The following is a 226,003-nucleotide window of genomic DNA, read 5'->3' on the forward strand; positions in this document are numbered from 1 at the left end:
GACGGTGCCGAACCAATTGGGCGTCGACTTCAACGCCCGGCTCCTCGAGTCGATCATCCGCGACGTGCGCCCGGCACTCGGCTGACCCGCCGCGCGTCCCCACCCGGCACCGTGCGATAACGCGCATCCCGGCACGCAACGGTGCCATAACGCGCATCCCCGCCACGCGCTCCGACGCCACACCGCACGCCGTGCTGCGCGAAAGTGCAATAACGCGCATCCCGCCGCGCGACAGTGTCATAACGCGCATCCGCCACGCCCACGCCGCAGCGGTGCCATCGCGCGCATCCCGCCGAACGTCGAGTGCCGCCGCAGTGCCATAACGCGCATCGTGCCGCGCGGCGGTGCCATAACGCGCATCCCGGCGTGAGCGCACGGCCGGCACGCGCCTCAGGCGGGGATGCCCAGCCCGTCGAGGGCGTCCTGAACGATCGTGAGACCACCCAGCCCCGGCATGCTGCTGATGCTGTCGTCGACCTTGCGCGCCGCGCGGCGACCGTCCGGCCCGCTCATCAGGTGTCCCATGACGTGGGTGACGTCGTCGCGTGACATGATGCTCGATCCCACGGGCGCCCAGAAGTGCGAGAGCGCGAACCGGGTGATCTTCTGCGCCTTGGTGCTCGCGGCCAATCGCTCCCGAGCCTGCGACGTGTAGAAGGCCACGTGCCGGGCCTCCTGCTTCGCAATGCGCCGCAGCAGCTCGGCGAGCACGGGGTTCTGCTCGAGCTCGGCCATCCGGTTGTACGCCGTGATGGCCGACCACTCGTTCGCCGCTCCCCATGACATGTGCACGGCGACGAAGTCGGTGCCGACCAGGCCCCCCAGCACGGACTGCTTCATGGGGTCGAGCTTGTCCTTCCAACCGAGCTTGAGTCGGTTGGCCTTGAGCACGTCGTAGTCGACGGTGACATCGTGCAGGGCGAGCACCGCCGCGAGGGCCTCACCATGCCAGAACTCCTCGCGGTTCCACATCGTCATGAACGCGCTCACGTCCGCCTCCCGGTGCGAGGGCGTGGTGAGCAGGTCACGTGTGTAGCAAACGGTGTGGTATTCCACGTCGGCCATATAGCGGAGGGTGCGCAAGGAGTCGGCGGGCAACGGATGGCGGCGGAAGCTCTCCAGGTCGAGATCGGCCCAGTTCACGCTCACCGAGGTCGCGGTGTAACGATCGATGTCGAAGCCCATCAGCGTTCTCCGTTCCGCGCCGCGCGCTCGAGTCGACGACGGAGCGCGACGTCGTCGTCGGCGTCGATGATGCCGAGCCCGCACACGAAGCGAACGACCTCTTCTGTTGCGCCTCCACCCGAACGCAGGAGCCCATCGAACGCCGCCCGGTCGACATCATCAAGACGTTCGATGCCGAGTGGCCAGTTGCGCGCCAGCAGTTCGCGTCGGGCGAGGCGACGAGCGCGCGCATCCGTTCGCAGCCGCCTCTCCGCCTCCTCCGAGAAGAACGCCGTATGGCGCTGCTTCATCGTCACGATGAGCGACAATGCGTCGACGAGTTCACGGCGATCAGTCCGGGCGCCCATCCGGTCGTACGCCGCGGTGAGCATCCGGTCGTCGATGGCGCCATCGAGCATGTGCACGCCGATGACCGACTCCCCCTCGAGGAATCCGGCGAGCGACCGCCGCACGGGTCCGGCGGCACGACGTCGCTCAGTCAACGGGACGGCGATGGGACTCTCGCCACCTGCACCGGCCAGCGCGCTCAGCACATCCGCGATCCAGAACCTCTCGTAGGCCCAGCTCACCAGGAATGCCGTGATCCGCGCGTCCTTATGGGTGGCCGTGACGAGGACGTCGCGCAACTGGGCCATCGTCCCACCCTCGAGTGCCGCGAGGATCGCCAGCAGGCGCCGCATTGTCGAGGGCAGCGGATGCTCCGCGAAGGAGGCGAGATCGACGTCCTCCCGCAGGCTCCCGCGAGCGGTCTGCGCGAACTCGCGCACGTCGAAGGCCGGGTCCATGGCTCCATCCTCCCTCCTCGGACGGGCGAATACCGACAGTAGCCGCCACGGGCGCTCGCATCCGAGCATCCGCCGCGGGATGATCGGAGCATGCGCTCACCGATCGACCTGCCCGTCTCCCCCATGCTCGCCAAGGCCGTTCCCACGGTCCCGGCGGCGGACAGCGTGACGGGAGGGCTCAGTTTCGAGCCGAAGTGGGACGGATTCCGAGCGATCATCTCGTTCGACGGCGAGGACGTCGAGATCGGCAGCCGAGGTTCCAAGCCGCTCACGCGCTATTTCCCCGAACTCACCGAGGTGCTCGCCCATTCGCTCCCGTCGCCGTGCGTGATCGACGGCGAGATCATCGTGCGCCGGCCGTCGGGAGCCGGGGAGCGACTGGACTGGGAGGCGCTCTCGCAGCGCATCCATCCTGCGGAGTCGCGCATCCGCCTGCTCTCCCAGCAGACGCCCGCGAGCTTCGTCGCCTTCGACCTGCTCGCCGTGGGCGACGAGGGCCTGCTCGATCATCCGTTCTCCGAGCGCCGGGCACGCCTGGAGTCGCTCGCGGCCACCCTTCCTGCTCCGCTGCACCTGACGCAGGTGACGACGGATGTCGAGACCGCGCGCCGCTGGCTCGTGGAGTTCGAGGGTGCCGGTCTCGACGGCGTGGTGGCCAAGCCGCTGGCGGCGACGTACCAGCCCGGCAAGCGCACCATGCTCAAGATCAAGCACCACCGCGAGGCCGACGTGGTGGTGATCGGCTACCGCATGCACAAGAGCGGCACCGGTGTCGGTTCACTCCTGCTCGGGCTGTACGACGACGGGCAGCTGCGCGGGGTCGGCGGGTCGTCGGCGTTCAGCGATGCGCGCCGGCTGGAACTGATCGACGAGCTGGCGCCCTACGTCCTGCGGGATCCCGACGGCGCCGCTGTCACCGGCGAGGGTGATCGCAGCCGATTCGCGTCCAACAAGGACGTGTCGTTCGTGCGGCTCGAGCCGCGGCTCGTCATGCAGGTGCGCTACGACCAGATGGAGGGGTCGCGCTTCCGGCACACGGTGCAGTTCGAACGCTGGCGACCCGACCGCGACCCGGTCTCGTGCACCTTCGAGCAGCTCGAGGTGCCAGCGGACTACGACCTCGACGAGGTGCTGCGCTAGGCGCAGCCTCGGCGACAGGCGCGCGCCACCTCGACGACGGCGCGCGCCATTTCGACGGCCTCGGCACCCGTTGGAATGGCGCGCAGGCCGATCAACTGGCGCAGGGCGGCCATCGCGGGGGCTGCAGGGCGAAGGGGCTGGCGGAGGCCCGGTTCACTCCTCGGGCGTGCGCGCCCGGCTCGGCTGCACGCGCATGGGCTCGCCGGGCATCTTGGGGAAGTCGGGCGGGAACGGCAGTTCGCCGAGACCGGCGGCGAGGTCGCGCTCCCACCACTGCAACAGGGTGTCGATGCTGCCGTGCTCCTCGTGCATGCGCGCCCACGGATCGCCGACGGTCGCCAGGCGCTCCGGCACCGTGAGCACTGTGAACGCCTGAGGGTCCGCGCCGTCCAGCTCGTCCCACTCGAGCGGGCAGGAGACGGATGCCCCGGGCAGGGCGCGGGGAGAGTAGGCGCCGGCCATCGTGCGATCACGGTTGGCCTGGTTGAAGTCGACGAACAGCTTCTCGCCGCGCTCCTCCTTCCACCAGGCGGTGGTGACGCGCTCGGGCATCCGTCTCTCCAACTCGCGAGCCGCGGCGATGACGGCGTGCCGCACGTCGAGGAATTCGCGTTCCGGCTCGATGGGCGCGAAGACGTGCAGTCCTCGGTTGCCCGAGGTCTTCACGAACGCCTGAAGTCCCGCGTCGGCGAGCACGGCCCGCAGCTCGATTGCGGCGGGGATCGCCTCATCGAAGCCGGTGCCCGGCTGCGGGTCGAGGTCGATGCGCAGCTGGTCGGGGTTGTCCGGATCGCCGGCGCGCGAAGCCCACGGGTGGAAGACGATGGTGTTCATCTGCACCGCCCACACCGCGACAGCCGGTTCGTCGATGACGAGTTGCGGATGCGAGCGCCCGCTCGGGTAGGTGACCGGAACGGACCGCACGAAATCCGGTGCGCCCTTGGGCGGGTTCTTCGAGAAGAACTGCTCCCCATCCACCCCCTCGGGAAAACGCTGCAGCGACACCGGCCGGTCGCCGTTGGCCGCGACGAACGCATCGCCGACCGCGACGAGGTAGCGCGCGAGGTCGATCTTGGTGATGCCCGCCTGCGGCCACAGCACGCGCCGAGGACTCGAGATGCGCACCTGCCGATCACCGTGCGGACCGGGGACGGTGAGAATCTCAGCTTCGCTCGCCATGCGCCAACGCTACCGTCCGCTCACCGCAGGGCGGACGTCATGGTGCGCCGAGCCCTCCAACGAGGAACCGCGATGACGGCCACGCCGATGATGAGCACCGCGGCTCCGACCAGCTCGAGGGCATTCGGCAGCTCATGGAGGATGAGGACCCCCGCCGCCAGCGCCACCACGGGCGCGAGCAGACTGAACGGAGCGACGGCTGCGCTCGGGTAGCGGCTGAGCAGGCTGTTCCAGATGCTGTAGCCGACGAGCGATGCGGCGATGGCGGTGTAGGCGACGCACGCCCAGGTCTCCCAGCCGAAGGACGTGACACTCTCGGCGACGGCCGCAGGTCCGTCGAGGATCAGGCTGAGGGCCACCATCGGAATGGGCACCACGAGTGCCGACCACACCACGAGCCCGAGCCCGTTCGAGGGCGGAGCGAGTCGGGCGATCACGTTGCCGATGCCCCAACTGAGGCCGCCGGCGAGGCAGATGACGAACGGCAGCACGGCTGCCGCCCCCTCGACGCCGCCGAATCTCCCCGCAGCCACGAGCGCGAGGCCGCCGGCGCCGACGGCGATGCCGGTGATCTGCTTCGCGGTCGGCCTCTCGCGCACCACCACCGCGCTGATGAGCACGGTGAAGATCATCTGGCTCTGCAGCACGGCGGCGGCGAGCCCCGCCGGCAGGCCGAGGTGTATCGCCGTGAACACGCAGCCGAACTGCCCAGCACTCATGAAGAGTCCGACGCCGACGATGATGCGCCACGGCACGTCCGGCCGTCGAACGAAGAAGACCAGCGGAATGGCCACGAGCAGGAAACGCAGCGCCACGAGCAGGAGCGGAAGGGTGTCGCGCAGGCCGAGGTCGATGAAGACGAAGTTGACGCCCCAGATCACCCCGACGAGGCAGGCGAGCGCGGTGTGCGAAGGCTTCACCGTCCAACTCTGGCGTGGCTGCGGTTGCCCGTCCAGTCGCCCGAGCATCGACGGCGCCCGGCCGGATGACGGCGTTGGCCTCCGGAGACGACGATGGGGCGAGCTCGCGCCCGCCCCGTCATCCGTTCAACGCCGGATCAATACCAGCCCGAGCTCTCCGAGTGGTCCCAAGCCGCACAGGGCGTGCCCCACCGGCCGGAGATGTAGCCGAGGCCCCACGCGATCTGCGTTGCGGGGTTCGTCGCCCAGTCGGCGCCGGCCGAGGCCATCTTGCTGGCGGGGAGCGCCTGGGGGATGCCGCCTGCGCCACTCGAGGAGTTGTAGGAGTTGGCGTTCCAACCCGATTCCCTGCTCCAGAGCGCCACGAGGCAGCCGAACTGGTCGTCGCCCCAGCCGTAGTTCGCGGCCATCATGTCGTGAGCGATCGCCTGCGCGCCACTCGGGTCGGACGGCGCCGCGGGGCGCGATCCCGTCGACGTGGAGGGCGCCGACGACGCGCTCTTCTGGGCCGCTGCAGCGTCTGCGGCGGCCTGAGCGGCGGCAGCAGCGGCCGCGGCCTGCTCGGCGGCGACGCGGTCGGCCTCGGCGACCGCGGCCTGAACCGTCGGGATCCCGGCCTTCGTCTCGTCGACGAGGGCGAGAACCCGCTCGGGGGCGAGCAACTTGTAGTTGGCCAGTTTCGCCACCGAGGTCGAGAGGACGGTGGCATCGGCCTTGCCCGACGCCGAGGCGATCGTCGCGGTCGCGTCGCTCATCGTCGCCACCGCGCTGAGAGTGGATCGTGCCTTGAGGACGGCGCTGTAGGCGCCGAGCTGTTCGCGGTGCATCGCCGTGCTGTTGGTGAGGGCGGCAGTGGCGGCCACTCGATCGTTCTCGGCGGCGAAGGCCGACTGCATGGCGAAGCCGGATCCCGTGATGGCGCCGATCGCGACGACGGCGGTGACGGCGAGGATGCGGCCCTTGCGGTGCCGACTGCCGGTCGTGCGGCTGCCTGCCGAACCGGCCTTGGATGGTGCTTCAGACGTGGAGGGAGAGCTGAGGTTCTGGTTCTGCATGACTTTCACGTGCGGTGCCCGCGCACGGCGCTGGGCGACTCGGGGTCGAACGATCCGCGCAACGATAGGCGCGGGCGAAGTCGCCAGTCTGCCGAGCCTGTCTGGACAAACCCTCAGTTTCCGCTGGGAACGACCACTTTCGTCACATGAGTCACACGAGCCTCAGGCGGCCGTGATACCCGCCAACTCGAACTCCAAGACCTTCACGAAGGTGCTCGCAGCACACGTGGAAAGCATCGGCTCGGAGTAGGTCTCGGTCAGCTCGACGGTGATCGGGCCGTCATCCGTCGCCAACTGCACGAACCAGCGGTGACCGTGGCCGCGTTCTTCGGCGAGTGGCGGATACGCGTCGATGCGGTCGTCACCGAGTTCGAGGCGCGCGAAGTGCTGGGCAGCTTGAACCGGGTGGGAGAGCGAGCTTCGGCCGCGCAGGAAGCGCTCGTCCACGCGCCCGTCGCGGTATGCCGCCGCGATCTCGCCGACATCCCCGTCATCGACGCGTCCGTAGTAGAGCCCGTGGGGCAGCAGCACCATGGTTCCGGCGAACCGGTCTCCGCCCAGGTGGGAGCACTCCCAGGTCTCTTCGGGATGCAGCTCCGCCAGCTCCGTGACCACCTGCCGGCCCCGCACGGCGCAGCACTGGTCGTGTCGGGCGTGGGTGCAGACGCAGAAGATCGGCTCGTCGCTGGGCTCGCCCGTCGATCCGTCCAGCGGAACCTCGAGCAGATCCTCGATGTTCTCCACCCATCCCCATCGCACGCTCTCGTTGCCCGGACGGGAGTCGACGAACGCCCAACGCCAGCCCACCTGGGGCGCGCGTCGCCCGGTGCGCCGGATGGCGAGCGGACGGATGCCGGCAGCCTCGATGCGCTTGACGATCGCGCGGCCGAGAACCGGGTCGAACGGAGGCTCGAGGAACGCGCTGGTGCCCCACGCCGCCGAGTTCTCGATGAGGAACCACTGCATCCCTCTCGGGCCCGTGCCGGCGAGCGGATCCTGCCGCTCGTGCGACGTATCGCTGCACGGACGCCAGTCGAGCGCGTGCGTCACTCCGTCGCCACCAGGATCCCCTCGCGCAGGAGGCGGCGCACCACGACGATGGCGCTGGCGTCGTCGAGTCCCTCGAGGTCGCTGATCGCGACGTCCTCGCCCTCGGCCAGCTGACGGAGGGCGGGCGACGCCTCGGCGGGCAGCGAGAGGTCTTTCGCACGCACGCGCAACCGCACGCGGCCGTCGGCCTCATCGATCCTCGCGGGCAGCGACCCGCGCCAGCGGACGCGCGTGTCGCCGCTGAGCGCCGCGACCGCTGCGATGGTCGCGAGCGGCCGGACAGGCTCGGGTCGCGTCGCCGCGGCGAGACGTGATGAGAGGCGTCGGGAGGCGAGCTCGGAAGCCCCGTCGGAGTCCGCCAGCGCGGTCATGAGCGCCTGCACTGTCTGCTCGACCACCGGACGGAGCGCGTCGGCATCCGTCAGATCGATGCCGAGCGGCAGCGATGTGCGCAGGTCCTCGGCGTCGCCGACCACCGAGAGCAGCGCGTCGACGACGTCGGACCGCGTGTAGGCCGCCATGCCGATAGTGAGGTGCACCGAGGTGTCGCCGAGCGCCTTCGCCGAGTGGATCCACCCGCGTGGGAGGTAGAGGGCGTCGCCCGGACGCAGCACCTGATCGATGACGGGCTGCTGCTCCGCCGCGGCGGCAACGGCCTCGGCGTGGTCGCTCCACGGCTGGTTGCTCAATGGGTCCGCGTGCACGGGGGCGTGGATGGTCCAGTGCTTCTCGCCCGCGATCTGCAGGACGAAGACGTCGTGCGTGTCGTAGTGCGGGTCGAAACCCCGAGACGAGGCGGGGGTGACGTAGGCGTTGACCTGCGCCGGATGGCCGACGTCGTCGATGAGTCGACGGGTGAAGTCGATCAGCGGCGGCCAGAGGCGATGCAGCCCTTGGAGCACGATCGTCGCCCCACCGGCGAACTCGGCAAGCACCTTGTCGCTCGACACCTGGTCGCCGACCTCGGCGCCGAAACCACCCGATGCGGTGTAGCGCGCCGGCTTGAGCACACTGCCCTCGTGGGCCATGCGGATGAAGGGTGTGCGCACGCCGCGCTCGCTCACGAGCTCGTCGACGGCATCCGTGCTGAAGAGGTCGTCGAAGCCGTCACCGAGGGTGTCGGCCGGTGACAGGAGTGGTCGCCGGGACCAGTAGTCGCGGGCGAACTCGTCGGTGGAGATGTTGATGCAGCGCGAAAGCGCGGGCCGGAGAACCGACCCGCGCTGTGCGTCCTGCGGCGCAGCGTCGAACACTACGCTGATCCGTCGGCTCCGCCGTCGTGTCCGTCGGGGTTGGCGCCGCCGTCTGCCGTGCCTTCGCCGGCCGATCCGTCCGCTCCACCGTCGTGACCGTCGGGGTTCGCGCCGCCGTCAGCCGTGCCCTCGCCGGCCGCAGCCGAACCGTCAGCACCGCCGTCGTGACCGCCCGGGTTGGCCCCGCCGTCTGCTGTTCCCTCGCCGGCCGCAGCCGCTCCGTTGGTGATGTCGTCGTCGCTGATGCTCATCTTGCGTCCCCTCGTCGGAGTTCGTGCGGCGGGGTGTCGCCGCCCTTCCAGCGTAGTGATCGCTTCGGGCGGATGCACCCATTCGGCCGGGTCTCGGCTCACCCTTGACGCCGCAGGTCCGCGGGAGTACGAACGCTCCTCAGCGACCGGCGCGTTCCTGTTCGCGCTCGAGCCGCGCACGTCCGAAACGGGTGAGCGGGCGCGGCTGCGGCGTCAGCTTGTTGGCGGGCGCCGTCGTCTTCAGGGCGGACTCCTCGGCGTCGATCGTGGTGAGCACGGCCAGCACTGCGGCCTCCTGGTAACGGCCGTCCTTGCGCGCCGCGAGCACTGCTGAGCGCTGCGACCGGATCATCGTGCGTCGCAGGCGGGTGTACGCAGCGCGACGGGGTTCGCCGCCGTCCGGAGGCGCCTGGCCGAGCGTCTCGGAATGGAAGGCCGCATTCGAGCGCAGCCGGTCGACGATCTCCGCCTCGTCGTCATCCGTCACGGCCTCCTCGAGGCTCGCAAGGCCGGCCTGCTCGGCTTCGGCCATGAGCGCTTGGCGCTCCATGTTCTCCTGGTCGTAGTTGGGGGAAGGCAGCCGGAGCGCGCGGAGGATGGCGGGCAGCGCGAGCCCCTCGAGCAGCGTTCCGAACACGACGACGAAGGCGAGGAACTGCAGGAACGAGCGTTGCGGGGTCTCCGGCGGCAGCAGGAACGCCGCCGCCAGCGTCACCACTCCCCGGATGCCGGCGGACGAGACGGCGACGGCGTTGCGCCAGCTCCACTGCCGTCCGCGCAGCAGGGCGGGGCCGCGCTTGTAGAGCACGGTGAGACCCAGCACCCAGATGAATCGCGACACCACCAGGGTGAGCAGGATGCCGATGCAGATGACGATGGTCGGCCACAGCCCCGGTCCCGTCTCCACGGCGCCCTCGATGATGCCGGCCAGGCTCAGGCCGATGAACAGGAAGACCGCATTCTCGAGCAGGAACTGGATGGTCTTCCAATTGACGCGCTCGGCGATGCGGGCCTCTGCCGATTGCACGGTCGGCGAGCGGTAGGCGAGGAAGATGCCGGCGATGACGACGGCCAGCACACCCGAACCGTGGATGGCCTGCGCCAGGAGAAACGCGAGGTAGGGCGTGATGAGCGACAGGCTGGTGTCGAGCACGGATGCCCGCAGCAGCTTGCGGATCTCGAACAGCGCCCAGCCGATGCCGAAGCCGACCGCGACGCCGCCGACGACGGCGAGGACGAAGTCGCCCGCGATCGCCCACGGATTCAGCACGCTGACGAGCGCCGCGATGGCGGCATTGAGCGCGACCAGCGCCGTAGCATCGTTGAGAAGGCTCTCGCCCTCGAGGATCGTGACCAGTCGCCGGGGCAGGCGCAACCGGCCGGCGACGGCGGAGACGGCGACGGCATCCGTCGGCGCGACCACCGCACCGAAGGCGAACGCGGCGGCGAGGGAGATGGCGGGCACCAGCATCCAGGTCGCGAAGCCGACGGCGAACACCGTGAACGCGACCAAGCCGATGGAGAGCGCCAGGATGCTGTCGTTGCGCGCCCTGATGTCGCGGAAGGACGTGCGGATGGCCGCCGCGAACAGCAGCGGAGGCAGCACGCCGTAGAGGATCACCTCGGGCTGGATCGTGACGGTGGGCACCGCGGGGATGAAGGAAACAGCGGCCCCGACGACGACGAGCGCGACGGGAGCCGACCAGCCGATGCGTCCGGTGAACCCGGTGACGGTCACGGTGACGAGGACGAAGGCGACGATCCAGGCGATCGTGGTCACCGGATCCATGCAGGAATCCCCTCTGGCATGAGGCGTTGGCGGCCCGCGATCATGCGACCCAACCTAGCAGCGAGCGGACCTCCCAGTGCGGGGGTGATTCGGCTCAAAACCGACCGTTTGGTCAGGAGTGACCCGACCGCGCTGCTTACCATCCACGGGTGAATCTGCATGCAAAGGCATCCATCGGCGGAGCGTCCCTGCTCATCGCCGGTGCCCTCGTCCTCGTCCCCGTCCTGCCCGCCTCGGCCGCATCGTCGACGCTGACGGTCTGCGCATCGCCAGCCGCGACGTACACCACCATCCAGTCCGCGGTCGATGCCGCGACGGATGGCGACACGATCGACGTCTGCGCGGGCGTGTTCGACGAGTCGGTGACCATCACGAAGAACATCACGCTGCGCGGCGCACAGCACGGTATCGACGCTCGCAGCGGCCGCACGAACCCCGCGGCTGAGACGGTGATCTCGGCGGCGAACACCCCGCTGCGCTACTCCGGTGCCGGCGTCACGTCGGCCACCGTCGACGGATTCACCCTCCAGACGACCTCCGACCACGCGAGTGTCATCGGCGCGGTCGAGGCGAACGCCGACGGCTACACCTGGACGAACAACATCGTCGACGCCCACAACGGCTACGGATTCAACTTCCGCAGCACTGGCGCGGCCCCCACGACGATCAACCACAACCGCTTCACCAAGGCTGGCGGTGATGAAGGCGCCGTGGCGGTCACGAGCGTTCCGGATGGCGAGACGGTGGGCGATGTCCACATCGTGGACAACGCCTTCGTCGCCAACGGCGTCGGCATCAACATCATCGGCCCCGGCCTCACCGACGGGCTCACCATCACCGGCAACACCGCGACGGATGGCGGCAACTTCCTCGTCAGTGCCGCCACGGGCGGACCCACGCTGGTGTCGAACAACACCATCACCAACGCCGGCGCGAGCGCGATCTTCCTCTCGGGCAACAACGACGGCATGACCATCCGGGGCAACACCATCACCGGCGGTGCAGCGACCGGCGTACGCCTCTCGAGCGACGTCGTCGGCACCACGAAGAACGTCGTGATCGACGGCAACACCATCGTCGATCGCGGGTACGGCATCCGCATCACCTCCGCGTCGGCCACCGGCCTGTCGATCACGGGCAACAAGATCTCCGGGTCATCGAGCAACGGCATCCGCATCGAGGCGGCTGGTTCCATCACGGGCAGTGGCAACACGATCACCGGAACCGCTTCGGGCTTCGCGCCGTGCCTCGACGACACCGCATCCAAGGTCTGCCCCGCGCTGCAGACCTTCGCGGCGCCCCCGGCATCGGGCGGCGGATCCTCCGACGGCGGCACGACGGATGCCGGTGATCCGGCAGCACCGGCGAGCACACAAGGCGCCGCTGCGGTGGCCGGATCGGCACCCGGCGCTCTCGCAGAGACCGGGTTCGAGGGCGCGCCGGTCGCGGTCCTCGGTGCACTCGTCGCCATCCTCGGAGCCGCCCTGGTTCTCACCGGACGACGCCGCGCCCGCGCCTGATTCGCCGACGCGCACTCCCGAGGGAGGCTCACCTTCCCGTGCTGCACCCAGTACAGGGGTGATTCGACCGGAAACCGACCGATCGGAGTGTTCTCCCAGCAGCCGCCGGAATACCCTTTTCGAGACGCCCCGCCCGAACAGCGAGCGTCCTCGTCCTGGGCATGATCGCAACCCGAACACGATCACTGCGACACCGACGAACGAAGGCCCGCCTCTCCCCACGGAGGCGGGCCATCAACGTCTCAGCTGCTGACGTGAGCCGCGGCTCACATGTTGATCATGTGGCCCACGAGACCGTGGAAGGCCTCCTGCAGCGCCTCGCTCAGCGTGGGGTGCGTGTGCACGTTGCGGGCGAGTTCGTCGGCCCCGAGGTCCCACTTCTGAGCCAGCGTCAACTCCGGCAGCAACTCGGACACGTCGGGTCCGATCAGGTGACCGCCGAGCAGTTCGTTGTACGCCCCGTCGGCGACGAGCTTGACGAACCCGATCGGCTCCGCGAGTCCGTGCGCCTTGCCGTTGGCGCTGAAGGGGAACACGGCGACCTTGACGTCGTAGCCCTCGTCGCGTGCCTGCTGCTCGGTGAGGCCGAAGCTGGCGACCTGCGGGATGCAGAACGTCGCCCGGGGCATCATGCGGTAGTCGCCGAGCGCCATGGTCTCCGCTCCCCCGATGGTCTCGGCGGCCACGACACCCTGAGCCTCTGCGACGTGCGCGAGCATGAGCTTGGCCGTCACGTCGCCGATCGCGTAGATGTTCGGCACGTTGGTGCGCATGAACTCGTCGATGGCGATCGCCCCGCGCTCGCTGAGCTCGACGCCCGTGGACTCCAGCCCGAAGTCCTCGACGTTGGGCGAGAAACCGACCGCCATGAGCACGCGGTCGACCTCGAGCGAGCCGTCGGCGCCATCCGCTCCGGTGTAGCTGACGGTGACGGATGATCCGTTGTCGACGACCGTCTTCACCTGGGTCGACGTGAGGATGGGCACCCCGAGCTTCCGGTACTGCTTGGAGATCTCTTTGGACACGTCGACGTCCTCGTTCGGCAGCGCGCGGTCGAGGAACTCGAGGATGGTGACGTCGACGCCGTAGTTCTTCATGACGTAGGCGAACTCCATGCCGATGGCGCCCGCCCCGACGATGGCGATCGACCGCGGCAGCTCGCGCTGCATGATCTGCGTCTCGTAGGTGACGACGTTCGCCGAGAGCTCGACACCTGGCAGCAGGCGGACCTTCGATCCAGTGGCGATGATCGCGTTGTCGAACGTGATCGACTCGCTGCCGCCCGACGAGAGGGCCACGTCGATCGAGTGGGCGTCGCGGAAGGTACCGCGCCCATCGAACTCGGTGATGGCGTTCTTCTTCATGAGGTAATGGACGCCTTTGACGCGTCCCTCGGCCACCGTTCGGCTGCGGTCGAAGGCCACCCCGTAGTCGAAGCTCGCCTCCCCCGAGATGCCGAAGGTCTTCGCCTCCTGCGTGAAGATGTGAGCGAGCTCGGCATTGCGCAGCAGCGCCTTCGAGGGGATGCACCCGACGTTGAGGCAGACGCCGCCCCAGTACTTGTACTCGATGACGGCCACCGAGAGCCCGAGTTGAGCTGCGCGCACCGCGGCGACGTATCCGCCGGGGCCGGCACCGAGGACGACGACATCGAAATGGCTGGCCATGAACCTCAGCCTATGCCCGCGGCATCTCGTGCTCGGAGGGTTCCTGGTCGCTCTCGCGCCCGATCGCGAGCGCAGGGTCGTCGATGTCGCGGGCGAGCTCATCGGTGATGAGGAGGTCGCGGCGCACGTGGTCGGTGCGGTAGGCGGAGCGGGCGATCATGTGCGCCGTCATGGGCTGTGTGAGCAGTTGGAAGGTCATCACCAGGATCACCGTCGTGAGGACACCCCACGTCGGCACCTGGATGACGAGCGCGACGAGCACCGCGACCAGACCGAGCACCTGGGGCTTGGTCGCTGCGTGCAGGCGAGTCAGCACGTCGGGGAAGCGGATGATGCCCACTCCCGCGGCCAGCGAGAGGAACCCGGCCAGCAGGATGAGCAGGGCGACGACGATCTCCCCGGCGCTCACGACGCGTCCTGTCCGGCCATGTAGCGCGCGATGCTGATCGAGCCGACGACGGCGAACAGCGCGAGCACGAGCATGACGACGAGGGTGTCGGTGTGGCGCGTGAGCGCCATCTCCGCTCCGAGCGCGCAGATCGCGATCGCGAGCAGCACGTCGGCTGCGAGTGCCCGATCGAGGATCGACGGGCCCCGGATGATGCGGTACACGGCGCACAGCGCGCCCGCTGCGAACATCGCCCCCGCGATGATGATGACGAAGATCATGGTCGTCCTCCCTCTCTCTCCTCGCGCTTCGCCTCGCGCACCCGCTTGCGGTGGCTGCGCACCCGTGCCGCCTCCTCGCGCGTGCCCATGGCGAGCAGGATGCGCTCCTCGGTCGCCAGGACACTGCCGCGGATGGCGTCGACATCCGCCTCCGTCCGCGTTCCGAGCGCGTGCAGGTAGAGCACGGAGCGACCGCGATCGACGTCGACCACCACGGTGCCCGGTACCACCGAGATGGCCTCGGCGGTCAGGGTGAGCACGAGGTCGGAATGGGTGTCCAACTGCACGGCGATGATCGAGTTCATGGGCTGCCAGCGCGGATCGATCGCGCGCCACGCCACCTGCAGCGACGCGGTGATGACGTCGACGATCATGCGCAGGCCGAGCAGCAGTCCCCGCCACGGATTGAAGCGCCCGCTGAGCAGCACCGGCGGCAGGTAGAGCACGCGTGTGACCAGGATGGCGAGACCGATGCCGGTGATGACGGAGACGACCGTGATCTCGTCCCAGAGGAACAGCCACAGCACCACGAGCGCGACGAGCAGCGGCGCCTGACGCCAGACCACGCTCCACCGCGACGGGGTCGCGTTCATCGCACGCCTCCCGGGAAGACCAATGACACGTAGGCGCTCGGATCGACGATGCCATGCGCCGCGGCCGTGGTCAGGTCGAACAACGGCCCGGCGAAGACGGTGAGCAGGACGCTGACCACGACCAGTGCCGTGGTGGCGACGAGCATCAGCGGGGGCATCGTGCGAGTCGCCACGATGGTCGCCCCCTCCGGAGCCTCCTGGACGCTGCTCAGCAGCTCGGAGGTGTAGCCCTCCACCTCGTCGCGTCCCCGCCAGAACGCCATGTTCCAGAACCGGGCCAGGGCGTACAGCGTGATCAGCGACGTCAGCGCCCCGATCGCCACCACCACCCAGACCAGTGGCGTGCCCACCTGCGCACCGGCGAGGAACAGGGCGGTCTTGCCGAGGAAGCCCGAGAACGGCGGGATGCCGCCGAGGTTCATGGCCGGGATGAAGAACAGCACGCCGAGCAGCGGTGAGAGCTTGAGCAGGCCGCCGAGCCTCGTCATGGAGGTGGCTCCGCCGATCCGTTCGATCAGTCCGGTGGAGAGGAACAGGGTCGTCTGCACCGTGATGTGGTGCACGACGTAGAAGATCGTGGCCGCGATGGCCGCCTCGGTACCGAGCCCGATGCCGAAGATCATGTAGCCGATGTGACTGACGAGCGTGAAGGAGAGCAGTCGCTTGATGTCGGCCTGTGCCAGCGCCCCCAGGATGCCGATGAGCATGGTGAGGCCGCCGACGACGAGGAAGAGCGTGCCGAGGTCGTTCTCACGGAAGATGGTGGTCTCGGAGCGCAGGATGGCGTAGACGCCCACCTTCGTGAGCAGGCCCGCGAACACGGCGGTGACCGGAGCGGGTGCAGTGGGGTACGAGTCGGGCAGCCAGAAGGAGAGCGGGAAGACCGCCGCCTTGATGCCGAAGGCGATCAGCAGCACCAGGTGGAGGATGAGCTGCACCGAGCCCGGCAGTTCGGCGATGCGCACGGAGAGCTGGGCGATGTTCACCGTGCCGGTCGCGCCGTAGATCAGCGCGATCGCGCTGAGGAAGAACAGCGACGAGACCAGGCTGACGATGATGTACGTCACGCCCGCACGGATGCGCTCGCCGGTGCCGCTCAGCGTGAGCAGCACGTAGCTGGCCGAGAGGAGGATCTCGAAGCCGACGTAGAGGTTGAACAGGTCGCCCGCGATGAACGCGTCGAACACCCCGGCGGCGAGGATGAGGTAGGTGGGGTGGAAGATCGACACCGGCGTCTCACGGTGCCGGTCGGCCACGCCCTGTCCGATGGAGTACACCAGCACGCCGAGCAGCATGATCGCCGAGATGAGCAGCATGATGGCCGAGAGACGGTCGACGACGAGCGTGATGCCGAACGGGGCGTCCCACGCGCCGAGGTAGACCACCGTCGGACCGTCGGCCTGCGTCAGGGCGAGGAGCACCGCGGCGATCACGACGACGGCCGAGAGGGTCGCCGTGCTCACCATCACCTGCAGGCGGCGGTTTCCGCCCAGGATGAGGGTGCACGCCGAACCGATGAGCGGCAACAGGACGACCAGGGGAACGAGCGTGGCGGTCATCGGTGCTCCACCTCCTCCGGCTCCTCGTCACTGGCGTCGATGATCTGCTGGATCGCGTCGTCGTCCTGCGCGGCGCTGCGGACGATGTCCGCCGCCCGCCCGGCCTCGATCTCGTCGTCGCTCTCGTCGTCGACGAGGTCGCCCTCGTCTCCGAGTTGGGCCAGCCACCACGACCGGTAGATGAGGGCGAGCATGAAGGCCGTCACGCCGAGGTTGATGACGATGGCGGTGAGGATGAAGGCCTGCGGGAGCGGGTCGCTGATGTCGTCGGGGTCGACGCCGGCTCCGAGGATGGGTCCGAGCCCCGGGGCGCCGCTCATGATGAAGATGAGGATGTTGACGGCGTTGCCGACGAGCAGGAAGCCGATGAGCACGCGGGTGAGGCTGCGCTCGAGCATCACGTACACGCCCGAGCCGAACATGACGGCGCAGAGCACGAGCAGGGTGAGGGAGGCGTTCATGTGCGGGCCACCTCCGGCTCGGCCGCATCCGGCTCGGACGCCTCCTCCTCCTGCTGGCGGTCGACCTCGGCCCCGAGGCTGCGGAGGATGTCCAGGACGAGCCCCACGACGACGAGGTACACGCCGATGTCGAACAGGGTCGACGTGCCGATCGAGAGCGTGCCGATGAGAGGGATGTCGGCCTCGAACCACGTCGACTGGAAGGCTGTCATGCCGAAGAAGAGCGGGAGCGTCGCCGTCCCCGCGGCGATCAGCAAGCCGGTGCCGAGCAGCCTGCCCGCGTCCACCGGCGCCGCCTCACCGAGCTCGTAGCGTCCCCCCGCGAGGTAGCGGAAGACCAGGGCGAGTCCCGCCAGCAGGCCACCGGCGAAGCCACCGCCGGGAGCGTTGTGGCCGACGAAGAGCAGGAAGATCGAGACGACGATGGCCGGATGGAAGAGCAGTCGCACGAGAACCTCGATGAGGATCGAACGGCTGCTGGGAGCGAGCGTTCGACCGGCCATGAGCCATTGCGGGCGCGACGTCGAGGTCTCGTGGGCGGCCGGGCGGACGTGATCGCCCGGGGCGTCGCTCAGGCGCGGGGCACTCCCGGTGCGGCCCGTGATGAACACCAGGCTCGCGATGCCGGTGGCGACGGCGACGAGCACCGAGATCTCGCCGAGCGTGTCCCAGGCGCGGATGTCGACGAGCATCACGTTGACGATGTTCTTGCCGTGAGCCTCGAGAGAGAGCGCCGGGAGGCCGTCGGCGATGGTGGGTTGGATGCGGGCACCGAGGGCGATGAAACCGACGAGCGCCATGAGGACGCCGGCGGCGATGCCGATGACGGCGCGAAGAGCCCGCTTGACCGGCGGGTTCCTCTGCGCCATCCGCTTGGGCAGGCGACGCAGGACGAGCACGAACACGACGATCGTCAGCGTCTCGACGAGGGCCTGGGTGAGCGCGAGGTCGGGAGCGCCTCCCATGCCGAACAGCAGCACGAGGCCGTAACCGGTGACCCCGACCAGGAGCACCGCCGTGACCCGATGCGTCGCGAGTGCGGCGCCGACTGCCGCGACGATCATGGCGAACGCGATGAACGGTTGAGCGGGGTAGTGCCACAGATCGATGCCCGCCGGCCAGCTGCGGTTCCCGACGATGGCCGATCCGACGCCTCCGACGAAGACGATGAGGATGACGGTGATGTAACCGGGAAGGCCCCGGCGCTGGATGAGCGTCGTCAGCCACGCCGAGAACGCGTCCACACTGCGGACGATGCGCAGGTAGCCGCGCCCCGAGTCGATCGGATGCGGCACCGCCGCCTGAGCACGCGCCACACCGCGCCGGAGGGCGATCGGCGCCGCGCCGAGGGCGAACACCATCGCCGAGAGGGCGAGCGCCGGCTCGAACCCGTGCCAGAGCGCGAGATGGCTCTCGTCCCGCCCGGGGAGGGTGTCGGCGTAGGGCGTGAACAACGGCTCGATCCACGAGATGGCGAAGGCGAACACCACTCCGGCCGCGGCGAGGATGGCCGGCGCCGTCGCGAGAAGCGCCCCCTCCCGGTGCAACGGCGTCTGCGAACCGTCGGGTCGGGTGAAGAAGGCGCCCCAGAAGAAGCGAGCGGTGTACGCGACCGTGAGCACGGATCCGGCCACCGCGGCGATGACGGCGACCGTGCCCCATCCGTCATGCGATTCGAGGAAGGCCGTGAACACGCCCTCCTTCGCCACGAACCCCAGCAACGGCGGCAGCCCGGCCATCGACGCCGCGGCGAGCCCCGCGATCACCGCCACCACCGGCATCCGCCGACCGAGTCCCGAGAGCTTGCGCCAGTCGCGGGTGCCCGCCGAGTGATCGATGATGCCCACGACGAGGAAGAGGGTCGCCTTGAACAGGGCGTGGGCCAGCAGCAGGCACACTCCGGCGAGCGCGGCGTCCCGCGTGCCGAAGCCCACGACGAGCACGAGGAAGCCGAGTTGGCTGACCGTCCCGTATGCCAGCAGCAGCTTGAGGTCGTACTGCCGGAGGGCGCGCCATCCGCCGACGAGCATGGTGAAACCGCCGAGGACGATGACGATGGGATGCCAGACCGCCGTGTCGGCGTAGCCGGGGGCGAGCACGGCGACGAGGTACACGCCCGCCTTGACCATGGCGGCGGCATGCAGGTAGGCGCTCACCGGCGTCGGGGCGGCCATGGCTGCGGGCAGCCAGAAGTGGAACGGCACCAGCGCGCTCTTCGAGATGGCGCCGATGAGGATCAGGGCGATCGCCCACTCGGCCGCCGCCCCCGTCACCGGGTGCGCGATCATCGCCGTGAGGGAGGTGGTCCCCGCCCCGACCGTGAGGATGACGAGACCGACGAGCATCGCGAGTCCACCGAACGTCGTCACCGTGAGCGCCTGCAGCGCGGCCCCTCGACTCTCCTTGCGCCCGGTGTAGTGGCCGATGAGGAGGTAGGAGAGCACACTGGTGGCCTCCCAGAACGTGAACATGACGAACACGTCGTCGGCTGTCACGAGCCCGAACATCACGCCGGCGAACAGCAGCAGCAGGGCGGCGAAGCGACCGAGGGCCGGCTCGTCGTCTCGGAAGTACCGCGCGCAGTAGAACAGCACAAGTGCGCCGACGCCCGTGATGACGAGTGAGAGCAGCAGCGCGAGGGCGTCGAGGCGGAAGGAGAGCTCGATGCCGAGCGCGGGGATCCACCGCAAACGCTCGACGAGAGGGGTGCCTCCGAGGATGCCGGGCATCCAGCACAGCAGCACGACGAAGACCGCGACGGGCAGAGCGGCGATGAGGAAGAAGACGTTGCGGCCGAGCCAGCGGGTCAGGAGAGGGGTGACAAGGGAGATCACGGCGAAGCCCGCGAGGCTGGCGATCATCGGTCCTCCCCCGTCAGCGCTTCGAGGTTCCAGCCTATCAGCGAGCTCGCCGCCGGCCTGAGGGGCGACCGCGACCCCGTGCTGTCGCGCAGCGGGTGAGCGCACAAGGGGGTGGCATCCGTCCAGCCGCGTTTGTTAGACCCGTTCCATGAGCGAAGTGGACGGCCCCCGGCCGAACGGACCGACGCAGGACGAGCCGATTCAGGATGGCGCGACGGAGGCGACGCGAGACGACAAGCTCGCGGGCCTGGTCGAACAGGTGCGAGCCGACGCCTCCGACCTTCCCCGTGAAGAGGTGCGACGCAACCTGCTGCAGCGGCTGGGTGACGCGCAGATCACCGTCAGCGACGACGAGCTGGACGGGCTCCTCGAGCGCCTCGTCGGCCAGCCCTGAGCGCCATCCGCTGATTCAGTCCCGGTCGGCGCGCGCCTCATCGGCAGCGCGACCGGCCCGCTCGGCGTCACGAGCAGCACGATCTCGCTCCGTCGTCGCGGCGCGTCGGGAACGGCGGATGCCCGGCAGCTCCTGCTCGATCTCACGACGCCGGTCATCCAGTGCCTCGAGCTCCGCCGTGAGATCGTCGTGCCGGGCTGTCAGCGCCGCGAGGGCATCCTCCGCCTCCGCCAGGCTCTCCCGCGTCTCGGTCGCCCGTTCATCGAGCGCGGCGAGGCGTCTGCGCGACTTCTGCTCCTCATCGCGTTGCGCCTTCTTCGACTGCGTCGCGTCGCCGCCTGCGGCGCGCTCCTCCTTCGCCCGGCGACGCGCGGCGAGGTCGATCGGCGGAGGAGAAGACGGCGCGGCCTCCCCCGCGACGGCTCCGTCGAGATCGACCGTCCCGAATCCCACGACCTCGAGCGCGCGCACGAGCCGGCCGCTGGCCACGGCGGCGGCAGCGACCTCGTCGGCCGTCGCGGCGACGAGGGTGCGAGACGCCTCGTCGAGGTTCGCAGCGGATGCCGTCACCTCCTTGTCCAGGGCGACGGCGCGCACCTGTTCGACCAGCTTCCCGACGAGCTCGCGCCGCTCGCGCGTGAGCCGGGTGAGCTCGCCCGCGTCGCGCTCGTCCTGAGCCGTGCGCAGGGCACGTCCGAGTTCGAGGAGCTCGTCGAGTCCATCGCGGCCGTCGCGCACCCACTGGTTCACGAGCCAGGCGGCGGCGCTCGGCTTGCGCACCTCCTGCACCCGTCTGGCCAGCTCTGCGTCCTCCGACCTCACGCTCTTCGCCCGTGCGTTGCGGGCGGAGGTGAAGTCACCAGCGGGCAGGGCGAACAGCTCATCGGCGATGGCGGTGAACGGATCGTCGGTCGTCATCGCCCGACCTCGACGAGCTCGACGTCGATCAGGGCGCCGGCATCCACCCGAGCCGTCATCATCGTGCACGCGGGCTGACGACGGCGATCGGTCGGTGAACCGGGGTTGAGCATCCGCATGCCGCCCGGCGTCACGGAGTCCCATGGGATGTGACTGTGACCGAACACCAGCAGGTCGAGATCGGCATGGGCGTCATCGGCGCGGCGCTCGCGGCCCACGGCGGCGCCCGTCTCGTGCACGACGCCCATCCGCAGCCCGTCGATCTCGACGCGTGCGACCTCGGGAAGACGGCTTCGCAGGCCCTCGCCGTCATTGTTGCCGTACACGCCGATCAGTCGCGCCGCGCGGCCCTCGAGGGCGTCGAGCGTCGCCTCGTCGACCCAGTCGCCCGCGTGCACGACCACGTCGGCTTCGTCCACCGCTCGCCAGAGCGCGTCGGGCAGCCGGCGGGCGCGCGTCGGCAGATGGGTGTCGGAGATGAGCAGCAGTCGCGTCATGGACTCCATCCTGCCCCTCGACCCGGAGCCGCATCCGGAGAATGATGGAGGCCATGGCGTTCGACACCCTCACCACCCACCTCGCCGACGACGACGAAGTCACCATCGTGACCTCCCGAACCGACGGATCGCGCGTGCCGACCGTCATCTGGGCGGTCGTCGCCGACGGTGTTCCCTACGTGCGGTCGGTCAACGCCGAGCACGGGCACTGGTATCGCCGGGCATCCTCCAGCGGAACCGGGGCGTTCCAGATCGACGGGACGGACGTCGGCGTCGCGTTCTCGCAGGTCGAGGACGACACCGTGATTGCAGCTGTCGACGCCGCCTACTCGGCCAAGTACGCGCGCTACGGGGACGACCTGGCGGCCATGCTCACCGACGATTCACGCGCCTGCACGTTGGCGGTGCACGCAGCGGTGCTATGACGGCTGACGAGCCGAACGGACCGGAGTACGCGACCACGGTCGTGAGACTCTTCTCGGACTACGGCCGCAGCGTCATCTGGCTCGACCCCGATCCGGTCGATTACGCCGAGACCTCCCTCGACGACGAGTTCATCGCCGAACTGAAGGCATGGGACCGCTACGCCCGCCTGGCGCTCGACCCCGACCTTCCGGAGATCCCCGCCCATGCCGCCGACCGGTTCGATCGCGAGGGCCGCGTCCTGGCGCTGCGCCTGGCGGAGGAGCTCGGTGCCGCGTTCGAAGTGGAGCGGCGGCGCGGCGAGCGGTATCGGAGCGATGGGGACCCCCTCAACCCGGGAGCGGCGTCCGCCTTCCTCCGCCTGGTCGAGCGGGCCCGGGTGGGGTGAGCGGTCAGGACCGGAAGAACTCGTTCGCGCGGGCCGTGAACAACAGGCCGATGATGACGAGGGCCCAGACGATGGAGACGACGCCCGAGGTGATGGCACCCGAGTACATGGCGATCACGCCGTTGACCACCGAGAGCAGCATGATGACGGTGACGAGGGTGCGCGAGAGGCCACTTCCCCGCAGGAGGCCGTAAGCCACCGCCAGGGTGATGACGCCGAGGGCGATGGAGGTCCATCCGGTGATCGCGGGATTGCCGGATGCCGCCGTCGCGAGGCTCCGATCGGTCAGCGCGATGAGGATGATGATGCCGCCGACGATGGCGAAGATCGCGTTGATGTAGGTGAGGACGGCGACGAAGGTGACCGAGCCCGGTCTGCTTGCGGTCATCATGCGTCTCTCCGTCCCGGTGCTCTCAGCACCCCGTCCGCATCAGGCTAGCCGTGAACGAATCATCCGTGACGCGCAACGCCCTCAGACGAGCGGTTGGGGCAGGATGAGGTCGGCGGTGACGGCGGGGTCGGCCGCGGAGCGCCCTCTCTCGCCGGGAGTGACGATCCCGGCCTACGCCGTTCCGTCGATCGCGTGGATGACCTTGAGCTCGAAAGCGTCCTCCGAGATGCCGAGTGCCGTCGCGATGGCATCGCGGGTCATGAAGTCGACCTCGTCGATCGCCCGCACCTCGAGCATCCGCCCGATCTCGGGGATGTGCACGAGATAGCCCGCCCGATTGCGGCTCACCATCACCGTGTAGACCCGCTGATGGCCTGCGGGACTCACCGTGATTCCCTCAGCAGTCGGAAGTCGCGCCGGTGGAGCAGTCGAAGTACCGCGCCCTTCACGGTGCCGAACGCGCGGAGGCCGTCGTCGGTCGCGTACGGCTCGACGGCGACGATGTGATGGTCGACTCCGCCGAACACCACCGTGCAGCCGCCTGCCGCGATGATGTTGCGGTACCACGACACCTCAGGACCGTAGGTGAGCTCGGCGACGAATCCCTCGGGCACACGGGCCAGGATGACGGGTGTCTCGTAGGTCCTGCCGCTCTTGCGGCCGACATGACGGATGAGCGAGAACGGTCCGTGGCCCCAGTGCGCGAGGCGCAACGTCACGGGGTTCAGGGTGTGCTGCAGCACCTGCAGGAATCCGCGCTTTCCGCGTCCCATCGCCATCATCGCCCTCCGTCCCTCGCCCGATCATCTCCGGCAACGCCCCGGCGGTGCAAGCCCCTCGCTGATCCGCCGACGACCGGTCAGTGCAGCAGTACGGTCGAGGCCACGATGGCGTTCACCAGGGCGTGGGCGATGATGCCCGTTCCAATGCGCCCTGTGAGGACCGCGGCGGTGCCGAAGAGGGCCCCCATGACGAACGTGCTGACCGCGATCAGGGGACTCACGCCGAAGGCGAGCTGCGGAAGGTGCAGGGCGGCGAAGGCGGCTGCGGTGATCGCGACGGCCGCGACGGACGCGCCATGCGAGCGCCCTGCCGACGGCGCGGCTCCCGCGAGACTGCGCTGCAGGGCACGCAGGAGCATTCCGCGGAAGACCAGCTCCTCGACGACCGGTGCGACGAGAACGGCGAGGATCACCGTGAGGATGTTGACGGCGGCGATCGGCGAATGCATCACGTTGGAGTGGCCGCTCGGGCGCCCACACACCAGTACGACCGTCGCACTCACAAGGGTGACGATGACGAAGTAGGCGAACACGGCAGCCAGAGCGAACAGCAGGTCCCACCAGCGGAACCGCAATCCGTAGCTGCCAGCCGGCGAGCCCGTGCCCCATCGCCGTGCGGCGAAGACCGCGCAGCCTGCGGCGATGGCGTACGGACCGAAGGTCGCTACGCCCGCCCACACGAGACCGAGGTGCGGGCGGAACCCGGAGGCGACGATCGCGAGCGGGACGAGCGCACTCACGAACATGAACCCCACGACGCCCAGAGCCGCTCCGAGCAGGGCGCGCGAGCGGTCGCGCGTTGGCGCGGCAGTGAGGACGACGTCGATGTGAGGACGTTATCAGCGGTCGGCCTCTCCTGCTCGCCCCCGTGGGAGGGTACGCCTCGGAATGCGGCAGCGGGAGCGGGTTGGATGCCCCGTCCCGCGGTGGTAGGCATGCACCATGAGCCGAATCATGGCGCGCAGACGCGTCACCCGCATCACGCTCGGGTCGCCTCGCGCCGTCCGCGAGGACGTCCTGGCCGTCGAGGAGCCGCTCGAGATCCGCGTCGGCGGTCGCCCGCTCGCGATCACGATGCGTACGCCCGGTCACGACGTCGAACTTGCCGCCGGCTTCCTCGTCTCGGAGGGGGTCGTCGCCCGCGCCGACGAGCTGGTGAGCGCCCGGCACTGCGCATCCGTTACCGAGGAGAACACCTACAACGTGCTAGATGTGACGTTGGCCTCTCATGTGCCGCCGCCGGATGCGAGCCTCGAGCGGGCGTTCTACACCACCAGCTCGTGCGGCGTCTGCGGCAAGGCCAGCATCGATGCCGTCCGCACCCGGTCGCGGTTCGACGTCGAGCGCGACGATCTCGTCGTCGACGCCGACCGGCTCGTCGGCTTCCCGGATGCCCTCCGGTCCGCTCAGGCCGTGTTCGAGAAGACGGGCGGCCTGCACGCCGCCGCGCTGTTCGACGGGCGGAGCGGACGCATGCTCGTGCTCCGCGAGGACGTCGGGCGCCACAACGCCGTCGACAAGGTTGTCGGCTGGGCGCTGACGCAGGGGCTGCTCCCCCTCACCGGCGTCGTGCTGATGGTGTCGGGACGCGCGAGTTTCGAGCTGACGCAGAAGGCGTCGATGGCCGGCATCCCGGTGCTCGCCGCGGTGTCCGCGCCGTCCTCGCTCGCCATCGAGCTCGCGACCGAGTTGGGCATCACCGTGGTGGGCTTCCTCCGCGGCGAGAGCATGGTGGTGTACTCGCGCCCCGATCGCATCAGCGAGCAGCCTGCGTCGACGGCCGCGACAGGAAGTGCGACAGCCATGGCGGGCGCATCGTGAGCCGCAAGCCGCCGACGGACGACGTGACGGATGCCGACCTCTCAGTCGGCCAGCCGAGTTCGTGGGCGGCCGGAGTGCCGGGCGTTCTGCACTCTCTCGAGCCCGCCATCGCGCAACTGGGGCTTGGACGCACCGTCAAGCTGCTCACCTCCCTCAACCAGAAGGACGGTTTCGACTGCATGAGCTGCGCATGGCCGGACCCCGACCACCGCAAGGTCGCCGAGTTCTGCGAGAACGGCGCCAAGGCGGTCACGTGGGAGGCCACCCCCGTGCTCGTGCCGTCGTCATTCTGGGCCGAGCACACCATCGACGACCTGTTGGACAAGTCCGAGTACTGGCTCGGCATGCAGGGGCGCCTGACCGAGCCGGTGTACCGCGCGGCCGGATCCGATCACTACCGGCCGGTGTCGTGGGACCGCGCGTTCGAGATCATCGCCGCGAAACTCCGCGCGCTCGACTCCCCCGACCAGGCCTCGTTCTACACCTCGGGACGCACCTCGAACGAAGCGGCATTCCTCTACCAGTTGTTCGTGCGCGCCTACGGGACGAACAATCTGCCCGACTGCTCCAACATGTGTCACGAGTCCACGGGCACGGCGATGAGCGAGGTCGTCGGCATCGGAAAGTCCACCATCGCCTACGACGACTTCGAGCACGCCGATCTCGTCATCGTGCTCGGCCAGAACCCCGGCACGAACCATCCCCGCATGCTCACGGCCCTCGAGGACGCCAAGCGCAATGGCGCGCGCATCGTGGCCGTCAATCCGCTGCCCGAGGCCGGACTCCGCCGTTACAAGAACCCCCAGCGGGTGAGCGGGATCGTCGGGCGCGGAACCGACATCGCCGACCAGTTCCTGCAGATCCGGCTCGGGGGCGACATGGCGCTGCTGCAGGCCGTGTCGAAGCGGGTTCTGGCAGCGGAGGCCGCCGCGCCCGGAACCGTCCTCGACCGCGCGTTCATCGACGAGTACTGCAGCGGGTTCGAGGCCTTCGCCGCCGCGATGGCGGAGGTCGACGACGACGAGGTGCTGCTCGCCACGGGTCTCGGGCTCGACGAGATCGACGAACTCACGGATGCCTACATCAATGCCGACCGGGTGATCATCACCTGGGCGATGGGCATCACGCAGCACAAGAAGGCCGTCGACACCATCAAGGAGATCATCAACCTGCTGCTGCTGCGCGGCAACATCGGGCGCCCGGGCGCTGGCGCGTCTCCCATTCGGGGTCACAGCAATGTGCAGGGCGACCGCACCATGGGCATCTGGGAGCGGATGCCCGACCGCTTCCTGGACGCGCTCGCCGCGGAGTTCTCGTTCGAGCCGCCACGCCGGCACGGCGTTGATTCCGTGAACGGCATACACGCGATGAAGCGCGGTGACATCCGCTTCTGGATGGGGATGGGCGGAAATCTCGTGGCCGCCATCTCGGACACCGGACTGGCGGAGGAGGCCATGCGCGGGACCGAGATGACGGTGCAGGTCTCGACGAAGCTCAACCGCTCGCACGCCGTGATCGGCGACGAGGCGCTCATCCTGCCGACGCTCGGGCGCACCGAGATCGACATCCAGGCGTCCGGACCGCAGTTCGTCTCGGTGGAGGACACCGTGTGCTCCGTGCACGGCAGCCACGGGCAGGTGCCTCCGGTCGCTCCCGGTCTGCTCAGTGAGGTGGCAATCGTGGCCCGCCTCGCCGCCGCTACCCTCGGCGAGAGCGTGCCCATCGACTGGGCCGCGTTCGCCGACGACTACGACCTCATCCGCGACTCGGTGAGCCGCGTCGTGCCGGGCTTCGAGTACTACAACGACCGCATCCGCACCCGCGACGGCTTCGTGCTGCCGAACGGGCCGCGCGACTCCCGCACGTTCCCGACCGCGACCGGCAAGGCCATGCTGACCGTCAACGCCCTGGAACACGTGGAGCGGCCCGATGGCACGCTGCTACTGCAGACTGTGCGCTCGCACGACCAGTACAACACCACCATCTACAGCCTGAACGACCGCTACCGCGGCATTCGCAAGGGACGCGAGGTGATCTTCATCAATCCCCTCGACCTTGAGGAGCTCGGGCTCGCGGACGGGACGTCGGTCGACGTCTCCACCGTGTGGGACGACGACATCGAGCGTGTGCTCCGGGGCTACCGCGCCGTCGCCTACCCGAGTGCCCGCGGATGCGCTGCCGCCTACTTTCCCGAGGCGAACGTGCTGGTTCCGCTGGCCAGTACGGCCGAAGGAAGCAACACGCCCGTCTCGAAGGCCGTGCTCGTGCGGGTGACGGCCGCGGTGGGCTGACGATCGCGTCGGCGTGACACCCGTGTCGCCTACGCTCGTGATCATGGATCCCCAGACGAAGCGAGCCGGCCGCGGCAGGACGGTCGCGCTGACCGTCGTGCCACTCGCCGCCGCGGCGGCGGCGGGTCCCCTGATCGGCTACGCATCGCGCGCGGACGCCTGGTGGGCCGCGTTCCTGTTCGGCGGCATCCTGCTCGCTGTGGTGGCCATCGCCATCCAGGTGGCGGTCAAGGTGCGCGACTCGCGCGCGCAGCTGACCCTCGCGGAGGAGATGGACGACCTCAGGCTGACGGTGCGGGATGCCCTCCTCCCGGTGGCGTCCCTTCTCGCCGAGATGCCCGGGCTCGACCTTCTCCGACGCGTCGACCACCTGCGCACCGTCGGTCAGGCCGCCGTCGCCGCGCTGCATTCGCTGGTGTCTCCGCACGCCGACCGGGCGAGGGTGAACGTCTACTCACTGGAGACCGCTCCGCTCCAGATGGTCTGGCTCGCCCACATCGGCCGTGGCGACAAGCCCGGACCGTTCGTGGCCGGTACACCGCGCGGCGACGCCGCGCTCGAGTTCCTGTTCGAGGCGAAGTCGGCGTTCTATCCGGACCTCGGCGAGGCGCGACCGGCCGGCTACGGCGGTACGGCTAGTGGCTACGAGACCTTCATCGCCGTGCCCGTCTTCACCGACAAGCGGGTCTGGGGAATGGTCACGGTCGATGCCCCGACGGCCGGGTCGCTGACTCCCGGCGACCTGCACCTGAGCGAGGTGGTGGCCGAGATGATGTCGGTCGCGTTCGCCTCGGCGGCGGCGCCGGAGCCCTCGCTTCACGCGAATGTCTGAGGTGGAGAGGTACGATGTGGTCATGACAGAGATCCAGGTGGTCGCGACGCCGGGCGGGTTCGGTTTCATCCGTTCCGATGCCGCGCGCAAGTCTGTCCTGTTGCCCAAGACCGCTGACGTTCCCGACAGCCGGAGCATCGCTCGTCGGGCTGTCGACACCGTCCTCGGCAAGCGCGCCTCCTCCACCTCGCGCTGACCCGCGACGACTGATCTGCCGCGGCTGACCTGTCAGCCAGTCGTCGCGGCACAGCACGAGCCTGGTCGGCACATCCGGCCACGCCGAGAGGGGCCACGGCTCGTTCGCCGGTGCATCCGACTGACGGCGCTACCGCCGCATCCCCTCACCCGCCAACGCATCGGATGACTCACCCGGCGAGGGGATCATGCCGGCGAGGAGGACGATTCGGCGAGCGCCGAGCCGCTCGGCTACCAACGGCGCCGTGAATCCTTGGCGTCGCCTTCGAGGTTTCTCTGGACATTCGGACAGGTTTTTGCAACGATCGACCCACCACAGCGCACGGGGGCGCACGGCGCCCTGACAGACAAGGAAGTTGGTCGGCGAATGGTTCGAACGAGGTCGAGGGCACTGTCCGCCCTGACAGCACTGGGGGTGGCGGTGGGACTCATGTCACTTCCCGCGGTGAGCGCGCAGGCGGACGGCGGTGGTACCTGGAGCGGCCTGACTCCGCCGCTGTCGACGCCGTGGACGGCCGAAGTCTCGCCGACCAACGCCCTGCCCGACTACCCGAGGCCCCAGTTGGCTCGACCGAGCGCGGACGCTCCGACCTGGACGAATCTCAACGGACTCTGGCAGTACCAGCCGACCGACGGCTACAGCCCCATCTCGTTCGGCTCCGATCTCTCCGGCCAGATCCTCGTGCCCTACCCGGCCGAGTCCGCGCTGTCGGGGGTCCAGAAGCACTCCGACTACATGATCTACCGGCGAACCGTCGACGTGCCGAAGAACTACACGTCGGGCGGCAAGCACCTGCGCATCAACTTCGGTGCGGTGAATTACGACGCGACCGTGTACGTGAACGGAGCGCAGGTCGCCCGGCACCTCGGCGGCTACGACTCGTTCAGCGCCGACATCACCAGCGCCCTGCGATCGGGCGGCTCGCAGGAGATCGTCGTCGCCGTGCACTCCCCCGTGGATTCGGCGACGGTGCCCGTCGGCAAGCAGCGCCTGAACCCGGGCGGCATCTTCTACACCGCCTCCAGCGGCATCTGGCAGACGGTCTGGCTGGAGCCGGTGCAGCCGGTGAGCATCGCCTCCTTCACCGCGACACCGGATGTCGACACCGGCTCGTTCGCCATCGCGGCGACGTACAACGGTGACGCGGGCGGAGCAAAGCTGTCGGTCGACGTCTTCGACGGCTCGAAGAAGGTGGCGAGTGCCACCGGTGCAGCCGGCGGCCCGATGTCGCTCTCCATCCGCAAGCCGCATCTGTGGTCGCCCGACGACCCTTTCCTGTACACCTTCAAGGCATCTCTGACCGTGCGCGGAACGACCGACAAGGTGGAGAGCTACGCGGGCCTGCGGGAGATCGCCGTCGAGAAGGTGGCCGGCAAGCAGCGCATCACCCTGAACCACAAGGCGACCTTCCTGCTCGGAACCCTCGACCAGGGCTTCTGGCCGGACGGCATCTACACGGCACCGACGGATGACGCACTCAAGTTCGACATCCAGAAGACCAAGGACCTCGGCTTCAACACCATCCGCAAGCACATCAAGGTCGAGCCGGCCCGCTGGTACTACTGGGCCGACAAGCTCGGGATCATGGTCTGGCAGGACTCCCCCGCTCTGCCTACCGGACGCAACGGCAGCCTGACGACCGGCGACAAGGCCAACTTCCGGGCCGAGACCAGCCGCATGGTCGATCAACTGAAGAACTCGACCTCGGTGATCGGCTGGATCCCGTTCAACGAGGGCTGGGGCCAGTGGAGCGTCGACGCGGCAAGCGAGGTGGGAGCGCAGGTCAAGGCGCAGGATCCGAGCCGGCTCGTCAACGATCGCAGCGGATCGAACTGCTGCGACACTCCCGGTGACCCGGGTACGGGCGACATCATCGACTGGCACCAGTACCAGGGTCCCGCCCTGCCGGCGCCCGACGCGAAGCGCGCGTCGATCGATGGTGAACACGGCGGGCTGACGCTGCCGGTCGAGGGACACAGCTGGCCCGGCGCGGACGTCAACCCCTACGGAGCCGTCAAGGACAGCGCCGCGCTGACGGCCGGCTATGTCGCCAACACCCAGGTGCTGCGCGACCAAGGCGCTCCCTACGGCCTGTCCGGATCGATCTACACGCAGATCACGGATGTCGAGGGCGAGCAGAACGGGTTCTTCACCTACGACCGCCAGGTCGAGAAGGTCGATGAAGCCGCGGTGCGAGCCATAAACCTCGAGACGATCGCCGCGGGAACCAAGACGCCACCGACACCACCCGCCGGCACACCAGGGCTCGCGGGGGTCGGGTCGTGGACGCTCGACGAGACCGCGGGCGGCGTCGCGGCGGACAGTGCAGGATCGGCCGACCTGACGGTCTCCGGCGGAGCGACCTGGGTGCCGGGCAGGAAGGGCGGCGCGCTGCAACTCGACGGGTCGACCGGCTTCGCGGCGTCCGCAGAGCCTGTCCTGACCACGACCGATCGCAACTACAGCGTCTCGGCCTGGGTGCGGTTCGATCAGGTCGGTGGCGCGTTCCAGACGGTCGTGGGTGAGGACGGGGATGCGGCGAGCGCGTTCTTCCTGCAGTACTCGGGTGCAGACAAGAGGCTGGCGTTCTCGTTCGTGAACGCGCGGGCGCTGGCATCCGGCATCACCGTGGAGCCGAACCGCTGGTACCACCTCGTGGGAGTGCGCGACATCACCTCGTCCACGCTGTCGATCTACGTCGACGGCGCGAGGGCGGGACAGGTGGCGGTGCTCGGCAACGGCGAGGCTGCCACCGGTCCGCTCACCGTCGGCCGGGGAAAGTTCGACGGCAAGCCGGTCGACTACCTGGACGGCACGGTGGACGAGGTCCGCGTGTTCGACCGGGCACTGTCGGCCGATGAGGTGGCCGCGCTCTACGCAGCGCAGAGCTGAACGTCGCGGTTCGGGCCCCGCGTGATCGCTTGATCGCGTGGGGCCCGAACTGTTTCACGCGATCGCGTTGACCCTCACACCGTGTCAGGCTCCAGTGTGGATTCCATCATGTACACCATCGGAGAATTCGCCGCCGTCGGGCGGGTGAGCGTACGGATGCTCAGGCACTACGACTCCATCGGGCTGCTGGTGCCGGCGCGGGTCGATGACCGCACCGGCTACCGCCGCTACTCGAACGAGCAGGTGCCTCGGCTGCTGCGCATCGTGGAGCTACGGCACCTCGACGTCGGTCTCGATCGCATCGCCGAGGTCTTCGCGGCGCAGGACGAGGACGAGGCCGTGCGTCTCACGCTCCTCGAACGGCGCCAGGAGATCGAGGCGATGATCGACCACGAGACAGCGTTGCTGACCCGCATCGACCGACGACTCCGTCAACTGGAAGGAACCGCTCTCATGTCAACTCCCGTCTCCTATCGACCGCTCGATGCCATCACCGTCTACGCCGTCTCCGGAGTGGCGCCAGGGATGGGACCGGACCATGTCGGACCCGTCGTCGGCCCACTCATCGAGCAACTCGACACGGCCCTCGAGGCAGCGAGGCGCCCCATCCTCCCGCCCGCCGTGTTCTGGTACGAGCCGATCGATGACGGCGAGCGCCTCGTCGTGAACGTCAGTCAGACCGCCGAGCCGGATCCGCGCGCGGGAGACGGCTACGGAGTCGTCGAGTTGCCGGCTGTGGCCCTCGCCGCCACGGTGCTGCACCACGGCGACATGACCGGAATCGGCGATACCTGGACGGCCCTGGTCGAACAGCTCGTGGCCGATGGCTATCGCCTGGCAGGGGCGAACCGAGAGGTCTACCTCCACGCGCCGGGCCATGTGCCGGGACCCGACTGGGTCACCGAGGTGCAGGTTCCCGTCGAGCGCGTCTGACGCACCCGACAGGGCGACGCCGAGAATTCACCGGCCGACCCTTCCCCCGGGCCACCCGATTGGGGCACAATCAGTGCACCGAGTCGGGGGACCCGGGGAGATGGGGGACGGAAATGGATTACGACGCAGACCTGGAGAGGCTCATCGCCGAGCAGCTCGCAGCCGTCGCCGGGGCCGAAGGCGACCTGACCGACTGACGCGAACTGGGGCGGGCTACGCGTCCGCCGGGGGCTCCCACAATTCGATCGGGAGTCCCTCGGGGTCGTGGATGCGTGCGAAGCGGCCGTAGTCCGTCGTCTCCCACTCGGGACGGCGATCGACGTCGATGCCGGCCCCTTCGAGACTCGTCACGAGCGCGTCGAGGTCGTCGACCCGGAGGTTGAGCATGAAGGGCTGATCGGCCGCGAAGCAGTCGCTGTCGGCCGCGAACGGAGCGAACACCGTCATCCCCGCATCCTGCTGCCAGACGGCGTCGCCCCCAGCGTCGATTCCGAGGTGCGTCCGATACCACGCGGCCCGTCCCTCCGGATCGCGGCTGCGGAAGAACAGTCCGCCGATTCCCGTCACGCTCATGCTCAGTCCTGTCTCTGGACGGATGTCGGCCCATCCGCCGCTCGGTCGTCTCACTCAGTAGAGCAGATCAGTGCCCGGTCTGCACCAGCTCGAACCACGGCACGTCGAAGTGCTCGACGGTGGTCTGCCGATCGATCAGGAAGCGGTCGTCATCCGGGTAGAACACGGCGACGTCGATGTCCTGGCCCGCGAACGCCACGATGTCGTCGCGCGAGCGCCACAATGAGAGTGTCCGAACCTCCGTACGAGCATCGTCCGCATCGCGGAAGAGCAGGACTGCGCCGAGATTGCCGGGAGTTTGCCGATACGCGCGAAGTCCCGTGCTCTCGAGATACTCGCGATAGCGCTCGCGATCCGCTCGGCGAATCCACCCCGTCCAGCTCCTGAGGACCGTCGGTTCCAGAGCCATGCAGTCTCCTCCAATCCGCGCGCTGTCGGGGAGGGACAGGAGCGCTGTGACCAGTCAACCCGGGGTGCAGGGTCTCGTCACGCCCGAGCGGATCCTTTGGCGGTTTGTCGGCGCATCGTGTCCGTCTCGATCCGTTCGCGCGATAGGGGTCGACTGCACGGGGGCGGCAGTTCATACTGATGCGATGCCTGCTGCTGAGACCCGCCGCCTCGCGAAGACGGCGCTCGTCGTCGGTGCTCTCGGAGTGGTGTTCGGAGACATCGGGACGAGCCCGATCTACACGATTCAGACGGCGTTCAATCCCGGGGACCCGCATCCGGTCCCCGTCTCGACCGAGAGCGTCTACGGCATCGTCTCCCTGATCTTCTGGTCGGTCACGGTGATCGTCACCATCGCGTACGTCGGGCTCATCCTGCGCGCCGACAACGAGGGCGAGGGATGCATCATGGCGCTGCTCACGCTCGTCGGCCAGAAGATGGTCGCCGGGCGGCGGCGCACCAAGATGATCCTGGTCGCACTCGGCATCTTCGGAGCGTCCCTGTTCTTCGGCGACAGCATGATCACCCCGGCCATCTCGGTGCTGTCAGCCGTGGAGGGACTTCAGATCGCGGCGCCGTCGCTCGCGGAGTTCATCATCCCGATCACCCTGGTCATCATCTTCATCCTGTTCTTCTTCCAGCGCTTCGGCACGGCGGCGGTGAGCAAGCTGTTCGGACCGGTCATGGTCGCCTGGTTCGTCTCGATCGCGGCGTTCGGCATCCTCGGCATCACCAGGGAGCCCGAGATCCTGCGCGCGTTGTCGCCGACGTACGCGATCGGGTTCGCGGTGTCGCATCCGTCGATCGCCTTCTTCGCGCTCGCGGCGGTCGTGCTCGCCATCACCGGGGCCGAGGCGCTCTACGCCGACCTCGGTCATTTCGGTCGCCTGCCGATCGCGCGTGCCTGGCTCATCCTGGTCTTCCCCAGCTGCATCCTCAGCTACTTCGGGCAGGGAGCGCTCGTCCTCAACGACCGCTCCGCCCTGTCGAGTCCGTTCTTCCTGCTCGTGCCTGGTCCCCTGCAAGTGCCGATGGTCCTGCTCGCGACCGCCGCGACCGTCATCGCGTCGCAGGCGGTCATCACGGGCGCCTTCTCGGTGGCACGCCAGCTGGTGCAGCTCGGCTACCTCCCCCGACTGCGCATCGAACACACCTCCGCGAGCACCATCGGGCAGGTGTACGTGCCCATCATCAACTGGCTCCTGCTCATCGCCGTCAGCATCCTCGTGCTGACCTTCCGTCATTCATCCGCACTGGCCTACGCCTTCGGAATGGCGGTCACGGGAACCATCACCATCACGACCACGCTGTTCCTGTACTACACCGCCAAGACACGACGCGCGCCGCTCTGGCTCGTCATCATCGGCGGCGGCCTGCTCCTCGGCCTCGAGCTGCTCTTCTTCGCGGCGAACCTCACCAAGATCGTCAGCGGCGCGTGGCTGCCGCTCGTCATCGCCATCGGTGCCTACCTCATCCTCATGACCTGGTACCGCGGTCGACAGATCGTCACCGCTCAGCGCGAGCACGAGGAGGGGTCGCTCGATGACTTCCTCGAAGGACTCCACGACGGCACCATTCCCGTGACCCGTGTTCCCGGCACCGGCATCTACCTCAATCGGGGCAGGACGACGGCCCCCTGGCCATGCGTTCCACCGTCGAGCACTTGGGCTCGCTGCACGAGTACGTGATCATCCTGGCCGTGGACACCGCGCAGACGCCGACGATTGCGCCCGAGGACCGGTTCTCGACGGATTCCCTGGGCTTCACCGACGACGGCATCGTGCTCGTGCAGGCGCGGTTCGGGTTCATGGAGCGACCCGACATCCCCGCCGCCCTCGCCGAACTGCCCGCCGAGGACCTCGAGATCCCCCTCGACCTGGACGAGGCGACCTACTTCCTCTCCACGATCGACCTGCATCGCGGAAACGTGCCGGGCCTGGCCCGGTGGCGCAAGTCCGTCTTCCTCGCCACCTCGCGAGGTGCCGCCGACGCCGCTCAGTACTTCGACCTGCCGCCCGATCGCACCATCCTGATGGGATCGCGCGTCGAGGTCTGAGTCGCTGGTCGGACCACCGGCTATCGGGCGAGGATGTCCGTCGCTCGCGTCAGCGCACGTCGAACCCCGCGACGAGCAGCTTCTCCTCGCTCGAGGACGGGCCCACCAGCAGCTCGAACTCCCCGGGCTCGACGTGGCGGTCCCCCTTGGAGTCCACGATGGTGCACTCGGCGACCGGCAACTCGATGCGCACGCGGGTTGAAGCGCGCGGTGCGAGATCCACCTGGCGGTAGCCCTTCAGCTCCTTGTCGGCCCAGCTGGCGCTCGTGACGCAGTCGCGCACGTAGACCTGCACCGTCTCCCGGGTCGGACGTTCGCCGGTGTTGCTCACCGTCACCTCAGCGACGATGGTGTCTCCAGCGCCGAGCGTCGTCTCTTCCAAGCTCAGGTCGGAGTAGGCAACGGTGGTGTACGAGAGGCCCTCACCGAACACCCACCGGGGCGCCATGGTGAGGTCTGCGTATCGGTCGCCGTGCTGACCGCGGATCTGGTTGTAGTACGTCGGCTGCTGGCCGACATGACGTGCGAAGGAGATCGGCAGGCGTCCCGTGGGCTCGACCCGGCCGGCGACGATCTCCGCGATCGCCTGGCCGCCGAGCATTCCCGGATTCGCCGCCCAGATCACTGCGGCGGCGTTCGCGACCGACGGCGGCAGCACGAGCGGCTTCGACGCGAGCAACACCACGATGACGGGCTTGCCCGTCGCGATCATGGCGTCGAGGAGGGCGATCTGGGCGCCGATCAGTTCGAGCGTCGCCGTGGAGCGCCCCTCGCCCACGAGCTCGATGCGATCTCCGACGACGGCGACGACGACGTCTGAAGCCTCCGCTGCCGCGATGGCCTCGCCGATGAGCTCGTGATCGGGTGCGCACGGCACGACGATCTGCGGCCGCGGCTGGCCATCCGGGAACAGGGTCCCCTGCGGGTCGTCCTCGAGGGTGAGGATGTCGGCTCCGCGTGCGTGTCGGATGCTCCACCCGTCGATCTGCCGGAATCCGTCGAGCACCGTCGTGATCATCTCGCGCGGCTGGCCGTCCAGCCAGCCGGCCTGGCCGGATCCACCGGCCCAGTCGCCCAACTGGGTCTGCGCGTCGTCGGCCAGCGGCCCGACCACCGCGACGCGCACGGGGTCAGCGGCCGCGAGCGGCAGGATTCCGTCGTTCTCGAGCAGGACGATCGAGCGGCGGGCGACCTCGAGGTTGAGTTCCGCATGCTCGGCGCTGCCGACCACGGCGTCGAGGCCGTCGACGGGCAGGCGGGGGTCCTCGAAGAGTCCGAGGTCGAACTTGAGGGTCAGGATGCGCGCCGCGGCGGCGTCGAAGGCGTCCTCGGCGAGCAGGCCGCGCGCAACCGCGTCCAGTGCGCCCTCGTAGAACTTCGGCGTGGCCATGACCATGTCGTTGCCTGCCGTGACCGCCGCGGCGGCTGCCGTTGCGTAGTCCGTGTGGAGCTTCTGCTCCCAGACCATGCGGCCGACGTTGTCCCAATCGGTGAGCATAGTGCCGGAGTAGCCCCACTCCCCGCGCAGGACGTCGTTCAGCAGCCAGTCGTTGACGGTGATCGGCACGCCATCCGTGCTCTGGTAGCCGAGCATGAACGTGCGGCATCCCTCGCGTGCGACGCGCTCGAATGGCGGGAGGAACCAGCTGCGCAGTTTGCGCCGCGAGATGTCCGCCTCGCTCGCATCACGCCCGCCCTGCGTCTCCGAGTAGCCGGCGAAGTGCTTGGCCGTCGCGAGGATCGCGGTCGGATCGTCGAGCCCCTGCCCCTGATAGCCGCGCACCATCGCGCTGGCGAGCTCGCCGATGAGGAACGGGTCCTCACCGAACGTCTCGTTCACGCGACCCCAGCGCAGATCCCGGGTGATGCACAGCACCGGAGAGAAGGTCCAGTGCACGCCGGTCGCTGCAACCTCCTCCGCAGTCGCTCGCGCAACCCGCTCCATGAGGTCCGCGTCCCACGACGCCGCCATGCCGAGCTGGGTCGGATAGATCGTGGCGCCAGGCCAGAACGAGTGCCCGTGGATGCAGTCCTCGCCTACGAGCAACGGGATGCGCAGGCGGGTCTCGGCGGAGAGCCGGTTCGCCTCGATGATCCGTTCCGGAGAGGTGTGCAGGATCGAGCCGGCGTGGCGTCGAAGGACGATGTCGTCCAGGTCGTCCCGTGCGTCGAGCTGGAGCATCTGCCCCACCTTCTCCTCGACGCTCATGCGCCCGAGGAGATCGGAGACCCGCTCCGGGGTGGTCAGTGACGGATCCTGGTACGGGAGGACCTCCTGCTCCTGATCAACGCTCAGTGTAGGGATCGAGGTCACGCGGTCGACCGTTCGGATTTGGATCTGCCCGAGCGCACACCGGCGCCTGCGGCGAGATCCGGTCGCACCTGGGTGACTGCGGCGTTGGGGTCCATGCCCTTCTTCTTCATCGCGCGGGCGCGCTCACCGGCCGAGCGAAGACGCGGGTTGACGTACTCGTCGATGCCGAAGTTGATCAGCGCGAGCGCCACTCCGAGAAGTGCGATGCAGAGTCCGGCCGGGACGTACCACCACCAGTAGTCCGGGAACGCGTTGTTCTGCTGGGCCCAGAACAGGATGGTGCCCCAGTTGAGGTTCGACACGGGGATGACGCCGATGAACGCGAGGGTGGTGAGGCCGAGGACCGCTGCGGTCATGGTGCCGACGAAACTCGAGGCGATGATCGCCATCAGGTTCGGCAGCATCTCGACCAGGATGATGCGGTGCAGGGGTTCGCCGTTGGCGCGAGCGGCTTGGACGAAGTCGCGATTGCGCAGCGACATCGTCTGGGCCCGCAGCACGCGTGCACCCCACGCCCATCCGGTCAGTCCCAGCACAGCGGCGATGAGGATGAGCGGCGGATCCTGGAACTGCGACGCGATGATGATCATCAGCGGCAGCGCGGGAAGAACGAGGAACACGTTCGACAGCGCCGAGAGGGATTCGCTCTTCCACCCGCGGAGGTAGCCCGCCGTCACACCCACCACGATCGCCATGACCGTGGCCATGATGGTCGCGATGAGCCCGACCACGAGGACGCCCCGGGTTCCGTAGACGATCTGGCTGAAGACATCCTCGCCGATGTGGGTCGTCCCCAGCAGGTGCTGGAACGACGGCGGCTGGAGAGTCGCGCTCAGATTCTGCGCCGTCGGGTCGTACGGCGCGATCCACGGTGCGAAGATCGCGACGAGCAGGAAGATTCCGAAGATGATGAGCCCGGTGGCGGACTTCGGATTGCTGAACATCGCCAGGGAGGCCCTCAGCTGACTCCCGAAGGTCTTCTTCTTGACGGTCGAGAGGCCGGCGGTGAGCACGCTGGCGGTCTCGGGTGTGCCGGCGCCGACGGGTTGGACCAGCGTGGACGTGTTCTCTGCAGGAGCGTTCATGCTCAGGCCTCCGTCTCGCGAACGCGGGGATCGAGGATGGCGTACGCGATGTCCGCCAGAATGTTGGCGACCAGTACCGCCAGGACGAGCACGAGGAAGATTCCCTGCATCAGGGCGTAGTCCTTCGCATTCGTCGCGTTGAGCAGCAGCAGTCCGATGCCCGGGTAGGAGAACACCATCTCCATCACGAGCGTGCCGCCGACGATGAACCCGAGGGCGAGGGCGAAGCTCTGGATCTGAGGCAGCACGGCATTGCGCGCCGCGTAGCGCCAGAGCACCCGCCGGTCCGGCATCCCCTTCGCCTGTGCCACCGTGATGTAGTCCTCGTCGAGCACCGTCAGCATCATGTTGCGCATGCCCAGCACCCAGCCCCCGACCGACGCTATGACGATGGTGAGGGCGGGCAGTGCTGCGTGGGATATCACCTCGGAGATGAAGTCCAGGTTGAAGCCGGGCGTCACGCCGAGCTCGTACGCGTGGCCGGCCGGGAACCAGCCGAGCAACGACGCGAACACCGCGATGAAGATCAGACCGAGCCAGAAGTAGGGCACGGTGCCGAGGAAGGTCGTCACGGGGACCAGGAAGTCGAGGCGCCCGCCGCGGCGCCAGCCGACGACGGCGCCCACGATGGTTCCGACGACGAACGAGATGATGGTCGCGATGCCGACGAGCGAGAGCGTCCACGGGAGTGCCGCGCCGATGACCTCGCTCACGGGAGCCATGCCGCTCGAGATCGAGATGCCGAGATCGCCATGCAGCAGCATCCCCCAGTAATGCCAGTACTGCTGCCACAGGGACGTCGAGTTGTCGAGACCGAACTGGATTCGCAACGCCTTCTCGGCCGAGGGCTGCAACAGGCCACGGCTCTGCGCCATGTAGGCCTGAACGGCATCGCCCTTCATCATCCGAGGGATGAAGAAGTTGATGCTGATGGCGGCGAATGCGGTGAACGCGTAGAACAGCACACGGCCGCCGATGAATCGCCACGGCACGCGACTGCCGCCGCGCTCGGCCTTCGTCGCGGTTGTCCCGACGAGGGTCGGATCGAACTGCACGGCATCGGATTGCGCACCACTGACCGGCGCGGCAACGATCGGCGCGGCTCCGAGCCCGGGCGCGACGGCAGCCTGCACGCCGACGGCCTCATTCTCGGGGTTCCGGCTGTCCGGACCGGGGCCAACGGTCGTTGACGTATCTGCGCTCATCGCACACCTCCGAGAGTCCGTGCCGACCGGTCGCGGAAGAACTCCTCCGGATCGGGTGAAGCCGCCCGCAACTCCTGGGTGTACGGGTCGTGCGGATGGAGGATGACGTCGTCCGCCGTCCCACGCTCGACGACCTTGCCCTGGTTGAGCACCATGATCTCGTCACTGAAGTGGCGAGCGGTAGCGAGGTCGTGGGTGATGTAGAGCACACCGAGCCCTTCCTCGCGCTGCAGGTCGGCGAGCAGGTTCAGGACTCCGAGTCGAATCGACACGTCCAACATCGAGACCGGCTCGTCGGCGACCAACAGGGAGGGACGGGATGCCAGCGCGCGCGCGATCGCCACGCGCTGGCGCTGTCCGCCGGACAGCTCGTGGGGACGTCGCTCCATCACGGCGTCGGGCTCCAGTCGAACGCGCAGCAGCAGGCGTCGCACTTCGTCGTCGAGTTGGTCGCGCGGAACCACCTTGTCCAGCCGCAAAGGCCGCTCGATGTGATGGCGAATCGAGTGGTACGGATTCAGGGACGCGAACGGATCCTGGAACACCATCCGGAGCTGCTGGCGGTATTTGCGAAGACCCTTGCCTCCGCGCGGGATGGGAGCGCCGTCGAGCAGCACTTCGCCGCGGGTGGGCGTCTCCAGCTGCGTGAGGATCTTCGCGATCGTCGACTTGCCGCTGCCCGACTGGCCGACGAGACCGATGGTCTGGTGCGAGCGCAGAGTGAAGCTGACCTCGTCGAGAGCCTTGATCTGGCCGAAGCCGCGGACGTTGTAGATCTTGGTGACATTCTTGAACTCGAGAGTGGTCATCGGACCACCACTCCCTTCTCGCCAGTGAGGCGGGGGAACGAGCTGAGCAGGCTCCGGGTGTACTCGTGCTCGGGATCGGACCAGATCTGCTCCGAGGTGGCGAGCTCGACGATCGCACCCTCGCGCATGATCGCGATGCGGTCGCTGATCTCCAGCAGCAGCGGAAGGTCGTGGGTGATGAAGATCACCGAGAACCCGAATTCGTGCCGGAGTTGCGAGATCTGCTTGAGGATCTCGCGCTGCACCAGCACGTCGAGAGCGGTCGTCGGCTCGTCCATGACCATGAGCTGAGGGCGCAGCGCCAGGGCCATCGCGATCATGACTCGCTGGCGCATGCCACCGGACAGCTCATGAGGGTAGGAGCGGATTCGCGCTCCCCCCACCTTGACGATCTCGAGCAGATCGACGACGGCCGCCCGGCGTTCCGTGCGGTTCATCTCGGGACGGTGGATGAGGAACACGTCATCCAGCTGCGCCCCGATCGTCGTGACCGGGTTGAGGGCGTTCATCGCCCCTTGGAAGACCATCGAGATCTTGTCCCACCGGAACCGGCGCATCTCCTCCACACCGAGGGAGTTGATGTCGATGTCTTCTCCGTCGGCGTCGTGGAAGACCACGTCGCCGCTGGTGATCACCGCAGGCGGCTTGAGGAGTCGCTGGATGCCGTAGGCGAGCGTGGTCTTGCCACTCCCGCTCTCTCCGGCGAGCCCGACGATCTCACCGCGCTCGATGTCGATGGTGACGTTCTTGACCGCCGCGACGGGCGGATCCACGTCATACACGACTGAGAAGTCGCGGATGGAAAGGAGGGGATCTGTCATGGGTTGAACACTTTCAGGCTCACAGCACGCGCAGGCCGGGGTGGATGGGGCGTGAGGTCCACCATCCACCCCAGCTGCGCTGGATTGCTACTTGACGGACTTCAGGTTCATCAGAACCTGGACGGCCGTCGCCGCGATCGGATCGGCGGTGGCGTACTGGTCGTCCTCGCTCGGCCAACCGGTGAACGTGCGAGTGTTGTACTCGGCCAGCGTGGGGTGGGTGCCGATCGGGATGGCGGGCACGTCGTCGACGAAGATCTTCTGGATCTTGGCGAGGGCGTCCGTGCGGGTCGCGTCATCCGATGCACTGGCGTACTGCTGGAGCAGCTTGGTCGCCTCCGGGTTGCTGTAACGCCCGAAGTTGTCGGAGACCTGCCCGCCCGATGCCTGGTCGACGTAGGCACTGTTCATCGTGTCGTCGTAGATGTGCCACGGGTTCGAGCCGGAGCCCGACCAGTGCAGCGCGGCGTCGAAGTTGCCGGACGACATGTTCCCGAACCACGTGTTGGCGTCCGGCGTGGCGACCTGAGCGTCGGCACCGAGAGTGCTCTTGATCTGCGTCGCCGCCAGCTGGATCCCGGTGACGTAGTCGTTCCAGCCCTGCGGGTCCTGCAGAGTGAAGGAGACCGGCTTGCCGGACGGATCCATGAGCGCACCGTTCGTCCAGGTGTAACCGGCGTCGGTGAGCACCTTCTTCGCACCGTCGACGTCGATCTTGAAGGTCTTGTCCTGGTACTCCGGAGCGATGTACTGGTCACCGGTGGGCTGAGGGATGCCCGTGACGTTCGTCAGCTCGGGGCCGGCATTGCTGCGCGCCTTCTCGGCGTGCGCCTTGCGATCGAGCACCATGTTGACTGCCTTGCGGAACGCCACGTTGTCGAACGGAGCCTTGGTCGTGTTGACCAGGATCATGTCCGGGCTGAGGACGTTGGCGCCCCAGAACACGTTGTGCTTCGGGTCCTTGTCGACGTAGTTCTTCTGGAAGTCCGTGATGAAGATCTGGGCCCAGTCGGTCTCACCGCTCTGCAGCGCGCGCAGCAGGCCGGTGTTGTCGTTGTACTCGAGGTACTTCAGCGTGCCGACGGGAACCTTGCCGCCCCAGTAGTCGGTGCGAGCCTTGAGGACGACGCCCTGCGAGGAGAACGTGCCGATCGTGTAGGGGCCCGTGCCGACGGCCTTCTTGACGGGATCCTTCGCCGGATCCTTGACGTCCTTCCACAGGTGCTCGGGGACGATGGTGGTCCCCAGGACGTCGCCCTGCTTGACGAACTTCGACTCGCTGAACTTCAGGACGACGTTGCCACCGTCCTTCTTGACGTCGGAGAGCTTCAGACCAGCGAGGTCAAGAGCAGGAGTCTTCTTGATCAGTTCGAAGGTGAAGACGATGTCGTCAGCGGTGAACGGCTTGCCGTCATTCCACTTGACGTCCGCACGCGGCGTGACGGTCAGCTCGGTGTAGTCGCTGTTCCACTTCACCTTCGAGGCCAACCAGGGGGTCGTCTCGTTCTTGCCGACGGGGTTCACCATGGCGAGGGGTTCGTAGATCATCCGGTCGTAGCCGAGGGACATACCCGAGCCGGTGCTGATGAACGGGTTGTTGATCTGTGTGGCGAGGACGGATGAGCCGTCCGGCTTCGCGATCGTGAGCGAACCCGTGCCGGATGCGCCGCCGGACGACGGCGTAGAGCATCCGGTCAAAGCGAGCGCGCTGAGCGCGAGAACCGCGCTCCCCACGATCAGGTGTTTTTTGAGCCTCATTGCTTCTCCTTTGTGAAACACATCTCTGTGTCCCTCTGTGCGGGGTGGACCGGATGACCGGTCAATTCGCTTACTTGCGAGTAAGTAAGCTGAACAGACAGTACTGGATAGTATTTCACTTCACAAGCAGACCCGACGGAGAGTCATGAGCACGGGGAACACCAGTCAGGCGCGTCCTGAGACGGAACGCAGGCGCACCGAGATCCTCCGCGCCGCCCTCGACATCTTCGGCGCGAAGGGGTCGACGAACGGAACTCTCAGCGATATCGCCGATGAAGTCGGGATGACTCATGCCGGCGTGCTGCACCACTTCGGGTCGAAGCAGCGGCTGCTGCTGGAGATGCTCGAGTTCCGCGACCGCGACGATGTCGCCGGTCTGGCGGAGCGCCACATCCCGGGGGGTCCCGCGTTGTTCGCTCACCTCGTCGGAACGGCATTGCGCAACTCCCTGCGCCCCGGCATTGTTCAGGCCTATGCGGTTCTCTCCGCCGAGTCCGTCACCGACGGGCACGCCGCCCGCGAGTTCTTCCGGAAGCGCTATCGCGTTCTCCGCGAGGACGTGGATGCGGCGTTCCGCGAACTGTGCGCGCAGGAGGACGTGAGCGACTCCGACAGGATCGACAAGGCCGCTGCGTCAATCCTCGCGGTGATGGACGGACTCCAGTTGCAGTGGCTCCTCGACCCGTCGATCGTCGATCTCGCCGACACCAGCGAGTTCGCCATCGAGGCGATCGTCAACGGCGTCATGCACCCGGGCCCGGCGCTGTACTCGTACGTCCACGACGCCTGATCGCCTGTGCTCCACCGCCGTATCCGTCGTGAATCTGACGGCGGACCCGCGGACCTTGACGAGCGAACCCGCTATCGACACCACCGGGGCTACCCGCGCCGCGCAAAAGTAATAGCCCGAACCCGCATTCTGCGGGTCCGGGCTATTCCGATGTCCTACGACATCACATTGTCGGGCTGACAGGATTTGAACCTGCGACCCCCTGACCCCCAGTCAGGTGCGCTACCAAGCTGCGCCACAGCCCGATGCCCCGGCTGGCCGAGGCAACCTGACAATCGTACCCTGTCGCGGCCGGTCCCATGAACGGGCGGAAACGCCACCGGGCGCGGGACGCGCTTGTATCGGCCGCGGCCGGTAGGGTGACGCCATGACGGACAGTGAGGTGCGCATCGTTCCGGTCGACGAGGCCCCGTGGGCGGATGTCGAGCTCGTGTTCGGCACGCGCGGCGATCCGTCCACGTGCTGGTGCCAGTTCTTCAAGCTCACGAACGAGGAGTTCAAGACGGCCTCGCGGGACGTCTGCCGAGACGCCCTGCGGGATCAGGTCGCGACCCTCGATCCGCCACCCGGCGTCGTCGCCTACCGGGGAGACGAGGCCGTCGGATGGTGCGCCGTCGAGCCGCGCGTCAATTATCCGCGCGTGCTGACTTCACGCGTCATCGACGGAAGCGAGGAGCCTCTCAGTGACGCGGGCGTCTGGGCTATCACCTGCTTCGTGGTGCGTGTCGGGCACCGGCGTCAGGGCATCGGCGGCAACCTCCTGGCAGGCGCCGTCGATCAGGCACGTCGGCACGGCGCCCGGGTCATCGAGGGCTATCCGGTCGACACCGCCGGAGAGAAGTCCCCCTCCGCCGACCTCTATCACGGCACCCTCACCCAGTTCCTCCGGGCCGGCTTCGAGCTGGTGGCCATCCCATCGCCGCACCGCGCCGTCGTTCGACTCGTCGCGTGATGTCGGCGCATCCGGTCACGGCCGGCGAGGGGGCCCTCATCGCCCTGCAAGCCATCGCCGACCAGCTGCGGCAGACCGAGGGTCCCGCCCTTCGAGATGAGACGGATGCCGTGCACCAGCATCGCACCGCCGTGCGGCGGATGCGCAGCGTTCTCGCCGCCTACCGACCGCTGTTCGATCGCGCCGCGACGGAACGGCTGCGCATCCACTTCGCGACCTGGGGCGGCCAGCTCGGGGTGGTGCGCGACATCGAGGTGCGCGCCGAGGTGGCCGAGGACATCCTCAGCGGCGACGTCGACCTCGACCGTCGGCGTCGGCTAGTGGACGCCGAACGGGCGGAATATCTCGTCGCCCACGCCCGGCTCGTCGAACTGCACTCGTCGCCGCGGACGGCCCAGCGCCTGCGGGAGCTCGAGCTCTTCCTGGCCGACCCGCCGTTCACCGAGCGTGCCGCGCGTGAGGCGGGGGCGACCATCCGCGCCATCCTGGTGAAGGAGGCGCGACGGGTGAGACGCGCCGGCGAGGGGATCGATGGAACGCTCGATGCCTACCATCACGTTCGGAAGGCCGCCCGTCGACTGCGCTACGCGGTCGAAGCCGTCACGGAGGAGCCGCTCGGCATGTTCGGGAAGAAGGCGCGCGCCCTGGCCGACTCCGGCGAGCGCGTGCACGACCTGCTGGGCGAGAATCGCGACGCCCTCATCCTCACCGAGCGCCTGCGGATCGCTCAGGCGCACGCCGGGAGAGCCGGCGAGCGAGCGGACGCCTACGACGAGTTGATCCACGCGACGCACCGCACTGCGGACGACCGGCTCGCCCAGCTGGACGGTGCCTTGACGGACATCCGCTCGGCGGCGAAGGCGTTCGCCTGACGTCCGGAGGGCGCGGCGTTCGGCCCTAGGGTGAGCGTATGGCAGAGGATGCAGCTGAGTCGTCGGCGCTCGGCGCCCTGCGCTTCGACCACGCCCACGTCACCACCCAGCACGAGCGCAAGGACGCGGGGCGTGCTGCGCGGGCTCGGGTTCCGCGGTCGGCGCACGCGGAGTACCGGCCGTCCCTGGATCGCGATCCGCTGGGCATCATCGAGCGCCAGAACGCCCACCGGCTCGACTGGCTGGTCCCCCTCCGCACCGAGCGGATGCTGGCGAGCCCGTTCGCCTTCTACCGCGGTACCGCGGCGCTGCAGGCCGCCGATCTCGCAGGCGGCGTCACGACGGGCGCCCACGTGACACTCTGCGGCGATGCGCACATCACGAATTTCGGGCTCTACGCCTCGCCGCAGCGCACGCTGGTCTTCGACCTCAACGACTTCGACGAGTCGGCAGCCGGACCATGGGAGTGGGACGTCAAGCGCCTGGTCACCAGCGTGATCGTCGCCGGGCGCGAGAAGGGATTCGAGGCCAAGCGCATCCGCTCCGCCGCCGTCGCCTCCGCCCGCTCGTACCGCACGTCGCTCGCCGGATTCCTCCGGCTCGATCCGCTCCGCCGGTTCTACCTGCGCGCCGATGTCGAGACGAGGATGACCCCGTTCGGCGCGAGCACCCGCCACGCCATCGCCGACGCGGTCAGCGCGTCGAAGAAGCGCACCTCGGCGCGTGCATTCGCGAAGATCACGGAACGGGCGGATGACGGCAGCGTGCGCATCGTCGAGCAGCCGCCCACCCTCACCCACGTACCGGCCGAGATGGAGGGCCGGGTCGGCGCCCTCGTCGAGCTCTACCTCGCGACGCTCCCTCCCGAGCTCGCGCTGCTGTTGTCGCAATACACGGCAACGGATGTCGCGCGCCGCGTGGTCGGGGTCGGCAGCGTCGGCACGCGCTGCTACATCGTCGTGCTCACCGGCCCACTGGGCGAGCCCCTCGTGCTGCAGGTGAAGGAGGCGGGGCGCTCCGTGCTGAACGAGTACGGCGCCCTCCCTTCGATCGCCACGCCCGGGGTCGACGCCGTGCAGCTGGTCGACGAACCCGGTTACCGTGTGGTCGCGAGCCAGCGCATCCTGCAGGCGGTGTCCGATCCGTTCCTCGGCTATCTCTCGGTGGACGGCCGCGGCTATTACGTGCGACAGTTCCGCGACCGCAACGTCTCGTTCGACGTCGCAGCGTTGGGGCAGAAGCCGTTCACCGACTACGTCGCCGCGTGCGCGTCCATGCTGGCGCGCGCGCACGCGCAGAGTCCCGACGCCGCCTTCGTGAGCGGCTACCTCGGCAGGTCGAGTGTGTTCGACGAGGCGGTCGTCGACTGGTCGGAGGCCTACGCCGACCAGTCGTTCGCCGACTTCACGGCGTTCCGCGCAGCTCAGGCGAGCGCGAGCACCCCGTCGTAGACGAGTTCGGCCGGACCCGAGAGCGCGACGTGCTCGCCATCCTCGGCGGGGAACATCCGCACGCCCACCCGTCCGCCGGGAACGTCCACGCGCCAGTCGTTCGGCGCACCCTTGCCGGCCCAGTACCGCACGGCGAGGGCCGCAGCCACGGCGCCGGTGCCGCACGAGAGCGTCTCGCCGGAGCCGCGTTCGTGCACGCGCATGCGGATGCGCCCGACGCCGTCGTGCACCAGCGGATCGTGCGGAAGCACGAACTCCACGTTGACGCCCTCCGTCGGTTCTGGATCCAGTTGCGGGATGACGCTGAGGTCGATGCCTTCGAGCTCCTCCTCGTCGGCGAGGGCCACCACCACGTGCGGATTGCCGACGTTGATGCCGAGCCCTGGCCGCGCCACCTCGAGCTCACGCGCACGCACGAGCGGTTCACCGCCGTCGAGTCGCCAGCGACCCATGTCCACTTGGAACCCGGTGCCGGAGCGCTGCAGGTCGCGCACTCCCCCGCGGGTGCCGATCGCCACGGAATCCCCCTCGGCGAAGTCGATGAGGCCCTGGTCGATGAGGAAGCGGGCGTAGACGCGGATGCCGTTCCCGCACATCTCCGAGACCGTTCCATCCGAGTTCCAGTAGTCCATGAACCACTCCGCCGACGCGTCCTCGGCGAGCGCGGCGGCTCCATCGGGCAGGTTTGCGGAACGCACGGCGCGGATGATGCCGTCGGCGCCGACCCCGAAATGCCGATCGCAGATGAGCGCGATCTGCTCGGGGGCGAGGACGATGTCGCCATCGGGGTCGGCGAAGAGCACGAAGTCGTTGCCCGTGCCGTGCCCCTTGGTGAATTGCAGGTCCATCGCCATGCCGATCAGTCTAGGGGCGGCCGGACGACCCTCCCGCGGGCCCCGACGGCGGCCGCATCGGCTCGAGGATCCACACCGACCAGACGTGGGAGAGCACCGGCGGGCGCGTCGATCAGACCTCGACGATCGACTCGACAGTTCGCTGCGACGCCGCATCCGAGGCGTCCGAGTCGAACCAAGCGAACCCGGGATAGCGCTTGAACCAGCTGACCTGCCGCCGGGCGTAGCGACGGGTGAGCGCTTGGGTCTCCGTGATCGCCTCGGCCTCGCTCGCCTCTCCCCGCAGCTGGGCGAGCGCCTGCGCGTAGCCGATGGCGCGGCTCGCGGTCACACCCCGTTCGATACCGGCGGGAACCAGCTCCTGCACCTCGCGCAGCATGCCATCGCGCCACATGTCCCTCACGCGTGCGTCCAGACGCTCCACCAGACGTTCGCGCGGTGTGGTGAGCCCGACGCCGAGCATCGGCAGCCAGGGAACCGGCTCATCGGGAAGCGAAGCGGCGTGCGGCTCGCCCGTGATCTCGATGACCTCGAGCGCGCGCACCAGGCGGCGCCCGTTGTGCGGACCGATGCGGTCAGCGGCGTTGGCGTCGAGCTCTCGGAGTCGGCGATGCAGCATTCCGGGACCCTGCTCGGCGAGGTCGGCCTCGAGGTGCGCGCGCAGCGCGGCATCCGTCCCGGGAAAGCGGAAGTCGAAGATGACGGCAGACACGTAGAGGCCCGACCCCCCGACCACGATCGGCACGGCGCCGCGTGAACGGACCTGCTCGATCACCCCACGAGCCTCAGGCTGGTACCGCGCGACGCTGGCCTCCTCCGTCACGTCGAGCACGTCGAGAAGGTGGTGCGGCACGCCGCGACGCTCGGATGCGGCGAGCTTCGCCGTGCCGATGTCCATGCCGCGGTAGAGCTGCATGGCGTCGGCGTTGATGATCTCGGACGCCCGGCCCCGAGCGGCCAGCCTTTCGGCGATGTCGAGGGCCAGCGCCGACTTGCCGGTCCCGGTCGCACCGACCACGGCGACGAGCGGGGCGGCGGCCTCAGTGGAGGTGGTCACCCGAGGTGTGCACGGGCGTCAGCGCGAGGTCATGGGGTGCGCGGATGGTCGGCAGCCCGAGCGATACGGCGCCACCCGACGGCCCAGACGCCGGTACGGCGCAGGAGTCGGCCTCGGCGCGGTCCCACGCGTCGCCGGCGCGCGTGCGGCGGATGCGGAGCGTGCTGCCCTCCGGAGCGTCGGCGATCAGGTGGAAGGGCGCTGCGGCGGTGACCACGACGCTGACGACGTCACCGGGTCGCGGCGTCGCCGACCCGGCCGGCACGTCGAAGTGCACGAGCCTGCTGTCTTCAGCGCGGCCGGACAGGCGATGGGTGGCCGCGTCCTTCTTGCCCTCGCCGTTGGCCACGAGCACGTGGACCTCGCGACCGATGACCTTCTGGTTCTCTTCCCACGAGATGCGATCCTGCAGGGCGAGGAGCCGCTCGTAACGCTCCTGAACCACGTGCTTCGGCACCTGGTCGGGCATGGTGGCGGCCGGCGTGCCTGGGCGGATGGAGTACTGGAACGTGAACGCCGAGGCGAACCGCGCCGCTTCGACGACGCGCATCGTCTCGAGGAAGTCCTCCTCGGTCTCGCCGGGGAACCCGACGATGATGTCGGTGGAGATGGCGGCGTGCGGCATCTTCGCCCGCACCCGGTCGAGGATGCCGAGGAACTTCTCGGAACGGTACGAACGGCGCATCGCCTTGAGGATGCGGTCGGATCCCGACTGCAGCGGCATGTGCAGCTGAGGCATGACGGCGGTGGTCTCGGCCATCGCCTCGATCACGTCATCCGTGAACGCGGCGGGGTGGGGACTGGTGAAGCGGATGCGCTCGAGTCCGTCGATCTCGCCTGCGGCGCGCAGCAGCTTGCCGAACGCCTGGCGGTCGCCGAACTCGACGCCGTAGGAGTTGACGTTCTGGCCCAGAAGGGTGACCTCGATGGCGCCGTCATCGACGAGGGACCGGATCTCGCCGAGAACGTCGCCGGGCCGACGATCCTTCTCCTTGCCGCGCAGGGACGGCACGATGCAGAACGTGCAGGTGTTGTTGCAGCCGACCGAGATGGACACCCAGCCGCTGTAGCTGGAATCGCGCTTGGTGGGCAACGTCGACGGGAAGGTCTCGAGCGCCTCGAGGATCTCGATCTGCGCCTCGTCGTTGTGACGGGCCCGCTCGAGAAGACGGGGCAGCGCGCCCATGTTGTGGGTGCCGAAGACGACGTCGACCCACGGCGCCTTTTCGAGGATGACCGACTTGTCCTTCTGGGCCAGGCAGCCGCCGACGGCGATCTGCATCCCCGGATGCCGACGCTTGACCGAGGCGAGGTGCCCCAGGTTGCCGTAGAGCTTGTTGTCGGCGTTCTCGCGCACCGCACAGGTGTTGATGACCACGACGTCGGCATCGCCACCCGTGGCACGGGTGTAGCCGGCGGACTCCAGCGATCCGCTGAGCCTCTCGGAGTCATGCACGTTCATCTGGCAGCCGAAGGTACGCACCTCGAACGTGCGTGCGGCTCCGTCGGCACCGACCGCGGCCGGAGACGGCGCGATGACGGTGGGCGCGCTGCTGACGGTGATGCTCATGGACAACAAGTGTACGTTCAGCGCACCGAGCGTCCGGCCGCCTGCAGCGCGGCCTTCACCGCCTCACGCGAGACGCTCGAGGAATAGCCCTTGCGCATGAGGAATCCGAGCAGTCGCCGCTCGGCGGTCGCATCGTCCAGGTCGCCCATTCGTCGCGCCCTCTGATCGGCCGATGCCGTAGCGGGGCCGACCTCGTCGACGTCGAGCGTGTCGAGCACCTCGTAGATGACGCACGGGTCGATCTGCCGACGCCGCATCTCCGCCTCGACGGCCGACCGGCCGAGCCCCTTGCGCTCGTGGTGGGTGTGCACGATCTGCTCGGCGAGGCGCTGCTCATCGAGGTAGCCCAGCCGCTCGTAGCGCTCGAGCAGCTCGTCGGCCTCCTCGCCGTACACCCCGACCTCCGAGAGAACGCCCTCGGCCTCGGCGTGGGAGAGGGAACGTGCCCTGAGCCGCCGGGTCAGCACGTTCTCGGCGGCCAGGAGCGTCGTCTCGACATCGGCGGGCGTGGTCTCCCCCACTGCCTCGGGCGCAGCCCACGGCAAGTACGAAACCGGGGCGAGAGACTCCGTCGATCGTTCGGGCGATGCCATCGAGTTCTCCTCCCCGGTCCCGGTCATGATGCTGCGCTCAGGCGCCCTTGCGCTTCGCGTCCAGCGAGGGGATGTCGCTCGCGACATTCGCCGCAGCCGCGGCGGCTCCGGCCGCTCCGACACCGAGCTTGCCGAGGATCTTCGTCTCGATCTCCTGGGCGATGTCGGCGTTGGCGATGAGGAAGTTGCGCGAGTTCTCCTTGCCCTGCCCGAGCTGGTCGCCGTCGTAGGTGTACCAGGCGCCCGACTTCTTGACGATGCCCTGGTCGACACCGAAGTCGATGAGGCTGCCCTCGCGGGAGATACCGACGCCGTAGAGGATGTCGAACTCGGCCTGCTTGAAGGGCGGCGCCATCTTGTTCTTGACCACCTTGACGCGAGTGCGGTTTCCCACGGCCTCTGTGCCGTCCTTGAGCGTCTCGATACGACGGATGTCGAGTCGAACGGACGCGTAGAACTTGAGCGCCTTACCGCCGGCGGTGGTCTCGGGGCTGCCGAAGAACACGCCGATCTTCTCGCGCAGCTGGTTGATGAAGATCATCGTGGTGTTGGTCTGGTTGAGCCCGCCGGTGAGCTTGCGGAGCGCCTGCGACATGAGCCGGGCCTGGAGGCCGACGTGCGAGTCGCCCATCTCGCCCTCGATCTCGGCTCGGGGCACGAGCGCCGCGACGGAGTCGATGACGATGAGGTCGATGGAACCCGAGCGCACCAGCATGTCGGCGATCTCGAGGGCCTGCTCACCGGTGTCGGGCTGAGAGACCAGGAGGGAGTCGATGTCGACGCCGAGCTTTCGGGCGTACTCGGGGTCGAGGGCGTGCTCCGCGTCGATGAACGCCGCGATGCCGCCCGCGCGCTGAGCGTTGGCGATCGCGTGCAGGGTGAGCGTGGTCTTTCCGGAGGACTCGGGGCCGTAGATCTCCACGATGCGCCCACGGGGAAGACCGCCGATGCCGAGCGCGACGTCGAGCGCGATCGAACCTGTGGGGATGATCTCGACGGGTGCGCGATCGTCGCTGCCGAGGCGCATGACGGAACCCTTGCCGAACTGGCGGTCGATCTGGGCGAGCGCGGTCTCGAGGGCCTTCTCGCGGTCTGCTGGTGTGGGCATCGGTCTCTCCTTCTGTCGTCAACTGTGTCGCCTGTAGGCTGTCGTGCCGGTCACCGGCCCGAGCGTTGCTCGGAACTCGGCACCCGACTGACAAGGCAGTCAGCAGTTCGTCGCTGATGGGTGAGACGCTACGCCGACCCTCTGACATCCCTGCTGGAGGATTCGGATCAGTGGACAACCCGTCTTCGATGTGCTGCTGGTGAGGAGCCTAGCAATCTCCGAATACATGTTCGAGAGGACGACGGCGTGTCGGCATCGCCGCACGCCTCACCGACGCGGTTCGCGCAATCCCGCTCCGTGCCGATGCGAGAGAGGAACATCCGTCTCTTCGCAGAGGGCCAGCCAGACCGCGCGCGGCGCCGTACCCGCCTCGAGCGCCTCGTCACCGGTATGGTTGGCGAGCGCGGGCAGCACCAGATCGCGCAGCAGCGATCGACCGTACGCCTCGCCGAACTCCTCGGTGACGGCCAGCCGGAACTCGCTCAGCTTCACGGGCGCCCTCCTGGACGTGGGAAACGCCAGCCGATCACGAGGATCGGCTGGCGTTCGGATGAGTCGATGTGCTCAGCGCGAGACGAGCTCGTCGAAGTCGACGACGAGGTCCTCCGGCACCGTGTCGGGGATCGGGTTGATCCCCTCGAGGACGGCGAGCCGGTCGCCGACCTCGCGCATGATGACCGAGATGGGCGTGTCGAGGGCGTCGGCCACCGAGGCGAGGATCTCGCTCGAGGCCTCCTTCTGACCGCGCTCGACCTCACTGAGGTAGCCGAGGGCGACGCTCGCCTTGCTGGCCACCTGACGAAGGGTGCGCCCCTTCTGCAGACGGAAGTCCCTGAGAACATCGCCGATTTCCTGACGAACCAGAATCATTGGAACCCCCTTCTCTCTGCCAGCGGCCCGGACTGGTGCCGGGTGGAAAAGTGTACGACACTTTGCCTGAGATCAAGCCTACTGCCGCCCACTCGAGCTTTCCGCGTGGATACGCACGATGTAACCGCGAGTTAACGCGGGCTATTCCGGCTGAGCTGGCAACTCGCCGAGAGCCAGGTCGAGCGCGGCGGCGACGGTCGATGCTCGGATCTTCGCCCGCGAACCGCCGAAGGCGAAGCGTCCGACACGGACGCGATCACCGACGGCGACGGCCACGAACACCGTTCCGACCGGATGCCCGTCCTGCGAGTCGGGCCCGGCGACCCCTGTGGTGGCCACACCGACATCCGCCGGTATTCCGTCGACCGCCGTCGCCGAACGGATGCCGCGGGCCATCTGCGCGGCCACCTCGGCGTGCACGGCGCCGTGCTCATCGAGAAGAGTCTGGTCGACCCCGAGCAACGTGTGCTTGAGCGGGGTGGCGTAGGCCACCACCCCTCCGCGCACGACGGCCGAGGCTCCGGGGATGCGGACCAGCTCGGCCACGAGCAGTCCACCGGTGAGCGACTCGGCGAAGGCGATGGTCAGCCGGCGGGCAGCCAGCGCCTCGACGAGCTCCGCGGCCGCGTCGCCCGCAGGCGAGTCGAGGCGCTCAGGCAGGTCGACGCGCTCAGGCATCCGGCGACGTCGAGGCCGTCGGCGCCGATCGCTTCAACCGGTACGCGAGCACGAGGTACTCGACGCCCGACCAGACCGTGAGGACCAGCGCGGCGGCCATGAACAGGAAGTTCACGACGTCGATCCACGAGCCGAGCAGACGATCGAGCGGGACGAGGTAGAGCGAGATGGCGACGGCCTGGACGACGGTCTTGAGCTTGCCGCCCCGGCCGGCCGGGACCACATTGCGATGGGAGAGCTCGACGAACCGCCAGATGGTGATTCCGACCTCGCGCACGACGATGACGATGGTCACCCACCACCACACCTCCCCGAGGATCGACAGGCACACCAGGGCTCCGCTGGTCAGCAGCTTGTCGGCGATGGGGTCGAGGATCTTGCCGAGGTCGGTGACGAGGTTCTTGCGGCGGGCGATCGCGCCGTCGACGCCGTCAGTCGCGATGGCGATGATGAACAGGGCGGCCGCGGCCCACCTCAGCGGGCCGTCGGCTCCGGCATCCGCCAGCAGCATCCAGAAGAACACCGGTGCCAGGATGATGCGCACGACCGTGATGATGTTGGGCGCGTTCCAGTTGGAGGCCCGCGCCGGGGCGTCCGATGCGACCATGCTCTAGTCCCTGCCGGTGAGGTTCCAGGCGTCCTCGTCCGAGTCGCCGTCCTCCTCAGGATAACCCTCGGTCATCCGTGCGACGGGGTCGCCGCCATAGGGGTCGGATGCTGCAGGGTTCGGCGCCGTTGGGGCGACGGCGGCAGGCGCGCCGTCCTCACCGCGGAGCCGGGCCAGCACACCGGGCAGCTGTTCGGCCGTCACGAGCACATCGCGCGCCTTCGACCCCTCGGAGGGGCCCACGATCTGGCGCGACTCGAGCAGGTCCATGAGACGCCCGGCCTTCGCGAAGCCGACGCGGAGCTTGCGCTGCAGCATCGAGGTGGAACCGAACTGCGTCGAGACCACGAGCTCGGCTGCCGCGAGCAGCAACTCGAGGTCGTCGCCGATGTCGGAGTCGATCTCCTTGCGCTCCGTGACGGCGGCGACATCCACCCGATAGTCGGGGCTGGCCTGCCGCGTGACGTGCTTGACGACGCGCTCGATCTCACTCTCGCTGACCCACGCCCCTTGCACGCGCAGCGCCTTGGACGCGCCCATGGGAAGGAAGAGCGCGTCGCCCTGTCCGATGAGCTTGTCGGCGCCCGGCTGGTCCAGGATGACGCGGGAGTCGGTGACGCTCGTTACGGCGAAGGCCAGTCGACTGGGCACGTTGGCCTTGATGAGGCCCGTCACGACGTCGACGCTCGGGCGCTGGGTGGCGAGCACCAGGTGGATTCCGGATGCCCGAGCCAGCTGCGTGATGCGCACGATCGAGTCCTCTACGTCGCGCGGGGCCACCATCATGAGGTCGGCGAGCTCATCGACCACGACGAGGAGGTAGGGGTAGGGCTTCAGCACGCGTTCGCTGCCCGGGGGCAGGATGATCTCGTTGCCCACGACCGCCTTATTGAAGTCGTCGATGTGACGGAAGCCGAACGACGCGAGGTCGTCGTAGCGCATGTCCATCTCCTTCACGACCCACTGCAGCGCCTCGGCGGCTTTCTTGGGGTTCGTGATGATGGGCGTGATGAGGTGCGGCACCCCCGCGTACGGCGCGAGCTCGACGCGCTTGGGGTCGATGAGCACCATGCGCACGTCGGTCGGCTTGGCGCGCATGAGCAGGCTCGTGATCATGGAGTTGACGAAGCTCGACTTGCCCGAGCCGGTCGATCCGGCGACCAGGAGGTGGGGCATCTTGGCGAGGTTCGCGACGACGAAACCGCCGCCGACGTCCTTGCCGACGCCGATGGTCATGGGGTGGGTCGACTTGGCCGCCACCCCCGAGCGCAGCACGTCCCCGAGGGTCACGATCTCGCGGTCGCTGTTGGGGATCTCGATGCCGATGGCGCTCTTGCCGGGAATGGGCGAGAGGATGCGCACCTCGTTGGATGCGACGGCGTAGGACAGATTCTTCGCGAGCGCGGTGACGCGCTCCACCTTGACGCCCGGACCGAGCTCGACCTCGTACTGCGTGACGGTCGGGCCGCGCGAGAAGCCGGTGACGCGGGCATCGACGGAGAACTGGTCGAGCACCGTGGTGATGGCGCGCACGACCTCGTCGTTGGCGGCGGACCGCGTCTTGGCGGGCGCACCGGCGGCGAGGGTCGATGCGGCCGGCAGGTGGTACGGGGCGGTGGGCTGAGCGTCAGCCGGCACGGCGGAGGTCGGGTCGAACGCGGTCTCCGCATCCGCGACGAATCCGGGCAGCAGTCCGGGAGCCGCATCGGCAGCGCCCTCGACGGCCAGCTCGGGAGCCCCGCCCGTGAACGCCTTGACGGCCGCTTCGGCGTCGTTGATGGTGGCGATGACATCCGTCGCCTGGCCGTCGGTCGGCGAATCCGAGACGATCGGGCTCGCGAAGCCGCCCTGCGCGGAACCCCCGAAGATGGCCTCGATGCCGTCGACGCCGGGCGCCTCCGAATCCGGCGCCTCCTCACGACCGCTGGCGTTGCGGCGCCACCAGGGCAGGTTGCCCTCGGCGGGCTGCTCGTCGTCGATGCCCTCGAGCTCTCCCTGCGCGAACTTCTCCTTCGCGTCCTTGGCTTCTTTCGCGGCCCTGCGCTCGTCCTCGTCGGGCAGCGTCGCGCCGAACAGCCACGCGTAGAGCTCGTGGAAGCGCTGCGGCACGCGGTTCGGCGGCGTCTTGGTCATGATGAGCAACGAGAGGGCGATGAGGAGCACCATCACGAGCACGGCGAGCCAGCCGCCCACGAGCAGCAGCGGCCAGGTGATCATCCAGCCCAGGATGCCCCCGGCGCGCGCCAGCCCGACCATGCCGTGCGTCGGCGAGGGCTGGCCGCCGAACACCTGGCAGATTCCGGCGATGGAGACGAGCAGGATGCCGAGCCCGATGCCGATGCGCGAGTTGTCGTGGACCGACGCCGGATGCCGGAACAGCCAGACGGCGAACAGCAGCATGATGATCGGCAGGCCGAAGGCGACGCGGCCGAGCAGGCCACCGAACGTCCAGGCGTCGAGGGTCTGGGCGACAGGGCTGTCGATGAGGAACCACTCGACGACCGCGCCCGCGACGGCGAGCAGCACGATGAAGAAGGGGAGGCCGTCGCGGCGCTCCTCCTTGGCGAGCTTCTCGGGCCCGAGTGCGCGGGCCGCTCCCCCGGCGATATGGGCGACGCCCATCCAGGCGCGACGCAGGATCGGGTCGTGTTCGACCGGCGCGGCCAGCTTCACCGTCTTGGCGGTGCCGGTGCGCGTCGCCGCGGGCTTGGCGGCGCCACGGGAGGTGCCCGTGGATCGGGCGCGCGCAGTCGCCTTGGTGCTCGTAGCCATGGAATCCACGGTACTTGCGCCCGCCGTCATTCCTCGGGAGGCGGGCTCGGGTGTCGCCCGTGCCCCGCACCTGCGGGCGCTCAGCTGAGGTTGCGGACCATCGTCTCGCGGGAGCCGGGGGTCGATACGTTGATGAATCCCTCGCTCCGATAGAGGGCCATGGCGTGGTTGGCATGCTCGACGCTGAGGGCGAGCTGGCGGTAGCCGCTCTGACGCGCGAGCGACACCGTCTCGCGCAGGAGTGCCCGACCGACTCCCTGCGCTCGCCAGATGGGACTGACCCCGAGGATGAGCTCGGGCACGCCGACGCCGACGAAGCCGTGACCGGGGGCGTTGGACGGGAACAGCCGGAACCAGCACGCACCGATCGGTGCGCCCTCGGCATCCGTCGCCACCACTCCGACGTCGCTCGGGCGCTGCCATCCGCTCACGTAGCGCCGGTAGGCGGGATCCGCGAGCACCGAGATGCGCTGGCGCGCGGCCGAGTAGTTCCAGTTGGCAGCCTCGACGACCATGTCGGTGAGAAACCTCGAGTCGCTCCCGACGGCTCTCCGCAGGCTGACGGCCGTCATGGGCCGATGCTACGACCGTCGTGTTTCCGGCCTGTTACGGCCGTCGAGCCCCAGAAGGTGCCCGCGCCTACGCCTCGATGACGAGTGGCACGATCATCGGGCGACGGCGCAGCGTGCGCCCGACCCAGGTGCCCAGCACGCGGCGCACGACCTGCGACAGCGCGTGCGAGTCGCGCACTCCCGACTGCGCCGCCTCGGCGAGCGCCGACACGATCTTGGGACGGATGCTGTCGAACACGGCGTCGTCCTCGGCGAACCCGCGGGCGTGGATCTCAGGACCGACGATCACCTTGCCCGTCGATGCGTCGACCACCACGATGACGGAGATGAAACCCTCCTCACCGAGGATGCGGCGGTCCTTGAGGTCGGCATCCGTGATCTCGCCCACGGTCGACCCGTCCACGTAGACGAAGCCGAGGTCGAGCTGACCGGCGACGCGGACGTTGCCGTCCTTCATGTCGAAGACGGTGCCGTCCTCGCCGAGGAAGACGTTCTCCGTCGGGATGCCCGTCTCGCGGGCGAGGGCGGCATTGGCGTTGAGGTGGCGGTACTCGCCGTGCACGGGCAGCACGTTCTTCGGCTGCAGGATGTTGTAGACGTAGAGCAGCTCGCCAGCGGCCGCGTGGCCCGAGACATGCACTTTCGCGTTGCCCTTGTGCACGACGTTCGCACCGAGCTTCGTGAGGCCGTCGATCACGCGGTAGACCGCATTCTCGTTGCCGGGGATGAGGCTCGAGGCGAGGATGACGGTGTCGCCTTCGCCCACCTCGACCTGGTGGTCGCGGTTGGCCATCCGGCTGAGCACGGCCATCGGCTCGCCCTGCGAACCCGTGGACATGTAGACGATCTTGTCGTCGGGGATGTTGCCGGCCTTCTTGTAGTCGATCAGCACTCCCTCGGGCACCTTGAGGTAGCCGAGGTCGGCGGCGATGGTCATGTTGCGCACCATGCTGCGGCCGAGGAGGGCCACCCGGCGACCGTTCGCGTGGGCGGCGTCGAGCACCTGCTGCACGCGGTGGACGTGGCTCGAGAAGCTCGCGACGATCACACGACGTGGCGCCTTGGAGATGACCTGATCGAGCACGGGGCCGATGGCGCGCTCCGTCGGCGTGAAGCCCGGGACATCCGCGTTGGTGGAGTCGACGAGGAACAGGTCCACCCCGCTACGGCCGAGGCGCGCGAACTCGCGGAGGTCGGTGAGGCGGCCGTCGAGCGGCAGCTGGTCCATCTTGAAGTCGCCGGTGGCGAGCACGGTGCCGGCCGCCGAGTGGATGACGACGGCGAGCGCGTCGGGAATGGAGTGGTTGACCGCGATGAACTCGAGGTCGAACGGCCCCATCGCCTCCATGTCGCCTTCCTTGACGGCGAGGCTGTACGGCGCGATGCGGTGCTCCTTGAGCTTCGCCTCGACGAGGGCGAGCGTGAGCGCCGACCCGATCAGCGGGATGTCGGCCCGCAGCTTGAGCAGGTACGGCACCGCGCCGATGTGGTCCTCATGGCCATGCGTGAGCACGACACCCACGACGTCGTCGAGACGGTCACGGATGGGGGTGAAGTCGGGCAGGATCAGGTCGACGCCCGGCTGGTGCTCCTCGGGGAAGAGCACACCGCAGTCGACGATGAGGATTTTGCCGTCGATCTCGAAGGTGGTCATGTTGCGACCCACCTCGCCGAGACCGCCGATGGGGGTGACGCGCAGGGTGCCCGGTTCGAGCGGAGCTGGTTCGTGGACGTCGTTGGGCATGTGCCCTCCTGAAGTTTCTGTCATCGAGTCGTGCCCGCGATGCGCGGGAGCGCACCGCCGGCTGCCGCATTGCGGTCGGGGCGGAAGTTGGAGAAGTCGACACCGGGGATGTCGCGCACGAGGTCGATCTCGTCCTCGATCTGCGCGGCCTCCCATTCCTCGGGGCCGACGAGGGGAAGGCGCACGCGCGGGCTGCCGATGCGACCGAGGCCGTGCAGGATGTACTTGGCTGCGACGGTGCCGGGAACGTGGGTCATCACCGCGCGCACGAGCGGTTCGAGCTTGCGGTGGGCATCCGTCGCCGTCGCGAGGTCGCCCGCGTTCACCGCGTCGATGATGGTGCGGTACGGCGTCGGCGCGATGTTGGCGGTAACGCCGATGAGGCCGGATGCGCCGATCGCGAGGTGCGGCAGGATGTTGGCGTCGTCGCCCGAGAAGTACAGCAGGTCGGTCTGGTTGAGGACCCGGCTGACCTCGCTGAAGTCACCCTTGGCGTCTTTGACGGCGAGCACGTTGGGGTGCTTCGAGATGCGCAGGATGGTCTCGTACGTGATGGGAACGCCCGTGCGTCCTGGGATGTCGTAGAGGATGACGGGCAGGTCGGTCGCATCCGCGATCATGCGGAAGTGCGTGAGGATGCCCGCCTGGGTCGGCTTGTTGTAGTACGGCGTGACGATCATGACGCCGTCGGCGCCGGCCTGCTCGCTCTTCTTGTAGAGCTCGATCGCGTGGGCGGTCTCATTGGATCCGCCGCCCGTGATGATCTTGGCGCGATCGCCCGCCACGTCCTTGCCCACCTCGACGAGCTTGATCTTCTCCGGGTCGGTCAACGTGCTGGTCTCGCCCGTGGTGCCTGTGACGACGATGCCGTCTGCTCCAGCGTTGATGACGTCGTCGATGTGCTTCTCGACGCCCGGCCAGTCCACCTCACCGTCGGCGGTGAAAGGAGTGACGAGGGCGACAAGGACCTGACCGAAGGGATTCTGCGTCGACACGTGCTTCAGCGTATCGGTTCGGGTTGCGGCGGCGCCGACCGTTACCGGTCGGACCCCGGCGTCAGGAGCGGGCGTAGGTGAGGAAGCGGTAGCGCAGGCCAGTGCGCGAGGTGCGCCACCCTTCGACCGCGTCGACGGATGCCACCCGCCACACATCCAGGTCGATCTCGGGGGCCATGGTGTCGCCGTTGACGTCGAGGTCGATCTCGGTCACCTCGAGCACATCGGCGTGGGCGATGGCGGCTCGGTACAGCTCGCCTCCGCCGATTACCCACACGTCAGAAGCCGCACCCACGGCGTCCACCTCATCTCCCCGCCAGTTCGACGAGGTGCGCGCCACATCAGTGGGCGCTGAGGCCGACGAAGTGGCGCGGGGCGCGGACTCGGGCACCGAAACGCTCGCCCAGCAGAGCGCGAGCGCCTCGTCGAGGGAACCAGCAGCCTCGGCGCCGGCATCCGCCCACTCCGGATCGCGGGTCACGACGATGTTGCGACGCCCGGGCAGCGGGCGGAAACGGTCGGGGAAGGACTCCCACGTGCGCCGACCCATGATCACGGGCGCGCCCATCGTCGCGGCGCGGAAGTGCGCCAAGTCCTCGGGCAGGTGCCAGGGCATCGTTCCCCCGGCACCGATCACCCCGCCGCGCGCCTGCGCCCAGATGAGGCCGAGCGAGCCCGGATGCCCGACCGGCGCGGCATCCGTCATACGGCGACGGCGGCGCGAATGGCGGGGTGGTGCTGGTAGTCCAGCACCTCGAGATCCTCGTAGGTGTAGTCGAAGATGCTCTCCCGCGGGGCGACGCGCAGCACGGGGTACGGGTAGGGATCGCGCGTGAGCTGCTCCGTGACCTGCTCGACGTGGTTGTCGTAGATGTGGCAGTCGCCGCCCGTCCACACGAAGTCGCCGACCTCGAGGCCCGTCTGCGCCGCAACCAGGTGGGTGAGCAGGGCGTAGGAGGCGATGTTGAACGGAACCCCGAGGAACAGGTCGGCCGAGCGCTGGTAGAGCTGGCACGACAACCGCCCGTCGGCGACGTAGAACTGGAACAGGGCGTGGCACGGGGCCAAAGCCATGTTCGGGATGTCGGCGGGGTTCCACGCCGACACGATGAGCCGACGCGAATCCGGTGTCTCGCGGATGTCGCGGATCACCTGCGAGATCTGGTCGATCTGCTCGCCCGACGGGGTCGGCCACGACCGCCACTGCACGCCGTATACGGGCCCGAGCTCGCCGGCCGCATCCGCCCACTCGTCCCAGATGGTGACGCCGTTCTCGCGCAGCCACCCCACGTTGGATTCACCGCGCAGGAACCACAGCAGCTCGTAGGCGATCGACTTGAAGTGCACGCGCTTGGTGGTGATGAGCGGAAAGCCCTGCGACAGGTCGAACCGGATCTGGCGGCCGAACACGCTGCGCGTCCCGGTGCCGGTTCGATCGCTCTTGTGCGTGCCGTCGGCCAGCACCTCGCGCAGCAGATCTTCGTACGGGGTGGGGATCGTCTCGGTCATCGCGTCGATGCTACTCCGGGCAATGCGTAAACCTCCGTCACACTCCCCCGCCCGGTGGCAGCGGTGCGTACCTTCGGACCATGCCCGTCCTTCCGGCTCTCGTCGCAGCGCTCGCCCTGGTGGCAGCGGCGAGTGTCATCGGGTTCGTCCTGCGCAGCCGGAGCGGACGCGTCAGTCACGGATCGGGCGACACGGTCAGGGCCGCGGATGTCGCAGCCGGTGAACCCTTCGGCGACCGGGCCACCCTCGTGCAGTTCTCCACGGAGTTCTGCTCGCGCTGTCCCCAGACGCGCACCCTGCTGAGCGAGGTGGCGGCGAGCCGTCACGGCGTCGTGCACCTGGACGTCGATCTCACACATCGCCCCGACATCGCGCGCCGATTCTCGGTGCTCCAGACGCCCACGACGCTCGTCCTCGACGGAAACGGGGCCGTCCGTGCCCGCATCGGCGGGGCACCGCGTCGCACTGAACTGGTCCACGAACTCGACACCGTCCTCAAGAGCACGACATGACCGAACCCACTACAGCACGTGAGACCTTGCGCGCGCCCGTCGCGGGAGCTGCCGCGAGCGCCCCCGGAATCGACCCCCGTGCTCCGCGGTTCGGTGCCGCCATCACCGCCGCCCTGCTGCTCGCGGTCGTCGTGCTCTCGCTCGTCGGCGCCGACGTGGCGACCCTCGCGCTGCTCACCGCGATCGCCGCGATCTTCGCCTGGGGCGCCTCCGCGGGCATCCGCCACCATCCCTACGGCGCGATCTTCCGGTTGTTGGTGCGGCCCCGGCTGTCGCGTCCCGCCGAGCTGGAGGACCCGCGACCGCCCACCTTCGCTCAGCTGATCGGTCTCGTCGTCACCGGAGTCGGCGTGCTCCTCGGCCTCGTCGGACTCGCGCCGGCCGTCCCCGTCGCGGCATCGCTGGCGTTCATCGCCGCCTTCCTCAACGCGGCGTTCGACTTCTGCCTCGGCTGCGAGCTGTACCTCGGAGCTCAGCGGCTGCGCATCCGCCGAGCGGCACGCGCCTAGTTCGAACTCGCCGCGTCCGCGAGCTGATCGGGGTATTCGCGTGGCGTGAACGGATCCTCCGCCGCGAATGCGCGCGCCACGAGCGGACGAAGCGGCTTGCTCAGCATCACGCGATTCAGCACATGACCCATTCGGATCGCGGCAGCCGAGCGAGGGATCATGATGTCGACGCCCCCCGGCATGAGCTTCTGGTTGCGCTCGACGTAGTCCCGCATCGCCCCCTCGTACTCGGTGAGACCGGCCGGGTCGCCCTGCGTGAGCGCGAGCTCCCCGGCCAGCACGTAGGCGCCGACGATCGCCAGGTTCGTGCCCTGCCCACTCGCCGGCGACGGGCTGTAACCGGCATCGCCCAGCAGCGCGACGCGACCGTTCACCCAGCTGGGCATCTTCACCTGCGCGTAGCTGTCGAAGTAGAAGTCGTCGGCCATGTCCATGGCGGCCAGAAGCGCGGGGGTCTTCCATCCCATGCCGGCGAATCGCTCCCGCAACACGCGACGCTGCTCGACCGGATCGCGCAGCACGCCGGCGTCGACGCCCTCAGCACCGAAGATGAACATCGCCTTGACGCCACCGTCCCGGTCAGGGCGCGTGCCCACCATCCGCCGGCCGGGAGCGTTGTGGATGGTGAACCAGTCGTCCGAGCTGTCGCGGTCGAGGCCGCTCGCTGCAGCAAGCTCAGGGCTGATGCTGAAGTGCGCGTTGTACGCCCCCAACGGATGCGAGAACCGCGATTCCGGCCCGAAGCTCAGCCGACGGACCGTCGAGTGGCTCCCATCGGCGCCGATCACCAGATCGAAGCGTTGCTCGTCGCCGCTGCTGAAACGCGCGTGCACGCCGTCGCCATCCTGCTCGAGTCCGACAACGCGTTGGTCGTACCGGTATTCGACGTCGTCGCCGGTCGCGTCGGCGAGTATTCCGGCGAGGTCGCCCCGCAGGATCTCGATGTCGGCGACCACCCCTCGTCCGCCGAAGGCCTCGGCCGGCATCTCCACCTTCTTCGTTCCCCGCGCGTCAACCATGCGGAGCCCGCGCTCGTGGAGCGATCGCGCCCGAACCGCGTCGAGCAGCCCCATCCGCTCGACCACCCACGGTGATGCGCCGCGCAGGTCGACCGCGTGCCCACCAGCACGTGGAGCGGCGGAGCGCTCCACGATCGTGCAATCGAAGCCGTAGCGCTGCAGCCAGTAGGCGACAGCCGGCCCCGCGATGCCGCCTCCGCTGATCAAGATCGTCCGGCCGGCCATGGTGGCCCCTCTCCTCGTACATTTTGCGACGAAACCGCCGTACGCTGTATATTCGCGATAACGACCACCGCGACGCCAGCGACGACGCTCCACCAAGCGCAGGTGTCCTAGTACAGCAATCGCGAGCTCTGTACACCCGGTGCGGTGTACTAGTACGGAGGCCAGCCCATTCCCGCCCTGCCGCCCTACCGTCGGATCGCCGATGACCTGCGCACACGGATCGCGTCGGGCGAATTGGCACCCGGCGACGCGATTCCTTCCGCACGGCGGATCGTCCGCGACCATCGCGTCGCACTCGCCACGGCGAGCAAGGTGTTGGCCGCGCTTCGGGATGACGGCTTGGTGCGAGCGCTCCCGGGCGTCGGAATGGTGGTGGTCGACCGCCCCGATCGCGCGCAACGCGCGCGCGCCGCGGCGCCGGCCTCTGCAGCGGTCCGCGCTGCGCCAGCCCTGACCACCGAGGATGTGGTGGACGCAGCCATCCGCTTGGCTGACGAGGACGGTCTCGCCGGGCTGTCCATGCGCCGCATCGCCGCAGAGCTCGGGGTGGCGACGATGTCGCTCTATCCGCGGGTGCGTGGAAAAGAGGACCTGCTGGTGTCGATGGTGGACGCCGTGTTCGCCGAGTACCCGCCCCCGAGTCGGACATCCGGCACCGAGTGGCGGCAGCAGCTCGAGGCCGTCGCCCACCTGCAGTGGAGCATCTACCTGCGTCATCCGTGGATGCCGTCCCTGCTCTCGCTCAGCCGCCCGCAGAACGCGCCGCACGGCATGCGGCACACGGAGGCGCTGTTGCAGGCGTTCGACGGATTCGGGCTCTCTCAGAACGCGCTGATGCACGCCGCCGTGGTCGTGGCGGGCTACGTCCGCGGCTGCGCCATCGACCTGGAGGCGGAGCTGCGCGCCCAGCAGGACACCGGTCTCACCGCTGATCAGTGGATCCGTGCTCACGGGCCCGCCTACGATACGACGGTCGCGACCGGGGGCTTCCCGATGCTGGCCGCGGTCGGCAACGAGCCGGTCATCGAGTTGACCCTGACGACGTTGTTCGAGTTCGGGCTCCAACGCCTCCTGGACGGCTTCGCCACCTGGCTTCACCGGTCCGGCACCTAGCACGCCGACGGGCATCCTTCCAGCCCGGGCCGCGGCGTAGACCGTCACCCGCAGCGCGCCTACTCTGACAACAGGGCCCCATCTGGGCACCCGTCTGCGAGGAGGAACCATGGGCATCACGAGCGAAGCGACAACGGTCTGGAACGGCGAGCTGTTCACCGGCAATGGCAACGTCAACCTGGATTCCTCGAACGCGGCATCGTTCCCGCTGTCGTGGAAGGCGCGGGCCGAGGGTGATGCCGGGGTGACCAACCCGGAAGAGCTGCTCGGCGCCGCACACTCCGCCTGCTTCTCGATGGCCTTCTCGAATGAGTTGAGGAACGCCGGCTTCCCGCCCACGTCGATCCAGACCACTGCGGCTGTCACCTTCGTGCCCGGTACCGGCATCACCGGATCCCACCTCCTCGTCAACGCGACCGTGCCGGGCATCGAGGAGGACGAGTTCCACCGCATCGCTACCCTCGCCAAGGAGAACTGCCCGGTCTCGAAGGCGCTCACGGGAATCCCCATCACCCTCGAGGCCGACCTGGCGTGAACTCGTGAAGATCCTCATCGCCGGAGCATCCGGATACATCGGGTCGGACCTCGTTCGCGCGCTCGACGAGGAGGGCCACGAGGTGCTGCGCCTCGTCCGGCGACCGGCTACCGCGGGCGACGAGGTCGAGTGGCATCCTGACGATGGGCTGATCCCCGGCGGCGTCATGGACGAGGTGGATGCCGTTGTCAACCTGTCAGGGGCGTCGCTCGGACGACTGCCCTGGACCCCTGGATACAAGCGCGAGATCGCCTCGTCGCGCATCCGGGCGACCCACACGCTGACGGATGCGATGCGCACGGCGACCTCACCGCCGTCGGTCTTCCTCAGCGGCTCGGCGGTCGGATACTACGGTGATCGCCCCGGCGAGAAGCTGACCGAGGACTCCCCTGCCGGCAGCGGCTTCCTCTCCGACGTCGTGGTGGCCTGGGAGAAGGCTGCCGACCGGGCGCCCGACGGCGTACGGGTGGTGAAGCTGCGCACCGGCCTGGTCGTGGGCAAGGGCGGCGTGCTCTCGATCGTCGAGTTGCAGGCACGGCTGGGCCTGGCCGGACCGCTGGGCAGTGGCCAGCAGCACTGGCCGTGGATAACGCTGCCTGATGAGGTGGCGGCCATCCGTCATCTGCTGTCGTCGCGCGTCGACGGTCCGGTCAACCTCGTGGCTCCGACTCCGACGACGGCCGAGCGCATCATGCGCGCCTTCACCGACGAGCTGCGCCGGCCCTACCTCATCCCGGCACCGAAGGCCATCGTCTCCCTCGCACTGCAGGATGCGCGCGACCTGCTGCTCGCCGACACGGACGTCGCCCCCGAGCGTCTCCTCGCCGACGGCTTCACGTTTCGGCACCCGACGCCCGAGGAGGCGATCGACTGGATGCTCAGCGGGCGGCGGCGTCCGCGGCGTCCGGCGGACGGCGTCGTTCGGCACGCTCGAGACTGATCGAGTGACGGATGGCGGCGCGAGCGCGCCGCCGGTCGCCCGCAGCATCGTAGGCCAACCCGAGCCGGAACCAGCTGCGCCAGTCCTCCGGCGCCGCCTCGGTCTCCGCCTGGTACCGCGCGAACTCCTCCGTCGCGGCCGCTCGATCGGGCCGGCCGCTCGGGCGAACGTCGAGATCCTCGACGGGAAGGGCGCCCTCCGCGTCCAGCCGCTTGACGAGCCGCTCGCTGGTGACGCCGAACGAGATCTCACGCCAGAGCGCCCACACGCCGACGAGCGGCAACACGATCAACGCGATGCCGATGACGACGGCCAGCGGCTGTCCCGTCAGCACGAACTGCACGGCCCGCCATCCGACGAGAACGAAGTACACCACCAGCAGTGCCGCCATGAGGGCGGCGGCCAGCCGCGATTTCATCGTGCCCCGCCGAGGTCGAGCAGCGCATCGAGGCCCACCGTTACCCCGGTCGCCGTCGGCAGGGCGCGCAGGGCGAGCAGGATGCCGCGTTCGTAAGAGTCGTCCGACAGGGTGTCGTGGCGGATGCTCAGCGTCTCGCCGGTTCCGCCGAAGGTGACCTGCTGACTGGCGAGCACACCGCCGAGGCGCAGGCTGTGCACGGGGATGCTCGCCACGAGTTGACCGCGGGCGCGCTGGTCGTTGTGCGGGGCGTCCACCGGTCCGAGTTCCGCGCGGGCCGCACTGATGCGCTCGGCGGTGCGTACCGCGGTGCCCGACGGCGAGTCGACCTTGTGCGCGTGGTGAGCCTCGATGATCTCGATCGAGTCGAAGTAGCGTGCGGCGATCTCGCTCAGGGCCGTGCCGAGGGCCGAACCCACCGAGAAGTTCGGCACGATGATGACCGCGGAATCCTCGCGACCCTCGACGAGCGGTCGCAATCGCGCGATGCGCTCCTGCGACCATCCGGAGGTTCCGACGAGCACGCGCAGACCGGCCTGTATGGCGAACTCGACGATGTCGCCGCTGGCCGCGGGGTGGCTGACGTCGACGGCGAGGTCGGCGCCGCGCATCTGGGAGAGATCGCTCCGCGAGTCGAGTGACGCGACCACCTCGAAGTCATCGGACTCCCCGATCAGGCGGGTGATCAGTCGCCCCATCCTGCCGGTGGCGCCGATGACGGCTACGCGAGTGCTCACCCGCCCAGCCTACCAATCCACGTCGGCGCGACCCGAGCGCTCGCCTACGCTGGTGAGATGGTGACCTTCCGCGAACTGCGCGTGGACGACGACGTCGCGCACGCGTTGTTGGCGGAGTACTTCGCCGAGCGCGAGGCGACCTTTCCGAGCGCGGGAGGCTATCGCACGACCTTCCCGGCAGCCGATCAGTTCGAACCGCCGCGCGGAGTCTTCCTCGTCGTCGACGACGAGGACCGCGGGGTCGTCGGATGCGGCGGCATCCGTCGGCTCGGGGACGGTCCGAATGGGACGACGCTGTTCGAGGTGAAGCACCTCTACCTGCGCCCGTCGGCGCGCGGTCTCGGCGCGGGGCGCATCCTGCTCGCCGAACTCGAACGACGCGCAGCCGCCTTCGGCGCGATGGATGTCGTGCTCGACACCAACGCGAGCCTCGCGGCGGCGGGTGGGTTGTATCGATCGAGCGGTTACCGCGACATCGAGCCCTACAACGACAACCCCAACGCGACGAACTGGTACGGCAAGCCGCTCGCGCCCTGACGCCGGGCGGGCTCAGGCCGGCAGCGGCTCGGCCATGCCGGTGCGCAGCTCGACCGGCAGGTGCGACAGGTCGTTGTGGGTCAGGAGAGTCCACGGACGGCCGGGCTTCTGCTGCAGGATGGTGAGTCCGCAGTTGGCCTGCGGAATGCTCATCCAGCGCCAGTCGGGTGCTCCCAGCACCTCGCGCACGAACCAGCCGATGATGAAGTTATGGGTGATGAGCAACTCGTGCCGCTCACCGCGAGCCGGCTTGAGGAACTCCGCGACGGCGTCCTCCATCTGAGCGCTGCCTGCCTCGATCTCCTCCTCGGTGACGGAGCCGAAGAAGGCGTCGAACGCCTCGGGGGTCTCGGGCGACGGGCCGGACGGGATGCAGTCGAACAGCAGCGCGGACGGCTCCGAGGTGATGGCCGGCATCCGTTCGGCGATGATGGCCGCCGTGTCGGCCGCTCGTTGCAGCGGTGAGTGCCAGGCGGCATCGAACGGCACTCCCCCGAGCCGTTCGGCCAGAAGTTGCGCCTGACGACGACCGCGAGGAGAGAGCGGGCCGTCGGGCAGGCCGTGTTCGGCGTGCTGCTGCTCGCCGTGGCGAACGAGGTACAGGTAGTGGTGAGGCAACGTTGTCTCTTTCGTGCGGGACGACGGAAGGGCGTCAGTCCTGATCGGGAAGGATGGCCGCGAGTGCGTCGGCGTCGACGGTGCCCACGGCGGCCAAGGAGAGCGGTTTGGCGGCGAGCTCCGCTGCGAGATGCTGGACGTCTTCCGCCGTGACCAGGGCAACACGTCGCAGCCCCTCGTCGAGGTCGGCGAACTCGGCCTGGGTGATCTCCGAGCGGCCGAGGCGGGTCATGCGCGTGTCGGAGTCCTCCAGCGCGAGTGCGGATGCCCCGGCGATCTGGCCGACGGCGCGCTGCATCTCGGCATCCGTCACACCCGCCGACGCGAGCCTGTCCAGCTCGGCGAGCATGAGCTCGGCCACCTGAGGGGCTTTCGCGGGCGAGCAGCCGGCGTACATGCCGAACACGCCAGCGTCGGAGTAGGCCGGTGCGAACGAGTAGACGGAGTAGGCCAGCCCGCGCTTCTCGCGGACCTCTTGGAAGAGCCGCGAGGACATTCCGCCGCCGAAGATCGAGTTCATGACGCTCATCGTCATCCGCCGGTCGTCGGTGGCGACCAGGCCCGGCGTGCCCAGGAACATGTTGATCTGCTCGAGTGGACGGTCGACGACCACCACGCGCGAGCCCCGTTCGATGGTCGCCGGCTCGGCCGAGCGGCGGGCGACCGGTGCCGCGACGACATCCAGGTCCCAGCCGGCCGCCTCGAGCGAGCGCACGACGGTGGCGACGAGTTCGTCGTGGTCGACCGCGCCGGCTGCGGTCACGACGAGGTCCTGCGGTCGGTAGTTGGCCCGGTAGTGCTCCCAGACGGCCGAGCGGGTGACCGCCTCGATCGTCTCGGGGCTGCCGCCGATCGGGCGGCCGAGCGGATGCGAACCGAAGACGGCCTCGAAGAAACGCTCATTCGCGACATCGGCCGGGTCGTCCTCGGCCATCGAGAGCTCCTCCAGGATGACGCCGCGCTCGTTCTCGAACTCGGTCTCGTCCAGGAGCGACGAGGTGAGCATGTCGGTGAGCACCTCGGCGGCCATCGGCAGGTCCTGATCACGGACCTTGGCGTAGTAGCAGGTGTACTCCTTGGCGGTCATCGCGTTGTGCTCACCGCCGACAGCGTCGAACGAGATGGCGATGTCGAGCGCGCTGCGAGCCGTCGTGCCCTTGAACAGCAAGTGCTCGAGGAAGTGGGTGGACCCGAACGTCGCCGGGTGCGCATGGATGCCGTGCGTGGCCGGGATCGCGGGCAGCTCGTCGCGGGATCCGACGGCCACCCAATAGCCGATGGTCGCGCTGCGCGAGCCGGGAACCTGCTCGGTGAGGATGCGCACGCCGCTCGGCAGGACCGAACGTCGCACGAGGGTGTCACCGGATGCGGTGAATGTCAGTTCGGCCTGGCCGAGCGGGAGGTCGACTGCACCGTTCATTCCTCCCACTCTAGACGAGCACGCCGACAGCGGGCGGGGTTGCCGCGGGGGTTGCCTCAGACGCTCGCGCGGTCGAGATCGAGCATGTCGGCGCGCGTGAGGGTCACGCGTGGAGCTCCCATGATCGAGTGGAGCTCCATGATGGAGCGCGCACCGGTCACGGGCGCCACGACGCCGCGCTTGGTGAGCAGCCAGGCCAGGGCGACGGTCGGTGCCGAGACACCGTACTCGCCGGCGATGCGGTCGAGGACGACGAAGATGCGGTGAGCGCGTCGGTTCAGCTGGTTGGTGACGCGCCCGGGTCGTGAGTCCTCGGGGAAGCTGTCATTGGCACGCGGGCTGCCGGCGAGGGTGCCGTGGGCGAGCGGGCTGGAGGGGAACACCGCCATCCCCTGAGCGGCCGCCACGAGGGAGATGCTCGACTCGTATCCGAGCCGCTCGACGAGGTTGTACGGCGTCTGGACCGCGCGGAAGAACGGCAGGCCATTGGCGGCAAGAACGCGAGCCTGGAACAGACGCTCCGCGCTGAACCCGGCCGCGCCGATCTCGTTCACCTTGCCGGCGCGCACGAGGGCGTCGATCGCGCCGAGGCTCTCTTCGAGCTCGACCGGGGCATCGGGCGACTCGCGCAGGAACAGCAGGTCGATGCGCTCGACACCGAGGCGGCGCAGCGAGGCGTCCACGCCGGCGCGGATGTTCGCGGGAGCGATGCCGGGGAAGTCGGTGCCGCCGCCGACCGTGGTGGCCAGGAGCATGTCGTCGCGGCATCCGCGCGCCTTGAGCCACGCGCCCACGAGCTGCTCGCTGGGCCGCGCGACCACGGCGTCGACGGAATCGATGAGGTTGCCGCCGGCCTCGCGGTAACGGTCGAGCATGTCGACCGCCGTTCGCGTCTCGACGGTGCGGCCGAAGCGCTGCGCGCCCAGCGCCACCGGGTAGACCCACAGGTCGGTGTCGGGGATGCGGCGACGGGCCGGGGCGACCACCGGATAGATGCCGACGGGCCCCGAGAACAGCGACGGAACCGGCTCGGGCGTGGGGATGAGCAGCTCGGGCACGGTGAGGTCGGCAGGCAGCTGCGCCTGCGGTGCCTCGGCCGACTGCGTCATTCCCTCTCCTCTGTTGGTCAGAGAGTAGGGCAGCCCTCAGACACTGCTCGACCGATTCGCGGCGTTGCTCCGAACTGTTATCGAAACGTTCGTTCTCGCCCCCGTCTTCGGGGGTCAGCGCCGGTCTGCGCGGCGGATGACCGCCTCCGCGTGGCGCAGCAGCGGGGCGTCGACCATGCGGTCGCCGTGCCGGAACACGCCATGCTCGGAGGCGGCCGCGGCGATGATCTCCCGCGCGCGCTCCACCTCGTCATCGTCGGGACGGTAGGCATCGCGGATGACGACGACCTGGCTCGGATGGATGCACGCGGTCGCCGCGAACCCGCTCGCCGCCGCGTCCTCGGCCTCTTCGGTCAACCCGGCGACGTCGGCGATGTCGAGGTGAACGGTGTCGATTGCGGCGATGCCCGCCGCCCCCGCCGCGAGCAGGATGGCGGAGCGGGCGTGCAGCGCGAGCGGCCGATACGAACCGTCGGCTCGACGGCTGCCGGTTCCGCCGAGGGAGGCGACCAGGTCCTCCGCTCCCCACATGAGTCCGACCACGTTCGGCTCCGCGGCGATCGCGGGCGCGGCCAGTACCCCGCGGGCGGTCTCGCATAGAGCCAGCACCTGCAGGCCGGACACGGCTCGCATCTGCTCGGCCGACTCGGCCTTCGGCACCATGACGTAGCGGTAGGCCGTCGCCTCGACCGCTGAGAGGTCGGCCTGCGCGTCGTGGCTGCCGATGGGGTTGATGCGCACGATCGTGCGGTCGGGGTCGAGCTGCATCGACACCAGGCACTCCCGGGCGTACTCGCGGTCGTCGTGGCCGACGGCATCCTCGAGGTCGATGATGACCGCATCGGCGCGCTCGAGTGCCTTCTGGTAGCGCTCCGGCCGGTCGCCGGGGCAGAACAGCAGTGCGGGTCCGAACGGCAGGCTCACGGGTGCGCCCCCTCGCACCACACCAGCATGCTGCGAGACGCGGTCGCGACAACGACGTCGTCCTGGTTGCGCGCCGTGTGCGCGAGCACGACCACCCCCTGCCCAGGGCGAGAACTGGACAGCCGCCGCTCCAGCACCGTGCTCTCGCCGTAGAGGGTGTCGCCGACGAACACCGGATGCGGGAACGCCACCTCGCCGAATCCGAGGTTCGCGACCAACGTCCCGCGGGTGAGCTGCCCCACGGACATCCCCACGAGCGTCGACAGCGTGAAGAGCGAGTTGACGAGGATGCGCCCGAACGGCTGCGTCGCCGCCCAGGCCGCGTCGAGGTGGAGCGGCTGTGGATTCATCGTGAGTGTCGTGAAGAGCACGTTGTCGGCATCCGTCACCGTCCTCCCGGGCCGATGCAGGTAGCGGGCGTCCTCGTCGAACTCCTCGTACCAGAGTCCGCGCTGCTCGACGTCGTGGGTCACGAGCGTCCTCCTAGCCGGCGAGCCCGAGCTCGCGGGTGATGATCATGAGCTGCACCTCGGTGGTCCCCTCGCCGATCTCGAGGATCTTCGAGTCACGGTAATGCCGAGCGACGGCGTTCTGGTTGAGGAAGCCGTAACCGCCGAAGATCTGCGTCGCATCGCGCGCGTTGTCCATGGCCGCCTCCCCTGAGACCATCTTGGCGATCGAGGCCTCCATCTTGAAAGGCCTGCCGGCCACGATCTTGCGAGCCGCGTCGTGCCAGGCCAGCCGTGCCTGGTGCACACGGGCCTGCATCTTCGCGATGGTGAAAGCGATGTGCTGGTTCGAACCGATGGTGGTGCCGAAGACCACGCGCTCCTTGGCGTAGCGCAGCGCCTCCTCGAGGCAGCCCTGGGCCGCTCCCGTGGCGAGGGCGGCGAACGCGACGCGTCCCTCGTCCAGGGTCTGCAAGAAGTTGGCGTAGCCGCGACCGCGATCCCCCAGCAGGTTCTCGCGGGGCACGCGGACGTTCTCAAGGGTGAGCGGATGAGTGTCGCTGGTGTGCCAGCCGACCTTGTCGTAGCTCGGCTCGACCGTGAATCCGGGGGTGGCGTTGGGCACGATGATCGTGGACAGCTCGGGTTTGGTCCGGCCGTCGCGACCGACCCGCTCTCCCGTGACCGCCGTGATGGTCACGATGCGAGTGATCGGGGTGCCCGAGTTGGTGATGAACTGCTTGGAGCCGTTGATGACCCACTCGTCGCCGTCGAGCACGGCCGTGGTCTCGGTGGCTCCGGCATCCGACCCCGCACGCGCCTCGGTAAGACCGAAGCCGGCCAGGGCGCGGCCGGCGATGAGGTCGGGCAGCCACTTCTCACGCTGGGCCGGCGAACCGTTGCGGTAGATGGGCATGATGCCCAGGCCGACGCCGGCTTCCAGGGTGACTCCGATCGACTGGTCCACCCGGCCGAGCGCCTCGACGGCCAGACACAGCTGGAAGTAGTCCTTGCCCTGACCGCCGTACGTCGTCGGGAACGGCAGCCCGAAGAGGCCCATCTCCCCCATCTGCGCGATGATCTCCATCGGCAGGCGACGCTGGGTGTCGTACTCGTAGGCGGCCGGAGCGACCACGGTGTCGGCGAAGTCGCTGACACGGTCGTAGAGGTCCTGCTCCTCGGTGCTGAGGTCGTAGTTCATGAGGGGGTCTCCTCTTTCTCGCTGGTGGTTGCGCTCGTGGCGCTGGTGATCGGGGTGACGGATGCGATGAGCTGGTCGCGGCTGACGAGCCCGCCGACGCGGACGTCGAGGTGGACGATGCCGACGGTCGGGGCGGTGACACGGTGTTCCATCTTCATGGCCTCGATGCTGGCGATCGGCGCGCCCTCCTCGACGTGGTCACCGTCGGCGACGTGGACCGCCACGACGGTGCCGGGCATCGGGGACCGCACCTCGGGCGCCACGCCTCCGGTTTCACGACGGACGGCGGCCAGCGACCGGGTCAGGCGGGCGGCGCGGTCGAGGACGGCGAGTTGAAAGCTCGCTCCGTTGGCGTGGACCCAGACGGACGCACCGTCGCGCACGATGGTGACGCGCTGATCGAGTAGCGCAGACGCGGAGCCCCGATCGGCGGGGACGTCGCGGGTCGCCCTGCCTTCGGGAGTGTCGAACTCGAGAGTCAGGGAGCGAGGCCGGTCGGCTCCGATGCGCCACCCACTCCGCTGGCGCCAGAGGGGCGCAGCGCGGCCGGGAGCCTCGACATCCGCCGCCGCAATGGTCTCGGCCACGACCGCGAGGAGCGCGTCATCGGGAACGGCCGGCTCGAGCGCCGGCAGGCGGTCGATGAGCTCGGTGTCGAGCCGCCCGGCGCGTACGTCGTCGTCGGCCAGCAGGGAGCGCAGGAAGGCGATGTTGGTGTCGATGCCCAACACCACGGTCTCGGCGAGCGCCGCATTGAGTCGATCGAGCGCTTCGGCTCGATCGGCTCCGAAGGCGATGACCTTCGCGAGCATGGGGTCGTAGTTGGCGCTCACCACGCTGTCGACGTCGATGCCGCTGTCGACCCGCACACCCGCGGGCTCCCGGTACGCCAGGATTCGACCGGTCGAGGGAAGGAAGCCGCGCTCTGGGCTCTCGGCGTAGACGCGGGCCTCGATGGCGTGGCCGGTCACCCGCAGGTCGCCCTGCGTGAGCGAGAGCGGCAGCCCCGCCGCGATGTGCAGTTGCTCGGCGACGATGTCGGTGCCCGTGACCGCCTCGGTGACCGGGTGCTCCACCTGCAGGCGGGTGTTCATCTCGATGAAGAAGAACGTCTCGGGGTCGCGCGCCGAGACCAGGAACTCCACGGTTCCGGCTCCGCGGTAGTCGACGCTCCGGGCGGCATCGCAGGCCGCCCGTCCGATGCGCTCGCGGGTGGCAGCGTCGAGCAGGGGCGACGGCGCCTCCTCGATCACCTTCTGGTGACGGCGCTGCAACGAGCACTCGCGCTCGCCGAGATGGATGACGCCGCCGTGCGCATCCGCCAGCACCTGCACCTCGATGTGACGCGGCTCCTCGATGAACCGCTCGAGCAGCAGGGTGTCGTCGCCGAACGATGAGGCGGCGACGCGCCGTGCGGTGGCGATGCCGTCGGCCAGCTCATCGGACGAGCGCACCAGCTGCATTCCCTTTCCGCCACCCCCGGCCGACGGCTTGATGAGCAGCGGGTATCCGACCCCCTCCGCTGCAGCGATGAGTCCGGCATCGTCGAGCGTCGGGTCGCTGACGCCCGGCACGACGGGCACGCCCGATTCGGCCACGTGCAGCTTGGCGCGGATCTTGTCGCCCATCACCGCGAGGGCGTACTCGTCGGGACCGATGAACACGATGCCCGCCTCGGCGCACGCGTGTCCGAACGCCGCGTTCTCGGACAGGAATCCGTAACCCGGGTGAATCGCCTGCGCTCCGGTCGCCCGGGCGGCGTCGAGCACGGCGTCGATGTCGAGGTAGCTCGCGCGCGCGTCGGCCGGCCCGATGCGCACGGCGACATCCGCCAACCGGGTGTGGACGGCATCGGCATCGGCATCGCTGTAGACCGCGACGGAGCGGATGCCGAGGGCGCGGAGGGTGCGGATGACGCGCACGGCGATCTCGCCGCGATTGGCGATGAGGACGGTGTCGAAGAGGGGCACGGCGCTCACATCCGGAAGAGGCCGAAGGCCGGTTCGGGCAGAGGCGTGCGAGAGCACACGTCCAGTGCGAGGCCGAGAACCGTGCGCGTGTCGGCCGGATCGATGATGCCGTCGTCCCACAACCGCGCCGTCGAGTAGTACGGACTCCCCTGCGTCTCGTACTGCTCGCGGATGGGCGCGGTGAACGCGGCCTCGTCCTCGGCCGGCCAGTCCTGGCCGCGCGCCTCGAGCTGGTCGCGCTTCACGGTCGCGAGCACGGATGCCGCCTGCGCGCCCCCCATCACGCTGATGCGGGCACCCGGCCACATCCAGAGGAACCGCGGCGAGTAGGCCCGGCCGCACATCGAGTAGTTGCCCGCACCGAAGCTGCCGCCGATGACGACCGTGAGCTTCGGCACACGCGTGGTCGCGACGGCCGTCACCATCTTGGCTCCGTGCTTGGCTATGCCGCCCGCCTCGGCATCGCGCCCCACCATGAAGCCCGAGATGTTCTGCAGGAACACCAGCGGGATTCCGCGCTGGTCGCACAGTTCGATGAAGTGGGCGCCCTTCATCGCGCTCTCACTGAACAGCACCCCGTTGTTGGCGACGATGCCGATCGGATGCCCGTGAAGCCGCGCGAACCCCGTCACAAGGGTGTCGCCGTACTCCTTCTTGAACTCGTGGAATGCGCTGCCGTCGACGAGCCTCCCGATCACCTCACGCACGTCGTAGGGCTGCTGGACATCCGTCGGCACGAGGCCCGCGAGGTCGCCCTCGTCGAGAACGGGAGGTTCGACATCCGTCACCTCCCAGGCCGGCTCGCGCGGAGGCGGGACCGTGGCGATGATGTCGCGCACGATCGCGAGGGCGTGCTCGTCGTTCTCGGCGAGGTGGTCGGTGACCCCCGAGATGCGTGAGTGCAGCTCGCCTCCGCCGAGCTCCTCCGCCGTGACGACCTCGCCGATCGCGGCCTTCACCAGCGGCGGACCACCGAGGAAGATGGTGCCCTGGCCACGCACGATCACGGTCTCGTCGCTCATCGCCGGAACGTAGGCGCCGCCCGCGGTGCACGACCCCATCACCGCGGACACCTGCGGGATGCGCTGGGCGCTCATGCGCGCCTGGTTGAAGAAGATGCGGCCGAAATGGTCGCGATCGGGGAACACCTCGTCCTGCTTCGGCAGGAAGGCGCCGCCCGAATCGACGAGGTACACGCACGGCAGCCGGTTCTCGAGGGCGATCTCCTGGGCGCGCAGGTGCTTCTTGACCGTGATCGGGTAGTAGGTTCCGCCCTTGACGGTCGCGTCGTTGGCGATGACGAGCACGTGGCGGCCGCCCACGAGGCCGATGCCCGAGATGACGCCCCCAGCCGGTGTCTCGTCGGGGTAGAGGCCATCGCCGGCCAGTGGCGCGATCTCCAGGAAGGGGCTGCCTTCGTCGAGCAACCGATCCACCCGCTCGCGGGGCAACAGCTTTCCGCGGGCCACATGACGTTCTCGGGACGACTCGGGTCCACCGAGGGCAGCGGTGGCGAGGCGATCGTGCAGGTCGGCGCGGAGGGCGGAGTTCTCGGCGGCCGCGCGCCGGGACGTCTCGCTCGCGGGATCGAACGTGCTCTGCAGGATGACCATCCGGCGCCTCTCCATCGACGGCACCGAGCATTCCAGTGAACGCTCGCTAACTCATTATAGGTTAACGCTCGCTAACCGAAACGACAAGCGCTCGCTGCAGGATGTCGACGCCGTAGTCGAAGGCCGCGTCGATGTCTCCGCCGAGCTGGAACGACCCCGAGAGCTCCATACCCAGGAACCCGTTGGCCCAGGAGGTGATGGTGCGGGCGGCCTCGAGGGCGTGCTGCTCCCCGACGACGGATGCCGCAGCGTCGATGATCGGGGCGCTCGTCGCGGCCAGAGTCTCGCGAGCCGGTCGGGAATCCTCGGGGAGCGGACCGACCGATACCGCGTACGCCACCGGGAACTCGTGGGCGAACGCGCGGAACTCCCGCGCCACGGCCGCGACCACGTCGTCTCGGCTCACCGACACGCGAGCTCGTTCGAGGCGGACGGCCAACTCGACGAGCGTGGCCTCGACGACGAGGCCGACGAGAGCGTCGCGATTGCGCACGCGCTTGTAGAGCGACGGAGCCTTGACTCCGACGCGGTCGGCGACGGCCTGCATGGTGAGTCCGTCCGCTCCCGAGCGTTCGAGGATGCCGCGCGCGGCGCTCACGATCAGTTCGAGTGATGTGCGATCGGGGGTGGGCATCCGCTCCTCCTTGGCTATTGACATTAGCCATCATAGCTATGTACCGTAGCCATCGTCAACCATTCGACTTGGAGATCGACATGCAACTCGCACCGGGACTGCACCGCATCGGCAACGACATCGTGGCCTGCTACCTCGTCGTGACCGATGACGGCATCACGCTCATCGACGCCGGCCTGCCCGGCCAGTGGAAGGACCTGCAGGCGGAGCTCGCCTCGCTCGGTCGTCCGCTGTCCGACATCCGCGGCATCGTGCTCACCCACGGCGACTCCGACCACATCGGCTTCGCCGAGCGTCTTCGCGCCGAGCTCGGAATACCCGTCTTCGTCGGGGAGGCGGATGCAGCACGCGCCCGCGGCGAGGAGTCCACGTCGCCGGCGTGGGGACACTTGCGCATCGGCGCGACGCTCGCCTTCATCGCCTACGCCGTGAGGAAGGGCGGCAGGACGCGGCATCTCACCGAGGTGATTCCCGTCCATGACGGCGAGGTGCTGGCGTTGCCGGGTTCGCCCGAGGTGATCGCGCTTCCGGGACACTCGCCGGGCAGCATCGGCGTACTCGTCCGCTCCGTCGATGCGGTGTTCGTGGGGGACGGTCTCACCACGCGGCACGTGCTCACCGGCGGTGTCGGGCCGGCTCCCGCTCCCTTCACGGACGACCCGGCCGGCGCACTCGATTCGCTCGATCGGCTCGCCGCCGTCGACGTCCGCTGGGTGCTGCCCGGACACGGCACGCCCTGGGATGGCGGCACGGCGGAGGCGGTCCGTCGCGTGCACGCCGCCGCCGGTTGAGGAGCGAGCAGCGAGCCCTCCTGCTGCTGGCTGAGTAGCGCGCGAGCGCAGCGAGCCCGCGTATCGAAACCCTCATTCAGCCCTCCCGCCGGGTTGCCTGTCCCGCCGGTTTCGGTTAACGTTCACTCACCGACATGCAGGGGGTTGAGACATGAGCGAGACGCTGACCGGCCGCGACCGCGCTAAGGCCGACCGCCGCGACGCGCTGCTCTCCTCGGCGGCCTCGCTGTTCGCGGAGCACGGGTTCGCCGGCGTCTCGATCGACGACCTGGGTTCAGCCGCCGGCATCTCCGGGCCGGCGGTCTACCGGCACTTCGCCGGCAAGCAGGCCGTCCTCGCGGCAATCCTCGTTGATGCCAGCGCCGGCCTCCTCTCGGGAGGCGAGAGCGTGCTGGCATCCGACCACGACGCGGCGAGCACCCTCGCGGCCCTGGTGCGGTTCCACGTGACATTCGCCCTCGGCAACGCCGACGTGATCCTCGTGCAGGATCGCGACATGCCGAGTCTCGCTGACACCGACCGCCACGAGGTGCGCAGCCTGCAGCGGCGTTATGTCGAGCTGTGGGTCGGCGTCCTGGCGCGCTTGCATCCCGCCCGATCCGATGCCCACCTCCGCATCCGTGCGCATGCGGCGTTCGGACTGATGAACTCCACCCCGCACAGCGCGCGCATCAGCGGGCGGCTGCCGGCCGCCGACGTCGTGCGCGACGCGCTCGAGACGATGGCGCTCGCGGCCCTCACCGCCTGAGCGGCTGCTACTCGCTCTCGGCGCCCTGATCGTCGGCGACCTGCTGGATGCGCAGAGCGAGATCGACGTCGCGCTGCGTCACGCCGTCCACGTCGTGCGAACTCAGTTCGAACTCGATCGTGCCGTACCCGACGCGGACGTCGGGATGGTGATTCAGTTCGTCGGCCAGCACGGCGACCGCATCGAGCAGTCGAACCGATGCGGCGAAGTCCCGCGTCGAGTACGAACCGAGCAGCACGTCGCCGAGGTGCGAGAACGCGGTGCCGTCGAGGGCTGTGTCGGTCTGGTCGGGTCCGAGGATGTCGCTCATGGTCTCATCCTGCCCCCGTCCTGACCGCGAGGGAACCCGGTGCCGACGGTCTTCGGGGTGGCGATGACCGGCCCCACGCGGGTGGCGGAACGAGTGCCTCGGATCAGGCGAAGAATGCAGGATGAGATCGGTCATGGCTGCGATATGCGTCCATCGTCGATCTCATCCTGCATTCACCCAGCTATCAGAGGGTTGAGCAGCTCAGGCGAGCATTGCGAGCGCGGGGTCCCGCAGCATCGATCCGACGTCGGCCAGGAAACGGGATCCCTGCTCGCCGTCGATCAGACGGTGATCGAACGACAGACTCAGCGTCATCACGTCGCGCAGGGCGATCCCTCCGAGGTGCTCGCGCGGCTCTCGCCGAACGGCGCCCATCGCCAGGATGGCAGCCTCGCCCGGGTTCAGGATGGGCGTGCCCGCGTCGATGCCGAAGACGCCGATGTTGGTGATGGAGATCGTCCCACCGCCGAGGCGCTCCGGAGCGCTACGGCCGGCCCGCGCCGTCTCGGCGAGATCGCGGATGGCGTCAGCGAGGTGCGGCAGCCGCATCCGCTCTGCATCCGGGATGTTCGGAACCACGAGTCCGCGCGGGGTGGCGGCCGCGATGCCGAGGTTCACGAAGTGGAACTGGACGATCTCCTGCGCCTCCTCGTCCCAGTGGCTGTTGAGCGAGGGATGGCGGCCGAGTGCGAGGCAGACGGCCTTGGCCGTGAGAGCGAGGATGCCGATGCGATGCTCCGAGAGGGCGCGATCATCTTTCAGCCGCGCGATGAACGCCATCGATTCGGTCACGTCGACGGTGAGGAACTCTGTGACGTGCGGCGCCGTGAAGGCGCTCTGGACCATGGCGGCCGCGGTGTGCTTGCGCACGCTCCGGATCGGCGACCGGGTCTCGCGCACGTCAGCCGCGCTGGTTGGGCGGTCCGCATCGGTTGGCGTGTCGGCACGCTCCGGCTCGGGCTCCGGCAAGTCCGTCCGGCGCGACCTCCGCTTCGGGACGGCGGCATCCGCGGTGGCGCCGTAGCCCACGAGGTTCGGCTGCGTGGGCTCGGGCAGCGCCGGCACGAGATCGTCCGCAGGCGCCGGCTCGACGGCGGACGCCGGGTCGACCGACGTGGCCGCATCGAGCGAGGTTGCCGGGTCGACCGAGGCGGCCGGGTCGACCGAGGTGGGCGGTTCGGTCGAGCCGGTCGCCGGTACGGGCGGTTCGGTCGAGCCGGTCGCTGGTGCGGGCGTCGTTTCGCCGGCATCGCCCGGACCGCCCGCGGATTCCGCCACCGCAGGGGCATCCTCGGACGGACCAGAATCACCCTCTCCGGCCACGTCGAAGGCGACGATCGGCTCCCCCACGTTCACGACGACGCCCGGCTCGGCGTACAGCCTCGCCACCGTTCCCGTGTACGGCGACGGCAGCTCGACGATCGCCTTGGCCGTCTCCACCTCGGCGATGATCTGATTGAGCGTGACATCATCGCCAACGCCGACGTGCCACGAGACGATCTCCGATTCGGTCAGTCCCTCGCCGAGGTCGGGAAGCAGGAAGTCGACGGTCATGCGAGTGGCCCTCCTGAGAGCGAGTTGGGACGGTCGAGCACGCGGTCCACGCCATCGAGGATGCGGTCGAGGTCGGGCAGATGATGCTTCTCGAGCTTCGACGGCGGATACGGGATGTCGTGCCCCGTCACCCGAACCGGCGAGTGACGGAGCGCGCCGAAGCACCTCTCGGTGATGCTCGCGCAGATCTCAGCGCCGATCCCGCCCTGCCCGGGAGCCTCGTGCGCGACGACGAGTCGACCGGTCTTGCGCACGGATGCGACGATGGGGTCGTAGTCGATCGGCGAGAGTGAGCGCAGGTCGATCACCTCGATCGACGTCCCATCGGCTTCGGCTGCGCGGGCCGCATCAACGGCCGTCTGGACCAAAGCGCCGTGCACGACGAGCGTGACATCCGTTCCCGGCCGCACCACTCGCGCGGAGCCCATCGGGGTCGCGTCGGAGAGGGACCCGCCCAGGACGACCTCGCCCTTGACGTGATAGCGCCGTTTCGGCTCGAAGAACAGCACGGGGTCATCGCTCGCGATCGCCTGCCGCACCATCGTGTACGCGTCCTGCGGGTTCGACACCGCGACGACGCGAAGACCGGACGTGTGGGTGAAGTACGCCTCCGGCGATTCCGAGTGGTGCTCGGCCGCCCCGATGCCGCCCCCGAACGGCACCCGCACGGTGATGGGCATGCGCACGGCGCCCTGCGTCCGATAGTGCAGCTTGGCGACCTGCGCAACGATCTGGTCGAACGCCGGATAGATGAAGCCGTCGAACTGGATCTCGCAGACGGGGCGGTAGCCGCGATAGGCGAGGCCGACCGCGGTGCCGAGGATGCCGGCCTCCGCGAGCGGCGTGTCGAGCACGCGGCGGGCGCCGAAGTCGCGCTGAAGCCCGTCGGTGATGCGGTAGACACCGCCGAGGGTGCCGATGTCCTCGCCGAGCAGCATGACCTTGTCATCATCGGCGAGCGCTTGGCGCAGACCGGCGTTGATCGCCTTTCCCAGGGTGAGCGTCTCGGTCGCGACCGGCATCTCGAGCGTCGTCATGCCTCGACCCCTTCGAACATCGCGAGGTAGCGCCGGGAGGCCTCGCGCTCACGGTCGATCATGCTGTTGGGCTCGGCGTAGACATTGTCGAACATGCTCATCGGCTCCGGATCGCGGAGGGCGATGCAGGCCGCACGGAGTTCTGCGGCTGCCGCATCCGCCTTCGCCTTCACCGCCGTCCGGTGGTCGTCGTCGAGAGCGCCGGCATCCGTCAACAGCGTCTCGAGCCGCGCGATCGGGTCCTTCGCGCGCCACTCCGCCAGCTCGCCGTCGAGCCGGTAGCGGGTGGGATCGTCAGCGGTGGTGTGCGGTCCCATCCGGTAGGTGACCGCCTCGATGAACGTGGGTCCTCCCCCGGACCGCGCGCGGTCGAGCGCGATGCGGGTCGCGGCGGTCACGGCCAGCACGTCGTTGCCGTCCACGCGCAGGCTCGGGATGCCGAAGCCGGGCGCGCGCTCGGCGATGGCGCGACGTGCCTGCAGCGACACCGGCTCGCTGATGGCCCACTGGTTGTTCTGGCAGAAGAAGACCACCGGGGCGTCGAAGCTCGCCGCGAACACCATGGCCTCGTTGACATCGCCCTCGCTGGTCGCGCCGTCACCGAAGTAGGCGACCGCCACCGCATCCGCCCCGTCGTTCTGGATGCCCAGCGCGTAGCCGACCGCGTGCAGGGTCTGAGCGCCGATGATGACCTGCGGGGCCGCCATGCCCACGTCGTAGGGATTCCACCCGGATGCCGCGACTCCCCGCCAGACCGGCGTGACCTGCGCGGGCGTGACTCCCCGCACGTAGCCGACTCCGTGCTCGCGGTAGCTCGTGAACACGAAGTCGTGGGTCGCTAAGGCGCGGGCGGATGCGATCTGCGCGGCCTCCTGACCGAGCAACGGCGGCCACAGTCCGAGCTGACCCTGGCGCTGCAGGGCGGTGGCCTCGGCGTCGATGCGGCGCACGATCACCATGTCGTCGTACATCTGGAGCAGCTCCGCGTCCGTGACGTCGGCGACCCACGGGTCGAAGGCGGGACTGGCCACGCGCCGACCCTCAGGGGTGATCAACTGCACCGCGTCCGTGAGCGGGAGCAGGAACGTGTCGTGCATGGTCATGGGGCCTCCTCGTCGTGGCCTCGCGCGGTCTGCCTCGTGGGCGCCCCGCTCGACCCCGGCTCCATCGCCGGGGTGCATCAAGAGTACGTCCAGAGGGCATCCGGCACAATCGATGACGGATGCACTGAGCATGTTGCACGGTCAGCCGCGTCTCGACGGTGCTATCGTTGCGCTTCATGCGAAGCTACGACGCCACGGACGTGCAGTTGCTGAGAGCCCTGGCGGATGCGCCACGTTCGACCTTCGTCGCGCTGGCCGAGCGACTCGGCCTCTCCCGCAACACCGTCCAGGCGCGCATGAGCCGGTTGGAGGGGGCGCTCGGCTCGATGGAGAGACGCGTGGATCCGGCTGGACTCGGCTATCCGCTGACCGCCTTCATCGCAGTGCACGTGCAGCAGAAGGCCCTGGAAGCCATCGTCGAGGAGGTGGCCGCCATCCCCGAGGTGCTGCAGGCCCACGGCCTGAGCGGCCCGATCGATCTGCTCGTCCACGTCGTCGCGACGGACGCCGCACACCTGTTCCGCATCGACGCCGACATCCTCGCGATCGAGGGGGTGGAGCGCACCGAAACGAGCCTGTCCATGGGAGAGATGGTGCCGTTCCGCCTGCGACCCCTGCTGGACCGCGCCGCCGAGTAGAGCGGTCCCGGGCGCTGAGCCAGCTCACAATCGGCACTTCACAGGCCGAGGCCACGGGCACGACGGGCACTCGCTCGGCGCTCGGCCTCCGAACGGTCAGGGCCGGGCGCTCAGCGTCCTGGTGCACGGACGCCAGTCAGGCGATCGCACGCCAGTCAGGCACACGTTCGCGATTCCTGCCTGACCGGCGGCCTATCGCCTGAAACGAGGACGGCAGAACGGAGCTCTGGTTCTGCTGTGGCGAGCGGGCGTCATCCATTCGACGAGTGCAAAGAAACACTTGCAAACAATTGTTTGCAGCGGTATCTTGGCATCATGACGGATGACGCGACGACCTCCAGCAGCCCGCAGCACCCGGGCCGCGACGCCGTGCTCAGCACGTCGGCCATGCGGGCGCTCGCGCATCCGTTGCGGCTCCGCATTCTCGACGAGCTGTCCGCCTACGGGCCGATGACGGCCAGTGGTCTGGCCGCGCGGGTGGGCGAGTCGAGCGGTGTACTCAGCTACCACCTGCGGCAACTCGAGAAGCACGGGCTCGTCCGCGAGGACAAGAGCCTCGGCACCGCCCGCGAGCGCTGGTGGGAACGCCGGCCCGGGTCGATCGCCACTCCGGAGCCCAGAGAGTTTCCCGCAGGAAGCGCCGAGCGCCTCGCCACCCTACTCATCACGGACGAATGGATGCGAGCCCGGGAGGCCAACCTCCGCGAGTTCCTCTCCGAGGGCGATGCGGTGTTCGGGCCGGAGTGGCTCGATGTCGCCTCGACCGACACCATCAACCTGCGCCTCACCTCCGATCAGCTGCACCAGATCGTGCTGGACATCGACACCGTGCTCTGGAAGTACATCGACGCTTACAAGCGCACGCCATCACCTGGCGCACTTCCGGTGCAACTGCACATCAACGCGTTCCCGCTCGTGTGTGGCGCGAGCACCGAAGCTCCCCTCAGAACCCCCAAGGATCGATCATGAACGCCGCACTCCTGCCCACCAGCGCCCTCTCCCCCAACCGGTCGGCCGGACTCGCCGGTGCCGCCGTGCGCCTCGGCCGAGCGATCGAGCTATGGGGCGAGCGCCGCGCATCCGACCGAGAAGACCGCGATGCCCTGCTGCTCCTCATGCAGAGCCGCCGTTGCGCCGAGCAGGCCCTCGCCGAACGCGACGAGACCTGGCGCGCATCGTCGTTCGGCCCGCTCTGCTGAAGCCAGAAGGTCCGCCCACTCAGAGCCAGCCGTTCTCCTCCGCGATGCGCGCGGCATCCGCCCGATTGCGGGCACCGGTCTTGCCGATGATGCTCGAGAGATGGTTGCGCACCGTGCCTTCCGAGAGGTGCAGGATACGCGAGATGTCGCTGATGGACCCGCCTGCCCGCGCGACCGAGAGCACATCCGTCTCCCGCTCGGTGAGCGGCGACTCCCCCTGCGCCAGCGAGTCGGCGGCGAGGCTCGGGTCGACCACCCGGAGTCCCTGCGAGACGCGTCGGACGGCGTCGGCGAGCTGAGCGGCGGGCGTGTCCTTCACGACGAAACCGGATGCGCCAGCCTGCATCGCGCGGCGCAGGTAGCCCGGTCTCCCGAACGTCGTGACGATGATGACGCGGCAGCTCGGCATCCGCTCTCGCACGGCGGCCGCGGCCGCGATTCCGTCGATGCCCGGCATCTCGATGTCGAGGAGGGCGACATCCGGATGCGTCTCCATCGCCGCCGCGAGCACCTCGTCTCCGCGGCCGACCTCGGCGACGACGTCGATGTCGGGTTCGAGGGCGAGCAGCGCGGACAGCGCGCCGCGCACGAGCGCCTGGTCGTCGGCGATGAGGAGGCGGATCACGCGCTGACCCGCAGGGTGAATCCGCCGAGGTCGCTGCGACCAACCGTGAGTGTGAGGCCCGCCGCGCTCGCCCGCTCGCGCAGTCCCGCCATGCCGGTGGAGTCCGACGCGTTCTCACTCGGACCGATCCCGTCGTCGGCGACCTCGATGAACCGATCGCCGAGCCGCACCCGGCACAGCGTCGCATGGGAGTGCCGGATGACGTTGGTCACGCCCTCGCGCACCACCCACCCCGCCAGCTCGCGCTGGTCGGGGGGCACGGCATCCGTTCCCGATGGAAGCTCCGATCGGATGCCCGCGCTCTCCAGCGCCGAGCGGGCTGCGGCGAGCACCCCCGAGATGCTGACCCCCCTGAACCCCGAGACGGTCGATCGCACGTCGACGAGCGCCCCGCGTGCCAGCGACTCGACCTCGGCGATCTCGACGCGTGCGCGCTCGGGATCGGCGTAGAGCAGCCGCCCGGCGAGCTCGGCCTTGACGGTGATGACGGTGAGCGAATGGCCGAGGATGTCGTGGATGTCGCGCGCCACGCGCCCGCGTTCCTGCTCCGCTGCCATTCGCTCGAGCTCGCGCTGAGTTGCGCGCAGCTGGTTCATCGACGCGAGCACCCGGGCGAAGGCGGCCATCATCATGGAGATGGAGACGATGATGGCCGGCGAGACGAGGATGTCCGTGGTCCAGCCGAGCTGGAGGTAGCCGAAGACGCCGGCGAGGACGCCGAGGCCCAGGATGAGCAGCCACGTCACCTCCCAGCTGAGCACGCTCATGCCGATCACGACGCCGACGTACGTCCAGATGCCGTGCACGCCGAGTCCGAGCCAGGGCCACAGCACGAACGACAGTGCGAACAGGCCGGCGATGACGTAGAGGCGATGGCGCATGGGCAACGCCCACTGCAGCGGAGGAGCGATGGCGAATCCCACCGCGTAGATCACGAGGAAGGCGATGCCGAGGGCGAGGAACCCGGCCGACGTCGTGTACTGCGCCATCGAGAAGCCGACGCCCACGAGCCAGATCCCCGAGAAGGCCGATCCGACGTACCAGCTGCGCGCGCCACGCGAGGTCAGGATCTCGCGCACCGGACCGATGGACGTGGGCGCCATCGCTGCGGGGACGATGGGCCACCCGGGGCCGCCGAACGGCTCGTCATCCGTGACTGCGCTGGACACGTCTCCCACCCTAGTGAGCGGTGCGCGCGGCTCCCCCCGAGCCGCGCGCACCGCATCCGTCGTCCGATCAGACACGCTTGGTGTCTCGTCGGAAGAGCAGCGCCGTTCCCGTGGCGAAGATGGCCAGCCAGCCCAGCGCGTTGAGCAGGGCACCGAGGTCGAACCCCTCCCCCGTCAGCGGCGCCCGGGCGATCTCGCCGATGCCGTAGACGGGCGTCCACGCGGCGATCTGCTGGAGCAGCTCTGGCATCATCGAGATCGGGTAGAACAGCCCGCCGATGAAGCTGAAGAACACGATGACGAGGCTCGTGATCTGCGCCGTGTTCTCGCCCGGGACCAGGTAGCCCATCAGCAGGCCGAGGGTGGTGAACACGGCTCCGCCGAGCAGCCAGGCGACCAGGCCGGACACGATCCATTGCTCGGGGTCCATTCGCACGCCGGTCAACGCGCCGGCGATGTACGTGCCTCCGACGGCGATGAGGCCGAAGACGAGCCCCGCGATGAGCTTGGTCGCGACGTTCGCCACCGGGTTGAGCGGCGTGAGGCGCAACTGTCTGCTCCACCCGAGCGCCCGCTCGGTCGCAACGGCTGCACCGGCCTGCGTTGCCGACATCATGGCACCGTAGAGCGCCATAGAGACCATGAGGTAGGCGGCGACCGAGAGCCCACCCTGTGCGATCGAGGTGCTGGTGAGCGGCTCGTTCCGTTGCGGATAGCCGACCAGGAGGTACATCGCCACCGGGAAGATCAGGGTGAACAGGATCGTCCGGCGGTTGCGGAGCTTCCGCACCATCTCGATGCGGAGGAAGGTGAGGTTGAAGGCGCCGAGTGGCGGTACGGACCGCTCGAGGCTCACCCGGTCGGTTGCTGATGCGGTGGAGGTGCTCATGATGCGGATCCTTCCGAGGTGAGCGAGATGAAGACGTCTTCGAGTCCGTGAGCGGTGATCTCGACGTCGTGGGCGTCGGTGCGGGTGAACAGGTGTCGGGCGAGCGCGTCGGAGTCGCTCGTGGAGATGAGCGTCGCGGACCCTCGGGACTCGATGCTGCTGACGCCCGGGAACGCGGCGAGGGCCGCCACATCGGCTTCGGGGATGACGGCGCGCACGGTGCGCCCGGACGCCAGGTTCTTGACCTCGGTCGCCGATCCGTCAGCGACGATCCGGCCGTGTCGCATGAGGACGATCCGGTCGGCGTAGGCGTCGGCCTCGTCGAGGTAGTGGGTCGCGAAGATCACCGTCCGACCGCGGGCGGCATCCTCGCGGATGGCGTTCCAGAAGTCGCGCCGACCCGTCACGTCCATGCCCGTGGTCGGCTCGTCGAGGATGAGCAGTCCCGGGTCGCTCAGCAGCGCCATGGCGAAGCGCAGCCGCTGCTGCTGTCCGCCTGAGCACTTGCCGACCATTCGCGATCCGATGTCGAGGATGCCGGCGCGCTCGAGCACCTCGTCGACCGGCCGGGTCTGCGTGAACAGGCTGGCCGTGAGCTGCACGGTCTCACGGACGGTGAGGTCCTTGAGCAGGCCGCCGGTCTGCAGCACCGCGGAGACGAAGCCCTCGGCGATGGCGGCGCGAGGCGAGCGCCCGAAGATGCTGACGCTGCCGGAGTCGGGCTTGGAGAGGCCCAACAGCATGTCGATCGTGGTGGTCTTGCCCGCGCCGTTCGGGCCGAGGAAGGCGACGATCTCGCCCGCGTGGACGGTGAGATCGACGGCGTCGACGGCGCGAACGTCGCCGAAGCTCTTGGTGATGCCCGATGCCGCGATCGCGAGCGGAGACGCGGGGGCATCCGTGGCGGCGGTGGCCAGTTGAGGGGTCGTTTCCATGACTTCATCGTCGTACGGATGAGCAGCGCGGGCGCGGATCGATCGTCACGACCCGACCGTGACGAATGTCACCCGCGGCAGCCCGCGGCAGCCGCGCCGAAACGACGGATGCCCGCCCCACCGGAGTGGGACGGGCATCCGTCAGGCGAGTCGCCGGGTCTAGACCTCGGCGGGGACGTCAGCGCCCTCGGCCGGAGCCTCGGGGCCTTCGCTGGCCGCGTCGCGACCCTCGGTGTCCGCCTCATCGGCGAGCACCGGGGCGAGGGACAGCTTTCCGCGGTCGTCGAGCTTGGTGATCTCGACCAGGATCTTCTGGCCGACCGAGAGCACATCCTCGACGTTCTCGACGCGCTTGCCACCGGCGAGCTTGCGCACCTCGCTGATGTGCAGCAGTCCGTCCTTGCCCGGTAGCAGCGAGATGAACGCACCGAATGCGGCGATCTTGACGACGGTTCCGAGGAACTGCTCGCCGACCTCCGGGTTGGTGGGGTTCGCGATCGCGTTGACGCGGGCGCGAGCAGCCTCGGCCGACGGTCCGTCGACAGCGCCGATGTAGACGGTGCCGTCCTCCTCGATGGAGATGTCGGCGCCGGTCTCGTCCTGGATCGAGTTGATCGTCTTGCCCTTGGGGCCGATCAGCTCGCCGATCTTGTCGACCGGGATGTTGACGCTGATGACGCGGGGCGCGGTGGGCGCCATCTCGTCGGGGGCGTCGATCGCCGCGTTGAGCACCGAGAGGATCGTCGTGCGCGCATCCTTGGCCTGCTTGAGAGCGGCCGCGAGCACGGATGCCGGGATGCCGTCGAGCTTGGTGTCCAACTGGATGGCGGTGACGAACTCGCTGGTTCCGGCGACCTTGAAGTCCATGTCGCCGAGGGCGTCCTCGGCACCGAGGATGTCGGTCAGCGCCGCGTAGCGGGTCTGACCGTCCTGGGTGTCGGAGATGAGGCCCATGGCGATGCCGGCGACCGGGGCGCGCAGCGGCACACCGGCGTTGAGCAGCGACAGGGTCGAGGCGCACACCGAGCCCATGGACGTCGATCCGTTGGAGCCGAGAGCCTCGGACACCTGGCGGATGGCGTAGGGGAACTCCTCGCGCGTCGGCAGAACCGGCAGGAGGGCGCGCTCGGCGAGTGCGCCGTGCCCGATCTCGCGACGCTTCGGCGAACCCACGCGGCCGGTCTCACCGGTCGAGTAGGGCGGGAAGTTGTAGTTGTGCATGTAGCGCTTGGTCTTCTCAGGCGTGAGCGCGTCGATCTGCTGCTCCATCTTGAGCATGTTCAGCGTGGTGACGCCCAGGATCTGGGTCTCGCCGCGCTGGAAGATAGCCGAACCATGCACGCGCGGGATGACCGCGACCTCGGCATCGAGCGGACGGATGTCGGCCAGGCCGCGACCGTCGATGCGCACGCCGTCGTTGAGCACGCGCGAGCGCACCACGAGCTTCGTGACCGACTTGTAGGCGCCGGACACCTGTCCGAGAGCCGACTCGGGCAGCTCGCCCGCTTCGACCTTGGTCTTGATGTGCGCCTTGGTGCGGGCCTTCAGCTCGTCATCGGCGTTCTGGCGCTCGGTCTTCGCGGCGATCTGGTAGATGCCCTTGAGCTCGTCGTAGGCGAAGCCGGCGACGGCGTCGTAGGTCTCCTGCGCGTACGGCGGGAACAGCGGGTACTCGGCCGTGGGCTTGGAGGCCTTGGCTGCGACGGCGCGCTGCGCCTCGACGAGCTGCTTGATGAAGGGCTTGGACGCCTCGATGCCCTCGGCGATGACCTCCTCGTTCGGCTTGATGGCGCCGCCCTTGATGAGGTTCCAGGCGTGATCGGTGGCCTCGGCCTCGATCATCATGATCGCGACGTCGTCCGTCCCGTTCTCGCCGTCGACGACGCGACCGGCGACGACCATGCTGAACACGGCATCCGCGAGCTGCGAGTGCTTGGGGAAGGCGACCCACTGGCCGGTTCCGTGCTCACCGGGGATGAGGGCGACGCGGACGCCGCCGATCGGGCCGGAGAACGGCAGGCCGGAGATCTGGGTGGACATGGATGCCGCGTTGATGGCCAGCACGTCGTACAGCTCGTCGGGCTCGATGGCCAGAACGGTGACGACGACCTGGATCTCGTTGCGCAGGCCGTCGACGAACGACGGGCGCAGCGGGCGGTCGATGAGGCGGCAGGTGAGGATCGCCTCGGTTGAGGGACGGCCCTCACGACGGAAGAACGAGCCCGGAATGCGACCGGCGGCGTACATCCGCTCCTCGACGTCGATCGTCAGGGGGAAGAAGTCGAAGTGCTCGCGCGGCTCCTTGGACACCGAGGTGGCCGAGAGCAGCATGGTCTCGTCGTCGATGTAGGCGGCAGCAGAGCCCTGGGCCTGCTGGGCGAGACGACCGGTCTCGAAGCGGATGGTGCGGGTGCCGAACTTGCCATTGTCGATGACGGTCTCGGCGAACGTGATTTCTGGACCTTCCAAGAGGTCTTTCTCCTTTGTTTTACGTCGCAGCCCCGTATGGGCACGACTCCTACGCGGGAGCAGGGGGAACAGGCAGATTTCAGCGCGTCAGGATGATTCGCCTGCGCTGGTCACCAGTAGAAGGACGCCGCGCGAGTCACGCTCGGAATGCCACCACAGGGGACCAGCATCCTGCCAGCCTGCTCCGTCGATGATGTTCAGTTGTGTGAAACCCACAGAATGGGCCGAACAAAGCCTAGCAGGTGCGACTGTCCGAGGCCCTGACTAGGCTGGAGAAATGAGTACCGACGACGAGAACACGACCGCCGCTTCGGAGGATGTCAAAGCCAAATTCCGCGAGGCTCTGGACAAGAAGAAGAACGCCCAGCACGCCGGCCAGGCCCACCTCGACGGACAGTCGTCCATCCAGGGCGCGCACGGCAACGCCGACAACCGTCAGGAGTTCCGCCGCAAGAGCGGCTGATCGACCGGTCCCCGATCGCCCCGCGCCACCTCGCCAGCTTCCGCGCCATTTAAACGGGCGCGAAGGCCGACGAAGTGGCGCGGAGGCGAGGTGGCGGGCGCCCGCAGTCGAGATTGCGGGCACCCGGTCGGATGGGCGTCAGGCGGCGCTGAAGCCGCCCGTCACGCTGAACGACGAGTCGAGGGCGAACGGATCCCGCACCTGCTGCGAGCGATCGGACACGGCCACCAGCGCCGCCAGCTCACCCGCGGCGCGCTCGATGCGGGTGGGCAGCGCGCCGACCGCATCCGTCGTGCTCCCCCAGTCCTCGGCCGCCGCGTAGACGCCCGTCGGCACCGCCACCGCGTGCAGGTAGCTGAACAGCGGACGCAAGGCGTGATCGAGCGCGAGCGAGTGTCGTGCCGACCCGCCGGTGGCTCCGAGGAGCACGGGCATGCCGTCGAGGGATTTCGGATCGAGCACGTCGATGAACGACTTGAACAGGCCACTGTATGAGCCCGAGAAGATCGGGGTCGCGACGATCAGCCCGTCGGCCCGGGTCACGGTCTCGATGACGCTCGACAGGGTGGGGCTCGGGAACCCCGTGATGAGGTTGTTCGTCACGTCCTTGGAAACGTCCCGCAACTCGACGACGCTCACCTCCACGTCGACGCCGTGCACCTCGCGCAGCCGGGCGACGGTGGCATCCGTCAGCCGATCGGCGAGCAGCCGGGTCGATGAGGGCTGGCTGAGGCCGGCCGCCAGCACTGCGAGCTTCCGTGTGGTCATCTCATGCTCCCTTCGCGGCGAGGCCGAAGGCCGCACCAGACGCCGGCGCCGACTCGGGGACGGACGCCGCATCACGCGCGGCGACCCGCTCGGCGTTCCGCTTGGCGACGAGTCCGGCGTGGGTCGGGCCGTCCGGCACGTGCGACGGGCGCAGGGCGTCGAGCTCCTTCCGGAGCACGGGAACGACCTCCTCGCCGAGGATGTCCAGCTGCTCGAGCACCGTCTTGAGCGGCAGGCCGGCGTGATCCATGAGGAACAGCTGGCGCTGGTAATCGCCGTAGTACTCGCGCATCGCCATGTACCGGTCGATGACCTCCTGCGGGCTGCCGACCGTGAGCGGAGTCATCTCGGTGAACTCCTCGAGCGACGGACCGTGCCCGTACACCGGAGCGTTGTCGAAGTAGGGGCGGAACTCGTTGACCGCGTCCTGCGACTTCGCGCGCATGAACACCTGCCCGCCGAGCCCGACGATCGCCTGGTCGGCGCTGCCGTGGCCGTAGTGCTCGAAGCGCTGGCGGTAGAGGCCGATCAGGCGCATGTAGTGCTCCTTGGGCCAGAAGATGTTGTTGGCGAAGAACCCGTCACCGTAATAGGCGGCCTGCTCGGCGATCTCGGGAGAGTGGATGCTGCCGTGCCAGACGAACGGGGGCACGTCGTCGAGCGGGCGCGGCGTGGACTGGAAGCCCTGCAGCGGAGTGCGGTGCTTGCCCTGCCAGTCGACGTAGTCCTCGCGCCACAGCTGGTGCAGCAGTGCGTAGTTCTCCAGGGCGAGGTCGATGCCGTCGCGGATGTCCTTGCCGAACCAGGGGTAGACGGGTCCGGTGTTGCCGCGGCCCATGGTGAGGTCGACGCGGCCGTCGGCCAGGTGCTGCAGCATCGCGTAGTCCTCGGCGATCTTCACCGGGTCGTTCGTGGTGATGAGCGTCGTGGCTGTCGAGAGCAGCAGGGTCTCGGTCTGGGCGGCGATGTAGGCGAGCGTGGTCGTGGGCGAGGAAGAGAAGAACGGCGGGTTGTGGTGCTCGCCGAGCGCGAAGACGTCCATCCCGACCTCTTCGGTCTTCTTGGCGATCTCGACGATCGCCTTGATCCGGTCGCCCTCACTCGGGGTGCGACCTGTCGTCGGGTCCTGGGTGATGTCGCTCACCGTGAAGATTCCGAACTGCATCTCGTGGCCTCCTGGCCTCTCTCCGATTCCATGCATTTGCATGTACATCGGATCAAACGGTGAAGGGGGCGTCGCTATTCCCTACTCGAAGGTGAGCACGACCTTGCCGCGCAGGTGGCCTGCGGTCAGGTGCGCGTACGCCTCCCGCACCCGCTCCACCGGATAGATCGCGTCGATCGGAAGGTCGATGTCCCCGGCGGCGATCAGCGCAGCGAGCTCGTCGAGATCCCCGGCTTCGGCCTCCGCTCCCCCGACGCTCATCACGCCGACCTCGTCGGCGTAGCGCTTGTCGGCGATCGAGTTGATGCGCTCCGGGGGCACCCCCAGAGCGAGCCCGAGGTCGATCGTCTCCCTGCCGTGGTGGTCGAGCACCGCGGTGACCCCCTCCGGCGCGAGTTCGCGGATGCGGTCGGGCATCCCCTCGCCGTAGCCGACCGGCTCGATGCCCCGTCGGCGCAGGTAGTCGTGATTGGCAACGGATGCGGTGCCGATCACCCGCGCGCCGGCCCGACGTGCCAGTTGCGCCGCGAGAACGCCGACGCCCCCGGCGGCGGCGCTGACGAGGATGGTGTCGTCGGCCGAGGGAGCGAGATGACGCACCTCGGCCATCGCCGTACGTCCGGCGATGTCGAGGGTTCCCGCCTGCTCGTCCGTCAGTCCGTCGGGGGTGGAGTGCAGGGTGTCGGCTCGGGCGACGGTGAAGTCGGCCTGAGCAAGGAACCGACCGCCTCCGAACACCCGGTCGCCGGTGCGGAAGCCCGCCACTCCGGGCCCGATCTCGTCGACCACCCCCGCTAAGTCGTTCCCATTGCCCGACGGGAACCCGGTGAAGCCGTAGTGGCGCGCCACCGCCTGGTCGGCCACGATCTTCCAGTCGACCGGATTCAGGCCAGCGGCGAGCACGCGGACCCGCACCTCACCGTCTCCGGGACGGGGCGCATCCACGCTCACCACCTCGAGCTCGTCGGTCGGTCCGAAGCGGTTGAACTGCACGGCGCGGGGCATCCGTCCTCCTTCTCGTGGGCGATGACTGCAACCTACGGCGCGGGTGGACGGGCGGGCAAGCCCCGCGGATGCCGCCGGAAGCGGCCATAGGCTGGATGCATGGCAACCGTGAACCTGACCATGGACACCTTCGAGAAGACCATCACCGACGGCGGAATCGTGCTGATCGACTACTGGGCCGAGTGGTGCGGCCCGTGCCGTCAGTTCGGACCGACTTACGAGACCGCGTCCGAGGCCAATCCCGACATCACCTTCGCCAAGGTCGACACCGAGGCCGAGCGCGAGATCGCGGGTGGCATGGGCATCCAGTCGATCCCCACCCTGATGATCTTCAAGGACGGGGTGGGCGTGTTCTCGCAGGCGGGCGCGCTGCCCGCACCGGTGCTGAACGACATCATCGGCCAGGTCCGCGAGCTCGACATGGACGCAGTGCGCGCGCAGATCGCCGAGCAGGAGGCGCAGGCCGAGGCTGCTGGCGACACCGCGTCAGCCGAGCCCGGCGAGAACTGACGCTCCGGGCTCAGTTCTCCGGCAGCTCGAGCACCCGCTGAGCGGCATCGATGAGCGCCAGGCCGTAGTGCCGCCCGTGACCGGCCGCGTGAACGGCGAGCGGATGCAGTTGGTGCAGCGGCACGCGTTCCCGCCAGCCCGAGCGCAGCGGCGCAGCATCGTCGTAGGCTTCCAGGACCTCGGCGAGATGCGGGAGGCCGAACAGAGCCAGCATCGCGAGGTCCGTCTCCCGGTGGCCGCCCTGCGCTGCCGGGTCGATGAGCACGACGCCGTCGGGCGACCAGAGCACGTTCCCGGCCCACAGGTCGCCATGCAGCCGAGCCGGCGACTCATCGTCGTCGAAATCACCCGCGCTCAGGCGATCGCACGCGCGGCGGACCACGTCGGCCTCATCGGGCCGGAGATTTCCTGCGGAGACGGCGGGAGCGAGAAACGGGAGCACGCGCCCCTCGGCATAGAACCGCCCCCAGTGTTCACCGGTCACGGCGGGAAGCTCGCGGCGGCCGATGTAGAGCGGTCCGTCCCAGTCCGACGGCGGGCTTCCGAACCGGGCGGCACCCGCTCGGTGCGAGTGCGCCAACGCGCGTCCGAACGATCGAGCGGCTTCGCCCGTCGGGCGCGTCTCCGCCACCTGGTCGAGTTCGATGCGTCCCGGCGAGACCGCGACGACGCCGACGCAGTGCGCCCCTCGGGCCGCCGCAAGCCAGCGCAGTCCCGCCGCCTCCGCCTCGAAGAAGCCCGGCGGCGCATCCTCTCGTGTCTTGACGAACGTCGTCAGCTCGAGCTCCGAGCCTGCATGGCCGCCGCCAGGCCGCTGACGTCGAGCTCGACCGCGCGGGGCCGCTCGGCACCGCGGATGCGGGCCGGCACACTGACGAACGCACCCTCCCGTCGAAGCGCTCCAAGGCGGTCGACCCAGTGCTGTTCGGCCGCTTCGGGGAGGAAACCGGCATGACGGATGCGGTCGCCCGCGACCAGCTGCACCCCGACGCGATAGCGCAGCGAGAGCCACCGGCTCGCGCGCGGCACCAGGACGGCGCGCAGGTGCTCGCCGCCGTGCGCGAGGGCGATCTCGATCGAGGCCTGATGTCGTCGGGCGTCCTCGACCGACACGAACGGCCTCGTTTCGCCGTCGTCGTGCTCGGCCGACACGAACTCGAGGCCGTCGAGCGAGCGCAGGTTTCCCTCGGCATCCGGGTTGCCACGGCCGCCGCGTCCCGTCACCACGAAGGCGATGATGAAGTAGATGGTTGCCAGCCCGGCGAGCGCCGCGGCGATCCAGAACGCGATCGGAGCCGCGCTCGGGCTGATCGATCCGGCGATCACGACGAGGACGAACAGCAGGATGTAGGGGAACGGCTCCCACACCAGGAGGGATTTGTAGCGAGGCTCGTGCACGATTCCACCGTAGCCGCAGCATCACGGCCGGCTGGCCGCTGCAGTAATCGAGGAGCCGTGGATGCCTCGTCGCAGGTGGCATCCACGGCTCGCGTGCAGGCTACACCCGGCTCACCACCTCACGTCGTCTGGCCGGCGTGCGTGCCCTCGCTGATCTCCTCGAGCAGCTTCGCTGAGAATGCGGGAAGGTCGTCGGGCTTGCGACTCGAGACCAGTCCCTCGTCCACATGCACCTCCTCGTCCACCCACGTCGCCCCCGCGTTCCGCAGGTCGGTCTGCAGGGTCGGCCATGACGTGAGGGTGCGCCCGTTGATCACTCCCGCATCGATGAGGATCCATCCTCCGTGACAGATGACGCCGACCGGCTTGTGCTGTTCGAAGAACGACCGCACGAAGGCCTGGGCCTTCTCGTCGATGCGCAATGCATCACCGTTCACCACGCCGCCCGGCAGCACCAGGGCGTCGAAGTCGCGCGGTTCGGCGACGTCCAAGGGCTGGTCCACCCGGAAGGCGTCGCCCTTGTCGACGTGGTTGAAGCCCTGCACCTCATCGCTCTTCGGCGACACCAGGGTCGCTATCGCACCCGCCTCCGTCACCGCGTCGCGCGGAGAGGTGTACTCGACCTGCTCCACGCCGTCGGTCATGAGGAACGCCACGTTCTTGCCCGCGAGTGTCTCTGCCATCATCGAACTCCCTTGCCGTCTGGGCCGGACCCGGACGGCGATGCCCCGCATCCGCCGTCGTCGCCTGCCGTTCTCGACGGTACGCCGACCCGGCGGGAGGATTGGAGGGGGTTGACGTGTCTGAGACTCGACGACTCAGTGAACGCACGCCTCAGCGAACCGGCGACGACACGAGGAGGCTGTCGCAGAGCGCCACGAAGCGCGACGTGAGGACGCGATAGACGCTCGCGCTGGTCGCCTCGTCCGCATATTCCAGCTCAGCGCTCAACAGGCCGATCCGCCCGTCAGGAGTCTGGTGATCGAGGAGCAGCTGCAGGCACGCGAGCGTGTCCTCGTTCCACAGCGACAGCTCATCGACCCAGCCGAGCGCTCGAATGAGGTTGCCGTAGTCGCGCTCCGCAGCGAGCGACTGCGCGAGGCGGATCACGATGACCGGGTCGTCGACCTCTCGAACGGACGCGGCGAGCGCTCCGGTCAACCCGAGTCGGTCGCCCGTCAGCACGTCGTCCCAGGTGAGTATCGCCGGCGACGATGGCCTGGCCGCCTCGTCGGCCCGGGACGGCTCGCCGAGGAAGGTGATCGCCCGTTGACGCGCGCCGAGAACGCGAACTCGGAACGCCTCCTGCAGGACCCCGCCTCGGTCGACGGGTGCGACGGCTGCCCGCGTCCTCGGGTTTGCGGCGAGGAACATCGCGACCAGGGTGGTGTGGTAGGTCGCGTCGAAATCGGCCGAGCGCGTGAGCGGTGACATCGCGCCGACTGCCTTCGCGGTCGCCTCGGAGGCGAACACCCCGCCGTCCTCACGGATCGCGCCCATGAAGCAACTCTCGGCTCGTTCGATGAGGACGCGGTCGGCGCCGGGCAGGAGGTTGAGGCAGATGAGCAACTCCCCCACGAGGTCCCAGTCGCGGCGGCGACAGAATCGGACGAGCGCGGACTCGGCGAATGCGACCGCCGCAGAGAGGAACGGCCACTCTGCCCTCACGGTCTCGAGCCCGAATGACGACGCGTACAGCACGGTGTGGGTGACGCTGTACGCGGCGTCCCGATCGGCATGGATGACGGATGGACCGCTCGCGAGGTAGGTCGCCCCGATGGCGCCCTTGAGGTCCGCGGCGCGATCCTGGCCGCGCATCCCGAGGAAGAACAGTTGGTCCGCCCGTCGGTACGGAACGACCTCCGAAGCCAACGGAAAACCCGCCTCCTCGGCGATCGCCAGGGTCGCATCGTGCCAGTCGTCCTGCCACAGGCCGAGACTGCGGAGCACGACGTAGGGCATCAGCCAGGCATGGGCGGTGGCCAGTCGGCTGCGGGCCCGTTCTCGCACGGCAGGACTCTCCAGATGACGGATGATGGCGCGCAGCCAGGTGTCCCACGACGTCGCAGCGCCGAACTCCGCGTTCTCCTCCACGCAGTGGCGCGTGCGGAATGCCAGGGCCAGCTCACCATGGCGCTGGATCTGCGTGATCTCGGCCTCCGCATCGAGCGTGCTCGACGCCGGAGTGAACAGGTCGAGGTGCCGCTCGAGCCAGTCGACGTGCATCCGGTACCGCTCGAAGGTCGTCAGGTCCTTGGCGCGCGGGTGGCGCGCGGAGGTCCCGGCGAGAACGGATTCGTCCTCGCCGGGTGAGACGTCCTTCGCGATCGGTGCCGCGACGCCCGTCGACTGGCCCATGCTCGTCAGCCCACCACGTCGGTCGGTGCGACGGCGACCTCGAGGTCGTCGGCCACACCGCTCTTGTAGGCGTACCACGGGCCGATGAAGGTTGCCGCGGCTTTGTCGCCGGGGCCCTCGGTGCCGCCGGCCTCGACCAGGGCGCCGAGGGTCGCCTCGACGTCGACGATCTGGAGCTCCTGCAGCACCTTGAGGTGCTCCGAGCTGATGGTCTCCTTCACGTCGGCCGTGAGCTGGTGGTAGACGTACCAGTCGCCGACCAGGGTCGGGACGCTGATGTCGCCGTCCAGCTGGCCGAGGCGTTCGCCCGCCTCGACCAATCGTGCGAGGGTGACGTCCGGGTTGATGAGCCGCGCCTTGATGGCTCGGCTGATGTTGTTGTCGTTCGGCATCGGGTTCTCCTTGCGTTGAGCGAGCCGGGCTGGCTGCGCTACCACAAGCAGACGCCTGACGCGCCCTCGAACCCTCGGGGAGAGCACCCGAGAGGTTGCGTGACAACCCCGGAAGCGAGAGGACCGCGCGTTCAGCGAAGCCGATCGAATCGCGTCGCGACCTCCTCGAGCACCGCCTCGGAGCCGGCGTAGATGCCCGCCGCGCGCGGCCAGTGGGTCATGACGTCGGTGAAACCGAGTTCGGCCGCCCGCCCGACGGCGTCTTCGAAGGCGTCGACACTGCGCAACGCGTACCGTTCCTCGTCGTCGAGCAGGAGGCAGCGGTCGAATGAGTTCGGGTCGCGATCTTCGGCAGCGAGGGCGTCATCGAGGCGGGAGGACAGCTCGCCCACCCGCGCCCACCACTGGCCGGCGTCCGAGGCGCTGCCGCCCGTGGTAACCCATCCGTCACCGCGTCGGGCGGCGAGGCGCAGCCCCTTCGGACCGTCGGCGGCGAGCAGCAGCGGCATGCGTGGCTGCTGTGCCGGATCGCCCACCATGCGGGCGCCGACGGCCGCATACCACTCGCCCGAGAAGTCGACGCCGGCATCCGACCCCTGCTCGAATCGCAACAGCTCGTCGAGGGCCTCCACGAACTCGCGGAACCGCTCGAACCGTTCGCGGGGCGTGTACTCCCGCTCGCCGAGCACGAAGGCGTCGAAGCCGGTGCCCCCGGAACCGACGCCCAGGATGACCCGTCCATGGGAGATGTCGTCGACGGTCGCGATGTCCTTGGCGAATGGTACGGGATGCCGGAAGTTTGGACTCGCGACGAAGGTGCCGAGGCGGATGCGCTCGGTCACCGTCGCCGCCGCGGTGAGCGTCGGGACGGTCGCGTGCCATCGTTCACCCGCGAGGCCGCGCCAACTCAGGTGGTCGTACGTCCAGGCGTGGTCGAAGCCGAGTTCCTCCGCTCCGCGCCAGTAACGGGCGGCCTCCGGCCAGTCGAACTGGGGCAGGATCACGATTCCGAAGCGCATGCGCCGAGTCTACAAATGCGAGAACGGGCCGCCACCCTAGGGTGACGACCCGTTCTGAAGAAGTTCGCGTTGTCGAACGAAGAGCTCACCCCGCAGGAGGGCGGGGCTCACAACCTAGCGACGCAGGCCGAGGCGCTCGATGAGCGAGCGGTAACGGTTGATGTCCACGTCGGAGAGGTATCCGAGCAGACGGCGGCGCTGACCGACGAGGAGCAGCAGGCCACGACGCGAGTGGTGGTCGTGCTTGTGCTCCTTGAGGTGCTCGGTGAGATCCTTGATCCGCTTGGTGAGGATCGCGATCTGGACCTCGGGGGATCCAGTGTCACCGGGGTGGGTTGCGTACTCTTCGATGATCGCCTTCTTGACATCTGCATCAAGTGCCATAGGTGGGATCCCTCTTTCTCTCGTTGCGCGGTGCCCGTAGCCGGATGCCCGGGCTCTCTTTATCCGCGGCCGTCGTGACGGCAACCTCCAGAGTCTACCAGCCGCGATCGGCGAACGTGGACAGCGCCAGAAGGTCTTCGGGATTCCCGTGAACATCCGCATTGCGACCCGGAATCCGGCGAGCCCGGCGTCATGATGACAGCATGGGCGCCGTCATCAAGCGGGTGTACGACGAGGCTTCGGAAGCGGATGGTTTCCGGGTTCTCGTCGACCGGCTGTGGCCGCGAGGCGTCTCCCGGGATCGCGCGGCCATCGACCTCTGGCTCAAGGACGTCGCGCCGTCGCCCGACCTGCGCATCCGCTGGCACGTCGGTTCCGAGGGGTGGGACGACTTCGTCGAGGACTATCGCGGCGAACTGGCGTCGAATCCCGCCGTCGACGAACTGCGGATGCTCCACGTCGAGCATCCTCTTCTCACTCTCGTCTACGCCTCCCGCGATACCGAACGCAACCATGCCGTGATCCTGCAGGAGTTCCTCGACCGGTCGGAGGGTGCGCCTCGGACCGTAGCCGATGACAACAGCGAGTCGTCCGTGGACCAGCAGGCCTGACGTGGAGACGTCGACCGGCTCGCGCGGCTGGATGGGCCGAGAGCGGTGATGCCGGCCGGGGCGAGAGTATCGTTTCGAGCGAGAACCCGATGACTTCCGACACGGACGAGCCGTCCGACATCCGAGCAGCGCTCGTAGCGCGCGTCTACTCGCGCGCCGGTCAGGACGAGCCGCTCGAGGAGCACGTCGATCCCCTCTCGGGCGAGCCGATCATGCTGCGGCGCAGCGAGTGGATGCTTCTCGAGCACGATCACCGTGCGGCCGCCCGACCCGCTAACGAACCGGAGGATGTCGCCGAGACGACTGAGCCCGGCGCCGCGAGCAGCGCACCGGCACTGGATGACGCGGCGGACGCCGCCGCGGTGACGGCTCCGCGCATCCGGCGCCGGCTGCCTCTGATCTCGGCGGTGGCCCTGGGCGTCGTGGTCGGCGTGGTGCTCGTGCTCGGGGTGCGGGCCGTCGCGATGTCGACGAGCTCCGGCGCCGAGGCTGCAGGCGCGCCCGCCATCGTGCACACGCTCGTGCCGGGCGAGGACGCCCGGTCATGGGCCTCTGACGCCACGATGGCCGTCAAAGCACCTGCCTCCCCCGCGTTCGACGTCTTCCGCGACCCGGGGCACGATGACGACACCTTCCCCGATTGGCTGCGACGCCAGTTCGCCCTCGACAAGGTGGCCAGCGTCTACCTGCCGCAGAAGGGCGAGCGCGACGTCCAGGTCTACGCGGCCACCGCGGGATCCTCCATCGCGTGCCTCATCCTGCTGGTGCCATCCAACGGCATGACCTGGCGCTGCGATTCCGACGACCACGTCATTGCCGGCGGCATGCGGGTGAGTGCGCCGGTACCACCCGATCTTCCCGTCGGCGGTAACGGCGATCCGGATCGCATCAACGCCACCCTGCCGCCGGCGCAGACCTTCAGCGCGCGATGGATGACCGACGGAAGCTTCCGCATGACGGAATCGCCCTTCCGTGAGGAATGACGCCGTACGTCCCCGCGGCGATCGTGTCGGACGCTCCGGTTAGGCTCGCACCATGACTCGGGGGACGCATTCGCCATCGCACACCTGCCGCATCGTGCCGCCCTACCTGCTGGCGCGCATCGCAGAGGTTGACGACCCGAACTGGCAGCATGCCGCTGCGGCCGCGCGGGCGTCGCTGCTGCGCGACGATCCGTTCCGCAGCATCCGTGCGCCCGAGCCGCATCCGCACGCTCCCGGCGTGAGAACCACGACCAAGCCGGGCGCCGTCGCGAATTCGCCGCAGCGCACCGTCTCGACCGCCGCCGGGGTGGAGAAGCTGCCGGGAAAGGTGGTGCGTCGCGAAGGCGACAAGCCCAGCTCCGACGTCGCCGTCAACGAGGCGTACGACGGTCTCGGCGACACGTTCGAGCTGTACTGGGAGGCCTATCACCGCTCGTCCATCGACGGGAACGGGCTCCCGCTCAACGCGACGGTGCACTACGGCAAGAACTACGACAACGCCTTCTGGGACGGCGAGCGCATGGTCTTCGGCGACGGCGACGGTCAGGTGTTCAACCGGTTCACCATCGCGGTCGACGTGATCGGCCACGAGTTGACCCATGGCGTCACCGAGAAGACCGTTGGTCTGCAGTACGAGGGTCAGGCTGGCGCCCTCAACGAGTCGATCAGCGACGTCTTCGGTTCGCTCGTCGCCCAATACGCCAAGCGCCAGACCGCCGCCCAAGCCAGTTGGTTGATCGGGGAGGGACTGTTCACCGCCGAGGTGCAGGGCGTCGCCCTCCGCTCTATGAAGGCTCCGGGGACGGCGTACGACGACGACGTGCTGGGCAAGGACCCGCAACCCTCGCATATGAGCGGTTACGTCGAGACCACCGACGACAACGGTGGAGTGCACATCAACTCCGGCATCCCCAATCACGCGTTCTACCTCGCGGCCACCGCGATCAGCGGAAACGCCTGGGAGCGGGCCGGACAGATCTGGTACGACACGCTCCTGGGTGGCGACGTGCCGAGCACCGCCACGTTCGCGGTGTTCGCCGCAGCCACCGTCGCCGCGGCCACGGCGCGCTATGGGGCGGACGACAGCGCCACCCACGACGTCGACGGAGCCTGGCGCGCGGTCGGCGTCGTACCCGCCGGCTGAGGCCCTCTCCCGACAGCTCGGGGCGAGCACCCACGACCGCGGAATCGGGCGGGGAGTAGCATCGCGGGAATGAAGGTGGTCGTCACGAGGTCGGGCGGGTTCGCCGGGATGCGCGTCACCTGGCAGGTCGTCATCGACAACCTGCCCGACGCATCCGACTGGGTGGTGCTCCTGCGCGAGCTCCCGTGGGACGAGGTGGCGGACGAGGAGCCGCAGCCCGATCGCTTCGTCTACCGCATCCGCCTCGAACCCCTCGCCGACGCCGAGCCACCGCAGGCGGAGCGGGAGGCGACGCTCGCCGAGAAGCAACTCACCGGTCCGTGGCGGGAACTCGTGGACAAGGTGCAGGATGCTGACACGCCCGCCGACCCGCCCGCGAAGCCGCACCCCTCCCACCAGCACAAGTGAGGGCGCTGCCCCCAGCTCGGAGGCCGTGCCTGCCGCACAGGCGAGCGCTTCCGCGCCCCTCGGCCGGTAGCCTGAGTCGAGCGCGAGAACGGGGGGGGTCGCAGGTGACGAACAGGCCGCCGTTGCGCATCTCGGCAGCACAGCCCGACTACGGACGCGTGTCGCGCTTCAGCCACGATGGCCTCACGCTCGTCGTGAAGCACCTCGACTCGACGGGGAGCAGGCTGCACATCCTCGTTCACGGTATCGGCGTCGCCTCCCGCTACTTCGGGCCTCTGGCCGCTCAGCTGGGAAGGACGGGAAGCGTCGTCGCGGTGGAGCTGCCGGGAATGGGCGACGCACCAGAACCGCGGGACGCCGTGGCGATGGAGCGGTACGGCGCCCTACTGGCCGCCTGGGCCCAGGCGGAGGGTATCCACGGCGCGATCGTCATCGGCCACTCGATGGGCACGCAGGTGGTGACGGAGTTCGCACTGCAGTCGCCCGAGGCCGTCGGCCGTGTCGTGCTCATCGGCGCGGTGACCGATCCGCGCGAGCGCAGCGTGCTGCGACAGTCGCTCCGCCTCGCGCAGGACAGCCTGCGCGAGCGCGTCGACGTGAACTGGATCACCGCGTCCGACTACGTCAAGTGCGGGCCGCGGTTCATGCTCAAGCAGGCCCCGGTGATGGTGGACTACCCGATGCTCGAGCGTGTCGCCGGGCTCGAGCAACCCGCCCTCGTGATGCGCGGGGAGCACGATCCCATCTCCCGGCCGCGCTGGAACCGGGCCGTCGCGGCCGCCATCCCGAAGTCCCGGATGCGCACGATCGTCGACCAAGCCCACGTCGGCATGTACCTCGACCCCGAGGCGAGCGCTGCCATCATCGATGAGTTCATCGCCGAGACCGCGGACGAAGCCCATCGATGAATCCGCTCACCCTGCTCGTCGGGCTCGTTCACGACTACCTGTTCGTCGCCGCACGCCAATGGGAGGCGATCACGACGCGGCACCGCCCCGACGAGTTCGCGTCGGCCGGCGCCGGCAGGCCGGTGCTCATCATCCCGGGCATCTACGAGGACTGGCGCTTCATGCGCCCGATCGCGGTTCGCCTCGCGGGAGCCGGGCATCCGGTGCACTTCGTCCCCGAACTGCGTCGCAACCGCGACCCCATCGCCGATTCCGCCGCCCTCGCCGCCGTCATCATCGACGGGCTCGACCTCCGGGACGTCCTCATCGTCGCCCACAGCAAGGGCGGTCTCATTGGCAGGCTCGTCATGAGCGACACCGAGGCGGGGCATCGAGTGGGCGGCATGGTGGCCGTGAACACGCCGTTCGCGGGGTCCCGACTGGCTCGCTACGCGCTGCGACGTGAGCTGCGCGAGTTCTCGCCGCGGGGCGCCTTGTTCGCCCGGCTCTCGACCGTCGTGGATGCGAACGAGCGCATCACGTCGGTGTTCAGCTCGTTCGATCAGGTCGTTCCCGACGGAAGCCTCCTGCCAGGAGCCGCGCGCAACATCCGCTTGCCGTTCATCGGCCACTTCCGGCTCCTCGCCGACGTGCGCCTGCTGGCGATCATCGACGAGGAGGCGGACGCTCGGCTCAGCTGACTCCGCGCAGGTCGATGATGAAGACGAGGGTCTTGCCCGAGAGACGGTGTCCGCCGCCGGCCGGGCCGTACGCCTGGTGCGGCGGCACCACGAGCTTGCGGCGACCGCCCACCTTCATTCCCGGGATGCCCTCCTGCCACCCTGCGATGAGCGATCGCAGGGGGAAGTTGATGGACTGGCCGCGGCTCCACGAGGAGTCGAACTCCTCGCCGCTGTCGTACTCGTAGCCGAGGTAGTGCACGTCGACGGTCGACGACGCCTGTGCTTCCGCTCCGTCTCCGACGACGATGTCCTCCACGACGAGGGTCTCGGGGGCGGGGCCGTCGGGGAAGTCGGCCTCGGGCTTGCTGTTCATGTCAGTCATGGTTCCATCCAAGCATCCCGGGCCGAGGCCCGCGGTGGGGTTGCACGTCACGCGGGGATGAGGTGCAGCAGGATCGCGCGCTCGAGCACCGTCCAGGTCGTGGAGGTGAGCAGGTAGACGGATGCCGCCAGCGGCGCCAGAGCGGCGAACAGCACGGTGACCAGCGGCAACCATGACAGAATGGCCGCCGTGCGGCCCGCGGTGCCGCCAGCCAGCAGCACCGTGCGATGCCGGTTGACGAGGGCGACCACGGCTATGAGCGCCACGACCACCGCCGGGACGGCGATGGCGAGGACCGAGCCGCTGCCGAACGCCGCCACGAGGCTGGTACCGAGCGGCGCCCCGAACAGCGAGTGGGCGAGGAGGACGTTGCCGTGGCCGGCGATGATCGGCAGCGTGAAGAGCGTGTACACGCCGGACAGGATGGGCGCCTGCAGCAGCGCGGGCAGGCAACCCGCCGCCGGAGACGCCTTCTCGCTCGCGTACAGGGCGGCGAGCTCGCGCTGGAGTCTGGCGGTGTGCCGCGCGTGCCGACGTCGAAGATCGGCCACCCGCGGAGCGAGACGGGTTCGCACCCGCTGAGCCCTGACCTGCGACACCCCGACGGGGATGAGGACGGTGCGGAGGGCGAGGGTGACGAGGACGATCGCCAGCGCGGCGGATGACGCGCCGGCGATCGGGGCGAGGGAATGGGAGACGCCGTCGAGCGCGTGCGAGGCGCCGTCGAGCAGGCCCGCGATAGGGGCGAAGGCGAAGAAGTTCACAGAGGTTTCCTGACGTGAGAGCGAGAAGGGAGGCCGTGTGGCCGCGCAGGAACCCGGTGAAGGCGGTTATGCGGGCCGCGAAGCCCCTCCCGGTGCTCTCGGACGCACCCGTCCCGCCGCGTCGGGGTTGCTCTGCCGAGAAGGCACCGTCCCCTGATGCACCTCGACGGCCGAGCACCGTTCGGCTGGAGCGAGGACGGCGGCGGTCCGCCGCCGCGTGACGAGGACGACGGTGGCTCCGAGCGCGAGCGCGCCGGTCAGGATGACGGACGCGCCGACCCCGTCAGGGGAGGTGGACAGGCTCGCGCTCACGATCAGGAGAGCGGCCAGCATGCCGACGAGGCGGCTGAACCTCGACTCGCGGAGCACCGAACCCATGCTGAGACTCTACGCCGCGCCTCTTGCCAAGAGTCGCGTGCTCGGGCATCCTGTCAATAGGCCATCTCGTCGGCCGGTCGAGTCGTAGGCATTGCCACACCACCGGGCCGACGAGATCTTCTTGTGCTCGGAGCTCAGCGGAGCATCGCCGCCCGGTCCGCGGTCACCGTCGCCAGCAGGGCCGCCTCGTCGGTCGACGGCCCGAGATGACCCCGTCCGACCACGACGCGCTGGCGGGCGAACGCGAGCCGCGTCGCATCCGCTGTGAACCGCTTCATCAACACGCCAGCCTGCGCCGATCGACCGCGTGCCCAGCGGCGCGCGTCGCGACGTCCGGCCGGGCTGGACAACCACGCCACCTCCCCCGGCAGGAACCACCCCGCGTCGGCGTATTCCTGCAGGCGGGTGCGGGTGACGCGCACCTCGTACCGCCGCAGCGCGACCACCAGGGCGACGGCGGTGAGGAAGATGGGCAGCTGCACGGCGAGGTAGTACCCGAAGAAGTCGTCGACGAGGAAGCCCGCGGCGTTCCAGAGCCCGTGGAGGAGCATGGCCGGCACCAAGCCGACGAGCCACGCCACCACGACGCCTCCCGTCCGGTAGCGCTGGGCGGCGAAACCGACCGCGAACCCCGTGCACGAGGTGAACATGACGTGGGCGAACGGGGAGAAGATGCCCCGCAGGACGAACACGGAACCGAGCCCCGACGCGCCGGACTCGGCGAGCGTGCTGCCGAAGTAGACGATGTTCTCCGTGAAGGCGAACCCTCCCGCCACGACGGCCGCGTAGACGATGCCGTCGACCGGTGAATCGAAGTAGCGGCGTGCGGCGAGCGCCAGGATGAGCACGCCGGCCCCCTTGGCGATCTCCTCGACGAAAGGCGCCTGGAGGACGGCACCCTGGAACTCCTGCAGCGACGGATCGCGACCGGCTCCAGCGGTGATCTCGACGCCGAGGTCGACGAGCAGGGCGAGCGCCACCGCGACTCCCGCCCCCCAGAGGAACGCGAACCACAGGGCGGCACGCGGCTCGGGCTCCCAGCGGTCGATCCAGCGCACGGCGAGCAGGACGATGCCGAGGGGGAACAAGGCGAGGACCGCACTCACCGCGACGGCGGGCAGGCCGAGGGCGGTGAGCAGGTACAGCGCCACGAGCAGCAGGGCGAGCGCGCCGAAGACGATGCCGAGCACGGCGAGGACGATCGACGACGTGCGATGCGTGCGGGGCGGCGCTTCCCACGCGGGGGTCGGCGGCGTGGCGGCGGACGGGAGGCTCACGCTCTCACCGTAGCGGCAGCCGCCGCCATCACTCGGCGAACACCTTGCCGGGGTTGAGGATGCCGAGCGGGTCGAAGACCCGCTTGATCTCGCGTTGCAGGGCGTAGACGTCGTCACCCAGCTCGTCCGCCAGCCAGCGGCGCTTGAGCAGTCCGACGCCGTGCTCACCGGTGAGCGTCCCGCCGAAGCGCAGCGCCGCCCGGAACAGTTCGTCCGCCGCCGCCCAGACGGCCTGGGGCACGTCGCCGCCGTCGTAGACGAAGTTGGGGTGCAGGTTGCCGTCACCGGCGTGTGCGACAGTCGGGATCGGCACGCCGAACCGCGTCGAGATGGCGTCGATCTCGCGGAACATCTCGGCCATCCGCGAGCGCGGAACCGAGACGTCTTCGATGAGCACCTCGCCGTTCGCCGCCATCGCCGGATGGAACGCGCGGCGGATGGCCAGCATCCGCTCCCCTGCGTCGACGTCGGCTGCGAGCTGACCGGTGCCGCCTGCGGCGATGATGACCTCGAGCGCCGCCTTCGCCTCGACGGGGCCGGCGACGTCGTCGCACTGCACGAGGAGGAAGGCGCCGGCTGGCGCCGCATCCGTCACCGGTTCGAGGGGAGTTCCCCGTACCGCCTCGGTGCCGAGATGGACAAGGATGGCGGCGAGCGCCGACGCGTCGATGAGCTCCATCACGGCGGGTCGGATGCGTGCCGCCGTGATGGCCGAGGCTGCCGCCGCGGCGGATTCGACGTCGGGGAACGCCGCCCCGATCGTCACCGGCTGTCCAGCGGGCAGTGGACGCAGGCGCACCGTGGCCTCGACGATGACACCGAGAGTGCCCTCCGACCCGGTGAGCAATGCCGTGAGGTCGTAGCCGGTCACACCCTTGACGGTGCGATGGCCGGTACGGATGAGCCGGCCGTCGGCGAGCACCACCGCGAGGGCCAGCACCGCCTCGCGGGTGACCCCGTACTTGGCGCACAGCAGACCGCCCGCGCCCGTGGCGATGTTGCCGCCGATCGAGGAGATGGCCTTCGACGCGGGGTCGGGAGCGAACCACAGGCCGAAGGCACGGGCGGCGATGTCGAGCTGCTCGTTGATGACGCCCGGCTGGACGACCGCCAGCTCGTCGTCCGGCCGGATCTCGATGATCTCGTCCATCGCCGACAGGTCGAGCACGATCGCCCCGGCGCTCGAGACCGCTCCGCCGGCCAGACCCGTTCCCGCTCCACGAGGAGTGACGGGAACGCGGTGGGCCGTGGCGAGGCGCATCACGGCCTGCACCTGCTGAACGGATGCCGCCCGCACCACCGCCAGCGGCGCGTCGTCGGCGATGAAGCCCGAACGGTCGGCGCGAGCTGCCTCCAGAAGGGCGGTATCGGTGAGGACGCCTGCGCCGAGCTCCGTCCGGAGTTCGTCGAGGATGCTCATCGCTCCAGCGTACGCACGGGCTGCAGGCGGAAGAGTCGCACCACCCGTCCGGAGTCCCGCTCGTACCCGCGGTAGCCGGGCCACTGCGCCTCGATGCGGCCCCATGCCTCGTCACGTTCGTCGTCGGGGATGCGCGTTGCTCGCACGGCGAACCGCTTGTCGCGTACCGCGATCTCGGCGTCGGGATGCGCGCTCAGGTTGTAGGTCCACGACGGATGGTGCTCGCGCGCGAAGCTGGTCCCGGCGACGATCGCGCGACCGTGCCCGTCTGGCGTGTACATCAGCACGGTGTCGCGCGGCTCCCCCGACTTCGCGCCCGTCGTGGTCAGCACGAGCGAGGGCACCAACAGGGAGCTCACCTGCACGCGCCCGTTCGTGAGCGCCCGCAGCACGGCTTCTACGGGCGGCAGGACGACGGGGCCGAGGCGCCGGAATGTGCGTGTGCGCGAGATGGGCGCCGCTCCGTGGCGCACGACATCGACGACGCGCATCACTTCTCCGCCGCGAACGCCGACTCGCGCACCTTGGCCGCCTCTTCGCGCGCTCGGGTGAGTTCGGCTCCGGCATCCGCTGCCCGGCGTTCGGCCTTCTTGACGGCCCGCTCGGCGATGGAGACGGCGCCATACCGGGCGCGCACGCGGTCGTGCTTCTCGTCGACTCCGGTGATGATGTACGCGCTCGCGATGAGGATCACCTGAGCCGAGAAGTTGAACCAGATGAGCAGGGCGACCAGCGAACCGAACGAGGCCAACAGCGGATTGCTCTTCGCCCCGCCGATGAACAGGCTCGAGAGCAGCTGCAGCACGGCCAGGCCGACGCCGCCGATGAGCGCGCCGCTCCAGAGGGAACGGGCGTCGGGCCGCAGGCCGGAGAGGGTCCGGAACATCAGCGCGACGATGAGGGTGTTGATGACCACGATCACGATGACGCCGATAACCTGGCTGCCCCCGTCGTACAGCCAGGATTTCTTGTCCACTCCGAGCCAGTCGAACACAGCGCCCAGCGCCGAGGTCGACAGGAACGTGATGGCCGCCGACGCCAGCAGGGAGAGGCCGAACGCGAGCGCGAGCAGGAAGTCGCGGAGGATGAGCCAGAGGAAGAAGGTCTTCGGATCCGGGAGGTCCGCGAGGGTGCGGAGGGCGGTTCGCAGCGACGTGATGGCGCCGATGGAGGTGCCGAGAAGCCCGATGAGAGCGAAGATCCCGGCGATCGAGAGGGTGAGCGGCTGCACGAGGTCGTCGGGGTCGATGATGCCGCCCTTGCCCACGAGCCCCGGGATGGCGGTGCCGAGAGCGCTCACGAGGGCGTTCATCGCGTCGGGGTTGCCGGCCAGCCAGAGGCCCGCGATGGCGAATCCGAGGAAGACGCCGGCGAACACGCTGAAGAGGGTGCGGTAGGTCACGCTGTCGGCCAGCATGGGGCCGTGGTGCTCCTGGTAGAGCAGGAACGAGCGCACCGGCTTGGTGCTGAGCAACCACGAGACGATGCGCTGCACGCGCGCCATCAGACCGCCGCCCTTCTTAGCGGCTGGGGCATCCGTCGGGTTCTGCTCGGTCATGGCTTCAGGGTAGCGAGCACCGCCGCCGCCACTCGGACCCTTGACACGGTGTCGGATGCGGCGCGCGGCGCCGGCTCGCGTTTCCGCCTGCAGTCATGTCCGATTCCCGCTGGTCGATGTCGGTGGTCGATGCGAGAGTGGAGACATGACCACCGCACCGGCCACCGACTCCCAGTTCGAGGAGCGCTACCGCGCGATGAGCTCACGCGACGCCCGCTTCGACGGGCAGTTCATCACCGGCGTGCACTCCACGGGCATCTACTGCCGTCCGAGCTGTCCGGCCACGACACCGAAGCGCGCGAACGTGTCCTTCTACCTCACCGCGGCTGCTGCGCACGAGGCTGGGCTCCGGGCCTGCAAGCGTTGCCTGCCCGATGCCGTGCCCGGCTCGCCTCAGTGGAACATCCGTGACGACCTCAGCGCCCATGCCATGCGACTGATCGCCGATGGAGTGGTAGAGCGCGCCGGCGTCCCCGGCCTGGCGGCCCGGCTCGGCTACACCCCGCGACACCTCACCCGGGTGCTCCAGGGTGAGCTCGGGGCCGGCCCGCTCGCGCTCGCCCGGGCGCATCGCGCGCAGACCGCCCGCATGCTGCTGATCGGTACGAGCATGCCGATGGTCGATGTCGCGTTCGCTGCCGGATTCGGCAGCGTCCGGCAGTTCAACGACACCATCGCCTCCGTCTACGAGCTCACGCCGACCGAGGTGCGCGCGCGGGCGTCTGCGCGGTCGGGCGCATCCTCCGTCGGCCCGGCCCCCGTGAGCGAGGGAACCAGCATCAGCCTGCGCCTGCCGGCGCGGGCGCCGTTCGACGGAGCGGGAGTGCTCGCGTTCCTCGGCACGCGCGCCCTGCCGGGAGTCGAGAGCTGGGATGGCGTCACCTACACGCGCGCCGTGCGACTCCCGTCCGGGTCGGCGGTCATCGCCCTGCGGGTCGATGATGCGTCGCCGACTCCCGCCATCGCCTGCGACGCCTCCCTGACGTCGCTGGCCGACCTCATGCCATTGGTCAGCCGGGTACGCCGTCTGGTCGATCTCGACGCGGACGCCGAAGTGATCGATGCCGTCCTGCGCGCAGACGACGCGTTGGCCGATTCGGTGACGCGCGTGCCGGGCATCCGCGTGCCGGGAAGCGTGGACCCGCAGGAGACCGTCTTCCGAACGCTCGTGGGACAGCAGGTGAGCGTCGCATCGGCCCGAACCGCGCTGTCACGCCTCACTGCCGCCATCGGCGAGCCGGCCGTCGACGCGCACACCGGTTGGACGCTCTTCCCGACTCCCGCGCAGATCGCCGACCGCGGCGCCGAGGTGCTGCGCGGTCCGGCGAGCCGCATCGCCACCATCCTCGATGTGGCCGAGCGGCTGGATGCCGGGTCGCTGCGCGTCGACGTGGGCATGAGCACCGAGGAGTTGACGGCCGAACTCACCGCCGTGCCCGGCATCGGGCCGTGGACTGCCGGATATCTCGCCATGCGCGTACTCGGCAGCCCCGACGTGCTGCTCACGAGCGATGTCGCCATCCGTTCCGGCGCCGCCCGGCTCGGCCTGCCGGGTGAAGCGCGCGCTCTCCGCGCTCGCGGGGCGGTATGGGCTCCGTGGCGCAGCTATGCGGGCATGCACCTGTGGCGGGCGACGGCCTGAACACGACGGCCCGACCGGCGGCATGCCCTGACCTCAATCACCGACCGGTAGCATGCCAGCGATGCCCACTCCTGCCGAAGTCGCCGCGCGCCTCCGCGCCGCCGGATGCGTCTTCGCCGAGGACGAGGCCGCCATCATCATGGAAGCTGCCGCGACGGATGCCGAACTCGCGTCGCTCATCGACCGTCGAGTGGCGGGCGAGCCGGTCGAGGTGATCGTGGGCTGGGCGGAGTTCGCCGGGCTCCGCGTCGCTGTGGAGTCCGGCGTGTTCGTTCCGCGGCGGCGAACGGAGCTGCTGGCCCGCGAGGCGATCGCCGCGGCCCGTCCCGGTTGCGTCGTCGTCGATCTGTGCTGTGGGTCGGGCGCGATCGGAGCGGCGTTGGCCGCATCCGTTCCCTCCGCCGAGGTCTTCGCGGCGGACGTCGACCCGGCGGCGGTCCGGGTGGCCCGGCGCAACCTTCCGGCCGAGCGGGTGTTCGAGGGAGACCTGTTCGCCGCCCTGCCGAGTGAGCTCCGGGGCCGCGTCGCCGTGTTGGCGGTCAACGCCCCGTACGTGCCGACCGACGAGATCCGGCTGATGCCGCCCGAGGCGCGCGAGAGCGAGCCGCTCATCACCCTCGACGGAGGCGGAGACGGGCTCGACGTCCACCGGCGCATCGCGGCCCACGCGGTCGAATGGCTCGCGCCCGGCGGCACGCTCGTGATCGAGGTGGCGGAACGTCAGGTCGAGGCGGCGCTCGAGCTTTTCGCGGTCAACGGACTGCGGGCTCGCACCGTCACGGATGACGAGCTCGACGCCACCGTGGTGGTGGGCATCGCTCCGTGATGCGTTGCGGCATCCTCCAACGATGTCCTGCACGGGTGCGCCTCATCCACAACCGTCGCACAGCCCTCGGCCGATAGCCTGAAGACGTGAAGTTCGCGCATCTCCGGGTCGAGGGTGAATCGCTGGTGCGATTCTCCGTCGTGATCGACGACGGAGCGCTCTTCCTCGCCGACGTCATGCCCGACGCGCCCGCCGATCTGCAGGAGCTCATCGAACGCGGCGATCCCGGCCTGGCCGAGGTGCGTGCCTATGTCGCTCAGGCGCAGGCATCCGGTCTCGATCTGGTGCCGGTCTCGACGCTGCGGCATGCGTCAGCAGTCCTCCGGCCTCCGCACGTGCTCGCCATCGGCGCCAACTACGCGGCGCACTCCTCGGAGCTGAAGCTGCGATCCGAGACCGCGATGACCGTGTTCTCCCTGTGGCCGAACTCGCTCACCGGCCACGATGCGACCACGAGCTGGCCCGGCGAGATGAGCAGCGAGGTCGACTACGAGGCGGAGCTCGGCGTCATCATCGGCAAGCCCGCTCGGGATGTCTCGGTGCGCGATGCCCTCGACCACGTCTGGGGCTACACGGTCGTCAACGACATCACCGCTCGCAACCTGCAGTTCAGCGAGGCGCAGTGGTCGCGGTGCAAGTCGTTCGACGGTTTCACCCCCAACGGGCCGGTCGTCGTCACGGCCGACGAGGTTCCGGATCCCCAGGACGTCTGGCTCACCACCAACCTCGACGGCCGCATCCTGCAGGATGCGTCGAGTTCGGAGATGGTGCGCTCCGTCGCCGAGATCATCTCCTACCTCTCCCGGTCGGCCACCATCCCGGCGGGCACGCTCATCTCGACCGGCAGCCCCGGCGGTGCGGGGTACTCTCGCAAGCCACCGGTCTTCCTGCGCGATGGCGCAACCGTCACCATCTCGATCGGCGGCATCGGCAGCCTGACGACGCACTGCCGCGTCGTCTGACGCGAACCCGCGCCCCCGCTGGTTCAGTAGCGCGCGACGAAGGAGCCCGCGTACCGAAACCCGCCACTCACAGGTGCGACGGCCAGACCTCGCGTCGTCGTCAGGCAATAACTCGCTGATCAGGCGCGATTCGTGGATTCGCGCCTGACTAGCGTGCGATCGCCTGAATCGGATCGCGCCGCCCGCTACTCCGAGGGCTCGCCCTTCTTCTCCTGGGCCTGGGTCGCCGTGGTGACCACCTCGAGCCCCGAGAGGCGGCTCGGGGAGAGGTGCTCCGTGACCTCCTCGAGGCTCATCAGCCCCGACTCGACGACGAGGTCGGCGACCGGGCGCCCCGTCAGCAGCGCGCTCTTGGCGAGCGTCGCCGCCGCGGTGTAGCCGATGTACGGGATGAGTGCGGTGATGACTCCGACGCTCGACGCCACCATCTCGGCCAGGCGATCGACGTTGGCCGTGATGCCATCCACGCAGTTGACGCGCAGCGTCCAGCACGCCTGCGTCATCCAGGCCAGGCTCTGCAGCAGCGAGTGGGCGATCACCGGCTCGAAGGCGTTCAGTTGCAGCTGACCCGCCTCGGCCGCCATGGTGACCGTGACATCCGCGCCCGCGATCGAGAACGCCACCTGGCTGACAGCCTCGGGGATGACAGGGTTCACCTTGCCGGGCATGATGCTCGAGCCTGCCTGAACAGGCGGCAGGTTGATCTCGCCGAATCCGGCTTGCGGACCGGACGAGAGCAGACGCAGGTCGTTGCAGATCTTCGACAGCTTGATGGCGCTGCGCTTGAGCGAGCCGCTGAATGACATGAATGCACCGGCGTCACTCGTGGACTCGATGAGGTCGGGCGCGCCCTCGAGGCTGAGGCCGGTGATCTCGTTGAGGTGACGGATGGCCGCTGCCGCGTAGTTGGGATCGGCCGTGATACCCGTTCCGATGGCGGTCGCGCCGATGTTCACCTCGGAGAGCAGCCAGATGGTCTCCTGCAGGCGGTCGTAGTCCTCGCCGAGCGTGGTGGCGTAGCCGTGGAACTCCTGGCCGAGCGTCATCGGCACGGCGTCCTGCAACTGGGTCCGCCCCACCTTGAGGACCGTCGCGAACTCCTCGCCCTTGCGCGCGAACGACTCTCTCAGGAGTTGCAGCTCGGCGAGCAGATGCCGCAACGAGAACGACAGCGCGATCTTCAGTGCGGTCGGGTAGGTGTCGTTGGTGGACTGGCTGCGATTGACGTCGTCGATGGGGTGCACGATGTCGTAACGCCCCTTGTCGTAGCCGGCGAGCTCGAGGGCGAGGTTGGCGATGACCTCGTTGGCGTTCATGTTGGTGGACGTCCCGGCCCCGCCCTGGATGACGCCGACCACGAACTGCTCGTGTCGGGCTCCGTTGCGGATGCGCTCGCAGGCCGTGTCGATCCACGCGGCCTTCTCGGGCGAGAGGGCTCCGACCTCGCGGTTGGCCCTGGCCGCGGCCTGCTTGACGCTGGCGAGGGCGACGATGAGGTCGGGATAGACCGAGATGGGACGCTTGGCGATCGGGAAGTTGTCGAGTGCGCGCCGCGTGTGCACTCCCCAGTAGGCGTCTTCGGGAACCTCCACCGACCCGAGCGAATCCGTCTCCACCCGGAATCCCGGCGATGCCGTCGGGAGGATCGGATGGCTCGGGCGGCCCGAGGCTGAGGTGGACGTGGACATGCTCACAAGGATCTCCCGTGGGTGGTTCGATGCGGCCTCGTTGCCGCACGTCGAGCCTAACCCGGGCGCGCCACCCCGGTGTCCGCAGGGCTAGCCGGCGACGCCCAGCCAGGTCTCCACGGGTCCGCGCATGAAGTAGATGAGGAACCCGGCCGCGACGATCCACAGCAGCGGACTGATCTCGCGCGCCTTGCCCGAGAGCGAGCGGATGACGACCCACGAGATGAAGCCCGCGCCGATGCCGTTGGCGATCGAGTAGGTCAACGGCATGATCGTGACGGTCAGGAAGACGGGCAGCAGCACCGAGAAGTCGCTGAGGTCGATGCCCTTGATCTGGCTCATCATGAGCGCTCCAACGATGACCAGCGCAGCGGCGGCCACCTCGGAGGGCACGACCGACGTGAGCGGCGTGAAGAACATCGCCAGCAGGAAAAGCGCGCCCGTCACGACGTTGGCGAAACCCGTGCGTGCGCCTTCACCGATGCCCGCGCCCGACTCGATGAACACCGTGTTGGACGAGCTCGACGTGAAACCACCGGCGACGGCTCCGGCACCCTCCACGATCAGCGCGGAGCGCAGCCGTGGGAAGTCGCCCTTGGCGTCGGCGAGGCCGGCCTCCTTCGAGAGACCCGTCATGGTGCCCATGGCGTCGAAGAAGTTGGTGAAGACGAGGGTGAAGACGAGCATGACGGCGGCGAGGATGCCGATGCGCCCGAAGCTGCCGAAGCTCCAGTGGCCGATGAGGCTGAGGTCGGGAAGGCTGATCCACTGCGACGGGAGCGTCGGGACCGAGAGGCTCCAGCCGCCCGGGTGCGCCTTGCCGTTGGCGAAGGCCGGGCCGAAGTGGCCGATCGCCTCGACGATGACGGCGACGATGGTTCCGACGACGAGGCCGATGAGGATGCCGCCCTTGACCTTGCGGGCGACGAGGACGCCGGTGAGCAGCAGGGTGAAGACGAAGACGAGGGTGGGCCAGGTCGCCACAGAGCCCGCGATTCCGAGGCCGACGGGCGGGGACGACGCGCCCGTCGAGGTGACGAAGCCGGCGTCGACCATGCCGATGAAAGCGATGAACAGGCCGATGCCGACGGTGATGGCGAGCTTGAGCTGCAGCGGCACCGCGTTGAAGATGAGGCGCCGCAGACCGGTCGCCGCGAGCAGCACGATAATGAGGCCGTTGATGAGCACGAGGCCCATCGCCTCGGGCCAGGTCACCCCGCCGACCACGCTGACCGCGAGGAAGGAGTTGATGCCGAGGCCGGCCGCGAAGGCGAACGGCAGGCGGGCGATGACGCCGAACAGGATCGTCATGACCCCGGCGGTGAGCGCTGTGACGGCGGCTACCTGCGGGAAGGCGAGCGAGTGGCCCGCGACATCCTTGGCCCCGCTGAGGATGATGGGGTTGAGGATGACGATGTAGGCCATCGTGACGAAGGTCACGACGCCGCCGCGCACCTCGGTGCCGAGAGTCGAACCGCGCTTGGTGATCTCGAAGAAGGCGTCGAAGCGGCTGCGCGGCTCCGGCGTCTCGGGGGCGTCGGTCTCGGTTGTCTCTGTCGAACTCACAGCATGATCCTAGGGGTCGGTTCGTTTCGGAATTGTGAACAACCGCCTCAGCGGTGGAAGTACGGCACGATCAGGTAGATGCCGTAGAGAACGGCGAGCGCGCTGATGGTGAAGCACGCGTATGCACCGACGAGGGCGGCGCGCTTCTGCGCATCCGTGAGCGGGTTCTTCTTGGCCGCCTTCTTGGCGCGCTTGGCGATCGCCTTGGCCTCGGCGGGAGAGATGATGGTGATGGCGTCGGTGAACTCGGCCGGTCCGACGACGGGCGCGCGGCCGCCGAGGGCCAGCAGGCGCAGGCCGAACGAGTAGGAGCTCACGACGACGGACGCGGCGATGAGCGCCGCCAGCGCGACGAGGAGGAAAGCGCCCCAGTCGATCACAGTGACACCTTTCGTTTGGGCTTGGGATTGCGCTTGATCTTGACGGCGGCACCGGATGCGGCCACCTCGCTCGTGACGTTGTGGCTCGAGACCGCGTTGCGGCGGGAGACCCAGAAGATCGCGACGATGACCGCGAGGCCGATGATGGCGTCGATCACGATGCCCACCGGGCCGAGGTGCGCGAGCAGTGCCGCGAGCCCGCCGACGACTGCAGCTGCCGGGAGGGTCAGCAACCATCCGAGGGCGATGCGTCCGGCTGTGCCCCACCGCACCTTCGAGCCGCGTCGGCCGAGCCCCGATCCGATGACGGACCCGGATGCCACCTGCGTGGTCGAGAGGGCGAAGCCGAGGTGGCTGGACGCGAGGATGGTGGCGGCCGTGCTCGTCTCGGCGCTGAACCCCTGAGCGGGCTTGACGTCGGTGAGGCCGGTGCCGAGGGTCTTGATGATGCGCCATCCGCCCATGTAGGTGCCGAGCGCGATGGCGATGCCGCAGCTGATGATGACCCACGGCTCCACCTCGTTGCCGTCGGCCTGCACACCGGCGGCCACGAGCGTGAGCGTGATGACGCCCATCGTCTTCTGCGCATCGTTGGTGCCGTGCGCCAGGGCGACGAGCGATGACGAGAAGATCTGGGCGAAGCGGAACCCCGAGCGCCCGTCGGGCTTGCCGTCGTAGCGTCGCGTGATGAGGTAGGAGAGCTTGGTGGCGGTGAACGCGACGAGTCCCGCCGTCAACGGCGCGGCGACCGCGGGGATGATGACCTTCGACAGGAGCACGCCGAAGTCGACGGGGTCCAGACTCCACGCGCCCACGATGGCTGCACCGATCAGGCCGCCGAACAGGGCGTGGCTCGAACTCGATGGTAGGCCGAGCAACCAGGTGAACATGTTCCACACCACGGCGCCGATGAGTCCGGCGAAGATCAGCTCCGGGGTGATGAGCACTCCCCCGCTGCCCTCGCGGATGATGCCGCCCGAGATGGTCTTGGCGACCTCCGTCGACAGGAACGCGCCGACGAGGTTGAGGATGGCGGCGAGTCCGACGGCCACCTTGGGCTTCATGGCGCCGGTCGCGATGGGGGTTGCCATCGCATTCGCGGTGTCGTGGAAGCCGTTGGTGAAGTCGAAGAACAGCGCCAGTGCGATGACCAGCACGACGATCAGGGTGAGATCCACCGGCGTCTTTCTCTGGAAGGTAGGTTGCCCGGCGAAGATGTCACCGGACGTTCACCGTGCGGATGTTGACATGCACGCGTGGAGGCACCTCGATACTCACATCCGCAGCGCATCCGGTCAACCTGAGGCCGCCTCACGACGCTTCAGGCGAGGACGACGCTGGACAGGTCGTCACCGAAGGTGAACTCCCGGTCGACGGATCCGCCGGCCAGCACCCCGGGGAGCCAGAACCGCGCGTCATCCCACATCAGCCCGAGCGGGACGTCGGCGAGCGAGAACCACTCGGGGTCGAGTTCGTCGGATGCCGTCGGATCCCCGGTCCAGTCGCGGCAGACGAACACCGTCGACTCCTGACTCCACGCTGGACGCGAGGGGAAGTGGTAGCGCAGCGACCCTCGCCGCTCGAGCGAGGATGGTCGTACGACGAGTCCGACCTCCTCGAGCACCTCGCGCGCGATGGCATCACGTGCGGTCTCCCCCGGCTCGAGCTTGCCGCCGGGGCCGACGTACTTCCCTTCGCCCAGGCCGAGCTTCTTGCGGCCGAGCAGGACGCGGGTCATGCCGGCGGCATCCGTCGTCACCAGGTAGCACACACACACCTGCGGGAGGGTGGAGGCCACGATCAGCCGAACAGCACCCGGGCCTCGTCGTACCGCGACTGCGGCACGGTGTTGAGGTTGCCGGTGGCCTCGCGGATGGACACGCGCGCGATATCCGTTCCCCGCAGGGTCACCATCTCGCCCCATGCCTGGTCCTTCACGGCGTCGACGGCGGCCATTCCCAGGCGCGTGGCGAGCACGCGGTCGTAAGCCGACGGCGCTCCGCCGCGCTGGATGTGGCCGAGCACGGTGTCGCGCGACTCGATGCCGGTGCGTGCCTCGATCATGGGAGCCAGGAGTTCGGCGATGCCGCCGAGACGCGGACGGTTGAACGCGTCGAGGCCCTTGTGGGAGTGCTCGGCCTCCATGTCGGTGAGCTTGAACCCCTCGGCGACGACGATGACGGGGGCGCGTCCACGATCGCGGACGCTCTCGACGTAGTGGCAGATCTCGTCGATCGACATCGGCTGCTCGGGAATCAGGATGGCGTGGGCGCCGCCCGCCATGCCGGAGTGCAAAGCGATCCAGCCGACGTGCCGGCCCATGACCTCGACGACCATGCAGCGGCCGTGCGAGTCGGCGGTCGTGCGCAGCCGGTCGATGGCCTCCGTGGCGATCTCGACGGCCGTGTCGAAGCCGAACGAGTAGTCGGTGGCGGCGAGATCGTTGTCGATCGTCTTCGGGACGCCGACCACGTTGATGCCACCCTCATCGACCAGGCGGCGGGCGGCGGTGAGAGTGCCCTCCCCACCGATCGCGATGATGGCGTCGATGCCGTTCTCGTCGAGCATGCGCTGGATGTTCTCGGGGCCACCGCCCTCGCCCTCGAACGGATTCGTGCGGCTCGAGTGCAGGATGGTTCCGCCCTGACGGGACAGGCCCCGCACCTCCTGCCGGGGAAGGGGGACGATGTCGCCCTGGACCACTCCGCGCCAGCCCCAACGGAACCCGACGAACTCCGCCTCGTGCGAGATGACGCCGCGCAGGACCGCGCCGCGGATGACCGCATTGAGGCCGGGGCAGTCCCCGCCGCTCGTCAGGATTCCGATCTTCATTGCAGGTGCTGCTCCTCGATTGCCGGGTCGGTCAGCGCCACGTCATCGGGGCGGGTGGTGCGTTCTCGGGAGTCTATAGGGAACCGGCTATGGCCTGACGGAGCAGGTGCTGCAGGGCATCGAGCTGCACGGAGTCCGCCGAGGTGACGTCGACGTCGGAGCCGTCGAGGGCGCGTGCGGCGAGGCCCTGCTTCGCGTCGATGAGCTCGGCGATCTTCGCGTCGATGGTGTGAGCCGCGATGATGCGCCACGCCGTCACCGGCTCGTCCTGCCCGATGCGGTGCACGCGGTCGATCGCCTGGGTCTGCTCGGCGGCCGTCCAGCTGAGCTCGGCGAGCACGACGTTGGAGGACGCCTGCAGGTTGACGCCGACGCCCGCTGCGGTGAGCGAGCACACCGCCACCGAGATCTCGGGGTCGTTGTTGAACCGGTCGATGGCGTCCTGACGGGCCAACGCCGTCTGGTCGCCGCGGAGGGAGACGGTGCGGAGGCCGCCCTTCGCGAGGATCTCCTCCGCCGTGTCCATCACGTCGATGTGCTTGGCGAAGAAGACCACCTTGCCCACCGATCGCGCCAGCTGTGCAGCGTAGTCCGCGGCGAGTGCGGCCTTGGCCTGACCGATCTTGCGCACCATCGTGAACACGTTCTCGCCGGTCTTGGCAGCCTTCGACTCCTCGAGCTCGGCATGGGCGACCGCTCGCACGTAGGAATCGAACTGATCCTCGTCGAGCTCGCCCAGGCTGACACCGCGCGAGGAGAGCAGGGAGGTGAAGCGGTCGCGCAGACGGTAGCCGAGTTCGCGCTCCGCGGAACGGATGCTGCGCCCGAGGTCGTCATCGAGTTCGACGGGAAGGTCGGCGATGCGCTTGGCCGGCAGGTCGGCGGCGACGTCGACCTTGCGGCGACGAACTATCCCCATGTCGATGACCGCGGCTCGCGCCTCGGAGTAGAAGCCCTGATCGGCCGGCGTCAGCCCGTTCTCCTCGAGCTTCGCCATGAGCTCTGGGGCCGGCCGGTCGCCGTCGATCCAGCCCAAGAACTGCCAGATCGCACGGAAGTCGTCGACGTCGTTGATGAGCGGGGTACCGGTGAGAGCCAGCAGCAGCGGGTCGCCGCCCGGTGCCGTCCGGCGGATGCGCTCCGAGAGCGCCAGCACGTTACGCGAACGCTGAGACTGCAGGTTCTTGATGAAGTGCGCCTCGTCGACGACCATTCCCTTGAACCCGAGCGTGCCGAGCCAAGCCATGTGCCGGTCGAGAACGTCGTAGTTGACCACGACGACGTCGGCGAACGCGTCGAGGGTGTCTCCGTCGCCGTGGATGACGGTCGCGCGGCGATGCGGCGTCCACCGCTCGACCTCGCGCGCCCAGTTCATCTTCACGACGTTGGGCACGACGGCCAGGAGCGGGTAGGCGTCGGCGACGGATGCGGCCAGCACGCTCTCGGCGGTCTTGCCGAGGCCGGGCTCGTCGGCGAGCAGGAAGCTGCGGTGCCCACGGCGGACGCTCTCGACGAAGCGCGCCTGGTGGCGCATGATCTCCATGCCCTTGGGCGAGAGGCGATCGAGCTTCGGGGCATCCGGAAGGTCCATGGTGGCCGCCTGGCCGCCAGCGCCGTACTCGAACGACTTGAACAGCGGACCTAATAGCTCCCAGTTCGCCAGCCGTCGCGGTGAGACCGTGGGTGTCGCCGGGCGCGAGAGGTCGGGCGCGAGGAACGGGTTGGCGAGCTGTCGCGCCTTGACCGACTGCGGGATGACCTGGTTCTCGGCGAGGACGGGCTTGGCCTCGGGCTCGCGGGTGATGATGAGCTCGTCGGGGCTGAGCGCGGCACCCGACTCGAGCAGCCAGTCCCGCCGGAAGCGCTGCGCCACCGTGGAGACGCCGGCATCCGCCTCGAGCAGGCTGATGAGACTGGTGTCGCGGGCGGCGGTCTTGGCGAGGATCTGCGCGATCCCGTCGAGGCGCTTGAGCAGCTCGGCGCGGGCGGCATCCGGAATGTCGGCGTCGGCCTTCACTCGAGCCCGCTCCTCACGCATGAGCAGCGCGATCACCTGGTACTTGGTGCGGTTGGTGGGGCCGAGCTTGCCGCCCTGCGCCTTGGCCTCGACCTCGCGCACCTTGCGCGCGAGGATCGGGATGATCGGGGCGTCGTCGTCGCGCGAGCGTGTGCGGCTCCGCGCGGTTCGCTGATCGGGCATTGTCCTCCATGTCGTGAAGCCCGGTGCATCGCACTCCCCCTCGCCGAAGAGGAGGACGGATGCGAAACCTCGCGTCGTGACCCTGACTCAAGCAACGCGCGTGAAGCGCGGTCGAGACGATGACGGGGTCTGTCGACGCACGTCCATATTACTCCACTCGCGGCGGGGTCGATGAACGGTTACGTTTTGGGGGTTCTGGTGTCACCCGGGTCGCGCTGGCGGGCGGATGCGCGTTATGGCACTGTTGCGGCGCGGGATGCGCGTTATGGCACTGTTGCGGCGTGCCTCCCGGCGGCGGATGCGCGCTGTGGCACCGACGCGGCACGCCTCGCGAGCGATGCGCGTTATGGCACTGTTGCGGCGCGGGATGCGCGTTATTGCACCGCGCGAGCAGGGGGCACGACGGGCGGGAGTCAGGCCTGGCGGGCGGCGGTCTCGGTGATGCGACGTGCCATTCCCGAGAAGATGACGCCGTGGAAGGGCCAGATCGCCCACCAGTAGGCCCGACCGAGCAGTCCGTGCGGAAAGTAGACGGCGCGTTGGTGGTAACGCGAACCGTCGCCGTCGGGTTCGGCGCTCATCTCGAGCCACGCCAGGCCTGGCACCCGCATCTCAGCGCGCAGACGCAGCAGGTGTCCGCGCTCGATGCGCTCCACGCGCCAGAAATCCAAGGCGTCGCCCGTGTTCAGGTGCGTCGCGCTCCGGCGACCGCGGCTGAGCCCGACTCCCCCGACGAGCTTGTCGAACCAGCCGCGCAGTGCCCACGCCGGCGGCAGCGAGTACCAGCCGTTCTCGCCGCCGACGCCCTCGATGACCTTCCACAGCTGCTCGGTGGTCGCCGGCGAGCGTGCCTCCCGCACATCCGTGTAGACCGTCGAGCCCGCCCAGTCGGGGTCGCTCGGCAGCGGGTCGCTCGGCACTCCGGCCACAGCGGAGTCGCGCCAGCTCGTCTCCACTTCGCCGGCCTGCTCGCGGGCCAGGGCGAGGCGCACGGACTCCCGGTATCCGATGAGACCCTCGGCGGGCGGCGGGATGACGGCGTCGATGTCGTGGTCGAGCATGACGCACGGATGCTGCAGCGACTCGATGATGGGCACGGCGAGGCGACGCGGAATCGGAGTGACGAGGTTGACCCATTGGGAGGCGAGCCACGGGGTGAGGACGGGCAGCGCCGCGATGGGACGCTGCGGGAGGCCGGCTTCGACGGCGTATCCGTTCATCAGCTGCCCGTACCGGAGAACATCGGGGCCACCGATGTCGAACGCGCGATTGACGTCGGCCGGGACGTCCGCAGCGGCGATCAGGTAGTACATGACATCGCGGACCGCGATGGGCTGGATGCGGTTGCGCACCCATTGCGGCGCGGGCATGTAGGGAAGCACTTCGGTGAGGTGACGGATCATCTCGAACGACGTCGATCCCGATCCGATCACGACTCCGGCCTGCAGCACGATGGTCGGCACGCCGCTCGCGAGCAGGATGCTGCCGACCTCCCGGCGGGAGCGCAGGTGCCGGGAGAGCTCGACGCCTGCGGGGTGCAGGCCGCCGAGGTAGACGATGCGCTTCACGCCCGCCGAGGCAGCCGCGTCCGCCGCGGTCTGCGCGATCTCACGCTCGCGCTGCTCGAAGTCGCCGCTGCCGCCCATCGAGTGCACGAGGTAGTAGAGCACGTCGACATCCGTCATGGCCTGCTCGGCGACCCGAGCATCGCCGAGGTCGCCCTCCACGATCTCCACCTCATCGGCCCACGGCGCATCCGTCAGCCGCTCCGGAGTCCGTGCCAGCACGCGCACGCGGAAGCCCGCGCCGAGCAGCCGGGGAACGAGCCGTCCTCCGATGTAGCCGGTGGCCCCGGTGACCAGTGCGAGCTTCTCGTCGTTCATCGTCGCTCGTTCCCGTGCTTGTAGTTGCCCGTCGCCTTGGCCAGGAGCATCTGCGCGCCCCGCTCGTCAGCGGACGCGAGCGAGGTGATCAGCTTCGCCGCTGCCGCACCGCGGATGGTGACGATGGTACGACCGCCGCGCGCGACGATCACCTGCTCACCACCGGTGACGCGGTAGTCGAACGGGTCGCTCTGCAGTCGGCCACGCTGGTCTGGTGCTCCGGATGACATGTCGGGATGGTAGGCCGCGCCGCCGGGAGCTCCGTGGGGGTTGCGCTCGTCCTACAGCAGGCCCTTCGTGTGCCACACCGTCTTCGTCTCGGTGAACGCCGTGATGCGTGACAGGGCGGGCGCCGCGGCATCCGGACCGTTCTCGGGCGCGAGGACGCGCTTGAGGGTCTCTGCCGCGTCGATCTGGAGCGCCACCCAGTCGAGGTCCCCTGCGCCGACGAGGTCGATGGCGTTCACATCGGCATGGCTGGCGAGCCACGGCGCGATCTCGGCGGGAGAACCGGTGAGGATGTTCACGACCCCACCCGGAACGTCGCTCGTGGCGAGCACCTCGGACAGGCTGATCGCGGGCAGTGGCATCGACTGGCTGGCCACGATCACCACGGTGTTGCCCGCGACGAGTGCGGGAGCGAGCGCCGAGACGAAGCCGAGCAGGGACGAGTCCTGCGGAGCGATGACGGCGACCACGCCCGTCGGTTCCGGTACGGAGATGTTGAAGTACGGGCCGGCGACGGGATTGCCGTTGCCCGCGACCTGCGCGTACTTGTCGGCCCATCCGGCGTACCAGACCCAGCGGTCGATCGCCGTGTCGACCTGCGCGGTGGCAGCAGCGGTGGTCACGCCCTCGGCGTCGGCGACCTCGCTGACGAACTGCGCTCGACGGCCCTCCAGGAGTTCGGCGATGCGGTAGAGCACCTGTCCGCGGTTGTAGGCGGTCGTGCCCGACCATCCGCCGACAGCCGCTCGGGCGGCGGCGACGGCGTCACGGGCATCCTTGCGGGAGGCCTGCGCGGCGTTGGCGAGGAACGAGCCGGATGCACTCGCCACCTCGTAGACGCGACCCGACTCCGAGCGCGGGAACTTTCCGCCGATGTAGAGCTTGTAGGTCTTCGGCACGGCGAGGCGGGTCACTTCGCAGCCCCCTTCCGTGCGGCCTTCTGAGATCGGGTGGCCGGCGCGGCGAGAGCGCTCGAGCCGGGCTTCAGATAGGCGGCGAGCCCGTGCACGCCACCCTCGCGTCCGTAGCCCGACTCCTTGTAGCCGCCGAACGGGCTCGCCGGGTCGAACCGGTTGAACGTGTTCGCCCACACCACTCCCGCCCGCAGCTGGTCGGCGACAGCCAGGATGCGGCTGCCCTTGTCGCTCCAGATGCCGGCCGAGAGGCCGTACGGCGTGTTGTTCGCCTTCGCTATCGCCTCGGCGGGTGTTCTGAACGTCAGCACCGAGAGCACCGGACCGAAGATCTCCTCGCGAGCGATGCGGCTGCTGGTCGACACGTTGGTGAAGATGGTCGGGGCGAACCAGAAGCCGTTGTCGGGGATGGCGCACTCGGCGGTCCAGCGCTCGGCGCCCTCGGCCTCCCCCACCGCGCTGAGTTCGCGGATGCGGTCGAGCTGCTCGCGCGAGTTGATCGCTCCGATGTCGGTGTTCTTGTCGAGCGGGTCGCCGAGGCGGAGCGTGGAGAGCCGATCCTTCAGTCGATCGACCACCTCGTCGTGGATGGACTCCTGCACCAGCAGGCGGCTGCCGGCGCAGCACACGTGGCCCTGGTTGAAGAAGATGCCGTTGACGATGCCCTCGACGGCCTGGTCGATCGGAGCGTCGTCGAACACGATGTTGGCGGCCTTGCCGCCGAGCTCCAGCGTGAGGCGCTTGTGCGTTCCCGCAACCGTCTTGGCGATGGCGCGACCGACGGCCGTGGAACCCGTGAAGGCGACCTTGTCGACGTCGGGGTGCGCGACCAGCGCGGCACCCGTCTCGCCCGCTCCGGTGATGATGTTGACGACACCGGCGGGAAGGCCGGCCTGACGCACGATGTCCGCGAACAGCAGGGCGGTGAGCGGGGTGGTCTCGGCGGGCTTGAGGACGACGGTGTTGCCCGCCGCGAGCGCCGGCGCGATCTTCCATGCCAGCATGAGCAGCGGAAAGTTCCACGGGATCACCTGAGCGGCGACACCGAGCGCGGATGGCGCCGCCCCGAGGCCGGCGTGGTCGAGCTTGTCGGCCCATCCGGCGTAGTAGAAGAACCAGGCGGCCACGAGCGGCACGTCGACATCGCGGCTCTCCTTGATGGGCTTGCCGTTGTCGAGGCTCTCGGCCACCGCGAGCTCGCGGGCGCGCTCCTGTACGAGGCGGGCGATGCGGAAGAGGTACTTTCCGCGGTCGGCACCCGACATCCGCGACCAGGTCTTCTCGTAGGCGCGGCGTGCCGCAGAGACCGCCGCGTCGACGTCGGCCTCGTTCGCCGAGGCGATGGAGGCGATGTGCTCCTCCGTGGCCGGCGAGATCGAGGCGAACGGGGTGCCGCGGCCGGCGCGCCACTCACCGTCGATGAAGAGGCCGTAGTCGCTGCGCAGGTCGAGGATGGAGCGCGACTCGGGCGCCGGGGCGTAGTCGAGGAATGTCATGGTCGGAGCTCTCAGTCGATCGTCACGTAGTCGGGGCCGGAGTAGTGGCCGGTCGCCAGCTTCTGGCGCTGCAGCAGAACGTCATTGGTGAGGCTCGAGGCTCCGAAGCGGAACAGCGACGGCGTGAGCCATTCCTCCCCCACCGTCTCGGCGACGGTCACGAGGTATTTGATGGCGTCCTTCGACGAACGGATGCCGCCCGCGGGCTTCACCCCGACGCGCTCTCCGGTCATCCGTCGCCAGTCGCGGACGACCTCCAGCATGAGCAGGGTGACGGGGAGCGTCGCGGCCGGTGCGACCTTTCCGGTGGACGTCTTGATGAAGTCGCCGCCCGCGAGGATGCCGAGCCACGAGGCGCGACGCACGTTGTCGTAGGTGTTGAGCTCGCCGGTCTCGAGGATGACCTTGAGGTGGGCGGACGTGCCATCCGTTCGGCGGCAGGCCTCCTTGACGGCGACGATCTCGTCGTAGACCATGCCGTAGCGACCGGCGAGGAACGCGCCCCGGTCGATCACCATGTCGATCTCGTCGGCGCCTGCCGCAACCGCATCCGCGGTGTCGGCGAGCTTGACGGCGAGGGATGCGCGGCCGCTCGGAAAGGCGGTCGCGACCGCGGCGACGGCGACGCCGCCCTTCTCGGGGTCGCCGCGCGCGCTGCCGAGGGCCTCGACGGCGAACGGGACCATGTCGCCGTACACGCAGACGGCGGCCGTGCTTGGGCAGGTGGGATCGGCCGGGTCGGGGGTGACGGCCTTCGCGACGAGCGAGCGCACCTTGCCAGGAGTGTCCGCTCCTTCGAGCGTGGTCTGGTCGATCAGCCCGATGATGCGATCGAGCGCCCACGCCTTCGACGTGGTCTTGATGGACCGCGTGCCCAGCCCGGCGGCACGTTGCTCCAGGCCGACGGCGTCCACGCCGGGAATGCCGTGCAGGTAGCGACGCAGGTTGGCGTCCGTCGCCTCCCCGCCGATCACGGCGAGCGAGCGCTCGCCCTGGACGATCTGGGTGAGCGTCATGGTGTGTCCTTCAGAGAATGCTGAGCGGGATGGAGGGGATCTGCCGTTCGGTGCGGCGACGGCTCATCGAGCAGGCTGAGCGCGGTCTCCTCGTCGGTGATGAGCACACTGCACAGGTGGCTGCGCACGACCGCGGCGGCGACGGCATGCTTGGCGCTTCCGGAGATCACGGCGATGCTCGTCGGCGACGCCCGCAGTCGGTCGAGTCCCAGGCCGATGGTGCGCGCGTCGAGGCCCGGGTCCACGATGTTGCCGTCCGCGTCGATGTAGCGCCCCACGACATCTCCCACGGCGCCCTTGCGCACGAGTTCCTGCACATCGTCGGCCGTGAGGTAACCGCTGTCGATGTGAACGGAGTTGTCGTCGGCCGCGCCGGCGCTGAACAGGTAGGCCGAGGCGGATGCCGCCAGCTCGAGCACGGCGGAGACCGCACGGTCGTTCTCGATCGCCTCCTTGGTCTCGAGGCGTTCGAGGATGGCGGGGCTCGGCAGCAGGGTGGCGCTGCCCCCGCCCTTGTGCGCGATCGATACGGCGGTGGTGGCCGCCGTGCCCGCCCGCTTGTTGAGGCTCACCCCGCCGTTGATCTGCACGACGTTGACGCCGGCGGCCCATCCGTCACGCAGGTGCTGGGAGACCTCGAACAACGTGCGACCCCAGGAGATGCCGAGGGCTCGCGGGACCGGGCGCAGTGAGGTGAGGTAGTCGGCCGCGGCCTGCGCGGTGCGTGACTGCAACTCGTCCTCGCCGTGGACGCCGGCAGAGGAGACGACGATGGCGTCGCGGAGGCCGAGCTCGTCGCGCAGGCGGCGTTCGATCGGCAGGCGACGGGCTCGCGGATGGACGATCTCGATGCGGATGAAGCCGTTGGCTTTCGCCTGGGCCAGCAGCCGCCCGACCTTCCAGCGGGTCAGCCGCAGGACCTGGCCGATCTCGTCCTGGGTCTTGTCCTCCTCGTAGTACAGCTCCGCCGCGCGGATGCTGAGGAGTTCATCGGAGGCGACCACCCGACCAGCCTAAGCACCTGCGCTGCTCGTCTCAACACTCGTGCGCGTCATTGCTCATATGAGCAGGGAGGTCAGGAGCGCTGCTCGTCTTCGATCATGTGCGGGCGTGCCACGACCGCCCCGGCGAACGCCGCGCCGAGCGCGATGACGCCGAGGAAGATCAGCGGAACGGTCCATCCGCCGCTCACCTCGTGGAGGTATCCGACCAGGAGCGGCCCGAGCGCGCCGAAGGTGTAGCCGACTCCCTGGGTGAATCCGCTGAGCGCGACCGAACCCGCGTGGGTGCGCGAGCGGAGGTTGATGAGCACGAGCGCCAGGGGGAACAGCAGCGGGCCGAGGCCGGCGAACGCGACCCAGAGCCAGGTCGCCGTTCCCGGGATGAGCAGCAGTCCCAGGTCGCCGATGAGGAAGAAGGCGACCCCGGCATAGACGAGCAGCCCGACACGCTGCCCCATCCGTGTCGCCAACCACGGGACCAGCAGTCCCGCAGGCAGCCCCATGATGGCGTAGAGCGAGAGCAGCGCCCCGGCCTGCGTCGGCGTGCTGCCGGCGATGTCGTGCAGCATCTGCGGCATCCACGCGAACATCGCGTAGGCGTTCAGCGACGATGTGCCGAAGACGATGGCCATCGCCCAGGCCAGTGGCGAGCGCCACAACCGGCCGATGACGACGGCGTCCGCCTCATCCGGCTGATCCGCGGGGGTGCCCGTCCGATGGCGGACGACGAGGCTGACCCACGGGATGAGAGCGAGCACCCCGAAGATCGCCCACATGCCCAGCGACACCCGCCAACTCGAGCTGTCGGCGATCGGTACGGCGAGGATGGCCGGCAGGGTCGTCGAGATGGACAGGAGGACGACGTAGATGGAGGTGACCAACCCGATGCGGTCGGGGAAGTACTTCTTCACCAGCGGCGGCAGGAGCACGTTGCCGATGCCGAGGCCAGCGAACGCGAGGACACTGCCGAGCATCAGCCAGAGTTGGCTGGGCGCGAGGCCACGGGCGAGGTGACCGAGGGTGATCGCGGCGAGCGCGACGATGACCATGACCTCGAGCCCGAAGCGACGCGTGAGCACGGGTGCGAACACTCCGAAAATAGCGAAGCACACGGGCGGAAGCATGCCGAGCACCCCGACGACCCACACCGGCAGACCGATGTCGGCCCGGATCTCACTGATGATGGGCGAGAGGTTGGCCACTGCGGAGCGGAGATTGAGCGCGACCAGCAGGATGCCGGCGAGTGCGAGCGACCGTCCGGGGCCCACAGAGGTCGGGGCGGATTCAGCGTCACCGATCCAGTCTAGGCTGGGCGCCATGGCGGACTTCGCGCGCTACCTTCCGCTCAGCTACCGGCCCCCGCAGGACGAGTCGCAGGTGACGTCGCACTGGGGCCAGGACATCGCCGGCCTGCTTCGCGCGACGGCATCCCTCCTCGACGGTCGCCCCGAGAGCGCCTGGGAGGCCCCCAGCCTGAACCGCGGCTGGTCGGTGCGCGAGAGCGTCGGCTATCTCGTCGGGCGTCTCGGCACGCCGACGGGCGAACTCGTTCGCACCATCGCCTTCGCCACCGCCGAGAACGCGTTCCGCTCGCGCGCTGCCGCCGAGTCGCTCGCCCGTCGGGCGGCTTCAGCATCGACCGACGAACTGATCGCCTCGCTGCTGGGCATCGCCGAGGACAAGGCCGCCGGGCGCGGGCGCACCGGCATCCGCGAACTGGCGATCGCCACGGTGGGAGCGCTCGACATCGGCGGCGGCCTCGGCGCGCGCCTGCACATGCGTCCGACCGCATCGGGAGCCGTCGCACTGCGACGCGCCCTCGCCGCTCCCACCGAGATCACGGCAGTCGTACGGGGTCGCACCCTCACCGCGACGGACGCGGACTGGAGCTTCGGCCGCGGACCCGAGATGGCCGACACCGCCGAGAACATCCTCCGGTTCCTCTACGGCCGCAGCGACCGCGCCCCCGGGATGCCCTGACGCGACTCAGCCGACGGGCTGCAGCGGATGGATCGCCGGCGGGGCGGCGAGGTGCTCCCCCGCCGCGGCGAACGCGGCAGCGATGTGCGGCGTCCGCATGTGGGCGTCGAGATCCTCCTGCGACCGCCAGCGTTCGACGGTGACGAACACCGTCGGGTCCGCAGCCGAGACGGTGAGGTAGTAGTCGATGCAGCCCTCCTCCGCGCGGGTGGGCTCGACGAGCTCGGACAGCGCCTCGCGCACGGCGTCCTCGGACCCGGGCTTGGCAGTGATCAGGGCGACGACATCGATGTCGGGCATGGTTCTCCTCGTCTCCCCCGGCTCCGTCGCCGGCGGTGGTGAGCCGACTCTACGACGCCGACGGCCGAAGCGGCGGCCCGCAGCCGAGATCCGGGCCCGAGATCACGCCAGGATCGCGCGAGCCCGCTCGACGTCGTCACGGATCTGCTCGATGAGCGGGTCGATGCCCGTGAACGCCACCTGGCCGCGGATGCGCTCGGTGAACTGGACGGTCACGACATGGCCGTAGAGGTCGAGGTCCTCGTCGATGACGTAGGCCTCCACCTGCTTCTGCGGCACGCCCTCGAAGGTCGGATTGTTGCCGACGGAGATCGCAGCGGGATAGCTGACGCCCCCGTCGATCAGACGACCGGCGTAGACCCCGTCGGCCGGTATGAGGCCCTCGCTCTCAGGTGAGAGGTTGGCCGTCGGGTAACCCAGCTCCCGGCCGCGCGCGGCTCCGTGGACGACCTCGCCGCGCACGGAGGGCGTGTGACCGAGCAGCCCGGATGCCGCTACCACGTCTCCGTCGTCGAGCAACCGGCGGATCCACGTCGACGAGACCCGATGCTCCCCATCGGGACGAACATCATCGACCACCACCACGCGGAAGCCGCGTTCGGCGCCGGAGGCCTTCAGCGTCTCGACGGTGCCGGCGCCTCGAGCCCCGTAGCGGAAGTCGGCGCCCACGAGAACCGTGCGTGCGTGCAATACTCCCGTGAGCACGGCGTCGACGAACTCATCGGGCGTCTGGGCGGCGAACGCCTCATCGAAGGCGAGCAGCACGGTCGCATCGACGCCCGTTTCGGCGAGCAGTTCCAGCTTCTGCTCGACGCTCACGAGCGAGACCGGGCAGAGCTCGGGACGCAGCAGGGCCAGCGGGTTGCGGTCGAAGGTGACGACCACGGAGGCGAGGCCCTCCGCATCCGCGAGCTCGAGCATCCGTCGGATGACCGCCCGGTGGCCCGAATGGACGCCGTCGAACTTGCCGATGGTGACGACGGATGCCGGCCAGTCGGCCGGGACCTCGTCCAATCCGGAGAACGTGTTCATGCGGCATCGTCCAACGGGACGGGCGCGGGGCGGTGCTTCGCCAGGTACCACAGCCCGAGGATCGGCAGCACCAGCGGGACGAACAGGTAGCCGGCCCCGTACACCGTCCAGACGGTGGAGGTGCGACCGAACGGGCTGCCGGTTCCCGCGCCGAGCAGGTCGGGCGCGACGAGGGTGATGGTGCCGATGACGAGGACGCCGATGAGCTCGAACGAGATCGCCGCCCACGCGACGCGGTACCACGCGCTACCCCGGGCGACCAAGGAGATGGTGGCGACGATGTAGACGAGTGCGGAGAGCCCCGACAGCGTGAACGCGACCGGTGCCTGGTCGAAACGCTCGATGATCTGCACCGCGGTGCGTCCCGTTGCGGCGAGCGCGAGGATGCCGTAGACCACGACGAGCAGCCGCCCGACGCCGCTGATGCGCGTGTTCCGGGCGGGAGCGTGAGCGTGGCTGGACGGAGTCATGGCGTCTGCCATTATCCCAGTCCCCGCTCAGGCTCCCTGCACGGTCCAGATCTGCCACATGCGGGCGACCATGACGGCGACAGCCAGTGCGGCGACGCCGAGGATGACGGTGCTCCAGCGGCTGCGTTCGACGAGGGCCCAGCCCGCCGCGGCGATCGGCAGCAGGGCGGCCGACACGAGGTAGACCCAGAACTCGAGCAGGCTGCCCGACGGGCGGTTGCCGACGAACGGCGCGACCACGCCCACGACCACCTGTGCGATGAGGAGCAGCTCGACGAGGGCGAGCGAGCCGATGGTGAGGTCGTTCGGCTTGCGGCCGACCAGCCCGAGGATCACGCAGAGCGCGCCGGCGAGCGACGCGACGGCGACCTGGGTCCAGGTGAACCACTCGATCACGAGGCGCGCTCCTCATCCGGCGGGAAGTTCACGATCGAACGGGCCGTGCCGCCGTGGAACTCGACGAGGCCGACGAGTCGCCCGTCGGGCGCGATCGCTGCCTGCGGCCCGGCAGCTTGCTCGCCGCCGAGCGCGAGCTTCTTTCCGTGGCCGAGGTCGACGGCCTGCTGCTGGTCGAGGTCGAGCACCGGGAACAGCCGACGCGCGGCGTCCGCTGGCCCGATCAGTTCCTCGGCGACGTTCAGCTCGTCCAGCGTGCGGGCATCCGTCACCGTGAAGGGACCGATGCGGGTGCGGCGGAGAGCGGTGAGGTGGCCGCCGACACCGAGCCCCATGCCGAGGTCGCGCGCCAGGGCCCGGATGTAGGTGCCGCTCGAGCACTCGACCCGTACGTCGAGGTCGAGGTAGCCGTCTCGCGTCGCGCTCGAGAGCAGCTCGAACGCCGAGACCGTGACCGGACGAGACGCGAGCTGAACCTCCTCACCCGCGCGAACCCGAGCGTAGGCGCGCTTGCCGTCGACCTTGATGGCGCTGACGGCGCTCGGCACCTGCTCGATATCGCCCGTGAGACGCGCCATGACGCGGCGGATGGCGGTCTCCTCCACCGCTGCGACGCTCTCCGCGCGTGCCCGTCCGAGCTCATCGCCCTCGGCGTCATCCGTCGTCGTCGATGACCCCAACCGGATGGTGGCTGTGTACTCCTTGGCGGCGCCGACGACGTAGGTGAGCAGCCGTGTCGAGCTCTCGATGCCGAGGATGAGCAGGCCGGTCGCCATCGGATCGAGCGTGCCGGCGTGGCCGACCTTGCGGGTGCCGGCCAGGCGGCGCACCCGCGCGACCACGTCGTGACTGGTGATGCCCTGCGGCTTGTCGACGAGGAGGATGCCGCTCGCAGGGCGTTGATTCACGCGGTTCAGGCTATCAGCGGGCCGCGAGCGACATGCCCGCCCGGACGAGCGGCAGCTTGTCCTGGAAGGTGCACTCGAACAGCTCGGCGACCCGTGCGTCGGTGTCCAGTTGAGCACTCAGGCCCGACCCGATGAGGGTGTTGATCAGCATGCCCTGAGCGAGGAACTCGCGCGTCTGCTCCGCCGAGAAGCCGGCCTCCTCGCGCAGCTGGTCGTAGATGCGCATCAGGCCGATGCGGGCGACGGGGCCGATCTTCGGGTCGTGGCCTGCCCCGAACGCCTGCATGAGCGTGAGAAGGATGCCGCGGTCCGAGACCAGGCCGATGTACGCCCCACCGATGCGACGCGGGAGGGTCTCGGGGTCGTCCTCGAGCGCGATGGCCTCCCGGAACGTTGCCATGACCCGATCGCAGGTGCGCTCGATGACCTCGACGATGAGGTTCTCCTTGCTGCCGAACAGCCGCACGACGTACGGCTGGCTGATTCCGGCGGCGCGGGCGATGGTGTCGGTGGTGGCACCGCCATAGCCGAGCTCGCCGAAGACCTGGGCCGCCGCGTCGAGGATCTGCTCGCGGCGTTCGGCAGCGGGGATGCGATCTCTCGGCTTCATGCTTGACATGTTATCAGTCGATAACTACATTGGGGCTTGTAATCATACGATTACATCATCCGCTCTCGACCGGAGGTGCCCATGCCATCCACCACCCGACGCGTGCCGGTCTGGCTCGCCATCGTCGCGGCGTCGCTGCCCATGTTCATGGCGACACTCGACAACCTCGTGATCACGAATGCCCTCCCCGCGATGCGCCTCGACCTCGGTGCCTCGATCGAGGAGCTGCAGTGGTTCATCAACGCGTTCACCCTCGCGTTCGCCACCTTCATCCTCGCCGCCGCCGCGTTGGGCGACCGCATCGGCCGGCGCACGGTCTTCATCACCGGCATCGCGATCTTCACCCTCGCGAGCGCAGCGGCGGGCCTGTCGACCGAGCCGTGGCAGGTCATCGTCGCTCGGGCCGTCCAGGGGTTCGGTGCGGCCGGCATCATGCCGCTCTCGCTCACCCTCCTCGCTGGGGCCGTGCCCACCCGACTCCGGCCCGCAGCCATCGGCATCTGGGGCGGGGTCTCCGGCCTCGGCGTCGCGGTCGGGCCGCTCGTCGGCGGTGCGGTGGTCGAGGGCTGGAACTGGGAGGCGATCTTCTGGCTCAACGTGCCCATCGGCATCATCGCCATCCCGCTCGCCCTCCTCGCCCTGCCCAATACGCTCGGAGCGCGACTCCGCATCGACCTGCCGGGCGTCGCGCTCGCGGGCCTCGGCATCCTCGGGGTCGTCTACGGCATCGTGCGCGGTAACGACGCCGGATGGGACAGCGCAGAGGTCCTCACGTCGCTCATCGCCGGCGTCGCCCTCGTAGCCGCCTTCCTCGTCTGGGAGACGCGGACCAGGACGCCCCTCCTGCCGCTCCGCCTCTTCCGCGACCGCAGCTTCTCGGTGGCGAACGTCGTGGGGTTCTCGTTCAGCTTCGGCGTCTTCGGAGCGGTGTTCATCCTCATCCAGTACCTGCAGGTGGTCCAAGGAGCCTCCCCGCTCGAGGCCGGCGTCCAGACGATGCCATGGACGCTCGCGCCCATGGTCGTCGCTCCCCTCGCCGGATTCATCGCCCCTCGAGTCGGCACGCGGATGCTCATGGTCGTGGGACTCGCGCTGCAGGCCATCGCCCTCTCGTGGATCGCGCTCGTGATGCGCACCAACACGCCCTACCTCGAGTTCGTTCCCGCGTTCCTCCTCGCCGGAGCGGGGATGGGGCTGGTCTTCGCGCCCATGGCGACCGCCGTGCTGGCGCGGATGCCCTCCGACGATCACGCCAAGGCCTCGGGAACCAACTCCACCATCCGCGAGGTCGGCGTCGCGCTCGGCATCGCGGTGCTCACCGCCGTCTTCACCGGCGCAGGAGGCCAACTGACGCCCACCGGATACGTCGACGCTGCCATCCCGGCGGTGTTCACCGGGGCGGCCGCCCTCGTGCTGGCCTTCGTCGCGGCGCTGTTCCTGCCGGCTGGCCGGTCGAACTCCGGGGCCCACCCAGTGACGGAGTCGGCTGACGACGCCGCCCTGGCCCTCGCCGGTGACGCCCCATCGCGACCGGCAGGCAACATCCCGGCACGTTCGGAGGCCCTACCCTCGAAGGCATGAGGATCGGGATCATCGGGGCCGGCGCGCTCGGCGGGACCTTCGCGGTGCTGCTGGAGCGGGCCGGCCACGACGTGCACGTGACGGCCCGAGGTGCGGGGCTCGCCGCGATCCGCGCTTCGGGCATCCGCCTCTCGGGTGGTTTCGGCGAGGCATCGGGTCGACCGGGTGCCGGGCCGCTCCTCGATGGTCGCTTCGACCTCGTTCTCGTGTGCGTGAAGGCGCAGGATGCGGAGGCGGCCATCCTCGACAATGCCGGGACGATCGACGGCTGCCCGGTGATCGTCGTGCAGAACGGCCTCGACGGCGTGTCGACGGCCCAGCGCCTGCTCCCCCGCTCCGACTGCTTCGGCCTGCTCTCCATCATCGCGGCCAACTACACGGAACCCGGTGTCGTGCGCATCACCACCCGGGCCACGAGCTACCTCGGTCGCGGCAGCGGTCGGGCGGATGCGGCCTCCGTTCGGTGGGCGGCCGAGCTCAGCCGCGCCGTCCCGGTGAAGGCGATCGACGATTTCGTCGGCTCGCAATGGACGAAACTCATCGTCAACATGGTCAACGGCCTCCCGGCCATCGTCGGCCGCCCCGTTCAGGACGTCATCGCCGACCGGGCGATGCGACGGGTGATGACGGCGAGCATGCGTGAGGCGGTGCGCGTGGGCATCGCCCGCGGCATCCGTTTCGGGTCGCTGCAGGGCCTGTCCGACGCGCGACTGCGACTGCTCGCGCAGCTTCCGCTCGGGGTCGGTCAGCTGCTGCCGTGGCTGATGGGCCGGCGGATGGGGTCCGTACCGAACCTGGGTTCGACGCAGCAGAGCCTCCGTCGCGGTCAGCCCACGGAGATCAACTTCCTCAACGGCGCCGTCGTCCGCGAGGCGCAGGCAGCGAGACTCGGCGCTCCGGTGAACGCCGCCATCACCACCCTCGTGCACGAGGTAGAGGCGTCCGGACAGCCGCTGTCCCGCGACGAGGTGCTCCGCCGCATCCGGGTGTGACGGCCGGGTTCCCGCTGCCATCGAAGGCGCCTTCGCATGGACTTCGGCTCCGATACAGGCTTGCCTCCGCCGAATCCTTCACACGGCGGGCGAAATGCCTTCACACGGGAGGGGTCGGCGACGCTCAGCAGGCGTCGAGGAAGACACGGCGCGGGCGCGACGGCTCGGTGTCGTCGATCACCGCCGTGGCCAGGGATGCGGGGTCGTCGTCGCGGTGGTAGAGCGCGTCCGCGGCATCCGTCACCGGGGCGTCGAGGTAGGCGCTCCAGTTCCACTGGGCGCGCAGCTCGGGACGGTTGATGAAGCGTCCGTCGATGATGAGAGTGGCATCGGGCGGCCCGGTGAGCCACTTCGGCTCGATGCGCATGTCACGACTCGGATCGAACGCGGCGGTGACGAAGCCCGTGCTGCCCGCCAGCCTGAAGGGCTCCAGGAGCACGCGACGGAGCACGGAGTAGTCGAATCCATAGCGGTAGTAGCGCTCGGGGGTGTCGGCACCGAACGCGTTCTGCTCTGCGCGCGTGCGGTGGAAGAACTCCAGCGACGCCCGGAACACCGGATGCCCACGCTCGCGGAACACGGAGGCCAGGTCGTCGCCGAACTCGCTCTTGCCGCTCCGCAGCGGCCCGTCGATGGCGATGATGGTGCGCCCGCGCCCGTTGTTGTGCAGGATCTCCTGCGCGAGGTCGCGCAGGAACCTCACGCGAGGGGTGGCGACGAGCTCCATGCACAGAGCCTACGGCTTACGCTGGGACGGATGTCCCCGATCGCCGCCGCCGTGAACGCCTGGTTCCGCGCGGAGGGTCGCGACCTGCCGTGGCGGCGACCCGGGTTCACGCCGTGGGGAACGCTCGTCAGCGAGTTCATGCTGCAGCAGACGCCGGTCGCGCGGGTGATCCCCCAGCTGGAGGCGTGGCTGCAGCGGTGGCCGTCGCCGAGCGATCTGGCCTCCTCCCCGGCCGGCGACGCGGTGCGGGCGTGGGCTCGGCTGGGCTATCCGCGCCGGGCGTTGTGGCTGCACGGCGCAGCGACGCAGATCGCCGAACGACACGATGGAGTCGTGCCGAGAGACGTGGACGCGCTGCTCTCCCTCAGCGGAATCGGCGACTACACCGCGCGAGCGGTGGCCGTGTTCGCCTACGGCGAACGGCATCCGGTCGTCGACACCAACACACGCCGTGTGATCGCCCGGGCGATCGAGGGACAGGCGGATGCGGCTCCGCCGAACAGGCGCGACCTCGCCGCGATGGATTCGCTGCTGCCCGACGACGACGTCGATGCTCGCGTGTTCAACGCCGGAATGATGGAACTCGGCGCCATCGTGTGCACCGCGCGCAGTCCGCGATGCGAGGTATGCCCGATCGCCGCGCAGTGCGCGTGGCGCGCCGCCGGCTATCCCAGCTACGACGGTCCGCGGAAGGCCGTGCAGAAGAAGTACCAGGGCTCGGACCGCCAGGTGCGTGGCGTCGTCATGGCCGAACTGCGAGCGACCCACCGACCCGTGACGCCGGCCGAGGTGAGGGCTCTGTGGCCGGACGCCGCCCAACTGGATCGCGCCATCCGTGGCTTATTGGCCGATGGCCTGGCGGTGGAGTCCCCCGACGGCTACCAGCTCCCCTGACGGACTCTCACCCGTCGAGAACGCACTTCTTGCGGGTGCAGAGTCGCTCGCACCCGCAAGAAGTGCGTTCTCGACGGAGGGGGTGAGGGGGTTAGTCCTCGTCTAGCTCGCGCGGCTTGACGTACGGGTCGGCGTCGCCGGCGTACTCCGCTGTCGACGCCTGGGCCGTCGTCGCGGTGTCGCGCTCGTGGGCCTCGCGGAGAAGCCCCTCGATGAGCGCGGCGTTCTCGGGGATCGCGTCGAGTTGGAACGCCAGCGTCGGCGTGAGCCGCGCCGTGATGTTGCGTCCTACCTCGCTGCGCAGCATCCCCGTCGCAGCGGTCAACGCTGCAGCCGTGTCGGCGCGCTCCTCGTCGGTTCCGTAGACGGTGTAGAACACGGTGGCGTTCTGGAGGTCGCCGGTCACCTGAACATCGGTGATGGTGACGAATCCCATGCGGGGGTCGCGGACGCCCTTCTCGAGGCGCTTGGCGATGATGACCTTGATGCGGTCGGCCATCTTCCTGGCGCGTGCCGGATCAGCCATGGTGCACTTCCTTTCCCGAAGGATGACTTCCCGAAGGATGTCGGGCACGGGGCCCGGACCGCGTGGTCCGAGCCCCGTGCGAGCCGACTACACCCGCGGCTTCTCCTTGAGTTCGATGGTCTCGATCTCGTCGCCGATCTGGATGTCGTTGAACTTGCCGAGACCGATACCGGCTTCGAAGTCCGTGCGCACCTCGGTGACGTCGTCCTTGAAGCGACGCAGCGACTCGATCGCCAGGTTGTCGCCCACGACGATGCCCTCGCGGATGACGCGTGCCTTGGCGTTGCGCGTGATCGTTCCCGACCGCACGATGACACCGGCGATGTTGCCGAACTTCGAGGAGCGGAACACCTCGCGGATCTCGGCGACACCCGACTGGACCTCTTCGAACTCCGGCTTGAGCATGCCCTTGAGGGAGTCCTCGATCTCGTCGATCGCGTTGTAGATGACCGAGTAGAACCGCACGTCGACGCCTTCACGAGCGGCACGCTCGCGCGCCTTCGTATCGGGTCGCACGTTGAAGCCCACGATGATCGCGTTGTCGATCGTGGCCAGGTTGACGTCGGACTCGGTGATCGCACCGACACCGCGGTGGATGATGCGCAGCTGCACGCTGTCGTCCACCTCGATCTTCGTGAGCGACTCCTCCAGCGCCTCGACGGCACCGGAGACGTCGCCCTTGATGATGAGGTTGAGCGACTCGACCTTGCCCTCTTCGAGAGCACGGGTGAAGTCCTCGAGCGAGATGCGCTTGCGGGCCTTGGCAAGCTGGGCGTTGCGCTCGGCTGCCTCGCGCTTCTCGGCGATCTGACGGGCCGTGCGGTCGTCATCCGTCACTAGGAAGGTGTCACCGGCGCGCGGGACGCTCGAGAGGCCCTGCACCTGCACCGGACGCGCGGGGAACGCCTCGTCGACGGCATTGCCGTCCTCGTCGGCCATCGCTCGGACACGGCCGTAAGCCGTACCCGCGACGATGGAATCTCCGACGCGCAGCGTTCCCGACTGGATGAGCACGGTCGCGACGGCGCCGCGACCCTTGTCGAGCTTGGCCTCGATGGCAACGCCGCGAGCGTCCTTGTTGGGGTTCGCGCGCAGGTCGAGCCCGGCATCCGCGGTCAGCAGCACGGCGTCCAGGAGCTCCTGGATGCCGATGTTGTTGCGTGCGGACACGTCGACGAAGATGACGTCTCCGCCGTACTCCTCGGCGACGAGGCCGAACTCGGTGAGCTGCTGGCGCACCTTCTGCGGGTTGGCGTCTTCCTTGTCGATCTTGTTGACGGCGACGACCACGGGAACGCCGGCGGCCTGGGCGTGGTTGAGCGCCTCGATCGTCTGAGGCATGATGCCGTCGTCGGCCGCGACCACGAGGATCGCCATGTCGGTCACCTGGGCACCGCGGGCACGCATGGCGGTGAACGCCTCGTGACCCGGCGTGTCGATGAAGGTGACGGCGCGCTCGAAGCCCTCGTGCTCGGTCCACACCTGGTAGGCACCGATGTGCTGGGTGATGCCACCCGCCTCACCGGCCACCACGTTGGCGTTGCGGATCGCGTCGAGGAGGCGCGTCTTACCGTGGTCGACGTGACCCATGACGGTGACGACCGGCGGACGGATCTCGAGGTCCTCATCCGTCTCGTCGGAGAGCTCCTGGTCGAGGTCGATGTCGAAGCCCTCGAGCAGCTCCTTGTCCTCCTCCTCAGGAGAGACGATCTGGATCTTGTATCCCAGCTCCTCGCCGAGCACCTGGAAGGTGGCCTCGTCGAGCGACTCGGTCGCCGTGGCCATCTCACCGAGGTGGAACAGCACGGTCACGAGCGAGCCGGGGTTGGCGTCGATCTTGTCGGCGAAGTCGGAGATGGATGCTCCGCGGCGCAGACGGATGGCGGTGGTGCCGTTTCCGCGGGGAACGCTCACGCCGCCGAGCGACGGGGCCTCCCGCATCTCGAATTCCTGCCGCTTCGTGCGCTTCGACTTGCGAGCCTTGCTCTTTCCGCCACCGCGACCGAAGGCACCGGCGGTACCTCCGCCGGGTCCGCGACCACGACCGCCGCCACCGGCAGGGCGAGGTCCGCCGAAACCACCGGCGCCGGGAGCTCCACCGGCACCGCCGGGACGCTGCTGGAAGCCGGGACGTGCACCGGCACCGCCGGCGCCGCCGGGACGCTGCTGGAAGCCGGGACGCTGGCCGAAGCCGCCCGGGCGGGCACCCTGACCGGGACCGCCGGGACGCGGGGCACCGGGGCGGGGAGCGGAGGGACGCGGGATGTTGCCGGGGCTGGGACGCTGGCCCATTCCCTGCGCGCTCGCGAACGGGTTGTTGCCCGGACGCGGGATGTTGGTGGGGCGCTGGCCCATGCCCTGGTTCGACGCGAACGGGTTGTTGCCCGGACGCGCGCTGGTGCCTCCAGGACGCGGTGCGCCGGGACGCGGTGCGGTCGACGGCGTCGCGGCGTCCGCTGCGGGGGCGGCCGCCTTCTCGTCGGTTGACACGGCAGCGGCCTGCTCGGCCGCAGCCTTCTCAGCGGCGGCGCGCTGCTCGGCCTCGGCCTGACGCTCGGCGACCGTCTTCGGTGCGCTCGGCATCGGGGCGGCGGGTGCTTCGTCGTCTGCGGCGGGAGCCTGCGTGACGGGCGCTGCCGGCTTGCGGGGTGCCGGGGCGGGGGCGGCCTTCGCTGCGGCAGCCTCCTTGTGGGCGACGCCGGCGGCCTCGAGGGCAGCCTTGAGTCGGCGGGCGACCGGCGGGGCGATCGACGACGACGGCCCCTTGACGTACTCCCCCAACTCCTTGAGCTTGTCGAGGGCGATCTTGCTGTCTACTCCGAGCTCGCTGGCGATCTCGTGCACACGTGGATTTGCAGCCACAATTCTCCTGTCTCGGGTCTGCACCCGGACAGGGGCAGACCATTAGTAACGGACGGTACTCACTTCGAGCCGCTCATTAGTGGTCCATTAGCCGTTCAGCCTGTTCTCTAGATCGGTCGCATCCAGCTGGCCGGCTACCCGTAGTGCACGCCCGAAGGCCCGTTTGCGGACTGCCAGCTGAAAGCACGATGCAGTCGGATGCAGCCACGCTCCTCGCCCGGGCAGAGTCGCGGTCTCATCGACCACGAGTTCTGATTCCCCGGCGACGATTCTCAGAAGTGAGGACCTCGGGGCGCGCGAACGGCATCCGATGCACGTTCTGACGGCATCCATCGTACCCCCATTCGCCGCTCTCACGATGCGCGCGGCTCGCCCGGCGTCGTCGCGGTTCAGTCGCCCTCGAGGATCGAGTCGGGCTGGATGTCGATCTTCGCCCCCGTGAGCTTTGCGGCCAGGCGGGCGTTCTGCCCTTCCTTGCCGATCGCGAGCGAGAGCTGGTAGTCGGGGACGAGAGCGCGCACGGCCTTGAGCGACGCGTCGACGACGTAGGCGCTGGTGACCTTCGCCGGCGAGAGCGCGCTGGCGACGAAGGCGGGTAGGTCGTCGGAGTAGTCGACGATGTCGATCTTCTCGTTGTTGAGCTCGGCTGTGACGGCGCGCACGCGCTGCCCGAGCTCGCCGATGCAGGCGCCCTTGGCGTTCACTCCCGGCTCGGTGGCACGGACGGCGATCTTGGTGCGGTGGCCGGCCTCGCGGGCGAGCGAGACGATCTCGACGACGCCCGATGCGATCTCGGGCACCTCGAGCGCGAACAGCTTGCGGACGAGCGAGGGATGCGTGCGCGACACGGTGATCTGCGGACCCTTCGCCCCCTTGGCGACGCTCGTGACGTAGACGCGGATGCGCGAGCCGTGCGCGTAGTCCTCGCCCGGCACCTGCTCCTCGGGCGGGAGGATCGCCTCGACGCTGCCGAGGTCGACGTGGATCATCCGCGGGTTGGGGCCCTGCTGGATGACGCCGGCGACGATGTCGCCCTCGCGGCCGCGGAACTCCCCCAGCACGGCGTCGTCGGCGATGTCGCGCAGACGCTGGTTGATGACCTGCTTGGCGGCGAATGCCGCGATGCGCCCGAAGTCGCTCGGGCTGTCCTCGGCCTCGCCGACGATGTTGCCCTCCTCGTCGCGCTCGGGCACGAACACGGTGACGTGACCCGACTTGCGGTCGAGCTCGACGCGGGCACCGTCGGGGTCGATGTGGCCGTGGGCGTTCGGGTTCACGTGCTTGAGGTAGGCGGTCAGAATGGCCGACTCGATGATCTGCACGAGTTCGTCGAAGGGGATCTCCTTCTCGCGCTCCATCAGTCGCAGTACGCCGAGGTCGATATCCATCGCCGGCCTCCTCTATTCAGCTCTCGTGTTCACTTGTGCCCCGGCCTGGATTGCTCGGCGGGAACTCTCTAGGGTACCGGATGCGCGCCGCAGCGTTATACGGCGACGACGGATGCGCATCCGTCGTCGGCTTGGCGCCTCAGCGCGCGGCGAGCGCCTCGACGACCTCGCTGATGGCGACGGGCGTGCGCTCGCCGGTCGCCCGGTTCCACACCTCGACGATGCCCTCGGACACGCCGCGACCCGCGATGACGATGGTCGGGATGCCGATGAGCTCGGCGTCGCCGAACTTGACGCCGGGAGAGACCTTGGGGCGGTCGTCGTAGAGCACGCTGAGACCGGCGGCCTCCAGCGAGGCGCTGACGGCCTCTCCGGCGGCGAAGGCGGCCTCGTCCTTGCCGGTCGCCACGACGTGCACGTCGAACGGCGCGACCGAGGCCGGCCAGATGAGTCCCTTGTCGTCGTTGTTGCCCTCGGCGATGATCGCCAGGATGCGGGTGACGCCGATGCCGTAGGAACCCATCGTGACGGTGACGAGCTTGCCGTTCTCGTCGAGCACCTTGAGCCCGAGCACGTCGGCGTACTTGCGCCCGAGCTGGAAGACGTGCCCGATCTCCATGCCGCGAGCGAGCTCGACCGGGCCCGAGCCGTCGGGGGCGGGGTCGCCCGCACGCACCTCGGCGGCCTCGATGGTGCCGTCGGTGGCGAAGTCGCGCCCGGCGACGAGGCCGAAGACGTGTCGACCGTGCTCGTTGGCGCCGGTGATCCAGCCGGAGCCGTCGGAGATGCGGGCATCCGTCAGGTAGCGGATGCCGGTGGCCGACTCCTCGCCGAGGATCGCACCCTGCTCCGACCACGGGCCGATGTAGCCCTTCACGAGGGTGGGGTTCGCCTCGAAGTCGGCCTCCGTTGCTGTCTCGATCTCGGCCGGAGCGAAAGCCACCTCGACGCGCTTCATGTCGATCTCGCGGTCGCCGGGGATGCCGACGACGACGATCTCGCGGTATCCGTCGAGGTGATCGAGCGCGAGGACGACGTTCTTGAGGGTGTCGGCGGCCGTCCACGCTCGACCGTCGGGGCGCGGGTGCGCGCTGTTGGCACGGTCGACGAGCGTCTGGATGGTGGGAGTGTCTGGAGTGTCGAGCACCTCGAGAGGCGTGAGGTGCTCGTAGGAGCGCGTGGGCGGCGCCGTCGTGACGTAGGCCTCGACGTTGGCCGCGTATCCGCCGGCTGATCGCACGAAGGTGTCCTCGCCGACGAGGGTCGGGTGCAGGAACTCCTCGCTGCGCGATCCGCCCATGGCGCCGGCATCCGCCTGCACGATGACGTACTCGAGGCCCAGGCGCGTGAAGATGCGCTCATAGGCGTCCCGCTGCGACTGGTAGGAGGCGTCGAGCCCGGCATCCGTGTAATCGAAGGAGTAGGCATCCTTCATGGTGAACTCGCGACCGCGGAGGAGGCCGGCGCGGGGACGGGCCTCGTCACGGTACTTGTCCTGGATCTGGTAGATCGACAGCGGCAGGTCCTTATAGGAGGAGTACAGGTCCTTCACCAGGAGCGTGAAGACCTCTTCGTGCGTCGGGGCGAGGAGATAGTCCGCGCCCTTGCGATCCTGCAGGCGGAAGATGCCGTCGCCGTACTCGGTCCAGCGGTTGCTCAGCTCGTAGGGCTCGCGGGGCAGCAACGCCGGGAAGTGCACTTCGTGAGCGCCGGCGGCCTCCATCTCCTCTCGGATGATCGCCTCGATCTTCGCCTTCACGCGCAGGCCGAGCGGCAGCCACGCGAACACGCCCGGCGCCTGGCGACGGATGTAGCCCGCCCGCACGAGCAGGCGGTGGCTGGTCACCTCGGCGTCGGAGGGGTCTTCGCGGAGGGTGCGGAGGAAGAAGTTGGTCAGGCGTGTGGGCACCCGCGTAGTTTACGGGGCCGCAGCGTGGCTGAGCGCGAGCGAGCACTCAACCACTCACCGTCGAGGTTTCACCTCGCTCCAATCGCGGTGAGAAGAGCAGCGGCTACGGCGGGCGCGTTACTCGGAAGCTCGATCCCCGCGCCTTGGATTGCGATCGCGTTCGCGCCGTCTGTCGCGTAAAGCCGAGCTTGCGGATTCGCGATTATGTACGCGACGGTTGCGCCGGCCACGGTCACGGGATGGGCGGCAGGATCCGAGGCTCGCGATACTACGGCCGCACCGGCCCCTGCTACCGCGTAGGTACCCAGGGATCCCGCCTGCGCGTCCGGCTCAGCCCAGTAACAGAAAGAATGACCAGGCTTGTGAAGCAGGGCTTGGAACCCTGCGGCCGGCATGTCGTTGCTCGACTGAAAGTTCATCGCGTCGAGTCGGGGTCCACCGAGTAGCGCGGCCGTATCGATCGCCGGGCCGAGTCTGCCGCAGTCCATCACCGTCGGCCAGGCCCCACTCGGCACGGTCCAAGAGAAGTCGACTGGAGCCGTTTTGGCGAGTTCCGCGGTCAACGACGACGACGCGTCGGCAGCGCCATCGCCATACGCAACGCCACTCAGCCAGACCGATCCAACCGTCAGGCTGAAACATGTGCTCGTGTCGGCATCGCTCGCACAATTGCGCTTTGTCGGAGGGGTCGACCGTATGTCGTCTGCTAGCCCGTCGGTGGGCACGGCAACAATGATGACGTCGGTTGTCTCTGACGTAGCGCCCCATTGGCAGATCAGCCCACCATGAGCGTTGACGACCCACCCGTATGGATCCATCGACTGCGAGTTGACCTGTTCGCTTCGACCGAAAGCCTTGCTCACTGAGGCGTCGCTCAATAACGACTGGCAATCGCCTCCGTAGAGAGGTCTGTCAACTGCTGACGCATTGGGCACGTCCATCGTTGGAGAAGGCAGGACGTCCGGGTGAGCTGAGGTGAGCGGTTCACTAGCGCAGCCCGCTAGGAGCAGAACTCCAAATACAACTGCACCGATGCGAATTTCCCCCATGAACATGGATGAAAGTTATCGGCATCCCGGATGCTCGCCCTCACGGATTCCGACCCCAATACGGGGGGTGGCGAACTCCTTCACGCTCCGAGCGATGGGCCACCGATGGTGGCGAGTCCGCCCCTCTGGGTCGCCGATGCAACGCCGCTCCGTCGTCCGTCATCGCCGTAGGCTGTGGCCATGCCCATCCGCCGCGCCCACATCACCTCGTCCGCGGCGCAGTCGGAGTTGACCACGGCCTTGGCGGACCTTCGCGTCGAGTTGAAGATCCCCGCCGATTTCCCGTCCGACGTGCTCGAGGAGGCGCAGGAGGCTGCCTCCGCCGCCGACCCGATGCCGGACCGGGTCGACCTGGGCGCAATCCCGTTCTGCACGATCGATCCGCAGGGGTCGAAGGACCTCGATCAGGCCCTTCATATCGAGCGCGCGGGCGCAGGATTCACGGTGCGGTACGCCATCGCAGACGTGCCGAGCTTCGTGACGCCTGGCGGCGCCCTCGACACCGAGTCCCGCCGGCGCGGACAGACGCTGTACGCCCCCGACGCGCGCGTGCCGCTCTATCCGACCGTGTTGAGCGAGGGTGCCGCCTCCCTCCTGCCCGATGAGGACCGCCGGGCGCTGGTCTGGCGATTCGCGCTCGACGCGCGGGCTCAGGTGACGGATGTCGCGCTCGATCGTGCGATGGTGCGCTCGGTTCGGCAGTGGTCGTATGTCGATGCGCAGGCGGCCGTTGACGCGGGGATGGCGCCCGAGTCGCTCGAGCTCCTCGCCGTGATCGGCCCCCTGCGGCAACAACTCGAACGCGAGCGCGGTGGGGCGAGCCTCGATGCGCCCGACGAGGAGATCATCCGCACCGAGCACGGCTACGACATCGAACGGCGCTCTCCACTGCCGATCGAGGATTGGAATGCGCAGGTCTCGCTCCTCACCGGTATGGCCGCCGCCACCGTGATGCTGGACGGCGGAGTCGGCATCCTGCGCACCATGCCGCCGGCCGGTGAGGACACGATCGCGGCCTTCCGCAGGCAGACGAAGGCCTTGGGGATCCCGTGGGCGGACGGCGTCGATTACGGCGAGTACCTGCGCTCGCTCGATCGCGACTCCCCCGCCGCTCTCGCGGTGATGCAGGCGGCGTCGGGGCTCTTCCGCGGAGCGGGCTACCTCGCGTTCGCGCGGCGGCCGGCCGAGGATCCAGTTCAGGCGGCCATCGGCGCGCCCTATGCCCACGTGACCGCTCCGCTCCGACGGCTGGTGGATCGATTCGGCCTCGAGATCTGCCACGCGTTGTTGGCCCACGAGTCGGTTCCGGCGTGGGCGCGCGACGGACTGGCTGCTCTCCCCTCCATCATGGGGTCCTCGTCGGCGCTCGCGGGACGGCTGGCTGCGGGGGCTATCGACCGGGTCGAGGCGGCCATCCTCAGCTCACGCGTCGGCGAAACGTTCGATGCCGTCGTGCTGTCGGTGGGAAAAGGTCACGCGCGTGTTCAGCTGCTCGATCCCGTCGTGACGGCGAGCATGGGCGCCGGCGACGCTGCACCCGGTTCCAGCGTGCGTGTTCGGCTGGTGTCGGCCGACGCCGCGACGGGAACGGTCATCCTCGAGCGCGTTCCTCAGGCCGCCGCCGGTTGACCGTCTGAATCAGTCCCCGTCGACGTCCCGCTCATCCGTGTCGGCGAATTCCTCGACCTCGTCGGTCTCGGCCGTCGCCTCGTCGTTGGTCCCCTCGTCGAGAGTGCCCTGACCGTCCGGGTATCCGGCCTGGTCGGGGAATTCAACGCCGCTGGTGTCCGTCATGATCGCTTCCTTCCGGCGGCCGCTGGAGATGGAGAACGCCCGCTCGCCCCAGTGTCACACTGGTGGCGGGCGGGCGTCTCGGGGTTGACGAGCCTCAGTCCGCGAGGATGAGGTAGAGCGCCTTGCGCGTCTCGTCGATCTTCTCGGTGGCAGCCTTGCGCTGCTCATCCGTTGCGGTGTGGCGGAACTGGCCCAGCACACCCATGAGCTTGCCGACGGCCTGGAAGAGCTCCACGGCCGACGCCGCCGGCTGGGGAACGGATGCCCAAGCGCGGTTCAGCTCGTCCTCGTGGTCGGCGACATACGCGCGACCATCGTCGGTGAGCTCGAACTCCGTCTTGCGGCCCTCGCCGACCGGAGTGATGAGGCCCTCGTCGACGAGCTGCTGCAGGGTGGGGTAGACCGACCCGGGGCTGGGGCGCCAGGCGTCGTCGGTCTTCTCGGCGACCGCCTTGATGATGGCGTAGCCGTTGAGCGGGCCGTCGCCGAGCAGCGAGAGGATCGCCGATCGCACGTCGCCCTTGGCGCGGCGTCGGCCACCGGGGCCGCCGAAACCGGGGCCGAAGCCTCGACCGAAACCGGGGCGCTCGGGCCAGCCGGCCATGCGCGGGCCGCCGCCGAAGCCGTGGCCGTCGTGGTGGAAGCGATGCTCATCGGCATGCATCCGGGTGTTGTATGAAGTGAAGTGTTCGCGTTTCATGAGCGCAGACATCCTTTCGTCCGGCTCTGTGAAGAGAGCCATCGCAGAACTTCTGCGATGGGTTAACGATATATCGGTGAATAGTCTTCTGTCAAGTGGACGCGCGAAATTTTCGTCAACAGGGCGGGGTGGTTACCGCGCGCCGGGATGCGCGTTGTGGCACCGCGGCGTCGTAGGATGCGCGTTTTGGCACCGACCCGTCACAGGATGCGCGTTATGGCACCAAGGCGCGACCATTCCTCGCAACACGTCATGGCGAGGAGCCAGCTCGCTTCGAGCGGATGCGCGTTATGGCACCGCACCGTCGACGGGATGCGCGTTATGGCACCGCGCCGTCGACGGGATGCGCATTGTGGCACTGCGCCGTCGACGGGATGCGCGTTATGGCACTTTCGCGCTCCGCCGTGGTCAGCCGGCGATGATCAGCCGGGCGGAGATCAGCTGACGCTGACGACCGGCGCGCCCACCGAGGCGTCGCCCGATTCGGCGGCGATGCGGTTAGCCTCGGCGATCAGCGTCGCCACGATCTCGCTCTCGGGAACGGTCTTGATGACCTCGCCCTTGACGAAGATCTGGCCCTTGCCGTTACCGGACGCGACGCCGAGGTCGGCCTCGCGGGCCTCACCGGGTCCGTTCACGACGCAACCCATGACGGCGACGCGCAGGGGAACGCTCATGCCCTCCAGGCCATCCGTCACGTCGTTGGCGAGCTTGTACACATCGACCTGCGCGCGTCCACACGACGGGCATGAGACGATCTCGAGCTTGCGCTCGCGGAGGTTGAGCGACTGCAGGATCTGCAGACCGACCTTCACTTCTTCGACGGGAGGCGCGCTGAGCGAGACGCGGATAGTGTCGCCGATGCCCTCAGAGAGCAGGATGCCGAACGCCGTTGCGCTCTTGATCGTGCCTTGGAACGCGGGGCCGGCCTCGGTGACGCCGAGGTGCAGGGGCCAGTCGCCGCGTTCGGCAAGCAGGCGGTAGGCCTTGACCATCACGATCGGGTCGTTGTGCTTGACGGAGATCTTGAAGTCGTGGAAGTCGTGCTCCTCGAACAGGCTCGCCTCCCAAACGGCACTCTCCACAAGCGCCTCGGGGGTGGCTTTGCCGTACTTCTGCATGATGCTCGGCTCGAGCGACCCGGCGTTCACGCCGATCCGGATGGAGACGCCGGCTGCTTTGGCCGCGGCCGCGATGGCGCCGACCTGGTCATCGAACTTGCGGATGTTGCCGGGATTGACGCGCACGGCCGCGCATCCGGCGTCGATCGCCGCGAACACGTAGTTCGGCTGGAAGTGGATGTCGGCGATCACCGGGATCTGGCTCTTCTTGGCGATGATCGGCAGCGCCTCGGCGTCGTCGCGGCTCGGCACGGCCACGCGCACGATGTCGCAGCCGGACGCCGTCAACTCGGCGATCTGCTGCAGCGTCGCGTTGATGTTCGGCGTCGGCGTCGTGGTCATCGACTGCACGCTGATCTGCGCGTCACCACCGACGAGGACCTTGCCGACCTTGATCTGGCGGGACTTGCGTCGGGGGGCCAGGACCTCCGGGACTTTGGGCATTCCGAGATTCACAGCGGGCACCATGCAAGCTTACGCGTGAGGTGATGAACACCGACTGTAAGCGGGGACCCCGTCGTGTCGGCCCTCAGCCGATGTGGCGCACCAACGCAGCCAAGAACTCGTCGAAATGCTCGAGGTGCGGCGAGTGCCCGCAGTCCGGGAGGACGATCTCCTCGAACGATCCGCCCGCGGCGGCGTAGCGCTCAAGGATCGCCCGCGTTTGGGCGATCATCGGTTGGGGCGGCGCGACATCCGCTCCGGGCCATTCGGGGATGACGCCGAGTTGGCCCAGGAAGTTGAGGTCGAACAGGCTGGTGTCCGAGACGATGACGTCGTCTGCTCCGCGGATCCAGAGGATGTCGGGCTTGTCGGGGACGTCGACGATTCCGGTGAGGTCGAGGTGGGTCGGCGCCATCGTGTTGAGCACTCCGCGCGTTCCGGGCGCGAAGCCGGGCCAGTTCTTACTCGGGAACCCGTCTCCGGGATAGTTGTCGATGCCCGTCGCGGTCGTCAGCATCGAGGCGACCCAGATCTGGTCGTGCTCGGAGGTGAGCGGCGGCTTCACGTAGGTGCCGAGGTAGACCGACAGCGGTGAGGCCGGGGCGTCGGCCGTCGTGTCGCCGGCCGCCAGACGCGCGATGAAGTCCGGGTTCCCTTCCCCCCCGCCGGTGCCGGCGGCATCCGGCGTCATAAGCGAACCATCGGCGCCGGTTCCTCCGAAGCCGTACGGCGACACGGGCGCCTGCAGCGTCAGCGAGGCGACGCGCTCCGGATGGTCGATCAGGTACTGCATCGCCACTCCGCCGCCCATGCTCCACCCCACCAGGTGCACGCGGTGCAGCCCGAGGGTCTCGACGACGGACGCCACGTCGTCGGCGTAGTCGCGGAGTCCGCGAGTCGCGTCGACCGGAAGGGTCTCGCTGCCGCCGAAGCCGCGCAGGTCGATCGCGAGGGCGCGTACGTCGTCCGGGAGCGCGAGCATGGTGGGCTGCCAGAACAACGACGACGAGACGTTGCCGTGGACGAAGACGACGGTCTTCGACGCGTCGGCAGCGGGCCGCTCGAGCACCTGCGCTCTCAGGCGAGGAGTCTGCACGGTGGTCGCGACGATGCCGTCGAACAGGGTCTGGTCCATGGTTCCTCGATTCATTGGATATGGTCTCGATACGCGTGCTCGCTGCGTTCTCGGGCTACTCGACCGGCAGGCGACACGAGCGACGGGCGGCGGATTCCGGGCTACTCGACCGGAACGGTTGCAGGCTGATCGAGCGACGGGACGGCGATGCGCAGCGGCGGCTCGGTCGCGGCGACGACCTCGTCGATGCTGACTCCCGGCGCGAGTTCGACCAAGTCCAGTCCGGTCTCGGTCACGTCGATCACCGCGAGGTCCGTGATGATGCGATGCACGACAGCTCGGCCGGTCAATGGCAATGAGCAGGCGTTCACGATCTTCGGCGACCCGTCGCGAGCGGTGTGCTCCATGAGCACGATGACCCTGCGGGCGCCGTGCACCAGGTCCATGGCGCCGCCGGGACCCTTCACCATCTTTCCGGGGATCATCCAGTTGGCCAGGTCTCCGGATGCGCTGACCTGCATCGCCCCGAGGATGGCCGCGTCGATCTTGCCGCCCCGTATCATGCCGAAGCTCGTGGCTGAGTCGAAGAACGCTGCCCCCGGCAGCACGGTCACGGTCTCCTTGCCGGCGTTGATGAGGTCGGGATCGACCGCATCCTCCGTCGGATACGGCCCGACGCCCAGGATGCCGTTCTCGCTCTGCAGCACGACCGTCATGCCGGCCGGCACGTAGTTGGGCACGAGCGTCGGCAGTCCGATGCCGAGGTTCACGTAGGAGCCGTCAGCCAGCTCCGCTGCCGCGCGCGCGGCCATCTGTTCGCGGGTGAGTGCCATCTCACGCCTCCTTCGTCGCGGTCGACGACACGGTGCGTCGCTCGATGCGCTTCTCGACATCCGTTCCGACGACGACGATGCGGTCCACGAACACACCGGGCAGGTGTACAGCGTCGGCGTCGAGCTCGCCGGCCTCGACGATCTGCTCGACTTCCGCGATGCAGAGCCGCCCCGCCATCGCGGCGAGCGGCGAGAAGTTTCGGGCCGACTTGTCGAACACGAGGTTGCCGTGCCGGTCTGCGAGCTTCGCGTGCACGAGGGAGAAGTCGGTGGAGATCGCCTCCTCGAGAACGAACTCCTTCTCGACGCCCCGCACGGCGAACGGCTGGACCTGCTTCGGCGCCGAGGCCACGGCGATGGACCCGTCGGTGTTGTACCGACGAGGCAGACCTCCCTCGGCCACTTGCGTGCCGACGCCGGTCTGCGTGAAGAATCCGGCGATGCCGCTTCCTCCCGCCCGCAGCTTCTCGGCGAGGGTGCCCTGCGGCGTCAGCTCCAGTTCGAGTTCGCCCGAGAGGTACTGCCGCTCGAACTCCTTGTTCTCGCCGACGTACGACGAGGTCATCTTGCGGATGCGCTTCGCCGCCAGCAGCACGCCCAGCCCCCAATCGTCGACGCCGCAGTTGTTCGAGACGATGTCGAGCCCGTCGGGTCCGGCCGCTAGCAGGGCGTCGATCATTACCATCGGTATGCCGCAGAGCCCGAATCCGCCCACCGCGATGCTGGCACCGCTCGGGATGTCGGCCACCGCCTCTTCGGCTGAGCCGACCACCTTGTCGATCGTCACAGGGTCCCCTCTCCGGCGGGCATCGTCGCCCGCACGAGTTGCGCGCTGATGACGGGGGCGACCTGATCGGCGCCCCGGTCGCTCAGCACGATCGTGTAGTGGTTCACATCCTGCACCTCGTGAGTACGGATGTGCGGGATGCCGGCGGTCTCCCGCGCGACGTCGGCGGGGGTGTACAGCGGCGCCGCGTCGAGCAGGCCGCGAGGCGCGCGCAGGAAGTCGATCGGCAGGTCGAGGCTGTGAAGCGCTTCGGAGTAACCGTCGGACCCGTCCATCTGCAGAGAGTTCTCCGCGATCGCGTTCGGATCGGCCGATGAGTGCAGGTGCGGTTCCACGCCGTCGAGGTCGTAGTCGACGTAAGCGGCCATTTCGGCGTTCCAATACGGTCCGAGGGCCGGATGCGCGAGCCAGAACTGCCGGTACGCCTCACGCGACGCGAACTCCATCGTGAGCCGTGTCAGGGCGGGCCCGAGAGTGGCAGCGGCGGCATCCTGCGCGGCCACGCCGGCCGGCGGCGCGATCGGGAGCCCGCCATCCACGAGCACGAGGGAGCTGACGCGATCGGGATGCATCGCCGCCAGCAGGACGGAGACGAATCCGCCCATGGAGTGACCGACGACCACGGCCCGGTCGATCTCGAAGTGGTCCAGAACCCGCAGCATGTCCTCCGCCTGGGCGGGCATGCCGAACGGGGACGGCAGCGCGTTGCTGCGGCCGCGACCGCGCAGGTCGGGGGCGATGAAGCGGGTGCCGGGCAATCGTTCGACGATGAGCGGCCAGCTCAGGTGCGTGGCCGTGATGCCGTGCGGGGCGAGGATGGGTACGCCGTCGGCATCCGGATTCCACACCCCGCCCGCGAGCTCGCCGCCCTCGACCGGCGCACGGAATGTCCGGTAGGCGGTCACCGCGCGCTCCATCCGCCGTCGATCGTGTAGCTGGCACCGGTGACCATGCCCGAGTGCTCACCCACCAGCCAGAGGGCGAGGCTCGCGACCTCCTCCGGCTCGACCAGTCGCTTGATGGCCGGCTCCGTGAGCATGATCTTCTCGAGCACGTCCTCCTCGGGGATGCCGTGAACCCTGGCCTGGTCCGCGATCTGCTTCTCGACGAGCGGCGTGCGCACATACGAGGGATCGATGCAGTTGCTCGTCACACCGTGCTCGGCTCCCTCCAGCGCCGTGACCTTCGACAGCCCCTCCAGCCCGTGTTTCGCCGCCACGTAGGCGGCCTTGAACGGCGAGGCGCGCAGTCCGTGCACGCTGGACAGATTGAGCACCCGGCCCCAACCACGGTCGTACATGCCGGGAAGGGCCGCACGGATGAGCAGGAACGGCGCCTCGAGCATGATGCGGAGGATGAGCGAGAACTTCTCGGGGTCGAACTGCTCGATGGGGCTCACCTGCTGGATGCCAGCGTTGTTCACGAGGATGTCGCACTCGAGGCTGAGACCGGCGAGTGCGGCGGTGTCGGAGAGGTCGATCTGCCACGCCTCGCCGCCGAGTTCGGCGGCGAGCCTGGAGGCGGCCTCCCCATTGACATCGGCGATGGTGACGGATGCGCCAGCTCTCGCGAACCCCTCCGCGCACGCGCGACCGATGCCGCTCGCTCCGCCTGTGACGAGTGCCCGGCGGCCGCTGAGATCGGTCATGATGTGCACCTCCTCGTGCCCTCTCGTCGACGCTAGCGGATCGCAGGTCGAGCTTCGCGCATCCGATCGTCCGTCGAGCTACGTAAACTTCTGAGAGCGGCGCGAGCAGCGGCGCCTGACGAAGGAGTCACATCCCATGAGCACGACCGAGGTCGTCATCCTGTCCGGTTCGCGCACCCCGCAGGGCCGGGTGAACGGGCAGTTCGCCGCCCTCAGCGCGGTGCAGCTCGGCACCATCGCCATCCGCGACGCCATCGAGAAATCGGGCGTGAGCGTCGAGGACATCGACGCAGTGCTGATGGGCCAGGTGCTGCAGGCCGGTGCCGGCCAGAACCCGGCCAAGCAGAGCGCGGTCGCCGCCGGCATCCCGTGGCGCGTCCCGGCGATGACGCTCAACAAGGTGTGCCTGTCTGGTCTCGCGGCGGTCATCGACGCGGCACGGATGATCCGGCTCGGCGAGGCGTCCGTCGTCGTTGCGGGCGGCCAGGAGTCGATGACGAATGCCCCCCACCTGCTCCCCGGCTCGCGACGGGGTTGGGCGTACGGAAGCGTGACGATGCTCGACCACGCCGCCTATGACGGACTCACCGATGCGTTCGACGGCGTCTCGATGGGCGAATCGACGGAGCACCACAACGGCGAGCGCGGAATCGGACGCGCCGAGCAGGACGAGATCGCCGCCGCATCGCATCAGCGTGCCGGCGCGGCCGCCGCCGCGGGCGGCTTCGACGACGAGATCGTCGCTGTCGAGGTTCCCCAGCGCAAGGGCGACCCGCTGGTCGTGACGACGGATGAGGGTGTGCGCCCCGACTCGACCGTCGAGACGCTCGCCGGTCTCCGCCCCGCGTTCACCAAGGACGGCACCGTGACGGCGGGCAATTCGTCGCCCCTGTCGGATGGCGCGAGTGCGCTCGTCGTCGCCAGCCGCTCCTACGCCGAGGAGCACGGGCTCGAATGGCTCGCCGTCGTCGAGGCGTCCGGGCATGTCGCCGGGCCTGACAACTCGCTGCACTCCCAGCCGTCCAACGCGATCGCCGCAGCGCTCTCACGGCAGGGATGGCAGGCATCCGACCTCGACGTCGTGGAGATCAACGAGGCCTTCGCCGCCGTGTCCTATCAGTCGACTCGCGACTTGGACCTCGATCACGCGATCGTCAACGCGCAGGGCGGTGCGATCGCGCTCGGCCATCCGATCGGCGCATCGGGAGCGCGCCTGGCCCTGCACGCGGCACACGAGCTCGCTCACCGCGGCTCGGGCAGGGCGGCCGTAGCCCTTTGCGGCGGTGGCGGCCAGGGGGATGCGCTCCTCTTGTCCCGCTGAGCACCCGTTCACCGTCGCCGAGAACGCAGTTCTTGCGGGTGCCGGGCCTCGCGCACCCGCAGAGAGTGCGTTCTCGACGGAGGGAGGGACCAGAGGGTGAACGTCAGCCGAAGAGGTTGATGGGCTTCACGATGTCGGCGTAGATGAGCAGCGCGCTCATGCCGCCGAGGATGATGACGACTGCGAAGGTGAGCGGCATCAGCTTGGCGATGTCGACCGGTCCAGGATCGCGCTTGCCGCGCAGCTTCGCGAACCACCGGCGGACGCCCTCGTACAGGGCGCCGGCGATGTGACCGCCGTCTAGCGGCAGGAGCGGGATGAGGTTGAAGACGAAGAGTGCGACGTTGAGCGAGGCGACGAGCCCGATGAGCGTGGCGATCTTTCCCTGGATCGGCGCGTCGAGGGCGGCGACCTCTCCAGCGACCCGGCCGACGCCGACGACGCTGATGGGTCCGTTGGGGTCGCGCTCGCCCGATCCGAAGGCGGCGTTGGCGATGGCGATCATCCGCTGCGGCAGGTTCAGGATCATGCCGCCGACAGCGGTGATGTTGTTCCCGACGGCCGGCAGCACCGCCGTGATGGGCTGAGGAACGAGCTGGCTCGCCGGTCCGATGCCGACGAAGCCGACTTGGGCCGTCTCGGGTTTGCCGTTCGACCCCACGACGGCCTTGCCGTCAGCGTCGTAGACGGGACGCTCGGTCAGCAGCGGCGTGACGGAGAGCGTCTTCCGCGCGCCGTCGCGCTCGACCACCACGGAGAGGGCGTCGCCTGACGAGTCGCGGATGACGGCGGTCGACGCATCCCAACTGGTCACGGGCTTGCCGTCGATCGAGACGAGGCGGTCGCCGGGCAGCATCCCTGCTGCGGCGGCGGGAGCAACGGGATCGCTGCTGGTGCAAGTCTGGCTGGTGCTGGATGCCGGCACCACGCACTTGGAGACGCTTCCCACGGTCGTCGACGCCTGGGCGGTGCCGAAGCCCATCAACAGGACGCCGAAGAGCACGACCGCGATGACGAGGTTCATGAACGGGCCGCCGAGCATGACGATGATGCGCTTCCAGACCGGGAGCAGGTAGAAGGCGCGGTGCTCGTCGCCCGCGGTGATGGTGTCGGCACTCGCGGCACGGGCATCCGCGGCCATCCGTCCGAAGTAACCGGGCTTGCCGGCCTCTCGCTCGTCGATGCCGTCGTCGATGGCCTCGGTGAACGGTCCGCTGTCGGTGCGACCCTCCTGCACCATCGTGCTGAAGAAGCCGGTTCCCCCAGCTTTGACCTTCTCCCCATCGTGCGGCGGGAACATGCCGATCATGGAGATGTAGCCGCCGAGCGGGATGGCCTTGACGCCGTACTCCGTCTCACCCCTGCGCTTGGAGAAGATAGTCGGCCCGAAGCCGATCATGTACTGCGTCACCTTGACGCCGAACAGCTTGGCCGGGACGAGATGGCCGATCTCGTGCAGCGCGATGGAGATCGCGACGCCCAGGGCGAGCACGAGCACGCCGATGATGAAGGGCAGGACGGTATCCACGATGCCAGAGTAGCGCCGAGAACCTTGGAGGGCGCTGGTGGGTGGCCGAGAGCCGCCCGATCAATTGCCGACGACTCAGCCGGCCTGATCAATTGCCGACGACTCAGCAGGGTCCGATCGGTCGCTGACGACTCAGCCCCGTCCGATCAGGTGCTGACGACTCAGCCGGTCCGCTCAGTTCGACGTCTCAGCCGTGCCGATCGGCGAGCCCCGGTCAGCGGCCGGTGGCGATGAGCCGATCCGCCTCCGCGCGCGCCCAGCGCTCGGCTTCGGCGAGCGATCCGACGGTCAGCGGGGCCGCGTCTGGAGAGTAGGCGTCGAGCACGGCCTGCACGGTGTCGAGGATGCCGAGGTACGACAGACGTCCGTCGTGGAAGGCGTGCACCGCCTGCTCGTTCGCCGCATTGAAGACGGCAGGATGCGCTCCGCCTGCCTGTCCGACGCTCTTCGCGAGTGCGACGGCCGGGAAGGCCGCGTCGTCGAGCGGCTCGAAGGTCCAGCTGTGCGCGGTGGTCCAGTCCAACGGCCGACCCACGCCGGCCACCCGGTGCGGCCAGTCCAGGCCGAGGGAGATGGGCAACCGCATGTCGGGCGGAGAAGCCTGGGCGATGGTCGATCCGTCGACGAACTCCACCATCGAGTGCACGATCGACTGCGGATGCACGGTCACGTCGATGTGCTCGTACGGCACGTCGAAGAGCAGGTGGGCCTCGATGACCTCGAGGCCCTTGTTAACCAGGGTGGCGGAGTTGGTGGTGACGACGAGCCCCATGTCCCAGGTGGGATGGGCGAGCGCCTGGGCGGGCGTGACATCCGCGAGCTCGGCCCGCGTGCGGCCGCGGAATGGGCCGCCCGACGCGGTGAGCACCAGCCGACGCACCTCGTCGGCCGTGCCCGAGCGCAGCGCCTGCGCGATGGCGGAGTGCTCGGAGTCCACCGGCACGATCTGGCCCGGAGCGGCCAGTGCCGTGACCAGGTCGCCGCCCACGATGAGGGACTCCTTGTTGGCCAGGGCCAGCGTGCGCCCGCACTCGAGGGCGGCGAGCGTCGGACCGAGCCCGATCGACCCGGTGATGCCGTTGAGGACGACGTCGGCGTCGACCGATCTCACTAGCTGCTCGGCCTCGTCGATTCCGAGGGCGACATGCTCGACGCGGTGGGCTCGTGCCTGCTCATGAACCAGGTCGGCGCGTGTTCCCGCCGCCAAGCCGACCACCTCGAATCGATGGCCGTTGGCCGTTATCACGTCGAGCGCCTGCGTGCCGATGGAACCGGTCGATCCGAGGATGATGACTCTGCGCACGCGACGACTCTACGCTCAGGCCCGCATGCCCGCCCCGGTATGCATCGCGGGTTAAGGTGTCCGAATGGCCGACGACGCTGAGCAGGGCACTGCCGCCCTCCCCATCCGTCGCCCCGGCTTCGTCTATGCACTCGGCAAGGTCATCCTCTGGCCGATCGTGCTGCTCTATTTCCGGCCGCGCATCTCAGGTCGTGGCAATGTCCCCCGCACCGGTCCGGTGATCTTCGCCAGCAACCACCTCTCCTTCATCGACAGCATCGCCATCCCCGTCGCGGCTCCCCGGCGGCTCCAGTTCATGGCGAAGTCGCACTACTTCGAGGGAACCGGCTTCCGCGGCGCCATCAGCCGATGGTTCTTCACGGCGATCGGCGTGGTCCCCGTCGAGCGTGGAGCGGGCGGGTCGGGCCAGGAGTCGCTGGATGCCGGCAAGCGCATCCTCGAATCCGGCGGGGCGTTCGCGCTGTATCCCGAGGGCACCCGCTCCCTCGACGGCCGGCTGTACAAGGGGCGCACCGGGGTGGCCTTCCTCGCCCTGACGACCGGTGCGATCGTCGTTCCGGTCGGGGTCGCCGGCACCGACCGCATCCAGCCCGTCGGCACACGCTTTCCGCGGCCCCACCGGTTCTCGGTGTCGTTCGGCGAGCCGATCGACGTGAGCGTGCACGGTCCGGCCTCGTCGGGTCGTGCGCGCCGACACGCGACGGATGAGATCATGGCGGCCATCCATGCCCTCAGCGGTCAGGAGTTGGCCGGCGCGTACAACGAGGCCCCGCAGTCGGGAGTCGCCCGGCTCGTCGACCGGGTGCTTCCCCGAGAGCGCCGCTGAGTACTTGCTCAGCGCACGCCGATAGGGTTCATCGGGTGAGAGCCGAGCGACGACGCCCCATCCCCCGCCGCATCGTCGAGGCACTCGCCGCCACCGTCATCGCGATCATGGTGGCGCTCGCGCTGCCGGGGGCCCCCGCTGCCTCCGCCGCTCCCCTGACAACGACGCCCGCCCCGGCTCTGCTGCCCACGAAGGCCGGCACTCTGCCGACGGACAGCGGCGACTTCCACGCCGGGCGCATCATCAGCGACTACAACTTCTACAACGCCTACGCGATGACCGAGGAGCAGATCGGCGAGTTCCTGAGCTCGCTGCGGTGCACTCCCCGCGATGCATCGCCCTGCCTGAGCGACTATCGCGAGACGACGACCGATCAGCCCGCCCAGGAGCGCGGGCACTGCGATGCCTACCGGGGCGGGGTCGACGAGACGGCCGCACGCATCATCGCGCGCGTGTCCGTCGCGTGCGGCATCAGTCCGCGAGTACTGCTCGTACTGCTGCAGAAGGAGCAGTCGCTCCTGACTCACCCCGACGCCCGGGGCTACCTGCGGGCGACGGGCTACGCCTGCCCGGACACGGCCGACTGCGACACGAAGTACTTCGGATTCTTCAATCAGGTCTACAACGCCGCCTGGCAGTTCCGGCAGTACACGGTGCATCCTGTTCGCGCCTACGCCGTCGGCGACGTCGCCGTGCCGTTCAGTCCCGATCCGGCGTGCGGCGCATCCGTCGTCGACATCGAGAACCAGGCGACCGCGAATCTCTACAACTACACCCCGTACCAGCCCAACGACGCGGCCCTGGCCGACCTGCGGGGTGAAGGCGACAGATGCTCCAGCCACGGCAACCTCAACTTCTGGCTGCTCTACTCCAAGTGGTTCGGTGATCCGCTCACCGAGCCGTTCCCCACCATCTTCGGACCGTGCGCGAACATCGAGGGCGGCGTGGCCTGCCGGGCTCCCGAGTGGACGTTCACCGGCGCGTGAGCGTGAGTCAGTGGCCGTCGCTCCCGTCTACGAGGATGGTCGGCTCGTGGCGCACCGGGAAGTTCACCGACGACGCGATGTAGCACTTGGCGCTCGCCTCCTCGTGGATCACCCTCGCTGTCTCGACCATCGAGGAATCAGCCACGGTGACGCGGGGATGCAGGGTGACCTCCGTGAAGTGCCCGCCGCCGTCGCTCGTGCTCACCATCGTGCCCGTGGCGGCATCCGTGTAGGCGGTGACCACGACGCCGTGAAGGGTGGCGACGTAGAGGTAGGAGAGCAGGTGGCATTCGGCGAGGGCCCCGATCAGCATGTCCTCCGGATTCCATCGATCGGCGTCGCCGTGGAACGGGGTGTCAGCTGACACGCCGAGCGACGGCTTGCCGTCGACCCGCAGTTCCCCCAGGCGCGAGTACGCACGGTATCCGCTCGTGCCGCTCCCGGTATTGCCCTGCCATTCCAGCGTCAGTTCGTAGCGGTGATCGACGTCCATGAGCTCTCCTTCCACCTCGGCGGCGAGCGGTAGGCTGGCGTCACCATGACTACTGCCACCTCTGCTCCCGTCGCCCCGGTCTACACCGTTTCACAGGAACGCCGCATCGTCACGGCCATTCCCGGCCCGAGGTCCCAGGAGTTGCACGAGCGCCGTCGCGCCGTGGTCTCCGAGGGCGTCTCATCCGTGCTCCCCGTGTACATCGCGAAGGCCAACGGTGCCGTGCTGGTCGACGTCGACGGCAACCAGTTCCTCGACTTCGGAGCCGGCATCGGCGTGACCACCGTCGGCCACACCGAGGCGCACGTCGTCGAGGCCGCCGCGGAGCAGCTGCAGGATGTCATCCACACGCTGTTCACCATCACGCCCTACGAGGAGTACGTGCGCGTCGCCGAACTGCTCGCCGAGCACACGCCCGGCGACTGGGCCAAGAAGACCGTCCTGGTCAACTCGGGCGCCGAGGCCGTGGAGAACGGCGTCAAGATCGCCCGCAAGTACACCGGCCGTCGCGCCGTCGCGGTGCTCGATCACGCCTACCACGGCCGCACGAACCTCACGATGGCCATGAACTACAAGGCCATGCCCTACGCGACCGGGTTCGGCCCGCTCGCCGGCGACGTCTACCACGCGCCGAGCTCCTACCCCTACCACGACGGCCTGTCGGGAGCGGATGCCGCCGCCCGCACGACGTCCTGGCTGGAGAAGGTCGTCGGCGCATCCGACCTGGCTTGCCTCGTCGTCGAGCCGATCCAGGGCGAGGGCGGCTTCATGGTTCCGGCAGAGGGCTACCTGCCCGCCCTGCAAGAGTGGTGCACCGCCAACGGCGTCGTGCTCATCGCCGACGAGATCCAGAGCGGCATGGCGCGCTCGGGCCACTACTACGCGAGCGAGGTGTTCGGCCTCGAGCCCGACCTGGTGCTCACCGCCAAGGGCATCGCCGGCGGACTGCCGCTGGCCGCCGTCACCGGTCGCGCCGAGATCATGGACTCCTCGCAGCCCGGTGGGCTCGGCGGAACCTTCGGAGGAAACCCGGTCGCCTGTGCGGCAGCCGTCGCCGTGTTCGAGTCGATCGAGGCCAACGACCTGCTCTCGCAGGCATCGCGCATCGGGGACACGCTCAAGGACGGGCTCGCCGAGCTCGCGGCCGACTACGACATCATCGGCGACATCCGCGGTCACGGAGCGATGATCGCCATCGAGCTCGTGAAGTCCGGCACCGCTCAGACCACCAAGGAGCCGTTCGCGGCCGCGGTGACGCACATCGCCGAATACGCCGCCCAGCAGGGCGTGCTGTTCCTCACCGCCGGAACCTACGGCAACGTGCTGCGCTTCCTGCCGAGCCTGGCGGTGACCGACGAGCTCATCGCCGACGGCCTGTCGGTGCTGCGCGACGCGCTGGCCACGCTCGAGCGCCCGTGACCCAGACGATCTCCGTCGCAGACGCCGTCGAACTAGCCGTCGTGGAACGCAGTGGTTTCATCGAGTCGCGCCATGCAGGCGCCGCCGTCGTACTCTCGCCGACCGGCGAGGTCGTCCGCACTCTGGGGGACGTGAGCACCCCGATCTTCCCGCGCTCCTGCCTCAAGCCGTTCCAGGCTGTCGCCGTCATGTCGAGCGGCGTCACGTTGCGTGGCGAGGACGCCGCCATCGCCACGGCGAGTCACTCCGGAACGGCGCGCCACATCGACCTGGTACGCGGAATCCTGATGCGCTCGGGCATCCCCGAATCCGCGCTGGGCTGTCCAGCCGCACTCCCCCAGGACAGCGCAGCACGCGACGCCGTCCTGCGCGCAGGCGGAGGCCCGTCGCGCATCGCGATGAACTGCTCGGGCAAGCACGCCGGCATGCTGGCTGCCTCAGCCGCGAACGGCTGGGACCTCGAGAGCTACCTCGACCCCGAGCATCCGATCCAGAAGAGGGTGCTCGACATCCTCGAGCGCTTCACGGGCGAGCGGCCGGCAGCTATCGGCGTCGACGGATGCGGAGCGCCCATCCACGCGATCTCCCTCACCGCCCTCGCGCGCGGCATCCACCGCGTCACGACCTCGACCCCGTCGTCGCCGTTCGCGATCTACCGCGAGGCCGGCGTCATCACCGAGGCCGTGCGCGAGCATCCGTGGATCATCGCCGGACCCGGTCTCGGCGACACCATCTGCATCGAGCGCCTGGGGGTGTTCTCCAAGTACGGTGCCGAGGGGTCCATCGTCATGACAGCACCCGATGGCACGACGATCGCCGCCAAGGTGCTCGACGGATCGACGCGCGCCGTGCACGCGATCGGGCTGCGGCTGCTCGCCGAGCAGGGTGCCCTCGACAGCGACGCCGTCGACGCCGTGGTGACGGAACTCGACCTCTGGGTAATGGGCGGCGACGAGCGCGTCGGCAGCATCCGCGCCACCGTCTGAGAGCTCGCGCCGCTGGGCGCCATCCGTGACGAACTTCTCGCACATCCGTGACGAAACTCCCACTCGACTCGTCATAGCTGCAGAGGCGATTTCCTCGCCCGTGACGAGAAGGAGTTGCACCCATGGCCAACATGACCACCGCCACCACCGCATCCAGCGGCACCACAATGTCGACGTCGGGCGGCGGGCGAACCGTCATCAACGACTCCGTGGTCGCGAAGGTCGCGGGCATCGCCGCTCGTGAGGTTCCCGGCGTCCACGCCCTCGGCGGCGGCGCCGCGCGCGTGATGGGCGCGATCCGAGACGCCATGAGCAGCACCGACCTGAGCCAGGGCATCAGCGTCGAGGTCGGCGAGACCCAGGTGGCCGTCGACGTGACCATCGTGGCCGAGTACCCGGTGCCGCTGCAGGATGTCGCCTCGCGCGTGCGCTCGGCCGTCACCACGGCGATCGAGACGCTCGTCGGAATGGACGTGACCGAGGTCAACGTGACCGTCAACGACGTCAACCTGCCGTCCGACGACAGCGATTCGGCCGCCGAGTCGCGCGTGCTCTGATGACGGCCACCAAGTTCGGTGCGCTGATCGCCGGGATCCTCGCGCTGGTCTGGATCTGGTGGGGCTTCTGGGCCTTCGTGCTCGTCGCCCTCGCCATGGTCGTCGGCGCGTTCGTCGGACGCATCGTCGACGGGCGGCTGGATGTCAGCTCGCTCATCGACGCCGTCCGCGGCAAGCGCTCCTCGTCGTGAGCGAGGTGAGCGAACCGGCCCCCCGCGGTCGGACCACCGTCACCTCGCGCGCGCTCACCCGGGTGAGCGAAGCCGTGGCAGCCGAGACTTTCGGCGTGCGCTCCGGTGACGTGCGAGTCGATCTCTCGGATCGGAACGGCCTGCTCGCGCTGGTGGTGAACACCCCGATCCGGGTGGCGCCGCTCGCCGGCATCGATCGAAGCGGCGGGATGCGCGACAGCACCATCATCGAACGTGCGGCGCGCGGCCAGGGCTCGATCCACTCATCGGTCACCGCCATCACGGGTGCCGAGATCGCCCATGTCACCGTGCATCTCACGGGGGTCGACATCGCCCGGCAGGAACGTGTGCGATGAGCGAGCCCTCGACGTATCGGCGCACGCAGTCGACCTATCGACGCATCCTGCGCCGGGAGACCCACTCCCCCCGGTCGGTGCTCGCCATCACGGTGGCCGTCGTCCTCATCTTGGCCCTCCTCTATCTGGGCACGGAGATCGTCTTGGCGATGATCGGCACTCGCGCGCTGCTCGCCGCCCCGCTCGACATGCTGGATGCCCTCGCGCATCTCGACGACGCGCCCGACGGACTAGTGGTGGGCGTCGGGGTGGGACTGCTCCTCATCGGTGCGTTGCTCATCATCGGTGCCGCAACTCCGGGTCGTCGCGGTCGTCACCAGATGAGCACCGAGCGCGGACTCGCCGTCGTGGACGACGAGGTGATCGCCTCGGCACTGGCGCGCCATGCCGCCCACGCGGGTGACGTCGACCCCGACAACACCACGGTCAGCGTCTCCCGGCGTGTGGCCGGCGTGCACCTCGTCCCGACCAGCGGCACCCGCATCCGTCGCGACGCCGTCATCTCCACTGTCGCCGAGCAGCTCGAGGCCTTCGACCTCACGCCGTCACTGGAGCCGCGCATCGTCGTCGCGGAGCGGGGAAGGGTCGGAGCATGAACAACACCAACCGGGTCGTCAATCGGGTCCTCGTGGCGGTCATCGGCGTGATCTTCCTCGCCGTCGGCGCGGCGCTCGTCGGCATCGCGTCGATCGGCGCGGTCCGCGATCCGTACGTCGAGAACGCGCGGGACGTGCACGGCGCCGTGACGGGCTGGCTGAAGTCCACCACGGTGGCACAGACGTCGATCCAATGGGGATGGATCCTCGTGCTCGCCGTCATCGCCGTCCTCGTCATCCTCCTGATCGTCTTCGTCGCGCGTCAGGGGCACGGTCACCACGGCACCCTCATCCGCGAGGAGACCTCGCCGACGGGCACCACGGTGATCGACTCGAGTGTCGCCGAGAGCGCTGTGCAGCAGGACATCGACGGGAACACCGACTTCCTCGCCTCGCGGGTGAGCACCTATCGTGTGCGGGGCGTCTCCGTGTTGAAGGTCTCCGTGACCTGTCGCCGCGGGGTGTCGCCGCGATCGGCGGTCACCGTCGTACAGCACAGCCTGACCGGCCTGGACGCGCTGCTCGGTCGGGAGATCCCAGCGCTTATCCAGGTGAGCGGCGGCTTCCGGGCCCGGGTGGCACCGCGAACACGCACCCGGTGAGCCGATTGTCAACGACCCGTCGTCCCGCGCCCGATCTGCGACCATATCCGGAGATGAGAACCTCGCAGCAGCAGCCGACGCTCGACCAGGTCGACGAGCGCGTCATCGTCGGCCGCGCTGCCGATGGCGACGCGCGCGCGTTCGAGTTGATCGTCCGTCGCCACAGCGGTCTCATGCGTGCCTATGCGCGCAACATCCTCGGGTCGACTGACGAGGTCGACGACGTCGTTCAGGAGTCGTTCATCGTCGCCTGGCAGCAGCTGGAGTCGCTGAGCGATCCGGCGGCGCTGAAGAGCTGGCTGATGCGGATCGTGGGCAGACGCAGCATCGACCGGGTGAGGGCGAGGCACGACCATGACGACCTGTCCGGCCACGACGAGGCGGCCCCGATCGACCTCTCACCCGAAGGGGCGGTGCAGGCGCATTCCCTCGAGGATGCGGTGCAGTCCGCGTTGGGTCGACTGCCCACGGCGCAGCGGCGCTGCTGGGTGCTCAAGGAGATCGCGGGAATGCGCTACCGCGAGATCGCCGCGGAGCTGGACCTGCCGGAGAGCACCGTGCGAGGCCTGATCGCGCGGGCACGAACGCGGATGGCGACAGAGATGGAGGCGTGGCGATGACGACCATCGACCCGATGGACGGTGCCGCGGGCATCGACGCTCCCGGCTTCGACGTGCTCAGCTTCGATGTGCTCGACACCGACGTGCTCGATGAGAGTGCGCTCGACGGGCACACCGTCGACGAGCTGAGCGACTACCTCGACTCCGGCCGTTCGACGGTGAACTTCTCGATCGAGTCCTCCCCTGGATGCCAACTCGCGCTCGCTGCACTCGAACGCCTGCGGACCTTCACGCGGGGCCTTCTCGACGAGGAGGCGCGACTCGAACCGGAGCCATCCGACGACTGGATGCGCCGGGTGATGAGTCGCATCGCGATCGAGGCGCACGCGGGTCGCGACATCCCCATCGCTTCTCCGGAACCGGATGCCCACCTCGTCTTGACGGAAGGCGCGGTCAGGGGGCTGGTGCGCGCGGCCGGCGACGTGGTCGACGGCGCCATCGTGGGGCGGTGCACGATCTCCGGCGACGTCGGGGTACCGGGCGCCCCGGTCGCGGTGCACGTCGACCTCAGCGTTCGCTGGGGCTCGCGAATGCCCGACGTGGCGTCGCGTGTCCGGGCCTCCATCCAGCGCGAACTCGCCATGCACACCGAGCTCGTGGTGACGGCTGTCGATGTCACGATTCAGGATGTGCGGTACACGCCTGGTCCGGTTCCGGCAATGCGAACGGGGGTCGCATCGTGAAGGCGAACGGGACGACTCCGTCGCTGGCCGGCCGCGTCGAGAGGGTGGTGACCGAGCACCCCGGCGTCCGCCTGCTGTACTCGGCGCAGCCGGTCGTCCTCGAGGCCGCGGTGACCGCCCTGACCGGCGTGCTGCCGGACGCTGTCACCTCCGTGGTGATGGTCGGAGGCGCGGTCGATCGGGTGGTCGTCACCGAGCGACCGGACGGAACGGGCGTGCGCGTCAGCGTCGGGCTGTGGGACGACGCTCCCACCGCGCCGACGTGCCGGGAGTTGCACGCCCGCATCGCCTCGGAACTCCAGTCGGCCGGCGCTGCGCATCCGTTCGACATCTTCGTGCGGGTGGCGAGCATCGGCTGAGCCGTGCGGCGTTGACGCCGTCGGCGCACGGTCGTAGCGCGCTCGTGCCGCGGGCGGCAATTTCGTTGCACAGAACGCCATTTTGCTGCGGAATCAGCGTTCAATGGTGGCCATCGCCACGATAACCGCACCCGTGCGGTCGACCGTGCCCGGTATGCTGGCACGCGGAACGACGGCGTTCCCCCGCGAGTGAAGGAGCGACATGAGAATCGCAGTGCCCACCGAGATCAAGGACAACGAGTTCCGCGTCGCGATCACCCCGGCTGGAGTCCACGATCTCACCGCTCACGGCCACGAGGTGCTGATTCAGGCAGGAGCGGGAGCGGGGTCCGCCATCACCGACGACGCGTACGAGCGCGCGGGGGCGGAGGTCGTGGCCGCGGCGGACGAGATCTGGGCGCGGGCAGAGGTGCTGCTCAAGGTCAAGGAGCCGGTGGCCAGCGAGTACGGGTACTTCCGGGACGACCTCGTGCTGTTCACCTATCTGCACCTCGCCGCGGAGCCCGAGCTGACGCACGCGCTGATCGACTCCGGCACGACCGCCATCGCGTACGAGACCGTGCAGCTGCCGACTCGCGCGCTCCCGTTGCTCGCCCCGATGAGCGAGGTCGCCGGACGCCTCGCACCCATCGTCGGTGCCAACGCGATGCTGAAGCCCGCCGGCGGGCCTGGACTCCTCGTGCCCGGCGTTCCCGGCACGCACCCGGCCCGGGTCACCATCCTGGGTGGCGGCGTGGCCGGCACCAACGCGCTGCAGATCGCCATCGGCCTCGGCGCCGACGTCGCGGTGCTCGACACCAACCTGTTCCGCCTGCGCGAGCTGGACGCCCTGTACGGCGGCCGCATCCGCACCATCGCGTCGAACCGCTTGGAGATCGATCAGGCCGTCACCGGGTCCGACCTCGTGATCGGATCCGTGCTCGTGCCGGGCGCCAAGGCCCCGAAGCTCGTGACGAACGAGATGGTCTCGCGCATGCGCCCGGGCAGTGTGCTGGTCGATATCGCCGTCGACCAGGGCGGCTGCTTCGAGGACAGCCGGCCGACGACCCACTCGGACCCCACCTTCCGCGTGCACGACTCGCTGTTCTACTGCGTGGCGAACATGCCGGGCGCGGTGCCGAACACGTCGACCTACGCGCTGACCAACGCGACGCTGCCCTACGTGCGCGAACTCGCCCGGTCGGGCTGGAAGGGTGCCATGCAGGCGGATGCCGCCCTCGCGCTCGGGCTCAACGTCCACGCGGGCGCGGTGTACAACGCGGGGGTCGCTGCGGCTCACGGACTCACGGCCGTCGCTCCATCCGCCGCGTTCGCCTGAGCCGGCCAGTGTCCGCGCTCGAGTCGGCCATCGGGATGCCGCAGCCACACGCGTGAGGCCCCTGGCGTGAGCGCCGGCGGAAGCGCGCGCGTGCCGGTGAGTTGGCGCACGTCGGCGAGCGAGCAGCCGTCGAACACCATGAGCGTGTTCTGCCGCAGCCGCGACAGGGTGGAGCCGAGTGTCAGCCACCCCTCCGGGTCGGTGAGCAGAACCGGTGACTGGTCTCCGCCGGGCAACGGGATCGACTCACGGCCCGGCGCGGCCACCGGTCGCCCGGGCCAGGCCGCGGCGATCCGGTCGGCGACCCGGTTCGGAGCAGCGGCGACGACGAGGAGTGGCACGCCTGACGAGACCTCACCGACCCGTGCCCCGGCGGGGCGCGGCCGTGACGGCGGCGGAATCACCGCCTGGAAGAGCGAACCGTTCCACACTCCGCGCCCAGGCGGCGCATCCGGATGCCAGAACCGGGTGGGCGCACCCACCGCCGCATGCTCGGCCCGGTCGTCGACGCGCAGGACGAGGGTGCGTCCGAACAGCACCGACAGCGCACCGAGCTGGGCGGGACGTCGGGTGACCAGCGCGACGGGGCTGCTCGAAGATCGCAGTCGCGCCGCGAGCGCATCGATCGCGGCCTGACGGTGTTCGGGCGAGAGTCGCGCGCTCAGGGCATCCCAGTCATCGATCAGCAGGATCCGGTTGTCGGTGCCCTCCTGGGGATCCGTCAATGCGTCCCAGAGCTCCTCCTCGTCCCGAGGCGGATCGGGAAGCTCGAGGGCGTGGCCGAGGAGCCGGAGGATGGAACTCGCGCCGCAACCGCGACCTCCCACGACGAGCAGGTTGCCGTGTTCGCGGGGACTCCATCGCACCACGCTCTGCCGCTGGGCCTCCGGTTCATCGAGGAGGCCGAGAACGACGCCGTCGCCGAGCTCTCCGCGAAGGAACGGATGGTCTCCGCCGAGCACGACCGGCAGCGGCGGCAGCCACGGCCGGCGCGGCGGCACGTCGGAAGCGCCGGCGACCCGGTCACGCGTGCCGCGTGCTACCGCCGCGATGTCCGCCGCCGTCGTCACGGCCGCCTGCACCGTGACTCGTTCACCGTGGCGACTGATCACGCAGCGGCCCGGCACTCCTGCGGGGAGACCCGCCGCCGCACCCGTTCCGACGATCGCGACGCTGTCGGGCGCGTCGATCACCCGCAACGCGATGCGGAGCCCGCAGTTGGCGAGGAGGGCGTCCCTCATGACGCCGGCCGGCCGCTGGGTGCACAGCACGAGGTGGACGCCGAGCGACCGCCCACGCGCGGCGATGTCGGTGAGTCGTGCTTGGGCGTCGGGAGCCGACGCGACGAGCGCGGCGAACTCGTCCACGACCACGACGAGGCGTGCGAGGGTCGGGAGGTCGCGGATGTCGGCCACACCCGCCGCCGCGAGCAGCCTCTCGCGATGCTTCAGCTCGGCGCCGAGACTGATCAGTACGCGCCCCACGAGCTCCTCGTCGAGGTCGGAGGCGACTCCCATGCAGTGCGGAAGGCCGGCGAGCGGCGTGGCCATGGCCCCGCCCTTGAAGTCGACGAGCAGGAAGGTGAACCGGTCGGGCGACAGGCGGGCGGCCATCGCGGTGATCCAGGTGACCAGAAGCTCGCTCTTCCCGCTTCCCGTCGTCCCGCCGATCACGGCGTGCGGACCGTCGGCGGCCAGGTCGATCCGGATGTCCCCGTCGCGGTCGCGTCCGATCGCGGCCACCAGTCCCGGCTCGTCGGCGGCCGGTTGGACGAGGGAATGGAAGGCGACCTGAGGCGCCAACGGCCGTGCCCCCACCGGCGACGCGCGTGCCAGCGCCATGGCAGCGCGTTCCGCCTGCGCTCGACCGAGCAGTTCAGGGAGCACCGGTCGCAGCGGCTGATCGGCGCGCAGCATGCGGGCATCGTTCGTGCCGCCGACGGCGATGACCGTCGCGAGGGCGGCGGGCAGGTCGCGCACGGCTTCCGCCAGGACGATCACCGCGTCACTGTCGTCCGCCCGACCGCCCGAATCGACCACCTGGAGAACTGTTGCGGCGTCCGTCTGCCGGTGCGGTAGTTCCGCCGCCCAGTCCCAGGCCTCGCCGGGCGGAAGCCGGATGCGCAGCGACTCGGGAGCGCTGGCGCTGCAGGCCTGGATGAGGAGTCCGTAGGCGAGCGATCGGCAGAGGGCGCGCGGGCCGACGATCCCGATACCCCTCCGCGGGTCGGCGGTGAGCGGCATGCCGTCCAGCGAGGATGCCGCCAGCACGAGCGCCTGCCGTCGCTCATCGGGCACGGTTCCCGGTTCGTCAGGGCTGACGCGCACCCGGCTCGACACGCGCGCCGCACCCAGGACGAGCGGCCCGACGCCGATCCGGGCGAAACGGCCCGCGTCGTCATCGCCGACACTCAACCAGTGCCGCGCGGACGGATTGAGCGCCCACGCCGCCTCCCGTTCTCGGTCGTGCAGGTCGTGCACGGTGACCTGCAGGTCGTCGAGCGCTCGGCTCTCGGCGCTCTTCGCCCGCGCGAGCGCCTTGCGCGAGGAACGTCGGGCATCCGCGAGCGAGCCGACCGCGATGCACGGCCCCAGCAGGGCGAACAGCAACACGAACGGCGACCGGGTGATCGACCAGATCAGCACGGCGACGACGACGGGCGCGACGCTGCCGATCAGGGGGAAGGGCGCGCGTTCCGCTGCGACCGCGCGCGGAGGCAGTCGAAGCAGCTGAGGGTCGTCCATGTCCTCAGCCAAGCGTGTCCCGGGTCGCCGGTCGGTGACGATCGGGTGCGTGGTGCGGCACATCCTGCTCGTCCCGCCCGTGCAGGAGTCAGGACGCGGCGGTAGGGAGGCGCCCGGCCAGAAGACGACCGATTTTCAGACGACGACCGGCCAGCAGACGACCGGCCAGAAGACGACCGATTTCCAGACGACGGGTCACGCGACGACGGTCACGAGACGACGGCTCACGAGACCACGGTCAGGAGACGACCAGCGACACGTCTCCCAGATCGAGCCGCGAGCCGCGCGGTACGAGATAGCGCCGTCCGGGTTCGCACCGCAGCACGGCGCCATCCGGTCGACGGATGAGGGTGCCGTTGCCCGAGAACCGGTCGTTCACCCACAGCTCACCCTCGTGCTGCCCGAACTCCAGGTGCGTCTTGGAGACCGAGAGGCTGCGGTCGTCGATGGTCACGAGCGCGTCGAAGAACTCAGCGGGCTGGGGAAGCGGGCGACGACCGATGAGCCCGGTGCCGCTCACCTCGGTCATCTCCCCTGTCGAGAAGGCGAGCGTGAACGTCGGCTCGCGCGTCGGCTGCGCCGGGAGCCCGCCGCGCGGTGTGGTCGCCTCGACATCGACGGCGAGCGGACGAGCGCCCTGGGATGCTGTCAGCGGCTCTACGGCGGTCGTGTCACCGGGGCGGGAGTCGGGAAGCCGACGGGACGCGACGGTGGCCGTGGTGGAACTGCCGCACTCGCCGCAGAACATCGCGTCGGCCGGAAGGGATGCGCCGCAGATCCGGCAGGTCATGATCCCCTCCTCGCGGTGATGTAGCGGCGGAAGGAGGCCAGCGAGACGAGCGCCCGCAGCCGCTCCCACCGCGTCGACGATGCATCCAGCGAGCCGCGGACGGCCCCGACGCCCTCCCAGACGGCATCGGCATCCTGCTCCGACGACTGCTCGGGGGCGAAGACGGCTCGGTCGACGGATGCGGCGAGCACCAGCGGCCCCATGCCGCCCACGACGGTCGCGAGTTCCGAGCGCGTCGCCGTCTCGGGCACGACGTAGCCGCGGTCGACGACGAGGTCGGTCAGCTCGCGCCAACCGCCCTCGATGCGCTCGACCGGGGTCGGCGCTCGCTGCCGCAACCGACGTCGTCGGAGCTTCGCCGCGATGATGGCCAGGAACGGACTCGCGAGCACGGCGAGCGCCAGCAGCGTCCACCCGGCGACGGTGGCGATCATCAGGAGCACCGCCAGGAACGGGTCGATGACCGGCCGGTCATCCTGCTGCGCCTTCTGGGGCGGTGCCGTGTCCGGTCGCTCGGCGGGGTCCTCGGGAGGGGGCGGCAGCACGACCTGCGGCCGGGAGACGACCTGCGGCTGGTCGGGCTTCTTCTCGGGGATCGGTCGCGGCTCGGGGTTGGGGTCGACGGTGAGCCAGGAGCCGGAGGAGTCCTGCACCTCGATCCACGCCGAGATGTCGGAACCCGTGACGTTGACCGGCCCGCTCGCCGAGCTGATCGACGGGGCGAACCCCAGCACCACCCGGGCGGGGAACCCGATCTTGCGGGCCATGAGCGCGGCCGTGACGGCGTACTGCTCGCCATCGCCGACCATCGGGTCGTCGGTGAGCAGTTGGGTGATGCGGTCAGCGGCGTGGCCCGAACGACTGACGGGCTCGTCGGCGCCGATACCGTGGCTGATGTAGCCGTTGGTGTGAAGGGCGGCGATCACCTCGGCCAGTTGCTTGCCGGGACTGTCCTTCGAGTCGACCCAGGAGGCGAGGGTGTCGTCTAGCGTCTCCAGCTTCACCGTGACCGGAGGCAGGACGGCCGTGCCCGGCTTGACGTCGGCCAGCTCGTCGGCATCCATCGGCAGGACGGCCTGGGTGCGGTAGTGGTCGCCGCGGGAGAGTCCGCCGATGACGGCGCCCGTCGCCGCGTTGTCGTTGTAGTAGAAGGCGTCGGCGAGCCGCACGGCGTCGTCGGAGGTGAAGCGGATGCTCTCCAGCCGTCCCGCTCCGGGCACCCAGACCCCCGAGTAGTCGCCGATCTCGACGTCGAGATCGACGCGTCGCCCGCTCGCCGCACTCTGGTCGAGCCGGTACGGCACGCGCGTGAATGATCCCGACGCACTGTTCACGTCGGCGCTTCCGACCGAATAGACGATTCCGTCATAGCTGTCGAGGGCGGCGAGACGGATGCGAGCGCCCTTCGCGAGGCCCTCGACCGTCAGCATCGTCGCGCCGGCCTGATCCGCGCCGAGATAACGTCGGAACGCCGAGAGCGGGCTCGGGTAGTCGCGCGGGTCGAACGGCTGCTCGGTGCGGGTACGAAGCACGTCGCGAGCGGCGCTCGGTGGATACACCACGGCAGCCGCCGTCCCACCCGCGGCGGCGACGGCGATGACGACGACGGCTCCGAGCAGGGTGCGGGTCGCCGTCAGGCTGCGGCGCGCCGCGGACTCGCGCCGCGCAGCCCCGTCCGAGATGCGACTGATGGCCACCGCGCGTCGACGCCGCTGCACCCACATCACCCAGAACAGCAGCACGATGCCGAGGAACAGCGCCGTCTCGATGGGCGCCTGCGCCGTCGTCGGGCCGAGCAGGATGGCGGCGATGAAGAGCGCCAGCGGAGCGATCACCGCGAGTTCGCTCCGGGTGGCGCGCAGAGCGGTGCTCGTGCCAGCCACGGCCGCGACCAGCACGAGCATGACAACCGGAACCAGGAGCGCTTGGTAGGTGCCGACGGGGGTGACGATGGTGAGCAGCTGTTTCCAGCCGAGCGCGGTCGCCGCGAGCAGGTCGACGAAACCCTGCGGCGTGGGGATGACGCCGAGAACCGTCTCGGACGGGATGCCCAGGGGGACGCCGATCACGAGGAAGGCGGCGACGGTGACGGCCATCACGAGCCAACCGGGCCACCGCCGTGCGGCGCCGACCAGTCCGATCGCAACACCGACGACGATGGAGACGCCGACGGCGACGATGAACGCGGGGCTCTGGTAGACCGGCCACAACGGCCACGCGGCGATGCCGAGCGAGACCACCATCATGACGGATGCCGCCACCACGACGGTCGGGCTGAGTCGACGAGCGGCCATCAGACGGCGGCCGCGCGCGCGAGGGACTTCTGGAGGTCGTCGAGGAAGCCGATCGTGACGACGGTCAGCTCGGCGACCCGGCGCATCGTCGGCACCACTCCCGGATCGCAGACCACGGCGACCACCTCGACGCCGGGGGGCAGGCTCGCGGCCGCCTGCCGGAGCTCGGCGACGCTCGTGCCGGAGCCGGTGACGAGGAAGACGACGGATGCCCCCACCGCGCCGGCGCCCGTCCTGCCGGCCATCCGGGTGACCTCGACGAGGGAGGCCCGATCGGCCCCCTGGTCGAGCAGGGTCAGGTCGTCGAGCAGGCGCACCCGGCTCGCCGTGGACAGGGCGTGCGACGTCGAACGCCGGCCGGGCGTCGCCACCGACACCGAGACGCTGCGCGCGTCACGGATGGCCGAGACGCCGAGCGAGCCCGCCGCGCTGACGGCCAGCTCGAACTCCTCGTCGTTCACGCAGTCCGCGTCGGCGGTGGCGAGGACCACCATGATGTGACTGCGGCGGGTCTCCTCGAACTGGCGCACCATGTAGGTCCCGGTGCGGGCGGAGCTTCGCCAGTGGATGAACCGCCGGTCGTCGCCGGGCATGTACTCGCGGAGCGCGTGGAACGACACGTCGCTCGCCGTCAGGTCGCGCGTCGGCACTCCCTCGAGGTCGCGCACGTAGCCGGTCGAGACACTGGGGATCGCCACGGTGCGCGGGTGCACGTAGAGCTCGGTGCGCTCCGCCCAGGTCAGCTCCCGACGCAGCAGGCCGACGGGATCGCCGCGACTGGTGCGCACGGGGCCGATGGGGATGACGCCGCGGTGCTCGGCCGGAACGAGGAAGACCTCGCTCGCCTCCGAGCCGCGGGCCAGGCCCGGGATGTGAAACTCCGCCAGGCCCTCACCGACCGGCACCTCGACCCCCACACCGGCGATGTGGCGACGGCTGGGATTCTCGACGATCACCTCGGCCGGGGCGCGGTCGCCGACGACGACCCGCGTGAGCGGCAACGACAGGCGGATGCGGAAGGAGTTGCGGCCGATGAGGAACAGCACCGCGACGAGCAGCAGGATGAGGCAGGCCCAGGCGATGGCGATGAGCTCGGGCCAGCCGAGCAGGTAGCCGAACAGCATGCCCACCGCGATCGCCCCCACGACGCACCACCCGAGCGCTGTTACCGTCGAGCCGACCAGGACGACGGTCTCCCGGACCCCGCGCCGCACGGCCGCGCCGAAGCGGACAGCGCCGACGACGCCTCCCGCGAGCACGCCGTCGCGGTTCGCGTCATCCGCCCGTCGGCCGACGCGTTCCGGGGTGGCGAGCGACGTGCGTTCGCTCACACGGCCTGCCTGTCGCTGGGCGGTGGGGTCTCGATGAGCAGTCCGGCGATCACGTTCGCGGGGTCGACGCCGTCGAACTCCGCCTCGGCGTCCAGGATGAGGCGGTGGGCCAGCACGGGCCCGGCGACCGACTTGACGTCGTCGGGGACGACGTAGTGCCGTCCGGCTGCGGCCGCATACGTCTTCGCCGTGCGCACCATCGCGAGGGCCCCGCGCACGCTGACGCCGAGCCGCACCTCGGGCGCGTTCCTGGTCGACTCCACGAGCCGGGAGACGTAGTCGTTGATGCTCGGGTCGACGTGCACCGTGCGGGCCGCTGCAGCCATCTCGACGACGGTGGCAGCCGGAACGACGGGAGGCAGCACGAGGTCGTGGGCGCGGTGCTCCGCTCCCTCGAGGATGCGCAGCGTCGACGCATGGTCGGGATACCCGATCGATGCGCGCATGATGAACCGATCGAGTTGCGCTTCGGGCAGTCGGTACGTGCCAGCCTGCTCGACGGGGTTCTGGGTGGCGATCACCATGAAGGGCAGCTCGAGGCGGTGGGTCACGCCGTCGATGGTGATCTGGCCCTCCTCCATCACCTCGAGGAGTGCCGACTGGGTCTTCGGGCTCGCGCGGTTGATCTCGTCGGCGAGCACGATGTTGGCGAACACCGGGCCGGGATGGAACTCGAAGGCACCGCTGCGCTGGTCGTAGATGCTCACGCCGGTGATGTCGCCGGGCAGCAGGTCTGGCGTGAACTGCACGCGCGAACTGGTGCCGTCCACGCTCTGCGCGATCGCGCGGGCGAGGGAGGTCTTTCCGGTGCCCGGCACGTCCTCGAGCAGCAGGTGGCCTTCGCTCAGCAGCGCCGTGAAGGCCAACCGGATGACGTGGGTCTTGCCGAGGAGCACCTGCTCCACTCCCCCGACCAGACGCTCGAAGATGTCGGCGAAACGAGCGGCCTGCTCGGCGGTCATCGTCGTGGCCGGAGTGCGTTCCATGATCGTCACTGCGTGTACCTCTTCGTTGTTCCGTCGATGGTGATGCCCAACCATACGGGCTGCCCGGCCACGGCGCCGGGGATGATGCAGCTGGTCGCCGTTCCGGCGGGAACCGCAGCCTGACCCTCGATTCCGCAGCTGAACGATGCGGGATGGTCGGCTCCGTTGTCCGGCGCGTTCGTCCAGGACCAGATGGCGCTCTGAGGATCGTACTGTGCGCTCGGCAGCTCCCAGGTGAGCGAGGGCTGCGCGTCGTCGGGGAGGGTCCGCGACCACGAACCGCAGGTTCCCCAGGCCGAGCACGCGCGCACCTGGAAGCGGATGGTCTCGCCCCACGGCCGCGAGAACATCACCCGAGGCGTGCCCTGACCGTTGAAGGTGGTCTGGGCGCCCGGAATGAGGGAGCCGCTGCCATCCAGCAACCGGATGCCGAACCGCGCGGCTCCTCCGGCCGAGGAGACCGAGTTGACCACGAGGTCGCGCGTGTAGCCGGAGTCGACCATCTGGCTGGCGACGGCGGTGATGTCGCCGGGGCCGGGACGCACGACGGAGCTGCCGACCACCGTCGGGACGCAACCCGAACGGTTGAAGCCCCAGACGACGAAGTTGTAGTTGGTGTTGTCGCCGGTGAGCCCGGTGATGCGGGCGGATGTCGCCCCGGCGGCCGCGACCACCGCGTTGCCGCTGGGACCTGTCACCGAACCGGGCGCGGGAGAGGACACCGAGCATGCCGACGCTCCCGATGGCACCCCGGGGGGCGGGGAGCCGTCGGCGAGACGCTGCACGAAGTAACCGTTGACCGGGTCCCCGTTGCCGTTGAACGCGTCCCACGAGACCGTCACCGCCCCCGACGCGGGGTCCGGATCCACGCGGATGCCGCCGGCGATCGGCGGGCCGAACGGAACACCGGCCCCGGATGCCGACGTCCACGCCGAAAGCGCCGGATAAGCGCCGTTGCGTGCGCTGATGGTGAACGGCACGGACGAACCGTTGGCGAGGCCGCCCTGGTCGATGCTGCAGCGCCCGGCGGAGCAGATGTCCGATGCGGTGAACTCCCCCAGTGCCGTACCGGCGACGGTGACGACGTAGGAGCGCACGGGCGTGGCTCCCGACGGTGCCGTCACGGCGTCCCAGCTGATGCGCAGGCCTCCGTCGAGCGGGGCCGCGGCGATGCCGGTGGGGGCCGGCGGGACGATGTCCGACCAGACCGCGTCGGACGTGAGGGTCGGGTCGGAGCTGCCGATGCCGTTCTTGGCGACCACCTGCACCCGTACGGCGTTGGCCTCCCCGTTGCCCGGGGTCGGGACCACGCACGTGGTCGACGCGCACTCGGTCGAGCCGACGACCGAGCCGGTCGCGATGCCGACGAGGCTCACCGTGTAGCCGGTGATGGGCGAGTTGTTGAACGCCGCCGGCTGGAAGGCGACCGTGAGGTTGCGGTCGCCGTACCCGGTCACCTGCAGCGCCGTGACCGGATCGGGTCGATCCTGCACCGAGATGCGCACGGTGCCCCACGCGTAGCGATCGGGATCGCCCGTCGCGTCGGCCACCTGGTACTGCAGGTTGGTGTCCACCGGAGCGGCGTTGGACGAGACCGTGACACGCAGGCTGCTGCGATCGGCGCTCGGCACGATGCTCACCCCGGAGGGCAGGCTCGCCGCGTCGAGTCCGCGAACGGCCACGACGGTCAGCGGTGTCGACGGAAAGGGGTTGCCCGCCGCGTCGTTGGCGAGCACATCGACCCTGGTGGTCTGTCCGCGCGGGGCGATGGCGCTGTCGGGAGCCGGTACGGCGATGGGGCGAGTGGACGGCACCACCCGAAGCAGGATGCGACCGGAGGTTCCGGCGTTCAGGTCGTCGCGCACACCGACGGCGACCGCCGTCTGGGCGCCCTTCTGCGCGCTGCTGTCGGCCGTGATCTTCATCGACTGGCCGTCGAGCGACACCGAGAAGCCGACCGGCGGGGGGTCGAGCACGGTGTACGTGAGCTCCGCGCGGTCGTCTGGGTACGGGTAGTTCGTGAGCCGGGTGAGGTTGATGGTCTTGGACTGCTCGGGCTCGAAGTCGATCACGCCGCCGGTGAACGAGGGTGGCTGGTTCTGGCGCGGCGTCACGCTGATGGGCAGCACGATCGTGGCCGTCCGTCCGTTCGGATCATCTGCTGAACTCCCATCCGTGACCTCGAAGGAGATGGATGCCGGACCGAAGTACTCCTGCACGCTCGTGAACCGGAGGGTGCCTTGGTCGACGACGAGGTCGGATCCGTTCGCGTGCGAGGCCCGAACCGTGCCGGAGTCGGTCAGCCTCACCTTCTTGCCGCCGACCGCGACGACGTACTTGTTGATGTCGATGGTCAGGGTGGCCTCGCTCACGACGTTGAGCGGGCCCACTCCCTTGCGCAACTGCGGCAACGCGTCGTTGTAGCCCGGCACCCATATGAACGCGTAGCCGACGATCGACGGATCCCTCGGGTTCGCCACCGCGAAGGGGATGATCTGGCTGTCGTCGCCGATGCGCACGCGCACCTTGCCCGAGCTCGTCACGGTGGCGGTGTCGTAGCCGGGGAGGACGGAGAGCTTGAGCGAGCTCGCCGGACCGTCGGCGAAGAACACGTTGGCCAGCACGTTGACGTCGATGCTGGAGCGGTCGAGAACGTCGGACAGGGTGAGCACCGTGTCCGAGGCGATCGGTCGGGACAACGGGGCGTCGGCGCGGGCGCGCACCGTCAGGAAGTTCGAGCTGGTCGCCCCTTGCGCGTTCTGGACCGTGTAGATGAACCCGTAGTCGCCCTCCGCGCCGGGCACCTTCACCCGGACGACGTCGCCGTCGACGCTCGCCGAGCCCTGGCTGGTCGGCTCCACCGCGGTGATGGTGAGCGCTCCGCCATCGGGGTTGGAGTCGTTGTCGAGGACGCGCGCGAGCACCGTGCCGCCCGGTCTGGCTGTCACGGTGTCCTCGACCGCCACCGGCCCCCGAGCCCCATCGAGTCGGGCGCTGATGCCCACCCTGATGATGCCGGTCGCGCGTGCGCCGAGCGAGTCGATAACGGAGTAGCTGAAGGTGTCGGTGCCTCCCGAGTACTCTCCGGACTGGTAGTCCAGCCATCCGGGTCCGCTGTCGATGACCGAACCCTTCTGCGGGTTGGTCTCCTGCCCGAGCAGCTGCACCGAGTCGCCGTCCGGATCGATGCCGGTCAGCGGTATCGGGATGCGCACGGTCTCCCCCGCGAGCACGCGTGCGGTCACCGTCCGCGGAACCGGCGGATTGTTGGAGGCGGGATCCGCCTCGCGCACCGAGATCTTCACTTCGGCGCTGGCGAACTGTCCGTCCGGCGCGTCGACACGGTAGACGGCCGTGTAGTTGCCCGGCTTGGACGGCGCGAGGTAGCGCAGCACCCGTCCCGATGCGAACAGCAGGCCGGAGCCGGCGGGCCGTCCGCCGAGGTCGCCGTCGAGGGTAAGCGGGTCGCCATCCGGTTGCTCGTCGTTGTCGAGCACGGGAATGTCGATCACGTCTCCGACGCGAACGGATGCGGTGTCGGGGCGCGCGATGGGAGCCTGGCGGCGCGCGGGGCGGGGCACCTCGATGACCGTGACGGATCCGTCGGCCTCGGCGAGCCCGTTGCTGACCCGGTAGCCGAAGGTGGCCTGCCCGCCCTCGAGAGGCCCGGTGAGGGTGATGCGGAGCAGGTGCTGCTCGAGGATCTCCACCCGGAATCCCGCACGGGCATCGGGCGTCGTCACGCCGGTGACGAGCAGCACGCCGCCGGTCGGGTCGATGTCGGTGGCGACGGGGTCGATGGTGCCGGTGCTCTGCGTGTGGACGTAGGCCACGTGCGGCACGGTGATGGGCGTTGTGGGCCCGTTCGGCGGCGCGCTGACGTCGACGCGGACGATGCCGGTGGCGTTCTGCACCCCGTCGGTGACCGAGTAGTCGAGGTAGTGGGTGCCGATCGAGCCGCTGGAGAAGCGGAAGGTGCCGCCGTCGAAGTCGGGCGTGATGGTCACGTCGGGCTTGCCGGGAACGCTCGCGAGCCGGAGCACGCCGTTGCCACCGCGCACGTGGTCGAGCGGCGCGACGGTGGTCTCCTCGCCCGCCGTCACCTGCACGACGAAGCCCTCGGCGACGATGGGCACCTCGCCGACCGGCAGGACGGTGACCGCGAGGGTGCCGGCCCCCTCGGCCCTGCCGTCGGAGACCGTCAGGCCGACGGAGACAGCGCCGCTGCCGCCGGGAGATGAACTGAAGACCACCGTTCCGTCCGGCTTGAAGGCGGTCTTGTCGGGGTCTGGCACGGTCGCGTTCGCGAGGTACATCGCGTCGCCGTCGGGGTCGACCCAGTCGGAGAGCACCTGATTCGTGACGCGTCCGCCCGCCTCCACCGATGCGCGCGTCGTGCGCACCTGGGTCGGCGGCGAGTTCTCGTCGGGGGTTCGCACGTCGACGGTGACGGATGCCGATGCGCTTCCGCCCCGGCCGTCGGTGATGGTGTAGCCGAAGCGCACCTGGCCACTCGCATCCGCGGGCAGCGTGAGCTGCAGCTGTTGGGCATTGGCGACGGTGTCGACGCGGCCGACGGCGGCATCCGGTCCGTTGACGGCGCTGATCACGAGCACGTCGCCGTTGGGGTCGAAGTCGTTCAGCAGGACGGGCAGCACCGTCGACCGACCCGGGCGGGCGCCGAACCGGTCGTCCACGGCGACGGGCGGCTCCTCCGCCTTCTGCAGCTCGGGAGGCGAGTTCTGGTCGTTCTCCTCGACCACCTGGTCGGTGCGCTTCTCGTTGATCAACTCGTCCCAGTTGTCGATCAGCCGATTGTCGTCCTGCACAGCCCAGGTGGAACCGCTCGTCGTGTCGTTGAGCACGACGGAGTGATTGTTGGTGCGGAACGCGAGCCCCCGGGATCCGCGCGCCCCTCCCAGTGCCGAGGTCGTGCCGTCCCGATCAGTGCAGCGTTGCCAGGCTGTGCCGTCCGCCCAGGCGGCGTAGCTGCATCCGTCGACGACGATGGGCGCCGCCGGGTCACCGGAACGACCGTCGACGAGCGAGCTGGGCTGCCCGCCGCCGAGGGGAAGACTGAGCAGGCCGCCGTCGTGGGCGATGAGGACGGCGTCGGCGTCGGCGGATGACGCCTGTTGAAGCACCGCGCCGGCGCTGCGGCCGGAGCCGAGGCTCACCCGTCCGGCGGCGGTGTCGATCGTTCCCGTCGTGGCGTCCAGGAGCGCCCAGCGTCCGCCGGCGCTCGTGAGGGTGAAGGTGTCATCGGCGGTCACGTCGCGGATCGTGGTCGATGACGTGACCGCCCCGGTCGCGACGTCGACCTGTACGAGCAGGCCGGTCGCCGGCGTGAAGGCGAACAGGCGGCCGGTGTCGTCGATGCTCGTCACCGTTCCCGTGCCCAACGAGAGCTTGGGGGTGGATGCGCTCTGGAAGTCGGAGAGTGTGGCGAGCGGGCTCGTCCAGACGTCGCCGTCCGCCGTGATGACGACGTCCGACCCGGCGAGGGCGACATGAGGATCGTCCGGCGGCAACGGCACGGTCGCGCTGACGTCGCTCGTTGCTGCGTCCACGATGTCGACCGCGCTGCTGCCGGCGTCGTTGACGAGCACGGTGGAACCACGCTGCACGACGTCGATCGCGTTGCTCGCCGTGTCCACGACGGTGTTGAGCTCGAAGACCTGGGTGTTGGCTCGACCCACGACCTGTCGCGACGCGTTGGCGACCCACACGGCGCCGTCACCGAGGTCGATGCGCTGCGCGGTGTAGCCGCCCGAGAGGATGGCGGCTGCGCCGATCACACTCACGATCGCCGTTCCACTCACTCCGGCGGCGAGCGCGTTGCGGTGGGAGACGAGCCACTCGCGGATCATGGCGATCGACCGGCCGAGGTGTCGACGCACTTCTCGCTGCTGGGAGCGCCCGTGCGCCCCTCGCGGCTGACCGTGACGGTGATGCACACCTGATCCGCCCCGGCGGCGTCCGCCTGGAAGCTGGTTCCGTGCTGGACGCTGGACTTGCCGCCGCGCACCGCGACGATGTAGCTGTCACCGTCGCGGACGCCCGGGTCGTCCCAGGAGAACTCGGCGGCCGTTCCGCTCGGCTGGCCGGCGATGTTGGCGACGCTGGGGATGTCGGAGGAGGTCGAGCGCACGATCGCGATGGTCGCGACGACCGCGAGGGCGAGCACGACGACGGAGATGGCGAGCATCGCCCACACCAGCCGTGAGCTGTGCCGCTCGGCTGGTGTGGGACGGGACGCGGTATCACCGAGGCTGCCGCTTCGCACCAGAGCGGCCGGTGAGAGTGTCGTCGTGCCGCGTTGGGCGGGCTGACGACGCGGTCTCCTGCCCGGGTCCACGCTCCCCACCGCACTGATGCGGGTGCGCTCACCGATGTCGACAGCCGTGGCGATGGCCCAGTCGTCCATCGCCACCTCGATCGGAGTCTGCGGCAGGTCGAGTTCGGCCTCCACAGCCTGCAGCTCGCGGATCAGCTCGAGGGCGCTGCCCTGCCGCGACTCAGGACGCCGGGAGAGTGCTCGAGCGAGCACCGCCTCGAGGCGGTCCGGCACGTCGACGCGCCCGATCGGCTGGTATCGCGCCTTGGCGATGCGCGCCATCAGGTCGGCGGCGGTGTTCTCGCGCCCGACCACCTCGAAGGGCGATCGTCCCGCCAGCAGTGAGTAGAGCGTCGCCCCGAGGGAGAACACCTCCGACGCGACCGTCCCGGACACGTCGTCATGCAGCACCTCGGGAGCCGACCACGGGATGGAGAGCCCGACCGCCTCCGTGCTCTCCGACTCCCCCACCGTCGCGGCGATGCCGAAGTCGGAGAGCACCGGGTTGCCGTAGGCGGTCTGCAGGATGTTCGACGGCTTGATGTCCCGGTGCAGCACCCCGGCCCGGTGCGCGGTCTCGACCGCGCTGGCGATCTTGATGCCGATGCGCAGCACTTCAGCCACCGGGAGGGGTTCGATGCGGTAGCGCCCGCCGATGTTGGTCGAGCAGTACTCCATCACCAGGTAGGGGCGTCCGTCCGACGACACGCTCGCCTGGTACACGGTCAGGATGGAGGGGTGCGAGCTGAGCTGGGCCATGAGGTTGGCCTCGGCGCGGAACATCTGCCGCACCTGGTCGTTGACCACCTCGCTGAGGAGCACCTTGACGGCGACCTGACGCCGCGGCATGTTCTGCTCGTAGAGGAAGACGTCGGCGAAACCGCCCGAGCCGAGCACGTGCACATAGCTGAATCCCGGCAACGTCGGCGGGGTGGACGGCAGTCGTCTGGTCATGCTCGCCCCCTCACCCCGATATCCGTTGCAGGATGCGCGGCAGGCGCGATCGGCATCCCGTCGATTGCTGTTAAGTGTAGGCAACGGCCCGCCAGCTCAGACCCCCGCGTCCGGGGAGTCCCGTAGGTGCGACGCACGCTCAGTGATCGTGCGGATCGGTGGCGGCGCCGACCACGTCGATCACATCGACGACGATCACCGTGACATTGTCGCGACCGCCGTTTTCGAGCGCCGCATCGAGCAGGCCGCGGGCGGCGGCATCCGGCGTATCCGTGGACATCAGGTAGTGCCGGATGCCGTAGGGCGTGAGCTCCTTCGTCAGTCCGTCCGAGCAGATCAGCAGACGCATGCCCGGCTCGATGGCGATGAGCCGGTAGTCGGGGATCGGCACCTCGTGGAAGCCGACCGCGCGGGTGATCACGTTGGCGTGCGGGTGCGTCTCGGCCTCTTCGCGCGAGATGTGGCCCGCATCGACGAGCTCCTGCACGATGGAGTGGTCGGTGGTGAGCTGCTCGAGCACGCCGTGCGAGAGCAGGTAGACCCGGGAGTCGCCGATGTTGAACACCAGCCAGGCGATGCCGTCGGCGAGCCTGGTGATCGCCGCGCCGGTGACGGTCGTCCCGGTACCGGAGTCGGTTTCGCCGCCTCCGCGCGCCATGTCGTCGACGGCGTCGACGAGCTGACGCTCGATGTCGCTCGTCGAGATGCTCGTCGAACCGCTGCTCTCGGCCAGACGGGTGACCACGGCGGCGCTCGCGACGTCGCCCGCGCTGTGCCCGCCCATCCCGTCGGCTACCGCGAACACGGGCGCGACGGCCATGAAGCTGTCCTCGTTGGCCTCGCGCCGACGGCCGGTGTCGGTGATCGCGGACCACGCCAGCGTGACGGACGCGGCATCATCGCCGGGGAGCACGATCGTCTGCTCCGAGATGCCTTGACCGATCTGGGTCACGTCGTCGGCCTTCTGGTTGGGGGGTCCGGCGTCGAAATCGGCTCCGGTGCGCTGGTCTGGGCGAATACCTCGATGATTGTATCGTCACCGATGTCCACCCTCGTTCCCGGCATGACGACCAACGACTCGCCGGGGCGGAGGCGCACTCGCCTCCCTCGAGCCGGATGCACGATCGTGCCGTTGGTGGAACGCAGGTCGGTGACGACGATGGCGCTGCCCTGTGCGCGCAACTCGAGGTGGGTCGATGAGACCTCGGTGGTGGGCGACGGCACCGCGATCAATCGCACGTCCGTGTCTGCGGGGGCGACCCGGGCGTAGCGCGGCTTGCGCCCGATCAGGTAGACCGCGTCGAGCGGCCTCGTCTCACCGGCGCCGATCCGGAAGGCGAATCCCGTTGAGGCCGGACGTGCCGCGGTGGCGTTCTCCGACTCGACCGGCCCACCTCCGCCGGCATCGGCGCCATCGGCCGGAACGCCCGCCTCGGCGGTTGGCCGCCTCGCGCGCCGCCTGCCGAAGAGGACGGTGTCGTCGTCGCGGCGCGACGGCTCCGACGCTCCAGGGCCCAGCACGGTGTCCTCGACGGCCCCGCCCGGGCGCAGCACGGTGTCCTCGACCGATGAGGTCGGCCGCAGGACAGTGTCGTGCAGCGCGTCCTCCCGCGCGACGCTCCTGGACGCCGCGGTGACGAAGACCTCGCCGTCCCCTGCTCCGGTCACCCAATCGAGGCGCGCGCCGTCTGCTCCCTGCCCGATCGGCTCACCCTCGAGGCCGAGCTCGGCGAACGGAGGGGCCGGCTCATCCGCCGCCCCGACGGACAGGCCCGTGACGGACCGGAAATCCGCCAGCAGCCACGGCCGGATGTCGCGATCGGTGAATCGGCGTGACCCGCCGACCGAGTGCACCTGCACAGCGACGTCTCCCCGCACCACGACGCTGATCGGCACTCCGTCCCCATCGACCGAGGCGCCGGCGACGACGGCCGCGAAGTCGGTCACTGCACCAGGGCCGTTCAGGGGAACGGTCGCGACCAGCCGCTCGATGGTCATCGCGTGCCGCGGCAGGTCGGCGATGGCCGCCAGGACGGCGGCGTCCGTTCCGACCGGCAGCGCGATCACGAAGTCGCGCCCGGATGCGAATGTCCAGACCGCGGGAGGCTCGACCGCTCCATCGCCTCGAATTCCCGCCATCCGGCCATGATATCGATGGCGCCACCACCCCTCGGAGCACACCTGACGAATTCGGCAGTCATTCCTCACAAACACAACGGATTCCCTTGTCATCACCCCGACTCACTGTCAGAATCGAGAAATGAGCAGTCCAGGGAAGGCGTCACCGACGAAGCCGGTCCATCAACTCGACGCGGTGTCGAAAGCCATCATCGAGCAGTTGCAGGTCGACGGACGACGCTCGTACGCGGAGATCGGCAAGGCGGTCGGTCTCAGCGAGGCGGCCGTGCGGCAGCGGGTGCAGAAGTTGACCGACTCCGGCGTCATGCAGGTCGTCGCCGTGACCGACCCGATGCAATTGGGCTTCTACCGCCAGGCCATGATCGGCATCCGAGCGACGGGTGACACGCGCGTGCTGGCCGACGCGCTGGCCGCACTTCCCGAGGTCGACTACGTCGTGCTCACGGCGGGAAGCTTCGACGTGCTCGCCGAGGTCGTCTGCGAGAACGACGACGAGCTCATCGCCCTGCTCAATTCGCGCATCCGCGCACTTCCGGGGGTTCTCAGCACCGAGACCTTCGTCTACCTGAAGCTCCACAAGCAGCTCTACAACTGGGGAACACGATGACCACCACCGAACAGACCGTCACCACTCATGACGACAGCGCCCTGCAGCAGAAGGCGAAGGATCACCTCTGGATGCACTTCTCCCGCCAGTCGGCACTGGAGAAGGACGGCGTGCCCATCATCACGCGCGGTGAGGGCCACCACATCTGGGACTCCACGGGCAAGCAGTACATCGACGGCCTGGCCGGCCTCTTCGTCGTGAACGCAGGCCACGGTCGTCGCCGCCTCGCCGAGGTGGCAGCCGCTCAGGCCGAGCAGCTCGCGTTCTTCCCGATCTGGTCCTATGCGCATCCCGCCGCCATCGAGCTGGCCGACCGTCTGGCCTCTTACGCGCCCGGCGACCTCAACCGGGTGTTCTTCACGACCGGCGGCGGTGAGGCCGTCGAGACCGCCTTCAAGCTGGCCAAGTACTACTGGAAGCTCAAGGGCCAGCCGAACAAGCACAAGGTGATCTCCCGCGCTGTCGCCTACCACGGCACTCCGCAGGGAGCGCTGGCGATCACCGGCATCCCGGCCATGAAGGCGATGTTCGAGCCCTTGGTGCCCGGCGGCTTCCGGGTGCCCAACACCAACTTCTACCGGGCGGCCGAGTCCGGTGCCCCCACCGATGACATCGAGGCGTTCGGGCTGTGGGCGGCCAATCGCATCGAGGAGATGATCCTCTTCGAGGGTCCCGAGACGGTGGCAGCGGTGTTCCTCGAGCCGGTGCAGAACTCGGGGGGATGCTTCCCGCCTCCCCCCGGTTACTTCCAACGGGTGCGCGAGATCTGCGACCAGTACGACGTGCTGCTCGTCAGCGACGAGGTCATCTGCGCCTTCGGCCGCATCGGCCACATGTTCGCGTGCGATGAATACGGTTACGAACCCGACATGATCACCTGCGCGAAGGGCATGACGAGCGGGTACTCCCCCATCGGCGCCTGCATCGTCAGCGAGAAGCTCTACGAGCCCTTCTCGAAGGGCGACACGACCTTCTATCATGGCTACACCTTCGGCGGGCATCCCGTCTCCTCCGCGGTGGCGCTGGCGAACCTCGACATCTTCGAGGAGGAGAAGCTCAACGAGCACGTCCGCGAGAACTCCCCGCTGTTCCGGGCGGAGCTCGAGACCCTGCTCGACCTGCCGATCGTCGGCGATGTGCGCGGGGCTGGCTACTTCTTCGGCATCGAGCTCGTCAAGGACAAGACCACCCGCGAGACCTTCGACGACGACGAGTCGGAACGGCTGCTGCGCGGCTTCCTCTCCAAGGCGCTGTTCGACGCCGGGCTGTACTGCCGGGCCGACGATCGGGGCGACCCCGTGGTGCAGCTGGCGCCGCCGCTGACCATCGGGCCGAAGGAGTTCACCGAGATCACGGACATCCTGCGTGGCGTGCTCAGCGAGGCTTGGACGAAACTCTGAGTGCGGCAGGGACGGCTCGCGACTACCGGTCGTTGAGCTTCTGGTTCGATGCGCTCGCGGAGTCCGGCGAGGACGCGCTCGTGCCGCGGCCATCGCTCCGACGCGACCGCCGCGTCGACGTCTGCATCGTCGGCGGCGGCCTCACCGGGCTCTGGACCGCGTACTACCTCGCCAAGGCCGATCCGTCGCTCGCCATCCTCGTGGTGGAGAAGGAGATCGCCGGGTTCGGCGCCTCGGGGCGCAACGGCGGATGGTGCTCCGCCCTGTTCCCCCGAGGGACGGAATCACTGGAACGTGCTCACGGCAGGGAGGCGGCGCTCGCGATGCGCCGAGCCATGATCGACACCGTCGACGAGGTCGGGCGGGTGACGGATGCCGAGGGCATCGACTGCGATTTCGTCGCGGGCGGCACGCTGAACTTCACCCGAGACGTCGTGCAGCGCGCCGCTGGGGTGGCCGACGTCGCCAACGCCCAGCGTTACGGCGTGGATCGTCTCCAGTTCCTCGATGAGAGTGCCAGCGCGCGCTACGGCGTCGCGCCGCTCGTCGATGGCGCATCCGTCGCCGCGGTGTTCGACCCCGCCTGCGCCCGAGTGCAGCCGGCACGGCTCGTGCGCGGACTCGCCCGTGTGGTCGAGGGGCTCGGCGTCGAGATCGTCGAGCGCAGCGAGGTCACGGGGTGGGGTCCGCACCGCGTGCACGTGCGCGCCTCCGATGCCGAGGGCTTCGAGGGCGTCGTCACCGCGCAAAGCGTCATCATCGCGGTCGAGGGCTTCGGCGCTCAACTCCCCCGGGTCGGGCGTCACGTGCTCCCGCTGTATTCGCTGATGATCGCCACCGAGCCGCTGCCTGCTTCGACCTGGGAGGCGATCGGCATCGAGCACGGCCAGACGTTCTCCGACTACCGCCACCTCCTGGTCTATGCGCAGCGCACCGCGGATGACCGCATCGCGTTCGGCGGACGCGGCGCCCGCTACCACTGGGGCAGTCGCATCTCCCCCGCGTTCGATCGCGATGACACGGTATTCAGCCACCTCGAGCGCGCGCTCGGCGACCTGCTGCCGGCTGCGCGTGGCGCCGCCATCACGCATCGTTGGGGCGGCCCGCTCGGCGTTCCGCGCGACTGGCACGCATCCGTCAACTACAACGCGCGGACGGGAGTCGGCACGGCGGGCGGCTACGTCGGCGACGGGCTCTCGACGACCAACCTCGCCGGGCGCACCCTCGCCGACCTCGTGCGGGGCGAGAGCACGCCGCTCACGGAGCTGCCGTGGGTCGGCCACCGCTCACCCCGGTGGGAGCCGGAGCCGCTGCGGTTCGTCGGCGCGAACCTCGGCCTGGTCGGCATGACCGTCGCGGATGCCGAGGAACGCCGAACCGGTCAGCCGTCCGTGGCGGCGAAGCTGCTCGCGCCCCTCACCGGCCACTGATCGGCGAGCCAGCTCGCTCACGCGGTGCCTGTTCAGCCGGGCATGTTCGAGATCATCGTGGACATCAGGCTGACGGCGTGGAGCACACCTCCTATCAAGGCGACCACCGTCAGCGCGATGGCCACCCACATCGGCGCGAATCCTCGTCCGGTCTGACGACGCACGACGACGGAGCGGCCGATGACATAGACGAGGGCGTTGAGGAAGGTCCAGGCCCAGTGGAACGTGCGCTGGTGACCGCCGGCGATCAGCGCCCTCCGGTCGAAGAACGCGAACAGGACGAGCAGGCCGTAGACCACCCATCCGGCTGCCAGTGAGGCGACGTACGCGGGGTCTGAGTACAGGGCGAGCATCGCCGATTGGCTGCTGCCCTGCCGGAGCTGCGAATACGTCGGCATGTCCCGCGAGAAGTCGATGAAGTATTGGGGCAGGCCCGCGATGCTCGGCAAGACGACCATGATCCAGATCCACGGCGTGTAGACCAGCGTAGGCTTCACGGCCGGCACTCCGGACGCCTCGCTTCCGACATGTACGTGCTCCGTCCACGCCGACCCGTCCCACCAGCGGGATCCGCCGGATCCGTCCGGCTCGGGGTACCAACCGGGGGCTGTCGCCATGAACTGTTCCCATCGCTCGACGTCGTCGTTTCCGTTGCCGAGCATAGGGGTCGAATCAGGCGCTGTGCGGTAACGCCGCGTAACGCACCTCGCTCTCATCGACAAGCGGAACGTCGAACGCCCAGTCGGGGAGGCGGCCGCCGCGGACCATCCGATCGATGAGTTCGCTGAGGCCGTGTCCCGGGTCGCATTCCAGGGCTCGATCGATGTGAACGGCCGCACGCGATGACGAGCCCAGCGCCCAATGGAACCACGCCAACATGCTGAACGCACCCGCACGGCGCGATCTCGGCATCGCTGCCGTAACCAGGCTCATCACCTCGATCCCGCGCTCGAGGCGGTCGGGATCCGGACGTGGACCCGTCCCCGACAGCAGGTGGGCGCCGGCGTCGTCATCGATGCTCTCGCCGTCGAGCGCCGCGAGTTGCATCGCTGCAGCCCGGTGACCCGCCGCGCGGCCGAAGGCGACCTGCAGGATGACGACGTCACGCTGCAATGGACGCTCGGCGACCGCTCCCAGCAGCGCCAGATCACCTGCACGCAGGTCGCCCACGGGACGCCCGAGCAGCTCTTCGACGCGCGCGACGAGGTCCATCAGAGGCGCGGCGGCGACCTCGAGCACGGTCCCGGCGACGCAGTGGCGGTCTACGCTGTCGAGGATCCTGGCGACACGCTCGGCGTCTGCCAGACTCACGCTCGGCAGACTCACCTCGCCTTTCGGCTGCCGATCGGTGGAGAGCCCCTCGGCACGGGCGACCGCGGAGACCGCGGAGGCGGCTATCTCCCCGAGCGGATGACCGCCTTTCGGGCTCTCCGGGTCGAGGAGGGACGCCCAGGCATCGACGCCGACGCAGAACGCATCCCGCACGCGAAGTCCGCTGACCTCGGCCCGATGGACGAGGACGTCGAGCAGGTCGGCGTGAGGCATCCCATCGGCGAACGTGGCATCCGTGTAGACAACGGCAACCATCGCGTCGACGGACGGGATGCGGCACAGCATTCCCACCATCGTCGTGGCCGTCCGTCGCAGTTGCGCCGTGGACGCGGCGTCCGGCAGGTCGAAGCGGAGAGCGCCGCAGGTCCGTCTGCCCCGGAAGGCGACCAGGACGACGCTGCGCTCGGGCTGGTATCCGAGCAGGTGCGGGACGAGGGCGAGGAAGTCGGCGCCGTCGGCCGCCGTGATGACTGTTGGCATGACGACCAGCGTGGTGGCAGGCGGGTGGCGGGAGTGGTCGTCATCCGCCCCGCTGTGGAGGGTTGACAACGAACGTCAGCGGGGAAGGAGTCGCCTCGGGCCCGCTGGCCGGTCCTGCGTCAGGCCTGAGCATCCACCCCGCTCGTCAGACCTGCTCGTCCACCGGCGCCTGGAACTGCGCGTTGTACAGGCTGTAGTAAGCGCCTCCCGCCGCCAGCAGTTCTGCGTGGGAGCCCTGCTCGACGATCGAGCCGTCCTCCATCACCAGGATGACGTCCGCGTCGCGGATCGTCGAGAGCCGGTGCGCGATCACGAAGCTCGTGCGGTTGGTGCGCAACGCCGACATCGCCTGCTGCACGAGCACCTCCGTGCGGGTGTCGACCGAGCTCGTCGCCTCGTCGAGGATGAGCACGGAGGGTCGGGCGAGGAAGGCCCGGGCGATGGTGACGAGCTGGCGCTCTCCCGCCGAGATGTTGCCGGCCTCGTCATCCAGAACGGTGTCGTAGCCATCGGGAAGGGAATGCACGAAGCGATCGACGTACGTCGCCACCGCTGCGGCGCGGATCTCCTCCTCGCTCGCATCCGGTCGGCCGTAGGCGATGTTCTCCCGGATGGTCCCGCCGAACAGCCAGGTGTCCTGCAGCACCATGCCCATCCGTGAGCGGAGGTCATCCCGTGTCATCGTGGCGGTGTCGACACCGTTGAGCGTGATGCGACCGGAATCGATCTCGTAGAAGCGCATGATGAGGTTGACGAGGGTCGTCTTGCCCGCTCCCGTGGGTCCGACGATCGCGACCGTCGATCCTGGCGCCGCCACCAGGTTCATGTCCTCGATGAGCGGCTTGTCCGCGGCATAGCGGAACGAGACGTGCTCGAACGCGAGTCGGGCACCGCCGGCGTCGTCGTCGACTGTCGTCGTCTGCGGATCCACGGGGTCGGGCGACTCCTCTTCGGCATCCAGGAGCGCGAAGATGCGCTCCGAGCTCGCGACGCCCGACTGAAGGAGGTTGGCCATCGAGCCGAGCTGGCTGAGCGGCTGGGCGAACTGGCGCGAGTACTGGATGAACGCCTGCACATCGCCGAGCCGCAGGGTGCCCCCGGCGACCATCAGACCGCCCACGACGGCGATCGCCACATACACCAGGTTCCCGATGAACATCATGGCGGGCATGATGATGCCCGATACGAACTGCGCACCGAAGCTCGCCCGGAAGAGCTCGTCGTTCTTGGCGTCGAAGAGGCCATCGACCTCCCGCTGCCGCCCGAACACCTTGACGAGGGCGTGCCCGGTGAAGGTCTCCTCGATGCGGGCATTGAGCTCACCGGTGTACTTCCACTGCGAGACGAACATCTTCTGGCTGCGCTTGGCGATGACGACGGTGACCAACGTCGTGAGCGGCACGGTCACGAGGGCGACGAGGGCGAGCAGCGGCGAGATGGTGAACATCATCACCACGACGCCGACGACCGTGAGAATGCTCGTGAGCATCTGACTCAGAGTCTGCTGCAGCGTCTGCGACACGTTGTCCATGTCGTTGGTGACTCGGCTGAGCACCTCGCCGCGCTGCATACCGTCGAAGTACTTCAGAGGGAGCCGATTGATCTTGTCCTCCACATCGGAGCGCAGCCGGAAGACCGTGCGCTGGATGGCGCCGTTGAGCACGTAGCCCTGCAGCCACTGGAACAGGCTCGACAGCAGGTAGAGCACGAGCACGCCGAGCAGGACCATCGCGAGCGCGTGGAAGTCGACACCCTGCCCCGGCGTGAGGTTCATCGCGCTGACCATGTCGGCCTGTTGGGTGTTGCCGGATGCGCGCAGCTGATCGACGACCTGCTGCTTGGTCGCGCCGGCCGGCATCTGAGCGGAGACGACACCCTCGAAGATGATGTTGGTGCCCTCGCCGAGCAGTTTCGGGCCGAGGACGCTGAAGACGACGCCGATGATCGCGAGGATCGTCACGGTGATGACCGGGACCCGCTCCGGCTTCAGTCGGCCGATCAGGCGCTTGGCCGACGGCAGGAACGTCATCGGCTTCTCGGCCGGCAGGCTCGCGCCTCCGCCGAACGGGCCGCCACGGCCGGGTCCGCCCTGACGGGGCGGTTGGGCGGCCGCCGAGGATGGCGCCGCCTCCTCCCCACCGGCGACCTCCGCCTGGACGGATGCCGGAACCAGGGCTTCCTCGTTGTCGTCGCGGGCGGTCATGCTGCTGCCTCCCGGGCGCTGAGCTGGCTGGAGACGATCTCCTCGTAGGTCGGCGAGGTCTCGAGGAGCTCGTCGTGGGTCCCCCGGTCGACGATCACGCCATCCTCGAGCACGAGGATGAGGTCGGCGTCGACGATGCTCGACACCCGCTGCGCGACCACGAACATCGAGGCGTCGCCGACATCTGCTCGCAGTGCGCGTCTGAGCCGGGCATCCGTCGCCACGTCGAGGGCCGAGAAGGAATCGTCGAAGACGTAGATCTCGGGACGTTTGACGAGCGCCCTCGCGATCGCGATGCGTTGTCGCTGACCGCCGGAGAGGTTGGTGCCGCCCTGCGCGACGGCGGCGTCGAGTCCGCCGGTCATCGCCCCGACGAATCCGCGTGCCTGGGCGACTTCGAGGGCATGCCAGAGCTCGTCATCCGTCGCATCCGGCTTGCCGTAGAGCAGGTTGGAGCGCACCGTCCCCGAGAACAGGTAGGGCTTCTGCGGCACGAGCCCGATGCGACTCCAGAGCAGGTCGGGTTCCAGGTCGCGCACGTCGACTCCGTCGATGAGCACGGAGCCGTCCGTGGCGTCGAACAGCCGCGGCAGGAGGTTGACGAGGGTCGTCTTGCCCGCACCTGTGCTGCCGATCACGGCCGTTACTGTGCCCGGCTCAGTGCGGAAGGTGAGTCCGTGCAGCACCGGCTGCTCAGCTCCGGGGTAGGAGAACGACACGTCCCGCAGTTCGATCGCACTCCGCTCGGCGAGGGAGGTGACGGGCTCGACGGGGGCCACGACGCTCGAAGGCGTGTCGAGGACCTCCGAGATGCGATCGCCGGAGACAGAAGCGCGCGGAATCATCACGGCCATGAACGTGGCCATCATCACCGCCATGAGGATCTGCATGAGGTACTGCAGGAATGCCATCAGCGTGCCGACCTGCATCGATCCGTCCTGGATGCGGAACGCGCCGAACCAGAGCACAGCGACGCTCGAGAAATTGAGGACGGCCATGACGATCGGGAACATGAGCACCATCAAGCGCCCGGCTCGGGTCGCCGTGTCGGTGAGCTCGGCGTTGGCCTCGCCGAACCGAGCGCGCTCGACGGGCTCCCTGACGAACGCCCGGATCACACGGATGCCGGTGAGCTGCTCGCGGAGCACCAGGTTCACCCGGTCGATGCGCTTCTGCATGAGCCGGTAGAGCGGAACCATGCGCGTGACGATGAGCCCCACCAGAACGAGGAGCACGGGAACACTGACGGCGATGAGCCAGGACAGCTGGAGGTCCTGCCGCATGGCCATGATCACACCGCCGATGGCCAGGATCGGAGCGGAGACGAGGAGTGTGCACGTCATCAGCACCAGCATCTGCACCTGCTGCACGTCGTTCGTCGAGCGGGTGATGAGCGATGGCGCTCCGAAGCTCGAGACCTCGCGCTCCGAGAATGCTCCGACCCGGCGGAACACGGCCTGGCGCAGGTCGCGACCCAGCGACATCGCCGCGCGCGAACCGAAGTACACCGCCGCGATCGAACACACGATCTGACCGAGGGTGATGACGAGCATCCATCCGCCGGTCGAGAGGATGTAACCGGTGTCGCCCGTCGAAACCCCCTTGTCGATGATGTCCGCGTTGAGGGTCGGCAGGTAGAGCGAGGCGACGGACTGCAACAGCTGGAAGACGATGACGCCGAGCAGGAGCGCCCAGTAGGGCCGGAGATAGGTGCGGAGCAGGCGGACGAGCATGATCGGACTTTCTACGCGGTAGCGAATTCTGATGCGGGGTCGGGCTGGGCGATGATCGGCCGGGATCCGTTGGCGATTCCGTGGAGCAGCAGGTCGGCGATGTCCTCCGGAGTGAACGCCTCTCCGTCGGAGATCATCGGGTGCGTCATAGACAGCGTGGTGATGCGGATGAGGGCTGCCGCGCGCTGCGGCGGGATGCGCAACTCGGCGCGGTGGTGCTCCAGCAACGCGACGATCCGTTCGGCCACGGCATCCGACTCGGCCCGGTTCACCCGTCGGGGATGATCCGCTGCCGGCGGCCGGAAGCCGATCGCGGCCATCAGGGTGAACATGTCGCGCAGCCGATGCTGCACCAGGTCAACGACTGCGACGACAGTCGCGGCGAGCGGGAGGTCGACGGGAATGGACGCGACATCCTCGACGATGGAGGCGTGCTCGGCGTTCCGCTCCACGGCGGCGTGGATGAGGTCCTCCTTGTCGACGAAGACGGAGTAGACCGTTCCCTCCGCGACTCCCGCGGCCTCCGCGATCTGTCGACTCGTCACGGAGCGACCGTGCTGTTTGAGCAATGGGATGACCGCGTCGGCGATCGCCTGACGGCGCCCCTCGCGAGAGAGCGGCTTGGCGCGGGTCGGTTTGTCATCCACCATGCCGACAGCATAACTGAGTGAGCGCTCACTCAGTCAAGGATCTCGGCTAAATTCTTCGCCGCGAACGGGTGATGCCGCCCGATGCCGACACCGACGTAGACTGCGCTGACGGAGGGGGCGAGATGGACTACTACATCGATGGCGAACCCGACTCGCGCTTCCAGCCGGATCCGCCGCGGCGATCCCGCGATCTCCTGCTCTGGGCTGGCATCGCGCTCGTCCTGCTCATCGCCGGTGCAGCGATCGGATGGGCGCCGGCCGTTACGGAACAGGTGCGTGCCTGGACGTCGCCGGCGGATTCCGCGACCAGGAAGCTGGCGGATGCGGCGGGGATGACCAGCACCGGGCAGCGGTTGTTCCTCGGCGCGGATCCGTCGATCGAGCCGGCCTCGACATTCGATAAGGCGTGTGCCGATGCGGACAGTGGGACTGGCGCCGAGTCCGGGGGCCACTCCGGCGGCGGGGGAGCCCAGACCCTGGGGTGCTTCGTTCCGTCGAGCGGCATCATCCACATCCGGGATCTCGGCGCCCTCGGACCGAGCGGTGCCGACCTCGAGACGGTGACGGCCGCCCACGAGATGCTCCACGTGGCCTGGGAACGCACCGGACGCGCCGAGCGGGAGCGTCTCACCGCCCTCCTGGAGGCGGAGGCCGCCAAGCGAGCCGACGATCCGTCCTTCACGGGGATGCTCGCGCCGTACGGCGATATCTCCGCCCTGGCGCGCGACGACGAACTGCACTCCCTCGTCGGAACCGAGACCGCGGGCCTTTCGCCTGAGCTGGAGGAGCACTACGCGCACTACTTCCTCGATCGGGCGGCGCTCGTGGACCTCTCCGCGACGCCTACCCGGTGAGGGCCGAGAGCTGCTGGTAGCCCCGCAGCACCCCGGACTCGACGATCTCCAGCGGCATCCCCGATCGTGTCGACGCGCGCTCGGCGACGTACTCGATGGGCTCTCGTGACGCGTGCCCCTCCCGAATCACGTCGGCGACGACCTGCAGCATGACGGCCTGACGCTCGACGAAGGCGCGGTCGACAGGCGTTCCGTGTCCCGGGATGACCACCTCATCCGCCCCGATGACGTCGACGAGCCCCCTCAGCACCTCGGGCCAGTCGAGGGGGAACGCGCCGGAACCGTACAGTGGCGGCCCCGACTGCTCGATGACATCGCCGAGCACCCACACGCCCGCGTCCGGCACGTGAACAGCGACGTCGGTGTCGGTGTGGCCGGGGCCCAGCGGAATCAGCTCCACCCTCCGCCCGCCGACGTCGATCTCCGCCCGCGAGGAATGCGGATGCGTGGGCGGCGTGAGCTGCACGTCGGTCCAGTCGTACTGGGGCGCAGCGGAGGGGTCTGCCGTCCAGGCCTCCAGTCGAGGTCCTTCGAACTCGCGGAAGTGCGCTGCGATCCCGGCGTGCCCGTGGATCTCCGCGCCCGTGAACACCTGATTGCCGAAGGTGTGGTCGTAGTGTGCGTGGGTGTTGACGACATGGGTGACGGGGCCGATGTCGAGCGCGGCGACCTCGCCCGCGAGTTCTCCTCCCTCGCGCGGATTGCACCGAGTGTCGACCAGCAGCAGCCCGTCGCGCTCGCGACCGTGGATGACCGTGATGGAGACGTCGATCGGCTCGAAGCGGGCGTGACGGATGCCGTGCGCCACCGTCGTCCATGTCGTCATGGGGCGATCCTACGCACCCCGTCTCCTCCCTGGCTCCTCCCCCGGTGACCCGGCCGGAGGCGAGCGCACCGATGTCCGATTACCGCGAGAGGATGTCGGCCGCCCCGGCTAGATTCGAACCATGACCACCACGACCGGCATCCTCTACCTGGAGCGCATCGACAGTCCCATCGGGCGCATCGAGATCACCAGCGACGGCACATCCGTCACCTCCGTGTCCATGGAGCACGACGGGACGCTCCCCCACGACGGAGTCGACACGATGACCACCCCGGTGCTCGCCGAGGCCGTGCGCCAGTTGCGCGAGTACTTCGCCGGTGAGCGCACCGAATTCGACGTCCCGGTCGATCCGCAGGGCACCGCCTTCCAGAAGGCGGTCTGGGCGCAGATCGCCGCCATCGAGTGGGGAGACGTCCGATCGTACGGTGAGATCGGGCACGCCATCGACCGGCCGCACGCGGGCCGCGCCATCGGGCAGGCGGTCGGGGCCAACCCGGTTCCGCTGTTGATCGGGTGCCACCGGGTGCTCTCCTCCACCGGCCACATCACGGGCTACAGCGGCGGCAACGGCATCCCCACCAAGGTCTGGCTTCTCGACCACGAGGAGATCGCCCACCGCGGCGCGGCTCCCGCCCTGTTCGACCTCCAACCCGTCGACGCATGAGTTCGAGCGGATCGCCGGTTCCGTCGGTGCCTCCGACCCTCGTCATGGGCGACGATGGGAAGGCGCGTTGTGCGTGGGGCGCCGACGACGCGGAGTACCGGCGTTACCACGACGAGGAGTGGGGAGCCCCGCTGCACGACGACCGGCGGCTGTTCGAGAAGCTGTGCCTGGAGGGCTTCCAGGCTGGGTTGTCCTGGATCACCATCCTCCGCAAGCGACCGGCGTTCCGGTCCGCGTTTCACGACTTCGACCCGCAGCAGGTTGCGGACATGACCGAGAGCGATGTGGAGCGTCTTCTGCAGGACGCGGCCATCATCCGTCACCGCGGCAAGATCGAGGCGACCATCGGCAATGCGAAAGCCGTGCTGGCGCTCGACGAGAGCATCTCCGACCTGATGTGGGGCTTCGCTCCCCCACCGACCGGTCGACGCCGTCCTGTGGCGTGGTCCGACGTGCCGGCGGTGACGCCCGAGTCCACGGCGATGAGCAAGGAGCTTCGCTCCAGAGGGTTCCGCTTCGTCGGCCCGACGACGATGTACGCCCTCATGCAATCGACCGGTATGGTCGACGATCACCTCGCCGGCTGCTGGCGAGCGGGCTGACCGCGACCGCGTCATCGCGACCAGACCCCTGAGCGATCGGACCCCTGAGCGATCAGATCCTCGGACGATCAGACCCCTGAGCGATCAGATCCTCGGGCGATCCGACCCCTGTGCGATCGGGCCCCTGAGCGATCAGCCTCCGCCAACGATCGAGGCGCGATGGCGCTCAGACCAGCAGAGCGAGTTCCCGCGGCCGGCCGGGCACCGGCTCGAGACGCCATCCGTCGCTGGCTGCTCGTTCGGTGAGCTCGGATACCGTGTCGACGTCGACTCTCGAGGTGATGATCCAGCGCGTGAACTCCCCCTTGGCCTTCTTGTTGAAGTGGTTCAGCGCGCGTCGTCGACCCTCGGTGTCCACCGTGAGCACGCGCAGGTATACCGAGTCGGCACGATCGGGAGCAGCTCCCAGCGCCACGTATCCCTCCGACCTCAGATCGAGCAGGAGCCCGGGCAGTGCGGCGAACTCCCGGGAGACTGCCGCGTTCCAGTGCGTGCGGAGGCTGAGCTCTGGCAGCCGCGAGTCGTGCGAGAGGCGATACGCCGGAATGAGGTCGAGCGCCGCGACCGGACCGAGCAGTGCGGACTGGATGAGCACATGATCGTGGGCGAATGCGCGCTCGTCATCCGTCAACGTCTCGGCGCGCAGACCCTCGTAGAGCACGCCCGTGTAGCGGTCGATCGCGGCCATCGTCGCCGAGCGCGCGACAGCACGGTTGCGAGCGACCTCGGCGTGCTGGGTGCGGCCGAGCTTGAGGGCTGCGACGGCGGAGTCCACGTCGGCCGCAAGGGTGCGTACCGCTCGAACGACCACGCGCCGCCGTGATGCGAGCCGGGGCATGACGAGCGTTCGCACGTCGAGGGGTGCGCCGTCTCCGCCGTCGTTCTTCGTCTCGGAGGGCGGGAGGACGACGATCAACCGGCGACGAAGGCCACAGCGGCCTCGACGTTCGCACCGAGCGGCTGCGCGCTGTCGATGGTCACACGAGGCATCGATGCCGTCGTGCCCGTCCAGGTCTCGTAGCCCTCGAGGCTCTGCTCGACGGCTCGCCAGGTGAGCTCCTCGAGGTGGGGAAGACCGCGCACGCGCTTGTCGAGCCGCTCGCGATGCAGGGCCTCGTCCGAGCACACCACCTCGACCACACGCAGGATGGCGCCCGAACGCTCGGCCAGGTTGCGCCACTGCATGCGCGCCGGCTCCACGGCGTTGACCGCGTCGACGACGACGGAGTGACCGCCCTGAAGCACACTCTCGGCGATCGTCTCAGCCACGAGGTAGGCCGCAAGGCCGGTCGGCTGGTCGGCATCGATGCCGGCCGACAGGATGGCCGACTCGATCGGGTCGACGGAGACGACCGTCGCACCGACCCGACTGGCCAGGATCTCGGCGATCGTCGACTTGCCGGAACCCGGAAGACCGGCCATGACCACGATCCACATCTTGCGAAGATCCCCGAACTGCCGGACGGCCGGCGCCTCCCCCGAAGCCATGATCGCCTACTCGAGCTCTGCCCGGCTGGCGACGATCTGGACCTCGTTCTCGTCGACCGAGATGAACCCGTCCGTGGCGTCGGCGATGATCTTCTCACCGCTGTCGAGCGTGACCCGCACCTGCCCCGTGGACAGGACGGCGAGCAGCGGCTCGTGCCCCGGGAGGATGCCGATTTCGCCTTCGACGGTCTTGGCGACGACCATGCGCGCCTCGCCCGACCAGATCTCCTGGTCGGCCGAGACGACACTCACGGTGAGGACCGCCATGATCAGCCGTTCTCCTTCTGGATCTGGGCCCACTTCTCCTCGACGTCGCTGATCGAGCCGACGTTGAAGAACGCCTGCTCGGCGACGTCGTCGAACTCGCCCTTGGCGATCGCGTCGAACGACTCGATGGTGTCCTTCAGCGGAACGGTCGAACCCTCGACACCGGTGAACTTCTTCGCCATGTAGGTGTTCTGCGAGAGGAACTGCTGGATGCGGCGAGCCCGCGACACGGTGATGCGGTCCTCCTCGGAGAGCTCGTCGACACCAAGGATGGCGATGATCTCCTGCAGCTCCTTGTTCTTCTGGAGGATCTGCTTGACCGTCGTGGCGACGCGGTAGTGGTCCTCGCCCAGGTAGCGGGGGTCGAGGATGCGCGACGTGCTCGTCAGCGGGTCGACGGCGGGGTAGAGGCCCTTGGAAGCGATCTCGCGCGAGAGTTCGGTGGTGGCGTCGAGGTGCGCGAACGTGGTGGCCGGCGCCGGGTCCGTGTAGTCGTCGGCGGGCACGTAGATCGCCTGCAGCGAGGTGATCGAGTGTCCACGCGTCGAGGTGATGCGCTCCTGGAGCACGCCCATCTCGTCGGCGAGGTTCGGCTGGTAGCCCACCGCGGACGGCATGCGACCGAGCAGCGTCGACACCTCGGACCCGGCCTGAGTGAAGCGGAAGATGTTGTCGATGAACAGCAGCACGTCCTGCTTCTGCACGTCGCGGAAGTACTCAGCCATGGTCAGCGCGGAGAGCGCGACGCGGAGGCGGGTTCCCGGCGGCTCGTCCATCTGGCCGAAGACGAGGGCGGTCTTGTCGAACACGCCCGCCTCCTCCATCTCGGCGATGAGGTCGTTGCCCTCACGGGTGCGCTCGCCGACCCCGGCGAACACGGAGACACCACCGTGGTCCTGGGCCACGCGCTGGATCATCTCCTGGATGAGCACGGTCTTGCCCACACCGGCGCCACCGAACAGGCCGATCTTGCCACCCTGCACGTACGGGGTGAGCAGGTCGATGACCTTGATGCCGGTCTCGAACAGCTGCGTCTTGCTCTCGAGCTGGTCGAAGCGCGGGGGCTTGCGGTGGATGGGCCAGCGCTCGGTGATCTCGATGGTCTCACCCGGCTCGGCGTTGAGAACCTCACCGATGACGTTGAAGACCTTGCCCTTGGTGACGTCGCCGACGGGAACCGAGATGGCGGCACCGGTGTCACGGACCTCTTGGCCGCGGACGATGCCGTCCGTCGGCTTGAGAGCAATGGCGCGCACGAGGTCGTCGCCGAGGTGCTGTGCCACCTCGAGGGTGATCTCGGTGCTGTCCTCGCCGATGACGATCGTCGTCTTCAGCGCGTTGTAGATGTCGGGGATCGAGTCGTGCGGGAACTCGATGTCGACGACGGGGCCGGTGACGCGGGCGACGCGTCCGACCCCGGGGGTCTTCTCCTCGGCCTGGACCGGCGCGGTGTCGGCGATAGTCATGTGTCTCTTCCTTCTGGGCGAATTCTTTACTTGGCGGACGCGAGTGCGTCGGCTCCGCCGACGATCTCGGCGATCTGCTGGGTGATCTCGGACTGCCGGGCCTCGTTCGCCAGGCGGGTGTAGTTGGTGATGAGCTTGTCGGCGTTGTCCGATGCGCTCTTCATGGCCTTCTGCGTCGCGGCGTGCTTGGCCGCGGAGGACTGCAGCATCGCGTTGAAGATGCGGCTCTCGATGTACGCGGGCAGCAGCGAGTCGAGCACGGTCTCGGCGTCGGGCTCGAACTCGTACAGCGGCAGCACCTCGCGCTTGGCGTCGGTCTCCTCCGCGTCCACGACGACGAGCGGCAGCAGCCGCACGACGGACGGATCCTGCGTCATCATGCTCACGAAGCGGTTGAAGACCATGTGGATCTCACCGACCCCGCCATCCTCCGGGTCGCGCAGGAACGCGCTGAGCACGGCATCCGCGATCTCTCGTGCGGTCTCGACGTCGGGGTTGTCCGTTCCACCGATCCACTGCCGCTCAGAGGAACGGCGACGGAAGGTGAAGTAGCCCACCGACTTGCGGCCGACGAGGAAGTACACGACCTCCTTGCCCTCCGACCGGAGCAACGACGTCAGCTTCTCCGCCTCACGCAGGATCTGCGAGTTGAACGCGCCGGCCAGGCCGCGGTCCGAGGTGAAGATGACCACGGCGGCGCGGGTGACGTTCGTGCGCTCCGTCGTGAGCACGTGCGTGACGTTCGAGTGCGTCGCCACGGCCGACACGGCACGCGTGATGGCGCGTGAATAGGGCGTGGACGCCTGAACGCGACCCAGCGCCTTCTGGATGCGTGATGCGCTGATCAGCTCCATGGCACGGGTGATCTTCTTGGTCGTCTGGGCAGATCTGATCTTCTGCCGATAGACCCGAAGTTGGGCTCCCATGTCTCTCCTGTCGTTCTCGAGGTCGTCGTGCGGCCGCTAGCTCAGCGACGGCCCTTGACGATCTTCTCCTGATCGACTTCTTCCTTGGCGATCGGCTCCACCGGGGCGTCGGCGACGGATGCCAGCGACGCACCCTCCGAGGTCTGGAACTCCTTCTTGAACGAGTCCACCCCGGCGTCCAGCGCCTTGGTGGTGTCGTCGTCGAGCACATTGGTCTCGCGGAGGGTGGTGAGCACCTCGGTGTTGCGTCCGAGGTAGTCGATCATCTCGCGCTCGAACCGCAGGATGTCGGCAACCGGGACCTCGTCGAGCTTGCCGTTGGTTCCGGCCCAGATGGACACGACCTGCTCCTCGACCGGGTACGGCGAGTACTGCGGCTGCTTGAGCAGCTCGGTGAGTCGGGCGCCGCGGGCGAGCTGGCGACGGCTGGCCGCATCCAGGTCGGAGGCGAACATCGCGAACGCCTCGAGCGAGCGGTACTGGGCGAGCTCGAGCTTGAGCGTTCCCGAGACCTTCTTGATCGACTTGACCTGCGCGTCGCCACCGACACGCGAGACCGAGATGCCGACGTCGACCGCGGGACGCTGGTTCGAGTTGAACAGGTCGGACTGCAGGAAGATCTGGCCGTCGGTGATCGAGATCACGTTGGTGGGGATGTAGGCCGAGACGTCGTTGGCCTTGGTCTCGATGATCGGCAGGCCGGTCATCGAGCCGGCGCCGAGCTCGTCGGAGAGCTTGGCGCAACGCTCGAGCAGGCGGGAGTGCAGGTAGAACACGTCGCCGGGGTACGCCTCGCGTCCCGGCGGGCGGCGGAGGAGGAGGGAGACGGCGCGGTAGGCCTCCGCCTGCTTCGACAGGTCGTCGAAGATGATGAGGACGTGCTTGCCGCCGTACATCCAGTGCTGGCCGATGGCCGAGCCGGTGTAGGGGGCGAGGTACTTGAATCCGGCCGGGTCGGATGCCGGAGCCGCCACGATGGTGGTGTACTCCATGGCGCCGGCCTCCTCGAGCGCGCCCTTGACGGAGGCGATCGTGGAGCCCTTCTGGCCGATGGCGACGTAGATGCAGCGCACCTGCTTGTTCTCGTCGCCCGACTCCCAGTTGGCCTTCTGGTTGATGATGGTGTCGATCGCGATGGCCGTCTTGCCGGTCTGGCGGTCGCCGATGATGAGCTGACGCTGGCCACGGCCGACGGGGATCATCGCGTCGATCGCCTTGATGCCGGTCTGCAGCGGCTCGTGCACGCTCTTGCGCTGCATGACGCCGGGTGCCTGAAGCTCGAGGGCACGGCGCTTTTCCGCCTCGATGTCGCCGAGTCCGTCGATCGGGTTTCCGAGCGGGTCGACCACGCGGCCGAGGAAGCCGTCGCCGACCGGAGCCGAGAGGACCTCGCCGGTGCGAGTGACCTCCTGGCCCTCCTCGACGCCCGAGAACTCGCCGAGCACGACGACACCGATCTCGTCCTCGTCGAGGTTGAGCGCGAGACCGAGGGTTCCGTCCGCGAAGCGGATGAGCTCGTTGGCCATCACGCTCGGCAGGCCCTCGACGTGCGCGATGCCGTCGCCGGCATCGGTCACGTGGCCCACCTCGGTGGTGCCGGCCGCGCCGGGCTCGTACGAGTCGACGAAGTCCTTGAGAGCGTTGCGGATCTCATCGGGGCTGATGGTGAGTTCTGCCATGATCTTCCCTTTTTCTGTACCGGGTACAGGTTGTGCTGTCTGGGGGCCGGTCTAACCGGCGAGCTGGAGGCGGAGGTCGCCGAGTCGCTTGGCGACGCTGCCGTCGGTGACGTCGTCGCCGACCTGCACGCGCAGTCCGCCGATGACGGACGCGTCGACGACCTGGTTGATGCGGATGTCCCGGCCGTACCGCGCCGCCAGGCCCGTCGCGAGGCGGTCGACTTGGTCGTCGGTGAGGGGCGCGGCCGAGGTCACGGTCGCCACCGAGTATCCCGACTCGTCGGCGACGACGGATGCGGCGTGCCGCACGAGTTCACCCATGCGGCGGCCGCGCGGCAGCTGCACGAGGTGCGAGAGGATCACGATGGTGGCGGCGGATGCCTTGCCGCCGAGGAGTGTGTCCACGAGCGCGACCTTGGCCGCGTCGTCTCCAAGCCGGGAGCTGAGCCCCAGTTCGAGTTCGGAGTTGCTGGATACCACGTGGCCGAACGAGAACAGCTCGTCGTCGATGGACGCGTCGCCATCGCTCGAGCGCGCGGCGGCGCGCAGCCCGAGGTCTTCGATGCCCTCGAGCACGTCGTCGGCACGTGACCACCGCTGCGATGCGACCACGTCGAGCAACTCGAGTGCCGCCGGACTCACGGTCGCGCCGAACAGGGCCTTCACCAGCGCGGTCTTGGCCGGAGCCTCGGCGCCGACGTCGGCGATGGCCGCGGTCAGCTGCCGAGAACTGCCGATGACGCGCGCCGCGGCGAACAGGTCGGCGGCCGTCGTGAGGTCGACGCCGTCCTGCGCGGTCAGTGCTGCCCTCGCCTGAGCGAGTGCCTCTCTGGTCGCTGAACCCATGGTTGCTACTTCTTTCCGGCTGTCGCCGACTCGTCGGCCTCGAGGTCGGCGAGGAAGCGGTCGACGATGGCACTGGCGCGCTTGTCGTCGGTCAGGCTCTCGCCGATCACACCGGAGGCGAGGTCGATCGCGAGCGTGCCCACCTCGCTGCGGAGCGAGACGACAGCGGCCTGGCGCTCGGCCTCGATCTGCGCCTGGGCGGCGGCCGTGATGCGGCCCGCCTCCGACGACGCGGTCTCGCGCGCCTCGGAGACGATCTTCTTGCCGTCCTCACGAGCACCCTCGCGAATCTTGCCGGCCTCGGCACGAGCATCCGCGAGCTGCGCGGTGTACTGCTCGAGCGCGGCCTCGGCCTGACGCTGCGCCTCATCCGCCTTGGCGATGTTGCCCTCGATGGCCTCGCCGCGCTCGTCGAGCAGCTTCTTCATGCGCGGCAGAGCCACGCGCCAGAAGAAGACGAAGAGAACGATGAAGCAGACCGACGACCAGATGATGTCGTACCACTCGGGGATGAGTGGGTTGCGGGTCTCCTCCGCCGCGGCGGCGATGCTCAGCACTCCGTGAAGCACGGTGCCTCCTTGAATCGAGGTGACGGCGGCTTAGTAGCCGAAGATGAAGGCGGTCGCGATGCCGATGAACGCGAGCGCCTCGGTGAAGGCGATACCGATGTACATGAGGACCTGGAGGCGGCCGGCCAGCTCGGGCTGACGAGCGACGCCCTCGATCGTCTTGCCGACGACGATGCCCACGCCGATGGCCGGGCCGATGGCGGCGAGGCCGTAGCCGACCGTCGCGATCGATCCGCTGATGTCCGCGAGAACGGTGGTTGCGTCCACGTTGTTACCTTTCCTTGGGGTGTGTTCCGGGCGATGCGCCCGAGTCTTTGGGGTGTGTCCTAGTGCTCTTCAGCGACCGCGAGCTGCACGTAGACAGCGGTGAGCAGTGTGAAGACGTAGGCCTGCAGCACCGCGACGAGGATCTCGAAGAGCGTGAAGGCGAGACCGAAGGCGATCGTGCCGACGGAGAAGAGCGAGTACCAGTTGAACATCAACAGGAAGAACGAGGTGGCCGAGAAGAACAGCACCAGCAGCAGGTGGCCGACTACCATGTTCATGAGCAGTCGGAGAGTGAGCGTGATCGGCCGCAGGATGAACGTCGAGACGAACTCGATGGGCGTCACGATGATGTACAGGAACAGCGGGACGCCGGGCGGGAACAGCGCGTTCTTGAAGAAGTTGGCCGGGCTCTTCTTGATGCCGGCGTAGATGAACACGACGTACGCGATGATCGCCAGCACGAGCGGCACGCCGATGACGCTGGTGCCCGCGATGTTGAGGAACGGGATGATGCCCGTCAGGTTCATGAACAGCACCATGAAGAAGATGGTGGTGAGCAGCGGAAGGAAGCGCTTGCCGTCCTTGCGACCGAGCAGGTCCTCGGCGACGCTGACGCGGACGAAGTCCAGGCCCATCTCCACGATGCTCTGGAACCGGCCGGGCACCATCCGCATGTTGCGGGTGCCGAGCCAGAAGATGAGCACCACGGCGATCACCGCGATGAAGCGGATGATCATGATGCGATTGATCTCGAACGGCGTCCCCTCGAAGAGGAGGGCAGGCGGGAAGAACTCCAGAATGGACGGAGCGTGGAACCCGCCATCGTCGTTTGCGGTCTGAACCAGAAGGTTCACAGCGTTAGCTAGCAGCGCTATCTCCTGTTTCGGGGCGTGGAGCGAACTCTCACGACGACGAGCGAAAGGGATTCGGTCACGGACGCAGACATCTACGTCGCAGACCCGGGGGAATCTCCGTTCACTCTACAAGAGAAACGGGCTTCGACCCAATCTGGGAGCGCACTCCTTGTTATCGGGGTGCGTCGTCGTTATCGGGGTGCGTCGTCCGCCTCCTTCGGCGGTACCGGGAGCTGCACGTCGCTCGCGTAGGGCATCCGGGAGCGCATGACGACGACGACGTCGACAACGAGCGAGCCGATCACCCCCGCCACGACGCTGAGGAACAGCACGACCGGCTGCACCCAGGGCTGTGCCTTGAGCACGAAGACGAGAACCACGAACACGATGAGCTTGAGCAGCCAACCGCCCATCACGATGCCGAAGAAGGCGGGGACGAACAGGTCTCCCCCGGCGAACCTGTTGGCCAGGAGGATGCTCGCCGCCGTGATGCCCATGAACACGACCGCGAGCGCCGTGCCGACGAGCGCGCTGGCCACTCCGGGCCACCCGGCGACGATGCCGCCGACGATCGCACCGACCACCATGATCACCAGGGCGAGCAGGCCGCCCCACACGAGGGCGCGCTTCATCACCGGATTGGACGTGGGGGTGTTGGTGCTCATGGGGTCCTTCGGATGGGGAGGGATTCTGGTTCGAGCTCGTCGCCGTCGTCATCGAGCGCCAGGCGGGTCTCGGATGCCTCGTCGAGCGGGTCGAGCACGGCGATCCTGTCGGCCTCGGGGCTCTCGGCATCCGTGGCCTGACTGACCGCCTCGACGGCCTTGCGGCGGCTGAGCGGGGCGAGGGTGAGCACCGTGCAGACGATGAAGCCGACGGCCAGGAAGACCGTCGCCCACCAGCTGGGCAGGCCGGCGTAGGTGGGCAGCACGAAGTACAGCAGGCAGCCGACGGAGGCCACCGCGGTCCACCCGTACAGGATGAGCACGGCGTGGAGGTGCGAGTGGCCCATGTCGAGCAGGCGGTGGTGCAGGTGCTTGCGGTCGGCGCTGAACGGCGACTTGCCCGCACGCAGCCGCCGTACGACGGCGAGCCCGAAGTCGAGCAGCGGAATGACCAGCACCGCGAACGGCAGGATGATCGGGATGAACGCCGGGAGCAACTGCGAGCGTCCCAGCGCGGTGATGGCAGCTGTGTTGGTCTGTCCCGTGACCGCGATCGCCGACGTGGCCATGAGCAGGCCGATGAGCAGCGCTCCCGCGTCACCCATGAAGAGTCGCGCCGGATGCCAGTTGAGCGGCAGGAACCCGGCGCAGGCTCCCACGACGATCGCGGCGAGGACGGACGCGAGATTGAAGTAGTTCGACGGCGAGGTCTGCTGCACGAGCAGGTAGGTGTACAGGAAGAACACGCCGTTCGCGATGAGCGCGACCCCGGCGACGAGCCCGTCGAGCCCGTCGATGAAGTTGATGGCGTTCATCACGAGCACGATCGCGAAGATCGTGATGATGAGGCTCATCAGGGAAGTGCCCACGATCTGCTGGCCGAGAGGCAACGCGTAGATCTGGACGCCCTTCCAGGCGATCAACCCGGCGGCGATGAACTGCCCGGCGAGCTTGGTCATCCAGTCGAGGTCCCAGATGTCGTCGGCGACGCCGATGGCCACGATGAGGGCGGCGGCACCGAGGATCGCGAGAATCTGCTCGGGGTTGGCGAACACGATGCGCAGCGGCGGCAGCTGCGCCGAGAACGCCCAGGCGACCAGCACGGCACCGACGACGCCGAGGAACATCGCGACACCCCCGAGGCGCGGCGTCGGACGGGTGTGCACGTCGCGCTCGCGGATCTTGGGGTAGAGGCGGAAGCGGTGGGCGAGTCGGTAGATCACGAGCGAGAGCCCGAAGGTGATGAGTGCGGTGATGAGCGCGAGGCTGATGAACAGGGTCATGCGGGGTCGGCCACCTCGGCCTCCGCCGGCGCCAGCGTGTCGCCGACGACGTCCGCGATCGCCTCGCGGGTGATCACGCCCTGCCGCACGATCCGCAACCCTCCGGTGCCGGCGGCGAGGTCGGTCGCGTCGACGATGGTCGATCCGGATGCCGCCGTCGCGACCCCCTCTGTGCCGTAATCGCGGCCGGTCGAACCGCCGTCGAGGTAGATCTCCACGGCGTCGCCGAGCATCGCCTGAGCCGAGCGCGCGTCGAGGGCGGACGGCTCGCCCGTGAGATTGGCGGAGGACACGGCGAGTGGCCCGGTCTCCCTGAGCAGTTCGAGCGCCACCGTGTTGGCGGGCATGCGGAGCGCCACCGTGCCCCTGGTTTCGCCGAGGTCCCACACGAGGGAGGGCTGCGCCGGGAGGATGAGCGTCAGCCCGCCCGGCCAGAACGCGGCCACGAGGGCGCGGACGGCATCCGGAACCGTCTCCGCGAGTGCGTCGAGGGTGGGGATGCCGGGGATGAGCACGGGAGGCGGCGACGTGCGACCGCGACCCTTGGCGTCGAGCAGGCGTTGCACGGCTGCCGGGTTGAATGCGTCGGCCGCGATGCCGTACACCGTGTCGGTCGGGAGCACGACGAGCGCTCCGCGGCCGATCGCGGCGCGCGCGAGCCGCATTCCGGTGAGGAGTTCGGTGTCGACGGAGGTGTCGAAGACGCGTTCAGGCATGACAACTGATTGTAGGTCGCGGCGGCTGTGAGCCCCGGTCGCGGCACCCGCTACCGCGATACTGGAGGCATGAGCCGTGACGTCTTCTTCTTCGACTGCGACAAGACGCTCTACGACTACGACTTCCGCAAGCGACTGCCGCGGCTGGCCGAGCTCACCGGCGTGAGTCAGTACCACCTCGCGGATGCGTGGTGGGCCGGCGGCTTCGAGGAGGCCGCAGAGCGCGGCGAGCTGGCCACGACCGAGGAGTACCTGGCCGCCTTCGCCGACGTCACCGGCGCGGCTCTCACGCTCGAGCAATGGCAAGAGGCTCGGGCCGCGGCGATGACGAGGATCGACGGATCGATCGCCGCGCTGCACCTCGCCGCGGAGCTCGGTGCCGTGTCGCTGCTGTCGAACAATCCGGTGATCTTCAAGGACTCACTCGGCGTGCTGGCCCCGGACGTCGCCGACGTCGTCGGACAGAACGACCTGGTCTCCGCCGTGCTCGGTGCGCGCAAGCCCGAGCGGCGCATCTACACCCGGGCGCTCGGACGACTCGGCGTGCTTCCCGAGAACGCGTTCTTCGCCGACGACTCGGCGGCCAACGTCGAGGGGGCTCGGGACTACGGCATCACGGCGTTCCAGCTCGTGCCCACCGCGGACGGGTTCAACACCGACGAACTGGCGGATGCGATCCGCGCCTTCTCCGAGCGCTGAGCAGGGCGCCGAGCAGACCCGATGCCGGCAGCGCCGTCGAGAACGATCCGAGCTCGGATCAGAGCCGCACGATCATCTTGCCGATGTTCGCACCGTTCATGACTCCGGTGAAGGCGTCGAAGGTGGCGTCGATGCCGTCGACGACGGTCTCATCCCACGTGATCAGCCCATCGGCGAGCCATCCGCGCATGTCGGCCGCGAAGGCGGGCAGGTGCGACCAGTAGTTGACGATGGTGAAGCCGGAGAGGGTCAGCCCGCGGGTGATGACGTTCGAGAGGTACTTCACGCCCGGGTCGGAGGTGGCGTTGTAGACCGAGATGGCGCCGCAGAGCGCCGCGCGTCCGCCGTCGTTGAAGGAGCGCAGTGCGGCCTCCAGGTGCTCGCCGCCGACATTGTCGAAGTACACGTCGATGCCGTCGGGCGCGGCCGAGCGCAGCGAGCGGGCGATGCCGCCCTCGGTGTAGTCGAAGCCGGCATCGAAACCGTATCGCTCGGTCAGCAGCCCGACCTTCTCGGCCGTCCCGGCGCTCCCGACCACGCGGGACGCCCCCATGAGGCGCGCCAGCTGACCGACCATGCTGCCGACCGCGCCCGCGGCACCCGAGACGAAGACGACGTCGCCCTCGCGGAGTCCTGCGACGAGCTTGAGTCCGATCCACGCCGTGAACCCGGTGACACCCAGGACGCTCAGCGCGAGCGAGCTCGGCAGCCCGTCGGGCACGCGCGCCGGCCGGAACTCGCGGGCGTCGGCCTGGGAGACATCTCGCCAGCCGAGGTCGTGCACCACGACATCGCCGACGGAAAGCCCCTCGGCTCGCGAGGCGACGACGGTGCCCACTGCTCCCCCGGTCATCACCTCGCCGAGGACGAACGGCGGGATGTAGGAGCGCATGTCGTTCATGCGTCCGCGCATGTAGGGGTCGACCGAGAGGAACTCGTTGCGCACGCGCACCTCGCCGTTGGCGAGCGGCGGAAGCTCGGCTTCGACGCGCACGATGTCCTCTCCCGTCGGTTCGCCCACGGGGCGCCGCACGAGGTGCCATTGGATGCTGGTTGCCGTCTCCGTCGCCGTCTGCTCAGTCACGGGACGATCCTAGGCGACCGCGATCGACGCCTCGTGAGCCGAGACGCCGATCGCGGGTTGGTGCCTCAGTTGCGGCGCGCTCGGCGGGCGAACAGCCAGGAGCCCCAGAGGTAGGCCGCCGCGATGATCACGAGACACCACCCCATCGCCCACAACGGCCGGGTTCCGGCATCCGTTCCCATCAGCAGGCCGCGGATGGTCTCGATGATCGGCGTGATGGGCTGGTTCTCGGCGATCCACTGCAGCCAACTCGGCATGGTGTCCGTCGGCACGAACGCGCTGGAGAGGTAGGGAAGGAACAGCAGCGCGAAGCCGTAGCCGTTCGCGGCCTCGACGCTGCGCGCGGCCAGTCCGATCGCGGCGTAGAGCCAGGTGATGGCCAGGATGAACACGGCGATCACTCCGATGGCGCCGAGCCAGTCGAGCACGTCGGCGTTCGGACGGAAGCCGAGCAGCAGGGCGACGCCGATGACGACGCCGGTCGCCAGCAGGTTGCGGGCGAGGCTGGCGACGACGTGCCCTGTCAGGACGCTCATCGCTCTCAACGGCATCGTGCGGAACCGGTCGATGATGCCGTTGGACATGTCGTCAGCGACGTCGACGGCAGTCGATGCCGCGCCGAACCCCGCGCACAGCAGGATGATGCCCGGCACCACGTAGTCGACGTACCCGCCGCGGCCGCCGTCGATCGCGCCGCCGAACACGAAGGTGAACAGCAGCATCAGCATGGTCGGCAGCATGATCGCCATGATCATCGCGTCGACGTTGCGGACGGTGTGGCGGAGGCTCCGACCGATCATCACTCCCGTGGTCACGAGTCGGGTGGGACGCCGCACGCGGGGCGCGGTGGTCATGGTCATGGTCGCGGTGCTCATGCCGCCACCTCCTGTTCTGCGTCGATGGTGCTCTGGGGTGCGGCGCCCGTGATGGTGAGGAACACGTCGTCGAGGCTCGGCTTGCGCACGACCACGTGGACGGCGACGGATGCCGGGTCGGCCGCCACATCGGCGAGCACCCGGCGGAGGGAGTCGAGGCTGCCGTCCGTCGGAATCTCGCGAAGTAGGACGCCGTCGGCCGACCGGACCTCGACGAGCTCGCCGCCGATGCGCGCTTTCAACTGCGCGGCCGAGCCCTCGGCGACGATGCGGCCGCCGTCGAGCACCGCGATGCGATCGGCCAGCGCATCCGCCTCGTCGAGGTACTGCGTCGTGAGCAGGATGGTCGTGCCGGCGGACGCGAGCTCTCGGATGGTCCGCCACAGGGCCTGGCGACTGCGGGCGTCGAGACCTGTCGTCGGTTCGTCGAGGAACAGTACGGGCGGATCGGCGACCAGCCCCAGGGCGATGTCCAGCCGGCGCCGCATGCCACCCGAGTAGCTCTTGGCGCGTCTCGCCGCCGCGTCCGTCAGGTCGAAGCGGGTGAGCAGCTCAGTCGCTCGGGCGCGCGCCTGCTCCGCAGAGAAACCCGAGAGCCGCGCGAGCATGCGCAGGTTCTCCTCCCCCGTGAGCACCTCGTCGACGGCCGCGTATTGACCCGTCAGGCTGACGGCCTCGCGAACGCCGTCGGGGTCTTCGGCGACATCGTGGCCTGCGACGATGGCCGTGCCGGAGTCGGCAGCCGTGAGGGTGGCGAGGATGTTGATGAGTGTCGTCTTGCCCGCCCCGTTCGGGCCGAGCAGGGCGAAGATCGATCCGGCCTCGACCGCGAGGTCGACGCCGTCGAGAACATGCTGATTCCCGAAGCTCTTGCGCAGGGAACGCACGTCGATGGCTGGATTGGTCATCTCGGGGCCTTTCTGTGTAGTGGGTATAGTGTGTGTACGACCTACGCGAGCGTATATGGCATACACATTTGTTTAAGTCATACACAGTTCCATGACGGGTGTCAATGGATCGAGAAAGGTGGCTCCATGACGGATGTCGAAGACGCGCTACCCCGCGGAGTGGCGCTGACCTGGGGGGTCGCTGAGAACCCCCAGCGCGGGCCACGGCGCGAGCTTTCCATCGAGCGGATCGTCGAGACGGCGGTCGAGATCGCCGATGCCGAAGGGCTCGGCGCGGTCTCGATGAGCCGGGTTGCCACCGCCCTGGGCTTCACCACGATGTCGCTCTACCGCTACGTCACGAGCAAGGACGACCTCCTCGTGCTCATGGGCGACGCGGCTTCAGAGGTGCCGATTCCCCCCGACACCGGGGGCGATGACTGGCGTGGCGGGGTGAGTCGCTGGGCGGTGGCCGCTCGAGCCGCGTACCGGGCGCATCCGTGGATGGTCGACCTGCCGATCAATGGTGCGCCGATGACGCCGAACACCCTGCTGATGGCCGACTGGATGCTGCGCGAGCTCGCACCCCTCCCCCTCGATGACGACGAGAAGATGGCCACCCTGCTGCTGCTGTCGAGCTACGTTCGGGCGACCGCGGCGATCGAACGCGACATCTCCGCCCTCATCTCTGCGGGAACGTCGGCGGACAGTCGCCGTCAGTCCGAGGCGCTGGCCACGCTGGTCACCCCTGAACGTTTTCCGTCGCTCAGCCCGCTCGTCGCCGCAGGTCTGTACGACCGCGACGATGACAACACGTTCGACGACTTCGCATTCGGGCTCGGACGCATCCTCGACGGCATCGACCTCCACACGCGCGACGTCGAGAAGCGGCCGGACGCGCCGGTCGAGCAGTACGAGATCCCCCGCGACAAAGCGGTCCGGGAGGCTGCGAAGGCGCGCCGCGAGGCGGAGGGACGCGTCCGCGAGGCTCTCAAGCGCGAGCGTGAGGCCATCAAGCGCGCGCGGGAGCGAGCCGAACGCGGCTAGCGGATGGCCGTCGTGGCCCGATCGCGCCCGGTCAGGTCGCGATGATGCGCGATAGCGCGCCATCCGTCTTGCGCTAGAACACCCGCAATCGGCTCCGACTGGTGCCCGGCGTGCTCGATCACGAGGAGTCCGCCCGGTCGCAGGAGGCGGAGCGCGGTGCGGGACAGCGCCGGGATGACGTCGAGCCCGGTCTCGCCGCCGTAGAGCGCGAGGGCCGGATCGAATCGGGCGACCTCGGGATCCACCGGGGGCATGGTGGTGGGAACGTAGGGCGGATTCGAGGCGACGACGCTCACGGAGCCGTCGAGCTGGGGCAGGGCGTCGGCGAGATCGCCCTGAACGAGTGCGGTGCGACCGTCGCCGAAAGCGTCGATGTTGCGCCGGGCCCACACGTGCGCCTCAGGAGAGAGTTCGACGGCGTAGACGCGGGCGTGCGGCACCTCGACGGTCATGGACAGGGCGATCGCACCGCTGCCCGTGCCGAGATCGACACCGATGGGTTCGGCCGAGGGATCGGACAGCAGTGCGTCGACGGCGATCCCGGCGATGAGCTCCGTCTCCGGACGCGGGGTGAAGACGCCGGGCCCCACGAACAGCTCGAGCGAGCGGAACGCGGCGCGGCCCGTGATGTGCTGGAGCGGCTCGCGAGTGGCCCGGCGACGCGCGAGGGCCATGATGCGTTCGGCATCCGCCCTCTCGATGGCGGTGCCTGCGATGACGCGCGCCTGCACAGCACCCCGGCTCAGGTCGAGAACGTGACCGATGAGCAACTCCGCATCGACGTCGGGTGTCGGCACGCCCGCCTGCGCGAGGAGCGTCTCGACCTTGGCGCGGAGGGGGCGAACGGGGACCGGCGCGTGGTCGGCGTCACCTGTCGTCATATTCACGTCAAGGAATGTAACCCACCTGTCTGGGAGGCGTGGATCGCCGTAGGCTGAACCCAGCCAGCACTCCCGTCGAAGGGACAGCAATGTCGAAGATCTACGCCAGCATCACCGACGTCGTGGGGCGAACCCCTCTCGTCCGGCTCAACCGCGTGACCGATGGCGCCGACGCCACCGTATTGGCGAAGCTCGAGTTCTACAATCCGTCGGCGAGCGTGAAGGACCGGTTGGGCGTCGCCATCGTCGACGCCGCAGAGGCATCGGGCGAGCTTCAGCCCGGCGGAACGATCGTCGAGGGGACGAGCGGCAACACCGGCATCGCCCTCGCGATGGTCGGCGCGGCCCGCGGCTACCGCGTGATGGTCGCGATGCCCGAGACGATGAGCACCGAACGCCGTGCCCTGCTCCGGGCGTACGGAGCCGAGCTCGTGCTGACCCCGGGGTCGGAAGGCACGCGCGGAGCGGTGCAGGCGGCCGAGCGCATCGTCGCAGAGACCCCCGGCGCGGTGCTGGCCCGTCAGTTCGAGAACGAAGCGAACCCTGAGATCCACCGCCGCACCACCGCTGTCGAGGTGTGGGACGACACCGACGGAGAGGTCGACATCTTCGTATCCGGCATCGGAACGGGCGGGACCATCACCGGCACCGGCCAGGTGCTCAAGGAGCGCAAGCCCGGAGTGCAGGTCGTCGGGGTGGAGCCGGCCGAGTCGCCCATCCTCAATGGCGGCGCGCCAGGACCGCACAAGATCCAGGGCATCGGAGCCAACTTCGTGCCCGACATCCTCGATCGCGACGTGTACGACGAGATCATCGACGTCGACATCGACCAGTCGGTGGCGATGGCCAGGCGACTCGCTGTCAAGGAGGGCATCCTCGCCGGCATCAGCTCGGGCGCGACCGTCACCGCGGCCGTCGAGCTCGCCAAGCGCCCGGAGAACGCTGGCAAGACGATCGTCGTCATCATCGCCAGCTATGGCGAGCGCTATCTCTCCACAGTGCTGTTCGAGGGTCTCCTCGACTGAGGCTCGTCACGCATGAGTCCCGGGATGCGCCGATAGCCTAGGTGCATGTCATTCTTCGTCGCGCTGCGTGAAGACGTCGCGACGGCGAGATCGCACGACCCTGCCTCGCAGAGCGACCTCGAGGTCGTGCTGGCCTACTCCGGCCTGCACGCCGTCTGGGGCTACCGGCTCACGCACCGGCTCTGGCTTGCCGGGTACCGGCTGCCCGCCCGACTGCTCTCGCAGGTGCTTCGGTTCCTCACGGGAATCGAGATCCATCCGGGCGCGGTCATCGGCCGACGCCTGTTCATCGACCACGGCATGGGCGTGGTGATCGGTGCCACTGCGATCGTCGGGGACGACGTGATGCTGTATCACGGCGTCACGCTCGGTGGGAAGAGCCGGTTCCATCGACGCGAGGACAAACGGCATCCCACCCTCGAGGATGGCGTGACCGTCGGCGCGGGCGCCAAGGTGCTCGGCGACATCACCATCGGAGCCTGGTCGACCATCGGCGCGAACGCCGTGGTCACCAAGCCGGCGCCCGCACGGTCGCTGCTGCTGGGCGTCCCGGCCGTCGTGCTGCCCTCCAACGAGGACGTGACGGAGAGCGCCCGCGGCGTCGTGCTCGACGACTGACGGGTCGGCATCTGCCGTCGTCTCCGCCCGGGTGAGGTGGGAGAGCTAGCCCTGGTCGCCGATGTCGGCGAGCCGGGCTTCCTCGTCGGCCTGGATGGCGGAGTCGATGATCGGCTCGAGCGCGCCGTTCATCACGGCGTCGAGGTTGTAGGCCTTGTAGCCGGTGCGGTGGTCGGCGATGCGGTTCTCGGGGAAGTTGTAGGTGCGGATGCGCTCCGAGCGATCCATCGTGCGGATCTGCGTCTTGCGGGCCGCGCTGTCGAGTTCGGCCTGCTCCTCCTGGCGGCGGGCCAGGATGCGGGCGCGCAGCACGCGCATGCCGGCCTCGCGGTTCTGCAGCTGGCTCTTCTCGTTCTGCATCGCCACCACGATTCCCGTCGGGAGGTGGGTGATGCGCACGGCCGAGTCGGTCGTGTTGACCGACTGGCCGCCGGGGCCGCTCGAGCGGTAGACGTCGATCTTCAGGTCGTTCTGGCTGATCTCGACCTCCTCCGGCTCGTCGACCTCGGGGAAGACCAGCACGCCCGTCGTGGAGGTGTGGATGCGCCCCTGCGACTCGGTCGCCGGGACGCGTTGCACGCGGTGGACGCCGCCCTCGTACTTGAGGTGCGCCCAGACGCCCTGGGACGGGTCGGTGGCGTTCGACTTGATGGCCACCTGCACGTCTTTGTAGCCACCGAGGTCGCTCTCGGTGCGCTCGAGGAGCTCCGTCTTCCAGCCCTTCGACTCCGCGTAATGGATGTACATCCGCAGCAGGTCGGCGGCGAAGAGGGCGCTCTCGGCGCCACCTTCACCCCCCTTGATCTCCATGATCACGTCGCGCCCGTCATCCGGATCGCGCGGAATCAGCAGCCGACGCAGTTTCTCCTGCGCGGTGGCGAGCTGCTCCTCGAGATCCGGGACCTCCTCGGCGAAGGCCTCGTCCTCGCGCGCGAGTTCACGCGCGGCAGCGAGGTCGTCGCCGGCCTGCTCCCACGCGCTGTTCGCCGCGACGATCTTGGACAGCTCGGCGTAACGCCGGTTGACCTTCTTGGCGCGCGCCGCATCCGCGTGCAGTGCCGGGTCGGCCAGCTGCTCCTGCAGCTCGGCGTGCTCGGCCTGCAGCACCTTCACGGAGTCGAACATCAGCGGTCGTTGTGCGAGGTGCCACCCACCTGCGGCATCGACTTGCCCACCTGCATGAGGAACTCGACGTTGGACGAGGTCTCCTTGAGGCGGCCGAGCACGGCGTCCAGCGCCTGCTGCTGGTCGAGGCCGGCGAGCGCACGGCGCAGCTTCCAGGTGATCTTGACCTCGTCGGCGCTCATCAGCATCTCCTCGCGGCGGGTGCCCGAGGCGTTGACGTCGACGGCCGGGAAGATGCGCTTGTCGGCGAGCTGGCGCGAGAGGCGCAGCTCGGAGTTACCGGTTCCCTTGAACTCCTCGAAGATCACCTCATCCATCTTCGACCCGGTCTCGATGAGCGCCGTGGCGAGGATGGTGAGCGATCCGCCGTTCTCGATGTTGCGTGCCGCACCGAAGAAGCGCTTCGGCGGGTAGAGGGCCGAGGCGTCGACGCCGCCGGAGAGGATGCGCCCGGATGCCGGAGCAGCCAGGTTGTACGCGCGTCCGAGGCGGGTGATCGAGTCGAGAAGCACGACGACGTCGTGGCCGAGCTCGACCAGACGCTTGGCGCGCTCGATGGCGAGCTCGGCGACGGTGGTGTGGTCCTCGGCCGGACGGTCGAAGGTGGAGGCGATGACCTCGCCCTTCACCGTGCGCTGCATGTCGGTGACCTCTTCAGGGCGCTCGTCGACGAGCACGACCATGAGGTGGACCTCGGGGTTGTTGATGGCGATGGCGTTGGCGATCTGCTGCAGCACGATCGTCTTGCCGGCCTTGGGAGGCGCGACGATGAGGCCGCGCTGGCCCTTGCCGATGGGCGCGACGAGGTCGATGATGCGCTGCGTCAGCTTGGTGGGCTCGGTCTCGAGGCGCAGGCGCTCCTGCGGGTAGAGCGGCGTGAGCTTCTGGAAGTCGACGCGAGCCGCCGCCTCGTCCACCGACTGGCCGTTGACCGAGTCGACCTTGACGATGGCGTTGTACTTCTGACGGCCGTTGCCGTCCCCGTCGCGCGGCTGGCGGATGGCGCCCACGACCGCGTCGCCCTTGCGCAGGTTGTACTTCTTGACCTGGCCGAGGGAGACGTAGACATCGCTCGGGCCGGGCAGGTAGCCGCTCGTGCGCACGAAGGCGTAGTTGTCGAGCACGTCGAGGATTCCGGCGACGGGGATGAGCACGTCGTCGTCCATGATCTCGGGCTCGAGCTCGTCGCCGGGGGTGTTGGAGGCACCACGACGCTTGCGGTCGCGGTAGCGGCTGCGGCTCGAGCGCGACTCGCCCTGGCCCTGCTGGCCGTTCTGGCGATCCTCGCCCTCACCGTCCGACTTGGGCTCGGCGTTCTTCTGCCCCTGCGGGGCCTGCTGGCCCTTCTGGTCCTGCTGGCCCTTCTGGTCCTGCTGGCCCTTCTGGTTCTGGCCGTTCTGGCCGTTCTGGCCACCTTGGTTCTGACCGTTCTGACCGTTCTGGCCGTTCTGGTTCTGGCCGTTCTGGCCGCCTTGGGCGTTGTCGCCACCGCGGTTGCGGTTGCGGTTGCGGTTGCGTCCCTGGCGCTCGCCCTGCTGGGGAGCGTCGCCCTGCGCGTCGGCGTCGTCGGCCGCGGGGGTCGCAGCATCCGTCGTGGCCGACTCAGGGGCGATCGCCGGAGCGGCGGAGGCCGCCTTGTTGTTGCGGGCGGCGACGGCGTCGAGCGCGGGAACGAGGCTGTCGAGGCCGGTTCCGCCCGACGTGTTGACGTGGGCGGTGGCGGACGTGGTCGACACGCGGCGTGAACCGCGCGCGCGGGTGAGCGGGGCACCGTCGACGGGAGCGGATGCCCCGGCCTGGTCGGCTGCCTCGGCGCCGGCGGGCGGTGCGTCGGCGGCGGCCGCTGCGGGCGCCTCGACGGGTGCCGCCTCAGCCGGCACGCTGTCGGCAGGCGCGGCCTCGGCCGGCGCCTCTACAAGAGCTGTCTCAGCGGGAGCTGCCTCAGCGGGAGCCGCCTCAGCGGGCGCTGCCTCAGCGGGCGCCGCCTCAGCCGGCGCCGCCTCAGCGGGCGCCGGCTCAGCAGTAGCTGCGTCGACGGCGGGCGTCTGCGCGCCCTCGATAGCGTCGATCAGTTCGCCCTTGCGCAGCTTGGCGGCTCCGGGGACGCCGAGCTCGACAGCGAGCGCGGCGAGCTCGGCGACGCGCATGGTCGTCAGCTGCGTGCGAGTGGGGATGGTGTTGACATCGGTCACGGTGACTGTGGTCCTTCCCCCCGGGAGAAGTCTCGCCCAGGGAAGTGCCGGCGCCCGATCGCGGATTCGAAGAAAGAACGCGCGGATCGAGGCGCGGGTGATGGCAATGGATTGCCGGGGAAACGCACCATCGGTTCGCTTTGCTGTGCGAAACCTACTGGGTGCTCGTCGATTCTAACATCACGGCGGGGGGCGGCCCGATCACGCGACACGCCTCACGTCGAGACGAGCTCCACGGTGGAACCCTTGAAGTCGACGGCGAGCATGAGCGCCTGCCAGGTCGTCTCCGACTCCACGGCCACCAGTTCGGCCGCGCCCAGACGCTGCGCGGGATCGCTGCCGAGCACGAGAATGGATGGCCCGGCGCCCGACACCACGGCTGGATATCCGGCGGCGCGGAGCGCTGAGATGAGCCGATCGGTCTCGGGCATCGCGGCCGCCCGATAGTTCTGGTGCAGCCGATCCTCGGTGGCCGCGAGCAGCAGCTCGGGACTCTGGATGAGGGCGGCGACGAGCAGGGCCGACCGCGAGACGTTGAACACCGCGTCCTTGTGCGGGACCGATTCGGGCTGCAGGCTGCGGGCGAGCGCGGTGGACATCACGTGCTCGGGCACGAACACGACGGGCGAGACGCCGCGATGCACCATGAGCTTCTTGTGCAGCGGGCCGTCCGGCGTCGTCCACGCGATGGTGAGCCCGCCGAACAGCGCCGGGGCGACGTTGTCGGGGTGACCCTCGAGTTCCGTCGCCAGAGCGAGGGCATCCGCCTCGGTGACCTCGACGATGCCGTCGAGCAGTCCGCTCGCAGCCATGACGCCCGAGACGATGGCTGCACCGGATGAACCGAGCCCGCGCCCGTGCGGAATCGAGTTGTGCGCCACCAGCCGGAGCCCCGGCAGCGCGTAGTCGTAGCGCGCGAGCGAGTGGGCGATCGCGCGGACGACGAGGTGGGTCTCATCCGTCGGCACCTCGCCGGCCCCGACGCCGGTCACCTCGATCTGAACGCCGGGCTCCGCCAGCACCTCGATCTCGAGCTCGTCGTAGAGGGCTAACGCGAGGCCCAGGGTGTCGAAGCCCGGACCGAGGTTGGCGCTCGTGGCCGGCACCCGCACCGAGACGCGACGACCGACGGTCAGGCTGTTCGTCATGCGGCCGCCAGACCGAGGACGTCGGCGATCTCGACGGGGTCGACGCCGACGCTCTCGGGCTGCACGTCGGAGCCGTCGGCGGTGCGGAGCGCCCACTGCGGGTCCTTGAGGCCGTGCCCCGTGACCGTGAGCACGACCGTGGAACCGGGGGTGATGACTCCGGCGTCCGCCTGCTCGAGAAGACCCGCGACGCTGATGGCGGATGCCGGTTCGACGAAGATGCCCACCTCTGCGGAGAGGATGCGGTGCGCCTCGAGGATGCGCGTGTCGTCGATGGCGCCGAAGTAGCCGTCGCTGTCCTCGCGCGCGGCGATGGCCAGCTGCCACGACGCCGGGTTGCCGATGCGGATGGCGCTCGCGATGGTGTCGGGATCCTTCACGACGTGGCCGACGACGATGGGCGCGCTGCCGGCGGCCTGGAAGCCGAACATGCGAGGCAGCTTCGTGGTGGCTCCGCGGTCGAGCTCCTCGCGGTAGCCGCGGTGATAGGCGGTGTAGTTGCCCGCGTTGCCGACGGGGACGATGTGGAAGTCCGGCGCATCCCGCAGCACCTCGACCACCTCGAACGCTCCGGTCTTCTGGCCCTCGATGCGGTCGTTGTTGACGGAGTTGACCAGGTGCACGGGGTAGTTGTTCGCGAGTTCGCGCGCGAGGTCGAGACAGTCGTCGAAGTTGCCGCGCACCTGCAGCAGTCGCGCGTCATGCGCGATCGCCTGGCTGAGCTTGCCCATGGCGATCTTCCCCTCCGGCACGAGGACGGCTGCGGTGATGCCCGCATGGGTCGCATACGCAGCAGCGGACGCCGACGTGTTGCCCGTCGAGGCGCAGATGACGGCCTTCGCCCCGTGCTCGACGGCCTTCGAGATGGCCATCGTCATGCCGCGGTCCTTGAACGACCCCGTCGGATTCATGCCCTCGTACTTGACGAACACGTTCGCCCCCGTGCGAGCGGAGAGCGCGGCGGCGGGGATGAGCGGGGTTCCGCCTTCGCCGAGCGTGATGACCGGAGTCGCGTCGGTCACGTCGAGACGGTCGGCGTACTCGTGCAGCACACCGCGCCATTGGCGGGAGGGGCGGATCTCGTTGCTGGTCATGGGTGGGTCAGGCTCCTTCGACTCGGAGGACGGATGCGACGCCGACGACGACGCGGTGGGCTTCAAGGTCGGCCACGGTCGCCGCGAGGGCGGACTCCCGAGCCGCGTGCGTGCCGATGACCAGCACGGCGGTGGCGAGCCCGGCGGACGACGTCGTCACGACGGACTGCTGCAGCGTCTCGACTGAGACTCCGTGCTGCGCGAACACGCCGGCGATGCCGGCGAGCACGCCCGGCTCGTCCTTCACCTCGAGGGTGACGGCGTAGCGCGTGGTGACCTGGCCGATGTCGAGCACGGGAAGGTCGGCGTGCTTGGATTCGGCCAGCCCCGGGCCGCCCACGACGTGTCGACGGGCGAGCGAGACGAGGTCGCCGAGGACGGCGGAGGAGGTCTCCACTCCCCCGGCGCCCGCGCCGTAGAACATCAGGCTGCCGGCGGCCTCCGCCTCGACGAACACGGCGTTGTTGGCGCCGTGCAC

226 protein-coding genes and 1 tRNA gene (2 of these 227 running past the window's edge) are annotated in these 226,003 nt (G+C 68.9%); 69 read left to right on the forward strand and 158 right to left on the reverse strand.

The annotated features are described in order from the left end of the window. Window positions 1-85, forward strand: partial view of an LLM class flavin-dependent oxidoreductase gene (locus tag E6C70_RS05105; RefSeq protein ID WP_136422836.1) — the end only. It extends 923 nt beyond the left edge of the window; only the last 85 of its 1,008 coding nucleotides appear in the window; its start codon lies beyond the left edge, outside the window; it ends in the stop codon at window positions 83-85. 305 nt (window positions 86-390) lie between these two features. Here E6C70_RS05105 and E6C70_RS05110 read toward each other — a convergent pair whose 3' ends face one another. Together E6C70_RS05110 and E6C70_RS05115 are read right to left on the reverse strand one after the other, a co-directional pair. Beyond that, window positions 391-1,185 (reverse strand): ferritin family protein, encoded by a 795-nt coding sequence (locus tag E6C70_RS05110; RefSeq protein ID WP_136422837.1) that lies wholly within the window; start codon window positions 1,183-1,185, stop codon window positions 391-393. After that, window positions 1,185-1,970 carry a hypothetical protein gene (locus tag E6C70_RS05115; RefSeq protein WP_136422839.1) on the reverse strand — a complete coding sequence of 262 codons (786 nt, stop codon included), beginning with the start codon at window positions 1,968-1,970 and terminating at the stop codon, window positions 1,185-1,187. The genes E6C70_RS05110 and E6C70_RS05115 overlap by 1 nt, the downstream gene beginning before the upstream one ends. 90 nt (window positions 1,971-2,060) lie before the next feature. Here E6C70_RS05115 and E6C70_RS05120 point away from each other — a divergent pair, with 90 nt between their 5' ends. Beyond that, window positions 2,061-3,110, forward strand: coding sequence for an ATP-dependent DNA ligase (locus E6C70_RS05120; protein ID WP_136422841.1), 1,050 nt, complete (start codon window positions 2,061-2,063; stop codon window positions 3,108-3,110). 153 nt (window positions 3,111-3,263) lie between these two features. Here E6C70_RS05120 and ligD read toward each other — a convergent pair whose 3' ends face one another. The 7 genes from ligD to E6C70_RS05155 form a co-directional block, all read right to left on the reverse strand. Continuing rightward, the gene (ligD, locus tag E6C70_RS05125; protein WP_136422844.1) at window positions 3,264-4,289 is read right to left on the reverse strand and encodes a non-homologous end-joining DNA ligase; all 1,026 of its coding nucleotides are present in this window, start codon (window positions 4,287-4,289) and stop codon (window positions 3,264-3,266) included. Window positions 4,290-4,309: 20 nt separating this feature from the next. Beyond that, window positions 4,310-5,209, reverse strand: coding sequence for an EamA family transporter (locus E6C70_RS05130; protein WP_136422846.1), 900 nt, complete (start codon window positions 5,207-5,209; stop codon window positions 4,310-4,312). Between the two features lie 137 nt (window positions 5,210-5,346). Then, complete coding sequence (locus E6C70_RS16815) at window positions 5,347-6,264, reverse strand: aggregation-promoting factor C-terminal-like domain-containing protein (protein WP_136422847.1); 918 nt, start codon at window positions 6,262-6,264, stop codon at window positions 5,347-5,349. 162 nt (window positions 6,265-6,426) lie between these two features. After that, entirely contained in the window at window positions 6,427-7,314 is an 888-nt protein-coding gene (locus E6C70_RS05140) for a ferredoxin family protein (protein WP_207670033.1), read from the reverse strand. Continuing rightward, entirely contained in the window at window positions 7,311-8,567 is a 1,257-nt protein-coding gene (locus E6C70_RS05145; RefSeq protein WP_136422849.1) for a cupin domain-containing protein, read from the reverse strand. The genes E6C70_RS05140 and E6C70_RS05145 overlap by 4 nt, the downstream gene beginning before the upstream one ends. Further along, window positions 8,567-8,818: a BatC protein gene (locus E6C70_RS05150; protein WP_136422851.1), complete on the reverse strand. Its 252-nt coding sequence runs from the start codon at window positions 8,816-8,818 to the stop codon at window positions 8,567-8,569. Before E6C70_RS05150 ends, E6C70_RS05145 begins: the two co-directional genes overlap by 1 nt. A 139-nt stretch (window positions 8,819-8,957) precedes the next feature. Beyond that, a complete protein-coding gene (locus tag E6C70_RS05155; RefSeq protein WP_136422853.1) occupies window positions 8,958-10,607 on the reverse strand; it encodes a Na+/H+ antiporter in 1,650 nt (549 codons plus the stop codon). Between the two features lie 149 nt (window positions 10,608-10,756). Between E6C70_RS05155 and E6C70_RS05160 the strand changes: the two genes are divergently transcribed. Continuing rightward, window positions 10,757-12,127 (forward strand): right-handed parallel beta-helix repeat-containing protein, encoded by a 1,371-nt coding sequence (locus tag E6C70_RS05160; protein ID WP_136422855.1) that lies wholly within the window; start codon window positions 10,757-10,759, stop codon window positions 12,125-12,127. Window positions 12,128-12,393: 266 nt separating this feature from the next. On the opposite strand, the gene lpdA is transcribed toward E6C70_RS05160, so the two are convergent. Genes lpdA through E6C70_RS05190 form a run of 7 tightly spaced genes read right to left on the reverse strand, consistent with a single transcriptional unit; the run spans window position 12,394 to window position 19,937 of the window. Next, window positions 12,394-13,794 carry a dihydrolipoyl dehydrogenase gene (lpdA, locus tag E6C70_RS05165; protein WP_136422858.1) on the reverse strand — a complete coding sequence of 467 codons (1,401 nt, stop codon included), beginning with the start codon at window positions 13,792-13,794 and terminating at the stop codon, window positions 12,394-12,396. A gap of 10 nt (window positions 13,795-13,804) precedes the next feature. Beyond that, complete coding sequence (mnhG, locus tag E6C70_RS16820; RefSeq protein WP_207670034.1) at window positions 13,805-14,203, reverse strand: monovalent cation/H(+) antiporter subunit G; 399 nt, start codon at window positions 14,201-14,203, stop codon at window positions 13,805-13,807. Continuing rightward, complete coding sequence (locus E6C70_RS16825; protein ID WP_207670035.1) at window positions 14,200-14,463, reverse strand: MrpF/PhaF family protein; 264 nt, start codon at window positions 14,461-14,463, stop codon at window positions 14,200-14,202. The genes mnhG and E6C70_RS16825 overlap by 4 nt, the downstream gene beginning before the upstream one ends. After that, window positions 14,460-15,056, reverse strand: coding sequence for a Na+/H+ antiporter subunit E (locus tag E6C70_RS16830; RefSeq protein WP_136422862.1), 597 nt, complete (start codon window positions 15,054-15,056; stop codon window positions 14,460-14,462). Before E6C70_RS16830 ends, E6C70_RS16825 begins: the two co-directional genes overlap by 4 nt. Beyond that, window positions 15,053-16,615, reverse strand: a complete 1,563-nt coding sequence (locus tag E6C70_RS05180) for a Na+/H+ antiporter subunit D (protein ID WP_136422864.1) — start codon at window positions 16,613-16,615, stop codon at window positions 15,053-15,055. The genes E6C70_RS16830 and E6C70_RS05180 overlap by 4 nt, the downstream gene beginning before the upstream one ends. Then, on the reverse strand, window positions 16,612-17,076 hold the full coding sequence (locus E6C70_RS05185; protein ID WP_136422866.1) for a Na(+)/H(+) antiporter subunit C: 465 nt from the start codon (window positions 17,074-17,076) through the stop codon (window positions 16,612-16,614). The genes E6C70_RS05180 and E6C70_RS05185 overlap by 4 nt, the downstream gene beginning before the upstream one ends. Beyond that, window positions 17,073-19,937: a Na+/H+ antiporter subunit A gene (locus E6C70_RS05190; protein WP_136422868.1), complete on the reverse strand. Its 2,865-nt coding sequence runs from the start codon at window positions 19,935-19,937 to the stop codon at window positions 17,073-17,075. The genes E6C70_RS05185 and E6C70_RS05190 overlap by 4 nt, the downstream gene beginning before the upstream one ends. A gap of 148 nt (window positions 19,938-20,085) precedes the next feature. On the opposite strand from E6C70_RS05190, the gene E6C70_RS05195 reads away from it, so the two are divergent. Continuing rightward, complete coding sequence (locus E6C70_RS05195; protein ID WP_136422870.1) at window positions 20,086-20,331, forward strand: MalT transcriptional regulator family protein; 246 nt, start codon at window positions 20,086-20,088, stop codon at window positions 20,329-20,331. A gap of 15 nt (window positions 20,332-20,346) precedes the next feature. Here E6C70_RS05195 and E6C70_RS05200 read toward each other — a convergent pair whose 3' ends face one another. Further along, on the reverse strand, window positions 20,347-21,249 hold the full coding sequence (locus tag E6C70_RS05200; protein ID WP_136422872.1) for a transposase: 903 nt from the start codon (window positions 21,247-21,249) through the stop codon (window positions 20,347-20,349). After that, entirely contained in the window at window positions 21,246-21,746 is a 501-nt protein-coding gene (locus E6C70_RS05205; protein WP_136422874.1) for a metallophosphoesterase family protein, read from the reverse strand. The genes E6C70_RS05200 and E6C70_RS05205 overlap by 4 nt, the downstream gene beginning before the upstream one ends. 53 nt (window positions 21,747-21,799) lie before the next feature. Here E6C70_RS05205 and E6C70_RS05210 point away from each other — a divergent pair, with 53 nt between their 5' ends. Next, window positions 21,800-22,171 carry a DUF2255 family protein gene (locus E6C70_RS05210; RefSeq protein ID WP_168770854.1) on the forward strand — a complete coding sequence of 124 codons (372 nt, stop codon included), beginning with the start codon at window positions 21,800-21,802 and terminating at the stop codon, window positions 22,169-22,171. Continuing rightward, on the forward strand, window positions 22,168-22,557 hold the full coding sequence (locus E6C70_RS05215; protein ID WP_136422878.1) for an immunity protein CdiI family protein: 390 nt from the start codon (window positions 22,168-22,170) through the stop codon (window positions 22,555-22,557). The genes E6C70_RS05210 and E6C70_RS05215 overlap by 4 nt, the downstream gene beginning before the upstream one ends. 4 nt (window positions 22,558-22,561) lie before the next feature. Here the strand turns inward: E6C70_RS05215 and E6C70_RS05220 are convergent, their stop codons facing one another. The 4 genes from E6C70_RS05220 to E6C70_RS05235 all read right to left on the reverse strand — a co-directional run bounded on the left by E6C70_RS05220 (window position 22,562) and on the right by E6C70_RS05235 (window position 24,470). Further along, window positions 22,562-22,948, reverse strand: coding sequence for a DUF7144 family membrane protein (locus E6C70_RS05220; protein WP_235833278.1), 387 nt, complete (start codon window positions 22,946-22,948; stop codon window positions 22,562-22,564). 171 nt (window positions 22,949-23,119) lie between these two features. Further along, window positions 23,120-23,335 carry a hypothetical protein gene (locus E6C70_RS05225; RefSeq protein ID WP_136422880.1) on the reverse strand — a complete coding sequence of 72 codons (216 nt, stop codon included), beginning with the start codon at window positions 23,333-23,335 and terminating at the stop codon, window positions 23,120-23,122. Continuing rightward, window positions 23,332-23,721: a nitroreductase family deazaflavin-dependent oxidoreductase gene (locus tag E6C70_RS05230; RefSeq protein ID WP_235833279.1), complete on the reverse strand. Its 390-nt coding sequence runs from the start codon at window positions 23,719-23,721 to the stop codon at window positions 23,332-23,334. Before E6C70_RS05230 ends, E6C70_RS05225 begins: the two co-directional genes overlap by 4 nt. An 86-nt stretch (window positions 23,722-23,807) precedes the next feature. Next, window positions 23,808-24,470 (reverse strand): CPBP family intramembrane glutamic endopeptidase, encoded by a 663-nt coding sequence (locus E6C70_RS05235; protein WP_168770855.1) that lies wholly within the window; start codon window positions 24,468-24,470, stop codon window positions 23,808-23,810. A 202-nt stretch (window positions 24,471-24,672) separates the two neighbouring features. Between E6C70_RS05235 and fdhD the strand changes: the two genes are divergently transcribed. The 6 genes from fdhD to E6C70_RS05265 all read left to right on the forward strand — a co-directional run bounded on the left by fdhD (window position 24,673) and on the right by E6C70_RS05265 (window position 32,695). Then, a complete protein-coding gene (gene fdhD, locus E6C70_RS05240) occupies window positions 24,673-25,551 on the forward strand; it encodes a formate dehydrogenase accessory sulfurtransferase FdhD (protein WP_136422886.1) in 879 nt (292 codons plus the stop codon). Then, a complete protein-coding gene (locus E6C70_RS05245) occupies window positions 25,548-27,842 on the forward strand; it encodes an FdhF/YdeP family oxidoreductase (RefSeq protein WP_136422888.1) in 2,295 nt (764 codons plus the stop codon). Before fdhD ends, E6C70_RS05245 begins: the two co-directional genes overlap by 4 nt. A gap of 43 nt (window positions 27,843-27,885) precedes the next feature. Further along, the gene (locus E6C70_RS05250) at window positions 27,886-28,674 is read left to right on the forward strand and encodes a GAF domain-containing protein (RefSeq protein ID WP_136422890.1); all 789 of its coding nucleotides are present in this window, start codon (window positions 27,886-27,888) and stop codon (window positions 28,672-28,674) included. Window positions 28,675-28,696: 22 nt separating this feature from the next. After that, the gene (locus tag E6C70_RS16625) at window positions 28,697-28,870 is read left to right on the forward strand and encodes a hypothetical protein (protein WP_168770856.1); all 174 of its coding nucleotides are present in this window, start codon (window positions 28,697-28,699) and stop codon (window positions 28,868-28,870) included. A gap of 429 nt (window positions 28,871-29,299) precedes the next feature. After that, entirely contained in the window at window positions 29,300-31,762 is a 2,463-nt protein-coding gene (locus E6C70_RS05260; protein ID WP_235833280.1) for a LamG-like jellyroll fold domain-containing protein, read from the forward strand. A 108-nt stretch (window positions 31,763-31,870) separates the two neighbouring features. Further along, window positions 31,871-32,695, forward strand: coding sequence for a MerR family transcriptional regulator (locus E6C70_RS05265; protein WP_136422894.1), 825 nt, complete (start codon window positions 31,871-31,873; stop codon window positions 32,693-32,695). A gap of 213 nt (window positions 32,696-32,908) precedes the next feature. Here E6C70_RS05265 and E6C70_RS05270 read toward each other — a convergent pair whose 3' ends face one another. Beyond that, the gene (locus E6C70_RS05270; protein ID WP_136422896.1) at window positions 32,909-33,268 is read right to left on the reverse strand and encodes a VOC family protein; all 360 of its coding nucleotides are present in this window, start codon (window positions 33,266-33,268) and stop codon (window positions 32,909-32,911) included. Window positions 33,269-33,335: 67 nt separating this feature from the next. After that, a complete protein-coding gene (locus E6C70_RS05275) occupies window positions 33,336-33,677 on the reverse strand; it encodes a hypothetical protein (protein ID WP_136422898.1) in 342 nt (113 codons plus the stop codon). A gap of 184 nt (window positions 33,678-33,861) precedes the next feature. Between E6C70_RS05275 and E6C70_RS05280 the strand changes: the two genes are divergently transcribed. After that, window positions 33,862-35,403, forward strand: a complete 1,542-nt coding sequence (locus E6C70_RS05280; protein ID WP_235833281.1) for a potassium transporter Kup — start codon at window positions 33,862-33,864, stop codon at window positions 35,401-35,403. Next, entirely contained in the window at window positions 35,358-35,771 is a 414-nt protein-coding gene (locus tag E6C70_RS16980) for a KUP/HAK/KT family potassium transporter (RefSeq protein ID WP_235833282.1), read from the forward strand. The genes E6C70_RS05280 and E6C70_RS16980 overlap by 46 nt, the downstream gene beginning before the upstream one ends. Window positions 35,772-35,820: 49 nt before the next feature. Here the strand turns inward: E6C70_RS16980 and E6C70_RS05285 are convergent, their stop codons facing one another. From E6C70_RS05285 to E6C70_RS05310, 6 genes are all read right to left on the reverse strand, one after another. After that, window positions 35,821-38,085, reverse strand: a complete 2,265-nt coding sequence (locus E6C70_RS05285; protein WP_407921016.1) for an exo-beta-d-1,3/1,6-glucosidase — start codon at window positions 38,083-38,085, stop codon at window positions 35,821-35,823. After that, window positions 38,082-39,170 (reverse strand): ABC transporter permease, encoded by a 1,089-nt coding sequence (locus tag E6C70_RS05290; protein WP_136422900.1) that lies wholly within the window; start codon window positions 39,168-39,170, stop codon window positions 38,082-38,084. The genes E6C70_RS05285 and E6C70_RS05290 overlap by 4 nt, the downstream gene beginning before the upstream one ends. 2 nt (window positions 39,171-39,172) lie before the next feature. Continuing rightward, complete coding sequence (locus E6C70_RS05295) at window positions 39,173-40,375, reverse strand: ABC transporter permease (RefSeq protein WP_136422902.1); 1,203 nt, start codon at window positions 40,373-40,375, stop codon at window positions 39,173-39,175. Further along, window positions 40,372-41,184 (reverse strand): ABC transporter ATP-binding protein, encoded by an 813-nt coding sequence (locus tag E6C70_RS05300; RefSeq protein WP_136422904.1) that lies wholly within the window; start codon window positions 41,182-41,184, stop codon window positions 40,372-40,374. The genes E6C70_RS05295 and E6C70_RS05300 overlap by 4 nt, the downstream gene beginning before the upstream one ends. Beyond that, window positions 41,181-42,005: an ABC transporter ATP-binding protein gene (locus E6C70_RS05305; RefSeq protein ID WP_136422906.1), complete on the reverse strand. Its 825-nt coding sequence runs from the start codon at window positions 42,003-42,005 to the stop codon at window positions 41,181-41,183. The genes E6C70_RS05300 and E6C70_RS05305 overlap by 4 nt, the downstream gene beginning before the upstream one ends. Window positions 42,006-42,092: 87 nt before the next feature. Continuing rightward, window positions 42,093-43,763, reverse strand: coding sequence for an ABC transporter substrate-binding protein (locus tag E6C70_RS05310; RefSeq protein ID WP_136422908.1), 1,671 nt, complete (start codon window positions 43,761-43,763; stop codon window positions 42,093-42,095). A gap of 145 nt (window positions 43,764-43,908) precedes the next feature. On the opposite strand from E6C70_RS05310, the gene E6C70_RS05315 reads away from it, so the two are divergent. Beyond that, a complete protein-coding gene (locus tag E6C70_RS05315; RefSeq protein ID WP_136422910.1) occupies window positions 43,909-44,553 on the forward strand; it encodes a TetR/AcrR family transcriptional regulator in 645 nt (214 codons plus the stop codon). A gap of 171 nt (window positions 44,554-44,724) precedes the next feature. On the opposite strand, the gene E6C70_RS05320 is transcribed toward E6C70_RS05315, so the two are convergent. After that, a tRNA-Pro gene (locus E6C70_RS05320) sits at window positions 44,725-44,798 on the reverse strand. A 122-nt stretch (window positions 44,799-44,920) separates the two neighbouring features. Here E6C70_RS05320 and E6C70_RS05325 point away from each other — a divergent pair. From E6C70_RS05325 to E6C70_RS05335, 3 genes are read left to right on the forward strand one after another with little or no spacing between them, the layout of a single operon-like run. Next, window positions 44,921-45,505, forward strand: a complete 585-nt coding sequence (locus tag E6C70_RS05325) for a GNAT family N-acetyltransferase (RefSeq protein ID WP_136422912.1) — start codon at window positions 44,921-44,923, stop codon at window positions 45,503-45,505. Continuing rightward, complete coding sequence (locus E6C70_RS05330; protein ID WP_207670036.1) at window positions 45,505-46,377, forward strand: CHAD domain-containing protein; 873 nt, start codon at window positions 45,505-45,507, stop codon at window positions 46,375-46,377. Before E6C70_RS05325 ends, E6C70_RS05330 begins: the two co-directional genes overlap by 1 nt. Before the next feature lie 38 nt (window positions 46,378-46,415). Then, window positions 46,416-47,828: a DUF2252 domain-containing protein gene (locus E6C70_RS05335; protein WP_136422916.1), complete on the forward strand. Its 1,413-nt coding sequence runs from the start codon at window positions 46,416-46,418 to the stop codon at window positions 47,826-47,828. Here the strand turns inward: E6C70_RS05335 and dapF are convergent. The 15 genes from dapF to E6C70_RS05410 form a co-directional block, all read right to left on the reverse strand. Then, entirely contained in the window at window positions 47,801-48,676 is an 876-nt protein-coding gene (gene dapF, locus E6C70_RS05340) for a diaminopimelate epimerase (protein WP_235833325.1), read from the reverse strand. The two genes, E6C70_RS05335 and dapF, sit on opposite strands and share 28 nt — an antisense overlap. A gap of 118 nt (window positions 48,677-48,794) precedes the next feature. Continuing rightward, window positions 48,795-49,739: a tRNA (adenosine(37)-N6)-dimethylallyltransferase MiaA gene (gene miaA / locus E6C70_RS05345; protein ID WP_136422920.1), complete on the reverse strand. Its 945-nt coding sequence runs from the start codon at window positions 49,737-49,739 to the stop codon at window positions 48,795-48,797. Further along, window positions 49,723-51,309 carry a tRNA (N6-isopentenyl adenosine(37)-C2)-methylthiotransferase MiaB gene (gene miaB, locus E6C70_RS05350; RefSeq protein ID WP_136422922.1) on the reverse strand — a complete coding sequence of 529 codons (1,587 nt, stop codon included), beginning with the start codon at window positions 51,307-51,309 and terminating at the stop codon, window positions 49,723-49,725. Before miaB ends, miaA begins: the two co-directional genes overlap by 17 nt. A gap of 17 nt (window positions 51,310-51,326) precedes the next feature. After that, on the reverse strand, window positions 51,327-51,902 hold the full coding sequence (locus E6C70_RS05355) for a regulatory protein RecX (protein WP_168770857.1): 576 nt from the start codon (window positions 51,900-51,902) through the stop codon (window positions 51,327-51,329). A gap of 37 nt (window positions 51,903-51,939) precedes the next feature. Further along, window positions 51,940-53,010, reverse strand: coding sequence for a recombinase RecA (recA, locus tag E6C70_RS05360; RefSeq protein ID WP_136422926.1), 1,071 nt, complete (start codon window positions 53,008-53,010; stop codon window positions 51,940-51,942). A gap of 267 nt (window positions 53,011-53,277) precedes the next feature. Further along, window positions 53,278-53,502: a DUF3046 domain-containing protein gene (locus E6C70_RS05365; protein ID WP_136422928.1), complete on the reverse strand. Its 225-nt coding sequence runs from the start codon at window positions 53,500-53,502 to the stop codon at window positions 53,278-53,280. A 72-nt stretch (window positions 53,503-53,574) separates the two neighbouring features. Continuing rightward, window positions 53,575-53,880 (reverse strand): helix-turn-helix domain-containing protein, encoded by a 306-nt coding sequence (locus E6C70_RS05370; RefSeq protein WP_136422930.1) that lies wholly within the window; start codon window positions 53,878-53,880, stop codon window positions 53,575-53,577. A gap of 141 nt (window positions 53,881-54,021) precedes the next feature. Then, a complete protein-coding gene (locus tag E6C70_RS05375; RefSeq protein WP_136422932.1) occupies window positions 54,022-54,558 on the reverse strand; it encodes a CinA family protein in 537 nt (178 codons plus the stop codon). Further along, window positions 54,551-55,165, reverse strand: coding sequence for a CDP-diacylglycerol--glycerol-3-phosphate 3-phosphatidyltransferase (gene pgsA / locus E6C70_RS05380; protein WP_136422934.1), 615 nt, complete (start codon window positions 55,163-55,165; stop codon window positions 54,551-54,553). The genes E6C70_RS05375 and pgsA overlap by 8 nt, the downstream gene beginning before the upstream one ends. Before the next feature lie 3 nt (window positions 55,166-55,168). After that, a complete protein-coding gene (locus tag E6C70_RS05385; protein WP_136422936.1) occupies window positions 55,169-57,937 on the reverse strand; it encodes an FtsK/SpoIIIE family DNA translocase in 2,769 nt (922 codons plus the stop codon). 80 nt (window positions 57,938-58,017) lie between these two features. Continuing rightward, on the reverse strand, window positions 58,018-58,509 hold the full coding sequence (locus E6C70_RS05390; protein ID WP_136422939.1) for a GNAT family N-acetyltransferase: 492 nt from the start codon (window positions 58,507-58,509) through the stop codon (window positions 58,018-58,020). 67 nt (window positions 58,510-58,576) lie between these two features. Further along, window positions 58,577-60,253, reverse strand: a complete 1,677-nt coding sequence (locus E6C70_RS05395; protein WP_136422941.1) for a ribonuclease J — start codon at window positions 60,251-60,253, stop codon at window positions 58,577-58,579. Window positions 60,254-60,273: 20 nt separating this feature from the next. Continuing rightward, a complete protein-coding gene (gene dapA / locus E6C70_RS05400; RefSeq protein WP_136422943.1) occupies window positions 60,274-61,248 on the reverse strand; it encodes a 4-hydroxy-tetrahydrodipicolinate synthase in 975 nt (324 codons plus the stop codon). Window positions 61,249-61,309: 61 nt separating this feature from the next. Beyond that, complete coding sequence (locus E6C70_RS05405; protein ID WP_136422945.1) at window positions 61,310-61,954, reverse strand: dihydrofolate reductase; 645 nt, start codon at window positions 61,952-61,954, stop codon at window positions 61,310-61,312. Continuing rightward, window positions 61,951-62,757: a thymidylate synthase gene (locus E6C70_RS05410; protein WP_136422947.1), complete on the reverse strand. Its 807-nt coding sequence runs from the start codon at window positions 62,755-62,757 to the stop codon at window positions 61,951-61,953. Before E6C70_RS05410 ends, E6C70_RS05405 begins: the two co-directional genes overlap by 4 nt. Before the next feature lie 80 nt (window positions 62,758-62,837). Here E6C70_RS05410 and E6C70_RS05415 point away from each other — a divergent pair, with 80 nt between their 5' ends. After that, window positions 62,838-63,269: a TlpA family protein disulfide reductase gene (locus tag E6C70_RS05415; RefSeq protein WP_136422949.1), complete on the forward strand. Its 432-nt coding sequence runs from the start codon at window positions 62,838-62,840 to the stop codon at window positions 63,267-63,269. Next, window positions 63,266-63,778 (forward strand): DUF4395 domain-containing protein, encoded by a 513-nt coding sequence (locus E6C70_RS05420; RefSeq protein ID WP_136422951.1) that lies wholly within the window; start codon window positions 63,266-63,268, stop codon window positions 63,776-63,778. The genes E6C70_RS05415 and E6C70_RS05420 overlap by 4 nt, the downstream gene beginning before the upstream one ends. Here the strand turns inward: E6C70_RS05420 and E6C70_RS05425 are convergent. Continuing rightward, window positions 63,775-65,022 (reverse strand): FAD-dependent monooxygenase, encoded by a 1,248-nt coding sequence (locus E6C70_RS05425; RefSeq protein WP_136422954.1) that lies wholly within the window; start codon window positions 65,020-65,022, stop codon window positions 63,775-63,777. The two genes, E6C70_RS05420 and E6C70_RS05425, sit on opposite strands and share 4 nt — an antisense overlap. 195 nt (window positions 65,023-65,217) lie before the next feature. On the opposite strand from E6C70_RS05425, the gene E6C70_RS05430 reads away from it, so the two are divergent. From E6C70_RS05430 to E6C70_RS05440, 3 genes are all read left to right on the forward strand, one after another. After that, window positions 65,218-66,135, forward strand: a complete 918-nt coding sequence (locus E6C70_RS05430) for a TetR/AcrR family transcriptional regulator C-terminal domain-containing protein (protein ID WP_268895948.1) — start codon at window positions 65,218-65,220, stop codon at window positions 66,133-66,135. Between the two features lie 109 nt (window positions 66,136-66,244). Then, window positions 66,245-66,670, forward strand: coding sequence for an OsmC family protein (locus tag E6C70_RS05435; protein ID WP_136422958.1), 426 nt, complete (start codon window positions 66,245-66,247; stop codon window positions 66,668-66,670). Window positions 66,671-66,674: 4 nt separating this feature from the next. Continuing rightward, on the forward strand, window positions 66,675-67,610 hold the full coding sequence (locus E6C70_RS05440; protein ID WP_136422960.1) for a TIGR01777 family oxidoreductase: 936 nt from the start codon (window positions 66,675-66,677) through the stop codon (window positions 67,608-67,610). Here the strand turns inward: E6C70_RS05440 and E6C70_RS05445 are convergent. Together E6C70_RS05445 and dapB are read right to left on the reverse strand one after the other, a co-directional pair. Beyond that, the gene (locus E6C70_RS05445) at window positions 67,549-68,028 is read right to left on the reverse strand and encodes a hypothetical protein (protein WP_136422962.1); all 480 of its coding nucleotides are present in this window, start codon (window positions 68,026-68,028) and stop codon (window positions 67,549-67,551) included. The two genes, E6C70_RS05440 and E6C70_RS05445, sit on opposite strands and share 62 nt — an antisense overlap. Beyond that, window positions 68,025-68,765: a 4-hydroxy-tetrahydrodipicolinate reductase gene (dapB, locus tag E6C70_RS05450; protein ID WP_136422964.1), complete on the reverse strand. Its 741-nt coding sequence runs from the start codon at window positions 68,763-68,765 to the stop codon at window positions 68,025-68,027. Before dapB ends, E6C70_RS05445 begins: the two co-directional genes overlap by 4 nt. A 57-nt stretch (window positions 68,766-68,822) precedes the next feature. Here dapB and E6C70_RS05455 point away from each other — a divergent pair, with 57 nt between their 5' ends. Next, entirely contained in the window at window positions 68,823-69,302 is a 480-nt protein-coding gene (locus E6C70_RS05455; RefSeq protein WP_136422967.1) for a GNAT family N-acetyltransferase, read from the forward strand. Between the two features lie 12 nt (window positions 69,303-69,314). Here E6C70_RS05455 and E6C70_RS05460 read toward each other — a convergent pair whose 3' ends face one another. From E6C70_RS05460 to E6C70_RS05500, 9 genes are all read right to left on the reverse strand, one after another. Further along, window positions 69,315-69,920 (reverse strand): histidine phosphatase family protein, encoded by a 606-nt coding sequence (locus tag E6C70_RS05460; RefSeq protein WP_136422969.1) that lies wholly within the window; start codon window positions 69,918-69,920, stop codon window positions 69,315-69,317. Window positions 69,921-69,954: 34 nt separating this feature from the next. Then, window positions 69,955-71,340: a M16 family metallopeptidase gene (locus E6C70_RS05465; protein WP_136422971.1), complete on the reverse strand. Its 1,386-nt coding sequence runs from the start codon at window positions 71,338-71,340 to the stop codon at window positions 69,955-69,957. A 56-nt stretch (window positions 71,341-71,396) separates the two neighbouring features. After that, entirely contained in the window at window positions 71,397-72,449 is a 1,053-nt protein-coding gene (locus E6C70_RS05470) for an aldo/keto reductase (protein WP_136422973.1), read from the reverse strand. Between the two features lie 114 nt (window positions 72,450-72,563). Then, window positions 72,564-73,373, reverse strand: coding sequence for an HpcH/HpaI aldolase/citrate lyase family protein (locus E6C70_RS05475; protein WP_136422975.1), 810 nt, complete (start codon window positions 73,371-73,373; stop codon window positions 72,564-72,566). Continuing rightward, window positions 73,370-73,846 (reverse strand): MaoC family dehydratase, encoded by a 477-nt coding sequence (locus tag E6C70_RS05480; RefSeq protein ID WP_136422977.1) that lies wholly within the window; start codon window positions 73,844-73,846, stop codon window positions 73,370-73,372. The genes E6C70_RS05475 and E6C70_RS05480 overlap by 4 nt, the downstream gene beginning before the upstream one ends. A 10-nt stretch (window positions 73,847-73,856) precedes the next feature. Then, on the reverse strand, window positions 73,857-75,023 hold the full coding sequence (locus E6C70_RS05485; protein WP_136422979.1) for an acyl-CoA dehydrogenase family protein: 1,167 nt from the start codon (window positions 75,021-75,023) through the stop codon (window positions 73,857-73,859). After that, entirely contained in the window at window positions 75,020-77,002 is a 1,983-nt protein-coding gene (locus E6C70_RS05490) for an acetyl/propionyl/methylcrotonyl-CoA carboxylase subunit alpha (RefSeq protein ID WP_136422981.1), read from the reverse strand. The genes E6C70_RS05485 and E6C70_RS05490 overlap by 4 nt, the downstream gene beginning before the upstream one ends. Beyond that, window positions 76,999-78,606 carry a carboxyl transferase domain-containing protein gene (locus tag E6C70_RS05495; protein ID WP_136422983.1) on the reverse strand — a complete coding sequence of 536 codons (1,608 nt, stop codon included), beginning with the start codon at window positions 78,604-78,606 and terminating at the stop codon, window positions 76,999-77,001. The genes E6C70_RS05490 and E6C70_RS05495 overlap by 4 nt, the downstream gene beginning before the upstream one ends. Before the next feature lie 61 nt (window positions 78,607-78,667). Further along, window positions 78,668-79,240: a TetR/AcrR family transcriptional regulator gene (locus E6C70_RS05500; RefSeq protein WP_136422985.1), complete on the reverse strand. Its 573-nt coding sequence runs from the start codon at window positions 79,238-79,240 to the stop codon at window positions 78,668-78,670. Between the two features lie 80 nt (window positions 79,241-79,320). Between E6C70_RS05500 and E6C70_RS05505 the strand changes: the two genes are divergently transcribed. Together E6C70_RS05505 and E6C70_RS05510 are read left to right on the forward strand one after the other, a co-directional pair. Further along, window positions 79,321-80,031 (forward strand): MBL fold metallo-hydrolase, encoded by a 711-nt coding sequence (locus tag E6C70_RS05505; RefSeq protein WP_136422987.1) that lies wholly within the window; start codon window positions 79,321-79,323, stop codon window positions 80,029-80,031. Between the two features lie 151 nt (window positions 80,032-80,182). Continuing rightward, on the forward strand, window positions 80,183-80,779 hold the full coding sequence (locus E6C70_RS05510) for a TetR/AcrR family transcriptional regulator (RefSeq protein ID WP_136422989.1): 597 nt from the start codon (window positions 80,183-80,185) through the stop codon (window positions 80,777-80,779). A gap of 7 nt (window positions 80,780-80,786) precedes the next feature. Here the strand turns inward: E6C70_RS05510 and E6C70_RS05515 are convergent, their stop codons facing one another. From E6C70_RS05515 to pdhA, 4 genes are all read right to left on the reverse strand, one after another. Next, the gene (locus E6C70_RS05515) at window positions 80,787-81,089 is read right to left on the reverse strand and encodes a 4a-hydroxytetrahydrobiopterin dehydratase (RefSeq protein ID WP_168770858.1); all 303 of its coding nucleotides are present in this window, start codon (window positions 81,087-81,089) and stop codon (window positions 80,787-80,789) included. Between the two features lie 201 nt (window positions 81,090-81,290). Continuing rightward, the gene (locus tag E6C70_RS05520; RefSeq protein ID WP_136422993.1) at window positions 81,291-82,643 is read right to left on the reverse strand and encodes a dihydrolipoamide acetyltransferase family protein; all 1,353 of its coding nucleotides are present in this window, start codon (window positions 82,641-82,643) and stop codon (window positions 81,291-81,293) included. Next, window positions 82,640-83,680: an alpha-ketoacid dehydrogenase subunit beta gene (locus E6C70_RS05525; RefSeq protein WP_207670038.1), complete on the reverse strand. Its 1,041-nt coding sequence runs from the start codon at window positions 83,678-83,680 to the stop codon at window positions 82,640-82,642. Before E6C70_RS05525 ends, E6C70_RS05520 begins: the two co-directional genes overlap by 4 nt. Further along, on the reverse strand, window positions 83,677-84,783 hold the full coding sequence (gene pdhA / locus E6C70_RS05530; protein WP_136422994.1) for a pyruvate dehydrogenase (acetyl-transferring) E1 component subunit alpha: 1,107 nt from the start codon (window positions 84,781-84,783) through the stop codon (window positions 83,677-83,679). The genes E6C70_RS05525 and pdhA overlap by 4 nt, the downstream gene beginning before the upstream one ends. A 176-nt stretch (window positions 84,784-84,959) precedes the next feature. Between pdhA and E6C70_RS05535 the strand changes: the two genes are divergently transcribed. From E6C70_RS05535 to E6C70_RS05545, 3 genes are all read left to right on the forward strand, one after another. Further along, window positions 84,960-85,421, forward strand: a complete 462-nt coding sequence (locus tag E6C70_RS05535) for an Lrp/AsnC family transcriptional regulator (RefSeq protein WP_136422996.1) — start codon at window positions 84,960-84,962, stop codon at window positions 85,419-85,421. 315 nt (window positions 85,422-85,736) lie between these two features. Further along, entirely contained in the window at window positions 85,737-86,390 is a 654-nt protein-coding gene (locus tag E6C70_RS05540; protein ID WP_136422998.1) for a winged helix-turn-helix domain-containing protein, read from the forward strand. Next, a complete protein-coding gene (locus tag E6C70_RS05545) occupies window positions 86,387-86,620 on the forward strand; it encodes a hypothetical protein (RefSeq protein ID WP_136423000.1) in 234 nt (77 codons plus the stop codon). Before E6C70_RS05540 ends, E6C70_RS05545 begins: the two co-directional genes overlap by 4 nt. Before the next feature lie 19 nt (window positions 86,621-86,639). Here E6C70_RS05545 and E6C70_RS05550 read toward each other — a convergent pair whose 3' ends face one another. The 5 genes from E6C70_RS05550 to E6C70_RS05570 all read right to left on the reverse strand — a co-directional run bounded on the left by E6C70_RS05550 (window position 86,640) and on the right by E6C70_RS05570 (window position 92,707). Continuing rightward, entirely contained in the window at window positions 86,640-87,245 is a 606-nt protein-coding gene (locus E6C70_RS05550) for a response regulator transcription factor (protein ID WP_136423002.1), read from the reverse strand. Then, window positions 87,242-88,414, reverse strand: coding sequence for a sensor histidine kinase (locus tag E6C70_RS05555; RefSeq protein WP_235833283.1), 1,173 nt, complete (start codon window positions 88,412-88,414; stop codon window positions 87,242-87,244). The genes E6C70_RS05550 and E6C70_RS05555 overlap by 4 nt, the downstream gene beginning before the upstream one ends. Window positions 88,415-88,481: 67 nt before the next feature. Next, window positions 88,482-89,303: an ABC transporter permease gene (locus tag E6C70_RS05560; protein WP_136423004.1), complete on the reverse strand. Its 822-nt coding sequence runs from the start codon at window positions 89,301-89,303 to the stop codon at window positions 88,482-88,484. After that, the gene (locus tag E6C70_RS05565) at window positions 89,300-90,238 is read right to left on the reverse strand and encodes an ABC transporter ATP-binding protein (protein WP_136423006.1); all 939 of its coding nucleotides are present in this window, start codon (window positions 90,236-90,238) and stop codon (window positions 89,300-89,302) included. The genes E6C70_RS05560 and E6C70_RS05565 overlap by 4 nt, the downstream gene beginning before the upstream one ends. A 159-nt stretch (window positions 90,239-90,397) precedes the next feature. Next, a complete protein-coding gene (locus E6C70_RS05570; protein WP_136423007.1) occupies window positions 90,398-92,707 on the reverse strand; it encodes a polyribonucleotide nucleotidyltransferase in 2,310 nt (769 codons plus the stop codon). Between the two features lie 277 nt (window positions 92,708-92,984). On the opposite strand from E6C70_RS05570, the gene E6C70_RS05575 reads away from it, so the two are divergent. Beyond that, window positions 92,985-93,170, forward strand: coding sequence for a DUF5302 domain-containing protein (locus tag E6C70_RS05575; protein ID WP_136423009.1), 186 nt, complete (start codon window positions 92,985-92,987; stop codon window positions 93,168-93,170). Window positions 93,171-93,308: 138 nt separating this feature from the next. Here the strand turns inward: E6C70_RS05575 and E6C70_RS05580 are convergent, their stop codons facing one another. From E6C70_RS05580 to E6C70_RS05590, 3 genes are all read right to left on the reverse strand, one after another. Continuing rightward, the gene (locus tag E6C70_RS05580) at window positions 93,309-93,938 is read right to left on the reverse strand and encodes an FMN reductase (protein WP_136423011.1); all 630 of its coding nucleotides are present in this window, start codon (window positions 93,936-93,938) and stop codon (window positions 93,309-93,311) included. Between the two features lies 1 nt (window position 93,939). Next, complete coding sequence (locus E6C70_RS05585; protein ID WP_136423014.1) at window positions 93,940-95,103, reverse strand: LLM class flavin-dependent oxidoreductase; 1,164 nt, start codon at window positions 95,101-95,103, stop codon at window positions 93,940-93,942. Window positions 95,104-95,184: 81 nt separating this feature from the next. Beyond that, window positions 95,185-96,108, reverse strand: a complete 924-nt coding sequence (locus E6C70_RS05590) for an NADP-dependent oxidoreductase (protein WP_136423016.1) — start codon at window positions 96,106-96,108, stop codon at window positions 95,185-95,187. A 99-nt stretch (window positions 96,109-96,207) separates the two neighbouring features. On the opposite strand from E6C70_RS05590, the gene E6C70_RS05595 reads away from it, so the two are divergent. Then, window positions 96,208-96,618, forward strand: coding sequence for a thioredoxin family protein (locus E6C70_RS05595; protein ID WP_136423019.1), 411 nt, complete (start codon window positions 96,208-96,210; stop codon window positions 96,616-96,618). 10 nt (window positions 96,619-96,628) lie between these two features. Here the strand turns inward: E6C70_RS05595 and E6C70_RS16985 are convergent, their stop codons facing one another. The 7 genes from E6C70_RS16985 to rpsO form a co-directional block, all read right to left on the reverse strand. Continuing rightward, complete coding sequence (locus tag E6C70_RS16985) at window positions 96,629-97,396, reverse strand: fructosamine kinase family protein (RefSeq protein ID WP_235833328.1); 768 nt, start codon at window positions 97,394-97,396, stop codon at window positions 96,629-96,631. After that, window positions 97,393-98,016 carry a hypothetical protein gene (locus E6C70_RS16990; protein ID WP_235833284.1) on the reverse strand — a complete coding sequence of 208 codons (624 nt, stop codon included), beginning with the start codon at window positions 98,014-98,016 and terminating at the stop codon, window positions 97,393-97,395. The genes E6C70_RS16985 and E6C70_RS16990 overlap by 4 nt, the downstream gene beginning before the upstream one ends. A gap of 119 nt (window positions 98,017-98,135) precedes the next feature. Further along, a complete protein-coding gene (locus tag E6C70_RS05605) occupies window positions 98,136-98,702 on the reverse strand; it encodes a type 1 glutamine amidotransferase domain-containing protein (protein WP_136423022.1) in 567 nt (188 codons plus the stop codon). 148 nt (window positions 98,703-98,850) lie between these two features. Further along, entirely contained in the window at window positions 98,851-100,374 is a 1,524-nt protein-coding gene (locus E6C70_RS05610) for a DUF6895 family protein (RefSeq protein ID WP_136423024.1), read from the reverse strand. A gap of 5 nt (window positions 100,375-100,379) precedes the next feature. Continuing rightward, window positions 100,380-100,766 carry a hypothetical protein gene (locus E6C70_RS05615; protein ID WP_136423026.1) on the reverse strand — a complete coding sequence of 129 codons (387 nt, stop codon included), beginning with the start codon at window positions 100,764-100,766 and terminating at the stop codon, window positions 100,380-100,382. A gap of 131 nt (window positions 100,767-100,897) precedes the next feature. Then, window positions 100,898-101,785: an LLM class flavin-dependent oxidoreductase gene (locus E6C70_RS05620; RefSeq protein ID WP_136423028.1), complete on the reverse strand. Its 888-nt coding sequence runs from the start codon at window positions 101,783-101,785 to the stop codon at window positions 100,898-100,900. A 114-nt stretch (window positions 101,786-101,899) separates the two neighbouring features. Continuing rightward, a complete protein-coding gene (gene rpsO, locus E6C70_RS05625) occupies window positions 101,900-102,169 on the reverse strand; it encodes a 30S ribosomal protein S15 (RefSeq protein WP_136423030.1) in 270 nt (89 codons plus the stop codon). 203 nt (window positions 102,170-102,372) lie between these two features. On the opposite strand from rpsO, the gene E6C70_RS05630 reads away from it, so the two are divergent. From E6C70_RS05630 to E6C70_RS05655, 6 genes are all read left to right on the forward strand, one after another. After that, a complete protein-coding gene (locus E6C70_RS05630; RefSeq protein ID WP_136423032.1) occupies window positions 102,373-102,780 on the forward strand; it encodes a DUF488 domain-containing protein in 408 nt (135 codons plus the stop codon). 89 nt (window positions 102,781-102,869) lie between these two features. Further along, complete coding sequence (locus tag E6C70_RS05635) at window positions 102,870-103,763, forward strand: hypothetical protein (protein ID WP_136423034.1); 894 nt, start codon at window positions 102,870-102,872, stop codon at window positions 103,761-103,763. 52 nt (window positions 103,764-103,815) lie between these two features. Further along, the gene (locus tag E6C70_RS05640) at window positions 103,816-104,907 is read left to right on the forward strand and encodes a M4 family metallopeptidase (RefSeq protein ID WP_136423035.1); all 1,092 of its coding nucleotides are present in this window, start codon (window positions 103,816-103,818) and stop codon (window positions 104,905-104,907) included. Between the two features lie 69 nt (window positions 104,908-104,976). Then, window positions 104,977-105,315: a protealysin inhibitor emfourin gene (locus E6C70_RS05645; RefSeq protein WP_136423037.1), complete on the forward strand. Its 339-nt coding sequence runs from the start codon at window positions 104,977-104,979 to the stop codon at window positions 105,313-105,315. 104 nt (window positions 105,316-105,419) lie between these two features. Further along, entirely contained in the window at window positions 105,420-106,223 is an 804-nt protein-coding gene (locus E6C70_RS05650) for an alpha/beta fold hydrolase (RefSeq protein ID WP_168770859.1), read from the forward strand. Further along, window positions 106,220-106,903, forward strand: coding sequence for an esterase/lipase family protein (locus E6C70_RS05655; protein ID WP_136423041.1), 684 nt, complete (start codon window positions 106,220-106,222; stop codon window positions 106,901-106,903). The genes E6C70_RS05650 and E6C70_RS05655 overlap by 4 nt, the downstream gene beginning before the upstream one ends. Here the strand turns inward: E6C70_RS05655 and E6C70_RS05660 are convergent. The 7 genes from E6C70_RS05660 to E6C70_RS05690 form a co-directional block, all read right to left on the reverse strand. Then, a complete protein-coding gene (locus tag E6C70_RS05660) occupies window positions 106,896-107,267 on the reverse strand; it encodes an FKBP-type peptidyl-prolyl cis-trans isomerase (RefSeq protein ID WP_207670039.1) in 372 nt (123 codons plus the stop codon). The genes E6C70_RS05655 and E6C70_RS05660 overlap by 8 nt on opposite strands. A 47-nt stretch (window positions 107,268-107,314) precedes the next feature. Then, window positions 107,315-108,031, reverse strand: coding sequence for a membrane protein insertase YidC (gene yidC / locus E6C70_RS05665; protein WP_136423043.1), 717 nt, complete (start codon window positions 108,029-108,031; stop codon window positions 107,315-107,317). A gap of 66 nt (window positions 108,032-108,097) precedes the next feature. Then, on the reverse strand, window positions 108,098-108,409 hold the full coding sequence (locus E6C70_RS05670) for a DUF6412 domain-containing protein (protein WP_207670040.1): 312 nt from the start codon (window positions 108,407-108,409) through the stop codon (window positions 108,098-108,100). Window positions 108,410-108,543: 134 nt separating this feature from the next. Then, the gene (locus tag E6C70_RS05675; protein ID WP_136423045.1) at window positions 108,544-109,686 is read right to left on the reverse strand and encodes a PrsW family intramembrane metalloprotease; all 1,143 of its coding nucleotides are present in this window, start codon (window positions 109,684-109,686) and stop codon (window positions 108,544-108,546) included. A 28-nt stretch (window positions 109,687-109,714) separates the two neighbouring features. Continuing rightward, window positions 109,715-111,106, reverse strand: a complete 1,392-nt coding sequence (locus E6C70_RS05680) for an FAD-binding oxidoreductase (RefSeq protein WP_136423047.1) — start codon at window positions 111,104-111,106, stop codon at window positions 109,715-109,717. Beyond that, the gene (locus tag E6C70_RS05685; protein WP_136423050.1) at window positions 111,103-111,597 is read right to left on the reverse strand and encodes a nitroreductase/quinone reductase family protein; all 495 of its coding nucleotides are present in this window, start codon (window positions 111,595-111,597) and stop codon (window positions 111,103-111,105) included. The genes E6C70_RS05680 and E6C70_RS05685 overlap by 4 nt, the downstream gene beginning before the upstream one ends. Beyond that, window positions 111,597-112,664: a YihY/virulence factor BrkB family protein gene (locus E6C70_RS05690; RefSeq protein WP_136423052.1), complete on the reverse strand. Its 1,068-nt coding sequence runs from the start codon at window positions 112,662-112,664 to the stop codon at window positions 111,597-111,599. The genes E6C70_RS05685 and E6C70_RS05690 overlap by 1 nt, the downstream gene beginning before the upstream one ends. Before the next feature lie 145 nt (window positions 112,665-112,809). Between E6C70_RS05690 and E6C70_RS05695 the strand changes: the two genes are divergently transcribed. The 3 genes from E6C70_RS05695 to E6C70_RS05705 all read left to right on the forward strand — a co-directional run bounded on the left by E6C70_RS05695 (window position 112,810) and on the right by E6C70_RS05705 (window position 116,094). Next, on the forward strand, window positions 112,810-114,306 hold the full coding sequence (locus tag E6C70_RS05695) for an AlkA N-terminal domain-containing protein (protein ID WP_136423054.1): 1,497 nt from the start codon (window positions 112,810-112,812) through the stop codon (window positions 114,304-114,306). A gap of 52 nt (window positions 114,307-114,358) precedes the next feature. Beyond that, window positions 114,359-115,132: a putative protein N(5)-glutamine methyltransferase gene (locus tag E6C70_RS05700; RefSeq protein ID WP_136423056.1), complete on the forward strand. Its 774-nt coding sequence runs from the start codon at window positions 114,359-114,361 to the stop codon at window positions 115,130-115,132. 86 nt (window positions 115,133-115,218) lie between these two features. Beyond that, window positions 115,219-116,094, forward strand: a complete 876-nt coding sequence (locus tag E6C70_RS05705) for a fumarylacetoacetate hydrolase family protein (RefSeq protein WP_136423058.1) — start codon at window positions 115,219-115,221, stop codon at window positions 116,092-116,094. Window positions 116,095-116,279: 185 nt separating this feature from the next. Here E6C70_RS05705 and E6C70_RS05710 read toward each other — a convergent pair whose 3' ends face one another. From E6C70_RS05710 to E6C70_RS05775, 14 genes are all read right to left on the reverse strand, one after another. Next, window positions 116,280-117,782 (reverse strand): aspartate ammonia-lyase, encoded by a 1,503-nt coding sequence (locus E6C70_RS05710; protein WP_136423060.1) that lies wholly within the window; start codon window positions 117,780-117,782, stop codon window positions 116,280-116,282. Between the two features lie 90 nt (window positions 117,783-117,872). Beyond that, window positions 117,873-119,348, reverse strand: a complete 1,476-nt coding sequence (locus E6C70_RS05715; RefSeq protein WP_136423062.1) for an NCS2 family permease — start codon at window positions 119,346-119,348, stop codon at window positions 117,873-117,875. Between the two features lie 47 nt (window positions 119,349-119,395). Then, window positions 119,396-119,728: a peptidase gene (locus tag E6C70_RS05720; RefSeq protein ID WP_136423064.1), complete on the reverse strand. Its 333-nt coding sequence runs from the start codon at window positions 119,726-119,728 to the stop codon at window positions 119,396-119,398. Beyond that, a complete protein-coding gene (locus E6C70_RS05725) occupies window positions 119,725-120,906 on the reverse strand; it encodes an inorganic phosphate transporter (RefSeq protein ID WP_136423066.1) in 1,182 nt (393 codons plus the stop codon). The genes E6C70_RS05720 and E6C70_RS05725 overlap by 4 nt, the downstream gene beginning before the upstream one ends. A 143-nt stretch (window positions 120,907-121,049) precedes the next feature. After that, complete coding sequence (locus E6C70_RS05730; protein ID WP_168770860.1) at window positions 121,050-121,526, reverse strand: 8-oxo-dGTP diphosphatase; 477 nt, start codon at window positions 121,524-121,526, stop codon at window positions 121,050-121,052. A 2-nt stretch (window positions 121,527-121,528) separates the two neighbouring features. Beyond that, window positions 121,529-122,560, reverse strand: a complete 1,032-nt coding sequence (locus tag E6C70_RS05735) for a 6-phosphofructokinase (protein WP_136423070.1) — start codon at window positions 122,558-122,560, stop codon at window positions 121,529-121,531. Between the two features lie 73 nt (window positions 122,561-122,633). Next, window positions 122,634-124,760, reverse strand: coding sequence for a DEAD/DEAH box helicase (locus tag E6C70_RS05740; protein WP_136423072.1), 2,127 nt, complete (start codon window positions 124,758-124,760; stop codon window positions 122,634-122,636). Window positions 124,761-125,173: 413 nt separating this feature from the next. Next, entirely contained in the window at window positions 125,174-126,643 is a 1,470-nt protein-coding gene (locus E6C70_RS05745; protein ID WP_136423074.1) for an SDR family oxidoreductase, read from the reverse strand. Next, on the reverse strand, window positions 126,640-126,873 hold the full coding sequence (locus tag E6C70_RS05750) for a hypothetical protein (RefSeq protein WP_136423076.1): 234 nt from the start codon (window positions 126,871-126,873) through the stop codon (window positions 126,640-126,642). Before E6C70_RS05750 ends, E6C70_RS05745 begins: the two co-directional genes overlap by 4 nt. 51 nt (window positions 126,874-126,924) lie before the next feature. After that, window positions 126,925-127,785 (reverse strand): aldehyde dehydrogenase family protein, encoded by an 861-nt coding sequence (locus tag E6C70_RS05755; RefSeq protein WP_136423078.1) that lies wholly within the window; start codon window positions 127,783-127,785, stop codon window positions 126,925-126,927. Continuing rightward, window positions 127,782-129,281, reverse strand: coding sequence for an aldehyde dehydrogenase family protein (locus E6C70_RS05760; protein WP_136423080.1), 1,500 nt, complete (start codon window positions 129,279-129,281; stop codon window positions 127,782-127,784). The genes E6C70_RS05755 and E6C70_RS05760 overlap by 4 nt, the downstream gene beginning before the upstream one ends. Window positions 129,282-129,292: 11 nt before the next feature. Beyond that, on the reverse strand, window positions 129,293-130,297 hold the full coding sequence (deoC, locus tag E6C70_RS05765) for a deoxyribose-phosphate aldolase (RefSeq protein ID WP_136423082.1): 1,005 nt from the start codon (window positions 130,295-130,297) through the stop codon (window positions 129,293-129,295). After that, window positions 130,294-131,301 (reverse strand): sugar-binding transcriptional regulator, encoded by a 1,008-nt coding sequence (locus E6C70_RS05770; RefSeq protein ID WP_136423085.1) that lies wholly within the window; start codon window positions 131,299-131,301, stop codon window positions 130,294-130,296. Before E6C70_RS05770 ends, deoC begins: the two co-directional genes overlap by 4 nt. A 71-nt stretch (window positions 131,302-131,372) precedes the next feature. Next, window positions 131,373-132,617 carry an MFS transporter gene (locus tag E6C70_RS05775; protein ID WP_136423087.1) on the reverse strand — a complete coding sequence of 415 codons (1,245 nt, stop codon included), beginning with the start codon at window positions 132,615-132,617 and terminating at the stop codon, window positions 131,373-131,375. On the opposite strand from E6C70_RS05775, the gene E6C70_RS05780 reads away from it, so the two are divergent. Beyond that, window positions 132,616-133,278 carry a hypothetical protein gene (locus E6C70_RS05780; protein WP_136423089.1) on the forward strand — a complete coding sequence of 221 codons (663 nt, stop codon included), beginning with the start codon at window positions 132,616-132,618 and terminating at the stop codon, window positions 133,276-133,278. The two genes, E6C70_RS05775 and E6C70_RS05780, sit on opposite strands and share 2 nt — an antisense overlap. Before the next feature lie 6 nt (window positions 133,279-133,284). Here E6C70_RS05780 and E6C70_RS05785 read toward each other — a convergent pair whose 3' ends face one another. The 6 genes from E6C70_RS05785 to E6C70_RS05810 form a co-directional block, all read right to left on the reverse strand. Continuing rightward, window positions 133,285-133,578 carry a putative quinol monooxygenase gene (locus E6C70_RS05785; RefSeq protein ID WP_136423091.1) on the reverse strand — a complete coding sequence of 98 codons (294 nt, stop codon included), beginning with the start codon at window positions 133,576-133,578 and terminating at the stop codon, window positions 133,285-133,287. 102 nt (window positions 133,579-133,680) lie between these two features. Continuing rightward, window positions 133,681-134,610 (reverse strand): bifunctional riboflavin kinase/FAD synthetase, encoded by a 930-nt coding sequence (locus tag E6C70_RS05790; RefSeq protein ID WP_136423093.1) that lies wholly within the window; start codon window positions 134,608-134,610, stop codon window positions 133,681-133,683. Next, window positions 134,607-135,080 (reverse strand): hypothetical protein, encoded by a 474-nt coding sequence (locus E6C70_RS05795; protein ID WP_235833285.1) that lies wholly within the window; start codon window positions 135,078-135,080, stop codon window positions 134,607-134,609. Before E6C70_RS05795 ends, E6C70_RS05790 begins: the two co-directional genes overlap by 4 nt. A 27-nt stretch (window positions 135,081-135,107) precedes the next feature. After that, window positions 135,108-135,476 (reverse strand): hypothetical protein, encoded by a 369-nt coding sequence (locus tag E6C70_RS05800; protein WP_136423097.1) that lies wholly within the window; start codon window positions 135,474-135,476, stop codon window positions 135,108-135,110. Next, window positions 135,473-136,384: a tRNA pseudouridine(55) synthase TruB gene (gene truB / locus E6C70_RS05805; RefSeq protein WP_136423100.1), complete on the reverse strand. Its 912-nt coding sequence runs from the start codon at window positions 136,382-136,384 to the stop codon at window positions 135,473-135,475. The genes E6C70_RS05800 and truB overlap by 4 nt, the downstream gene beginning before the upstream one ends. Before the next feature lie 13 nt (window positions 136,385-136,397). Continuing rightward, a complete protein-coding gene (locus E6C70_RS05810; protein ID WP_168770861.1) occupies window positions 136,398-136,994 on the reverse strand; it encodes a TetR/AcrR family transcriptional regulator in 597 nt (198 codons plus the stop codon). Window positions 136,995-137,075: 81 nt separating this feature from the next. Between E6C70_RS05810 and E6C70_RS05815 the strand changes: the two genes are divergently transcribed. Both E6C70_RS05815 and E6C70_RS05820 read left to right on the forward strand, forming a co-directional pair. Beyond that, entirely contained in the window at window positions 137,076-138,575 is a 1,500-nt protein-coding gene (locus E6C70_RS05815; protein WP_136423103.1) for a DHA2 family efflux MFS transporter permease subunit, read from the forward strand. After that, on the forward strand, window positions 138,572-139,567 hold the full coding sequence (locus E6C70_RS05820) for a ketopantoate reductase family protein (protein WP_136423105.1): 996 nt from the start codon (window positions 138,572-138,574) through the stop codon (window positions 139,565-139,567). Before E6C70_RS05815 ends, E6C70_RS05820 begins: the two co-directional genes overlap by 4 nt. Window positions 139,568-139,691: 124 nt before the next feature. Here the strand turns inward: E6C70_RS05820 and E6C70_RS05825 are convergent, their stop codons facing one another. Next, window positions 139,692-140,294: a nucleoside/nucleotide kinase family protein gene (locus tag E6C70_RS05825; protein ID WP_136423107.1), complete on the reverse strand. Its 603-nt coding sequence runs from the start codon at window positions 140,292-140,294 to the stop codon at window positions 139,692-139,694. Window positions 140,295-140,324: 30 nt separating this feature from the next. Between E6C70_RS05825 and E6C70_RS05830 the strand changes: the two genes are divergently transcribed. Beyond that, complete coding sequence (locus tag E6C70_RS05830; protein WP_136423109.1) at window positions 140,325-141,188, forward strand: HhH-GPD family protein; 864 nt, start codon at window positions 140,325-140,327, stop codon at window positions 141,186-141,188. Between the two features lie 91 nt (window positions 141,189-141,279). Here E6C70_RS05830 and rbfA read toward each other — a convergent pair whose 3' ends face one another. From rbfA to E6C70_RS05855, 5 genes are all read right to left on the reverse strand, one after another. Continuing rightward, window positions 141,280-141,714, reverse strand: coding sequence for a 30S ribosome-binding factor RbfA (rbfA, locus tag E6C70_RS05835; RefSeq protein WP_136423111.1), 435 nt, complete (start codon window positions 141,712-141,714; stop codon window positions 141,280-141,282). An 87-nt stretch (window positions 141,715-141,801) separates the two neighbouring features. Further along, entirely contained in the window at window positions 141,802-144,576 is a 2,775-nt protein-coding gene (infB, locus tag E6C70_RS05840; protein ID WP_235833286.1) for a translation initiation factor IF-2, read from the reverse strand. Between the two features lie 87 nt (window positions 144,577-144,663). Continuing rightward, window positions 144,664-144,909: a YlxR family protein gene (locus E6C70_RS05845; RefSeq protein ID WP_136423113.1), complete on the reverse strand. Its 246-nt coding sequence runs from the start codon at window positions 144,907-144,909 to the stop codon at window positions 144,664-144,666. 56 nt (window positions 144,910-144,965) lie between these two features. Further along, entirely contained in the window at window positions 144,966-145,964 is a 999-nt protein-coding gene (gene nusA, locus E6C70_RS05850; protein ID WP_136423115.1) for a transcription termination factor NusA, read from the reverse strand. Window positions 145,965-146,103: 139 nt separating this feature from the next. Beyond that, window positions 146,104-147,873, reverse strand: a complete 1,770-nt coding sequence (locus tag E6C70_RS05855) for a proline--tRNA ligase (protein ID WP_136423117.1) — start codon at window positions 147,871-147,873, stop codon at window positions 146,104-146,106. Between the two features lie 1,229 nt (window positions 147,874-149,102). Between E6C70_RS05855 and E6C70_RS05860 the strand changes: the two genes are divergently transcribed. Then, a complete protein-coding gene (locus E6C70_RS05860; RefSeq protein ID WP_136423118.1) occupies window positions 149,103-150,551 on the forward strand; it encodes an RNB domain-containing ribonuclease in 1,449 nt (482 codons plus the stop codon). A gap of 9 nt (window positions 150,552-150,560) precedes the next feature. Here the strand turns inward: E6C70_RS05860 and E6C70_RS16630 are convergent, their stop codons facing one another. The 8 genes from E6C70_RS16630 to E6C70_RS05895 all read right to left on the reverse strand — a co-directional run bounded on the left by E6C70_RS16630 (window position 150,561) and on the right by E6C70_RS05895 (window position 157,324). Continuing rightward, window positions 150,561-150,716: a hypothetical protein gene (locus E6C70_RS16630; RefSeq protein ID WP_168770862.1), complete on the reverse strand. Its 156-nt coding sequence runs from the start codon at window positions 150,714-150,716 to the stop codon at window positions 150,561-150,563. Window positions 150,717-150,810: 94 nt separating this feature from the next. Next, window positions 150,811-151,380, reverse strand: coding sequence for a PadR family transcriptional regulator (locus tag E6C70_RS05865; RefSeq protein WP_407921020.1), 570 nt, complete (start codon window positions 151,378-151,380; stop codon window positions 150,811-150,813). Between the two features lie 473 nt (window positions 151,381-151,853). Further along, on the reverse strand, window positions 151,854-153,002 hold the full coding sequence (gene ispG, locus E6C70_RS05870; RefSeq protein ID WP_207670041.1) for a flavodoxin-dependent (E)-4-hydroxy-3-methylbut-2-enyl-diphosphate synthase: 1,149 nt from the start codon (window positions 153,000-153,002) through the stop codon (window positions 151,854-151,856). A 64-nt stretch (window positions 153,003-153,066) separates the two neighbouring features. Continuing rightward, window positions 153,067-154,116 carry an alpha/beta fold hydrolase gene (locus E6C70_RS05875; RefSeq protein WP_136423122.1) on the reverse strand — a complete coding sequence of 350 codons (1,050 nt, stop codon included), beginning with the start codon at window positions 154,114-154,116 and terminating at the stop codon, window positions 153,067-153,069. A 101-nt stretch (window positions 154,117-154,217) separates the two neighbouring features. Beyond that, the gene (locus tag E6C70_RS05880; RefSeq protein WP_136423124.1) at window positions 154,218-154,889 is read right to left on the reverse strand and encodes a 3-oxoacid CoA-transferase subunit B; all 672 of its coding nucleotides are present in this window, start codon (window positions 154,887-154,889) and stop codon (window positions 154,218-154,220) included. Between the two features lies 1 nt (window position 154,890). Next, window positions 154,891-155,676 (reverse strand): CoA transferase subunit A, encoded by a 786-nt coding sequence (locus E6C70_RS05885; protein ID WP_136423126.1) that lies wholly within the window; start codon window positions 155,674-155,676, stop codon window positions 154,891-154,893. Continuing rightward, window positions 155,673-156,581, reverse strand: coding sequence for an alpha/beta hydrolase (locus E6C70_RS05890; RefSeq protein WP_235833288.1), 909 nt, complete (start codon window positions 156,579-156,581; stop codon window positions 155,673-155,675). The genes E6C70_RS05885 and E6C70_RS05890 overlap by 4 nt, the downstream gene beginning before the upstream one ends. After that, window positions 156,578-157,324 (reverse strand): 3-hydroxybutyrate dehydrogenase, encoded by a 747-nt coding sequence (locus E6C70_RS05895; RefSeq protein WP_136423130.1) that lies wholly within the window; start codon window positions 157,322-157,324, stop codon window positions 156,578-156,580. Before E6C70_RS05895 ends, E6C70_RS05890 begins: the two co-directional genes overlap by 4 nt. 136 nt (window positions 157,325-157,460) lie before the next feature. Between E6C70_RS05895 and E6C70_RS05900 the strand changes: the two genes are divergently transcribed. Beyond that, window positions 157,461-158,645: an acetyl-CoA C-acetyltransferase gene (locus E6C70_RS05900; protein WP_136423133.1), complete on the forward strand. Its 1,185-nt coding sequence runs from the start codon at window positions 157,461-157,463 to the stop codon at window positions 158,643-158,645. A gap of 103 nt (window positions 158,646-158,748) precedes the next feature. Here E6C70_RS05900 and E6C70_RS05905 read toward each other — a convergent pair whose 3' ends face one another. Both E6C70_RS05905 and E6C70_RS05910 read right to left on the reverse strand, forming a co-directional pair. Then, window positions 158,749-160,173 carry a M50 family metallopeptidase gene (locus E6C70_RS05905; RefSeq protein ID WP_136423135.1) on the reverse strand — a complete coding sequence of 475 codons (1,425 nt, stop codon included), beginning with the start codon at window positions 160,171-160,173 and terminating at the stop codon, window positions 158,749-158,751. 214 nt (window positions 160,174-160,387) lie between these two features. After that, the gene (locus tag E6C70_RS05910; RefSeq protein ID WP_136423137.1) at window positions 160,388-161,476 is read right to left on the reverse strand and encodes a 1-deoxy-D-xylulose-5-phosphate reductoisomerase; all 1,089 of its coding nucleotides are present in this window, start codon (window positions 161,474-161,476) and stop codon (window positions 160,388-160,390) included. A gap of 64 nt (window positions 161,477-161,540) precedes the next feature. Between E6C70_RS05910 and E6C70_RS05915 the strand changes: the two genes are divergently transcribed. Beyond that, on the forward strand, window positions 161,541-162,302 hold the full coding sequence (locus E6C70_RS05915) for a lysophospholipid acyltransferase family protein (RefSeq protein WP_136423139.1): 762 nt from the start codon (window positions 161,541-161,543) through the stop codon (window positions 162,300-162,302). A gap of 35 nt (window positions 162,303-162,337) precedes the next feature. After that, a complete protein-coding gene (locus tag E6C70_RS05920; RefSeq protein WP_136423141.1) occupies window positions 162,338-163,288 on the forward strand; it encodes a hypothetical protein in 951 nt (316 codons plus the stop codon). Window positions 163,289-163,295: 7 nt separating this feature from the next. Here E6C70_RS05920 and E6C70_RS05925 read toward each other — a convergent pair whose 3' ends face one another. After that, a complete protein-coding gene (locus E6C70_RS05925; RefSeq protein ID WP_136423143.1) occupies window positions 163,296-163,781 on the reverse strand; it encodes an OsmC family protein in 486 nt (161 codons plus the stop codon). Window positions 163,782-163,826: 45 nt separating this feature from the next. On the opposite strand from E6C70_RS05925, the gene gabT reads away from it, so the two are divergent. From gabT to ald, 11 genes are all read left to right on the forward strand, one after another. Beyond that, on the forward strand, window positions 163,827-165,200 hold the full coding sequence (gene gabT / locus E6C70_RS05930; protein ID WP_136423145.1) for a 4-aminobutyrate--2-oxoglutarate transaminase: 1,374 nt from the start codon (window positions 163,827-163,829) through the stop codon (window positions 165,198-165,200). Further along, window positions 165,197-166,186: an asparaginase gene (locus E6C70_RS05935; protein WP_136423147.1), complete on the forward strand. Its 990-nt coding sequence runs from the start codon at window positions 165,197-165,199 to the stop codon at window positions 166,184-166,186. The genes gabT and E6C70_RS05935 overlap by 4 nt, the downstream gene beginning before the upstream one ends. A 131-nt stretch (window positions 166,187-166,317) precedes the next feature. Beyond that, complete coding sequence (locus E6C70_RS05940; protein ID WP_235833330.1) at window positions 166,318-166,743, forward strand: Asp23/Gls24 family envelope stress response protein; 426 nt, start codon at window positions 166,318-166,320, stop codon at window positions 166,741-166,743. After that, a complete protein-coding gene (locus E6C70_RS05945) occupies window positions 166,743-166,934 on the forward strand; it encodes a DUF2273 domain-containing protein (protein ID WP_136423149.1) in 192 nt (63 codons plus the stop codon). The genes E6C70_RS05940 and E6C70_RS05945 overlap by 1 nt, the downstream gene beginning before the upstream one ends. Window positions 166,935-166,939: 5 nt before the next feature. Continuing rightward, entirely contained in the window at window positions 166,940-167,290 is a 351-nt protein-coding gene (locus E6C70_RS05950) for a hypothetical protein (protein ID WP_136423151.1), read from the forward strand. Beyond that, complete coding sequence (locus E6C70_RS05955; RefSeq protein WP_136423152.1) at window positions 167,287-167,886, forward strand: hypothetical protein; 600 nt, start codon at window positions 167,287-167,289, stop codon at window positions 167,884-167,886. Before E6C70_RS05950 ends, E6C70_RS05955 begins: the two co-directional genes overlap by 4 nt. Continuing rightward, entirely contained in the window at window positions 167,883-168,488 is a 606-nt protein-coding gene (locus tag E6C70_RS05960) for a hypothetical protein (RefSeq protein ID WP_136423154.1), read from the forward strand. The genes E6C70_RS05955 and E6C70_RS05960 overlap by 4 nt, the downstream gene beginning before the upstream one ends. A gap of 53 nt (window positions 168,489-168,541) precedes the next feature. After that, entirely contained in the window at window positions 168,542-169,108 is a 567-nt protein-coding gene (locus E6C70_RS05965) for an RNA polymerase sigma factor (RefSeq protein ID WP_136423156.1), read from the forward strand. After that, complete coding sequence (locus tag E6C70_RS05970) at window positions 169,105-169,791, forward strand: Asp23/Gls24 family envelope stress response protein (protein WP_235833289.1); 687 nt, start codon at window positions 169,105-169,107, stop codon at window positions 169,789-169,791. The genes E6C70_RS05965 and E6C70_RS05970 overlap by 4 nt, the downstream gene beginning before the upstream one ends. Then, on the forward strand, window positions 169,788-170,150 hold the full coding sequence (locus E6C70_RS05975; protein ID WP_136423158.1) for a hypothetical protein: 363 nt from the start codon (window positions 169,788-169,790) through the stop codon (window positions 170,148-170,150). Before E6C70_RS05970 ends, E6C70_RS05975 begins: the two co-directional genes overlap by 4 nt. 202 nt (window positions 170,151-170,352) lie before the next feature. Further along, window positions 170,353-171,468: an alanine dehydrogenase gene (ald, locus tag E6C70_RS05980; RefSeq protein WP_136423160.1), complete on the forward strand. Its 1,116-nt coding sequence runs from the start codon at window positions 170,353-170,355 to the stop codon at window positions 171,466-171,468. Here ald and E6C70_RS05985 read toward each other — a convergent pair. The 9 genes from E6C70_RS05985 to E6C70_RS06025 form a co-directional block, all read right to left on the reverse strand. Then, complete coding sequence (locus E6C70_RS05985) at window positions 171,426-174,212, reverse strand: FtsK/SpoIIIE domain-containing protein (protein WP_168770863.1); 2,787 nt, start codon at window positions 174,210-174,212, stop codon at window positions 171,426-171,428. The two genes, ald and E6C70_RS05985, sit on opposite strands and share 43 nt — an antisense overlap. Before the next feature lie 238 nt (window positions 174,213-174,450). Further along, entirely contained in the window at window positions 174,451-175,002 is a 552-nt protein-coding gene (locus E6C70_RS05990; RefSeq protein ID WP_136423164.1) for a zinc ribbon domain-containing protein, read from the reverse strand. Next, window positions 174,999-177,296, reverse strand: coding sequence for a transglutaminase-like domain-containing protein (locus tag E6C70_RS05995; protein WP_136423166.1), 2,298 nt, complete (start codon window positions 177,294-177,296; stop codon window positions 174,999-175,001). Before E6C70_RS05995 ends, E6C70_RS05990 begins: the two co-directional genes overlap by 4 nt. Further along, complete coding sequence (locus E6C70_RS06000) at window positions 177,296-178,627, reverse strand: DUF58 domain-containing protein (protein WP_235833290.1); 1,332 nt, start codon at window positions 178,625-178,627, stop codon at window positions 177,296-177,298. The genes E6C70_RS05995 and E6C70_RS06000 overlap by 1 nt, the downstream gene beginning before the upstream one ends. Continuing rightward, a complete protein-coding gene (locus E6C70_RS06005; RefSeq protein ID WP_235833331.1) occupies window positions 178,624-179,613 on the reverse strand; it encodes an AAA family ATPase in 990 nt (329 codons plus the stop codon). The genes E6C70_RS06000 and E6C70_RS06005 overlap by 4 nt, the downstream gene beginning before the upstream one ends. 5 nt (window positions 179,614-179,618) lie before the next feature. Further along, window positions 179,619-185,513 carry an Ig-like domain-containing protein gene (locus E6C70_RS06010; RefSeq protein WP_136423168.1) on the reverse strand — a complete coding sequence of 1,965 codons (5,895 nt, stop codon included), beginning with the start codon at window positions 185,511-185,513 and terminating at the stop codon, window positions 179,619-179,621. Further along, window positions 185,480-186,904: a serine/threonine-protein kinase gene (locus E6C70_RS06015; RefSeq protein ID WP_136423170.1), complete on the reverse strand. Its 1,425-nt coding sequence runs from the start codon at window positions 186,902-186,904 to the stop codon at window positions 185,480-185,482. The genes E6C70_RS06010 and E6C70_RS06015 overlap by 34 nt, the downstream gene beginning before the upstream one ends. 139 nt (window positions 186,905-187,043) lie before the next feature. Continuing rightward, the gene (locus E6C70_RS06020; protein WP_136423172.1) at window positions 187,044-187,856 is read right to left on the reverse strand and encodes a PP2C family protein-serine/threonine phosphatase; all 813 of its coding nucleotides are present in this window, start codon (window positions 187,854-187,856) and stop codon (window positions 187,044-187,046) included. Continuing rightward, window positions 187,853-189,043, reverse strand: coding sequence for an FHA domain-containing protein (locus tag E6C70_RS06025; protein ID WP_136423174.1), 1,191 nt, complete (start codon window positions 189,041-189,043; stop codon window positions 187,853-187,855). The genes E6C70_RS06020 and E6C70_RS06025 overlap by 4 nt, the downstream gene beginning before the upstream one ends. Window positions 189,044-189,164: 121 nt before the next feature. On the opposite strand from E6C70_RS06025, the gene E6C70_RS06030 reads away from it, so the two are divergent. Genes E6C70_RS06030 through E6C70_RS06040 form a run of 3 tightly spaced genes read left to right on the forward strand, consistent with a single transcriptional unit; the run spans window position 189,165 to window position 192,480 of the window. Further along, window positions 189,165-189,650, forward strand: a complete 486-nt coding sequence (locus tag E6C70_RS06030; protein WP_136423176.1) for an Lrp/AsnC family transcriptional regulator — start codon at window positions 189,165-189,167, stop codon at window positions 189,648-189,650. Then, window positions 189,647-191,050, forward strand: a complete 1,404-nt coding sequence (locus E6C70_RS06035) for an aspartate aminotransferase family protein (RefSeq protein WP_136423178.1) — start codon at window positions 189,647-189,649, stop codon at window positions 191,048-191,050. The genes E6C70_RS06030 and E6C70_RS06035 overlap by 4 nt, the downstream gene beginning before the upstream one ends. Before the next feature lie 32 nt (window positions 191,051-191,082). Beyond that, on the forward strand, window positions 191,083-192,480 hold the full coding sequence (locus tag E6C70_RS06040; RefSeq protein WP_235833291.1) for an NAD(P)/FAD-dependent oxidoreductase: 1,398 nt from the start codon (window positions 191,083-191,085) through the stop codon (window positions 192,478-192,480). Between the two features lie 32 nt (window positions 192,481-192,512). Here the strand turns inward: E6C70_RS06040 and E6C70_RS06045 are convergent, their stop codons facing one another. The 5 genes from E6C70_RS06045 to E6C70_RS06065 form a co-directional block, all read right to left on the reverse strand. Next, window positions 192,513-193,097, reverse strand: coding sequence for a DUF2510 domain-containing protein (locus E6C70_RS06045; protein ID WP_168770864.1), 585 nt, complete (start codon window positions 193,095-193,097; stop codon window positions 192,513-192,515). A gap of 55 nt (window positions 193,098-193,152) precedes the next feature. After that, window positions 193,153-194,292 carry a DUF4192 family protein gene (locus E6C70_RS06050; RefSeq protein ID WP_136423183.1) on the reverse strand — a complete coding sequence of 380 codons (1,140 nt, stop codon included), beginning with the start codon at window positions 194,290-194,292 and terminating at the stop codon, window positions 193,153-193,155. Window positions 194,293-194,437: 145 nt separating this feature from the next. Beyond that, a complete protein-coding gene (locus E6C70_RS06055) occupies window positions 194,438-196,495 on the reverse strand; it encodes an ABC transporter ATP-binding protein (protein WP_136423184.1) in 2,058 nt (685 codons plus the stop codon). Continuing rightward, complete coding sequence (locus E6C70_RS06060) at window positions 196,492-198,228, reverse strand: ABC transporter ATP-binding protein (RefSeq protein WP_136423187.1); 1,737 nt, start codon at window positions 198,226-198,228, stop codon at window positions 196,492-196,494. Before E6C70_RS06060 ends, E6C70_RS06055 begins: the two co-directional genes overlap by 4 nt. A gap of 11 nt (window positions 198,229-198,239) precedes the next feature. Continuing rightward, window positions 198,240-198,878, reverse strand: a complete 639-nt coding sequence (locus E6C70_RS06065; RefSeq protein WP_136423189.1) for a TetR/AcrR family transcriptional regulator — start codon at window positions 198,876-198,878, stop codon at window positions 198,240-198,242. A 122-nt stretch (window positions 198,879-199,000) separates the two neighbouring features. On the opposite strand from E6C70_RS06065, the gene E6C70_RS06070 reads away from it, so the two are divergent. Continuing rightward, window positions 199,001-199,732 carry a hypothetical protein gene (locus E6C70_RS06070; protein WP_136423192.1) on the forward strand — a complete coding sequence of 244 codons (732 nt, stop codon included), beginning with the start codon at window positions 199,001-199,003 and terminating at the stop codon, window positions 199,730-199,732. Here E6C70_RS06070 and E6C70_RS06075 read toward each other — a convergent pair. Further along, window positions 199,722-200,558 carry an MBL fold metallo-hydrolase gene (locus tag E6C70_RS06075; RefSeq protein ID WP_136423195.1) on the reverse strand — a complete coding sequence of 279 codons (837 nt, stop codon included), beginning with the start codon at window positions 200,556-200,558 and terminating at the stop codon, window positions 199,722-199,724. The genes E6C70_RS06070 and E6C70_RS06075 overlap by 11 nt on opposite strands. Window positions 200,559-200,679: 121 nt before the next feature. Here E6C70_RS06075 and E6C70_RS06080 point away from each other — a divergent pair, with 121 nt between their 5' ends. Beyond that, window positions 200,680-201,222: a methylated-DNA--[protein]-cysteine S-methyltransferase gene (locus E6C70_RS06080; protein ID WP_136423197.1), complete on the forward strand. Its 543-nt coding sequence runs from the start codon at window positions 200,680-200,682 to the stop codon at window positions 201,220-201,222. Then, window positions 201,219-201,824, forward strand: coding sequence for a DNA-3-methyladenine glycosylase I (locus tag E6C70_RS06085; RefSeq protein WP_136423199.1), 606 nt, complete (start codon window positions 201,219-201,221; stop codon window positions 201,822-201,824). Before E6C70_RS06080 ends, E6C70_RS06085 begins: the two co-directional genes overlap by 4 nt. Before the next feature lie 166 nt (window positions 201,825-201,990). On the opposite strand, the gene E6C70_RS06090 is transcribed toward E6C70_RS06085, so the two are convergent. The 13 genes from E6C70_RS06090 to E6C70_RS06150 all read right to left on the reverse strand — a co-directional run bounded on the left by E6C70_RS06090 (window position 201,991) and on the right by E6C70_RS06150 (window position 212,850). After that, window positions 201,991-202,740, reverse strand: coding sequence for a YaaA family protein (locus E6C70_RS06090; protein WP_136423201.1), 750 nt, complete (start codon window positions 202,738-202,740; stop codon window positions 201,991-201,993). Then, a complete protein-coding gene (locus E6C70_RS06095; protein WP_235833292.1) occupies window positions 202,737-203,312 on the reverse strand; it encodes a P-loop nucleotide/nucleoside kinase family protein in 576 nt (191 codons plus the stop codon). Before E6C70_RS06095 ends, E6C70_RS06090 begins: the two co-directional genes overlap by 4 nt. Window positions 203,313-203,318: 6 nt before the next feature. Beyond that, window positions 203,319-203,579, reverse strand: coding sequence for a F0F1 ATP synthase subunit epsilon (locus tag E6C70_RS06100; RefSeq protein WP_136423203.1), 261 nt, complete (start codon window positions 203,577-203,579; stop codon window positions 203,319-203,321). A 2-nt stretch (window positions 203,580-203,581) separates the two neighbouring features. Continuing rightward, complete coding sequence (gene atpD, locus E6C70_RS06105; RefSeq protein ID WP_136423205.1) at window positions 203,582-205,045, reverse strand: F0F1 ATP synthase subunit beta; 1,464 nt, start codon at window positions 205,043-205,045, stop codon at window positions 203,582-203,584. Between the two features lie 26 nt (window positions 205,046-205,071). After that, entirely contained in the window at window positions 205,072-205,971 is a 900-nt protein-coding gene (locus E6C70_RS06110) for a F0F1 ATP synthase subunit gamma (RefSeq protein WP_136423207.1), read from the reverse strand. 41 nt (window positions 205,972-206,012) lie between these two features. Then, entirely contained in the window at window positions 206,013-207,650 is a 1,638-nt protein-coding gene (gene atpA / locus E6C70_RS06115; protein WP_136423209.1) for a F0F1 ATP synthase subunit alpha, read from the reverse strand. Between the two features lie 51 nt (window positions 207,651-207,701). After that, window positions 207,702-208,496: a F0F1 ATP synthase subunit delta gene (locus E6C70_RS06120; protein WP_136423211.1), complete on the reverse strand. Its 795-nt coding sequence runs from the start codon at window positions 208,494-208,496 to the stop codon at window positions 207,702-207,704. Between the two features lie 5 nt (window positions 208,497-208,501). Continuing rightward, window positions 208,502-209,065, reverse strand: coding sequence for a F0F1 ATP synthase subunit B (locus E6C70_RS06125; protein WP_136423213.1), 564 nt, complete (start codon window positions 209,063-209,065; stop codon window positions 208,502-208,504). Window positions 209,066-209,095: 30 nt separating this feature from the next. After that, a complete protein-coding gene (atpE, locus tag E6C70_RS06130) occupies window positions 209,096-209,332 on the reverse strand; it encodes a F0F1 ATP synthase subunit C (RefSeq protein ID WP_136423215.1) in 237 nt (78 codons plus the stop codon). A 59-nt stretch (window positions 209,333-209,391) separates the two neighbouring features. Beyond that, window positions 209,392-210,186 (reverse strand): F0F1 ATP synthase subunit A, encoded by a 795-nt coding sequence (gene atpB / locus E6C70_RS06135; protein WP_136423217.1) that lies wholly within the window; start codon window positions 210,184-210,186, stop codon window positions 209,392-209,394. A gap of 191 nt (window positions 210,187-210,377) precedes the next feature. Then, window positions 210,378-210,851: a Cg1360 family ATP-synthase-associated protein gene (locus E6C70_RS06140; RefSeq protein WP_136423220.1), complete on the reverse strand. Its 474-nt coding sequence runs from the start codon at window positions 210,849-210,851 to the stop codon at window positions 210,378-210,380. Beyond that, the gene (locus E6C70_RS06145) at window positions 210,848-212,134 is read right to left on the reverse strand and encodes an MraY family glycosyltransferase (RefSeq protein WP_136423222.1); all 1,287 of its coding nucleotides are present in this window, start codon (window positions 212,132-212,134) and stop codon (window positions 210,848-210,850) included. Before E6C70_RS06145 ends, E6C70_RS06140 begins: the two co-directional genes overlap by 4 nt. Then, on the reverse strand, window positions 212,131-212,850 hold the full coding sequence (locus E6C70_RS06150) for an L-threonylcarbamoyladenylate synthase (protein WP_136423224.1): 720 nt from the start codon (window positions 212,848-212,850) through the stop codon (window positions 212,131-212,133). The genes E6C70_RS06145 and E6C70_RS06150 overlap by 4 nt, the downstream gene beginning before the upstream one ends. A 69-nt stretch (window positions 212,851-212,919) precedes the next feature. Between E6C70_RS06150 and E6C70_RS06155 the strand changes: the two genes are divergently transcribed. Further along, window positions 212,920-213,549: an HAD-IA family hydrolase gene (locus tag E6C70_RS06155; protein ID WP_136423226.1), complete on the forward strand. Its 630-nt coding sequence runs from the start codon at window positions 212,920-212,922 to the stop codon at window positions 213,547-213,549. Window positions 213,550-213,607: 58 nt separating this feature from the next. On the opposite strand, the gene E6C70_RS06160 is transcribed toward E6C70_RS06155, so the two are convergent. From E6C70_RS06160 to E6C70_RS06170, 3 genes are all read right to left on the reverse strand, one after another. After that, window positions 213,608-214,633 (reverse strand): NADP-dependent oxidoreductase, encoded by a 1,026-nt coding sequence (locus E6C70_RS06160; protein WP_136423227.1) that lies wholly within the window; start codon window positions 214,631-214,633, stop codon window positions 213,608-213,610. Window positions 214,634-214,698: 65 nt separating this feature from the next. After that, window positions 214,699-215,508, reverse strand: a complete 810-nt coding sequence (locus E6C70_RS06165) for an ABC transporter permease (protein ID WP_235833293.1) — start codon at window positions 215,506-215,508, stop codon at window positions 214,699-214,701. Next, window positions 215,505-216,416 carry an ATP-binding cassette domain-containing protein gene (locus E6C70_RS06170; RefSeq protein WP_136423229.1) on the reverse strand — a complete coding sequence of 304 codons (912 nt, stop codon included), beginning with the start codon at window positions 216,414-216,416 and terminating at the stop codon, window positions 215,505-215,507. The genes E6C70_RS06165 and E6C70_RS06170 overlap by 4 nt, the downstream gene beginning before the upstream one ends. A 126-nt stretch (window positions 216,417-216,542) precedes the next feature. On the opposite strand from E6C70_RS06170, the gene E6C70_RS06175 reads away from it, so the two are divergent. Beyond that, a complete protein-coding gene (locus E6C70_RS06175; protein WP_136423231.1) occupies window positions 216,543-217,442 on the forward strand; it encodes a TetR/AcrR family transcriptional regulator in 900 nt (299 codons plus the stop codon). Here the strand turns inward: E6C70_RS06175 and prmC are convergent. Then, entirely contained in the window at window positions 217,439-218,323 is an 885-nt protein-coding gene (gene prmC / locus E6C70_RS06180; protein ID WP_136423795.1) for a peptide chain release factor N(5)-glutamine methyltransferase, read from the reverse strand. The genes E6C70_RS06175 and prmC overlap by 4 nt on opposite strands. Before the next feature lie 89 nt (window positions 218,324-218,412). Here prmC and cysK point away from each other — a divergent pair, with 89 nt between their 5' ends. Next, the gene (cysK, locus tag E6C70_RS06185; protein WP_136423233.1) at window positions 218,413-219,348 is read left to right on the forward strand and encodes a cysteine synthase A; all 936 of its coding nucleotides are present in this window, start codon (window positions 218,413-218,415) and stop codon (window positions 219,346-219,348) included. Window positions 219,349-219,393: 45 nt separating this feature from the next. Continuing rightward, window positions 219,394-219,966 (forward strand): serine O-acetyltransferase EpsC, encoded by a 573-nt coding sequence (epsC, locus tag E6C70_RS06190; protein ID WP_136423235.1) that lies wholly within the window; start codon window positions 219,394-219,396, stop codon window positions 219,964-219,966. Window positions 219,967-220,011: 45 nt separating this feature from the next. Here epsC and prfA read toward each other — a convergent pair whose 3' ends face one another. The 5 genes from prfA to E6C70_RS06215 form a co-directional block, all read right to left on the reverse strand. Further along, window positions 220,012-221,091 carry a peptide chain release factor 1 gene (gene prfA / locus E6C70_RS06195; RefSeq protein WP_136423237.1) on the reverse strand — a complete coding sequence of 360 codons (1,080 nt, stop codon included), beginning with the start codon at window positions 221,089-221,091 and terminating at the stop codon, window positions 220,012-220,014. After that, window positions 221,091-223,238, reverse strand: coding sequence for a transcription termination factor Rho (gene rho / locus E6C70_RS06200; protein ID WP_235833333.1), 2,148 nt, complete (start codon window positions 223,236-223,238; stop codon window positions 221,091-221,093). Before rho ends, prfA begins: the two co-directional genes overlap by 1 nt. A 260-nt stretch (window positions 223,239-223,498) precedes the next feature. Beyond that, entirely contained in the window at window positions 223,499-224,431 is a 933-nt protein-coding gene (gene thrB, locus E6C70_RS06205; protein ID WP_136423242.1) for a homoserine kinase, read from the reverse strand. After that, window positions 224,428-225,525, reverse strand: coding sequence for a threonine synthase (gene thrC, locus E6C70_RS06210; RefSeq protein WP_136423244.1), 1,098 nt, complete (start codon window positions 225,523-225,525; stop codon window positions 224,428-224,430). The genes thrB and thrC overlap by 4 nt, the downstream gene beginning before the upstream one ends. Window positions 225,526-225,532: 7 nt before the next feature. Next, on the reverse strand, window positions 225,533-226,003 hold the end of the coding sequence (locus E6C70_RS06215) for a homoserine dehydrogenase (protein WP_136423246.1). 846 nt of this gene lie beyond the right edge of the window; the window shows 471 of its 1,317 coding nt (coding positions 847-1,317); the start codon falls outside the window, past its right edge; it ends in the stop codon at window positions 225,533-225,535.

The organism is Orlajensenia flava, assembly GCF_004801905.1.
Classification (GTDB): Bacteria; Actinomycetota; Actinomycetes; order Actinomycetales; family Microbacteriaceae; genus Orlajensenia; species Orlajensenia flava.

Coding starts and splice junctions, on each gene's coding strand:
- E6C70_RS05110 (WP_136422837.1), bottom strand. CDS start 1,185: ATGGGCTTCGACATCGATCGTTACACCGCGACCTCGGTGAGCGTGAAC.
- E6C70_RS05115 (WP_136422839.1), bottom strand. CDS start 1,970: ATGGACCCGGCCTTCGACGTGCGCGAGTTCGCGCAGACCGCTCGCGGG.
- E6C70_RS05120 (WP_136422841.1), top strand. CDS start 2,061: ATGCGCTCACCGATCGACCTGCCCGTCTCCCCCATGCTCGCCAAGGCC.
- ligD (WP_136422844.1), bottom strand. CDS start 4,289: ATGGCGAGCGAAGCTGAGATTCTCACCGTCCCCGGTCCGCACGGTGAT.
- E6C70_RS16815 (WP_136422847.1), bottom strand. CDS start 6,264: ATGCAGAACCAGAACCTCAGCTCTCCCTCCACGTCTGAAGCACCATCC.
- E6C70_RS05150 (WP_136422851.1), bottom strand. CDS start 8,818: ATGAGCATCAGCGACGACGACATCACCAACGGAGCGGCTGCGGCCGGC.
- E6C70_RS05155 (WP_136422853.1), bottom strand. CDS start 10,607: ATGGATCCGGTGACCACGATCGCCTGGATCGTCGCCTTCGTCCTCGTC.
- lpdA (WP_136422858.1), bottom strand. CDS start 13,794: ATGGCCAGCCATTTCGATGTCGTCGTCCTCGGTGCCGGCCCCGGCGGA.
- E6C70_RS16825 (WP_207670035.1), bottom strand. CDS start 14,463: ATGATCTTCGTCATCATCATCGCGGGGGCGATGTTCGCAGCGGGCGCG.
- E6C70_RS16830 (WP_136422862.1), bottom strand. CDS start 15,056: ATGAACGCGACCCCGTCGCGGTGGAGCGTGGTCTGGCGTCAGGCGCCG.
- E6C70_RS05180 (WP_136422864.1), bottom strand. CDS start 16,615: ATGACCGCCACGCTCGTTCCCCTGGTCGTCCTGTTGCCGCTCATCGGT.
- E6C70_RS05185 (WP_136422866.1), bottom strand. CDS start 17,076: ATGAACGCCTCCCTCACCCTGCTCGTGCTCTGCGCCGTCATGTTCGGC.
- E6C70_RS05190 (WP_136422868.1), bottom strand. CDS start 19,937: ATGATCGCCAGCCTCGCGGGCTTCGCCGTGATCTCCCTTGTCACCCCT.
- E6C70_RS05195 (WP_136422870.1), top strand. CDS start 20,086: ATGAGCGAAGTGGACGGCCCCCGGCCGAACGGACCGACGCAGGACGAG.
- E6C70_RS05200 (WP_136422872.1), bottom strand. CDS start 21,249: ATGACGACCGACGATCCGTTCACCGCCATCGCCGATGAGCTGTTCGCC.
- E6C70_RS05205 (WP_136422874.1), bottom strand. CDS start 21,746: ATGACGCGACTGCTGCTCATCTCCGACACCCATCTGCCGACGCGCGCC.
- E6C70_RS05210 (WP_168770854.1), top strand. CDS start 21,800: ATGGCGTTCGACACCCTCACCACCCACCTCGCCGACGACGACGAAGTC.
- E6C70_RS05215 (WP_136422878.1), top strand. CDS start 22,168: ATGACGGCTGACGAGCCGAACGGACCGGAGTACGCGACCACGGTCGTG.
- E6C70_RS05220 (WP_235833278.1), bottom strand. CDS start 22,948: ATGATGACCGCAAGCAGACCGGGCTCGGTCACCTTCGTCGCCGTCCTC.
- E6C70_RS05230 (WP_235833279.1), bottom strand. CDS start 23,721: ATGGGACGCGGAAAGCGCGGATTCCTGCAGGTGCTGCAGCACACCCTG.
- fdhD (WP_136422886.1), top strand. CDS start 24,673: ATGAGCCGAATCATGGCGCGCAGACGCGTCACCCGCATCACGCTCGGG.
- E6C70_RS05250 (WP_136422890.1), top strand. CDS start 27,886: ATGGATCCCCAGACGAAGCGAGCCGGCCGCGGCAGGACGGTCGCGCTG.
- E6C70_RS16625 (WP_168770856.1), top strand. CDS start 28,697: ATGACAGAGATCCAGGTGGTCGCGACGCCGGGCGGGTTCGGTTTCATC.
- E6C70_RS05260 (WP_235833280.1), top strand. CDS start 29,300: ATGTCACTTCCCGCGGTGAGCGCGCAGGCGGACGGCGGTGGTACCTGG.
- E6C70_RS05265 (WP_136422894.1), top strand. CDS start 31,871: ATGTACACCATCGGAGAATTCGCCGCCGTCGGGCGGGTGAGCGTACGG.
- E6C70_RS05270 (WP_136422896.1), bottom strand. CDS start 33,268: ATGAGCGTGACGGGAATCGGCGGACTGTTCTTCCGCAGCCGCGATCCG.
- E6C70_RS05275 (WP_136422898.1), bottom strand. CDS start 33,677: ATGGCTCTGGAACCGACGGTCCTCAGGAGCTGGACGGGGTGGATTCGC.
- E6C70_RS05280 (WP_235833281.1), top strand. CDS start 33,862: ATGCCTGCTGCTGAGACCCGCCGCCTCGCGAAGACGGCGCTCGTCGTC.
- E6C70_RS16980 (WP_235833282.1), top strand. CDS start 35,358: ATGCGTTCCACCGTCGAGCACTTGGGCTCGCTGCACGAGTACGTGATC.
- E6C70_RS05290 (WP_136422900.1), bottom strand. CDS start 39,170: ATGAACGCTCCTGCAGAGAACACGTCCACGCTGGTCCAACCCGTCGGC.
- E6C70_RS05295 (WP_136422902.1), bottom strand. CDS start 40,375: ATGAGCGCAGATACGTCAACGACCGTTGGCCCCGGTCCGGACAGCCGG.
- E6C70_RS05300 (WP_136422904.1), bottom strand. CDS start 41,184: ATGACCACTCTCGAGTTCAAGAATGTCACCAAGATCTACAACGTCCGC.
- E6C70_RS05305 (WP_136422906.1), bottom strand. CDS start 42,005: ATGACAGATCCCCTCCTTTCCATCCGCGACTTCTCAGTCGTGTATGAC.
- E6C70_RS05310 (WP_136422908.1), bottom strand. CDS start 43,763: ATGAGGCTCAAAAAACACCTGATCGTGGGGAGCGCGGTTCTCGCGCTC.
- E6C70_RS05315 (WP_136422910.1), top strand. CDS start 43,909: ATGAGCACGGGGAACACCAGTCAGGCGCGTCCTGAGACGGAACGCAGG.
- E6C70_RS05325 (WP_136422912.1), top strand. CDS start 44,921: ATGACGGACAGTGAGGTGCGCATCGTTCCGGTCGACGAGGCCCCGTGG.
- E6C70_RS05330 (WP_207670036.1), top strand. CDS start 45,505: ATGTCGGCGCATCCGGTCACGGCCGGCGAGGGGGCCCTCATCGCCCTG.
- E6C70_RS05335 (WP_136422916.1), top strand. CDS start 46,416: ATGGCAGAGGATGCAGCTGAGTCGTCGGCGCTCGGCGCCCTGCGCTTC.
- dapF (WP_235833325.1), bottom strand. CDS start 48,676: ATGGACCTGCAATTCACCAAGGGGCACGGCACGGGCAACGACTTCGTG.
- miaB (WP_136422922.1), bottom strand. CDS start 51,309: ATGAGCATCACCGTCAGCAGCGCGCCCACCGTCATCGCGCCGTCTCCG.
- E6C70_RS05355 (WP_168770857.1), bottom strand. CDS start 51,902: ATGGCATCGCCCGAACGATCGACGGAGTCTCTCGCCCCGGTTTCGTAC.
- recA (WP_136422926.1), bottom strand. CDS start 53,010: ATGCCCACACCAGCAGACCGCGAGAAGGCCCTCGAGACCGCGCTCGCC.
- E6C70_RS05370 (WP_136422930.1), bottom strand. CDS start 53,880: ATGATTCTGGTTCGTCAGGAAATCGGCGATGTTCTCAGGGACTTCCGT.
- E6C70_RS05375 (WP_136422932.1), bottom strand. CDS start 54,558: ATGCCTGAGCGCGTCGACCTGCCTGAGCGCCTCGACTCGCCTGCGGGC.
- pgsA (WP_136422934.1), bottom strand. CDS start 55,165: ATGGTCGCATCGGACGCCCCGGCGCGGGCCTCCAACTGGAACGCGCCC.
- E6C70_RS05385 (WP_136422936.1), bottom strand. CDS start 57,937: ATGGCTACGAGCACCAAGGCGACTGCGCGCGCCCGATCCACGGGCACC.
- E6C70_RS05390 (WP_136422939.1), bottom strand. CDS start 58,509: ATGACGGCCGTCAGCCTGCGGAGAGCCGTCGGGAGCGACTCGAGGTTT.
- E6C70_RS05395 (WP_136422941.1), bottom strand. CDS start 60,253: ATGCCCAACGACGTCCACGAACCAGCTCCGCTCGAACCGGGCACCCTG.
- E6C70_RS05405 (WP_136422945.1), bottom strand. CDS start 61,954: ATGACGGATGCCGCGCCGGTCGGGCATCCGGGCTCGCTCGGCCTCATC.
- E6C70_RS05410 (WP_136422947.1), bottom strand. CDS start 62,757: ATGACCGAGACGATCCCCACCCCGTACGAAGATCTGCTGCGCGAGGTG.
- E6C70_RS05415 (WP_136422949.1), top strand. CDS start 62,838: ATGCCCGTCCTTCCGGCTCTCGTCGCAGCGCTCGCCCTGGTGGCAGCG.
- E6C70_RS05420 (WP_136422951.1), top strand. CDS start 63,266: ATGACCGAACCCACTACAGCACGTGAGACCTTGCGCGCGCCCGTCGCG.
- E6C70_RS05425 (WP_136422954.1), bottom strand. CDS start 65,022: ATGGCCGGCCGGACGATCTTGATCAGCGGAGGCGGCATCGCGGGGCCG.
- E6C70_RS05435 (WP_136422958.1), top strand. CDS start 66,245: ATGGGCATCACGAGCGAAGCGACAACGGTCTGGAACGGCGAGCTGTTC.
- E6C70_RS05445 (WP_136422962.1), bottom strand. CDS start 68,028: ATGAAATCGCGGCTGGCCGCCGCCCTCATGGCGGCACTGCTGGTGGTG.
- E6C70_RS05455 (WP_136422967.1), top strand. CDS start 68,823: ATGGTGACCTTCCGCGAACTGCGCGTGGACGACGACGTCGCGCACGCG.
- E6C70_RS05465 (WP_136422971.1), bottom strand. CDS start 71,340: ATGAACGGTGCAGTCGACCTCCCGCTCGGCCAGGCCGAACTGACATTC.
- E6C70_RS05470 (WP_136422973.1), bottom strand. CDS start 72,449: ATGACGCAGTCGGCCGAGGCACCGCAGGCGCAGCTGCCTGCCGACCTC.
- E6C70_RS05485 (WP_136422979.1), bottom strand. CDS start 75,023: ATGAACTACGACCTCAGCACCGAGGAGCAGGACCTCTACGACCGTGTC.
- E6C70_RS05495 (WP_136422983.1), bottom strand. CDS start 78,606: ATGGTCATCCTGCAGAGCACGTTCGATCCCGCGAGCGAGACGTCCCGG.
- E6C70_RS05500 (WP_136422985.1), bottom strand. CDS start 79,240: ATGCCCACCCCCGATCGCACATCACTCGAACTGATCGTGAGCGCCGCG.
- E6C70_RS05505 (WP_136422987.1), top strand. CDS start 79,321: ATGCAACTCGCACCGGGACTGCACCGCATCGGCAACGACATCGTGGCC.
- E6C70_RS05510 (WP_136422989.1), top strand. CDS start 80,183: ATGAGCGAGACGCTGACCGGCCGCGACCGCGCTAAGGCCGACCGCCGC.
- E6C70_RS05515 (WP_168770858.1), bottom strand. CDS start 81,089: ATGAGCGACATCCTCGGACCCGACCAGACCGACACAGCCCTCGACGGC.
- E6C70_RS05520 (WP_136422993.1), bottom strand. CDS start 82,643: ATGACCGTCGACTTCCTGCTTCCCGACCTCGGCGAGGGACTGACCGAA.
- E6C70_RS05525 (WP_207670038.1), bottom strand. CDS start 83,680: ATGACGACGCTCGAGATGCCGGTCGCGACCGAGACGCTCACCCTGGGA.
- pdhA (WP_136422994.1), bottom strand. CDS start 84,783: ATGACCATGCACGACACGTTCCTGCTCCCGCTCACGGACGCGGTGCAG.
- E6C70_RS05535 (WP_136422996.1), top strand. CDS start 84,960: ATGCGAAGCTACGACGCCACGGACGTGCAGTTGCTGAGAGCCCTGGCG.
- E6C70_RS05540 (WP_136422998.1), top strand. CDS start 85,737: ATGACGGATGACGCGACGACCTCCAGCAGCCCGCAGCACCCGGGCCGC.
- E6C70_RS05545 (WP_136423000.1), top strand. CDS start 86,387: ATGAACGCCGCACTCCTGCCCACCAGCGCCCTCTCCCCCAACCGGTCG.
- E6C70_RS05560 (WP_136423004.1), bottom strand. CDS start 89,303: ATGAGCACCTCCACCGCATCAGCAACCGACCGGGTGAGCCTCGAGCGG.
- E6C70_RS05565 (WP_136423006.1), bottom strand. CDS start 90,238: ATGGAAACGACCCCTCAACTGGCCACCGCCGCCACGGATGCCCCCGCG.
- E6C70_RS05575 (WP_136423009.1), top strand. CDS start 92,985: ATGAGTACCGACGACGAGAACACGACCGCCGCTTCGGAGGATGTCAAA.
- E6C70_RS05580 (WP_136423011.1), bottom strand. CDS start 93,938: ATGACCACACGGAAGCTCGCAGTGCTGGCGGCCGGCCTCAGCCAGCCC.
- E6C70_RS05585 (WP_136423014.1), bottom strand. CDS start 95,103: ATGCAGTTCGGAATCTTCACGGTGAGCGACATCACCCAGGACCCGACG.
- E6C70_RS05590 (WP_136423016.1), bottom strand. CDS start 96,108: ATGCCCCGCGCCGTGCAGTTCAACCGCTTCGGACCGACCGACGAGCTC.
- E6C70_RS05595 (WP_136423019.1), top strand. CDS start 96,208: ATGGCAACCGTGAACCTGACCATGGACACCTTCGAGAAGACCATCACC.
- E6C70_RS05605 (WP_136423022.1), bottom strand. CDS start 98,702: ATGATGGCAGAGACACTCGCGGGCAAGAACGTGGCGTTCCTCATGACC.
- E6C70_RS05610 (WP_136423024.1), bottom strand. CDS start 100,374: ATGGGCCAGTCGACGGGCGTCGCGGCACCGATCGCGAAGGACGTCTCA.
- E6C70_RS05615 (WP_136423026.1), bottom strand. CDS start 100,766: ATGCCGAACGACAACAACATCAGCCGAGCCATCAAGGCGCGGCTCATC.
- E6C70_RS05620 (WP_136423028.1), bottom strand. CDS start 101,785: ATGCGCTTCGGAATCGTGATCCTGCCCCAGTTCGACTGGCCGGAGGCC.
- rpsO (WP_136423030.1), bottom strand. CDS start 102,169: ATGGCACTTGATGCAGATGTCAAGAAGGCGATCATCGAAGAGTACGCA.
- E6C70_RS05630 (WP_136423032.1), top strand. CDS start 102,373: ATGGGCGCCGTCATCAAGCGGGTGTACGACGAGGCTTCGGAAGCGGAT.
- E6C70_RS05635 (WP_136423034.1), top strand. CDS start 102,870: ATGACTTCCGACACGGACGAGCCGTCCGACATCCGAGCAGCGCTCGTA.
- E6C70_RS05640 (WP_136423035.1), top strand. CDS start 103,816: ATGACTCGGGGGACGCATTCGCCATCGCACACCTGCCGCATCGTGCCG.
- E6C70_RS05645 (WP_136423037.1), top strand. CDS start 104,977: ATGAAGGTGGTCGTCACGAGGTCGGGCGGGTTCGCCGGGATGCGCGTC.
- E6C70_RS05655 (WP_136423041.1), top strand. CDS start 106,220: ATGAATCCGCTCACCCTGCTCGTCGGGCTCGTTCACGACTACCTGTTC.
- E6C70_RS05660 (WP_207670039.1), bottom strand. CDS start 107,267: ATGACTGACATGAACAGCAAGCCCGAGGCCGACTTCCCCGACGGCCCC.
- E6C70_RS05670 (WP_207670040.1), bottom strand. CDS start 108,409: ATGGGTTCGGTGCTCCGCGAGTCGAGGTTCAGCCGCCTCGTCGGCATG.
- E6C70_RS05680 (WP_136423047.1), bottom strand. CDS start 111,106: ATGAGCATCCTCGACGAACTCCGGACGGAGCTCGGCGCAGGCGTCCTC.
- E6C70_RS05685 (WP_136423050.1), bottom strand. CDS start 111,597: ATGCGCGTCGTCGATGTCGTGCGCCACGGAGCGGCGCCCATCTCGCGC.
- E6C70_RS05690 (WP_136423052.1), bottom strand. CDS start 112,664: ATGACCGAGCAGAACCCGACGGATGCCCCAGCCGCTAAGAAGGGCGGC.
- E6C70_RS05695 (WP_136423054.1), top strand. CDS start 112,810: ATGACCACCGCACCGGCCACCGACTCCCAGTTCGAGGAGCGCTACCGC.
- E6C70_RS05700 (WP_136423056.1), top strand. CDS start 114,359: ATGCCAGCGATGCCCACTCCTGCCGAAGTCGCCGCGCGCCTCCGCGCC.
- E6C70_RS05710 (WP_136423060.1), bottom strand. CDS start 117,782: ATGTCCACGTCCACCTCAGCCTCGGGCCGCCCGAGCCATCCGATCCTC.
- E6C70_RS05735 (WP_136423070.1), bottom strand. CDS start 122,560: ATGAAGATCGGAATCCTGACGAGCGGCGGGGACTGCCCCGGCCTCAAT.
- E6C70_RS05740 (WP_136423072.1), bottom strand. CDS start 124,760: ATGCCCGATCAGCGAACCGCGCGGAGCCGCACACGCTCGCGCGACGAC.
- E6C70_RS05745 (WP_136423074.1), bottom strand. CDS start 126,643: ATGAACGACGAGAAGCTCGCACTGGTCACCGGGGCCACCGGCTACATC.
- E6C70_RS05750 (WP_136423076.1), bottom strand. CDS start 126,873: ATGTCATCCGGAGCACCAGACCAGCGTGGCCGACTGCAGAGCGACCCG.
- E6C70_RS05760 (WP_136423080.1), bottom strand. CDS start 129,281: ATGACATTCCTCGACTACGCCCCGGCGCCCGAGTCGCGCTCCATCCTC.
- deoC (WP_136423082.1), bottom strand. CDS start 130,297: ATGACGCTCACCCAGATCGTCCAGGGCGAGCGCTCGCTCGCCGTGATC.
- E6C70_RS05780 (WP_136423089.1), top strand. CDS start 132,616: ATGGCGGACTTCGCGCGCTACCTTCCGCTCAGCTACCGGCCCCCGCAG.
- E6C70_RS05775 (WP_136423087.1), bottom strand. CDS start 132,617: ATGGCGCCCAGCCTAGACTGGATCGGTGACGCTGAATCCGCCCCGACC.
- E6C70_RS05785 (WP_136423091.1), bottom strand. CDS start 133,578: ATGCCCGACATCGATGTCGTCGCCCTGATCACTGCCAAGCCCGGGTCC.
- E6C70_RS05790 (WP_136423093.1), bottom strand. CDS start 134,610: ATGAACACGTTCTCCGGATTGGACGAGGTCCCGGCCGACTGGCCGGCA.
- E6C70_RS05795 (WP_235833285.1), bottom strand. CDS start 135,080: ATGACTCCGTCCAGCCACGCTCACGCTCCCGCCCGGAACACGCGCATC.
- E6C70_RS05810 (WP_168770861.1), bottom strand. CDS start 136,994: ATGAAGCCGAGAGATCGCATCCCCGCTGCCGAACGCCGCGAGCAGATC.
- E6C70_RS05815 (WP_136423103.1), top strand. CDS start 137,076: ATGCCATCCACCACCCGACGCGTGCCGGTCTGGCTCGCCATCGTCGCG.
- E6C70_RS05820 (WP_136423105.1), top strand. CDS start 138,572: ATGAGGATCGGGATCATCGGGGCCGGCGCGCTCGGCGGGACCTTCGCG.
- E6C70_RS05825 (WP_136423107.1), bottom strand. CDS start 140,294: ATGGAGCTCGTCGCCACCCCTCGCGTGAGGTTCCTGCGCGACCTCGCG.
- E6C70_RS05830 (WP_136423109.1), top strand. CDS start 140,325: ATGTCCCCGATCGCCGCCGCCGTGAACGCCTGGTTCCGCGCGGAGGGT.
- rbfA (WP_136423111.1), bottom strand. CDS start 141,714: ATGGCTGATCCGGCACGCGCCAGGAAGATGGCCGACCGCATCAAGGTC.
- E6C70_RS05845 (WP_136423113.1), bottom strand. CDS start 144,909: ATGGATGCCGTCAGAACGTGCATCGGATGCCGTTCGCGCGCCCCGAGG.
- nusA (WP_136423115.1), bottom strand. CDS start 145,964: ATGGATATCGACCTCGGCGTACTGCGACTGATGGAGCGCGAGAAGGAG.
- E6C70_RS05860 (WP_136423118.1), top strand. CDS start 149,103: ATGCCCATCCGCCGCGCCCACATCACCTCGTCCGCGGCGCAGTCGGAG.
- E6C70_RS16630 (WP_168770862.1), bottom strand. CDS start 150,716: ATGACGGACACCAGCGGCGTTGAATTCCCCGACCAGGCCGGATACCCG.
- E6C70_RS05865 (WP_407921020.1), bottom strand. CDS start 151,380: ATGCATGCCGATGAGCATCGCTTCCACCACGACGGCCACGGCTTCGGC.
- E6C70_RS05875 (WP_136423122.1), bottom strand. CDS start 154,116: ATGGACCAGACCCTGTTCGACGGCATCGTCGCGACCACCGTGCAGACT.
- E6C70_RS05880 (WP_136423124.1), bottom strand. CDS start 154,889: ATGGCACTCACCCGCGAACAGATGGCCGCGCGCGCGGCAGCGGAGCTG.
- E6C70_RS05895 (WP_136423130.1), bottom strand. CDS start 157,324: ATGACCGATCTCAGCGGCCGCCGGGCACTCGTCACAGGCGGAGCGAGC.
- E6C70_RS05900 (WP_136423133.1), top strand. CDS start 157,461: ATGAGCACGACCGAGGTCGTCATCCTGTCCGGTTCGCGCACCCCGCAG.
- E6C70_RS05915 (WP_136423139.1), top strand. CDS start 161,541: ATGGCCGACGACGCTGAGCAGGGCACTGCCGCCCTCCCCATCCGTCGC.
- E6C70_RS05925 (WP_136423143.1), bottom strand. CDS start 163,781: ATGGACGTCGATCACCGCTACGAACTGACGCTGGAATGGCAGGGCAAT.
- gabT (WP_136423145.1), top strand. CDS start 163,827: ATGACTACTGCCACCTCTGCTCCCGTCGCCCCGGTCTACACCGTTTCA.
- E6C70_RS05940 (WP_235833330.1), top strand. CDS start 166,318: ATGACCACCGCCACCACCGCATCCAGCGGCACCACAATGTCGACGTCG.
- E6C70_RS05945 (WP_136423149.1), top strand. CDS start 166,743: ATGACGGCCACCAAGTTCGGTGCGCTGATCGCCGGGATCCTCGCGCTG.
- E6C70_RS05955 (WP_136423152.1), top strand. CDS start 167,287: ATGAGCGAGCCCTCGACGTATCGGCGCACGCAGTCGACCTATCGACGC.
- E6C70_RS05960 (WP_136423154.1), top strand. CDS start 167,883: ATGAACAACACCAACCGGGTCGTCAATCGGGTCCTCGTGGCGGTCATC.
- E6C70_RS05965 (WP_136423156.1), top strand. CDS start 168,542: ATGAGAACCTCGCAGCAGCAGCCGACGCTCGACCAGGTCGACGAGCGC.
- E6C70_RS05970 (WP_235833289.1), top strand. CDS start 169,105: ATGACGACCATCGACCCGATGGACGGTGCCGCGGGCATCGACGCTCCC.
- ald (WP_136423160.1), top strand. CDS start 170,353: ATGAGAATCGCAGTGCCCACCGAGATCAAGGACAACGAGTTCCGCGTC.
- E6C70_RS05985 (WP_168770863.1), bottom strand. CDS start 174,212: ATGGACGACCCTCAGCTGCTTCGACTGCCTCCGCGCGCGGTCGCAGCG.
- E6C70_RS05990 (WP_136423164.1), bottom strand. CDS start 175,002: ATGACCTGCCGGATCTGCGGCGCATCCCTTCCGGCCGACGCGATGTTC.
- E6C70_RS05995 (WP_136423166.1), bottom strand. CDS start 177,296: ATGGCCGCTCGTCGACTCAGCCCGACCGTCGTGGTGGCGGCATCCGTC.
- E6C70_RS06005 (WP_235833331.1), bottom strand. CDS start 179,613: ATGGAACGCACTCCGGCCACGACGATGACCGCCGAGCAGGCCGCTCGT.
- E6C70_RS06015 (WP_136423170.1), bottom strand. CDS start 186,904: ATGACCAGACGACTGCCGTCCACCCCGCCGACGTTGCCGGGATTCAGC.
- E6C70_RS06025 (WP_136423174.1), bottom strand. CDS start 189,043: ATGGCGGGAATTCGAGGCGATGGAGCGGTCGAGCCTCCCGCGGTCTGG.
- E6C70_RS06030 (WP_136423176.1), top strand. CDS start 189,165: ATGAGCAGTCCAGGGAAGGCGTCACCGACGAAGCCGGTCCATCAACTC.
- E6C70_RS06035 (WP_136423178.1), top strand. CDS start 189,647: ATGACCACCACCGAACAGACCGTCACCACTCATGACGACAGCGCCCTG.
- E6C70_RS06045 (WP_168770864.1), bottom strand. CDS start 193,097: ATGGCGACAGCCCCCGGTTGGTACCCCGAGCCGGACGGATCCGGCGGA.
- E6C70_RS06050 (WP_136423183.1), bottom strand. CDS start 194,292: ATGCCAACAGTCATCACGGCGGCCGACGGCGCCGACTTCCTCGCCCTC.
- E6C70_RS06055 (WP_136423184.1), bottom strand. CDS start 196,495: ATGACCGCCCGCGACGACAACGAGGAAGCCCTGGTTCCGGCATCCGTC.
- E6C70_RS06060 (WP_136423187.1), bottom strand. CDS start 198,228: ATGCTCGTCCGCCTGCTCCGCACCTATCTCCGGCCCTACTGGGCGCTC.
- E6C70_RS06065 (WP_136423189.1), bottom strand. CDS start 198,878: ATGGTGGATGACAAACCGACCCGCGCCAAGCCGCTCTCTCGCGAGGGG.
- E6C70_RS06070 (WP_136423192.1), top strand. CDS start 199,001: ATGGACTACTACATCGATGGCGAACCCGACTCGCGCTTCCAGCCGGAT.
- E6C70_RS06075 (WP_136423195.1), bottom strand. CDS start 200,558: ATGACGACATGGACGACGGTGGCGCACGGCATCCGTCACGCCCGCTTC.
- E6C70_RS06080 (WP_136423197.1), top strand. CDS start 200,680: ATGACCACCACGACCGGCATCCTCTACCTGGAGCGCATCGACAGTCCC.
- E6C70_RS06085 (WP_136423199.1), top strand. CDS start 201,219: ATGAGTTCGAGCGGATCGCCGGTTCCGTCGGTGCCTCCGACCCTCGTC.
- E6C70_RS06095 (WP_235833292.1), bottom strand. CDS start 203,312: ATGGCTTCGGGGGAGGCGCCGGCCGTCCGGCAGTTCGGGGATCTTCGC.
- E6C70_RS06100 (WP_136423203.1), bottom strand. CDS start 203,579: ATGGCGGTCCTCACCGTGAGTGTCGTCTCGGCCGACCAGGAGATCTGG.
- atpD (WP_136423205.1), bottom strand. CDS start 205,045: ATGACTATCGCCGACACCGCGCCGGTCCAGGCCGAGGAGAAGACCCCC.
- E6C70_RS06110 (WP_136423207.1), bottom strand. CDS start 205,971: ATGGGAGCCCAACTTCGGGTCTATCGGCAGAAGATCAGATCTGCCCAG.
- atpA (WP_136423209.1), bottom strand. CDS start 207,650: ATGGCAGAACTCACCATCAGCCCCGATGAGATCCGCAACGCTCTCAAG.
- E6C70_RS06120 (WP_136423211.1), bottom strand. CDS start 208,496: ATGGGTTCAGCGACCAGAGAGGCACTCGCTCAGGCGAGGGCAGCACTG.
- E6C70_RS06140 (WP_136423220.1), bottom strand. CDS start 210,851: ATGAGCACCAACACCCCCACGTCCAATCCGGTGATGAAGCGCGCCCTC.
- E6C70_RS06145 (WP_136423222.1), bottom strand. CDS start 212,134: ATGACCCTGTTCATCAGCCTCGCGCTCATCACCGCACTCATCACCTTC.
- E6C70_RS06150 (WP_136423224.1), bottom strand. CDS start 212,850: ATGCCTGAACGCGTCTTCGACACCTCCGTCGACACCGAACTCCTCACC.
- E6C70_RS06155 (WP_136423226.1), top strand. CDS start 212,920: ATGAGCCGTGACGTCTTCTTCTTCGACTGCGACAAGACGCTCTACGAC.
- E6C70_RS06165 (WP_235833293.1), bottom strand. CDS start 215,508: ATGAGCACCGCGACCATGACCATGACCACCGCGCCCCGCGTGCGGCGT.
- E6C70_RS06170 (WP_136423229.1), bottom strand. CDS start 216,416: ATGACCAATCCAGCCATCGACGTGCGTTCCCTGCGCAAGAGCTTCGGG.
- E6C70_RS06175 (WP_136423231.1), top strand. CDS start 216,543: ATGACGGATGTCGAAGACGCGCTACCCCGCGGAGTGGCGCTGACCTGG.
- prmC (WP_136423795.1), bottom strand. CDS start 218,323: ATGACGACAGGTGACGCCGACCACGCGCCGGTCCCCGTTCGCCCCCTC.
- cysK (WP_136423233.1), top strand. CDS start 218,413: ATGTCGAAGATCTACGCCAGCATCACCGACGTCGTGGGGCGAACCCCT.
- epsC (WP_136423235.1), top strand. CDS start 219,394: ATGTCATTCTTCGTCGCGCTGCGTGAAGACGTCGCGACGGCGAGATCG.
- prfA (WP_136423237.1), bottom strand. CDS start 221,091: ATGTTCGACTCCGTGAAGGTGCTGCAGGCCGAGCACGCCGAGCTGCAG.
- rho (WP_235833333.1), bottom strand. CDS start 223,238: ATGCGCGTCGCCGAGCTCGCCGCGCTCGCTGTCGAGCTCGGCGTCCCC.
- thrB (WP_136423242.1), bottom strand. CDS start 224,431: ATGACGAACAGCCTGACCGTCGGTCGTCGCGTCTCGGTGCGGGTGCCG.
- thrC (WP_136423244.1), bottom strand. CDS start 225,525: ATGACCAGCAACGAGATCCGCCCCTCCCGCCAATGGCGCGGTGTGCTG.